The 222,267-nt window shown below is 62.4% G+C and carries 223 protein-coding genes, 4 tRNA genes and 2 riboswitches (2 of these 229 cut by a window edge); of the genes, 89 read left to right on the top strand and 138 right to left on the bottom strand.

Annotated features, from left to right (window positions below; genetic code table 11):
- Both rnd and ACZ5ZH_RS12340 read left to right on the top strand, forming a co-directional pair.
- Nucleotides 1-913: the 3' portion of a ribonuclease D gene (gene rnd / locus ACZ5ZH_RS12345; protein WP_464771685.1), read on the top strand. The gene continues 254 nt to the left of window position 1, outside the view; the window shows 913 of its 1,167 coding nt (coding positions 255-1,167); its start codon lies beyond the left edge, outside the window; the stop codon is at nt 911-913.
- Nucleotides 914-924: 11 nt separating this feature from the next.
- A complete protein-coding gene (locus ACZ5ZH_RS12340; protein WP_464771684.1) occupies nt 925-1,221 on the top strand; it encodes an I78 family peptidase inhibitor in 297 nt (98 codons plus the stop codon).
- A 373-nt stretch (nt 1,222-1,594) separates the two neighbouring features.
- Here ACZ5ZH_RS12340 and ACZ5ZH_RS12335 read toward each other — a convergent pair whose 3' ends face one another.
- From ACZ5ZH_RS12335 to lepA, 3 genes are all read right to left on the bottom strand, one after another.
- Entirely contained in the window at nt 1,595-2,293 is a 699-nt protein-coding gene (locus ACZ5ZH_RS12335) for a hypothetical protein (RefSeq protein ID WP_449470827.1), read from the bottom strand.
- 151 nt (nt 2,294-2,444) lie between these two features.
- Nucleotides 2,445-2,834 carry a PH domain-containing protein gene (locus ACZ5ZH_RS12330; protein ID WP_464771683.1) on the bottom strand — a complete coding sequence of 130 codons (390 nt, stop codon included), beginning with the start codon at nt 2,832-2,834 and terminating at the stop codon, nt 2,445-2,447.
- 122 nt (nt 2,835-2,956) lie between these two features.
- Entirely contained in the window at nt 2,957-4,762 is a 1,806-nt protein-coding gene (gene lepA / locus ACZ5ZH_RS12325) for a translation elongation factor 4 (protein ID WP_449470824.1), read from the bottom strand.
- A gap of 164 nt (nt 4,763-4,926) precedes the next feature.
- Between lepA and ACZ5ZH_RS12320 the strand changes: the two genes are divergently transcribed.
- Nucleotides 4,927-5,739, top strand: a complete 813-nt coding sequence (locus ACZ5ZH_RS12320) for a CsgG/HfaB family protein (RefSeq protein ID WP_464771682.1) — start codon at nt 4,927-4,929, stop codon at nt 5,737-5,739.
- A gap of 93 nt (nt 5,740-5,832) precedes the next feature.
- On the opposite strand, the gene ACZ5ZH_RS12315 is transcribed toward ACZ5ZH_RS12320, so the two are convergent.
- The 28 genes from ACZ5ZH_RS12315 to rpsL form a co-directional block, all read right to left on the bottom strand.
- Entirely contained in the window at nt 5,833-6,837 is a 1,005-nt protein-coding gene (locus ACZ5ZH_RS12315) for an acyltransferase family protein (RefSeq protein ID WP_464775220.1), read from the bottom strand.
- A 459-nt stretch (nt 6,838-7,296) separates the two neighbouring features.
- The gene (locus ACZ5ZH_RS12310) at nt 7,297-7,953 is read right to left on the bottom strand and encodes an adenylate kinase (protein WP_464771680.1); all 657 of its coding nucleotides are present in this window, start codon (nt 7,951-7,953) and stop codon (nt 7,297-7,299) included.
- 44 nt (nt 7,954-7,997) lie between these two features.
- Nucleotides 7,998-9,362, bottom strand: coding sequence for a preprotein translocase subunit SecY (gene secY, locus ACZ5ZH_RS12305; protein WP_196225099.1), 1,365 nt, complete (start codon nt 9,360-9,362; stop codon nt 7,998-8,000).
- Nucleotides 9,363-9,678: 316 nt separating this feature from the next.
- The gene (gene rplO, locus ACZ5ZH_RS12300; protein ID WP_464771679.1) at nt 9,679-10,215 is read right to left on the bottom strand and encodes a 50S ribosomal protein L15; all 537 of its coding nucleotides are present in this window, start codon (nt 10,213-10,215) and stop codon (nt 9,679-9,681) included.
- Nucleotides 10,216-10,494: 279 nt separating this feature from the next.
- Nucleotides 10,495-10,674, bottom strand: a complete 180-nt coding sequence (gene rpmD / locus ACZ5ZH_RS12295; protein WP_196225097.1) for a 50S ribosomal protein L30 — start codon at nt 10,672-10,674, stop codon at nt 10,495-10,497.
- A gap of 5 nt (nt 10,675-10,679) precedes the next feature.
- Nucleotides 10,680-11,405 carry a 30S ribosomal protein S5 gene (gene rpsE, locus ACZ5ZH_RS12290; protein WP_449470819.1) on the bottom strand — a complete coding sequence of 242 codons (726 nt, stop codon included), beginning with the start codon at nt 11,403-11,405 and terminating at the stop codon, nt 10,680-10,682.
- A 2-nt stretch (nt 11,406-11,407) separates the two neighbouring features.
- On the bottom strand, nt 11,408-11,773 hold the full coding sequence (gene rplR / locus ACZ5ZH_RS12285; RefSeq protein WP_449470817.1) for a 50S ribosomal protein L18: 366 nt from the start codon (nt 11,771-11,773) through the stop codon (nt 11,408-11,410).
- A 1-nt stretch (nt 11,774) separates the two neighbouring features.
- Nucleotides 11,775-12,308: a 50S ribosomal protein L6 gene (gene rplF / locus ACZ5ZH_RS12280; RefSeq protein WP_460987202.1), complete on the bottom strand. Its 534-nt coding sequence runs from the start codon at nt 12,306-12,308 to the stop codon at nt 11,775-11,777.
- Entirely contained in the window at nt 12,308-12,703 is a 396-nt protein-coding gene (gene rpsH / locus ACZ5ZH_RS12275) for a 30S ribosomal protein S8 (RefSeq protein WP_021239751.1), read from the bottom strand. Before rpsH ends, rplF begins: the two co-directional genes overlap by 1 nt.
- Nucleotides 12,704-12,715: 12 nt before the next feature.
- Nucleotides 12,716-13,021, bottom strand: a complete 306-nt coding sequence (rpsN, locus tag ACZ5ZH_RS12270; protein ID WP_007707881.1) for a 30S ribosomal protein S14 — start codon at nt 13,019-13,021, stop codon at nt 12,716-12,718.
- Between the two features lie 52 nt (nt 13,022-13,073).
- On the bottom strand, nt 13,074-13,646 hold the full coding sequence (gene rplE / locus ACZ5ZH_RS12265) for a 50S ribosomal protein L5 (RefSeq protein WP_449470813.1): 573 nt from the start codon (nt 13,644-13,646) through the stop codon (nt 13,074-13,076).
- A complete protein-coding gene (rplX, locus tag ACZ5ZH_RS12260; protein ID WP_196225092.1) occupies nt 13,646-13,957 on the bottom strand; it encodes a 50S ribosomal protein L24 in 312 nt (103 codons plus the stop codon). Before rplX ends, rplE begins: the two co-directional genes overlap by 1 nt.
- A complete protein-coding gene (gene rplN / locus ACZ5ZH_RS12255; protein WP_007686569.1) occupies nt 13,957-14,325 on the bottom strand; it encodes a 50S ribosomal protein L14 in 369 nt (122 codons plus the stop codon). The genes rplX and rplN overlap by 1 nt, the downstream gene beginning before the upstream one ends.
- A gap of 164 nt (nt 14,326-14,489) precedes the next feature.
- The gene (gene rpsQ, locus ACZ5ZH_RS12250; protein WP_006960320.1) at nt 14,490-14,753 is read right to left on the bottom strand and encodes a 30S ribosomal protein S17; all 264 of its coding nucleotides are present in this window, start codon (nt 14,751-14,753) and stop codon (nt 14,490-14,492) included.
- A gap of 12 nt (nt 14,754-14,765) precedes the next feature.
- Entirely contained in the window at nt 14,766-14,969 is a 204-nt protein-coding gene (gene rpmC / locus ACZ5ZH_RS12245) for a 50S ribosomal protein L29 (protein WP_056691689.1), read from the bottom strand.
- 3 nt (nt 14,970-14,972) lie between these two features.
- Nucleotides 14,973-15,404, bottom strand: a complete 432-nt coding sequence (gene rplP / locus ACZ5ZH_RS12240) for a 50S ribosomal protein L16 (RefSeq protein WP_267249803.1) — start codon at nt 15,402-15,404, stop codon at nt 14,973-14,975.
- A 21-nt stretch (nt 15,405-15,425) separates the two neighbouring features.
- Complete coding sequence (gene rpsC, locus ACZ5ZH_RS12235; RefSeq protein WP_196225090.1) at nt 15,426-16,121, bottom strand: 30S ribosomal protein S3; 696 nt, start codon at nt 16,119-16,121, stop codon at nt 15,426-15,428.
- A 4-nt stretch (nt 16,122-16,125) separates the two neighbouring features.
- Nucleotides 16,126-16,512: a 50S ribosomal protein L22 gene (rplV, locus tag ACZ5ZH_RS12230; RefSeq protein ID WP_449470811.1), complete on the bottom strand. Its 387-nt coding sequence runs from the start codon at nt 16,510-16,512 to the stop codon at nt 16,126-16,128.
- The gene (gene rpsS / locus ACZ5ZH_RS12225; RefSeq protein WP_007686576.1) at nt 16,512-16,790 is read right to left on the bottom strand and encodes a 30S ribosomal protein S19; all 279 of its coding nucleotides are present in this window, start codon (nt 16,788-16,790) and stop codon (nt 16,512-16,514) included. The genes rplV and rpsS overlap by 1 nt, the downstream gene beginning before the upstream one ends.
- A 5-nt stretch (nt 16,791-16,795) precedes the next feature.
- Nucleotides 16,796-17,632: a 50S ribosomal protein L2 gene (gene rplB, locus ACZ5ZH_RS12220; RefSeq protein WP_196225088.1), complete on the bottom strand. Its 837-nt coding sequence runs from the start codon at nt 17,630-17,632 to the stop codon at nt 16,796-16,798.
- Nucleotides 17,633-17,634: 2 nt separating this feature from the next.
- A complete protein-coding gene (locus ACZ5ZH_RS12215) occupies nt 17,635-17,952 on the bottom strand; it encodes a 50S ribosomal protein L23 (protein WP_021239762.1) in 318 nt (105 codons plus the stop codon).
- The gene (rplD, locus tag ACZ5ZH_RS12210) at nt 17,945-18,568 is read right to left on the bottom strand and encodes a 50S ribosomal protein L4 (protein ID WP_449470809.1); all 624 of its coding nucleotides are present in this window, start codon (nt 18,566-18,568) and stop codon (nt 17,945-17,947) included. Before rplD ends, ACZ5ZH_RS12215 begins: the two co-directional genes overlap by 8 nt.
- Nucleotides 18,569-18,571: 3 nt before the next feature.
- Nucleotides 18,572-19,327, bottom strand: coding sequence for a 50S ribosomal protein L3 (gene rplC, locus ACZ5ZH_RS12205; protein WP_464772650.1), 756 nt, complete (start codon nt 19,325-19,327; stop codon nt 18,572-18,574).
- Between the two features lie 275 nt (nt 19,328-19,602).
- Nucleotides 19,603-19,911, bottom strand: coding sequence for a 30S ribosomal protein S10 (gene rpsJ, locus ACZ5ZH_RS12200; protein ID WP_004208724.1), 309 nt, complete (start codon nt 19,909-19,911; stop codon nt 19,603-19,605).
- A 208-nt stretch (nt 19,912-20,119) separates the two neighbouring features.
- Nucleotides 20,120-21,310 (bottom strand): elongation factor Tu, encoded by a 1,191-nt coding sequence (gene tuf, locus ACZ5ZH_RS12195; RefSeq protein WP_464771678.1) that lies wholly within the window; start codon nt 21,308-21,310, stop codon nt 20,120-20,122.
- A gap of 136 nt (nt 21,311-21,446) precedes the next feature.
- Nucleotides 21,447-23,540 carry an elongation factor G gene (gene fusA / locus ACZ5ZH_RS12190; protein WP_464771677.1) on the bottom strand — a complete coding sequence of 698 codons (2,094 nt, stop codon included), beginning with the start codon at nt 23,538-23,540 and terminating at the stop codon, nt 21,447-21,449.
- Between the two features lie 152 nt (nt 23,541-23,692).
- Nucleotides 23,693-24,163, bottom strand: coding sequence for a 30S ribosomal protein S7 (gene rpsG / locus ACZ5ZH_RS12185; RefSeq protein ID WP_066560556.1), 471 nt, complete (start codon nt 24,161-24,163; stop codon nt 23,693-23,695).
- Between the two features lie 13 nt (nt 24,164-24,176).
- Entirely contained in the window at nt 24,177-24,548 is a 372-nt protein-coding gene (gene rpsL, locus ACZ5ZH_RS12180; protein ID WP_007686591.1) for a 30S ribosomal protein S12, read from the bottom strand.
- 365 nt (nt 24,549-24,913) lie between these two features.
- On the opposite strand from rpsL, the gene ACZ5ZH_RS12175 reads away from it, so the two are divergent.
- On the top strand, nt 24,914-27,199 hold the full coding sequence (locus ACZ5ZH_RS12175) for a putative bifunctional diguanylate cyclase/phosphodiesterase (protein WP_464771676.1): 2,286 nt from the start codon (nt 24,914-24,916) through the stop codon (nt 27,197-27,199).
- Between the two features lie 203 nt (nt 27,200-27,402).
- Complete coding sequence (locus ACZ5ZH_RS12170; protein ID WP_464775190.1) at nt 27,403-28,509, top strand: M23 family metallopeptidase; 1,107 nt, start codon at nt 27,403-27,405, stop codon at nt 28,507-28,509.
- Nucleotides 28,510-28,582: 73 nt separating this feature from the next.
- Here ACZ5ZH_RS12170 and ACZ5ZH_RS12165 read toward each other — a convergent pair whose 3' ends face one another.
- The 7 genes from ACZ5ZH_RS12165 to yajC form a co-directional block, all read right to left on the bottom strand.
- Entirely contained in the window at nt 28,583-30,091 is a 1,509-nt protein-coding gene (locus tag ACZ5ZH_RS12165; protein WP_464771674.1) for a YifB family Mg chelatase-like AAA ATPase, read from the bottom strand.
- A 39-nt stretch (nt 30,092-30,130) separates the two neighbouring features.
- Nucleotides 30,131-30,805 carry an RlmE family RNA methyltransferase gene (locus ACZ5ZH_RS12160; protein WP_464771673.1) on the bottom strand — a complete coding sequence of 225 codons (675 nt, stop codon included), beginning with the start codon at nt 30,803-30,805 and terminating at the stop codon, nt 30,131-30,133.
- Nucleotides 30,802-31,920, bottom strand: a complete 1,119-nt coding sequence (locus tag ACZ5ZH_RS12155; protein ID WP_196225081.1) for a Ppx/GppA phosphatase family protein — start codon at nt 31,918-31,920, stop codon at nt 30,802-30,804. The genes ACZ5ZH_RS12160 and ACZ5ZH_RS12155 overlap by 4 nt, the downstream gene beginning before the upstream one ends.
- 134 nt (nt 31,921-32,054) lie before the next feature.
- The gene (locus tag ACZ5ZH_RS12150; RefSeq protein WP_464771672.1) at nt 32,055-32,333 is read right to left on the bottom strand and encodes an MTH938/NDUFAF3 family protein; all 279 of its coding nucleotides are present in this window, start codon (nt 32,331-32,333) and stop codon (nt 32,055-32,057) included.
- 116 nt (nt 32,334-32,449) lie between these two features.
- Nucleotides 32,450-33,436, bottom strand: coding sequence for a protein translocase subunit SecF (gene secF, locus ACZ5ZH_RS12145; protein ID WP_460987189.1), 987 nt, complete (start codon nt 33,434-33,436; stop codon nt 32,450-32,452).
- 18 nt (nt 33,437-33,454) lie between these two features.
- Entirely contained in the window at nt 33,455-35,053 is a 1,599-nt protein-coding gene (secD, locus tag ACZ5ZH_RS12140; RefSeq protein ID WP_460987187.1) for a protein translocase subunit SecD, read from the bottom strand.
- A 7-nt stretch (nt 35,054-35,060) separates the two neighbouring features.
- Entirely contained in the window at nt 35,061-35,396 is a 336-nt protein-coding gene (gene yajC / locus ACZ5ZH_RS12135) for a preprotein translocase subunit YajC (protein WP_196225079.1), read from the bottom strand.
- Between the two features lie 185 nt (nt 35,397-35,581).
- Between yajC and ACZ5ZH_RS12130 the strand changes: the two genes are divergently transcribed.
- The 3 genes from ACZ5ZH_RS12130 to ACZ5ZH_RS12120 all read left to right on the top strand — a co-directional run bounded on the left by ACZ5ZH_RS12130 (nt 35,582) and on the right by ACZ5ZH_RS12120 (nt 36,640).
- Nucleotides 35,582-35,658: transfer RNA gene (locus ACZ5ZH_RS12130), tRNA-Pro, on the top strand.
- Between the two features lie 165 nt (nt 35,659-35,823).
- Nucleotides 35,824-36,363, top strand: coding sequence for a glycoside hydrolase family 108 protein (locus tag ACZ5ZH_RS12125; protein ID WP_460987186.1), 540 nt, complete (start codon nt 35,824-35,826; stop codon nt 36,361-36,363).
- A complete protein-coding gene (locus ACZ5ZH_RS12120; protein ID WP_464771671.1) occupies nt 36,356-36,640 on the top strand; it encodes a 3TM-type holin in 285 nt (94 codons plus the stop codon). Before ACZ5ZH_RS12125 ends, ACZ5ZH_RS12120 begins: the two co-directional genes overlap by 8 nt.
- A 557-nt stretch (nt 36,641-37,197) precedes the next feature.
- On the opposite strand, the gene ACZ5ZH_RS12115 is transcribed toward ACZ5ZH_RS12120, so the two are convergent.
- Entirely contained in the window at nt 37,198-37,722 is a 525-nt protein-coding gene (locus ACZ5ZH_RS12115) for a hypothetical protein (RefSeq protein WP_464771670.1), read from the bottom strand.
- 413 nt (nt 37,723-38,135) lie between these two features.
- Between ACZ5ZH_RS12115 and rpsM the strand changes: the two genes are divergently transcribed.
- From rpsM to ACZ5ZH_RS12060, 11 genes are all read left to right on the top strand, one after another.
- Nucleotides 38,136-38,504: a 30S ribosomal protein S13 gene (gene rpsM, locus ACZ5ZH_RS12110; protein ID WP_007707977.1), complete on the top strand. Its 369-nt coding sequence runs from the start codon at nt 38,136-38,138 to the stop codon at nt 38,502-38,504.
- 74 nt (nt 38,505-38,578) lie between these two features.
- On the top strand, nt 38,579-38,968 hold the full coding sequence (rpsK, locus tag ACZ5ZH_RS12105) for a 30S ribosomal protein S11 (RefSeq protein ID WP_004208752.1): 390 nt from the start codon (nt 38,579-38,581) through the stop codon (nt 38,966-38,968).
- 118 nt (nt 38,969-39,086) lie between these two features.
- Complete coding sequence (locus ACZ5ZH_RS12100; RefSeq protein WP_449470787.1) at nt 39,087-40,148, top strand: DNA-directed RNA polymerase subunit alpha; 1,062 nt, start codon at nt 39,087-39,089, stop codon at nt 40,146-40,148.
- A 172-nt stretch (nt 40,149-40,320) separates the two neighbouring features.
- Nucleotides 40,321-40,746, top strand: coding sequence for a 50S ribosomal protein L17 (gene rplQ, locus ACZ5ZH_RS12095; RefSeq protein WP_196225074.1), 426 nt, complete (start codon nt 40,321-40,323; stop codon nt 40,744-40,746).
- Nucleotides 40,747-40,929: 183 nt separating this feature from the next.
- Complete coding sequence (locus ACZ5ZH_RS12090) at nt 40,930-41,496, top strand: hypothetical protein (protein WP_464771669.1); 567 nt, start codon at nt 40,930-40,932, stop codon at nt 41,494-41,496.
- Nucleotides 41,497-41,671: 175 nt separating this feature from the next.
- Nucleotides 41,672-42,925 carry a TCR/Tet family MFS transporter gene (locus ACZ5ZH_RS12085; protein WP_464771668.1) on the top strand — a complete coding sequence of 418 codons (1,254 nt, stop codon included), beginning with the start codon at nt 41,672-41,674 and terminating at the stop codon, nt 42,923-42,925.
- A gap of 42 nt (nt 42,926-42,967) precedes the next feature.
- On the top strand, nt 42,968-44,527 hold the full coding sequence (gene guaA / locus ACZ5ZH_RS12080) for a glutamine-hydrolyzing GMP synthase (protein ID WP_460987176.1): 1,560 nt from the start codon (nt 42,968-42,970) through the stop codon (nt 44,525-44,527).
- A 221-nt stretch (nt 44,528-44,748) separates the two neighbouring features.
- Nucleotides 44,749-45,921 (top strand): aminotransferase, encoded by a 1,173-nt coding sequence (locus ACZ5ZH_RS12075; RefSeq protein ID WP_464771667.1) that lies wholly within the window; start codon nt 44,749-44,751, stop codon nt 45,919-45,921.
- A 69-nt stretch (nt 45,922-45,990) separates the two neighbouring features.
- Complete coding sequence (locus ACZ5ZH_RS12070; protein WP_464771666.1) at nt 45,991-47,424, top strand: DNA recombination protein RmuC; 1,434 nt, start codon at nt 45,991-45,993, stop codon at nt 47,422-47,424.
- A gap of 567 nt (nt 47,425-47,991) precedes the next feature.
- Entirely contained in the window at nt 47,992-48,981 is a 990-nt protein-coding gene (locus ACZ5ZH_RS12065; RefSeq protein WP_464771665.1) for a UbiA family prenyltransferase, read from the top strand.
- Nucleotides 48,936-49,697 (top strand): HAD family hydrolase, encoded by a 762-nt coding sequence (locus ACZ5ZH_RS12060; protein ID WP_464771664.1) that lies wholly within the window; start codon nt 48,936-48,938, stop codon nt 49,695-49,697. The genes ACZ5ZH_RS12065 and ACZ5ZH_RS12060 overlap by 46 nt, the downstream gene beginning before the upstream one ends.
- Before the next feature lie 27 nt (nt 49,698-49,724).
- Here ACZ5ZH_RS12060 and ACZ5ZH_RS12055 read toward each other — a convergent pair whose 3' ends face one another.
- A complete protein-coding gene (locus tag ACZ5ZH_RS12055; protein WP_464771663.1) occupies nt 49,725-50,168 on the bottom strand; it encodes a DMT family transporter in 444 nt (147 codons plus the stop codon).
- Nucleotides 50,169-50,201: 33 nt separating this feature from the next.
- Nucleotides 50,202-51,332: a hypothetical protein gene (locus ACZ5ZH_RS12050; protein WP_464771662.1), complete on the bottom strand. Its 1,131-nt coding sequence runs from the start codon at nt 51,330-51,332 to the stop codon at nt 50,202-50,204.
- Nucleotides 51,333-51,680: 348 nt separating this feature from the next.
- Here ACZ5ZH_RS12050 and ACZ5ZH_RS12045 point away from each other — a divergent pair, with 348 nt between their 5' ends.
- The 7 genes from ACZ5ZH_RS12045 to gltB all read left to right on the top strand — a co-directional run bounded on the left by ACZ5ZH_RS12045 (nt 51,681) and on the right by gltB (nt 62,794).
- Nucleotides 51,681-53,111 (top strand): pectate lyase family protein, encoded by a 1,431-nt coding sequence (locus ACZ5ZH_RS12045; RefSeq protein WP_464771661.1) that lies wholly within the window; start codon nt 51,681-51,683, stop codon nt 53,109-53,111.
- A 53-nt stretch (nt 53,112-53,164) separates the two neighbouring features.
- Nucleotides 53,165-53,293, top strand: a riboswitch (yybP-ykoY riboswitch).
- A gap of 99 nt (nt 53,294-53,392) precedes the next feature.
- Nucleotides 53,393-53,971, top strand: coding sequence for a TMEM165/GDT1 family protein (locus tag ACZ5ZH_RS12040; RefSeq protein WP_464771660.1), 579 nt, complete (start codon nt 53,393-53,395; stop codon nt 53,969-53,971).
- An 89-nt stretch (nt 53,972-54,060) separates the two neighbouring features.
- Nucleotides 54,061-55,008, top strand: coding sequence for a complex I NDUFA9 subunit family protein (locus tag ACZ5ZH_RS12035; RefSeq protein ID WP_464771659.1), 948 nt, complete (start codon nt 54,061-54,063; stop codon nt 55,006-55,008).
- Nucleotides 55,009-55,070: 62 nt separating this feature from the next.
- On the top strand, nt 55,071-55,202 hold the full coding sequence (locus tag ACZ5ZH_RS12030; RefSeq protein WP_464775189.1) for a hypothetical protein: 132 nt from the start codon (nt 55,071-55,073) through the stop codon (nt 55,200-55,202).
- Nucleotides 55,184-55,993 (top strand): undecaprenyl-diphosphate phosphatase, encoded by an 810-nt coding sequence (locus ACZ5ZH_RS12025; protein WP_464771658.1) that lies wholly within the window; start codon nt 55,184-55,186, stop codon nt 55,991-55,993. The genes ACZ5ZH_RS12030 and ACZ5ZH_RS12025 overlap by 19 nt, the downstream gene beginning before the upstream one ends.
- A gap of 163 nt (nt 55,994-56,156) precedes the next feature.
- Nucleotides 56,157-57,608, top strand: coding sequence for an NAD(P)-dependent oxidoreductase (locus ACZ5ZH_RS12020; protein ID WP_464771657.1), 1,452 nt, complete (start codon nt 56,157-56,159; stop codon nt 57,606-57,608).
- 644 nt (nt 57,609-58,252) lie between these two features.
- Nucleotides 58,253-62,794, top strand: coding sequence for a glutamate synthase large subunit (gltB, locus tag ACZ5ZH_RS12015; RefSeq protein ID WP_464771655.1), 4,542 nt, complete (start codon nt 58,253-58,255; stop codon nt 62,792-62,794).
- Between the two features lie 81 nt (nt 62,795-62,875).
- On the opposite strand, the gene ACZ5ZH_RS12010 is transcribed toward gltB, so the two are convergent.
- Nucleotides 62,876-63,358, bottom strand: coding sequence for a hypothetical protein (locus tag ACZ5ZH_RS12010; RefSeq protein ID WP_460987162.1), 483 nt, complete (start codon nt 63,356-63,358; stop codon nt 62,876-62,878).
- A gap of 151 nt (nt 63,359-63,509) precedes the next feature.
- On the opposite strand from ACZ5ZH_RS12010, the gene ACZ5ZH_RS12005 reads away from it, so the two are divergent.
- Nucleotides 63,510-63,596: transfer RNA gene (locus ACZ5ZH_RS12005), tRNA-Leu, on the top strand.
- Nucleotides 63,597-63,955: 359 nt separating this feature from the next.
- On the opposite strand, the gene ACZ5ZH_RS12000 is transcribed toward ACZ5ZH_RS12005, so the two are convergent.
- The 4 genes from ACZ5ZH_RS12000 to ACZ5ZH_RS11985 all read right to left on the bottom strand — a co-directional run bounded on the left by ACZ5ZH_RS12000 (nt 63,956) and on the right by ACZ5ZH_RS11985 (nt 65,408).
- The gene (locus tag ACZ5ZH_RS12000) at nt 63,956-64,141 is read right to left on the bottom strand and encodes a hypothetical protein (RefSeq protein ID WP_449470759.1); all 186 of its coding nucleotides are present in this window, start codon (nt 64,139-64,141) and stop codon (nt 63,956-63,958) included.
- A complete protein-coding gene (locus ACZ5ZH_RS11995) occupies nt 64,138-64,329 on the bottom strand; it encodes a hypothetical protein (protein WP_449470757.1) in 192 nt (63 codons plus the stop codon). The genes ACZ5ZH_RS12000 and ACZ5ZH_RS11995 overlap by 4 nt, the downstream gene beginning before the upstream one ends.
- Nucleotides 64,330-64,444: 115 nt before the next feature.
- Entirely contained in the window at nt 64,445-64,816 is a 372-nt protein-coding gene (locus tag ACZ5ZH_RS11990) for a DUF6481 family protein (RefSeq protein ID WP_449470756.1), read from the bottom strand.
- A 253-nt stretch (nt 64,817-65,069) separates the two neighbouring features.
- Nucleotides 65,070-65,408 (bottom strand): hypothetical protein, encoded by a 339-nt coding sequence (locus ACZ5ZH_RS11985; RefSeq protein WP_464771654.1) that lies wholly within the window; start codon nt 65,406-65,408, stop codon nt 65,070-65,072.
- Nucleotides 65,409-65,519: 111 nt separating this feature from the next.
- Between ACZ5ZH_RS11985 and ACZ5ZH_RS11980 the strand changes: the two genes are divergently transcribed.
- Together ACZ5ZH_RS11980 and ACZ5ZH_RS11975 are read left to right on the top strand one after the other, a co-directional pair.
- Complete coding sequence (locus ACZ5ZH_RS11980) at nt 65,520-65,879, top strand: hypothetical protein (protein WP_464771653.1); 360 nt, start codon at nt 65,520-65,522, stop codon at nt 65,877-65,879.
- Nucleotides 65,880-65,919: 40 nt separating this feature from the next.
- On the top strand, nt 65,920-66,240 hold the full coding sequence (locus ACZ5ZH_RS11975; RefSeq protein ID WP_449470751.1) for a hypothetical protein: 321 nt from the start codon (nt 65,920-65,922) through the stop codon (nt 66,238-66,240).
- Between the two features lie 320 nt (nt 66,241-66,560).
- Here ACZ5ZH_RS11975 and ACZ5ZH_RS11970 read toward each other — a convergent pair whose 3' ends face one another.
- The 4 genes from ACZ5ZH_RS11970 to ACZ5ZH_RS11955 all read right to left on the bottom strand — a co-directional run bounded on the left by ACZ5ZH_RS11970 (nt 66,561) and on the right by ACZ5ZH_RS11955 (nt 71,739).
- Nucleotides 66,561-67,340 (bottom strand): transglutaminase-like domain-containing protein, encoded by a 780-nt coding sequence (locus ACZ5ZH_RS11970; protein WP_464771652.1) that lies wholly within the window; start codon nt 67,338-67,340, stop codon nt 66,561-66,563.
- Nucleotides 67,341-67,561: 221 nt separating this feature from the next.
- Complete coding sequence (locus ACZ5ZH_RS11965; protein WP_464771651.1) at nt 67,562-68,416, bottom strand: sigma-70 family RNA polymerase sigma factor; 855 nt, start codon at nt 68,414-68,416, stop codon at nt 67,562-67,564.
- The gene (locus ACZ5ZH_RS11960) at nt 68,413-68,868 is read right to left on the bottom strand and encodes a carboxymuconolactone decarboxylase family protein (protein WP_464771650.1); all 456 of its coding nucleotides are present in this window, start codon (nt 68,866-68,868) and stop codon (nt 68,413-68,415) included. The genes ACZ5ZH_RS11965 and ACZ5ZH_RS11960 overlap by 4 nt, the downstream gene beginning before the upstream one ends.
- Nucleotides 68,869-69,252: 384 nt before the next feature.
- Complete coding sequence (locus tag ACZ5ZH_RS11955; protein WP_464771649.1) at nt 69,253-71,739, bottom strand: autotransporter domain-containing protein; 2,487 nt, start codon at nt 71,737-71,739, stop codon at nt 69,253-69,255.
- Between the two features lie 494 nt (nt 71,740-72,233).
- Here ACZ5ZH_RS11955 and ACZ5ZH_RS11950 point away from each other — a divergent pair, with 494 nt between their 5' ends.
- Nucleotides 72,234-72,470, top strand: a complete 237-nt coding sequence (locus ACZ5ZH_RS11950) for a hypothetical protein (protein WP_464771648.1) — start codon at nt 72,234-72,236, stop codon at nt 72,468-72,470.
- A 267-nt stretch (nt 72,471-72,737) separates the two neighbouring features.
- On the opposite strand, the gene ACZ5ZH_RS11945 is transcribed toward ACZ5ZH_RS11950, so the two are convergent.
- Nucleotides 72,738-72,908 carry a hypothetical protein gene (locus ACZ5ZH_RS11945; protein WP_464775188.1) on the bottom strand — a complete coding sequence of 57 codons (171 nt, stop codon included), beginning with the start codon at nt 72,906-72,908 and terminating at the stop codon, nt 72,738-72,740.
- 309 nt (nt 72,909-73,217) lie between these two features.
- On the opposite strand from ACZ5ZH_RS11945, the gene ACZ5ZH_RS11940 reads away from it, so the two are divergent.
- Both ACZ5ZH_RS11940 and ACZ5ZH_RS11935 read left to right on the top strand, forming a co-directional pair.
- Nucleotides 73,218-74,744, top strand: a complete 1,527-nt coding sequence (locus ACZ5ZH_RS11940; RefSeq protein ID WP_464771646.1) for an AcvB/VirJ family lysyl-phosphatidylglycerol hydrolase — start codon at nt 73,218-73,220, stop codon at nt 74,742-74,744.
- Nucleotides 74,745-74,758: 14 nt separating this feature from the next.
- Entirely contained in the window at nt 74,759-76,180 is a 1,422-nt protein-coding gene (locus tag ACZ5ZH_RS11935; protein WP_464775187.1) for a hypothetical protein, read from the top strand.
- 19 nt (nt 76,181-76,199) lie between these two features.
- Here the strand turns inward: ACZ5ZH_RS11935 and ACZ5ZH_RS11930 are convergent, their stop codons facing one another.
- The 8 genes from ACZ5ZH_RS11930 to ACZ5ZH_RS11895 form a co-directional block, all read right to left on the bottom strand.
- The gene (locus ACZ5ZH_RS11930; RefSeq protein WP_464771644.1) at nt 76,200-76,766 is read right to left on the bottom strand and encodes a DUF4337 domain-containing protein; all 567 of its coding nucleotides are present in this window, start codon (nt 76,764-76,766) and stop codon (nt 76,200-76,202) included.
- Between the two features lie 11 nt (nt 76,767-76,777).
- Nucleotides 76,778-77,569 (bottom strand): transporter, encoded by a 792-nt coding sequence (locus ACZ5ZH_RS11925; RefSeq protein WP_464772649.1) that lies wholly within the window; start codon nt 77,567-77,569, stop codon nt 76,778-76,780.
- Nucleotides 77,570-77,635: 66 nt separating this feature from the next.
- Complete coding sequence (locus ACZ5ZH_RS11920; protein ID WP_464771643.1) at nt 77,636-79,576, bottom strand: DUF4838 domain-containing protein; 1,941 nt, start codon at nt 79,574-79,576, stop codon at nt 77,636-77,638.
- A gap of 113 nt (nt 79,577-79,689) precedes the next feature.
- Nucleotides 79,690-80,757: a nucleotidyltransferase family protein gene (locus ACZ5ZH_RS11915; protein WP_464771642.1), complete on the bottom strand. Its 1,068-nt coding sequence runs from the start codon at nt 80,755-80,757 to the stop codon at nt 79,690-79,692.
- Nucleotides 80,744-81,844: a hypothetical protein gene (locus ACZ5ZH_RS11910; RefSeq protein ID WP_464775186.1), complete on the bottom strand. Its 1,101-nt coding sequence runs from the start codon at nt 81,842-81,844 to the stop codon at nt 80,744-80,746. The genes ACZ5ZH_RS11915 and ACZ5ZH_RS11910 overlap by 14 nt, the downstream gene beginning before the upstream one ends.
- Before the next feature lie 59 nt (nt 81,845-81,903).
- Nucleotides 81,904-82,188, bottom strand: coding sequence for a hypothetical protein (locus ACZ5ZH_RS11905; protein WP_449470733.1), 285 nt, complete (start codon nt 82,186-82,188; stop codon nt 81,904-81,906).
- Nucleotides 82,189-82,325: 137 nt separating this feature from the next.
- On the bottom strand, nt 82,326-84,173 hold the full coding sequence (gene thiC / locus ACZ5ZH_RS11900; RefSeq protein WP_460987150.1) for a phosphomethylpyrimidine synthase ThiC: 1,848 nt from the start codon (nt 84,171-84,173) through the stop codon (nt 82,326-82,328).
- 14 nt (nt 84,174-84,187) lie between these two features.
- The gene (locus ACZ5ZH_RS11895) at nt 84,188-84,595 is read right to left on the bottom strand and encodes a DUF2065 family protein (RefSeq protein WP_464771640.1); all 408 of its coding nucleotides are present in this window, start codon (nt 84,593-84,595) and stop codon (nt 84,188-84,190) included.
- 55 nt (nt 84,596-84,650) lie between these two features.
- Nucleotides 84,651-84,761, bottom strand: a riboswitch (TPP riboswitch).
- Nucleotides 84,762-84,840: 79 nt separating this feature from the next.
- Between ACZ5ZH_RS11895 and ACZ5ZH_RS11890 the strand changes: the two genes are divergently transcribed.
- On the top strand, nt 84,841-85,137 hold the full coding sequence (locus tag ACZ5ZH_RS11890) for a hypothetical protein (RefSeq protein ID WP_196225045.1): 297 nt from the start codon (nt 84,841-84,843) through the stop codon (nt 85,135-85,137).
- Nucleotides 85,138-85,277: 140 nt separating this feature from the next.
- Here ACZ5ZH_RS11890 and ACZ5ZH_RS11885 read toward each other — a convergent pair whose 3' ends face one another.
- A complete protein-coding gene (locus ACZ5ZH_RS11885) occupies nt 85,278-86,642 on the bottom strand; it encodes a cytochrome P450 (RefSeq protein WP_464771639.1) in 1,365 nt (454 codons plus the stop codon).
- Entirely contained in the window at nt 86,639-87,766 is a 1,128-nt protein-coding gene (locus tag ACZ5ZH_RS11880) for a tudor domain-containing protein (protein ID WP_464771638.1), read from the bottom strand. The genes ACZ5ZH_RS11885 and ACZ5ZH_RS11880 overlap by 4 nt, the downstream gene beginning before the upstream one ends.
- Nucleotides 87,767-87,787: 21 nt before the next feature.
- On the opposite strand from ACZ5ZH_RS11880, the gene ACZ5ZH_RS11875 reads away from it, so the two are divergent.
- Both ACZ5ZH_RS11875 and kdsA read left to right on the top strand, forming a co-directional pair.
- On the top strand, nt 87,788-88,081 hold the full coding sequence (locus ACZ5ZH_RS11875) for a hypothetical protein (protein WP_464771637.1): 294 nt from the start codon (nt 87,788-87,790) through the stop codon (nt 88,079-88,081).
- Nucleotides 88,082-88,086: 5 nt separating this feature from the next.
- The gene (gene kdsA, locus ACZ5ZH_RS11870) at nt 88,087-88,914 is read left to right on the top strand and encodes a 3-deoxy-8-phosphooctulonate synthase (protein ID WP_464771636.1); all 828 of its coding nucleotides are present in this window, start codon (nt 88,087-88,089) and stop codon (nt 88,912-88,914) included.
- Nucleotides 88,915-89,048: 134 nt separating this feature from the next.
- Here the strand turns inward: kdsA and ACZ5ZH_RS11865 are convergent, their stop codons facing one another.
- From ACZ5ZH_RS11865 to ACZ5ZH_RS11855, 3 genes are all read right to left on the bottom strand, one after another.
- Complete coding sequence (locus tag ACZ5ZH_RS11865) at nt 89,049-90,314, bottom strand: glutamate-5-semialdehyde dehydrogenase (protein ID WP_449470726.1); 1,266 nt, start codon at nt 90,312-90,314, stop codon at nt 89,049-89,051.
- Between the two features lie 205 nt (nt 90,315-90,519).
- Nucleotides 90,520-91,146, bottom strand: a complete 627-nt coding sequence (locus ACZ5ZH_RS11860) for a class I SAM-dependent methyltransferase (protein WP_464771635.1) — start codon at nt 91,144-91,146, stop codon at nt 90,520-90,522.
- A gap of 151 nt (nt 91,147-91,297) precedes the next feature.
- A complete protein-coding gene (locus tag ACZ5ZH_RS11855) occupies nt 91,298-93,592 on the bottom strand; it encodes a CDC48 family AAA ATPase (RefSeq protein ID WP_464771634.1) in 2,295 nt (764 codons plus the stop codon).
- A 337-nt stretch (nt 93,593-93,929) separates the two neighbouring features.
- Between ACZ5ZH_RS11855 and ACZ5ZH_RS11850 the strand changes: the two genes are divergently transcribed.
- Nucleotides 93,930-94,811, top strand: coding sequence for a LysR substrate-binding domain-containing protein (locus ACZ5ZH_RS11850; protein ID WP_449470721.1), 882 nt, complete (start codon nt 93,930-93,932; stop codon nt 94,809-94,811).
- Nucleotides 94,812-94,903: 92 nt separating this feature from the next.
- A complete protein-coding gene (locus ACZ5ZH_RS11845; RefSeq protein ID WP_464771633.1) occupies nt 94,904-96,067 on the top strand; it encodes a GGDEF domain-containing protein in 1,164 nt (387 codons plus the stop codon).
- A 4-nt stretch (nt 96,068-96,071) separates the two neighbouring features.
- Here the strand turns inward: ACZ5ZH_RS11845 and ACZ5ZH_RS11840 are convergent, their stop codons facing one another.
- Nucleotides 96,072-96,743 (bottom strand): glutathione S-transferase family protein, encoded by a 672-nt coding sequence (locus tag ACZ5ZH_RS11840; RefSeq protein WP_196225035.1) that lies wholly within the window; start codon nt 96,741-96,743, stop codon nt 96,072-96,074.
- Between the two features lie 170 nt (nt 96,744-96,913).
- Here ACZ5ZH_RS11840 and acs point away from each other — a divergent pair, with 170 nt between their 5' ends.
- Complete coding sequence (gene acs, locus ACZ5ZH_RS11835; RefSeq protein WP_464771632.1) at nt 96,914-98,857, top strand: acetate--CoA ligase; 1,944 nt, start codon at nt 96,914-96,916, stop codon at nt 98,855-98,857.
- A gap of 24 nt (nt 98,858-98,881) precedes the next feature.
- The gene (locus ACZ5ZH_RS11830; RefSeq protein ID WP_449470716.1) at nt 98,882-99,397 is read left to right on the top strand and encodes a cytochrome b; all 516 of its coding nucleotides are present in this window, start codon (nt 98,882-98,884) and stop codon (nt 99,395-99,397) included.
- 73 nt (nt 99,398-99,470) lie between these two features.
- On the opposite strand, the gene ACZ5ZH_RS11825 is transcribed toward ACZ5ZH_RS11830, so the two are convergent.
- On the bottom strand, nt 99,471-100,679 hold the full coding sequence (locus ACZ5ZH_RS11825; protein WP_464771631.1) for an FAD-dependent monooxygenase: 1,209 nt from the start codon (nt 100,677-100,679) through the stop codon (nt 99,471-99,473).
- A 186-nt stretch (nt 100,680-100,865) separates the two neighbouring features.
- Nucleotides 100,866-101,957 carry a branched-chain amino acid aminotransferase gene (locus tag ACZ5ZH_RS11820; protein ID WP_464771630.1) on the bottom strand — a complete coding sequence of 364 codons (1,092 nt, stop codon included), beginning with the start codon at nt 101,955-101,957 and terminating at the stop codon, nt 100,866-100,868.
- A 158-nt stretch (nt 101,958-102,115) separates the two neighbouring features.
- On the opposite strand from ACZ5ZH_RS11820, the gene ACZ5ZH_RS11815 reads away from it, so the two are divergent.
- Entirely contained in the window at nt 102,116-103,129 is a 1,014-nt protein-coding gene (locus tag ACZ5ZH_RS11815; RefSeq protein ID WP_464772648.1) for a threonine aldolase family protein, read from the top strand.
- Nucleotides 103,126-104,028 carry a DMT family transporter gene (locus ACZ5ZH_RS11810; protein WP_464771629.1) on the top strand — a complete coding sequence of 301 codons (903 nt, stop codon included), beginning with the start codon at nt 103,126-103,128 and terminating at the stop codon, nt 104,026-104,028. The genes ACZ5ZH_RS11815 and ACZ5ZH_RS11810 overlap by 4 nt, the downstream gene beginning before the upstream one ends.
- Nucleotides 104,029-104,172: 144 nt before the next feature.
- Here ACZ5ZH_RS11810 and ACZ5ZH_RS11805 read toward each other — a convergent pair whose 3' ends face one another.
- The 12 genes from ACZ5ZH_RS11805 to ACZ5ZH_RS11750 form a co-directional block, all read right to left on the bottom strand.
- Nucleotides 104,173-104,328 (bottom strand): hypothetical protein, encoded by a 156-nt coding sequence (locus ACZ5ZH_RS11805; protein ID WP_464771628.1) that lies wholly within the window; start codon nt 104,326-104,328, stop codon nt 104,173-104,175.
- A gap of 82 nt (nt 104,329-104,410) precedes the next feature.
- A complete protein-coding gene (locus ACZ5ZH_RS11800) occupies nt 104,411-105,217 on the bottom strand; it encodes a Rossmann-fold NAD(P)-binding domain-containing protein (protein WP_464772647.1) in 807 nt (268 codons plus the stop codon).
- A gap of 93 nt (nt 105,218-105,310) precedes the next feature.
- Nucleotides 105,311-105,673, bottom strand: coding sequence for a HesB/IscA family protein (locus ACZ5ZH_RS11795; RefSeq protein ID WP_196225027.1), 363 nt, complete (start codon nt 105,671-105,673; stop codon nt 105,311-105,313).
- A 107-nt stretch (nt 105,674-105,780) separates the two neighbouring features.
- Nucleotides 105,781-106,260 carry an SUF system Fe-S cluster assembly protein gene (locus ACZ5ZH_RS11790; RefSeq protein WP_464771627.1) on the bottom strand — a complete coding sequence of 160 codons (480 nt, stop codon included), beginning with the start codon at nt 106,258-106,260 and terminating at the stop codon, nt 105,781-105,783.
- The gene (locus ACZ5ZH_RS11785; protein ID WP_464771626.1) at nt 106,253-107,476 is read right to left on the bottom strand and encodes a cysteine desulfurase; all 1,224 of its coding nucleotides are present in this window, start codon (nt 107,474-107,476) and stop codon (nt 106,253-106,255) included. The genes ACZ5ZH_RS11790 and ACZ5ZH_RS11785 overlap by 8 nt, the downstream gene beginning before the upstream one ends.
- Nucleotides 107,473-108,225, bottom strand: coding sequence for a SufD family Fe-S cluster assembly protein (locus ACZ5ZH_RS11780; RefSeq protein WP_464771625.1), 753 nt, complete (start codon nt 108,223-108,225; stop codon nt 107,473-107,475). The genes ACZ5ZH_RS11785 and ACZ5ZH_RS11780 overlap by 4 nt, the downstream gene beginning before the upstream one ends.
- Nucleotides 108,222-108,968: a Fe-S cluster assembly ATPase SufC gene (gene sufC, locus ACZ5ZH_RS11775; RefSeq protein WP_196225023.1), complete on the bottom strand. Its 747-nt coding sequence runs from the start codon at nt 108,966-108,968 to the stop codon at nt 108,222-108,224. Before sufC ends, ACZ5ZH_RS11780 begins: the two co-directional genes overlap by 4 nt.
- Before the next feature lie 3 nt (nt 108,969-108,971).
- Nucleotides 108,972-109,427 (bottom strand): hypothetical protein, encoded by a 456-nt coding sequence (locus ACZ5ZH_RS11770; RefSeq protein WP_460987131.1) that lies wholly within the window; start codon nt 109,425-109,427, stop codon nt 108,972-108,974.
- A complete protein-coding gene (locus tag ACZ5ZH_RS11765) occupies nt 109,424-109,555 on the bottom strand; it encodes a hypothetical protein (RefSeq protein WP_464772646.1) in 132 nt (43 codons plus the stop codon). The genes ACZ5ZH_RS11770 and ACZ5ZH_RS11765 overlap by 4 nt, the downstream gene beginning before the upstream one ends.
- Before the next feature lie 251 nt (nt 109,556-109,806).
- The gene (gene sufB, locus ACZ5ZH_RS11760; protein WP_464771624.1) at nt 109,807-111,291 is read right to left on the bottom strand and encodes a Fe-S cluster assembly protein SufB; all 1,485 of its coding nucleotides are present in this window, start codon (nt 111,289-111,291) and stop codon (nt 109,807-109,809) included.
- 13 nt (nt 111,292-111,304) lie between these two features.
- Nucleotides 111,305-111,715 (bottom strand): RrF2 family transcriptional regulator, encoded by a 411-nt coding sequence (locus ACZ5ZH_RS11755; protein WP_449470695.1) that lies wholly within the window; start codon nt 111,713-111,715, stop codon nt 111,305-111,307.
- Nucleotides 111,716-111,829: 114 nt separating this feature from the next.
- On the bottom strand, nt 111,830-112,774 hold the full coding sequence (locus tag ACZ5ZH_RS11750) for a helix-turn-helix domain-containing protein (protein WP_449470693.1): 945 nt from the start codon (nt 112,772-112,774) through the stop codon (nt 111,830-111,832).
- A gap of 341 nt (nt 112,775-113,115) precedes the next feature.
- Here ACZ5ZH_RS11750 and ACZ5ZH_RS11745 point away from each other — a divergent pair, with 341 nt between their 5' ends.
- On the top strand, nt 113,116-114,186 hold the full coding sequence (locus ACZ5ZH_RS11745) for a quinone-dependent dihydroorotate dehydrogenase (protein WP_464771623.1): 1,071 nt from the start codon (nt 113,116-113,118) through the stop codon (nt 114,184-114,186).
- A gap of 58 nt (nt 114,187-114,244) precedes the next feature.
- The gene (ggt, locus tag ACZ5ZH_RS11740) at nt 114,245-115,945 is read left to right on the top strand and encodes a gamma-glutamyltransferase (RefSeq protein WP_464771622.1); all 1,701 of its coding nucleotides are present in this window, start codon (nt 114,245-114,247) and stop codon (nt 115,943-115,945) included.
- Between the two features lie 112 nt (nt 115,946-116,057).
- Here ggt and ACZ5ZH_RS11735 read toward each other — a convergent pair whose 3' ends face one another.
- The 6 genes from ACZ5ZH_RS11735 to pspA form a co-directional block, all read right to left on the bottom strand.
- Entirely contained in the window at nt 116,058-116,552 is a 495-nt protein-coding gene (locus ACZ5ZH_RS11735) for a hypothetical protein (protein ID WP_449470689.1), read from the bottom strand.
- 67 nt (nt 116,553-116,619) lie between these two features.
- The gene (locus ACZ5ZH_RS11730; RefSeq protein ID WP_464771621.1) at nt 116,620-117,042 is read right to left on the bottom strand and encodes a SufE family protein; all 423 of its coding nucleotides are present in this window, start codon (nt 117,040-117,042) and stop codon (nt 116,620-116,622) included.
- A 35-nt stretch (nt 117,043-117,077) separates the two neighbouring features.
- A complete protein-coding gene (locus tag ACZ5ZH_RS11725) occupies nt 117,078-117,311 on the bottom strand; it encodes a hypothetical protein (protein ID WP_449470687.1) in 234 nt (77 codons plus the stop codon).
- 21 nt (nt 117,312-117,332) lie between these two features.
- The gene (gene pspC, locus ACZ5ZH_RS11720; protein WP_449470685.1) at nt 117,333-117,713 is read right to left on the bottom strand and encodes an envelope stress response membrane protein PspC; all 381 of its coding nucleotides are present in this window, start codon (nt 117,711-117,713) and stop codon (nt 117,333-117,335) included.
- A gap of 1 nt (nt 117,714) precedes the next feature.
- Nucleotides 117,715-117,996 (bottom strand): envelope stress response membrane protein PspB, encoded by a 282-nt coding sequence (pspB, locus tag ACZ5ZH_RS11715; RefSeq protein WP_464771620.1) that lies wholly within the window; start codon nt 117,994-117,996, stop codon nt 117,715-117,717.
- A 17-nt stretch (nt 117,997-118,013) separates the two neighbouring features.
- Nucleotides 118,014-118,682 carry a phage shock protein PspA gene (pspA, locus tag ACZ5ZH_RS11710; RefSeq protein WP_460987124.1) on the bottom strand — a complete coding sequence of 223 codons (669 nt, stop codon included), beginning with the start codon at nt 118,680-118,682 and terminating at the stop codon, nt 118,014-118,016.
- Nucleotides 118,683-118,829: 147 nt separating this feature from the next.
- Here pspA and pspF point away from each other — a divergent pair, with 147 nt between their 5' ends.
- Nucleotides 118,830-119,846: a phage shock protein operon transcriptional activator gene (gene pspF, locus ACZ5ZH_RS11705; protein WP_464771619.1), complete on the top strand. Its 1,017-nt coding sequence runs from the start codon at nt 118,830-118,832 to the stop codon at nt 119,844-119,846.
- Nucleotides 119,847-119,954: 108 nt separating this feature from the next.
- On the opposite strand, the gene ACZ5ZH_RS11700 is transcribed toward pspF, so the two are convergent.
- A complete protein-coding gene (locus tag ACZ5ZH_RS11700; protein ID WP_464771618.1) occupies nt 119,955-120,833 on the bottom strand; it encodes a 3-hydroxybutyryl-CoA dehydrogenase in 879 nt (292 codons plus the stop codon).
- Between the two features lie 213 nt (nt 120,834-121,046).
- Here ACZ5ZH_RS11700 and ACZ5ZH_RS11695 point away from each other — a divergent pair, with 213 nt between their 5' ends.
- The 6 genes from ACZ5ZH_RS11695 to pal all read left to right on the top strand — a co-directional run bounded on the left by ACZ5ZH_RS11695 (nt 121,047) and on the right by pal (nt 125,682).
- Nucleotides 121,047-121,517, top strand: a complete 471-nt coding sequence (locus tag ACZ5ZH_RS11695; RefSeq protein ID WP_449470679.1) for a YbgC/FadM family acyl-CoA thioesterase — start codon at nt 121,047-121,049, stop codon at nt 121,515-121,517.
- The gene (gene tolQ / locus ACZ5ZH_RS11690; protein ID WP_449470678.1) at nt 121,514-122,236 is read left to right on the top strand and encodes a protein TolQ; all 723 of its coding nucleotides are present in this window, start codon (nt 121,514-121,516) and stop codon (nt 122,234-122,236) included. Before ACZ5ZH_RS11695 ends, tolQ begins: the two co-directional genes overlap by 4 nt.
- A 124-nt stretch (nt 122,237-122,360) precedes the next feature.
- Complete coding sequence (tolR, locus tag ACZ5ZH_RS11685) at nt 122,361-122,840, top strand: protein TolR (protein WP_449470677.1); 480 nt, start codon at nt 122,361-122,363, stop codon at nt 122,838-122,840.
- Between the two features lie 18 nt (nt 122,841-122,858).
- Nucleotides 122,859-123,788: a cell envelope biogenesis protein TolA gene (locus tag ACZ5ZH_RS11680; protein WP_464771617.1), complete on the top strand. Its 930-nt coding sequence runs from the start codon at nt 122,859-122,861 to the stop codon at nt 123,786-123,788.
- Nucleotides 123,785-125,107, top strand: coding sequence for a Tol-Pal system beta propeller repeat protein TolB (tolB, locus tag ACZ5ZH_RS11675; RefSeq protein ID WP_464771616.1), 1,323 nt, complete (start codon nt 123,785-123,787; stop codon nt 125,105-125,107). The genes ACZ5ZH_RS11680 and tolB overlap by 4 nt, the downstream gene beginning before the upstream one ends.
- Nucleotides 125,108-125,166: 59 nt before the next feature.
- Nucleotides 125,167-125,682 (top strand): peptidoglycan-associated lipoprotein Pal, encoded by a 516-nt coding sequence (pal, locus tag ACZ5ZH_RS11670; RefSeq protein WP_449470672.1) that lies wholly within the window; start codon nt 125,167-125,169, stop codon nt 125,680-125,682.
- Between the two features lie 165 nt (nt 125,683-125,847).
- Here the strand turns inward: pal and ACZ5ZH_RS11665 are convergent, their stop codons facing one another.
- From ACZ5ZH_RS11665 to ACZ5ZH_RS11655, 3 genes are read right to left on the bottom strand one after another with little or no spacing between them, the layout of a single operon-like run.
- The gene (locus ACZ5ZH_RS11665; protein WP_464771615.1) at nt 125,848-126,297 is read right to left on the bottom strand and encodes a MarR family winged helix-turn-helix transcriptional regulator; all 450 of its coding nucleotides are present in this window, start codon (nt 126,295-126,297) and stop codon (nt 125,848-125,850) included.
- Between the two features lie 48 nt (nt 126,298-126,345).
- The gene (locus ACZ5ZH_RS11660) at nt 126,346-126,648 is read right to left on the bottom strand and encodes a hypothetical protein (RefSeq protein ID WP_449470669.1); all 303 of its coding nucleotides are present in this window, start codon (nt 126,646-126,648) and stop codon (nt 126,346-126,348) included.
- Between the two features lie 23 nt (nt 126,649-126,671).
- Nucleotides 126,672-129,548: a M16 family metallopeptidase gene (locus tag ACZ5ZH_RS11655; protein WP_464771614.1), complete on the bottom strand. Its 2,877-nt coding sequence runs from the start codon at nt 129,546-129,548 to the stop codon at nt 126,672-126,674.
- Nucleotides 129,549-129,794: 246 nt separating this feature from the next.
- Between ACZ5ZH_RS11655 and clpB the strand changes: the two genes are divergently transcribed.
- Entirely contained in the window at nt 129,795-132,374 is a 2,580-nt protein-coding gene (gene clpB / locus ACZ5ZH_RS11650) for an ATP-dependent chaperone ClpB (protein ID WP_464771613.1), read from the top strand.
- Between the two features lie 97 nt (nt 132,375-132,471).
- Here clpB and ACZ5ZH_RS11645 read toward each other — a convergent pair whose 3' ends face one another.
- The 4 genes from ACZ5ZH_RS11645 to xseA all read right to left on the bottom strand — a co-directional run bounded on the left by ACZ5ZH_RS11645 (nt 132,472) and on the right by xseA (nt 138,443).
- Entirely contained in the window at nt 132,472-135,537 is a 3,066-nt protein-coding gene (locus ACZ5ZH_RS11645) for a TonB-dependent receptor plug domain-containing protein (RefSeq protein ID WP_464771612.1), read from the bottom strand.
- 318 nt (nt 135,538-135,855) lie between these two features.
- On the bottom strand, nt 135,856-136,695 hold the full coding sequence (locus ACZ5ZH_RS11640; RefSeq protein WP_464771611.1) for a M23 family metallopeptidase: 840 nt from the start codon (nt 136,693-136,695) through the stop codon (nt 135,856-135,858).
- Nucleotides 136,692-136,904: a DUF2093 domain-containing protein gene (locus ACZ5ZH_RS11635; RefSeq protein ID WP_464771610.1), complete on the bottom strand. Its 213-nt coding sequence runs from the start codon at nt 136,902-136,904 to the stop codon at nt 136,692-136,694. Before ACZ5ZH_RS11635 ends, ACZ5ZH_RS11640 begins: the two co-directional genes overlap by 4 nt.
- A gap of 33 nt (nt 136,905-136,937) precedes the next feature.
- On the bottom strand, nt 136,938-138,443 hold the full coding sequence (xseA, locus tag ACZ5ZH_RS11630; RefSeq protein WP_464771609.1) for an exodeoxyribonuclease VII large subunit: 1,506 nt from the start codon (nt 138,441-138,443) through the stop codon (nt 136,938-136,940).
- Nucleotides 138,444-138,450: 7 nt separating this feature from the next.
- Here xseA and purD point away from each other — a divergent pair, with 7 nt between their 5' ends.
- A complete protein-coding gene (gene purD / locus ACZ5ZH_RS11625; RefSeq protein ID WP_464771608.1) occupies nt 138,451-139,728 on the top strand; it encodes a phosphoribosylamine--glycine ligase in 1,278 nt (425 codons plus the stop codon).
- Between the two features lie 76 nt (nt 139,729-139,804).
- Nucleotides 139,805-140,317 carry a hypothetical protein gene (locus ACZ5ZH_RS11620; RefSeq protein ID WP_464771607.1) on the top strand — a complete coding sequence of 171 codons (513 nt, stop codon included), beginning with the start codon at nt 139,805-139,807 and terminating at the stop codon, nt 140,315-140,317.
- A gap of 73 nt (nt 140,318-140,390) precedes the next feature.
- On the opposite strand, the gene ACZ5ZH_RS11615 is transcribed toward ACZ5ZH_RS11620, so the two are convergent.
- The 4 genes from ACZ5ZH_RS11615 to mutY are packed head-to-tail and all read right to left on the bottom strand — an operon-like array spanning nt 140,391 to nt 144,539.
- Nucleotides 140,391-141,188, bottom strand: a complete 798-nt coding sequence (locus tag ACZ5ZH_RS11615) for an inositol monophosphatase family protein (RefSeq protein ID WP_464771606.1) — start codon at nt 141,186-141,188, stop codon at nt 140,391-140,393.
- Nucleotides 141,175-142,521: a TldD/PmbA family protein gene (locus ACZ5ZH_RS11610; protein WP_464771605.1), complete on the bottom strand. Its 1,347-nt coding sequence runs from the start codon at nt 142,519-142,521 to the stop codon at nt 141,175-141,177. The genes ACZ5ZH_RS11615 and ACZ5ZH_RS11610 overlap by 14 nt, the downstream gene beginning before the upstream one ends.
- A 41-nt stretch (nt 142,522-142,562) precedes the next feature.
- Entirely contained in the window at nt 142,563-143,465 is a 903-nt protein-coding gene (gene nudC / locus ACZ5ZH_RS11605; protein ID WP_464771604.1) for an NAD(+) diphosphatase, read from the bottom strand.
- Nucleotides 143,466-143,480: 15 nt separating this feature from the next.
- Nucleotides 143,481-144,539 carry an A/G-specific adenine glycosylase gene (gene mutY / locus ACZ5ZH_RS11600; protein WP_464771603.1) on the bottom strand — a complete coding sequence of 353 codons (1,059 nt, stop codon included), beginning with the start codon at nt 144,537-144,539 and terminating at the stop codon, nt 143,481-143,483.
- 26 nt (nt 144,540-144,565) lie between these two features.
- Between mutY and ACZ5ZH_RS11595 the strand changes: the two genes are divergently transcribed.
- The 4 genes from ACZ5ZH_RS11595 to smc all read left to right on the top strand — a co-directional run bounded on the left by ACZ5ZH_RS11595 (nt 144,566) and on the right by smc (nt 150,147).
- Entirely contained in the window at nt 144,566-145,108 is a 543-nt protein-coding gene (locus ACZ5ZH_RS11595; protein ID WP_449470651.1) for a DUF721 domain-containing protein, read from the top strand.
- A 45-nt stretch (nt 145,109-145,153) separates the two neighbouring features.
- On the top strand, nt 145,154-145,834 hold the full coding sequence (locus ACZ5ZH_RS11590; protein WP_449470650.1) for a thioredoxin domain-containing protein: 681 nt from the start codon (nt 145,154-145,156) through the stop codon (nt 145,832-145,834).
- A 45-nt stretch (nt 145,835-145,879) separates the two neighbouring features.
- Nucleotides 145,880-146,614, top strand: a complete 735-nt coding sequence (locus ACZ5ZH_RS11585; protein WP_449470648.1) for a thioredoxin domain-containing protein — start codon at nt 145,880-145,882, stop codon at nt 146,612-146,614.
- 92 nt (nt 146,615-146,706) lie between these two features.
- Entirely contained in the window at nt 146,707-150,147 is a 3,441-nt protein-coding gene (smc, locus tag ACZ5ZH_RS11580; protein WP_464771602.1) for a chromosome segregation protein SMC, read from the top strand.
- 15 nt (nt 150,148-150,162) lie between these two features.
- Here the strand turns inward: smc and ACZ5ZH_RS11575 are convergent, their stop codons facing one another.
- Together ACZ5ZH_RS11575 and ubiA are read right to left on the bottom strand one after the other, a co-directional pair.
- Nucleotides 150,163-151,611, bottom strand: coding sequence for a phospholipase D-like domain-containing protein (locus ACZ5ZH_RS11575; RefSeq protein WP_449470645.1), 1,449 nt, complete (start codon nt 151,609-151,611; stop codon nt 150,163-150,165).
- Nucleotides 151,608-152,510, bottom strand: a complete 903-nt coding sequence (gene ubiA / locus ACZ5ZH_RS11570; protein WP_464771601.1) for a 4-hydroxybenzoate octaprenyltransferase — start codon at nt 152,508-152,510, stop codon at nt 151,608-151,610. Before ubiA ends, ACZ5ZH_RS11575 begins: the two co-directional genes overlap by 4 nt.
- Nucleotides 152,511-152,630: 120 nt before the next feature.
- Here ubiA and ACZ5ZH_RS11565 point away from each other — a divergent pair, with 120 nt between their 5' ends.
- Together ACZ5ZH_RS11565 and ACZ5ZH_RS11560 are read left to right on the top strand one after the other, a co-directional pair.
- Entirely contained in the window at nt 152,631-153,377 is a 747-nt protein-coding gene (locus tag ACZ5ZH_RS11565; RefSeq protein ID WP_460987097.1) for a 16S rRNA (uracil(1498)-N(3))-methyltransferase, read from the top strand.
- A 112-nt stretch (nt 153,378-153,489) separates the two neighbouring features.
- Nucleotides 153,490-154,863: a glutamate--cysteine ligase gene (locus tag ACZ5ZH_RS11560; RefSeq protein WP_460987096.1), complete on the top strand. Its 1,374-nt coding sequence runs from the start codon at nt 153,490-153,492 to the stop codon at nt 154,861-154,863.
- A gap of 1 nt (nt 154,864) precedes the next feature.
- Here the strand turns inward: ACZ5ZH_RS11560 and ACZ5ZH_RS11555 are convergent, their stop codons facing one another.
- The 3 genes from ACZ5ZH_RS11555 to ACZ5ZH_RS11545 are packed head-to-tail and all read right to left on the bottom strand — an operon-like array spanning nt 154,865 to nt 157,466.
- On the bottom strand, nt 154,865-156,166 hold the full coding sequence (locus ACZ5ZH_RS11555) for a methyltransferase family protein (RefSeq protein ID WP_460988138.1): 1,302 nt from the start codon (nt 156,164-156,166) through the stop codon (nt 154,865-154,867).
- A 44-nt stretch (nt 156,167-156,210) separates the two neighbouring features.
- Nucleotides 156,211-156,849 carry a DUF1345 domain-containing protein gene (locus ACZ5ZH_RS11550; protein ID WP_460987095.1) on the bottom strand — a complete coding sequence of 213 codons (639 nt, stop codon included), beginning with the start codon at nt 156,847-156,849 and terminating at the stop codon, nt 156,211-156,213.
- Between the two features lie 41 nt (nt 156,850-156,890).
- On the bottom strand, nt 156,891-157,466 hold the full coding sequence (locus ACZ5ZH_RS11545; RefSeq protein WP_464771600.1) for a peptidase S14: 576 nt from the start codon (nt 157,464-157,466) through the stop codon (nt 156,891-156,893).
- A gap of 136 nt (nt 157,467-157,602) precedes the next feature.
- Between ACZ5ZH_RS11545 and ruvA the strand changes: the two genes are divergently transcribed.
- The 3 genes from ruvA (at nt 157,603) to ACZ5ZH_RS11530 (ending at nt 161,102) form a co-directional block, all read left to right on the top strand.
- Entirely contained in the window at nt 157,603-158,211 is a 609-nt protein-coding gene (ruvA, locus tag ACZ5ZH_RS11540; RefSeq protein WP_460987093.1) for a Holliday junction branch migration protein RuvA, read from the top strand.
- Nucleotides 158,208-159,227, top strand: coding sequence for a Holliday junction branch migration DNA helicase RuvB (gene ruvB, locus ACZ5ZH_RS11535; protein ID WP_460987092.1), 1,020 nt, complete (start codon nt 158,208-158,210; stop codon nt 159,225-159,227). The genes ruvA and ruvB overlap by 4 nt, the downstream gene beginning before the upstream one ends.
- A gap of 132 nt (nt 159,228-159,359) precedes the next feature.
- Entirely contained in the window at nt 159,360-161,102 is a 1,743-nt protein-coding gene (locus ACZ5ZH_RS11530; protein ID WP_460988137.1) for an AMP-dependent synthetase/ligase, read from the top strand.
- A 3-nt stretch (nt 161,103-161,105) separates the two neighbouring features.
- Here the strand turns inward: ACZ5ZH_RS11530 and ACZ5ZH_RS11525 are convergent, their stop codons facing one another.
- Genes ACZ5ZH_RS11525 through ACZ5ZH_RS11515 form a run of 3 tightly spaced genes read right to left on the bottom strand, consistent with a single transcriptional unit; the run spans nt 161,106 to nt 162,726 of the window.
- Nucleotides 161,106-161,507: a hypothetical protein gene (locus tag ACZ5ZH_RS11525; RefSeq protein WP_449470635.1), complete on the bottom strand. Its 402-nt coding sequence runs from the start codon at nt 161,505-161,507 to the stop codon at nt 161,106-161,108.
- 57 nt (nt 161,508-161,564) lie between these two features.
- On the bottom strand, nt 161,565-162,287 hold the full coding sequence (gene gloB, locus ACZ5ZH_RS11520; RefSeq protein ID WP_460987091.1) for a hydroxyacylglutathione hydrolase: 723 nt from the start codon (nt 162,285-162,287) through the stop codon (nt 161,565-161,567).
- A gap of 4 nt (nt 162,288-162,291) precedes the next feature.
- A complete protein-coding gene (locus tag ACZ5ZH_RS11515; RefSeq protein WP_449470631.1) occupies nt 162,292-162,726 on the bottom strand; it encodes a VOC family protein in 435 nt (144 codons plus the stop codon).
- A gap of 103 nt (nt 162,727-162,829) precedes the next feature.
- On the opposite strand from ACZ5ZH_RS11515, the gene ACZ5ZH_RS11510 reads away from it, so the two are divergent.
- Nucleotides 162,830-163,534, top strand: coding sequence for an SIMPL domain-containing protein (locus tag ACZ5ZH_RS11510; protein ID WP_464771599.1), 705 nt, complete (start codon nt 162,830-162,832; stop codon nt 163,532-163,534).
- A 6-nt stretch (nt 163,535-163,540) separates the two neighbouring features.
- On the opposite strand, the gene ACZ5ZH_RS11505 is transcribed toward ACZ5ZH_RS11510, so the two are convergent.
- Both ACZ5ZH_RS11505 and ACZ5ZH_RS11500 read right to left on the bottom strand, forming a co-directional pair.
- Nucleotides 163,541-164,371 carry a tetratricopeptide repeat protein gene (locus ACZ5ZH_RS11505; RefSeq protein ID WP_464771598.1) on the bottom strand — a complete coding sequence of 277 codons (831 nt, stop codon included), beginning with the start codon at nt 164,369-164,371 and terminating at the stop codon, nt 163,541-163,543.
- Entirely contained in the window at nt 164,368-165,126 is a 759-nt protein-coding gene (locus ACZ5ZH_RS11500; RefSeq protein ID WP_464772645.1) for an alpha/beta fold hydrolase, read from the bottom strand. Before ACZ5ZH_RS11500 ends, ACZ5ZH_RS11505 begins: the two co-directional genes overlap by 4 nt.
- Before the next feature lie 142 nt (nt 165,127-165,268).
- Here ACZ5ZH_RS11500 and ACZ5ZH_RS11495 point away from each other — a divergent pair.
- Nucleotides 165,269-165,355 (top strand) — tRNA-Leu (locus ACZ5ZH_RS11495).
- A 219-nt stretch (nt 165,356-165,574) separates the two neighbouring features.
- Nucleotides 165,575-166,351: a 3-keto-disaccharide hydrolase gene (locus ACZ5ZH_RS11490; RefSeq protein WP_464771597.1), complete on the top strand. Its 777-nt coding sequence runs from the start codon at nt 165,575-165,577 to the stop codon at nt 166,349-166,351.
- Between the two features lie 45 nt (nt 166,352-166,396).
- On the opposite strand, the gene putA is transcribed toward ACZ5ZH_RS11490, so the two are convergent.
- Nucleotides 166,397-170,002 (bottom strand): trifunctional transcriptional regulator/proline dehydrogenase/L-glutamate gamma-semialdehyde dehydrogenase, encoded by a 3,606-nt coding sequence (gene putA / locus ACZ5ZH_RS11485; RefSeq protein ID WP_464771596.1) that lies wholly within the window; start codon nt 170,000-170,002, stop codon nt 166,397-166,399.
- Nucleotides 170,003-170,339: 337 nt separating this feature from the next.
- On the opposite strand from putA, the gene ACZ5ZH_RS11480 reads away from it, so the two are divergent.
- Nucleotides 170,340-171,704 carry an aspartate aminotransferase family protein gene (locus ACZ5ZH_RS11480; protein WP_464771595.1) on the top strand — a complete coding sequence of 455 codons (1,365 nt, stop codon included), beginning with the start codon at nt 170,340-170,342 and terminating at the stop codon, nt 171,702-171,704.
- An 80-nt stretch (nt 171,705-171,784) separates the two neighbouring features.
- On the opposite strand, the gene ACZ5ZH_RS11475 is transcribed toward ACZ5ZH_RS11480, so the two are convergent.
- From ACZ5ZH_RS11475 to ACZ5ZH_RS11460, 4 genes are all read right to left on the bottom strand, one after another.
- Nucleotides 171,785-172,555, bottom strand: coding sequence for a DUF2182 domain-containing protein (locus ACZ5ZH_RS11475; RefSeq protein ID WP_464771594.1), 771 nt, complete (start codon nt 172,553-172,555; stop codon nt 171,785-171,787).
- 46 nt (nt 172,556-172,601) lie between these two features.
- Entirely contained in the window at nt 172,602-173,234 is a 633-nt protein-coding gene (locus ACZ5ZH_RS11470) for a DUF1326 domain-containing protein (RefSeq protein ID WP_460987085.1), read from the bottom strand.
- Between the two features lie 174 nt (nt 173,235-173,408).
- Nucleotides 173,409-174,170 carry a LuxR C-terminal-related transcriptional regulator gene (locus ACZ5ZH_RS11465; RefSeq protein WP_464771593.1) on the bottom strand — a complete coding sequence of 254 codons (762 nt, stop codon included), beginning with the start codon at nt 174,168-174,170 and terminating at the stop codon, nt 173,409-173,411.
- Nucleotides 174,171-174,702: 532 nt separating this feature from the next.
- Nucleotides 174,703-175,260 carry an outer membrane protein assembly factor BamE gene (locus ACZ5ZH_RS11460; RefSeq protein WP_460987084.1) on the bottom strand — a complete coding sequence of 186 codons (558 nt, stop codon included), beginning with the start codon at nt 175,258-175,260 and terminating at the stop codon, nt 174,703-174,705.
- Between the two features lie 88 nt (nt 175,261-175,348).
- On the opposite strand from ACZ5ZH_RS11460, the gene ACZ5ZH_RS11455 reads away from it, so the two are divergent.
- Genes ACZ5ZH_RS11455 through dinB form a run of 3 tightly spaced genes read left to right on the top strand, consistent with a single transcriptional unit; the run spans nt 175,349 to nt 177,527 of the window.
- Nucleotides 175,349-175,864, top strand: a complete 516-nt coding sequence (locus ACZ5ZH_RS11455; RefSeq protein WP_464771592.1) for a ubiquinol-cytochrome C chaperone family protein — start codon at nt 175,349-175,351, stop codon at nt 175,862-175,864.
- Nucleotides 175,861-176,391, top strand: coding sequence for a YceD family protein (locus tag ACZ5ZH_RS11450; protein ID WP_449470539.1), 531 nt, complete (start codon nt 175,861-175,863; stop codon nt 176,389-176,391). Before ACZ5ZH_RS11455 ends, ACZ5ZH_RS11450 begins: the two co-directional genes overlap by 4 nt.
- Before the next feature lie 56 nt (nt 176,392-176,447).
- On the top strand, nt 176,448-177,527 hold the full coding sequence (dinB, locus tag ACZ5ZH_RS11445) for a DNA polymerase IV (RefSeq protein ID WP_464771591.1): 1,080 nt from the start codon (nt 176,448-176,450) through the stop codon (nt 177,525-177,527).
- A gap of 6 nt (nt 177,528-177,533) precedes the next feature.
- Here dinB and ACZ5ZH_RS11440 read toward each other — a convergent pair whose 3' ends face one another.
- Nucleotides 177,534-178,328 carry a DUF1134 domain-containing protein gene (locus ACZ5ZH_RS11440; RefSeq protein ID WP_464771590.1) on the bottom strand — a complete coding sequence of 265 codons (795 nt, stop codon included), beginning with the start codon at nt 178,326-178,328 and terminating at the stop codon, nt 177,534-177,536.
- A gap of 233 nt (nt 178,329-178,561) precedes the next feature.
- Between ACZ5ZH_RS11440 and ACZ5ZH_RS11435 the strand changes: the two genes are divergently transcribed.
- Nucleotides 178,562-178,653: transfer RNA gene (locus ACZ5ZH_RS11435), tRNA-Ser, on the top strand.
- A 128-nt stretch (nt 178,654-178,781) separates the two neighbouring features.
- On the opposite strand, the gene ACZ5ZH_RS11430 is transcribed toward ACZ5ZH_RS11435, so the two are convergent.
- The 6 genes from ACZ5ZH_RS11430 to ACZ5ZH_RS11405 all read right to left on the bottom strand — a co-directional run bounded on the left by ACZ5ZH_RS11430 (nt 178,782) and on the right by ACZ5ZH_RS11405 (nt 183,629).
- Nucleotides 178,782-179,240: a hypothetical protein gene (locus ACZ5ZH_RS11430; protein WP_464771589.1), complete on the bottom strand. Its 459-nt coding sequence runs from the start codon at nt 179,238-179,240 to the stop codon at nt 178,782-178,784.
- Nucleotides 179,241-179,566: 326 nt separating this feature from the next.
- Nucleotides 179,567-180,808, bottom strand: a complete 1,242-nt coding sequence (locus ACZ5ZH_RS11425; RefSeq protein WP_464775185.1) for a type II restriction endonuclease — start codon at nt 180,806-180,808, stop codon at nt 179,567-179,569.
- A complete protein-coding gene (locus ACZ5ZH_RS11420) occupies nt 180,801-181,229 on the bottom strand; it encodes a very short patch repair endonuclease (RefSeq protein ID WP_464772644.1) in 429 nt (142 codons plus the stop codon). Before ACZ5ZH_RS11420 ends, ACZ5ZH_RS11425 begins: the two co-directional genes overlap by 8 nt.
- 31 nt (nt 181,230-181,260) lie before the next feature.
- On the bottom strand, nt 181,261-182,532 hold the full coding sequence (gene dcm, locus ACZ5ZH_RS11415; RefSeq protein WP_464775184.1) for a DNA (cytosine-5-)-methyltransferase: 1,272 nt from the start codon (nt 182,530-182,532) through the stop codon (nt 181,261-181,263).
- Between the two features lie 338 nt (nt 182,533-182,870).
- On the bottom strand, nt 182,871-183,380 hold the full coding sequence (locus ACZ5ZH_RS11410; RefSeq protein WP_464771586.1) for a hypothetical protein: 510 nt from the start codon (nt 183,378-183,380) through the stop codon (nt 182,871-182,873).
- Between the two features lie 30 nt (nt 183,381-183,410).
- A complete protein-coding gene (locus tag ACZ5ZH_RS11405; RefSeq protein WP_464771585.1) occupies nt 183,411-183,629 on the bottom strand; it encodes a hypothetical protein in 219 nt (72 codons plus the stop codon).
- Nucleotides 183,630-184,044: 415 nt separating this feature from the next.
- On the opposite strand from ACZ5ZH_RS11405, the gene ACZ5ZH_RS11400 reads away from it, so the two are divergent.
- On the top strand, nt 184,045-184,179 hold the full coding sequence (locus ACZ5ZH_RS11400) for a hypothetical protein (RefSeq protein WP_464771584.1): 135 nt from the start codon (nt 184,045-184,047) through the stop codon (nt 184,177-184,179).
- A 559-nt stretch (nt 184,180-184,738) separates the two neighbouring features.
- Here ACZ5ZH_RS11400 and ACZ5ZH_RS11395 read toward each other — a convergent pair.
- The 3 genes from ACZ5ZH_RS11395 to ACZ5ZH_RS11385 all read right to left on the bottom strand — a co-directional run bounded on the left by ACZ5ZH_RS11395 (nt 184,739) and on the right by ACZ5ZH_RS11385 (nt 187,628).
- A complete protein-coding gene (locus ACZ5ZH_RS11395; RefSeq protein ID WP_464772643.1) occupies nt 184,739-184,849 on the bottom strand; it encodes a hypothetical protein in 111 nt (36 codons plus the stop codon).
- A gap of 414 nt (nt 184,850-185,263) precedes the next feature.
- Complete coding sequence (locus ACZ5ZH_RS11390) at nt 185,264-186,448, bottom strand: tyrosine-type recombinase/integrase (RefSeq protein ID WP_464771583.1); 1,185 nt, start codon at nt 186,446-186,448, stop codon at nt 185,264-185,266.
- Between the two features lie 199 nt (nt 186,449-186,647).
- On the bottom strand, nt 186,648-187,628 hold the full coding sequence (locus ACZ5ZH_RS11385) for a polysaccharide deacetylase family protein (protein ID WP_464771582.1): 981 nt from the start codon (nt 187,626-187,628) through the stop codon (nt 186,648-186,650).
- A 102-nt stretch (nt 187,629-187,730) separates the two neighbouring features.
- On the opposite strand from ACZ5ZH_RS11385, the gene cofE reads away from it, so the two are divergent.
- The 3 genes from cofE to cofC are packed head-to-tail and all read left to right on the top strand — an operon-like array spanning nt 187,731 to nt 189,997.
- A complete protein-coding gene (gene cofE, locus ACZ5ZH_RS11380) occupies nt 187,731-188,486 on the top strand; it encodes a coenzyme F420-0:L-glutamate ligase (protein ID WP_464771581.1) in 756 nt (251 codons plus the stop codon).
- Nucleotides 188,483-189,415, top strand: a complete 933-nt coding sequence (gene cofD, locus ACZ5ZH_RS11375; protein WP_464771580.1) for a 2-phospho-L-lactate transferase — start codon at nt 188,483-188,485, stop codon at nt 189,413-189,415. Before cofE ends, cofD begins: the two co-directional genes overlap by 4 nt.
- Before the next feature lie 3 nt (nt 189,416-189,418).
- Nucleotides 189,419-189,997, top strand: coding sequence for a 2-phospho-L-lactate guanylyltransferase (cofC, locus tag ACZ5ZH_RS11370; protein ID WP_464771579.1), 579 nt, complete (start codon nt 189,419-189,421; stop codon nt 189,995-189,997).
- 12 nt (nt 189,998-190,009) lie between these two features.
- On the opposite strand, the gene ACZ5ZH_RS11365 is transcribed toward cofC, so the two are convergent.
- The gene (locus ACZ5ZH_RS11365; protein ID WP_464771578.1) at nt 190,010-192,271 is read right to left on the bottom strand and encodes an NADP-dependent malic enzyme; all 2,262 of its coding nucleotides are present in this window, start codon (nt 192,269-192,271) and stop codon (nt 190,010-190,012) included.
- A 127-nt stretch (nt 192,272-192,398) separates the two neighbouring features.
- Between ACZ5ZH_RS11365 and mutS the strand changes: the two genes are divergently transcribed.
- On the top strand, nt 192,399-195,044 hold the full coding sequence (gene mutS / locus ACZ5ZH_RS11360) for a DNA mismatch repair protein MutS (protein WP_464771577.1): 2,646 nt from the start codon (nt 192,399-192,401) through the stop codon (nt 195,042-195,044).
- A 15-nt stretch (nt 195,045-195,059) separates the two neighbouring features.
- Nucleotides 195,060-197,822 (top strand): [protein-PII] uridylyltransferase, encoded by a 2,763-nt coding sequence (locus ACZ5ZH_RS11355; RefSeq protein WP_464771576.1) that lies wholly within the window; start codon nt 195,060-195,062, stop codon nt 197,820-197,822.
- Nucleotides 197,823-197,824: 2 nt separating this feature from the next.
- Here the strand turns inward: ACZ5ZH_RS11355 and ACZ5ZH_RS11350 are convergent, their stop codons facing one another.
- From ACZ5ZH_RS11350 to ACZ5ZH_RS11300, 11 genes are all read right to left on the bottom strand, one after another.
- Nucleotides 197,825-198,325: a L,D-transpeptidase family protein gene (locus ACZ5ZH_RS11350; protein WP_449474552.1), complete on the bottom strand. Its 501-nt coding sequence runs from the start codon at nt 198,323-198,325 to the stop codon at nt 197,825-197,827.
- Nucleotides 198,322-199,380, bottom strand: coding sequence for a GTP cyclohydrolase II (ribA, locus tag ACZ5ZH_RS11345; RefSeq protein ID WP_449474551.1), 1,059 nt, complete (start codon nt 199,378-199,380; stop codon nt 198,322-198,324). The genes ACZ5ZH_RS11350 and ribA overlap by 4 nt, the downstream gene beginning before the upstream one ends.
- A gap of 13 nt (nt 199,381-199,393) precedes the next feature.
- On the bottom strand, nt 199,394-200,191 hold the full coding sequence (locus ACZ5ZH_RS11340; protein ID WP_464771575.1) for an exodeoxyribonuclease III: 798 nt from the start codon (nt 200,189-200,191) through the stop codon (nt 199,394-199,396).
- Nucleotides 200,192-200,459: 268 nt separating this feature from the next.
- On the bottom strand, nt 200,460-201,098 hold the full coding sequence (locus ACZ5ZH_RS11335) for a LolA family protein (protein WP_464771574.1): 639 nt from the start codon (nt 201,096-201,098) through the stop codon (nt 200,460-200,462).
- Between the two features lie 264 nt (nt 201,099-201,362).
- Nucleotides 201,363-203,690, bottom strand: a complete 2,328-nt coding sequence (locus ACZ5ZH_RS11330) for an FtsK/SpoIIIE family DNA translocase (RefSeq protein ID WP_460987072.1) — start codon at nt 203,688-203,690, stop codon at nt 201,363-201,365.
- Between the two features lie 145 nt (nt 203,691-203,835).
- Nucleotides 203,836-204,759, bottom strand: a complete 924-nt coding sequence (locus ACZ5ZH_RS11325) for a DMT family transporter (protein WP_460988134.1) — start codon at nt 204,757-204,759, stop codon at nt 203,836-203,838.
- A 172-nt stretch (nt 204,760-204,931) separates the two neighbouring features.
- The gene (gene ispG, locus ACZ5ZH_RS11320; RefSeq protein ID WP_464771573.1) at nt 204,932-206,092 is read right to left on the bottom strand and encodes a flavodoxin-dependent (E)-4-hydroxy-3-methylbut-2-enyl-diphosphate synthase; all 1,161 of its coding nucleotides are present in this window, start codon (nt 206,090-206,092) and stop codon (nt 204,932-204,934) included.
- Between the two features lie 51 nt (nt 206,093-206,143).
- The gene (locus ACZ5ZH_RS11315; RefSeq protein WP_464771572.1) at nt 206,144-207,451 is read right to left on the bottom strand and encodes an OmpP1/FadL family transporter; all 1,308 of its coding nucleotides are present in this window, start codon (nt 207,449-207,451) and stop codon (nt 206,144-206,146) included.
- A 322-nt stretch (nt 207,452-207,773) separates the two neighbouring features.
- The gene (gene pgmG / locus ACZ5ZH_RS11310) at nt 207,774-209,144 is read right to left on the bottom strand and encodes a phosphoglucomutase/phosphomannomutase PgmG (RefSeq protein ID WP_464771571.1); all 1,371 of its coding nucleotides are present in this window, start codon (nt 209,142-209,144) and stop codon (nt 207,774-207,776) included.
- An 18-nt stretch (nt 209,145-209,162) separates the two neighbouring features.
- Nucleotides 209,163-209,609: a DnaJ domain-containing protein gene (locus ACZ5ZH_RS11305; protein ID WP_464771570.1), complete on the bottom strand. Its 447-nt coding sequence runs from the start codon at nt 209,607-209,609 to the stop codon at nt 209,163-209,165.
- Nucleotides 209,609-210,418 (bottom strand): division plane positioning ATPase MipZ, encoded by an 810-nt coding sequence (locus ACZ5ZH_RS11300; protein WP_449474542.1) that lies wholly within the window; start codon nt 210,416-210,418, stop codon nt 209,609-209,611. The genes ACZ5ZH_RS11305 and ACZ5ZH_RS11300 overlap by 1 nt, the downstream gene beginning before the upstream one ends.
- 103 nt (nt 210,419-210,521) lie before the next feature.
- Between ACZ5ZH_RS11300 and panC the strand changes: the two genes are divergently transcribed.
- Nucleotides 210,522-211,385 (top strand): pantoate--beta-alanine ligase, encoded by an 864-nt coding sequence (gene panC, locus ACZ5ZH_RS11295; RefSeq protein WP_460987067.1) that lies wholly within the window; start codon nt 210,522-210,524, stop codon nt 211,383-211,385.
- Between the two features lie 329 nt (nt 211,386-211,714).
- On the opposite strand, the gene ACZ5ZH_RS11290 is transcribed toward panC, so the two are convergent.
- Both ACZ5ZH_RS11290 and hemE read right to left on the bottom strand, forming a co-directional pair.
- Nucleotides 211,715-212,155, bottom strand: a complete 441-nt coding sequence (locus ACZ5ZH_RS11290; RefSeq protein ID WP_460987066.1) for a CopD family protein — start codon at nt 212,153-212,155, stop codon at nt 211,715-211,717.
- Nucleotides 212,155-213,216, bottom strand: coding sequence for a uroporphyrinogen decarboxylase (gene hemE, locus ACZ5ZH_RS11285; protein WP_464771569.1), 1,062 nt, complete (start codon nt 213,214-213,216; stop codon nt 212,155-212,157). Before hemE ends, ACZ5ZH_RS11290 begins: the two co-directional genes overlap by 1 nt.
- A gap of 288 nt (nt 213,217-213,504) precedes the next feature.
- Here hemE and ACZ5ZH_RS11280 point away from each other — a divergent pair, with 288 nt between their 5' ends.
- The 11 genes from ACZ5ZH_RS11280 (at nt 213,505) to ACZ5ZH_RS11230 (ending at nt 220,572) form a co-directional block, all read left to right on the top strand.
- A complete protein-coding gene (locus tag ACZ5ZH_RS11280; protein WP_449474538.1) occupies nt 213,505-214,332 on the top strand; it encodes a pyruvate, water dikinase regulatory protein in 828 nt (275 codons plus the stop codon).
- Nucleotides 214,329-214,922: a Maf family protein gene (locus tag ACZ5ZH_RS11275; protein WP_449474537.1), complete on the top strand. Its 594-nt coding sequence runs from the start codon at nt 214,329-214,331 to the stop codon at nt 214,920-214,922. Before ACZ5ZH_RS11280 ends, ACZ5ZH_RS11275 begins: the two co-directional genes overlap by 4 nt.
- Nucleotides 214,919-215,740 (top strand): shikimate dehydrogenase family protein, encoded by an 822-nt coding sequence (locus ACZ5ZH_RS11270; RefSeq protein WP_464771568.1) that lies wholly within the window; start codon nt 214,919-214,921, stop codon nt 215,738-215,740. Before ACZ5ZH_RS11275 ends, ACZ5ZH_RS11270 begins: the two co-directional genes overlap by 4 nt.
- Before the next feature lie 5 nt (nt 215,741-215,745).
- On the top strand, nt 215,746-216,339 hold the full coding sequence (gene coaE, locus ACZ5ZH_RS11265; RefSeq protein WP_460987063.1) for a dephospho-CoA kinase: 594 nt from the start codon (nt 215,746-215,748) through the stop codon (nt 216,337-216,339).
- A gap of 34 nt (nt 216,340-216,373) precedes the next feature.
- Complete coding sequence (gene dnaQ, locus ACZ5ZH_RS11260) at nt 216,374-217,066, top strand: DNA polymerase III subunit epsilon (RefSeq protein WP_460987062.1); 693 nt, start codon at nt 216,374-216,376, stop codon at nt 217,064-217,066.
- Nucleotides 217,067-217,146: 80 nt separating this feature from the next.
- A complete protein-coding gene (gene hpf / locus ACZ5ZH_RS11255; protein WP_449474533.1) occupies nt 217,147-217,752 on the top strand; it encodes a ribosome hibernation-promoting factor, HPF/YfiA family in 606 nt (201 codons plus the stop codon).
- A gap of 137 nt (nt 217,753-217,889) precedes the next feature.
- Nucleotides 217,890-218,357 (top strand): PTS sugar transporter subunit IIA, encoded by a 468-nt coding sequence (locus tag ACZ5ZH_RS11250; RefSeq protein WP_464771567.1) that lies wholly within the window; start codon nt 217,890-217,892, stop codon nt 218,355-218,357.
- A 1-nt stretch (nt 218,358) separates the two neighbouring features.
- Complete coding sequence (locus ACZ5ZH_RS11245; RefSeq protein ID WP_196226643.1) at nt 218,359-218,814, top strand: PaaI family thioesterase; 456 nt, start codon at nt 218,359-218,361, stop codon at nt 218,812-218,814.
- Nucleotides 218,804-219,142 (top strand): DUF1491 family protein, encoded by a 339-nt coding sequence (locus tag ACZ5ZH_RS11240; protein WP_464771566.1) that lies wholly within the window; start codon nt 218,804-218,806, stop codon nt 219,140-219,142. The genes ACZ5ZH_RS11245 and ACZ5ZH_RS11240 overlap by 11 nt, the downstream gene beginning before the upstream one ends.
- A gap of 181 nt (nt 219,143-219,323) precedes the next feature.
- Nucleotides 219,324-219,971: a cell wall hydrolase gene (locus ACZ5ZH_RS11235; RefSeq protein ID WP_464771565.1), complete on the top strand. Its 648-nt coding sequence runs from the start codon at nt 219,324-219,326 to the stop codon at nt 219,969-219,971.
- 91 nt (nt 219,972-220,062) lie between these two features.
- Nucleotides 220,063-220,572, top strand: a complete 510-nt coding sequence (locus ACZ5ZH_RS11230) for an MmcB family DNA repair protein (RefSeq protein ID WP_464775183.1) — start codon at nt 220,063-220,065, stop codon at nt 220,570-220,572.
- A gap of 24 nt (nt 220,573-220,596) precedes the next feature.
- Here ACZ5ZH_RS11230 and ACZ5ZH_RS11225 read toward each other — a convergent pair whose 3' ends face one another.
- Both ACZ5ZH_RS11225 and ACZ5ZH_RS11220 read right to left on the bottom strand, forming a co-directional pair.
- On the bottom strand, nt 220,597-220,830 hold the full coding sequence (locus ACZ5ZH_RS11225) for a hypothetical protein (protein ID WP_449474527.1): 234 nt from the start codon (nt 220,828-220,830) through the stop codon (nt 220,597-220,599).
- 293 nt (nt 220,831-221,123) lie between these two features.
- Complete coding sequence (locus tag ACZ5ZH_RS11220) at nt 221,124-221,747, bottom strand: ankyrin repeat domain-containing protein (protein WP_464771563.1); 624 nt, start codon at nt 221,745-221,747, stop codon at nt 221,124-221,126.
- Nucleotides 221,748-221,793: 46 nt separating this feature from the next.
- On the opposite strand from ACZ5ZH_RS11220, the gene ACZ5ZH_RS11215 reads away from it, so the two are divergent.
- Nucleotides 221,794-222,267: the 5' portion of an SCO family protein gene (locus ACZ5ZH_RS11215; protein WP_464771562.1), read on the top strand. 183 nt of this gene lie beyond the right edge of the window; only the first 474 of its 657 coding nucleotides appear in the window; its start codon is at nt 221,794-221,796; its stop codon lies beyond the right edge, outside the window.

Below are 222,267 nucleotides of genomic sequence, written 5' to 3'. Positions count from 1 at the left end.
CGGGCAGGACCTGGAGATTATCTACAACCTGACCGGCCGCACCCCGCATCCGATGTTCGACACGCAGATCGCGGCGATGGCCTTGGGCCTTGGCGAGCAGATCGGCTACGGCAACCTTATCGACGCGTGGCTCGGCGTACAACTCGACAAGGGCGCGCGTTTCACCGACTGGGGACGCCGCCCGCTCGACAAACGGCAGATCGATTATGCCATCGGCGATGTCACCTACCTCATCCAGATTTTCCCGATGATGCTGGAAGAACTGCGCAAGACCGGACGGGGCGACTGGCTCGACCAGGAAATGGAGCGCGTCTGCGACCCTTCCAACTATGTGAACGAGCCGCATGAGGCCTGGAAGCGCGTCCGCATCGCCAGCCGCAAGGCTGATGTGCTCGGCCGTCTGAAGGCGCTCGCCGCATGGCGCGAGATCGAGGCGCAGGACAAGAATCTTCCCCGTGGCCGCATCGTCAAGGATGAGACACTGGCCGACATTGCCAGCCACCCGCCCCGCTCTCAGGAAGACCTTGGCAAGGTACGCGGCCTGTCCGCCACCTGGAAGACCAACGACATCGGCGCACGCCTGATGGCGGCGCTCGGCGGCCACACGCCGCTCGACAAGGATGAGATGCCCGAACGCGATCCCAAGCGTCCCGGCCTTGGCAAGGACGGCGCGCTAGTCGCGGATTTGCTAAAGCTCCTCCTCAAGATTCGCTCGCGCGACATCAACGTCGCCGCCCGCCTCTTGGCCCGCAGCGACGATCTGGACGCGCTGGCCGCAGGTGTTCGCGATGACCTGTCGATCCTGGAAGGCTGGCGCTATGAACAATTCGGCCGCGATGCCGTTGACCTTGTGGAAGGACGCCTCGCCTTCGCGGTGAAGGGCGGCCGCCTCAAGATGACACGCACCGAATAGGAGCAATTATAATGCGGGCAGCGGCGCTGATGATTCCTCTTCTGTTGGCGGCCTGTACCGCCGCTGACGGACAAGGCCCCGGCACCACGCCAGCGACAGCCGAGGGGCCTTGCCGCAACCACGGCCTTGACCGCTTCGCCGGCCAGACCGCCAGCGCCGACATCGGCGCACAACTGCTGGAAGCATCCGGCGCCCGCACCCTCCGCTGGGGCGCCCCCGGCATGGCCATGACCATGGACTTCCGCCCCGATCGCCTCACCGTCAGCTATGACGAGAAGATGGTAATCACCTCAGCGAGATGCGGTTAGGCACACTGCTCCCCCTCCCGCAGGCGGGAGGGGGCCGGGGGGTGGGCCAGCGCAACGCCGGTCTCATATAAGAAGCTCACTCCGCTCGCGCCCATCCCTAGCCTTTCAAACGAGTTACGTGCCTCGTTTGAACGTCTATGGGAGGGGAATAACTAATCAGCGCCACCGTCACCCAAACACCACACCCCCTCCAAAAACCATCCTATTCCCAACACCAGCCCAAAATTCACCCTGTCCTATTCCCCACAACAACCCTATCCCCGCCCCTCTCTTTGAAACGTCCACATCACCCCCTCGCGCCCACGCGCGCTCGCTCTCGCGCGCGCATACACTGTGAACTTCGACGGAAATCCGCCATTTTTGGCGCCTCCCCTCAACATTCCAGTCCTACAAGCGCGCCGCTACCGATCCGGTTCACATGGCGCTTGCCGTCGATCTCCAGCCAATCCGGCGTCACCTCCAGCCGCCGCCCCCGGATGGTCGTGCGCAGATGCTCCACGGCGATCCGGTTACGCGCCACGATCCGCAAAATGGCTAGGCCCTCGCCCCGCGCCGCCATGACGCTGTAGCGATCACCACGCAGCAGGAACCGCCAGCTACCATTGGCGGCCAGCCATTCATTGCCTTGAATCACCTGCACCGGATTGCCGTCCGGATCACCGAGCCGCAGGCTGATCCGCGTCGCGCCCCGGCTGCGGCGTGGCGGCGCGAACATCAGGATCGGCTCCCCATCCAGCACCAGCGGAATCGGCGTATCGCGCAGCGGCCGTGAGCCTCCGACGATCAAAGTCGGCAACTCCGAAGAAAATGGCATGCGGTCCCGGGCGAAGTGCCGCTGCCGAACCACCGGATTGGTATGAAATCCCTGCACCTGCGCCGTGGTCAGCCGCCCCTCCTCCACCAGCGCGTGGCAAGTCGGGCAGAGCAATGTGGCTTGGGGCGAATCGGGCAGGCGAAGATAGCGATAGATGGTGACGCCGCATCGGACGCAGGCAAAGCCGCAGGCCTCACGAACGGCCTCACGCTGCGGCTCAGTTAATTCAGGCAGCGAAAGCATCACCGGCAAGGCCATGAAGGACACCCTTTGCAACCGCGCCCCGCGCCATTGCGAAGCAGCGTTACCCAGCGGCATCCTTCCCCGGATACAGGCTTTTCACTGTCCCTTCAGTCAGGACATATGGTCGAAATAAATTGGCGTCAGGTCAAGGGGGCGCGAACGCCCGTCAACGCTGTGGCAGCAAATCGAGATTGCGCGACGCCGCGATGTTCCGGATGCGCCCCGGCCGGGGCATGGACTTGACCGCGATTTCCGCGATGTCGCCCGCACTGAACAGTTCGACATTGCCGACATCGAAGATGCGCTGCCCGAATGTCTGCGTGATGCGCACGCTGCGAATGCTCGACAGCGCAATCTCGGTGCGCTGCTTGGCCAGCAGCCCGCACTCCATCAGCACCTCCCGGTCGGACAATGCCAACCGCTCCCCCTTCGTCCGCAGCCACCAGACCCCGATCGCCAGCAGCCCCACGACAGAAATCAGCAGCAGGATGAACAGAAATGGATGCGCGCGAAACATCGCAGGATGCTCGTCATACAGCCAGGCGTCGCTCATCATTCGTCCCATCAAGAAGTGCGCACGGACATGATCATGGATGCCCCGCCCGCGTCAATCCTTGGCTAACGCGGCCCTCCACGAAAGGAGGAGGCTTGGAGGAGGTCACCCCGAACGAAGGAGTGTTAGCTCTCATCCCCCATCCGCAGCGCCGCAATGAAGGCCTCCTGCGGGATCTGTACCGACCCATATTCCCGCATCCGCTTCTTGCCCTCTTTCTGCTTCTCCAGCAGCTTCTTCTTGCGGGTGATGTCGCCGCCATAGCATTTGGCGGTGACGTCCTTGCGCATCGCCGCGATCGTTTCGCGGGCAATTACCTTGCCGCCGATCGCCGCTTGAATCGGGATCTTGAACAGGTGACGAGGGATCAGGTCCTTCAGCCGCTCGCACATATGCCGCCCCCGCGCTTCGGCAGCGCTGCGGTGAACGATCATCGAAAGCGCATCGACCGGTTCGTTGTTGACGAGGATGCTCATCTTGACGAGGTCACCCTCGCGGGTGCCGATCTGATGATAGTCGAAGCTGGCATAGCCCCGGCTGATCGACTTCAGGCGATCGTAAAAGTCAAACACCACTTCGTTGAGCGGCAGCTCATAGGTCACCTGTGCGCGCCCGCCGACATAGGTCAGGTTCTTCTGGATTCCGCGCCGGTCCTGGCAAAGCTTCAGGATCGACCCCAGATATTCGTCGGGGCAGTAGATCACCGCCTCGATCCACGGCTCCTCGATCATCTCGATATGGTTCGGGTCGGGCATGTCGGCGGGGTTGTGCAGATGGCGCACCTCCCCATCCTTCATGTGCATCTCATAGACCACCGACGGCGCGGTGGTGATGAGGTCGAGATCATATTCGCGCGTCAGCCGCTCCTGGATGATCTCCAGATGGAGCAGCCCCAGGAAACCGCAGCGGAAGCCGAAGCCGAGCGCCGCCGACGTCTCCATCTCGAAGGAGAAGGACGCATCGTTCAGCCGCAGCTTCGAAATCGAATCGCGCAACTTCTCGAAATCATTGGCATCGACCGGGAACAGCCCGCAGAAGACCACCGGCTGCACTTCCTTGAAACCTGGCAGCGGATTAGCCGCGGGGTTCTTGACCGTGGTGATGGTATCGCCGACGCGGGTCTGGCTGATGTCCTTGATCTGCGCGGTGATGAAGCCGATCTCGCCCGGACCGAGTTCCGGCAGCTGTTCGATCTTGGGCCGCATGCATCCGACGCGGTCGATCAGATGCTCGGTCTCGCCGATCATGAACTTGATCTGCTGCCCCTTCTTGATCACGCCATTGACGACGCGGACCAGGATGACGACGCCGAGATAAGGGTCATACCAGCTGTCGACCAGCATCGCTTCCAGCGGCGCGTTGCGGTCGCCCTTGGGCGGCGGAATCTTGGCGACGATGGCTTCGAGAATATCGTCGATGCCGATACCCGACTTCGCGCTCGCCAGCACCGCTTCCGAAGCGTCCAGGCCGATCACTTCCTCGATCTCCGCTCGGACCTTTTCCGGTTCGGCGGCAGGCAGGTCGATCTTGTTCAGCACCGGCACGATCTCATGGTCATGCTCGATCGACTGATAGACATTGGCCAGCGTCTGCGCCTCCACGCCCTGCGCCGCATCGACAACCAGCAGCGCGCCCTCGCACGCAGCGAGGCTCCGGCTCACTTCGTAGGCGAAGTCGACATGGCCCGGCGTGTCCATGAGGTTGAGCTCATACGTCTCACCATTTTTCGCGACATAGTCGAGGCGCACGGTCTGCGCCTTGATGGTGATGCCCCGCTCCTTCTCGATATCCATATTGTCGAGGACCTGCGCCGACATCTCGCGATCGGTCAGCCCCCCGGTGCGTTGGATCAGCCGGTCGGCCAGCGTCGACTTGCCATGGTCGATATGCGCGATGATCGAGAAATTACGGATGTGCGAAAGGTTGGTCATGGACCGCGCCGATAGCAGCCATTTGCGGGCCTGTCAGCAGAGCTTGCAAACAGCCTGACCATCAGTAGGAAAAGCCCGCGAGCTATGGTAATTGACGCGAGCCTTAAACGGGTCGTACCATAATAAAAATTCCATAATTAACCGCTCGAAAGGGATTTGGGGCAATGTTCAAGACGGTTTCCGCGCTCGTCGCGACAGCATCGATGCTTGCGACGCCGATGTCTGCGATGGCGCAGACGAATATGAGTTCTTCTGGCAAGACCTATAAGGATGGCACCACCAAAGGCGCCTCCTCGGGCCGCAGGTCGCAGGAGCGCGCTCAGCAGGAGATTCCCCGCTGTACCCGCCGCCTTGGCACTGTCGCGATCGTCGAACCCGACAACCAGTGGTGGCGCGAGTTGAACTTGGGCAGCCCGGAAGCGATCCTCAAGGTGTTCATCCAGCAGTCTGGCTGCTTCGGCATCGTCAACCGCGGCCGCGCCATGCAGAGCCGGGCGATGGAACGCGCCATGGCGGACTCGGGCGAATTGCAGGCTGGATCGAACCTGGGCCGGGGCCAGGTCAAGGCAGCCGACTATTATCTGGAGCCTGACATTGTCTCGTCCAACCGCAACTCTGGCGGGGGGGGCTTTGGCGCTGCACTTGGCGGCCTGATGGGCGGCACGTTCGGCGCACTTGCTGGCGGCCTGAACATCAAGAAGAAAGAAGCGAACGTCACGCTTTCCATCGTCAACGCCCGCACGACTGAAGAAGAGGCGCTGACCGAAGGCTATGCGCGCAAGACCGACATCGGCTTTGGCGGCGGCGGCGGTGCCGGATGGTGGGGTGGCTTTGCTGCTGCCGGTGCGAGCGGCTACCAGAATACCGAGATCGGCCAGGTGATCGTGCTGGCCTATCTGGACGCCTATACCAAGCTGGTCACGCAGATGGGCGGGTTGCCGGCCAACGCGGCAGCAGCAGCCCCCCGCGCGCAGTAAAATCTTAATGTAGGGGCTTGGCTCCAATGCCGAGCCCCTGTCCTTCTCCTTCCGCTCACCACCACTGTCGGTGCGACGGAGTAGACATCGTCATTAAATAGGCCGGGACGAGGCTTCAGCGTGCACAAACCTCTTCCCACGCCGCCGTCGCCACCACGATATTATCGCCTCGCCTGCGGGACGCTCCACCAGCCTGTTTATGCCCGTGCCCAAAGTTAACGCGACAAGAAACGCGGAGAAGAAGGCGAGCCACGGGTTGTAGCCCTGCTCCGCCATCTTCAGCATCACGACAAAACCCACATGCTGATGGATGAGGTAGAAGGAATAGCTGATCCCACCCATCCAGAGCAGTGGACGTGACGCGATCCACTGCAAATGCCCTCTGATCAGCGCTGCAAAGCCTGCAAGCAGAATACAGGCCATAAGCGTGACGTCCCAACTTTCCATGAAGGCGACCGACAGCAGTGCAAGGGCGGCGTAGGGAGATTGCTGGCGCCAGCTTCGCTGACCGGACCAGACACGGTACGACAGCATCCCGATGATAAAGAAGGGGAGATAGCGTAATACCAAGAGCATGACGATGCGTTCTGGCATGTCGGGCCATAACCCATAAATCGCGCGAACCGCGAGCCACAATGCCAGCATCGGTTCGAGCCTTTTCAATCCAGCCCATTTCCAGATCGATATCATGCAGAAGTAAAAGGCGATTTCGACGGTCAAAGTCCAATAAGCGCCGTCTACCTCAGGAAGAAACGCGAACCCCTGCAACATCGTGAAGTTAGCCAGGATAGCGCTGGGACCTACCAGCAATTGGGACGCCTTTGCCGCATATTCGATCGACAAGGTTAGCAACATCGCGACGATATAAGCCGGATATAGCCGAGCGATCCGGTTTACCGCGAAGTCGGCGACGCTACCGATCCGATCCAGCGTGAAGAATATGGCGAAGCCCGAGATCGTGAAAAACAGCAGGACACGATAATTGCCCCCGGGAAAACTGAACGGTACATGCGCCGCTTGGGGAAAAAGCTCGTGGAAACGCGTGGAATAATGAAAAACCAGCACGCACAGTGCACCGATGCCTCTCAAGGCATCCAATTCCACCAGGCGGTTCCGAGTGAGCGAAGCAGTCACCCGAATGCATTAGCAATGAAACAGCAATCAATCGGTTAAGATATTAGGGTCGGATATATATTGTTGCTGGCGCCTCCATGCTGAGTCCAGCTTGGAAGGTCAGTCGCCCTGCTCCGCTGTGCGCTTCAGCCGTGCAAGCTGCTCACAGAAACAGCCTCCCGCTTTTGTATCCAGGCTAAGGTTGGCGGCATCGCCACTGCAGGTGTGTTCGCTGCTCCACCAGCGCGCCGATGAAGCAATCAAGGATATATTGTTTGCACATCGCCCAGGGTTTCGACGCTGCTGACTACCTCGAAGCCGAAATCGTTCGCCGACTTAACTTCCGCTTGGGCGACCGTTCCGCAAGCGAGCGCAGTGACTAGGATGGCCCGAATAGAGTTCCGCATGCCTTCCTCCCGCCTCTGAAAGACGGGAGAAATTACCTCAGCTTTGGGCGTGATCCAATATGCCCGCGATTGCCGCAGTCACATCGTCCATGTCAGCCATGCCATCCACACGGGACACGATCCCTCGCGCCTCATAGATTGGAAGGATGGGGGCGGTCTTAGCGCGATATTCCGCCATCCGGGTGCGAACCGTTTCTTCATTATCATCGGGACGGCGCTTGAACTCATGCCCATGGCATTTGTCGCACTCATCAGCGACCTTGGGCTGCTTGAAGCTGTCGTGATAGCCCTCACCGCAGGTCGCGCAGGTGAAGCGGCCCGTGATGCGCTCAACCAGAGCGTCCTCATCGACGTCGAGTTCGATGACATGGTCCAATGTACGGCCGCGATCGGCAAGAATGGCGTCGAGCGAATGAGCCTGAGCTTCGGTGCGCGGATAGCCGTCGAAGATCACGCCAGTGCTGTCGGCCAACCCATCCAATGCTTCGCCGATGATACCGGAAACGATTTCATCCGAAACCAGTTCACCCGCTTCCATCACCGCCTTGGCCTTGAGGCCAATCGGCGTCTGCGCCTTTACCGCCGCCCGCAGCATGTCACCCGTCGACAGCTGAACCATGCCACGGGTTTCGACCAGGCGGCTCGCCTGCGTGCCCTTCCCTGCTCCTGGAGGACCCAGCAGAATGATATTCATTTTGCGCATACTCCCCTGTTCTTGCGCCGCGCCTCGATGCGCTTTTAACGAAGGCGTCCCTTCAGCTTCGCCTTCTTGATCAGATCCCCATATTGGTGAGCCAGCAAATGGCTCTGGATCTGCGTCACGGTATCCACCGTGACATTGACCACGATCAGCAGACTCGTCCCGCCCAGATAGAAGGGAATACCCGCCCGGGCGATGGCAAATTCCGGCACCAGGCATATGATGGCCAGATAGGCAGCACCAATCACCGTGATCCGGGTCAGCACATAGTCCAGATAATTTTCGGTGTTCTTGCCGGGACGGATGCCCGGTATAAACCCGCCATTCCGCTTGAGATTATCTGCCGTCTCCTCAGGATTGAACACAACCGCGGTGTAGAAGAAGCAGAAGAACACGATACCCAGGCCATAAAGGCCCATGTAAACCGGGCTGCCGTGCGACAGATATTGGTTCAGCGTCAGTACGAAATCCCCAAGCCTGCTCTCACCGGCAATGGTTCTACCCGCGAACTGGGAAATGGTGAGTGGCATCAGCAGAAGCGAACTGGCGAAGATCGGCGGGATAACGCCGGCGGTATTTACCTTGAGCGGCAGATGGCTGCGATCCGCCTGCATCAATCCCTGACGAGTCTGGCGCTTGGGATACTGGATCAGCACGCGGCGCTGCGCGCGCTCCATGAAACAGATCAGCAGGATCAAGCCGACCGCCAATGCGATGACCATCACGATCAACAGGCCCGAGATCGATCCCTCGCTGCCCGATTTGAAAAGATTGCTTAGGGTGACCGGAAGCTGAGCAACGATACCAGCCATGATTATTAGGCTGACGCCGTTGCCGATACCGCGCGACGTGATCTGTTCACCCAGCCACATCAGGAACATCGTGCCCCCGATCAGCGACACGACCGCTGCGATCCGGAACAGAAAACCGGGATCAACCACTGCTTGCACACCCGATTGTGCGCCGAAGCTTTCGAGGCCGACCGCGATGAAATAGCCCTGCACCGCAGTCAGGCCAACCGTGCCGTAACGCGTATACTGGTTGAGCTTTTTGCGACCGCTCTCGCCTTCCTTCTTAATCGCGGCGAGCTGCGGCGAAAGGCTGGCCGCGAGCTGTACGACGATCGAGGCGGTGATATATGGCATCACCCCGAGCGCGATCAGGCTCATGCGTGACAGAGAACCACCCGAAAAGGTGTTGAAGATGTCCAGGACACCACCGTTCGTCTGCTTGTAAAGCTGAGACAGCGCGGTCGGGTCGACGCCCGGTAGCGGCACGAAACTCAGGAAGCGAAACACGATCAAGGCGCCCAGTGTGAACCATAGGCGCTTCTTGAGGTCGGTCGCCTGGCTGAACTTTGCCAGGCTGAGATTGGATGCGAGCTGGTCGGCTCTCGATGCCATCTTGGCTGCCCTTCAAAACATCTTGGCCAAGGTCACGCCCCAGCCTGAATCGCTAATCCCTTAGCGGGGTCATGGGGCGCTGTCGAACCGGGATTTGCGGATGATGCGACAAAGTGCGCCTTCAGCGTCCCGCCCTTCCTTGCGTTCCCCATTTCGTTTCGAGCGGAGTCGAGAAACGGGTGATGTCCTGACGGTACCGAGACAGTGCGCGACACGATCTGACGAAAGGAAGGCTGCCGGAACATTGCCCGAAACACATAGCCCCGCTCGCCCATATCGGGCAGCGGGGCCATGCTTGCAAGCCTTGGCGGCTTGATTAGGCCTTGGCCGCGGCCTTCTTGGCAGCTAGGGCCGTGCCCTTCTTGGCCTTCGCCTTATCGGCAGCGGGAACGACTTCGATCATCTGGACCTTGCCGCCAGCCTTCTCGACCGCCTCGACAGCGCCCTTCGAGGCACCGGCGACCAGCAGGTTGACCTTGGCGGCCAGTTCGCCCTTGGCGAGCAAACGGACGCCGTCCTTGCCGCCGCGAGCCAGCGCAGCAGCCTTCAGCGCCGCATGGTCGATCGTCGCATTGGCGTCGAGCTTGCCGGCGTCGATCGCCTTCTGCACCGCGCCCAGGTTCACGATCGCGTAATCCTTGGCGAAAATGTTGTTGAAGCCGCGCTTCGGCAGCCGCATGTGCAGCGGCATCTGGCCGCCTTCGAAGCCGTTGATCGCAACGCCCGAACGCGCCTTCGCACCCTTCTGGCCGCGACCAGCGGTCTTGCCCTTGCCCGAGCCGATACCACGGCCGACGCGCATCCGACCCTTACGGGCACCGGCATTGTCATTGAGTTCGTTAAGCTTCGTCATTGTGCACTCGCTTTCGCTATGTTCGCGCGAGGCATGATTGCTCTTTGAGCAGTCATGCCGAAGTCCCAGCGAAGGCTGGAACCGCTGGCGGCTGAACGCGACTTCTCGGGTCGCGCCTAGCCAAATGAAACCGGGGGTCTCCTCACAAGAGGACTCGCCATCCGGCATGAGATCCCAGCCTATGCTGGGATTTTGGAAGTCGCGCCTTTAGCGCGTCTTCCAAAAAAACGAAAGAGGGGTTTCCCCCTCTCCCGCTTCATTCCATTGTGATCGGAAGGCTCAGCCCTCGACCACTGCGACCATGTGGGGAAGCTTGGCAATGGCACCGCGGACTTCCGCTGTGTCTTCCAGTTCAACCACGCGGTGCATCTTGCCAAGGCCGAGGCCGATCAGAATCTTCTTCTGGTCGGCGGGACGGCGGATCGGTGAGCCGATCTGCTTGATCTTGATCTTCGCCATATCCGTTACTCCACGATCGCTTCGGCATCAGCCTGCGCGACTTCGGCCGAGGCGCCACCACGACGAAGCAGGTCAGCAACCTTCTTGCCACGACGCTGCGCCACCGACTTCGGACTGGTCTGTTCGCCCAGCGCCGAGAAGGTCGCACGAATCATGTTGTAGGGGTTCGAGGTGCCGTTCGACTTCGTCACGACGTCTGCAACGCCTAGGCTTTCGAACACCGCGCGCATCGGACCACCGGCGATGATACCCGTACCGGCGGGGGCCGACCGAACCGTCACCTTACCCGCACCGAAATGGCCAAGGCCGTCATGGTGCAGCGTGCGGCCTTCCTTCAGCGGAACGCGAACCATCGCCTTCTTGGCCGAAGCGGTCGCCTTGCTGATGGCTTCAGGCACTTCGCGCGCCTTGCCATGGCCGAAGCCCGCACGACCCTTGCCGTCGCCGACAACCACCAAAGCAGCAAAGCCGAAGCGCTTACCGCCCTTGACGGTCTTCGAGACGCGGTTGATGTGAACCAGCTTCTCGATCAGCTCTTCGCCCTGTTCCTCGTCACGGTTACCACCGCGACGATCGTCGCGACGGCCACGGCCGCCACGCTCACCACGGTTGCGGTCACCGCCGCGACCACGACCCCGACCGGGACCACGGCCCTCGGTCGGTGCATTCTCGCCGCCTTCGACAGCAGCAGGTGCGCCCGCCTGGGCCTGGATTTCGTTTTCGTCAGCCATGATCAGAACTCCAGCCCGCCTTCGCGGGCGGCATCGGCCAGCGCCTTGACGCGGCCATGGAACAGGAAGCCACCACGATCGAACACGACCTTGGTGACGCCGGCAGCGGTCGCCGCAGCGGCAACGCGCTTGCCGACTTCCGCAGCGGCTTCGGAAGAGGCGCCAGTCTTACCCAGAGCCTTCGACCCGACGTCCTTGTCCAGGGTCGACGCGGCGGCCAGGGTCTTGCCCTGCGCATCGTCAATGACCTGGGCGTAGATGTGACGGCCCGAACGGTGGACGCTGAGGCGGGGCTTGTGGCCCGATACTGCCTTGAGCGCGGTGCGAACGCGGCGGCGACGCCGCGCGAAGAGGGAAAGCTTTGCCATCTTACTTCTTCTTCCCTTCCTTGCGGAAGATGAACTCGCCGGCGTACTTGATACCCTTGCCCTTATAGGGTTCGGGCTTGCGCCAGCGGCGGATCTCGGCCGCAACCTGACCCACCTTCTGCTTGTCGATACCGCTAATCTCGACCGTGGTGTTATCCGGGGTCTTGATTTCGATACCTTCCGGGATCGCGAAATCGACGTCGTGCGAATAGCCGAGCTGCAGCTTCAGGGTCTTGCCCTGCGAGTTGGCGCGGTAGCCGACACCGGTGATGAGCAGCTTCTTGGAAAAGCCCTCGGTAACACCGGTGATCAGGTTAGCAATCAGCGTGCGCTGCATGCCCCAGAAAGCGCGGGCGCGCTTGCTGTCATTGGCAGGCTTCACGGCGATCGATCCGTCTTCGATGCTGTAGGTGACTTCGTCGGCCAGCGGAATGGCGAGGGTACCCTTGGGCCCCTTCACCGACAACTGACCGCCTTCGATGGCGGCGGTGACGCCCGCAGGGACGGCAACCGGTTTCTTACCAGTGCGGCTCATCAGAACACCTCCGCCAGCACTTCGCCGCCGACATTCTGCTCACGCGCTTCCGCGTCGGACAGAACGCCGCGAGGCGTCGAGACAATGGTGATGCCCAGGCCGTTGCGGACCACCGGCAGTTCCTTGGAACCCGAATAGACGCGGCGGCCAGGCTTGGACACGCGGGCGACATGCTTGATCGCGGGCTGGCCCTCGAAATATTTCAGCTCGATGCGCAGGCCCGGGTGCTTGCCGAGAGCTTCCTCGGAATAACCACGGATATAGCCTTCGCGCTGCAGCACGTCGAGCACGCGGGCGCGCAGCTTCGAAGCGGGGGACACAACGCTGTCCTTCTTCGCCTGCTGCCCGTTGCGGATGCGGGTGAGCATATCACCCAGGGGATCGGTCAATGCCATCTCAAATGATCCTTACCAGCTCGACTTGGTGACGCCGGGGATCAGGCCCTTGTTGGCCAGATCACGCAGCTGCACGCGGCAGAGGCGGAATTTGCGGTAGTAAGCGCGGGGACGCCCCGTCAGTTCGCAGCGGTTCCGAACGCGCGTCGGGTTGCCGTTGCGGGGGATCTCCGCCATCTTCAGACGCGCGATCAGACGATCGCTGTCGTCGGCCGCGGTATCATTCGCGATCGCCTTGAGCTTCGCATAGCGGCCGGCATATTTCTTGACCAGCTTCTTGCGGCGCTCATTTTTGTTGATCGAACTCAGTTTCGCCATGACTTAAGTTCTCTTTCCTTGGGTGTCTTTGGAAAGAGAAGCGGGACCTTGTTCAGGCCGCCTGCTTCTCTTCGATCGGGAAGGGGAAGCCAAAGAGACGCAGCAGTTCGCGCGCTTCCTCGTCCGTCTTCGCCGTGGTGGTCACGATGATGTCCATGCCGCGCACCTTGTCGATGCGGTCATAGTTGATCTCGGGGAAGATGATCTGCTCCTTGATGCCAAAGGCATAGTTGCCACGGCCGTCGAAGCTTTTCGGATTGAGACCACGGAAGTCGCGCACGCGGGGCAGAGCAACGTTGATCAGGCGATCAAGAAACTCGTACATGCGCTCACGACGCAGCGTGACCTTGGCACCGATCGGCATGCCTTCACGGAGCTTGAACTGCGCGATCGACTTGCGAGCCTTGGTGATCACCGGCTTCTGGCCAGCGATCAGTTCCATTTCCTCGGCGGCCGAGGTAACCTTCTTCTTGTCCTGGGTCGCTTCGCCCACGCCCATGTTGAGCGTGATCTTCTCGATCTTCGGGACCTGCATGACGTTTTCGTAACCGAACTTCTCGGTCATCGCCTTGGCGATTTCGGCGTCATACTGCGCCTTGGAGCGCGGAGTGTACTTGTCGCTCATTACAGCACCTCACCGGACTTGACGGCGACGCGGACCTTCTTGCCGTCGCGGTCCTCGAAACGGACGCGGGTCGGCTTGCCATCCTTGTCGGCGACAGCGACATTCGAAATGTGGAGCGGCGCGGGCTTGCGCTCGATGCCACCCTGCGGGTTCGCCTGGTCGGGCTTGCGGTGACGCGCATGCACGTTGATGCCTTCCACCAGGACCTTGTCGTCCTTGGGCAGCACAGCCAAGACAGCGCCGGTACGTCCCTTGTCCTTGCCAGCGAGCACGACGACCTTGTCGCCCTTCTTGATTCTAGCAGCGCTCATTACAGCACCTCAGGAGCAAGGCTGATGATCTTCATGTGCTTCTTGGCGCGCAGTTCGCGAACGACCGGGCCAAAAATACGGGTGCCGATCGGCTCCTCGTTCTTGTTGATCAGCACGGCGGCGTTGCCGTCAAAGCGAATCACGCTGCCATCAGCGCGACGCACGTCCTTGGCGGTGCGCACGATGACAGCGCGATGCACGTCACCCTTCTTCACCTTGCCACGAGGCGCAGCCTCCTTGATCGAGACGACGATGATGTCGCCCACGCTCGCGAAGCGACGCTTCGAGCCGCCCAGCACCTTGATGCACTGGACGCGCTTGGCGCCGCTGTTGTCAGCAACGTCAAGATTGGATTGCATCTGGATCATTGATCCGGTTCCTTCTTGTCTGGCCTACCGAGACTGTCCCGGCGGTTCCGAATTCGGGTTTCGACCGGAAGATTCGAAACACGAAGCGCGGGCCTGTAACCTCTCCGACAAGAAAAGGCCAGCCCCGCGTCCGAAATTTCGACCCTCAAGGCCGGTGACTAACCTCAGGCCGCCGTTTCAGGCGACTTGTGGGTGTCCACGCGCTCGATGACCTTCCAGGTCTTGAGCTTGGAAATCGGAGCGGTCTCTTCGATGCGGACCGTTTCGCCTTCCTTGTAAACATTGCCCTCGTCATGGGCATGGTACTTCTTGGAGCGGCGGATGATCTTGCCGTAGAGCGCATGCTTAACCTTGCGCTCTACGCGAACCACCACCGTCTTGTCGGTCTTGTCGGAAACCACCGTTCCCGTCAGCACGCGCTTGGGCATCGTGTGTTTCCTTTACTTCGCGGCGGAGCTGTTACGCTCCGTCTGCAGGGTCTTGATCTGCGCGATCGAACGGCGGACTTCCTTCACGCGGCTGGGCTTTTCCAGCTGGTTGGTGGCCGCCTGGAAACGCAGGTTGAACTGCTCGCGCTTCAGGTTGTTGAGTTCGGTCGACAGTTCGTCGTCCGTCTTGGTCTTGAGGTCGGCAACGTTGGCCACGGCTTAGCCCTCCAGGTGCGAGGTGTCGCCGAGGCGGGCAACGACCTTGGTCTTGATGGGCAGCTTCATCGCGGCGCGCGAGAATGCCTCTGCTGCGAGCGGGCCAGGAACGCCGTCGAGTTCGAAAAGGATACGACCTGGCTTCACGCGAGCCGCCCAATATTCGACCGAACCCTTGCCCTTACCCTGACGGACTTCGGCAGGCTTCTTCGACACCGGAACGTCGGGGAACACGCGGATCCACAGACGACCCTGGCGGCGGATGTGCCGGGTGATCGCGCGGCGGGCCGCTTCGATCTGACGCGCGGTAACGCGCTCGGGTTCCAGAGCCTTCAGGCCATAGGAGCCGAAGTTCAGGTCCGAACCGCCCTTGGCGTCGCCCTTGATCCGGCCCTTGAAGGTCTTGCGGAACTTCATTTTTTTCGGTTGCAGCATGACGCTATACCTACCTTATTCTCAGCGCGCCGGGCGTACGCCGGAGGTCTGAGCCTCCAGCATCAGCCGGTCGGTAGCCATCGGATCATGACCAAGGATTTCGCCCTTGAAGATCCAGACCTTGATGCCGCAAACGCCATAGGCGGTGTGCGCCGTGGCTTCAGCATAGTCGACGTTCGCACGGAGCGTGTGCAGCGGAACGCGGCCTTCGCGATACCATTCCACACGTGCGATCTCCGCGCCGCCCAGACGGCCGCCGCAAGTGATCTTGATCCCTTCCGCGCCGAGACGCAGGGCGGACTGCACCGCGCGCTTCATCGCACGGCGGAACGCCACGCGACGCTCCAGCTGGTCGGCAATGCCCTGTGCCACGAGCTTGGAGTCTACTTCCGGCTTGCGGATCTCGACAATGTTCAGGCTGACGTCCGAAGAAGTCAGGCTGCCCAGCTTCTTGCGCAGCTTCTCAATGTCCGCACCCTTCTTACCGATGATCACACCGGGACGAGCAGCATATACCGACACGCGGCACAGCTTAGCCGGACGCTCGATCACGACCTTGGAGATCGCGGCTTGCGGCAGGTTCTTCATGATATACTGGCGGATCTTGAGATCCTCCAGCAGCAGGCGACCATAGTCGGCGCCTTCCGCGTACCAGCGGCTATCCCAGGTGCGGTTGATCTGCAGGCGCAGACCGATCGGATTGCTCTTGTGACCCATAGTCTTACGCCTCCGCTTCTTCAGCTGCTTCGCGAACGACGATGCGCACGCGGCTGAAGGGCTTCAGGATCCGGGTCGACTTGCCGCGGCCGCGGGCGTGGAAGCGCTTCAGGGTGAAGCTCTTGCCCACCGATGCTTCCGCGACGACCAGCGAGTCGACGTCCAGATTGTGATTGTTTTCCGCATTGGCGATGGCCGAAGCCAACACCTTGCGCACGTCGACAGCCATCGCCTTTTTCGAGAAGGCAAGGATGTTCAACGCCTCTTCGACCTTACGGCCGCGGATGAGCGTGGCGACCAGGTTCAGCTTCTGGGCCGAACCACGGATCTGCGTGCCAACGGCCAGCGCCTCATTGTCGGCGACGCGACGGGGAGCCTTTTCCTTGCTCATTAGCGCTTGCCCTTCTTGTCGGCAGCGTGGCCGGGGAAGTAGCGGGTCGGGGCGAATTCGCCCAGCTTGTGACCCACCATATCCTCGTTCACCGAGACCGGCACATGCTTGCGGCCGTTATAGACGTTGAACGTCAGGCCAACGAACTGCGGCAGGATGGTGGAACGGCGCGACCAGGTCTTGATCGGACCCGAACGGCCACCGGCGTCCTGCGCCACTTCCGCCTTCTTCAGAAGGCTGAGGTCCACGAAAGGACCTTTCCAGACGGAACGAGCCATCTCGCTTACCTCTTCTTCTTCGCGTGGCGGCTACGGATGATGAACTTGTCCGTTGCCTTGTTGTGGCGGGTGCGCGCACCCTTGGTCGGCTTGCCCCAGGGAGTAACCGGATGACGGCCGCCCGAGGTCCGGCCTTCACCACCGCCATGGGGGTGATCGACCGGGTTCTTCGCCACACCGCGCGTCAGAGGACGGATACCGTTCCAACGGTTGCGGCCTGCCTTGGCGAGGTTGGTGTTGCCATTGTCCGGGTTGGACACGGCGCCGATGGTGCCCATGCAATCCGAACGGATGTAGCGCTGCTCGCCCGAGGACAGGCGGACCATCACCATGCCGCGATCGCGGCCGACCAGCTGGGCGTAGGTGCCCGCCGACCGGCAAAGCTGACCGCCCTTGCCCGGCTTCATCTCGATGTTGTGGATGATCGTGCCAACCGGCATCTGACCCAGTTCCATCGCATTGCCCGGCTTCACGTCGGTCTTCTTGCCCGCGATGACCTTGTCACCCGGCGCAAGCCGCTGCGGTGCCAGGATGTAGGCCTGCGTGCCATCGGGATAGTTCACCAGAGCGATGAAGGCTGTGCGGTTGGGGTCATATTCCAGACGCTCGACCGTACCTTCGACATCCCACAAGCGGCGCTTGAAGTCGATGATGCGATAGCGCTGCTTGTGACCGCCGCCGATACCGCGCGAGGTCACATGGCCCTTGTTGTTACGGCCACCAGTCTTGCGCTTGCCTTCGGTCAGCGCCTTGACGGGCTTGCCCTTGTGCAGGCTGGACTTGTCGACCAGGATAAGGCCACGCTGCGCGGGGCTGGTCGGGTTGTAGCTCTTAAGCGCCATGATCAGCGCACTCCTTCGGTGATGTCGATCGACTGGCCGTCAGCCAGACGAACGATCGCCTTCTTCACGTCCGAACGAGTGTAGGGCTTGCCCTTCCACTTCTTCGTCTTGCCCTTGGCGACCAGCGTGTTCACGCTCTTGACGGTCACGCCCCAGAGCGCCTCGACGGCCGCCTTGATCTCCGGCTTGGTCGCATCATTGGCGACCTTGAAGACCACGGCGTTATTCTCGGAGAGAAGCGTCGACTTCTCGGTGATGACCGGGGCGACAACGACGTCATAATGACGGTTATCGACCTTCGCGGCTTCTTTCTTAGCCATTGAAACGCGCCTCCAGCTTTTCGACCGCGGCGCGGGTCAGCACCAGCGAGTCGGCCTTCAGGATGTCATAAACGTTGGCGCCCACAGCGGGCAGCAGGTTCACGCCGATGATGTTAGCCGAAGCCTTGGCGAAGCTGATGTTCACGGCGTCACCGTCGATGAACAGCGCCTTGGTGAGGTTCAGCTTGGCGAGGCTGGCGACCAACTCGCGGGTCTTGCCGTCCTTGACGTCGAGGCTGTCGATGATGGTGAGCGATCCGCTCTTGATCTTCGACGACAGCGCCATCTTCAGGCCCAGCGCACGAACCTTCTTGTTCAGCGAGGGATTGAAGTCGCGGACGCGGGCACCGTGAGCCTTACCACCGCCGATGAACACCGGTGCGCGGCGATCGCCGTGACGGGCGGTGCCGCCACCCTTCTGGCGGCCGAACTTCTTGCCGGTGCGGGCAACGTCGCTACGCTCGCGCGTGCCGCGGGCAGTGCCGCGACGCTTTTCGAGCTGCCAGGTGACGACGCGGTGCAGGATGTCGGCGCGAGGCTCGAGGCCGAACACGGCATCGTTGAGCTCCAGTTCGCCAGCAGTCTGCGCGTCGAGGGTCTGTACATTGACCTTCATGGTTTAGCCCTCCTGGCCTTCGGTGACTTCGGGAGCCGCAGCTTCTTCAGCCGGGGTGTTCGCCGGAGCGCTATTGCTGTTCGCAGCCTGCTTCAGGCTGGCGGGATAGGGTGCGTCCGCCGGGCGAGCGACCTTGACGGCGTCGCTGACGGTGAGCCAGGCCCCCTTCGCGCCCGGAACGCTGCCCTTCACGAAGAGAAGGCCGCGCTCGACATCGGTGCGCACGATTTCGAGGTTCTGCTGGGTCCGCTCACGGTCGCCCATATGACCTGCCATCTTCTTGTTCTTGAAGACGCGGCCCGGATCCTGACGGTTACCGGTCGAACCATGGGCACGGTGACTGATCGACACGCCGTGGGTGGCGCGCATACCTCCGAAGCCCCAGCGCTTCATGGCGCCGGCGAAACCCTTACCTTGGGTGTGACCGGCAACATCGACCAACTGGCCAGCGATGAAATGATCGGCCGCGATCTCGGCGCCGACATCGAGGAGCGCGTCCTCGGCGACACGGAATTCGACCAGACGCGCCTTCGGCTCCACTTCCGCCTTGGCGAAGTGACCGCGCTGCGGCTTGGCGACATTCTTGACCTTCGCGACGCCCGCACCAAGCTGAACCGCGACATAACCGTCACGATCAACTTCCTTGCGAGCCACGACCTGATTGCCCTCAAGGGCCAGAACCGTAACCGGTACATGCCGTCCGTCCTCCTGGAACAGACGGGTCATCCCGACTTTCTTAGCGATCACGCCTGTGCGCATCACTGATTACTCCCATAGAGGCCCGCCTTAGCAGCGGGCGTATCCAACGAAAAAACCGCTCAGGATCCCTCCTTCGCGGCCAACCCAAATAACAAATCACCCCGTCCGGGTTGGTTGCCACTCCCTACTCGGGAACAGCGACGGGGGACCAGGACCACGAGCCATTTCCAGTTTACCGGAGAGGCCGTGCGGTATCCCTTGTGTCGTTTGAGCTTCCGGTCTCCCGGAATGCCCGATACCCTGCCATCCTTGCGGAAAAGCAGGGACTTGCCAGCTTAAGCCAGCTTGATTTCCACGTTCACGCCGGCAGCCAAGTCCAGCTTCATCAGCGCGTCGACCGTCTGCGGCGTCGGCTGCACAATGTCAAGCATACGCTTGTAGGTGCGGACCTCAAACTGCTCGCGTGACTTCTTGTCGATGTGCGGACCACGGTTGACCGTGAACTTTTCGATGCGCGTCGGAAGGGGAATCGGACCGCGAATAAGGGCGCCGGTGCGGCGGGCGGTTTCGGCGATGTCGCCGGTCGCCTGATCAAGCACGCGATGATCGAACGCCTTGAGGCGAATGCGGATGTTGCTGTCCATTGTTCCTGTACCGATGCGAAAGAGCCAAAAACCTGGAGCATTTTCAGAAATCAGCTGGAGCAGCCGATGACTTGTGAGAATGCACCACCAAAAAATATCCGCCCCGTTTCCGGCCCTTCTAGCTCAGTCGAGCCGGAGAAAGGCGATCCGGGGCGGTAGAAATTCCGAGCGGCGCGAATCAGGCGATTCGCGCCGCTGCGGTCCTATATTACTTCGAGATCGTGCCGACAACCCCGGCGCCGACGGTACGACCGCCTTCGCGGATGGCGAAGCGCAGACCCGAGTCCATCGCGATCGGCGCGATGAGCTTGATGTTCAGCTTCACATTGTCGCCGGGCATGACCATCTCGGTGCCTTCGGGCAGGATAACTTCGCCGGTGACGTCCGTGGTGCGGAAGTAGAACTGCGGACGATAGTTCGCGAAGAACGGGGTGTGACGGCCGCCTTCTTCCTTCGACAGAACATAGACTTCCGCGTCAAACTCGGTGTGCGGCGTAACCGAACCGGGCTTGGCCAGAACCTGACCACGCTCAACGTCTTCACGGCCAACGCCACGAACCAGAGCACCGATGTTGTCGCCCGCACGACCTTCGTCGAGCAGCTTGCGGAACATTTCCACGCCCGTGACGGTGGTCTTGCGGGTGTCCTTGATGCCGACGATCTCGACTTCTTCGCCAACCTTGACGATACCGGTTTCGACGCGCCCAGTCACAACGGTACCACGACCTGAGATCGAGAACACGTCTTCGATTGGCATAAGGAAAGGCTTGTCGATCGGGCGCTCCGGCTGCGGAATGAAGCTGTCAACAGCAGCCATCAGCTTCAGGACGGCTTCCTTGCCGATTTCATCGTTCGAGCCATCCAGCGCCTTCACGGCCGAGCCGGGGATGACAGGGATGTTGTCGCCGTCGAAGTCGTAGGACGACAGCAGTTCGCGGATTTCCAGCTCGACCAGCTCGAGGATCTCCGGATCGTCAACCAGATCGACCTTGTTCATGAACACGACGAGCTGGGGAACGCCAACCTGCTTGGCGAGCAGGATGTGCTCACGGGTCTGCGGCATCGGGCCGTCGGTGGCCGAAACGACGAGAATCGCGCCGTCCATCTGGGCCGCACCAGTGATCATGTTCTTGACGTAGTCAGCGTGACCCGGGCAGTCGACGTGCGCGTAGTGACGGGCTTCGGTCTCATATTCAACGTGCGCCGTCGAAATGGTGATGCCGCGCTCGCGCTCTTCGGGAGCCTTGTCGATGTTCGCGTAGTCAACGAAGGTCGCGCCGCCGGTTTCGGCCAGCACCTTGGTGATCGCCGCGGTCAGCGAGGTCTTGCCATGGTCAACGTGACCGATGGTGCCGATGTTGCAGTGCGGCTTGTTCCGCTCAAACTTAGCCTTAGCCATTTTATCCTACCTTCTAATCAAATCAGCTTTGGTCTGACCGCTCGGCCGCGCCTCGCGAAGGCGCGTCCATAGCAGCAAATTCACAGATTACCAGCCCCTAACCGAGCCGTGTGCACGGCTCGATTAAGGAAAATCATCAGGCCATCTTCGCCTTGACTTCGTCCGCCACATTCTGCGGCACTTCGTCATAGTGGGAGAAGATCATCGAGTAGTTCGCGCGGCCTTGGGTGAAGGAACGCAGCGAGTTCACATAGCCGAACATGTTGGCCAGCGGCACCATGGCTTCGACCACCTGGGCATTGCCGCGCGTGTCGGTGCCTTGAATCTGACCACGACGGCTGTTCATGTCGCCAATGACGTCGCCCAGATATTCCTCCGGGGTGACGACTTCGACCTTCATGACCGGTTCGAGCAGCGTGATGCCCGACTTCTGCGCCGCTTCGCGCATTGCTCCGCGAGCACAGATTTCGAACGCCAGTGCCGACGAGTCGACGTCATGGTACGCGCCATCATAAAGCACGATGTCGAAATCGATAATCGGGAAGCCGATCAGCGAGCCGGTTGCCGCCGTCTCACGGAAGCCCTTTTCAATAGCGGGAATATATTCCTTGGGAATGTTACCGCCCTTGATCTCATCCTTGAACTGGATCCCCGCACCGCGCTCGCCCGGGGTCAGCTTCACCTTCACGCGGCCGAACTGACCGGTACCACCCGACTGCTTCTTGTGTGTGTAGTCGATGTCGACCGGCTTCTTGAGATATTCGCGATAGGCCACCTGCGGCGCGCCAACATTCGCCTCGACCTTGAATTCGCGCTTCATGCGGTCGACCAGGATTTCGAGGTGAAGTTCGCCCATGCCCTTGATGATGGTCTGGCCCGATTCGTGGTCGGTCGTGACGCGGAAGGACGGGTCTTCAGCGGCCAGGCGGTTGAGCGCGACGCCCATCTTTTCCTGGTCCGCCTTGGTCTTGGGTTCAACCGACAGCTCGATCACCGGCTCGGGGAATTCCATTCGCTCCAAGATGATCGGCTGGCGCTCGGCGCACAGCGTATCACCGGTGGTGGTTTCCTTCATGCCGGCCAGCGCGACGATGTCGCCGGCATATGCCGCGTCGATATCTTCACGGCTGTTCGCATGCATCAGCAGCATGCGGCCGATCTTTTCCTTCTTGTCCTTGACCGAGTTCAGATAGGTGCCCTTGGTCAGGGTGCCCGAATACACGCGCAGGAAGGTCAGCGAGCCGACGAACGGATCGTTCATGATCTTGAACGCCAGACCCGAAAAGGGCGCGTCGTCGGCGGTCGCGCGGCTGTCGGGCTGGTCGTTGTCGGGGTTGATACCCTGAACGTCCTCGATGTCGAGCGGCGAAGGCAGATAGTCGACGACGGCGTCGAGCAACGGCTGAACGCCCTTGTTCTTGAACGCCGAGCCACACAGCACCGGCACGAACGCCTGGCCCAGCGTACCCTTGCGGATCAGCTTCTTGAGGGTTGCGGTGTCGGGCAGGTTGCCTTCAAGATAGGCTTCCATCGCTTCGTCGTCCTGCTCGACGGCAAGTTCGATCAGCTTTTCACGATATTCGGCAGCCTTGTCAGCCATGTCTGCCGGAATTTCTTCGTAGGTGAACTCCGCGCCCAGATTCTCATCCTTCCAGATGATCGCGCGGTTTTCGACCAGATCGACCAGGCCCTTGAAATCCGACTCAGCGCCGATGGGCAGATAGAGGACGGCTGGGGTAGCGCCCAGACGATCAATGATCGTCTGCACGCAATAATAGAAGTTCGCGCCGGTACGGTCGAGCTTGTTGATGAAGCACATGCGCGGCACGCGATACTTGTCAGCCTGGCGCCACACGGTTTCCGACTGCGGCTCAACGCCAGCAACGCCGTCGAACGCGGCGACCGCACCGTCGAGCACGCGCAGCGAACGTTCAACTTCGATGGTGAAGTCGACGTGGCCGGGGGTGTCGATGATGTTCAGGCGATGCTCAGGACCCTTGCCCTCTTCGGCCTTCCACACACAAGTGGTGGCCGCAGACGTGATGGTGATACCACGCTCCTGCTCCTGCTCCATCCAGTCCATGGTGGCGGCGCCGTCATGGACTTCGCCGATCTTGTAGGACTTGCCGGTGTAATAAAGGATACGCTCGGTCGTGGTGGTCTTGCCGGCGTCAATATGCGCCATGATACCGAAATTGCGATAGCGTTCGAGCGGATGGCTGCGGGCCATGATGCTTCTCCGTTGCCGGCGCACCGGCGATGAGTGAGTGAGTCTTGCGGCTGGCCCCTAAACCAATCCGTCCGCCATGGGTAGCCCCACGGCGAACGGACCGACATTCAAAACCAGATAGAAAAAGCGGGCACCAAAGCGCCCGCCTTTCTTTACCAGCGGTAGTGCGAGAAGGCGCGGTTCGCTTCCGCCATGCGGTGCGTATCTTCGCGCTTCTTGACCGCGTTACCACGGTTGTTGGCAGCGTCCAGCAGCTCACCCGACAGGCGCGCAGCCATGGTGGTTTCGCTGCGGTTGCGCGACGCGGTGATCAACCAGCGGATCGCCAGCGCCTGGGCGCGCTCGGGGCGCACTTCGACGGGGACCTGGTAGGTCGCACCGCCGACGCGGCGGCTGCGGACTTCGATGCCGGGCTTCACATTGTTCAGCGCGTCATGGAACATGCCGATGGGGTCCTTCTTGGACTTCGTCTCGACAGTTTCGAGCGCACCGTACACGATGGACTCAGCGACGGCCTTCTTGCCATCCTGCATGATGCTGTTCATGAACTTCGACAGCACGATATCACCGAACTTGGGATCGGGCAGGATAACGCGCTTTTCGGGGCGACGACGACGTGACATATTCTAGTCTCCCTTACTTCGGACGCTTCGCGCCGTACTTCGAACGGCTCTGCTTACGGTCCTTGACGCCCTGGGTATCCAGAACGCCGCGCAGCACGTGATAGCGCACACCGGGAAGGTCGCGTACGCGGCCGCCACGGATCAGCACAACGCTGTGCTCCTGAAGATTGTGGCCTTCACCCGGAATGTAGGTGATGACTTCGCGCTGGTTGACCAGACGCACCTTCGCCACCTTACGGAGAGCCGAGTTCGGCTTCTTCGGGGTCGTCGTGTAAACACGGGTGCAAACGCCGCGCTTTTGCGGGTTCGCTTCCATTGCAGGGACCTTCGACTTGGTCTTCTGCAGTTCGCGGCCCTTGCGGACCAGCTGGTTGATTGTTGGCATGAAGCCCTTCACCTTTTCAGTTACTTTACCGCAAGCATTCCCGCGTTCTTCACGGCCTGAAAAGGATGACCTTCCAAACAGCAAAGGCCCCGGCGGGAAACCCGCCTGGAGCCGCAAGAGCACCGGCAATGTTCAGCTCTATGTCGCCTGGCATGTCACCGACCAGAAAGACCGAATCTTTCCAGGTGGATCGCCGCTGGGCAGGCGCGCCTATAGCGAGGCACGGTAATCCGGTCAAGAACGGCGGCGCGCCACCTCGTTTCGGTTTCGTTCCAAGATGGTGAAGCCTTCATTAGCAGATTGATAACCGACATTATTCTATTGATTTCCAGTGGCGCCACCGGGTGCGCCGACGTGGATTGGCCGTGACCCATCTTTCTCTCTTCACGGGTGAGTTTCTCAGCCGGACACAGGAAGCCGCTTTTCAAGCGGAGCGCCTCACCGAGTCGCGTCGGCACGCCCGTATACTCTTCCTCTGCTCGGTCGCCCTGAATGCGCTTTTCCTGCTGAGTGATTGGCGCTTTTTCGGCACGCCCCATTTCTGGATCGCAGTACCGGCGCGCCTCATTGTGGTGCTATGGTCACTTGGATGCCTGTATTTCAGCCGGAAGCTGGAGTCCTTCCAGAGGGTCGAGCGGCTCTGCTTGGCCTGGCAGATCGTAACCGCAATCGGTGTGGCATTCCTGGTCAGTTCCCGCAGTGATATCGCTATTTTCGTGCTCGTCATGCTGCCGCTGATCTTTTACCTGGGCGTGCCTACCAGCTTCCGGGGCAATTTCGGCGGCGGGCTGGGATGTGGAGTTGCGCTACTCATCGGCTATCTGGCGCCTGCGCCCTTATCCCCCACCGCCCCTGGCATGATCATGGCCGTGCTGATCCTTCACTGCGGCATGTGGATCACGATCATGCGGACAAACCGCCTCCAGCGCCTTGAGTGGGTGGCGAGCCAGGCCGCCGGTACGGCGCGAGCCGCGTTGGCGCGCAACAGCAAAACGCTGGAGCGCATGTTCATGAGCGTACCCATCCCGCTGCTGGTCACACGTCAGGACGGCACGGTAATCCGCTTCAACGATGCTGCTGCTCAGGCCTTTGGATCAGACGGCGACATTTCGCGCATTCACCTGCTTGGCGAGGGCTCCGCCGCGCAGGCGAGCCTGCGGGACCAGATCGCAAGCGGCGATGCGCTCAACAATCAGGAATGCCGTATCGTCGGAAAGGATGCGGTGGTCCACGACGTGTTGCTAGCGACGCGCCCGATTCAAATAGACGACAAAGAATGCATCCTTTCCAGTATCGTCGATATCACAGACCGCAAGGATGCCGAGCGGCATCTGGCCCATCTTGCCATGACCGACGCGCTGACAGGCTTGGCAAATCGCTCGCATTTCATGGCGACGCTGGCGCAGGCGGCAAGTGCGACAGGGCATGCGGGCGGACAGATGGCCGTTGTGCTGATCGACGTCGATGAGTTCAAACGGATCAACGACAGCGCCGGGCATGCAGTCGGCGACGCGCTCCTTTGCGCTGTAGCCGAGCGCCTGCGGCGCGCAGTGCGACCGGGAGATCTGGTTGCGCGCATGGGGGGCGACGAATTTGCCGTTCTGTTGACGCGTCTGCGCAATGGACCGGATCTGGAAGCGATCCTGGCGCGCATGATGGCTCAACTTCATCAGCCACTCGCCTACGGCCATCGTGACGTCGACTGCCGTGTCAGCATGGGCGTTGCACTTTTTCCGGAACATGCTGGGGACATTGCGGACCTTATAAAATTCGCGGACATCGCCCTGTATGAAGCGAAAAATGGCGGACGAGGTCGCGCGTGCTTGTTCGAGCCCTCGCTGCTCGAACGCTGGCAGCAGGAAGCCCGAATGCTGGATCGCGCACGCCACGCCTTGGTCCATGCCCCACCCGTCCCCTGGTATCAGCCCAAGATCGATCTATCGACGGGCGCCATCATCGGCTTCGAGGCGCTGCTGAGATGCGTTCGTACTGACGGCTCAGTCATCATGCCGTCCGAGATTGCCGCTGCGTTCGAACATTCCGAGCTAGGCCGGACAATCAACGAGCGGATGCTGGATCGGATTCTGGCCAACTGTCGACGCTGGCAGGATCAGGGACTGGATTTCGGTCATGTCGCCATCAATGTGCCAGGGGTAGAGCTTCACGACGGCAGCTTCCCTGATCGATTGCTCTCCCGACTCGCCGCGACAGGCGTATCCACTGCGAGGATCGAATTGGAGGTGACGGAGTCGGTTTTTCTTGGCCGGAATGCGGAGGTCGTGGAACGCAGTCTTCATCAATTGAGTACAGCGGGCCTGTCCATCGCGCTGGATGATTTCGGCACCGGCTATGCGTCGCTCTCGCATCTGAAGCAGTTTCCAATAGATATCATCAAGATAGATCAGCGTTTCGTCCGGGACCTGGAAACCGATCCAGATGACGCCGCCATTGTACGAACATTGCTGAACCTTGCCTATAGCCTTGGCATTCGAACGGTCGCCGAGGGCGTCGAAAATGTTCATCAGGTTGATTATCTGCGTGCTGGTGGGTGCCATTATGCACAGGGCTTTCATTTCGGGGCAGCCGTCCCGGCTAGTGAAGTTCCCGCTCTGCTGGGGTTGCATGTCGCAGCCCGTCCCACCGAGGCATAATTTTACTTTTCGTCAGGAACCGGAACGGCCGAAGCACGTTTCACCCCGATCTGATTTCGACTCGTCACGAGTCCGCGTTGGCGGATTCGCGTGCTGCTCGTCCCTTTGGTAACGGGCCGTTTCTCTAAGAATTGAGCACGGGGTCGTCATTGTTGCAGCGGTGTAAATTAGGCATTTTCAGCCTATGGGCGAGGATTGCCGCTTTGTGCCCGGAGCGGCAATTCCTCTTCCAGTCTGGCGGAAAGCTGCAGCGTGTCCGCATCTCGAGCCGCACCCAGGTATCGACGCTTCTCCTATCCGCAGCGCTGATTATCGGCGCGGCCACGCTGGCTCTGTCGCTTTCTTGGAACCGGTCTGAAATGGAGAGGGAAAGCGCCGCGATCAATGCGAAAACCAGGGCGATAGCTGAGTACAAGAAATCCATTGAACAACGTGCGCGCGACCTGGAGGCCCGGCAAGACTTCATGGACGATCTTTATCACGCTCATTTTGGCGAGGACGCTTCCCAAGCTGGCGTGGCACTGAAAAACCTGTCCGGACAAGCTTCCACGCAAGGCGGGGCCGATTCATCAAAGGTGCGCATCAGTGCCACTCAAGACATTCATCCTCTGGGAGCGATTGACGCGAGACAGCGCCGGTTCGCGGCGCTTCTTACTCATGCGGTCAAGCGCCGGGCGGACGAAACGGCGCATGCAATTCGTCGCCTGGGTCTTAATCCCGACCTATTGGCGCCTGCAGCTCCCCGTGCGCAAGGCGGTCCCTTCGTGCCCTGGCGTGATGTGCAGAGGCCGATGCCCCGGGAATTCGAGCGTCTTTCTGATGCTCTTGCCCGGATGGAATCCTTGGAGACCAGTCTGAAGACCATTCCGTCTGGCCTCCCGACGATGGCCCCGATGCAATCCAGTTCCTATGGCTATCGCCGCGATCCGTTCAATGGCCATGCCGCATTCCATGCGGGTATCGACTTTCCCGGCCGTCACGGCGAACCCATATTGGCCGCCGCGACAGGCAGGGTCAGCTTTGTTGGTCAGCGGAGCGGCTATGGCAATGTGGTGGAGATCACCCATGGTAACGGCTTGATGACGCGATATGCCCATCTGTCCGGTTTCAATGCCCGTATTGGGCAACAGGTCATCCGTGGACATCAGATCGCGCGCATGGGTTCAACCGGCCGTTCGACGGGTGACCACCTTCATTTCGAAGTGCGCTTGAAGGGGGAGCCCGTCAATCCGCGACCTTTCTTGGAAGCCGCCCGAACCGTCCAGCAAGTCGCCGCTGCCCGGAACGCTGACATCCAAAGCCGCGGTTGAATCTCCGCTACTTCAACGGTTGATACTCCGGCAGCTTCCTCCACAAGCGTCAGACTAGCCGAGACTTTCCGGGTCAGTTGACTGGCGCCCGGCGCCTGTAGCTGAGCGCTTCGGCGACATGTACGCGGCCGACCTGTTCCGCGCCAGAAAGGTCGGCGATCGTCCGGGCTACGCGCAATACCCGGGTATAGCCCCGGGCAGAGAGCTTCATCGCCGCCGCCGCCTGCGCCAGCAGCTCCCGCCCAGCTGCATCAGGGCCGGCAACTTCCTCAAGCCGCTCTCCATCGACTTCCGCATTGGTTCGCACTCGAGTTCCGGCATAGCGCTGCGTCTGACGGTCGCGCGCGGCCGCCACCCTGCCTGCTACTTCCGCCGAACCTTCAGTTGGAGGAGGCAGGACGAGATCTGCCGCCGTCACGGCCTGAACCTCGACATGCAGATCGATACGGTCAAGCAGTGGCCCCGAAACCTTGGCCTGATAATCCGCGGCACAGCGCGGCGCGCGTGAGCAGGCGAGAGCTGGATCAGCAAGATGGCCGCAGCGACAAGGGTTCATCGCTGCAACAAGCTGAACCCGCGCCGGGAAAGTGACATGGGCGTTGGCGCGAGCAACCGTAACCTCGCCTGTTTCCAGCGGCTGACGCAGCGAGTCGAGTACAGTGCGCTGGAACTCGGGCAGCTCATCGAGGAAGAGGACGCCAAGGTGCGCCATGCTGACCTCACCCGGCCGCGCCTTGTGCCCGCCGCCGACCAACGCCGCCATCGATGCGCTATGGTGTGGAGTGCGAAACGGCCGTGCGCGGCTGATGCGGCCGCCTTCCAGTGACCCTGCGACGCTTGCCACCATGGACGTTTCCAGCGCTTCGGTCGGGGTGAGTTGTGGCAGGATGCCGGGCAGGCAACTTGCCATCAACGACTTACCTGCGCCCGGTGGCCCCACCATCAACAGGTTATGCCCCCCGGCTGCGGCGATCTCCAGCGCGCGCTTTGCCGTTTCCTGCCCCTTCACCTGGCGCAGATCTGCCGTACGATGCGGAACCTCGACGACGCCCGGCTGTGGCGGGGAAAGCGCGGCATTGCCCTTGAAGTGATTAAGCAGACTCAGCAGATCGGGGGCGGCGATGACCTCCACCTGACCAGCCCAGGCCGCTTCCGGACCCTGAGCGACCGGGCAGATGAGGCCCAACTCCTTTTCGCCAGCATGCAATGCGGCGAGCAGCACACCGGGGGTGGAAGCGATGCGGCCATCAAGCCCCAATTCTCCCACGACGACATAGCCCGACAGCGTCTCGGCATCGATCACCCCCATGGCGCCGAGCAGCGCAAGTGCAATGGGGAGGTCGAAATGCGATCCTTCCTTGGGGAGGTCCGCAGGTGAAAGATTTACCGTGATCCGCTTGGGCGGAAGGGACAGGCCGATCGCGGCGATGGCATTGCGCACCCGCTCGCGGCTTTCCGCCACGGCCTTGTCCGGCAAGCCGACAAGAATGAAGTTGGGGAGGCCCGGAACGAGCTGACACTGCACCTCCACGCTGCGCGCGTCCAGCCCGAGATAGGCGACCGTCGATACCGTCGAAACCAATGTGCCCCCATTTTTTTGAAAACGCCGCGCTTAGCTGCGTCAGCCCTGTTCGTCAGGCCGTCCCTTGAAACCCTGCGCCACGACATACCATTCCACGCTGCCTTTGCGGCTGGCGGGCGGCTTCGCGTGCTTGATCGTCGTAAAATGCTTCTTCAACACCGCAAGCAGATCGGCGTCGGTGCCGCCCGCGAACACCTTGGCCACGAACGTTCCACCTTTGCGCAGATTTTCCACTGCAAACCAAGCCGCTGCTTCGACCAGGGCCATGGTGCGCAAGTGATCGGTCTGCGGATGGCCAACGGTGTTCGCAGCCATGTCGGAAATCACAAGATCGGGCGCGTCGCCAAGAGTCTCAGCCAGGACAGCCGGCGCCTTGTCATCCATGAAGTCCATCTGGAACAGCGTGACGCCCTGGATTGGGTCGGTCGGCAGCAAATCGATCCCCACGACCTTCGCCTTGGGTGAGAGCTTGCGCACCACCTGCGCCCAGCCACCGGGCGCGACGCCCAGATCGACCACGGCGCGTGAGCCTTTCACGAAATGGAACTTTTCATCCAGTTCGATCAGCTTGAACGCGGCCCGGCTTCTCCAGCCCTCCGCCCTCGCCTTGCGAACATAGGGGTCGTTCAGCTGACGCTCCAGCCAGCGGGTCGATTGCGCCGTCCGCCCCTTTGCCGATTTGACCCGAACCTTGCCGGCGCCCGCGCCTCTCACATCATTGCTCCATCGCGATCCATAAGGCCGCGCAATATACCTTCGCGAATGCCGCGATCAGCTACGCCCAACCGCTCGGCGGGCCAGATGTCCAGGATGGATTCCAGGATGGCGCATCCGGCCACTACCAGATCGGCTCGCTCAGAACCAATACATGGTAATTTCTGCCGTTCGGCCAACGACATGGTGGATAGCCTGCCGGAAATCGACCGCATCGATGTCGAAGGTACAATCAGCCCATCGATTGCCTGCCGATCGTAGCGCGGCAGATTGAGATGTACGCTGGCGAGTGTCGTCACCGTGCCCGATGTACCCAGCAAACGTATCGAGGAAGTTTGTCGCGGCAAACGGCGGGCGAGTGGCGCAAAGGCATCCGCCACACGCGACCGCATTCGGCCGTAGGCAGCCAGACGCTCATTCTGATCGGCATGATCGAACAACTCGCTTTCGGTAAGCGACACCACGCCCCATGGCGCGCTGACCCAATCCACGATGTGCGGCGCGCCCGCCCGGTTTGCATCGACGAGCACCAGTTCGGTCGATCCGCCGCCTATGTCGAAGATCAATGCAGGACCGTCGCCAGGCTCCAGCAGCGCGTGACAGCCCATGACGGCAAGCCGCGCCTCTTCTTGCGCACTGATGATGTCGAGGGCGATCCCCGTCTCGCGATAGACGCGCTGGATGAACTCCGCGCCGTTGACAGCGCGGCGGCATGCCTCGGTTGCGACGGATCGCGCCAACGTCACGTGCCTTCGTCGCAGCTTGTCAGCGCATACGGAAAGCGCGGCGATCGCTCGGTCAATCGCGGCATCGCTGATCCGTCCGGTCGCAGCCAGGCCTTCACCCAATCGCACGATACGGGAAAAGGCATCGACGACGATGAAACCGTCAGCCGATGGCTTGGCGATCAGCAGTCGGCAATTGTTGGTGCCCAAATCTATCGCAGCATAAGACCGCCTGCCACGCGGTGGATGAGGCAATGAGCCCCGCTGCTTCGACGGGGGAGGTATGGCCGCAGCCGTGCTCCCATTACCCTGGCCGGAGCGGGCAGCTTTGCCCGAAACACCCCCGGCGGGACCGGAACTCTGCGGCGATGGGCGGCTTTGCTGCACCATGGCCGGATCACTTTTCTTCTTCGCCGACACCGACAGGTGGCGGAACTTGATGCCAAACTATGCGGATGCCGCGCAAAGCGCAAGACGGCGCCAGAAAAGCCAATGACATAGCGCGCTGCCGAGCGCCGCACCCGTCAAAGCGGGAGCAAGGCCGCCACGATCCAGCGCTCTTCGGCCCGCAACACGCCCCAGGCGCGGGCTGCGGCACGGCTGTCCATCACTTCCACGCCGATGCCCATATTTTCGAGTTCGCGAACGAAAACCCGAGGCGGCTGGCGCAAACCTCCCCCGGTGCCGAGCAAGAGAAATTCCGGCAGGGGATCGATCGTCAGCAGGTCACCCAGGGAGGCAAGCGTTAGCTTCTCCGAAGAGGGCGCCTCGCTCCACTTCGATGCGCGGACCGGGGTGAGCAACAGCCCTTCGGGAAAGACGTCATCCCTGACGCGAAAGCCTCTGCCCGAAAAACCGGTTACGATCGGCCCCTGCCCCGTCTCATCTCGGCGGACCTCGATACCAGTGCGCTTGTCGGTCAGGGCCGCGCCCCGTCATCACGCGGACCCATGCGCTCTGCCTGCGCGGCGATGTTCGGCTTGCCCGCTTTCCGTTCCGTCAGCTGCGGCGAGAGCCCCAGCGTGATCAGCAATGACGAGGAAACATACACCGACGAATAGGTGCCGACGACGATGCCCAGCATCATGGCAGCGGTGAAGCCACGCAACACATGACCGCCGAACAGCAACAGCGCGCCCAGGGCGAGCATGATCGTGAGCGACGTCATCACGGTTCGAGGCAGCGTTTCGTTGACGGAAAGGTCGATCAGTGCCTTCATATCCATCTTGCGATATTTCCGCATGTTTTCGCGGATACGGTCGTCGATCACCATCTTATCATTGATCGAGTAGCCGACGATCGTGAGGACGGCAGCGACGATGTTCAGGTCGAATTCCAGCTGGGTGATCGCGAAGAAGCCGAGCGTCATAAGAACGTCGTGCATGATCGCCACGAAGGTCGATACGCCGAACTGCCATTCATAGCGGAACCAGGAAAAGATAGCGATGCCGATCACCGCCAGCATCACTGCCAGCACGCCATTCTGGATCAACTCGCCGGACACCTTACCCGACACCGTGTCGTAGCGGGAGAAAGTAACGCCGGGAAATTCAGCGGTCAGCGCCTTGCGCGCTTTTTCCACGATCGCATTGGCCGCGCCTGCCCCGCCCTGCTCCGGTAGCGGCAGACGGATCTGTACGGTCTTGGGATCGCCGAACTGTTGCAGCGATCCATCGCCTACGCCGAGCCGGTCAATCGTCGTGCGAACCCGATCGAGCTGCGCCGGTTGCTGGAACCGGGCCTCGATCATCAGGCCGCCGACGAAATCGACGCCAAGGTTGAGGCCACGATGGATCGTCGCACCCACGGCGAGCACGGTCAGCAGCGCGGTAAGGGCGAACGCCCAATGGCGCAGCTTCACAAAGCCGATGTTGGTATTGTCGGGGACGAGCTTAAGAAGTTTCATGGGTTTTCTCCCGGCCCCTTAAATGTGGATCTCGGTCGGACGCTTGGCACGAAGCCATCGAGACGCGAGCAGGCGGGTGAAGGTCACGGCGGTGAACACGCTGGTCGCGATGCCGATCAATAGCACGATCGCGAAGCCCTTGACCGGGCCAGAGCCCAGCGCAAGCATGATGCCGCCAGCGATCGCATGGGTCACGTTCGCTTCGAAAATCGTCCGGCTGGCTTCCTTGTAACCAAACTCGATCGCCTGGACCACGCCGCGCCCGCGCCGCCGTTCTTCGCGGATGCGCTCATATATGAGGACGTTGGCATCGACGGCCGTGCCGATAGTCAATACGAAGCCCGCGATCCCCGGAAGCGTCAGCGTCGCCCCCAGCATCCCCATGACGCCAAGGATAACGAGCACGTTGATGGCGACCGCGAGGTTCGCATACATGCCGAAGCGGCCGTAGCTGGCGAACATGAAGATCGCGACCGCAGCTACCGCGATCACCGAAGCCAACAATCCGGCGCGGATTGAATCGGCTCCAAGCTGTGGGCCGACGGTGCGCTCCTCCACCACGGTCAGGGCGACGGGCAGCTTGCCCGATCGCAGGGCGATGGCGAGTTGATTGGCGCTTTCAACGGTGAAATTGCCGCTGATCTGAGCGGAGCCGCCAAGGATCGGTTCATTGATGTTCGGCGCCGACAGGACCTCGCCGTCCAGGATGATAGCGAAGGGCCGATTGACATTCTGGGACGTCACTTGGCCGAACTTGCGCCCGCCTGACCCATTGAAACGGATGTTGACGATTGCCTGGTTGTTCTGGTCGTAGCCCTGCGTCGCGTCCGTCAGGTCTTCACCGGACACCATGACCTGGCGCTTGACCGCGATCGCCGGAACGCCGGATGGGTTGCCTGGATAAGGCAACACTTCGCTGCCGACCGGCGCGCGGCCCTGAGCGACTTCGGATGGATTGGCGCTGGTATCGACCAGCTTGAACTCCAGCTTGGCGGTCTGGCCAAGCAGGTCCTTCAATGCCTTCGGATTTTGAAGGCCTGGCACCTGCACGACAATGCGATTGCCGCCCTGCTGCTGAATGGTCGGCTCGCGCGTGCCCATTTCGTCGATGCGCTTGCGGATGACCTCTGTCGCCACCTCCATCGCGCTTTTGACCGCATTGTCGATCCCCGCCTCGGTCGGCGTGATCACGATCGTCGAGCTGTTGACGACCTCCACATTGAAGTCGCGCTGCCCTGTGAGGCCCGCGCCCTGCGTCAGCGGACGGATACGCTCCACCGCAGCATCGACCTGCGAGGGATCGCGGACCATGAAGCTGAGCTTTCCGTCGCGGCTGGAAATGTCACCGACCGAGATGCGCGGGCTGCCGCGCCGAAGCTCGGTGCGGACCTGCTCCTCCATGTTGGTGAGGCGCTGCTTAGCCACGTCCTGCGTCGATGCTTCGAGCAGAAGATGACTACCACCGGAAAGGTCAAGGCCAAGGTTCACCCGGGTCTGCATGAACCCGGGCAGCCGCTGCACCGCAGAGTCCGGCAGGAAGCTGGGGATGGCGCAGGTGATGCCGATCAACAGGGGCAGCAGGATCGCTGCGATAGTCCAGCGCGAGAAGTTCAGCATCGGCCGATCAGTCGTTCGCAGGCTTGGCGGTCGCCGGGTCGATGACATCGGTAAGCGTCGATTTGACCGCCTTCACCTTCATCCCCGGCGCGAGTTCGACATCGACGTAGAATTCATCGACGCGGGCTACCTTGCCGACAAGGCCCCCACCGGTCACGACCTGATCGCCCTTTTTAACCGCGCCAATCTTCGCCTTATGGTCTTTCATCCGCTTCTGCTGGGGACGAATTAGAAGGAAGTAGAAGACGACGAAGATGAGAACGAGCGGCGCCATCTGCACCAGCATGGAGGCACCGGACGACTGTTCGCCCGCGGTCTGGGCAAAGGCTGGGGTAATGAACATTGTGGGACTTTCGCCTTATCTCTTGTCCAGCCGCAGACAGGCAAATGCCTGCGGATCAAAGGCGCGCGGCTAACACAGATCGGGATAGGGAGGCAACATGATTAGGGAAGGAAGAAAGCGGCAAAAAGCGCGCGCCGAAACGCTTGCATGTTCTCAAACATGCTTCTATGTGCCGCCGCTCCGGTCGGGACGTAGCGCAGCCTGGTAGCGCATCACACTGGGGGTGTGGGGGTCGGAGGTTCGAATCCTCTCGTCCCGACCAAATTCATGAAGGAAATGGCGAAAAGAACGCATTTTTGCGGGTTCGCCTTTCCTGCCCCGGCAAATCCTATTTTTCCTATTTCTGCGCCAGACGCGAATTTTTGCTGTCCTACAGCTAACCAAATGGGATAAATACCCTGCCTCATTCGACGAGGGAGGCGGGTTCATGGATATTTCGGCACTGATTGACGAGGTGATCGCGCGAGAAGGGGGCTATGGCCATCATCCGGCGGATCGGGGCGGGCCTACGAATTTCGGAATCACCCAGGCCGTCGCGCGGGCCAATGGCTATGCGGGCGACATGCGGAAATTGCCGCGGACGCTGGCCGAGACGATCTACCGAAGGCTTTACTGGGAACGGCCGGGCTATGCCTTTGTCGCGGAGGTCGCGCCGGACATCGCCGCCGAATTGTTCGACAACGCGGTGAATATGGGGCCGGGCACGGCGACCGGCTTCCTGCAACGGGCGCTCAACGCGCTTAATCGCAATCAGAAGGACTATCCCGACCTGAAGGTCGACCGCACGATCGGCGCCAAGACGCTGGCGGCGCTGCGCGCATTCATGGCGCTGCGGGGGAAGGCAGGGGAGAAGGTGCTGCTGAAGGCGATCGAGGCACTGCAAGGGGAACGTTATCTGGCGCTGGCGGAGAGCAGGCCTGCCAACGAAGCCTTCCTCTACGGCTGGTTGGCGAACCGACTTGGTTAGAGGCGGGACGGCTGCGGGCAATCGGAGGCGGCGCGCCGATCGCTGGACGCTGCGGGCGCGGCCAGCCTTTCTATACGTCATGTACGCCCTGCTGCTGTGGTCGGTGCCGGTTGGGCTGATCGGGGGTATGTGGCCGGAGGGGGCGGCGGCGATCGTCCGGGCGATGCGGGGCTATTTCGAGGCGCTGCCGGAGCCGCTCTATGCGCTGTTTGGCACGGGGTATCTTGGATATACGGCGGCGCGGACGTGGGGGAAGGTGCGAGGGGTGGAGCGGTAGGGGAGAGTTGCGCTTCGCGTTAAGCGTTGCGCAGCCCCTCTCCCTAACCCTCTCCCCTAAAGGGGCGAGGGAACTAGGTCGCGCTCAAACCCACAAAAATGAGAGGGGCCGCTGGGTAGATAAGTCCCAGCGGCCCATCATTGACATGGTCACAGCGGCCGGAAGTGCCGCCACACGGAAACGTTGATCGCGCTATCTTTGCAGACAAAGGAAGCCAGTTCGCGACTGGTCGCGGCAGAGGCTGTTCCAATGTCTGTAAAAACCGACGTTATGACGTCGCTCAGCGGCGCGTTTCCCGAATGGACTTGACCGACCTCACTGCTGAACCATGAGACATCGGATCACCTCCTTTCGCTTGTTAAAGCCCGCGCAGCCCGCCCTGGAAAACCGTTTTTGACCTGGCCACGACATGGACTGTGAATCAGACGGGAAGCATGATCAAGACTTGTAAAATTCTTTTTTCGAATCATAATGGCGCGTCCGCTTGAAAAGCCGATCTGGTGCTTTTCAGTCGATCCCTCCACAAGATGTACGGCAAGCGGTCGGAAACCGACCCTTTAGCGACGGCAGTCCTCTATGGCCCGGCCGACCTCTGCCCAGGCGGGCAGTATCAGGGTTTCGAGCCCCTGCACCTCGACGGCGAAATGGCCCCGGCTGTAGGCAATCTGATCCAGCACTGTGTCGCTGGCGGCGCGGACTGCGAGGGTTCCCGAACCGTTCGGCGTGGCGGGCCAGCTGACCGCGCCATAGCTGGTGCGGAGCGTGACATTCCCCTTCCCTGCCCCAGCGCGCAGAAGACTGATCCGGCCTGCGGCGGGATCGCATCGCAAGGAAAGCAGCGTGCCGGATGCGGGGCTGGCGAAGGTCGCGACGGATCCCGATCCTTCCGCGTGGTAGCTCCAGTTGCCGGGCGTCGCGGGACGATATTGCCATTCGACCGGTCCGGGAACGGGTAGAGGCGGCCTTGCCGAGGGCGCGGGCGCAGGGCGCGGAGCTGGCGGCGGGGGCGCTTCTGGGGCGCCGACGCAGGCGGGGAGGAGGGGCAGGGACGCGAGGATGGCGGAGGCGGGGAATATGCGCATGTGCCCCTCAATGCCCGAGGGGGTGGAACGGGTTCAACCGGGAAATGCATTTTTTGGGCTGGTGGGTTGCGATATACGCCCTTCTCCGGAAGGAGAACGCGAGTAGCACTCCTTTCGTTACATCGGCGTTGCGCTGGCCCACCCCCCGGCCCCCTCCCGCATGCGGGAGGGGGAGCAGGAGTGTGCTATCCCTAGAACGCAGCCCTAAACACCCTTGCCAATTGACAGTTTCCCGCCGAATCGCTAGGGGCGAACGCATCCCGGACACGCTGGTGAGCGGCAGTGCATGGCACTGGCCGTCTTTTTTGCGTCTCGGGGGCTATCGAATCGGCCGAAGTCCTTCTAGGGCTCGGCCCGGACGCTTTGAGATGGGGTGGCGCCAACCGCCCCGTGGAGCAGGAGTACAGATTACCATGGCACGTATTGCGGGTGTTAACATCCCGACCAACAAGCGCGTGATCATCGCGCTCACCTACATCCACGGCATCGGCCGCAAGACCGCCGTCGACCTCGCCGACAAGCTGGGCATCGACCACAGCCGCCGCGTTCAGGACCTGTCGGACGCCGAAGTCCTGCAGATCCGTGAAGCCATTGACGCCGACCTCACCGTTGAAGGTGACCTGCGTCGTGAAACCGCGATGAACATCAAGCGCCTGATGGATCTGGCCTGCTATCGCGGCCTGCGTCACCGCAAGGGCCTGCCGGTTCGCGGCCAGCGCACGCACACCAATGCGCGCACTCGCAAGGGCAAGGCTAAGCCGATCGCCGGCAAGAAGAAGTAATCGTTGAGGGTCAGCCTTTCGGCATGGCCCTCCGGTGACTTCCGCTTTCAACGATTTCAGTAGGATAGAGCAACATGGCACGCGAACCCCAGCGCATTAAGCGGCGCGAGCGCAAGAACATCTCGGCCGGCGTCGCGCACGTCAACGCCAGCTTCAACAACACGATGGTCACCATCACCGATGCCCAGGGCAATGCGATCAGCTGGTCCTCGGCCGGCATGATGGGCTTCAAGGGCAGCCGCAAGTCGACCCCGTACGCCGCGCAGGTTTGCGCCGAAGACGCTGGCCGCAAGGCTGCCGAACATGGCGTGCGCACCCTGGAAGTTGAAGTGAAGGGTCCGGGTTCGGGCCGTGAATCGGCTCTGCGCGCCTTGCAGGCCGTCGGTTTCCACATCACCTCGATCCGCGACGTGACGCCGATCCCGCACAATGGCGTGCGTCCTTCCAAGCGCCGCCGCGTCTAACCGCTGCGCTTGAGTTTTCCGGGCGGCGGACGCGCCGCCCGCTAACCCATCTACATCGCCGGTCGGTCCTGTCGGGTTCAGGATTTCAAACGTTCCGGCCTATCCCCAGGGGAAATACATGACTGTCAACATGAAGAACTGGCAGGAATTGAAGAAGCCCAACAGCCTTGAGATCAAGGCGACGGGCGACGGCAAGCGGAAGGCGACTTTCGTTGCCGAACCGTTGGAGCGTGGTTTCGGCCTGACGCTTGGCAACGCGCTGCGCCGGGTTCTTCTGTCCTCGCTCCAGGGCGCGGCGGTCACCTCGATCAAGATCGAGAACGTGCTCCACGAATTCTCGTCGCTGGCCGGCGTGCGTGAAGATGTGACGGACATTGTCCTCAACATCAAGCAGGTTGCGCTCCGCATGGAAGGCGACGGTCCCCGCCGCCTGCAGCTGTCCGCCACCGGCCCGGGCGAAGTGCGCGCCGGTGACATCACCACCGTTGGCGACATCGAAGTGATGAACCCCGACCTGGTGATCTGCCACCTGGACCAGGGTGCGACGCTGAACATGGAACTGACCGCTGACGTCGGCAAGGGCTATGTCCCCGCCGTCGCCAACCGTCCGGCCGACGCGCCGATCGGCCTAATCCCGATCGACGCGCTCTATTCGCCGGTGCGTCAGGTCGCCTACAAAGTCGACAACACCCGCGTCGGCCAGGAACTGGACTATGACAAGCTGTCGCTGACCGTCGAAACCGACGGCACCGTCACGCCCGAAGACGCGGTGGCCTATGCCGCTCGCATCCTGCAGGACCAGTTGCAGCTGTTCGTCCACTTCGAAGACGCGCTGCCCGTGGCCGCTCCGGCTGCTGGCACCGCTGCGGCTGCCGCCGCCGAGGGCGAGAGCGACACGAACCAGATCAACCGCTACCTGCTCAAGAAGGTGGACGAACTGGAACTGTCGGTTCGCAGCGCAAACTGCCTCAAGAACGACAACATCATCTACATCGGCGATCTGGTCCAGAAGACCGAAGCCGAGATGCTGCGCACCCCCAATTTCGGCCGCAAGTCGCTGAACGAAATCAAGGAAGTGCTGTCGTCCATGGGCCTGCGTCTGGGCATGGACATCCCCGGCTGGCCGCCGGAAAATATCGAGGAAATGGCCAAGAAGCTCGAACAGGAGCTGCTTGGGTAAGCGTCATCCCAGCGAAAGCTGGGATCTCGTGCCTCATGGCAAAACATCGGGCCTGAGACCCCAGCTTTCGCTGGGGTGACGGTCCAATCTAGGTGGAATGGGCGACGACCTCTAACGGTCGCCTGGTCTGGGGTACCTGAAACGGCCCCTTAACGAACGGAAGGAAAGAGATATGCGTCATAAGGTTGGTCATCGTAAGCTGCAGCGCAGCGCCGGGCATCGTAACTCGCTGCTCCGCAACCTCGCGGCTTCGCTCATCAAGCATGAGCAGATCCTGACGACCACGCCCAAGGCGAAGGAACTGCGTCCCTACGTCGAAAAGCTGATCACCCTCGCCAAGAAGGGTGGCCTGTCGAACCGCCGTCTGGCCCACGCCCGCCTGCAGGACGACACGCAGCTGGTCAAGCTGTTCGAAGTTCTGGCCGAGCGTTACAAGGATCGCAACGGCGGCTATACCCGCGTGATCAAGGCCGGTATCCGCGCTTCGGACGCCGCGCCGATCTCGATCATCGAGCTGGTCGACCGCGACGTCGATGCGAAGGGCAAGGATTCAGGTCCGGTCCAGAACGCCGACGCGGACGAGCTGGAAGCGGCCTGATCAAGGCAAGGCGCTCCTTTTAGGGGCCGCCGGATAAATCGAAACAGGCTGCGGCTCGATGGAGCTGCGGCCTGTTTTGTTTTTGCGCTGTCTACCTCTGCCTCGACGATGCCCCGGCCACGTTCAGCCGTGCGACAGCCGATCGAGCCTAGACATGTCGCGCAGCTGACAAGGAGTGATGGGATGACCGGCAAGGCGGTTTGGATGACGGGAGCGATGCTGGGCGTAGCGACGCTCGTGCCCGGCAGCGTGGTCCACGCACAGACGCAGCCGGATTATGGCTATCCTGGCGCGAACGACCGGCAGGCGCAGGATGATCCTTATGCGGATGACGATGTGACCGGCGGCGAGGAGCGGGGCAGCCAGGCGCAGGCGCAGCAGCGGGCGGACGATGATTTTTCCGATGTAACGGGCGGGATGGATGAGCAGGCCGGTTCCCCTTCGCGCGGTCAAGCTTATGCCCGTCCGGGCGAGCGGGCTGAAGACGCGCGGGCCGACCGGGAGCGCGAGGAGGCGATCACCGAATGCGCGGTCGCGGCCCGTGACGAGGCAGAGCGGGACGGCGGCTTTGCCGAGGTACGGCAGGTGCAGGAGCCGGTGGAGACGCGCGGGCGCTATCAGGTCGAGGGCGACATCGACGCCCGTTCCAGCTGGCGGTCGGAGGACGGCCGGACGCTGCATTTCACCTGTTCGGTGCAGAATGGCCGGATCGCCAATCTTCAGTTTCCCCGGAACCCGGCGGCGCGATAGCCGGGGCCGGAGCAAACCCCTTTTTTTCGGTCAGCGAAGCCGCTAGGAGGTCGGGCTTCGTCATGGCGTGATTGAACCGAGCGCGTCAGGAGAGTCCCCGATCCAATGCATGCGCTGAGCTGGTGGCGTCTTCTGCTTTTGAAGGCTTAAGGCCGTCGCAGCGCGAGGAGCCATCATGTCCCCGCCGCCCGTCCCGCCCCGTACCGCCGCCATCACGTTCATCCTCCTGACGGCGATGCTCGACGTCATGTCGATGGGCATCGTCATCCCGGTCGTGCCGCAGCTGATCGAGGAGCTGACCGGATCGACCACGGGCACGGGCTTGTGGAACGGTCTGCTCGTCGCGCTGTGGGCGGTGATGCAGTTCCTGTGTTCGCCGATCATTGGATCGCTGTCGGATCGCTTCGGGCGGCGGCCGGTGATCCTGATTTCCGTTGCCGGGCTGGCGCTCGACTTCCTGCTGATGGCGTTGGCGCCCAATCTGTGGTGGCTGGCGCTGGGGCGGATATTGGCGGGGGTTACGTCGTCGAGCTTCACGTCGACCTTTGCGTATATGGCCGACATCATGCCGCCGGAGAAGCGCGCGCGGGGCTATGGGCTGATCGGTGCGGCGTTCAGTGGGGGGTTTGTCGCCGGACCGCTGCTGGGCGGCATGCTGGGGGAGATTTCGGTGCGGGCGCCTTTCTGGGCGGCGGCTGGCTTTTCCGCCCTCGCCTTCCTCTACGGCCTGATCGTCCTGCCTGAGTCGCTGGCGCCGGAAAAGCGGATGGCCTTTTCGTGGAAGCGGGCCAATCCATTCGGCGCGCTGAAGCTGCTCAGGTCGCATCCGGAGCTGTCGAGCCTCGCCACCGTCAACTTCCTGCTCCATTTTGCCCATCACCTGTTTTCAGCGGTATTCGTGCTCTATGCGGGCGATCGTTATGGCTGGGGGCCTTGGCAGGTGGGCACATTGTTCGCGCTTGTCGGGGTATTGGACATGAGCGTGCAGGGTCTGATCGTCGGGCCACTGGCCAAGTGGCTGGGCGACCGGCGGACGATGATCATCGGACTTTCCTTTGGCGCGCTGGGGTTGGCGGCCATGGGCCTGGCGTCCACGGAGGCATTGTTCATCGCGGCCGTGTTCCCCAATGCACTGTGGGGGCTTGCCATGCCAACGATCCAGTCGCTAATGACGCAACGCGTGTCCGAATCCGAGCAAGGGCAGTTGCAGGGCGCGAACAACAGCGTCGGGTCGATCGCCGGGGTTCTCTCACCGATCTTCTTTGGCGCGGTATACAGCTTGTCGGTCGGCGAGCGGCCGGTGTTGCCCTTCATCGGTAGCCCGTTCCTGATCGCCGCAGCGGTTCTGGCGGGCGCGGCGCTGCTCGGCTGGGCGGCGGGGCGGGCGCAGCACGTCCCTTCGCTGGACAAGCGGGGCCAAGCGCACTAACCGCGCCCCATCCCATTTCTCTCGGCTCATAAAGGCGATTCGATGACGCTGCCCCTTCAGGATTCCATCCTTATCGTGGACTTCGGCAGCCAGGTGACGCAGCTGATCGCGCGCCGCGTGCGCGAGGCGGGCGTCTATTCCGAAATCGCGCCGTTCAACAGCGCCGATGCCGCATTCAAGCGGATGCAGCCCAAGGGCATCATCCTGTCGGGCGGCCCTTCATCGGTGATGTGGGAAGACAGCCCGCGCGCGCCGCAGAGCTTCTTTGACGCGGGCATCCCTATCCTGGGCATCTGCTATGGCCAGCAGACGATGATGCAGCAGATGGGCGGCAATGTCGAAGGCGGGGAAAGCGGCGAGTTCGGCCGGGCCTTCATCGAAATCAAGAAGCGTTGTGCGCTGTTCGATGGCCTGTGGGCCGAGGGCGAGCGGCATCAGGTGTGGATGAGCCATGGCGACAAGGTGACGCAGCTCGCTCCGGGCTTTGAAGTGGTGGCGGTGAGCGAAGGCGCGCCCTTCGCCATGACGGCAAATGAGGAAAAGCGCTTCTACGCCACGCAATTCCACCCGGAAGTCGTGCACACGCCCGATGGTGGCAAGCTGATCGCCAATTTCGCGCGCCATGTCTGCGGCCTGAAGGGCGACTGGACGATGGCGGAATTCCGCGCGACGAAGATCGCCGAAATCCGCGAGCAGGTCGGCGACGGCAAGGTGATCTGCGGCCTGTCGGGCGGCGTCGATAGCGCGGTGGCCGCCGTGCTGATCCATGAGGCGATCGGCGACCAGCTGACCTGCGTGTTCGTCGATCATGGGCTGATGCGCAGCGGCGAGGCCGAGCAGGTCGTGTCGCTGTTCCGGGGCAGCTATAATATTCCGCTGGTCCATGTGAACGCCGAGACGCTGTTCATGAAGGGGCTGGAGGGCGTCACCGACCCCGAGGCCAAGCGCAAGTTCATCGGCAAGACCTTCATCGACGTGTTCGAGGATGAGGCGAAGAAGATCGGTGGCGCGGCTTTCCTGGCGCAGGGGACGCTCTATCCCGACGTGATCGAGAGCGTGAGCTTCACCGGCGGGCCTTCGGTGACGATCAAGAGCCACCATAATGTCGGCGGTCTGCCCGATCGCATGAACATGAAGCTGGTCGAGCCGCTGCGCGAACTGTTCAAGGATGAGGTGCGCGCGCTGGGCCGTGAATTGGGGCTGCCGGAGATTTTCGTCGGCCGCCACCCCTTCCCCGGTCCCGGCCTTGCCATCCGCATTCCCGGCGAGGTGAACAAGGAACGGTGCGATATCCTGCGCAAGGCGGACGCCGTATATCTGGAGGAGATCCGCAATGCGGGCCTCTATGATGCGATCTGGCAGGCCTTTGCCGTGCTGCTGCCGGTGCGGACGGTGGGCGTGATGGGCGACCATCGCACCTATGACAGCGTTTGCGCGCTGCGGGCGGTGACATCGACCGACGGCATGACGGCGGATATCTATCCGTTCGATGCCGCGTTCCTGAGCCGGGTGGCGACGCGGATCATCAATGAAGTCAAGGGTATCAACCGGGTATGTTATGACTTCACGTCCAAGCCTCCCGGTACGATCGAATGGGAATGACGCGGAAATAGCAGGCATCCGAGGGATGCCTGCCCGCGTCATTCGGCACCGCAAGGTGCCGCGCCTTACAGGTTGACGGTTCGGCGATACCGCGCCTCCCTCCACCCATTGGGCATGGAGAAGGGAAGGGCTTCGACAAGCTCAGCCCGAACGGGGCTAAGGGGGATTTACAGCCCTTGAGCGCGCTATACTCGGGCGGTTGCAGGCTTTAGGCTGACGCGATGACCAGCGCGCTCCTTGGCCATCCCGTCTATCGGGACATGCCCGCCACGATCTTCGAGAAAATGTCGGCCCGCGCGCGGGATACGGGGGCGATCAACCTCGGCCAGGGCTTTCCCGACGCGCAGGGACCAGAGGATATTTTGCGCGCCGCGGCCGACGCGCTGATGACCCGGTCCAACCAATATCCGCCGAGTGGCGGCTTGCCGGAATTGCGGGCGGCGGTGGCCGCGCATTATGGGCGGCATCAGGGATTGGCGTTGACCCCGGAAGAGGTCATCATCACCTCCGGCGCGACCGAGGCGATTGCGGCCAGCCTGTTCGCGCTGGTGCAGCCGGGGGACGAGGTACTGCTGCTGGCGCCGCTTTACGATGCCTATCTGCCTTTGGTGGAGCGCGCGGGCGGAGTGGCGCGGGTGATCAGGCTGACGCCGCCAGACTGGCGCGTGACGCGGGAGGCGCTGGAAGCGGCGGTGGGGCCGCGCGCACGCCTGCTCATCCTCAACAACCCGCTCAATCCCAGCGGCAGCGTGATGGACGAGGCGGCGTTGGCCATGCTGGCGGCCTTTTGCGTGCAACATGACCTGATCGCCATTTGCGACGAGGTGTGGGAGCATGTGACATTCGATGGCCGGGTCCATCAGCCGTTGATGCGCTTTCCCGGCATGCGCGAACGGACGGTAAAGATCGGATCGGCGGGGAAGATCTTTTCAGTGACCGGCTGGAAGATCGGCTGGATGTGTGCGGCGGCGCCGGTTGCGAGGCTGTTGGGCCGGGCGCACCAGTTCCTGACCTTCACCAGTCCGCCCAATCTGCAATGGGCCGTGGCAGAGGGGCTGGCCAAGCCGGATGCGTGGTTTGCGGACATGCGGGCGGGTTATCAGGCTTCGCGTGACCGGCTGGTCGAGGGCTTGCGGCGGGCGGGCTATGACGTGCAAGCGAGTGCAGGCACCTGGTTCGTGACGGTCGATCTGGCCACCTCCGGGATCGCGCTCGACGATGTCGGCTTTTGCGAACGGATCATCGACGAAGCGGGCGTGGCGGCCATCCCGATATCGGCATTTTATCCGGACGCGGCGGTCACGCATCTGGTGCGGCTTTGCTTTTCCAAAAGCGATGCGGTGATCGATGACGCGGTCGCGCGGCTTGGCCGTTTTCGCCTTATGCTCGGGTGAGGCGCAACTAGCGCTTGCGGCGTCGCGCGGCGGCCGCTAGGTTCACCTTTCGTTCCACGGGGATCATTAATGGACAGCCTTGCCATCATCCTCAGTCTGGCCGCCCTGATAGCAGGGTTGGCGCTGGGCTGGCTGTTGCGTGGGAAGGCAATGGCGCCGCTGGTGGCGGAAAAGACCGAGCTTGTTGCGAAGCTGGCGCAGGCGGAGGCGCAGCGCAATGGCGCCTTGCAGGAACTGGTTGTGGCGCAAGAGCGGGCGGCGCAGGCGGGCGTCCTCGCGCAGCGGCTGGAGGATGAGCGGGCGGCGCGGGGCCTTGCCGAGCGGGAATTGGCGGCGCTGCAATCCGACGCGCAGGCACGGGCCGAGGCTTTCGAGGCGCAGATCGTGGCGCTGAAGGACGCGAAGGAGCAGTTGTCGGCGCAGTTCAGCGAGATTGGCGGCAAATTGCTGCATCAAGCGCAGAGCCATTTCCTGGAGCGCGCCGATCAGCGGCTGGCGCAGGCGCATGAGAAGAGCGAGGCGCAGCTCAAGCAATTGCTGCATCCGGTCAATGAGACGATCCAGCGCTACGACCAGAAGATCAGCCAGATCGAGCAGCAGCGCACCGAGGCTTACGGCATATTGCGCGGTGAGATCGAATCGATGAAGTCCGGGCAGGAAGCCGTGCGCGCCGAAGCGCAGCGGCTGGTCGATTCGCTGCGCCACGCGCCCAAGGCGCGTGGCCGCTGGGGCGAGCAGCAGTTGCGCAACGTTCTGGAGATATGCGGGCTTTCCGAGCATGTCGATTTCCGCACCGAGGTGAGCGTCGAGGGCGAGGATGGGCGGTTGCGGCCAGACGCGATCGTGCGGATTCCGGGCGGGCGCGCCTTGGTGATCGACGCCAAGGTGTCTTTGAACGCCTATCAGGATGCCTATGGCGCGGACGGCGAGGAGGAGCGCAAGCGGCTGCTATCCGCCCATGCCGCCGCGATGCGCGCGCATGTCGAGACGCTGGGGCGCAAAAGCTATGCCGACCAGTTCGATGAAGCGCCGGATTATGTCATCATGTTCGTGCCCGGCGAGCATTTCCTGTCGGCGGCGCTGGAGCATGATCCGCAGCTGTGGGATCATGCCTTTGGCAAGCGCGTGCTTCTGGCGACGCCGACCAACCTCATCGCCATCGCCCGCACCGTCGCGGCGGTGTGGCGGCAGGAGAAGATGGCGGACGAAGCCAAGCGGATCGGCGCGCTGGGTAAGGAGCTATATGAACGGCTGGCGGCTGCGGCGGGGTCGCTCAAGAAGCTGGGCAACCGGCTGACCGGGGCAGTGAGCGATTATAACAGCTTCGTCGGCAGCTTCGAGGGCCGGGTATTGGTGACCGGGCGAAAGCTGCGTGACCTCAATATCGAGACGGGCGGGCGCGAACTGGAGGCGCTGGAGCCGGTCGAGGCGCTGGTGCGCGAGCCTGCTTCGCCCGAGGCGGTGCGGGCGTTACCCGAGGCCGTGGCAGACGCGGCGGAGTGAAGCTTGTCGGCCGGGGCCTGTTGGTTCCGGTTATCGTGAACAAGTAGCCGACACCGGCTGACAAGGGTGCGGCAGGCTTTCCCAGCGCGATTGGAGCATGATCCAATCAGGCTGAATCGGCTCATGCTCCATTTGTCTTTTGATGGCCGCTTTTTCCCGAGCCAGCAGATGATGCCTTCCGTTTCGAAAATGCTTTAGGCGCCCCCGCTATCGTTCTTGACGGGCTGGCAAGCCCATGGGGATGCGCCCTGCGGTCAATGACGGCTCGCGGGACATCGGGCTGCGCCGCCATTGCCCGCTCTCGGAGACGGGGGGTCGGTCGTCCTACCGCCCGGAATTGCCATATGGGTCAAGGCTCTTTCGGGACAGAATGCCTCTGATCCGTATCCAAATGCGTCGCGCTTCTGCCCCCTTTGAACCGGGGGCGCCACTGGCCTGACCCAGGCCCCTATGGCAATAATATCGGCAACATCGTGGACGATAATGGACAGCAAGTAACGCCCGTTTCGCCGCCCAATGCCGCGAACGGGATGAGCTTATCTGCATGCCCCGAAGGAGCAGTAAGTGATGATCAACCAGTCTGACGCCACCGCCCGTGGCGCCATTGCATCCCAGGCGTCGCTGCGCGATTATCTTTCGATTGCGCGCTTCGACCATATGACGAAGCATGTCTTCATCATTCCGGGCATCGTGTTGGCCTATGCTGTCCACCATGGCGCGGCGCATCTGTCGATCGATCGCCTGCTATTGGGGTTTGCGAGCGCCATCCTGATCGCGTCGGCCAATTATGTGATCAACGAATGGCTGGATCGGGACTTTGACGCCTTTCATCCGGTCAAGTCGCAGCGCACGGCCGTTCATCAGGCGCTTTCGCCCGTGCTGGTCTATGCCGAATATCTCGCCTTGCTGCTGCTCGGGCTGTTGCTCGGCTACCAGTTGGGGGAGCTGTTCTTCGTCGCTTCGGTGGCGTTCGGGCTGTCGGGCATCACCTATAATGTCGAGCCGATCCGGACGAAGGACAAGGTCTACCTGGATGTCATCAGCGAGTCGGTGAACAATCCGATCCGCCTGTTGCTGGGCTGGGCCATGGTGGACCCGACCGCCCTGCCCCCGGCCAGCCTTTTCATTGCTTATTGGGCAGGGGGCGCATTCCTGATGGGCGCCAAGCGGCTGAGCGAATATCGCGATGTCGTCGCGGATCAGGGCGTCGAGATGCTGCACCGCTATCGCAAGTCGTTCCGCAGCTATACGAGCGAGAACCTCACTGTATCCTGCTTTCTCTATGCCATGCTGTCGGCCTTTTTCATTGCGGTGTTCCTGATCAAATATCGTCTTGAATATATCATCGCCTTTCCCTTCATCGCGGGCCTGTTCGCCATCTATATGTGGCTGGCGTTGCGGCAGGGATCGGTGGCGCAGCGGCCCGAACGGCTGTTCCGTTCGCGCCGCCTGCTCGCCGCGACCGGCCTTGCCGTGTTGGCGGTGGTGGTCGCCACCTTTGTCGACCTGCCGTGGCTGAGTTCGCTGTCGCAGCCCTATCTCATCAAGGTCGGCTGATCGGGCGCGGCATGGTGGCGCAGTCCATCCCGATCGATTGGAGCGCGATCGATCTCGTCATCTTCGACATGGATGGCACGCTCTATGATCAAAGGCGGCTGCGCGCGCGGATGCTGGCGGCACTGCTGCGGGATGCCGTCGCTCGGCGAAGCCTTCAGGCGCTGCTGACGCTGCGTTCCTTTCGCCGTTGTCGCGAGGCGCTGGCCGAAGGTCCGGCGCAGGATTTCCTGGCCGATCAATACAGCATTCCGGCGGCCGAGAGGGGCTGCACCCCCGAAGAGGTGCGCGGGCTGGTCGCCGAATGGATGGAAGAGCGGCCGCTGTCCATGCTTGCGGCCTGCCGCCGTCCGGGAATCCAGCAGCTGTTCCAGGCGATAGCGCGCGAGGGTAAGCGGATCGCGATCTTTTCGGATTATCCCGCGGTCACGAAACTTGCGGCGCTGGACCTGACCGCCGACTATATCGTCGCGGCCACTGATCCCGACGTTGGCCGTCCCAAGCCCGATCCGGCAGGTCTTGAAAAGCTGTTGCGCCTGTCGGGTGTCGCAGCCGATCGCGCGGTGCTGATCGGCGATCGGGTCGAACGGGATTGGGCGGTGGCCGCGCGGTTGAACATGCGCGCGCTGATCCTGTCGGGGGGCGCATCAGGCGAGGTCGAGCGGTTCCGTTCCTTCGGCGACGCGCTGTTTCAGCCGCTGCTCATGAAAATGGCGTGATGATGATCCCCTCGTGGGGACCGGGAATCAGAGACGGGACGCCTGTTCGAGCTTCCCGGAAAGCTGTTCCGGCTTGTCCGTCGGGGAGACGGAGAAGCCGATCAGCACCACGCCGAAGACGATAGACGCAACGCCGACAAGCTTGGTGGTCGATATCGGCTCACCAAGGATGAAATAGCTCGACGCCACCGTGATGACGAGGCCCAGCCCGATGAAGGGGTAGGCGGTGGAGAGATCGACGCGCGCCAGAACCAGCAACCATATGAGCGCGCTTAGCACAAAGCAGCTCAGGCCGAGGATGACCAGACGCGAGGTCGCGATCACCATCGCCGTGCGGAACAGCGATTGCTCCGGCTGGGCCAGAGCGCTCTGCACCGCCGCGCTCGACATGCCGATCTTCAGGATCAACTGCGCCGCCGCAGACAGGAAGACGCTTGCAAGTACCAGTCCGAGGAGCATTGCCTTTGCCATAAAACGCCTTTCCTTTTCGCTGCCGCTGATGCCTTACGAATGTTCGGGAAATGCCGCGATCGGGGCGGAGGATTTTGCCGCACCACGCACCGGACGGTTCGGGGTATCTGATGCCGCGCCCAGTCGCGACCGCGACATGCTCTCCACAGCGCCCAGTAGAAAGAGCGGCATGGAGAACATCACGATGCGGCCGACATTATATTGGACGTCCAGCGCCAGCGCGAACAAGAACAAGGCGATGACGCCGCCGATGTCGCAAAGATAGACCATGGGGTCACGGCTCTGCCGAATTGCGGTCCACCACAGGATGATCACGACGATCGGGGGCCAGAGATTCTGATAGGCACCCTTCATGCCGAAAAGATGGCGGATCGAACCGATCATCCCCGAAACATAGGTGCCGGGGTCCCGTTGATTGTCGAGGCCGGGCATGGCGAGGGTAAGGACCGTCGCCGCATAGGCTGCCAGCGCGACGGCGGCGACGCATGCCATGACAAAATAGACCTTGCGATGCTCCACCACGAACAGCATGCGGAGGCTCGCGCCAAAGAAGGCGATCAGGGCCACCTTTTCATTGACGATAGTCCCGAGGATGACGGCGGCGGCGAAGATGGCGATCCTGCGCTCTATCATCGCAATGGCCGCGATTACGAGCGGCAGCGTCGCTACGCCGTCGGCGGAGCCCATGCCGAGATAGCGCGTCAGCAACAGGAAGATGAGGGTGGCGGAAAAGGCCCAGCCCACCGAAACATTGCGCCAGAAGGCGAGATAGAGGCCGACAATGCACGCGGATATTGCCGCATAGGCCGCGTTGGCCGCGCACATTGCCTGCAAGGCTCTCACATATTCCGGCTGCATCATGACGGGTGCGTGGTGGATGCCCTGACCCGAAAACAGGATGACCGGCAGCTGGTAGAAGGGTGCGGCGAGGATTACCGAACCGATGCGATAGACGTGCGGGCTGGGTGGGATCTTCCCGCCCGGTTCGCCCAGCACCCACAGAAGATAGCGCGAATAGTCATCATAGGACATGGTGCCATAATAGACGGTCCTGTAGACCTCGAAGAACATCGGCAGGACGAGCGCCACGAGCATGGTGGCCATGAATATCGGGGCGAGGTAGGTTCCGCCGCGCAGTTCCTTAGAGTGCATTTCCAAGGCCATCCCCCACCATCCTCAGTTCAGCGCCGCCGTGGAGATCATCGGCCGGGACAGGTTGGTCGTGATGGCGCGCAGGGCACGGCGGACGATCACGAAACTTTCCCATGGCTTTGATCCATCCCGATTTTCTACAGGAGCCCCACTGGGTCCACACTTGCGATTTCGGACAAGGGCCACTCCTTGGGGGGATCGCTTATCCTCCCCGGATAGGTCCGGAATAGTTGTTTCGATTTGCAGCGCTTTGGCGATCATCGGGGCATGAAATCGGCGCGAGAAACAGGCATGGCCGGGGAAATGGTCCCCGCCGGGCACATCAGGCGGCATCCCTTGCCCGCGGGCGGGGAGCCGTCGATGCGCGCCTGGGGCCTGCCGAAAGCGGTCGCCTTATTGCTGGCGATCATGCCCGTGGCCGCCGAGGCCAGGACATTGGAGGCCTTTCCCGGAGCGGTCGGCTATGGTCGGTTCACCCAGGGCGGGCGAGGCGGCGCGATCATAGCGGTGACGAGCCTGGCCGACAGCGGCCCGGGAACATTGCGCGCCTGCATCGATGCGCGCGGGCCGCGCACATGCGTTTTCCGGGTCGGCGGGGTCATCCGCTGGACGACCGAGCGGCCGGTGATCCGCAATCCCTATATCACCATCGCGGGACAGACGGCGCCCGGCGGCGGCATCCTGATCACGCATGCGGGCGGCCGATACGGTCTGACGCCCCTTGTCGCCAAAAATACGCATGATGTCATCATTCGCCACATCAGGGTGCGGCTGGACAATCGGGGGGACACGCGCGCTTCCGACAGCGGGATCATCTTCGAGAAGAGCAGCAACGTCATCATCGACCATGTCAGCGTGTCATGGTCGGAGGATGAAACCGTCGGCGGTCAGGGGCAGAACGACAATATAACGATATCCAATTCCATCCTTGCCGAGGGATTGCGTCGGCATGACAAATGCGCGCTTCTAAGCAGCGATGCCACAGGCAGCCAGAAATTGACGTTCCTCGGCAATATCTGCGCCCATAACGGCGACAGGAATCCCGACGTCAACTTCTTCCCCGGTTCCTGCGTCGATGTGGTCAACAACCTGATCTACAATGCGCGTTCCGATTTCGTCGAAGTTTGGGAACAGCATGGCGGAAGCCCGGTCAATATCGTGGGAAACTATTTCAAGGCCGGACCCAATATGGTGCCCGGGCGATACATTATCGCTCGCCAGTCGGTGAATTCGACCGGCCGCGCGCAGATATATGAGGCGGGCAATTATATTGATGGCAGGATCGTCCGGGAGCCGCCGCCCTATGTGCGCGAAGCGATGGTGCAGACGCCGTCCTGTCCCATTGGCGCCTCGGTCATCGACGCCAGGCAGGCCTATCATCGCGCGCTGACGACAGCCGGGGCCTTTCCCCGCGATACGGTGGACACACGGATCGTGAAGGAGGTGAGGCAGGGCACTGGCAAGATCCGCCATGAGCCCGGCATCCTTCCCGAGATAGCCGATGGAACGCCTTATGCGGATTCCGACGGAGACGGCATGTCCGACCAATGGGAAAAGGCGAACGGCACCGACGCGACCAGAAACGACGCCTGGGAAGATGCGAACCGCGACGGGTGGAGCAATCTCGACGAATTTCTGGATTATGCGCATCGCCAGGCGCTGGCGGGCTCCAGCCTCGCGGAAAGACAGGAAGATCAAGACAAACCCCGGACTGTTACGGCGTGGGTGGTCGCTCTGACCGTCGCCGCGCTCGCTGGGCTGGGCGGCCTTTTGAGAGCGGCGATGATGTGAAGCCCTCCCCCGCCCTTCGCTCCATTGCATCCATCATCAATTTCTCCTAATGGCAGGCGGTCATCTGGGGAGTAGCCAGCCGTTCGCTTGGTCGAACGGGCCGTATGTCAACATATTTGGCCGAGAGGCCGTGGCATGCGGGATATGGGAGGCCAAGGCGAACGCCTTGAGCGGGCCGTGTCGGGCGAGACCAATGGCATCGGCTCTTCCCTGTCCGGCCGGGCGGGAGGAGGCGGTGGCATTGCGTCTTCAACCCTTCGCCCGGCCCCGGATATAAATCGATGGACGCTCTCTTCACCTCTACCGCACTGGTCGCGCTCGCCGAGATGGGCGACAAGACGCAGTTGCTGGCCATGCTGCTCGCCACCCGCTTCCGAAAGCCGGTGCCGATTATTTTCGGCATCCTGTTCGCCACCATGGCCAATCATTTCCTTGCGGCGCTGGTCGGCCATTCAATCGCGGGCGTGCTGACGCAGCCATGGTTCCGCTATGCGGTGGCGGCGAGCTTCATCGCAATGGCGGGATGGACGCTGATCCCCGACAAGATCGATGAGGACGAGCCGCTGAAAGCGCCGTCCAAGGCGGGGGTTTTCGTGACGACGCTGATCGCCTTCTTCCTGGTGGAGATGGGCGACAAGACGCAGGTCGCGACGGTGGCGCTGGGCGCACAGTTCGACAATGTGCTGGCGGTGACGGCGGGCACGACGCTGGGCATGATGATCGCCAATGTGCCTGCGGTGCTGTTTGGCGAGGCGCTGGCGAAGAAGGTGCCGATGCGCGCGTTGCAGATCGGCGCGGCGCTGCTGTTCCTCGGCCTGGGCCTGTGGATGATCGCGGACTTGCAGGGCTGGATCGGTTAAAAAAGGAACAGGGACCGCCGCCCGGCTGTTGTCAGCGGGCGGCGGCTGTTGCAAGGGGAGCTAAGTCATTTTCCCCAAGCAGGACAGGCATGGAACGCGTGATGAAGGACAATCTGGTTACGGTGTTCGGCGGCGGCGGCTTCCTTGGCCGACAGGTCGCCCAGGCCCTGATGGAACGCGGCGCGCGGGTGCGCATAGCCCAGCGCGACCTGGCGAGCGCCTTTCGCATCCAGCCTTTGGGTGCGCTGGGGCAAAAGCAACTCATTGCGGCGGATATTCGGAATGCGCAGAGCGTCGCACGGGCGATTGCCGGGAGCGATATCGTCATCAATCTGGTGGGCGTGCTGAGCGGCGACCTGGAAGGATCGCATCATGACGGCGCGGCCAATGTAGCGAAGGCCGCGGCGGAAGCCGGGATCAAGGCGCTGGTTCATGTCTCGGCCATCGGCGCGGATGCGGAGAGCCCTTCCGCCTATGGACGGTCCAAGGCTGCGGGCGAGGCGGCGGTTCGGGCAGCTTTCCCTGCCGCGACCATCATTCGTCCGTCGATCATCTTCGGGCCGGAAGATCAGTTCCTCAACCGTTTCGCCGACCTGATCAGCCGCCTGCCGGTGGTTCCGGTGATCGGCGCCAATACGAAGTTCCAGCCGGTCTATGTCGCCGACGTTGCGCAGGCGGTCGTCAATGCGGCGGCGGACCCCGGCCTTCACGGCGGCAAGACATTCGAATTGGGCGGCCCGCGACAGCTCAGCATGATGGAGCTTAACGGCTGGATCGCCAAGGCCATTGGTCGCAATCGCAGCCTGATCGCGGTGCCTGCGCCGATCGCATCGACCATCGCGAGCTTTGGCTGGCTGCCGGGCGCGCCGATCACGCGGGACCAATATGCGATGTTGCAGAAGGACAATATCGTGTCGGCGGGCATGCCGGGGCTTGCTGAGTTGGGCGTGTCACCCACGCCGATGGAGGCGATCGCCGATAGCTGGCTGGTCCGCTACCGCCGCCATGGCCGCTTCGCCGGACGCGTCAAGGCCTGACCTGAGCGCGCGAGCCATCGCCGCCTGTTCAACTGTCGATGGAATGACGGGATGGCGCGGCGATGAGCGTTGCCGTGCATTGCACGCGCGTCCCGCATCTGCACAATAAGCGCGATCTTTCCTCCGCCGGGTTCCGCGCGGATTTCCCTTTCCAGTTCAAGGACCAGAGCCGCCCATGGACCTCCATTTTCTGACGGTCATCCTGCTTGGCATCGTCGAGGGGCTGACCGAATTCTTGCCGGTGTCATCGACCGGGCACCTGATACTGGCGAGCGAGTTGCTGGGCTATGATGCAGCAACCTGGGCAATGTTCAACGTCATCATTCAGCTGGGCGCGATTTTGGCGGTGGTGGTGCTGTACTGGCGGACGTTTTGGGCGGTGGCGATGGGGCTGCTGCGCAAGGAACCCATGAGTTGGCGGTTTCTGCGCAACCTGCTGGTCGCCTTTCTGCCGTCCGTCGTGGTCGGGCTGGCGATGCATGATTATATCGAAGTGCTGCTGGGTGCGCCTCAGGTGGTTGCCTGGGCGCTGATCATCGGCGGCATCGCCATATTGGCGATCGAGCGGATGGCGAAGGATAACCGCTTTCACGGCATTGCCGACATCCCATTGGCGCGAGTGATCGGCATCGGGTTCATCCAGTGCATTTCCATGATCCCGGGGGTTAGCCGGTCGGGCGCGACAATCATGGGCGCGCTGGCGCTGGGCGTCGAGCGGCGGACGGCGGCGGAGTTCAGCTTCTTTCTGGCTATCCCGACGATGCTGGGCGCATCGACGCTGGAGCTGCTGAAAAAGGGCAGCGCCGTCACCTCGGCGACCGTGGGTTGGGGCAGCATCGCGCTGGGCTTTGTCGTGTCTTTCATCGTCGCGCTGCTGGTTATCCGGTGGTTCGTCGGCTTGGTTTCTCGCCAGGGTTTTGTCCCCTTTGCCTGGTATCGGATCATCGCTGGGACGGGCGCGCTCATATGGTTGTGGTTAAGGTAGGGCCGAATCGGTCATAGATTTAGCCTTACCGATCGCCCGTTCGATCAAGCGTGTTGGAAATAGTCTCAGTTTAGGTCAGCTAGCATGACCTTTATGCTCGAATCCGCGTGACTTTGGCGGTTTTTCTGCTATGTGAGCCCTGAATAGATTTTAGGGACTCATCATGGCTGACAATCCGATGCTGAAATTCGTGGGAACGGGCCAAGCCTATCCCGAGAAGCGTTCGGCCGACGATCGCGCCGACGATTTCCTGGAAATTAGCAGCAGCTTCCTGCTGGAAAGAGCCGAAGAGCAGGCGGCGCGTTGCTCGCAATGCGGTGTGCCTTATTGCGCGACGCATTGCCCGTTGCACAATCATATCCCCGACTGGCTGCGCCTGACGGCCGAGGGACGGCTGCGCGAAGCCTATGAGCTGTCGAACCTGACCAGCACGATGCCGGAGATTTGCGGCCGCATCTGCCCGCAGGACCGGCTGTGCGAAGGCAATTGCGTCATCGAATTTTCAGGCCATGGCGCGGTCACGATCGGCTCTGTCGAAAAGTTCATCACCGACACCGCCTGGAAAGAAGGCTGGGTTGAGCCGCTGGTGCCTGGCAAGCCGCTGGGTCAGTCGGTGGGCGTCATCGGGGCGGGTCCGGCGGGGCTCACAACCGCCGAATATCTGCGCGTGGCGGGCTATGAGGTGCATGTCTATGACCGGCACGACCGCGCGGGCGGGCTGCTGACCTATGGCATCCCCGGCTTCAAGCTGGAAAAGGATGTGGTCATGCGCCGGGTCCAGCGCCTGAAGGACGGCGGCATTGTCTTCCATGAAGGCTTTGAGGTCGGCCGCGATGCGTCGATGGAAGAGTTGCGCAGCCGCCATGACGCCATCCTGATCGCCACCGGCGTCTACAAGCCGCGCGACATCAAGGCGCCGGGGGTCGGCGCGCCGGGCGTGGTCAAGGCGCTCGACTTCCTCATCGCTTCCAACAAGGCCGGGTTTGGTGACGCAGTGCCGGAGCATGAGGACGGCTCCCTGCATGCCAATGGCAAGAAGGTCGTCGTCATCGGCGGCGGCGACACGGCGATGGACTGCGTCCGCACGGCCGTGCGTCAAGGTGCGACTTCGGTGAAGTGCCTCTATCGCCGTGACCGGGAAAATATGCCGGGATCGCAGCGCGAGGTGCAGAATGCCGAGGAGGAAGGCGTCGAGTTCGTCTGGCTTTCCGCGCCGATCGCGTTTGAGGGCACGGAACATGTCACCGGCGTCAAGGTGACGAAGATGCGCCTTGGCCAGCCCGACGCTTCGGGCCGCCGCGCGCCGGAGGCCGATCCGGGCACCGAACACACGCTGGACGCTGATCTCGTCATCAAGGCGCTGGGCTATGATCCCGAAGAGCTGCCCAAGCTGTTCGGCGCGGAGGATCTGTCGGTCACCCGCTGGGGCACGCTGCGTGTCGATCACAAGACGATGATGACGTCGATGGACGGCGTGTTCGCCGCTGGCGACATCGTGCGGGGCGCTTCGCTGGTGGTGTGGGCGATCCGCGACGGGCGTGATGTGACCGAGCATATGCACCGCTATCTGAAGGCGAAGGCCAAGGCGGTGGCTGGCGAGAGGGTTGCGGCGTGATGCGGGCGCTTTTCCTGTTGGCTGGTATCTGCGGCATACCAGCAATGGCGGTAGCGCAACCCGCAGACCGCCTTCCTGTGCCGGGGAAGTCGGCGATCGCGCTTGCACATCGCTTAATAGAGCGGAGCGGGCCACGGTTTGAGTTTAGCGAAGATCAAGCCCAAAGATCGCTCCTCCGCTCGTTGGTAGGTTCAATCCGGGCCTATAAGCCAGCCAGCTGCGATCCCTCAATTGCTGCTTGCAAAGCCACGGCCGACAAGTTGGCGACCGAAGGGGCAAGAGAATATGTTGTGTTAAGAACGACTGCTCTCGAAGAGGGCTATGGAGCCTTGTTCGAAAGTCAGATGTCGGCAGAGGATATCACCGCTGCCTATGCATTTGTCGGCTCCACTCCCGGGGCAAAATTTGCTTCTGCACTGACCAGCAGCGAAATGCCGCCTTTGCCAGTCATTTCCTATGTGTCGCAACGGACACGAGAGTTTGAGGAAGCGCTTTATGATCGCTTTCTCCGAGAAACTGCTTCGCTACCGCGCAGGATATTGCGAGTCCCCCCTCCGCCTGTTTTGCCAAGCAAACAGAAGCGGCCATGAGGCCTCCGCAAGTGAACGAATACCAGTGATACCCGGATCAAGGGAACCGAAGTGATGACCGATCAGACCCGATATATGGCGAGCCCCGAAGAGCGCGCGCGCCTGGCTGCCGAGGGCATGTATCATCCGGAGATGGAAGGCGATGCCTGCGGCGTCGGCCTTGTCGCCGCGACGGATGGCCGGGCGAGCCGCCGCGTGGTCGCTTCGGCGATCGATGCGCTGAAGGCCGTGTGGCACCGTGGCGCGGTCGATGCGGATGGCAAGACCGGCGATGGCGCGGGCATTCATGTCGACCTGCCGGTGCGCTTCTTTGACGATGCGATCGCGGATTCCGGGCATAAGCCCCTGCCCAACCGGCTGGCCGTCGGCATGATCTTCCTGCCGCGCACGGATTTGAGCGCGCAGGAGACCTGCCGCACGATCGTCGAATCCGAGATCATCGAGGCGGGCTACACCATCTATGGCTGGCGTCAGGTGCCCGTCGATGTGTCCGTCATTGGCGAGAAGGCGCAGCGCACCCGTCCCGAGATCGAGCAGATCATGATCGCCGGGCCGATGCCCGAAGAGCGCGATCAGGTCGAATTTGAGAAGGACCTCTACCTCATCCGTCGCCGGATCGAGAAGAAGGTCATCGCCGCGCAGATACAGGATTTCTACATCTGTAGCCTGTCGTGCCGGTCGATCATCTATAAGGGCCTGTTCCTCGCTGAATCGCTGTCGGTCTTTTATCCAGACCTGCGGGACGAGCGGTTCGAGAGCCGGGTCGCGATCTTCCACCAGCGCTATTCGACCAACACCTTCCCGCAATGGTGGCTGGCCCAGCCGTTCCGCACGCTCGCGCATAATGGTGAGATCAACACCATTCGCGGCAACAAGAACTGGATGAAGAGCCACGAGATCAAGATGGCTTCGCTGGCCTTCGGGGATCATTCGGAGGACATCAAGCCGGTGATCCCGGCGGGTGCGTCGGATACCGCCGCGCTCGACGCCGTGTTCGAGGCGATCTGCCGGTCTGGCCGCGACGCGCCGACGGCCAAGCTGATGCTGGTGCCCGAGGCGTGGCAGGCGGCTGCGGGCGAAACGCCGCAGAGCCATGTCGACATGTATGAATATCTCGCCTCCGTGATGGAGCCGTGGGACGGCCCTGCCGCGCTGGCGATGACGGATGGCCGCTGGGTCGTGGCGGGCGTCGATCGCAATGCGCTGCGGCCGCTGCGCTACACACTGACCGGCGACAATCTGCTGATCGTGGGTTCGGAGACCGGCATGGTCGTCGTGCCCGAAACCACCATCGTCAAGAAGGGCCGCATGGGTCCCGGGCAGATGATCGCCGTCGATTTGCAGGAAGGCGCAATCTATGACGACCGCGCGATCAAGGACCAGATTGCGGGCGAGCGACCCTATGCCGAGCTGATCAAGGACTTCATGAAGGTCGGTGATCTGCCCGAGGCGCAAAGCACCCTGCCCGCGTGGGACAAGGCGGAGCTGACGCGCCGTCAGGTGGCCGCTAACCTGACGTTGGAGGACATGGAGCTGATCCTGGCCCCGATGGTCGAGGATGCGAAGGAAGCCGTGGGCTCCATGGGCGATGACACGCCGCTGGCCGTCATTTCCGACAAGCCGCGCACGGTCAGCCATTTCTTCCGCCAGAATTTCAGCCAGGTCACCAACCCGCCGATCGATTCCCTGCGCGAACGGCATGTGATGAGCCTGCGCACCCGCTTTTCCAACCTGCACAATATCCTGGAGCAGGATACGCAGAACAGCCATGTGCTGGTGCTGGAATCGCCCGTTCTGGTCTCGTCCGAATGGGCGCGGCTAAAGGCGCATTTCGGGCCTGCGGTGGCGGAAATCGACTGCACCTTCCCGGCGGAAGGTGGGCAGGAACAGCTGCGCTCCGCGATTGCCCGCATCCGGGAGGAAGCGGAGCAGGCCGTGCGTGAAGGGCGCACCGAAATCTTCCTGACCGACGAGCATGTCAATGCCGACAAGGTAGCGATCGCGGGCGTGCTGGCGGCGGCGGCAGTGCACACGCATCTGGTCCGCAAGGGGCTGCGCAGCTACGCGTCGATCAACGTGCGGTGCGCCGAAGCGCTCGACACCCATTATTTCGCGGTGCTGATCGGCGTCGGTGCGACCACGGTGAACGCTTATCTCGCCGAGGCCAGCATTGCCGATCGCCATGCGCGCGGCCTGTTCGGCGATTTGACGCTGGAAGCCTGCTTCGAACGGTTCCGCGTCGCCATCAACGAAGGCCTGCTGAAGATCATGTCCAAGATGGGCATTGCCGTCATCAGCAGCTATCGGGGCGGCTATAATTTCGAAGCGGTGGGCCTGTCCCGCGCGCTGGTCAACGACTTGTTCCCCGGCATGCCCGCCAAGATTTCAGGCGAAGGCTATGCGTCGCTGCATCATAATGCGGTACTCCGGCATGAGGCGGCCTATGACAGCGCGGTGGTGCGCCTGCCGGTCGGCGGCTTCTACCGTCAGCGCAACGGCGGCGAGAGCCACGCTTATTCGGCGCAGCTGATGCACCTGTTGCAGACGGCGGTCGGGACGGACAGCTATTCGACCTATCTGCAATTCTCGCGCGGCGTGCGGGATTTGCCGCCGGTCTATCTGCGCGACCTGCTGGAGTTCAACTTCGCGCGGGAGGCAGTGCCGATCGACGAGGTCGAAGCCACGACCGAAATCCGCAAGCGCTTCGTGACGCCGGGCATGTCGCTGGGCGCGCTGTCGCCGGAAGCGCATGAGACGCTGGCGATCGCGATGAATCGCATCGGCGCCAAGGCCGTGTCAGGCGAAGGCGGCGAGGATGCGGCCCGCTTCAAGCCCTATGAGAATGGCGACAATGCGAACAGCGTGATCAAGCAGATCGCGTCGGGCCGCTTTGGCGTTCATGCGGAATATTTGGGGTCCGCCGAAGAGATCGAAATCAAGGTCGCACAGGGCGCCAAGCCCGGCGAAGGCGGCCAGCTGCCCGGTTTCAAGGTGACCGAGTTCATCGCGAAGCTGCGCCACTCGACGCCCGGCGTGACGCTGATCTCGCCGCCGCCGCACCATGACATCTACTCGATCGAGGATCTGGCGCAGCTCATTTACGACTGCAAGCAGATCAACCCGCGCGCGCGGGTGTGCGTGAAGCTGGTCAGCCAGGCGGGTATCGGCACGGTGGCGGCGGGCGTCGCGAAGGCGCATGCCGACGTCATCCTGATCGCGGGCCATGTCGGCGGCACGGGCGCGTCGCCGCAGACATCGATCAAATATGCGGGCACACCTTGGGAAATGGGGCTTTCCGAAGCCAATCAGGTGCTGACGCTCAATGGCCTGCGCCATCGGGTGAAGCTGCGCACGGACGGCGGCCTTAAGACCGGGCGCGACATCGTGATCGCGGCGATTTTGGGCGCGGAAGAGTTCGGCATCGGCACGCTCTCCCTGGTGGCCATGGGCTGCATCATGGTGCGCCAGTGCCACAGCAACACCTGCCCCGTGGGCGTGTGCGTGCAGGATGAAAAGCTGCGCCAGAAGTTCACCGGTACGCCGGAGAAGGTCATCAACCTCATGACCTTCATCGCCGAGGAAGTGCGCGAAGTGCTGGCGCGGCTGGGCTATCGCAGCCTGGACGAAGTGATCGGGCGCACGGACCTGCTGAAGCAGGTTAATCGCGGTGCCGAGCATCTCGACGACCTCGATTTGAACCCCATCCTGGCCAAGGTGGACGCGCCTGATGACCAGCGGCGCTTCAGCCTCACCGCATGGCGCAACGAGGTGCCCGACAGCCTGGACGCGCAGATGATGCGCGATGCCAAGGCCGTGTTCGAGCGGGGCGAGAAGATGCAGCTGACCTATACGGTGCGCAACACGCATCGTGCGGTTGGCACCCGTCTGTCGGCGGCGGTGACCGAGCGGTTCGGCATGTCTGCCCTAGCGGACGGGCACCTGACCGTGCGGCTGCGGGGGTCGGCCGGTCAGTCGCTGGGCGCGTTCCTGTGCAAGGGCATCACGCTGGAAGTCTTTGGCGATGCTAATGATTATGTGGGCAAGGGCCTGTCGGGCGGCACCATCGTCGTGCGCACGACGGTTTCCTCGCCGCTGACGAGCAAGGACAACACCATCATCGGCAACACCGTCCTCTACGGCGCGACGGCGGGCAAGCTGTTCGCGGCGGGACAGGCGGGTGAACGCTTCGCCGTCCGCAACTCGGGCGCGCAGGTGGTGGTCGAGGGTTGTGGCGCCAATGGCTGCGAATATATGACCGGCGGCACGGCGGTGATCTTGGGGCGCACGGGCGCGAACTTCGGCGCGGGTATGACCGGCGGCATGGCCTTCATCCTGGACGAGGACGGCAGCTTCGAACGGCGCGCCAACCCGGAAAACATCATCTGGCAGCGGCTGGAAAGCGCCCATTGGGAAGCGCAGCTAAAGGCGCTGATCGCCGAGCATGCGGTCACGACCGACAGCAAATGGTCGAACACGATCCTGGATGATTGGGATCGCTGGCGGCGTCATTTCTGGCAGGTTTGCCCCAAGGAGATGGTGCACCGGCTGACCCATCCTTTGAGCGATGCAAGCGCCGAGGTGGTGGCTGCGGAATAGGATGAGGGGGAGGAAAGGCAGAGCGCTTTCCTCCCCTTTTGCTTGGGTCAGCCAGTGCGTCGGGCCTCTGCGCTGCCTTGCCTAATAGGGAACGGGTGAAACGGCAGGCGCAGAATCGAATTTCGCGCCATTGCCTTGCGCCAGTTGCGTCGGCTGCGGCTGCGCATCGTCACCGTTCGCAAACCGGTCTATGTTGGCTGGCAGTCTGTGCATCGGCGATGGCGGGGCATCCTCAAGCGGTTGCCAATCGTCGGCTTGCTGATCCTGCGCTTCATAATGCTGCACAACCGGATCATCATAGCCGCTCCAGCCCGCAGTCATGCTTGCCATTTGCCGGTCTGCGAGGGTCGGGCCGCACCCCTTGCAGTTGATCTCCTCAGGCCCGGCGAGATCGGTGCTGCTTTCCGATTGCGCGACCGAGATAGGTGACGCGGGATAGGAGGAGGATTGCACATCGGTGAAGGACAGCCGTGGCGGCGTCGTCGCGTAGAGGCCAAGGCCTAGCCCACTGACCAACGCGGCCCCCGCGCTCGCCAAGCTGAACAACCAGAAACGGGGGGACATGCGACCTTCTCCTCTTCCGCGCTCGCCTGAATCATCGCCAACACCCGGCAAAAGAAACGCACATGAAGATCGGTTGTTGCATGGGTCCAAGGCCTTTGCTAAGGGCCGCCTCCTACCAAGGCACCGGCACCGCCGGTTTCCCTTCAGATGTGCGGTCGTGGCGGAATTGGTAGACGCGCAACGTTGAGGTCGTTGTGGCCGAAAGGCCGTGGAAGTTCGAGTCTTCTCGACCGCACCATTCAGTTTGACAAGGTAACTAATTTTCGCCTTCGGGCATGCTGCGCCTGAGGAATGGCGCAGTTCTGAAGGGTTTGCCGGCGTGGTTTTTGGGCACGTGGGTCAGAGATGCTATCCTCGCATCTGCTCAGGCTGCGTAGTTTTCAACCTGATCTAGAATTTATCTCCGCAACCCTATTGCCGATTTTGTTGCATCGTACGATGGTCGCGGCGGAGCGGCAGCTTCCGGCTCCCGCTGCCCGGAAAGTCGCCAGTCAGCAAACGGCCATCGTACGATGCAGGAGTTGAAAAAGCGGCTGGTCCGCAGCTAGGGCCAGAAATTTGGCGGCCGAACGGCTACAAAGGGTCAAACTCAGCGAATTACGCCTCGGCGAGCGCTTCCATTACTGCATCGAGGTCGCCCCTGACGACGATGTAATGCCCCTTTTCGAAATTAATGGCGCTGGCTTGATCAGTTCCTCTGTAACGTCGAACAAAGCTGACACGGTCTGCATTAATCGCGAGGACATCGCCATCGGGCGTCTCGAATTTGATGTAACCGTTCATGGAATTTCCGCCTCAGGGCCGGACGGAGCAGATCCGCCGCCTTTCTTGGCTTTATGCTTCGCAAGCAATTCGTCCAGTTCCGCTATACGGATGCGCTCCGGAGTATCCTTTGCAAGGCCTTTCAGCCTGCATTCGGCCCACAGGCTTCGGCGTTCCGACTCCAGTGCCTTCTGATACAAATCGGCCATACTGTTCTCCAGAATTAGCGTGGATGCTGCGTGTCGGCACGTTGCCCTGAGCAACTCGCCCTGGACGGTGCGCGTCGGGCATCCTCGCAACCCTCCTGTAGGAGGGCGGCATCAGCTATTTATTTCGAGCTTTGCGCGCAGCGTAGCGAGCATCCCGAGCGGCTTTCATTTCAGCAGCGCTGGGGGGCGTCAGCCTCGCGGCCTTGAGTGCTGCCGCAGCCTCAGCCGCGGCTTGTTTTTCAGCTTCCGCCGCCTGCTCGGCCGCTCTGCGTTCCGCCTTTTGAGCTTTGGCTAAAGCAGCGGCTTCAGCCTTGGCCGCCCGCTCGATTGCAATTGCTTGATCCTGCGCTTCGCGCGCTCGACGCCGTTCCGCCATAACTGCCTCGTCGATGGGCGGCTTGGCTTTCAGTGCATCCAAGGCCTTTTGCTTGGCCGATCCTGCTGCGGCAATACGGTCTTGGAACGAGGGAGCTTTATAGGAAGGCAATGTTTATCCTTGAACATTCGATTTAGATGACGCACCGCGTGTTGCAAAGGCACGTCGTATTTGCCGTTGAAGCCAGAGCCGCTAGCAAAAAACCTTCTTGATCTCAAGGTCGCGGGATTGCGCGATACGAATGCGATCCCTTCGGTCTGATCCGCACTGCCGCTTTCTGACCACCGATCTTCCATTCCCTGGGTCCAGGAGGTCATGACTCCTGTTATCGAACGAGGGACTGTAGCGCCGACAGTCCGCCCGATCAGCGTTGCTTCTTCGCGATGGTCGCCGTGAAGTCCGGATCCTTCTTCGCCACCCAGTCGACGAATTTGCGCACGTTGTGATTTTCCAACAGGCCCGCCACCTCCATCCCGTGGCGTTGAAGTTCGGAATTGGTGAAGTTGGCAATCAGCGTCTGCTGGCAAATGGAGTGCATCGGCACGACATCGCGCCCGCCGCGGCTCTTGGGTATGGGGTGATGCCAGACGATGGTCTTGCCGGTTGGTCGGCCGCACAGCCAACAGGGCACGGAGGCTTCAGGAGCCTCATCTTCCTGTGGGAGATGGTCATAGGGATCGTATTTCGAACGCTTGCGGGCCATGGGTCGATTTAACCGCCTGATTGTCTGTCGGCTATAGCGATGCGCACTGCTGCATTATACGGGCAAGTACATCAATCCACGCCTTGCCGAGAACTGGAATGGGAAACAGCGATGACGGATTCATTGAAACCATGGGACGGAGAACAGGTCCGCATGTGGCTGGAACGCCGGATTGAGGCGTCAAGGCTGGATCAGGCGGCGGCGGACCGGCGCGGTTATGAGGCGCGCGACGACTATGACAAGGCCGCTGCCGAGGAGTGGGTTTGTCGCGCGCTGAGGCATGGCGATTGCCCCCAAAAGCAGGCCGCGTTCGCCAATCGCCTTAAGGAACTGATCGGCCAGAACGAATATCCGGCGACGAGCATCCATGACGATATACGGTTCGAGCGGCATGTTCGCAGTCACCTCAGGAAGCTGGCCAGGATGACCAAGGCGAATGAGGGGTTCGGGAAGACGCTGCACTATCAGTGAAGGGGGTGAAGTACCGACATCTGCATGCTAGGGGCGAACCATGTCCAATATCCGCAGCCATGGCGGCACAGTCGAAATCGACGGATTCAAATATGACTGGGAACTGCTGAGCGAGCCCCAGCTATCCTCTGGTGATGGCTGGAAGGGCATGACTGTCTCGTTGCGTCAGCAAGACATGCCGCGCGAGGCCATACTGGAATTTCCTACGCCCAAGCGCCTGATGAAAGGATTGCCGAAAGGGCGTTCCCACATCAACGACACGATTGCCGCACGGGGCGTGCGGGCGGCGTTATTGGCAGGATGGGATCCTGCGTCACGAGGTAAAACGATGATTTTCACAGTCGATGCCAACGGCGACTAGGGGCGATAGTCAAAGCCATATGAACGGCCGCGATCCCTACATCTCCGCTCCGAACGCGTCAGTCCGAAATCGGCCAGTCTTGGGCATGCAGAATGAAGAAGCAGACCGACCGCAGTTGAGAACGGAAAATTAGCGGCTGAACAACCGGGATGGGTCGGAAGCCCCTGAGAGCTCATGGGGTGGACCGTCGCTCCCATTTGATGCGCCAGACGTCCGCGTCGTCGTGCGGCCGGCCTGAAGCGCGAATAGATGGAAGAACGCGTATCAATTCCGGTAGGGGTCTGGACAAACCATCCTCGCAGAATTGACCCGGACGGTCTTTAGGTCACGGGGGTTACCTGAAGCGATTGGCTTTGCATCTCGACACTGCCGTAGCTGGTAAGGAATGACACGTCGGCGGCATCGCGGCCGACGCCGATCTTCGCCATCGTGTCGGGCGTAGACATGCCCGTCGGATCTACCATGTACCAGGTGTTGTCGAGGAAGACTTCGGCCACAGCATGGAAGTCTTGCGGTTCCACGCCGATGCCGTAAACGCTGCAGAAGCGCGCAGGGATGGCGCTCGCCCTTGCCATGCTGATCATCAGGTGCGCGAAGTCGCGGCAGACACCATCACGCGAATGGTAGGTGTCCATGGCACCGGTTGCTGCGGTCGAGCTGCCCGCCTCGTAAGTCAGATTCGCGCCGATCCAATCACGGATCGCAGCCACGCGCTGCCCGCCGATGGTGTCACCGAACAGGTCAGAAACGATGGGCTGAAACTCGTCCGAGGCGCAGTAGCGAGAGGGCAGGATGTACTCGATTACCTCACCCGGCAAACGGTGCGGGGGCACCGCGTCGAACTGGGCGATGTCGGCCGTCAGCCGGTTGATCTCGACCATGGCGTCGTATCGCACAGTCAGCTGACCCTGGGTGCGCAGCCAGATTCGGTCGCCGATGGTGTCGTGCCCCGCGATACGTGCAAAGTGTTCCGTTGGCGGCAGCTGGATGTACGCGTCGAGCACCCGCTGTTCAGGGATGATCGCCGCCTCCAGCTGCAGCAGCAGATCGGCCTTTTCAGGCACGTAGTAGTTGAGCTCGGTCGAGATCGCGATCTTCATGGGAAGTCTTTGCTTTAAGTGTGCTTCGCCGCACAAAGCCTGAGGCGCTCCTCAGCTCCTTCGGCGACGAATTAATTCTGGTAAAAGGGGCTTGCTGGCACCGGAGCGCAGGGCAAATCTCGTGTGATCTATCTGCTGAATAACGACCTTTCCGTGGATTGATTCCATCGCGCCAACGTCTGTAGTCGATCGCCGTTCGGTACATGATATGTCTGCAGCAATTAGTGGATCAGTTTTTCCACATGCCGGAGCTTGTCGGGGTTCCGCATGACATAGATCGCTTTCACATGGTCGTTTTCAATGAGCAGAGCTGTCGTCTGCAATATGCCATCTGCCTCTCGCGTGACAAAGCCGGGCAGACCATTCACGAAGGCCTGCTTGACCAACTCAGGATGACCGCGCCGCAGGCGAAAAATCGCGGATAGTCCGCGCAAAACCTCAACGGCGCCATCGAGAATACGGCTTGCCGCTGGACGTTTGCCGCCGCCGTCGGAATGGAAGCGCACATCGTCGGCGAGCAGCGAGCCGAGCTTCGCGGCATCGCCAGCCCGGGATGCTTCGTAAAAGGCTGCAACGATCGCCAGTCCATGGTCGCGTTCGACAGGAAATCGCGTTCGCTCACTGCGTACATGCTCCCGCGCACGGGCTGCAAGCTGGCGGCAGGCGCCAGCGTCTCGGCCGATGGACCGGGCTATATCATCGAAGCTCTCACCGAACAGGTCGTGAAGCAGGAATGCCGCTCGTTCGAGTGGGGAAAGGCGCTCAAGGGCAAGCATGAGGGGGAGGGTGACATCCTCCAGCGGTTCCGCCTCCACGATCGGGTCGGGGAGCCAGGGCCCGATATAGTCTTCCCGCCGCACCCGTGCGGACTTGAGGTGGTCGAGGCAGAGGCGTGTCACCATGCGGCGGAGAAAAGCGGCGGGGACGCGCACAGCTTGCCTGTCGGTTCTGGCCCAGCGGATGAATGCTTCCTGCAGCATGTCCTCCGCATCGGCCATCGAGCCGAGCATGCGATAGGCGACGCGCAGCAAGGCGGCTCGTTGCGCGTCGAAGCTGGTCACGCTATCGTCGGTCACGACGGCCAGCCGAGCGCGGGATCGTAGAGACGGAAGCCGACAGCCAGACGGTTCCAGCCGTTGATGATATTGATCGCCAGCGTCAGTTGCACTTGCTCCTCCGCGCTGAACTCCGACGCCAGCTCAGCATAAACATGGTCAGGTGCCCGCTTCGTGGCAACTTCCGTTAGACAGTCGGTCCAGCCGAGAGCTGCCCGTTCGCGGGCGCTGTAGCATGGCGCCTCCGCCCACGCACCGAGCAAATAGATGCGCTGCTCCGTCTCGCCCGCTTTGCGTGCATCGGACGTGTGCATGTTGAGGCAGTTGGCGCAGCCGTTGATCTGGGAGGCACGGATCTTGACCAGTTCCAGCAGGCTTTTTTCGAGACCGGATTTCTCCACCTGCATCGACAGATCGTACCAGGCTTTGAAAAGAGGCCCGCCAGCGGCGTAGACATCAGCGCGGTCATTCATGTGTCGGATCCTTTCATCGCTGTTGGATACCGTCATGACGAGGCAGAGGATGGCCGTGTGACATGCTCCGCATTTTTTTATCGGCTGTTCATTGCCATCTTCCCTGTGAGCGTTGTTCTGGCCACGTCGAGTATCTGCTTAAGAGAATGCAAGTTGATGGCTAAGTGACCGAAACGAGTGGGCGCCTCGTTGGGCAAAACACATAGGGCAGCTTTCAGCTGCCCAGTCTGCCCAGTCTGCCCAGGAGCCAGACCTTAGAGGCCCATGGTCTGGCCAGCGTCGCGTCCCCGACCGGCCCCTTAGAATGAAAATCCGGCCAAAGGCGTCTTCCGATCCTGTTCGCTATCAGGTGCCGCGGCCTGATCGACCGCGGCACCCGTGCATTCAGAAGCGGATGCGCAAGCCCGCCCTTCCGCCAGCGCCTTCAAGGCTGTTGGAGCCACCGCCGTTGCTGAAAGTGCGCACATAGTTGGCCTCCAAGAAGCCGGAAATGCCGCTCGTCTGGCCAATGGTGACGCCCAGAACCGCTTCACCATAATCCCTCATGCGGTCATTGGTGAAGGCGACCGTCTGCACGCCGTTACTAAAGCTTACCTCGTCCCGTCCCTTGAACTCGTGGACATAGTTGGCTCCTATATAGGGTGCCAGCACGGCCGTGTCCCCAATGTGCACCTGTCCGCCGACACGCCCACCGATGCGGCCCCGCAGGCCATCGTCCTCGTTAAAGTCCGCGGTGGTGCCAAGAACCGAGAAGTTGTCGATGTCCGAGCGCGTGTAGGACAGGCTTGCGGCAGGCTCGATGAAGAAGGCGTCGCTGCCGAACCGCAGACCGACCTCGCCACGTACACCATAGACGGAGCCATTGAATTTCTGTTTGAAGCCGCCGGTCGGGCTGTTGGCGTTGGCCCAATAATGATCATATTTGCCGAGGACGTTTGCAAATATGTTGCCCGAGGTGAAGCTGCCATAGACACCGGCATTCACCGCGTTGAAGGTGATCCTGTCCGGCGAAGCAGCGAAGTTTTGCGAGGAGTTTATATAGCCGCCGGTCACACCGAAGGCGAAGCCACCCTTTTCACCAACGCCACCACCGAAGTCGAAGCCGGCCTGTCCCCCGTAATAATCCTGCTTATAGCCTGTGTTGATGACACGGCTCTGCCCAAAGCTGGACACCGTCCGCCTTCCACCGCGATCCTCAACCGATCCGTGCATCTGTAGCCAGAACTTGCCGGAGTTCGCAGCATCGCCATGGGCCCAGAGTGAGTCGCGGCGCGACCGCAGTTGCGCGGTGACCACGTCTGCGGACTTCATCCACAGGCTGCGGGCGCCATCCACATAATTGAGCGTGCGGAACGCCGCGTCGCTTGGTCCGCCCGTGACGCTGTAGGACAGGGTAGCCGGGTCATAAGCGACTTCATATCGAACGAGGCCTGCATTCTGGAAGCCCCCGTTGAACTGAAAAGCCGACGCCGCGGACGGGGCACCCGCCTGAACGATGACGGCGCCCGAGGTGAAGATGGGTGCGGTAAGGGACGGCGTATCAAGCAGCACGGTCGTTGTCCCCGTGGCAGCACCACCCAGGATCAGACGATCGCTGCCGCCAGCCCGCACATCGACGCCCAACTGGCTTGCGCCCGTGCCCGAAAAGGTGCCCGGAAGCGTGAGGCTATCGCCCACTACACCGTTGCGCAGATCGATCAGGCCGGCGTTCGAAAAGCTCTCCAGACCCGTGAATGTCGATGCACCCGCCACCGTTGCGCCCGCGCCAAGGCTGACCACGCCAGTGTTGACGAAGGCGTCGGTTCCCGCTCCGAAATCGGGGTTGGGGCCAACGACGAATGTGCCGCTGTTGTTCACCGTATCGTTGCCGGCAGTCAGGACAATGTTGCTGGACAAGGAACCGCTGTTGTTGATCGTTGCCGGACCGCCAAGCGCCTGGACCGCCAAACCATTGGGATTGGAACCGATCGTGCCGGAGTTGGACAGGGTGCTGCCATTGACCGACGTTAGCGTGATGAGGTTGCCGTCAGCCGCTGATAAGCGACCATTCGGCCCCACAGTGACCAGCGCGAGATTTCCGCCCGTGACCGCCAACGCATCTGCGCCGAGGCCTGAAGCCGAAACCAGCCCATTTACCGTAGCACTGGCATTGTTGCTGGCCGTCACCGCGATCGCGCGCGACGTGTCGCCGCTGGCCGCGACATTATTCACGACTGCGCTGGCATTACCCGCCGTCCCCGTGACGGAGATGGCATCGGCGACTCCACCCAAGGAAGCACGACCCGCCGTCGTCACCGTGCCGGTGGAAATTACCGCTGCGTTGGCGCCCTGCGCGAAAATGGCGCTGCGGCTAGTCGCCGTGTCCGCAGGCAGCGCAGCGACGGTGCTGACATTGTTTGCGGTTACGAATGCATCGCCCGTTGCCGACACTGCCGAAATGCCTGCTCCACCGCGGCCGGTGGAGGTGACGTTGCCGGTCGTTATCACGCTGGCGGCGCCTGTGTCTGTTAGGGCGGAGACCGCCGTCGATCCCGCACCGGTCGTGGAGACCGATGCAAGTCCCACGTCTGCCGAACCGCCCAGGCTGGAAACCGTCACGCCATTGGAAAGCGCGCCGCTGGTCGCGATTGACGCGCCGCTGCCGTCGACTGCCAGATCACCCGCGCCGACCATCTGAACACCGGGGGTTGCAGGCGTAGCCGTCTGAATGGAAACGTCGGCCGGGAGAACAACCGTCAGGCCGGCCGTGGGAAGGTAGGTGATGCCGGCCGGATAGGGATTGCCGGATGCAGGACAGGAAACCAGACCGCCGGCCCCAGGCAGCGCGCCGCATTCATTCTGAGCCAGCGCGGTATTAGGCAAGGCCAACATCAAAATTCCGAGCGAACCTGCAAGGCCAGTCGCACCCAAAAGTGCGCGCGAAGACGTAGCATTCCGACGAGCGGAATGCCCAAATTTTTTCAAATCCATATATTGATCCCTTTTTTCCTCCCTGGCAGGGAGCTATATCGGGAAACGATGATGATAAATGAAAGTTCCCCCGTTTCTTCAATAACATTTTATTATAGATTAACATTCCATTGCCAAGTTATTACAATTTTAATATTGTACTTCCCCATAACCCGTCTTCAAAATTCCCATTAATATTGATATAGATTAAGAACTAGTCAGGTCGGGTATCTGAATTCAAAGTGGCCGACGATGCCTAGGGTGCAGCGGGTAGGTGCGGCGTTGCAACATGCAAGGTAACGTCAGCCACCCGCCGCATTCGTTCGCGGCGGTGTATCTCTGCGGTCGAAAGCATCGTGCCGACGAACGCACGCATTATCTCATGTTTCGTCGTTGGTTCGAACTACGGGGGCACGATGCCGCTCCACATCGATCGCGCCTGCGGGCACATCGATCGCTTCGTGGAAATCATATTCCGCACCAGCATTGATGACCTCGACACGCAGAAGGTGATCGACAGCGACGACAAGTTCGAAAAACTGTGTCGCGTTATTTCGCTCACCGAACAGCGCGGCTTCCGCCAGGTGGAAATCCTGCTCAATCATCCCCTGGTGCGCGACGACAAGGCGCTGATGAAGATCTTTGCCATCTGAGCCAAATCACTGGGCGCCCTATAACGATTGGCTCGCACGCCACAGGCGCCGCAATCGGAACCGATGGGAAAGGGTGATTGAACCGCCCCGGGTTTGCCGGAGGCTATTTGGTTTAAGTTACGCAGCCATGAATACGTCGTCCAGCACGGCATAATATTGCTCTTCGGCTCCGGCAGGTGGGATATCCCCCCTTGCGCGTGACAGGCGGAGCCTTCCGCTCCGGCTCCTCAACGGCGTCTTCGATTACCTCCTTCGGATTCGCCTCGTTCAGCAGCGCCTCAACCTCCGCGATTTCAAAGCCGATGGCGTCAAAGTCGAAGTCTGGCACCAGCGCTGACAGATCGCCCAGCTCCAGGCCAGCAGCTCGCGGTCCCAGCCAGCGAGCGCCGCCAGCCTGTTTACGGCAATGACATAGGCCTTGCGGTCGGCCTCGCTCATTCCTTCCAGAAGCAGAACCGGAATTTGGGGCGACATCAGGGAAAAGCAGGGAAGAGACGCGTTCGCTCCAGACTGCCCACTGCACCAACAGTCTTCACAGCAGGCAGAATTCACCCCCTTGGGGGCGCCCCGCATGATGCCGTGCTGCTCTGCGCCGTTTGCGGATGGATGCCCCCCCCCCCCGCGAGGCTTGAGGTAGGATTGAACAGCAGATCCGCGCCCTTCTTTCCGGCCGATTCCCCGCGCTGAGATTCCTTGGGTCACAGCCTGGGCTTCAGGCGGGCTTTGGCAGTGGGCGTAGCAAGGGCTATGGATGGGACAGTCGCCACATTGCTCAGGCTGCGGCGAAGCGCTACCGATGGTGGCGGGCGGCTGGATGGCGATAAGATGGAGACGCGGTCAGAAAAAATTAGCCGATCGGGCGCTGGCCGACTCTTGTTGTTTCTGGTCGCTTCACTCCTGATCCTGACGGATTTCGGACGAGCGGCGGCCGTGATCCATCGGCCTTCGCCGACGACGCCAGTTCGATCGGGCATGGCTCATTTCTCGGCCCTGTTGGGCAGGGTGGCAATGTTCCGGAGCAAGACCTCGCCGCGAGGGCTGGTCATCCTGCTATCTGATGCAAGGGGTTGGACGAAGGATGACCGCACGCTCGCCGATCGGCTGACGGCCGAGGGCGCGCTGGTCACCGGCATTTCGACCCCGGTCTTCCTGCACGCGCTCGGTTCGCAGAAGACATGCATCAATCCGAACTATGCCATCGTTCCGCTGGCGCGCGAAATTCAGCACTGGCTGGGCGTGCCTATGTATATGAAACCAGTGCTGGTGGGGCGAGGGCTGGGAGCCACGCTCGCCTATGCCACGCTCGTCACTGGGCCGGATGGGGCCTATCGCGCGGTGGTCACAGCTGGGTTTCGCCCATTTCTGCCGGGCCCGACCCATTGGTGCAAGTCGGCCATGCTCTCGCTGACGGCCCGCACATATTCTCACGCTGGCCGGACGATCGCCCCCGTGGCACGTCTGGCTTCCCCCTGGATCAGTTTGAATAGGAATGGCGCAGATGCGCAGGCCGCTGACTTCGCACAATATCGTGGCGCCACGGCGGTCGGGCTTGATCCGCATTTCAGTCTCGATGCGCAACTCGCGGCGCAAGTGAAGCCATTCCTTGCGGCCCGGTATGCCGCGCCAGGATCTTCGCAAAATCTTGTGCCAATGCCTGCGAACCTGCCGATCACCATCGTTGACGATCCCGCCGCGCGGCGCACCGACAGGATGGCGGTGATCTATTCCGGGGACGGCGGATGGGTCGGCCTGGACAAAGGGGTCGCCGCGGAACTGGCAAAGGCAGGGGTGCGGGTCGTGGGAGTGGATAGCCTGTCCTATTTCTGGAGCGAAGGCACCCCGGCCGGTGCCGCCGCCGATCTCGCCTCCATCATCCGGAGCTATTCGCAACATTGGGGTCGCCCCAAGGTCTTGTTGGTCGGCTACAGCTTTGGTGCGGATGTATTGCCCTATATTGCGGGGCATCTGGCCCGGCCCGTGCGATCGCAAGTGAAGGGAATGGCGTTGCTCGGCCTCAGCGGAACGGCGGATTTCCAGTTCCATCTGAGCAACTGGCTGAACATGAGTTCGACAGGCGCCTACCCGACCATTCCCGCCATAACGCGGCTGCGCGGCGTGCCGATGCTATGCATCCGGGGCAATCTGGAAACCGACAGCGCGTGCCCTGACATCCCACGGGGCATAGCAACGGTCGTCACGGTGCCCGGCGGACATCATTTTGAACGCAACGCGCCATTTCTGGTGGCCCAAATCCTCCGGCACATGCCCAGATGATGGAAGCACAGGACATGCCCACCACCGCAGGGTCGCAGCAGGTGACTTCGGCCTCATCCCATTGGCCGATCCTCGCCGCCTGCGCCCTACTGCTCGCGTCCCTGCTGCTTTTCTGGCCGGGGATCGCCGAATATGACTCGATCGTTCAATATCGGCAGGTTTTGAGCCAGAGTTACGACGACTGGCATCCTCCCATCATGGCTCGCCTCTGGGCCGTGCTGTCCTTCGCCCGACCAAGCACCGCGCCGATGTTCATAATTCAAATGGCCGGTTACTGGATCGGGATCGGGCTGCTCGGCCGGGCACTTGGCCAGCGAAAGACCGTCGTCCTGCTCGCCCTGGGCGCGACACCGCTTCTGCTGGGCTGGCTCGCCATCGTGGTCAAGGACAGTCAGCTCGTGGGCGCGCTCACCCTTGCCATTGGCCTGATTGCCACGTTCCGCCTGCGCGAACGGCCCATTCCGCCATTTGCCTTCGTCATCGTCGTCCTGTGCCTGATCTATGCAACGCTGGTTCGCGCGAACGGGGCATTCTCGACCGTCCCGCTGGCGTTTCTGCTGGTGGCGCGTCCCCGGAACGAATTTTTCCGCCTCGCCGCGATGATCGCCACCATTCCCGTGGTCCTGCTCCTTTCCCAACCGATCAACCACAGCCTGCTGGGTGCGCGGGACAGTGGGGTACGCAGCAGCCAGCCCATATATGATCTTGCAGCTATTGCCGTTCGGACGGGCGACCCGGCAACAGGCGTCTCTACTCAAGCGATCCGGACGCTCGCGGCGCATCATTGCGTCAAGCCGCTGTTCTGGGATCCGCTGGGTGAAAACGCCTTTTGCGCGTCCGCAATCCGGCCATGGGACAAGATGCCCCTCGGTCAGCTTTATGGGCAGTTTGCCAAGGCTGTCATTGCGCATCCCTACGCCTATATCGCGCACCGGCTTGGCCATCTGAATTCGACCGAGCGCTGGCTGGTGCCCCTGCATTGGCCGCTGGCCGCACCGCCCGCCCGATCAGAGCCCAATGACCTGGGTTTCCCCAATCCCTCGTTCATGGCGACGCGGTGGCAGGGGGTGGCTGGATTGCTGACCGAAACGCCTGTGGCGTGGCCGATCTTCTGGGTCGTTGCGGCGTCGTGGGGGTTGTGGAACTGCTGGTGTCGGCCCGAGGGAACGCAGCGCGAACTCGCAACGGCCCTGTTCGTTTCGACGCTCTTTCAGGAAGCGAGCTTCATCCTGCTCAGCATATCGTCCGACCTTCGCTATCATCTCTGGGCGATGCTGGCGACGGCGCTAGGCTGGATCATCCTGTGGCGACGCGACGATGCCGTTCGCGGAAAAAGGTCGGCCGCGCTGGTGATTGCGCTGGTTATTCTGTCGGGCACTGTCGCCCGATTCACCTTGCCGATCCCACCCGCGCGCTATGCGAGCCTGATGAACTGAGAGCCGGATCGGCGCGGGATCAGCCAAGGAAATGGCTGAGTATGTCCGGGTGAAACGCCCAACCGGCAAAGCCGCACAGGCCCAGGAACATTCCGAACGCGCCGAACATCCAGCCGACGCCGAGCAGCCAGGCGCTTTCCACCAGCGCAGCGACGGCGGCGAGTGATATGGCGGTGGAAATCATTGCCTCGCTCACGTCGAATTGGTCGTCATGGACGTTGAGGGCATCATAAAGGGCGGAATCGGCCTTTGCTTGCCGAGCCAAAACAGGCACTTCCCGGATATATTTCGCGATGCTGGCATCAAGCGCATCGACGGTGCGTTTCGACAGCGCCTGCCGATGAGGCGTGTCGGCCAGAAGGACAATCTGACTGCGGCTGGTCTGGCTGATATGCAATTTTGCCTTGGCCGCCTGATATTCATTCCAGCTGTCTACTGCGTTGGACTGCGCCTGCTGCATGGCCTGGACTATGTTGCCATCCTTGATGTTGCACAGGCCCGTGAAGATGGAGAGGATGACGACCGTGATCGCGACCATGCGATTAAGCCGCTTGTCCTTCGCCTCTGCATTCAGTTCGACTTCCATGGCGTCCTCTATCAAAAGCGCCGGGCGAGACCGACATGGATGCGCCTTTCAGGCGTGTCGTGATTGAGACCGAATTCGGAGCCGATATCGACCTGAGCAGCCTTGCCAACCATCAGTGCGGCGGAAAGGCCCGCGACGGCCTGCGTGCTCATTCTCCCTGCATCATCGTCGCGCATCACGGCGCCCTCGATAGCAAGGTTGAACACCGGACTTGCGGAGAAGTTGATACCGCCCGCCGAACCATAGGCCAGATGCCGCCCCTTTCGGTCGCTGTCCACGGCTGCGTCTATCTCCGGCGTGAGCAGCAGGGAAAGCTTCTCCGCCACGGGCACGTTGATGGGAAGCTGCACGCCGCCGCCCCAATCACCCGCGCCAATGGCGCTGCCACCGGTCGGCACGCTGATCCAGGGCAGAAGAGCGGCCGACAGATCGTGTCCATCGGGGTCGATCAGGTTGCGCTTGATCCCGATGCTGACGTCGCCTGAGCCTGATTGCCGTTGGACGTCGCCGGTTCGGCGATCGCGGGTGCGGACGATGCCGGCGGCGGTCCAGCCCAGGCGCAGCTCGGCATGCTCCGCGATGCCATAGCGCAGTGCGACGTCGCCCAACAAAATGGTATCGCTTACCGAGTCCGGCGATGTGTCATGCGTCCAGTCGACGGCCGATGTTTCCACCGATAACGCGCCCGGTTCAAGGGTGCAGGGCGGCGTGTCCAAGCCGGGGCGATCGGGACAATAGTCCCGCGCCGCCGCCCCATTCGCCAGAACCGTCAAAAGGGCAGCGACGGGCACGAAGAGCTTCATCACGGCTCTGGGCTAATTGCCGCCGCATGCATTGTAAAGCAGCGCCTTCACGCGCATTTGCTCAGGTCAATTCCAGCTCTCACCCTCGACCCAGGCGCAATGATCGAAATTTGCGATCCACATGCGTTCGTGCGTCCGCCGGAACTGGATAAGGGCATCGGCCGCCTGCCCGGCCGCTTCGGACTTCTGCACCCCGCCCGCACTGCGCTCGCTGGCCGCCCGGCAGCAGAGCCGCGCATGTTCCAGCCCGAATTGCAGGAAGTTCACCCGCTCAGCCGCTTGCGGATCATGCGCCGCAGATTGCGCGGCTCTGGACAGAAGTTTTTGCCCGGCTGCAAAGCTTCCTTCCGGATAGACGATGGCCGCTGCCCTGGCCCAGCTTTTCCAGCGCGACGCCTTCAATTCGGCGAAGGTCTGCTCCAGCCTTCCGCTAAGGTTCATCGTGTAATTTTCCCAATGCTCGAAATAGGCCCTCACGTCCGCAGCGGCGGGGCCGAAGCAGGCATAATATTCCTCCAGCAACGCATTGGCATCTGCGTCCGGCTGAGACTGAAGACGCATCAGCAGGTAGAGCGTCGGGCCTTGCGTCGCCCATTGCCCGGTGAGGGAATCGAAGTCGGTGCCCCCCAGGCCGTTTGTGGCCGCGTTCCGGAATTCGTCCGCAAACTGGTGGGCGAAGATGAACGGCATGCAATAGCCATCGAGGAAATGGTTCGTGCGCAGGAAGATGCGCGCGCCAGTGTTTGCCCAGCCGCGCCATTGCTTCTTCATCCACTCCTGCACTGCGGCCGTGCGCGGGTAGAACCATGACGAAGGACAGAAGCCGACGAGAATGTTCTTGTTGAGCCGCACGCCAGAAGTCGGCGGCGCGAAATAGTTGAAATAGGCGTAGCCCACGACCGTGACGTCCGGATTATCCCGCGCCGCGAGGCGCTGGATTTCGAGCCAGGAGCGCGCATACCGATCCGTCACGAAAGGATGGCGGGCCATTTTCGATTGGGGTGGAATGAATGTCAGATAGTCGGGCGGTGGAGGGCTATCGAGAGCGCGACAAAGCGCGCATTCGCAGAGCCCGGGCATGTCATTTTCGACCGCGTTGATGAAGCTTGCCCCTGGTCTGGCGCCGCCCTTCTCGCGCCAGAGGGTGACGATCTGTTGGTGTAGACCGGGGTCGGCGATCGACATCGAAAAGCGGGCGCCCGGCTTTACCGGCCCGCGCCGTCCATCGACGAGCTGGAACCATTCGGGGTGCTGATCGCCATATTTGGCCCACCAGTCGCCAAAGGCATGGCCATAGCCAATGTGCTGGCGGCGGCCCATCCGGTGGCGTCTGATGAATATGCGCTCCTCCGCACGGTAGTCCGCCCCCGCCGTGGTGGAAAAGCCGAGTTCGGGACGGTCAATCTTGGCCGGCTTGAACAGGCGAACATGACGCTGCATCAAATGGGGAGTGACGACCTCGTCGAGGCTCGGCACGATGAGGGATGCCGTTTTCGGCACCATAGTCCCCAGATCTCCGGGCCAAAGCCAGCGGACCTTCATGTAGTTTTGCAGAAAATGATAAACGCCAAACAGCGTGCCTGCGGTGACATCGGGGTCCAGCGGGTCGCCGGGGCCATCGCGCCCCGCGATACAGAAATTTCCTCCAATCGTGCGAAGGACGCAGGCTTCAGGGGCGAGGCTGCTGAGATCGATCGATGCGCGTGCAATGGCGGTATCACCCAGAAAGAAGAAACCTCCTGACGTGCTTTGCCCCGACGCTACGTGTTCCGGGATGATCTGGGGCAGCGTGCCGGTGGCCTTCGCGAGATGCGCGGCGAGTTCCCGCGCGGCATAGACGACGCAATCTTGCGGCTGATCCGGTATGACCAGCGGGCGGGGGATGCCGTCCTTAATAAGGGTTATGCTGGATAGGGATGTTGCCTGGCCTTGGCTTATGGTTGGCGCCGAAAGCAGGGCTGCCGCCGATCCGAAGGAAAATGTCCTGCGTGAAATGGCTTGTCCCATTGGCAGCCCTCCTCCCTTCTGATCAGGGTGCCCCCCTCTTAGTCCAATTGACGGTCCTGGGGGCTGTGGCGGAGGGAGTACGTCCAAATGGTGAAAGGACAGCAGGGCCTTTCCTATATTTTCCCCAGTTCGTTGCGGATGAACAGCCGTTCCAGACTTTCACGCCTGGGCAGTCCGGAGGCCGCGATCGGCTCGCCGTCGAGCAGCGTCCTTCGGGCGGCGCGGCGGGCGAGGATATAACTGGGATCGAGGAGCGACAGGAAGGTCAGAAAGGGCGCCAGACCCGGCCAACGCAACTGGGCCAGGCGTCGTATATATTGAAGCCGCGCGCGGATTCCCCGCGTGAGGGCGCGTGGCACTTCCATGCCAAGCAACTTGCGCGCCGTGAGCAATTGGGTGCGCATCGCGTTGCGGGCATAGCCGGATTGGAAATGCCGGTTCAGCTCATCCCAATCATCCTGCTGGAAACGGCTGGCAAAGGACTGCATGTCCAGCAAATGGCGCAGGTCGATCCGGCCGCGCAAATAGTCCCTGCCCTTCAACTGGTCATGCAGCAGCAATATCGCGGTGCATGCAACCGGCGATGGCAGCAGGACTATCCCGCCCGCCAGTTCCAGCAGGGCGGCATTTTGCGCCAGGTCATCAAAGCTATAGGAGAGCGTGTTGATGCTGCCATAATCGGAGTGAAGGTCGATCGTCGCCGTATCCTGCGGGCGCGAGAGGACAACGGGCACGCCGGGCTGGGGATCGGGCATATCGGGGCAGTAATCGATGCCGCGCAGCTGATCGATCATGGGCAGGAAACGATCGGCGGGCACCATCAGGTCGATGTCCGCCAGCATCCGGGCGGCACGCTCGTCCGGTTGCGCATGGGCCAGCCATGCCGTGCCCTTCAGCAGGATCGGCGACACACCGGCCGCGTTCATGGTCGCGGCGGCTTCGTCCAGTTGCGCCATGATACGATCGTTACGGTCGCCATTACGTTTTTCCATCTCGGCGAAAAATGTCGCGACGTCCGATGGCAGCGCGGGAAAGCGTCCGGCTTTTCTAAGCCGCGCGGCCACGGCGGGGCTGCACAGGGTTTTGTTGGCGAGGGCAATGATGCGGGGCCAATCGGCATGCGAGGGTGTTTGGCCGCGCAGGCAGGACAAGAGGCCATTGAGGTGATCAAGCCGGATCACAAAATGCTCCCAGCAGAGCGGCCGCTTCATCCAGATCGTCATATTCCAGTTCGCAGGTCCGGGCGCCGCCGACGGCGCGGATCAGGCTGTCGATAGCGGGGCGGCTGGCCTTTCCGCTGCATGAGGCGGCTTCGGATAGCAGATGCTTGACCAGTGCCGTGGGACGTTGCGGGATCAGGCGAGCGGATGCGCCCTTCGTCCGCCGCAGCTTCAAGATCCAGCCCACCGGCAGGGGCGCTTGCCCCGAAGGCGGCGACAAGGCGAGGTAACGCACCCGCCGCCCATCGGGCCGCCAGTGGATCAGCGGCTGGAGTTGCCCCGGATAGCGCGCGGCCATCATCGGCCAGGCGCCCGATTTTACGGTTGGCAGAAAGGGAAGGCCCAGCACATGGCCGTCGGGTCCCAGCATGCTGATGTCATCGCCGTGATAGGCAAAGCCGCTGCCGATCAGCCACGAGGTCAGGGTCGTCTTCCCCGCCCCCGGCGGTCCGGTCAGCAGGAGCGCCTTTCCGTTGCGGCTGACGCAGGCTGCATGCAGCGCCAGGTTCCAGCGGGGATCATCGATGATGTCCTGGATGATCCGCGCCTTGACCAGGGTGGCGGCCTGAGGGAGTTGCAGGACAGAAGCATCGCCCGCATCACGGCTGAAGAGGCAAAGCCCGTTGCTTTGCCAGAGATGATAGATGGTGGAGGGCGGCGTTGAGGCCGCGTCCATTTGAAGATGGGCGAAAAGCGGCGCCACGTGCCGTACCAGCGCCTCATCATGATAGCGCAGCATGAGGGCGCTACTGCCGAGCGATATGGATTGCGTCAGGAGGGGCGCGGAGGCGGGCGGTCGGACAGTGACGTGGACCAGCCCGGAGTGGGACCATTCCGCCAGCACCGTGTCGAGCATGGACGCGGCCTGATCGACGCCCCGGTCGGCGACTTCCTGCGCGAGTTGCGACAGGGACACGCCATCCTCCAGGCGGCATCCGATATAGCCTGCTATCTGGTTCAGTTCATAAATGGCGTGCCGGGACTGCGATACGATCACCGGCTGATCGCCGATGAAAGTCATCGAAGTCCCGGGAGTAAGGCGCAGCATCAATTCCGCCCCATCAGGGCGCTCCGCCCATTCGCCATCAATCGGCTGAACCTTGGCGTTCAGTGTTTGCCGCCCTTGTTGCCCGGATTGCCGGGGCTGGTGCCGGGGCCGTCATTGATCGGCGGGTTGCCCGGGGGCTGGGGGTCGGGGCCATTGCCGACGCCATTATTCCCCTTGGGGCCGCCGCCGCCGCCGCCGCCCGATGCCGCGATTGCCTGTGACGACAGGGAGGTCGACAACATGATCGTCATCGCTGGGGGAACGGTCGCAGCGAAGCGACCGCAGGTCTTCAGAAAGCGGCGGCGATCTTCGGCCGCAGCCAAAATGGTGGGTTCCTCAGCCAAGGGTAGCCTCCTCTTTTTCAGGGTTGAGGCAAGCTACCACCTGGGTCGGGCCGACCGCACTGCTATGGCGGGGTATATCAGAAGGTATAACCCCCCCCGCCCTCTACAGCCTATGATATTTCAGGAGCTTGGTTGGATTATTCCGAAGCTGGCAGGTAAATCTCACCCCCCTTGTTTTTGAACGTCTCGCTCATTTCGGCCATGCCTTTTTCCGCGTCTTCGGCCGCGATGAATGAGTCGGCGGGTTGGTTCTGCTTCGCTGCGAAGTCCCGGACCTCCTGCGTGATCTTCATCGAGCAGAATTTGGGGCCGCACATGGAGCAGAAGTGCGCGGTCTTCGCGCCTTCGGCGGGCAGGGTCTGGTCGTGATATTTCTCCGCCGTGTCAGGATCGAGCGACAGGTTGAACTGGTCGCGCCAGCGGAATTCGAAGCGGGCGCGGCTGAGCGCGTCGTCGCGGACCTTGGCGGCGGGATGGCCCTTCGCCAGATCGGCAGCGTGGGCGGCGAGCTTGTAGGTGACGACGCCGACCTTCACGTCATCGCGGTCGGGCAGGCCCAGATGCTCCTTGGGCGTGACGTAGCAGAGCATCGCCGTGCCGTACCAGCCGATCATCGCCGCGCCGATACCGCTGGTGATATGGTCGTAACCCGGCGCGATGTCGGTGGTTAGCGGCCCCAATGTGTAGAAGGGCGCCTCGCCGCAGGCTTCGAGCTGCTTTTCCATATTCTGCTTGATCTTGTGCATCGGGACATGGCCCGGCCCTTCGATCATCACCTGCACATCCTGTTCCCAGGCGCGCTTGGTCAGTTCACCCAACGTGTAGAGTTCGGCAAACTGCGCTTCGTCATTGGCGTCCGCGATCGATCCAGGACGCAGGCCGTCGCCCAGCGAATAGGCGATGTCATACGCCTTCATGATCTCGGTGATCTCGTCGAAATGCTCGTAGAGGAAGCTTTCCTTGTGGTGCGCGAGGCACCATTTCGCCATGATCGACCCGCCGCGCGAGACGATGCCGGTGACGCGCTTGGCGGTCATCGGAATGTAAGGCAGGCGCACGCCCGCATGGATGGTGAAATAGTCGACGCCCTGCTCGGCCTGTTCGATGAGGGTGTCGCGGAAGATTTCCCAGGTCAGTTCCTCGGCAATGCCGCCGACCTTTTCCAGCGCCTGATAGATGGGCACGGTGCCGATCGGGACCGGCGAGTTACGCATGATCCATTCGCGGGTGTCGTGGATGTTACGGCCGGTCGACAGGTCCATCACCGTGTCCGCGCCCCAGCGGATCGACCAGACCAGCTTGTCGACTTCGCTCGCCACGTCGGAGGCGACCGCCGAATTGCCGATATTGGCGTTGATCTTCACCAGGAAGTTGCGGCCGATCGCCATCGGCTCGCTTTCCGCGTGGTTGATGTTCGACGGGATGATGGCGCGGCCGCGCGCAACTTCCTCGCGGACGAACTCAGGGGTCACATAGTCGGGGATTTCCGCGCCCCAGTCCTGACCATCGCGAACATATTCGGCGAGGCGGGCGCGGCCGAGATTCTCGCGCTCGGCGACATATTCCATCTCCGGCGTGATGATGCCGCGACGGGCATAGTGCATCTGGGAGACGTTCATGCCGGGCTTGGCGCGCAGGGGGCGCTTTACGACATGGGGGAAAGGCTGGACGCCGCCGCTGCGGTCGGGGCCTTTGAGGCCGTTATCCTCGGGCTGGATGGCGCGGGCGTCATATTCTTCCACATCGCCCCGGCCGATGATCCAGTCGCGGCGGAGCGTGGGCAGGCCCGCCATGATGTCGATGCGCGCATTGGGATCGGTGTAGGGGCCGGAGGTATCGTAGACGCGAACGGGCGGCTCGCCGCTGCCGGGTTCCAGGTCAATCTCACGCATGGCGACCTTGAGCGGGCCGACATGGATTTTACGGCTACCCCGAATGGGGCCGGTGGTGACTCGCATTTCGGTGCGGGCGGAAATGTCGGCCATGGTGGTGGTTCCTTTCAGGCGATGACGGTTGCGCGGCCGGTGAGGCCCGCGAGGAAGAGGAGGATGCCCAGGACGATGCTGACAGCGGCCCAGGCGCGGGTGAAGTTGAGGGACCAGCGGCCGATCCTGATGAGCGGCGCAGGGATGGCGAGCAGCAGGGCGCCCTCTATCAGTGCAACATAGCCGATCAGGCTGACGATGACGGCGAGTGGATCGGTCCAGATGCTGTGGATGAGGACGAGGGCTGTGCCTATCGCGAAGACGGGGAAGCCGAGCGTCATGACGAGGCCGGGCGAGCGTTCCAGATCGTCCATCATCGCGCACCAGCGGGTCGGCGCCATGAGGCCGCCGATGCCGACTACGATCATGTACAGGCCGATGGCTTCGGACAGGCGCAGGGTGAGGATGGAGATGGTGTCCATGGCAGCTCCGTCCTCCTCTTCTTCTTCGCTGGGCGGAAGGAGGACGCGGACATGCCTGTGACAAGCCCTCCCTCCCTACGCCGGTCTCATCCGGATCAGGTTCAACGGGTCGCAGCCACATCAGCCGCCTCTCAACCGCTTGTGAGCGGTCCCCCGGGGATTGGGTGGCGATAGCGGAAATGTGCAGGCGACGCCAGCCCATTGCGCTGGACATAAGGGGCGCTTTGCCGCTTTTATGGCAGGCGATGAAGCATCATGATCTGTCCACCAAGGAAGGGCGCAAGGCGCACCGGCATGAAATGCGCATGGTGGCTGTGCGGCCGAGGCGGTGGGGATTGTGGCTGTTGACCGCCGGGTTCCTGCTGGTGCTGACGCCGTCCGCGCTGGACGTGCATAGCCTGTTCGGGCTGTGGCCGCCGATGTTGGGGGCGATTTGCGTGATGATCGGCGTGCCGCTGCTGGTGGCGAGCGTTGTGTTGAAGCGGCGCTATGTGCGGGAGCGCGCGGCGGGACAGGTGATGGTGGGGCGGGTTAGGGGTTGAGGCGGTTTCTGCTCCCCTCCCGCAAGCGGGAGGGGCCGGGGGTGGGCCTGCGCAACATCTGCTTACTTTAGGGCGCTGGCGATGAAGCTCGCTTCGCTCGCGCCCACCCCTAACCCCTCCCGCCTGCGGGAGGGGAATAATTAGGTCTCGAACATCAACTTCATGCCCGTCCTGGGCCTGATCGTCAGGCGGCTGATCGGCTCCGGCTTGAATCCTTCCGGCACGGACAGGCGGTAGCGGCGCAGGACGCTGGCGATGACGGTCATCACCTCTTGCTGGGCAAAGCCTGCGCCCACACAGACGCGGGGGCCGCGGCCGAAGGGGAACCAGGCCTGTTTCACCATCTCGGCATTGGCGGGGTCGTCGAAGCGATCGGGATCGAAGCTGTGCGGGCAGCCCCAATTATCCTTATTGCGCTGGGTGAGCCAAGGCGCGACGACCAGCATCGCTCCCTCCTCAAGATTCTTGTCGCGCATCGGCATGGGGCAAGGCACTTCTCTGGGCAAGAAGGCGACGGGGGGATAGAGGCGCAACGTTTCGCGGAAGATGTTGCGGACATGGCCCATGTCCTTGAGCATTGCGGCGGTGAGCGCCTCCTGGTCCGCCAGCGCCACGACTTCGGCGCGCGCGGCATTCTGGATATGGGCGCATTCGGCCAGCATATAGAGCGCCCAGGTCATGGTGCTGGCCGATGTTTCATGGCCCGCGAGGAAGACGGTCGAGACCTGATCCATCACCTGTTGCAGGGTGAAGGGATCGCCGGTTTCGGGATGCTTCGCCTCGATCAGCGACTGGAGAATGTCCTTGTGCGGGGCCTCGCCGCGCTCATGAAAGCCCTGGTAGCGGGCCTCGACGATCGGGCGGAATACGTCGTGGATCGCCTTGGCGGGCTTCAGCGACCGCTGCTCGAACCAGCGCGCAGGAAAGCCGTAGAGGCGTAGCATCGAGGCGCTGTGGGCGTAGCGCTGGAACTTGCCGAAGGCGTTGTGGATGATGTTGGAGCGATGCTCGTCCAGCGCCTCCGAAAAGAGCGTACGGAAGATGATGTCGGCCGCGACATGGGTCATCATCGGGTCGATATTGACGGGCTTGGTACGGTCGGCGGCATCGATGCGGGCCAGTAGTTCGTCGGCCGCTGCTACCATCAACGGCATGGACCTGTGCAGCGCTGTGTGGGCGAAGGCCGGGTTCACCATCGCGCGCTGGCTTTCCCAATCCTCGCCATTGGCGGAAAAAACGCTGTTGCCGATCAGGGGCGACAGGTTGCGGACCAGTTCGCGATGCTTGGGGAAGGTGGTGCCGCCGCGCAGTATCTTGTCCACCAGCGGCAGTTCGTTCGCGATGTACATGATCTGGCCGGGCATGCGGATTTCGCCCAGCTTCATCGTGTAGCTTTTTTCGAACAGTACATGAATCCAGCTGTGCCAGCCGCGCAGGAAGCGCTTCATCAGGCCGCGCTTGGTCCGGGGCGGCTGTGGATAGGGAGGCGTGAAGGGTTCAGTCACGGGATAGCCCTGAATGCGGCGATGGCTTCGTCAATGGTGCGACGGCCTGCGGTCAGGCTGACATAATCGACGGGCGACAAGCGATCGCCGACGCGCAGATAATCGAAATGCGCTTCATATTTGTTCGACCAGCCGCTGTGATAATTTTCCGGGTCGTAGAAGAGGTGGAAGCGCGGCGAGAGTAGATCGACGCGGGCGGCGCAGCGATCCGATACGAGGCGAATGGGGTGCACGTCGTGATAGGCTGCGCCATCGGGGGGCGCGGAGAAATCGACGAGGCGGAATTGCCCCTCGTCCAGCGCCTTGAGGTCGGCATGATACCAGCGCGCGTCCTTGCGCAGGGCGATGACGGGGACGACTTGGCCCAGCGTCAGGGCGGTGAAGTTGTCCGGCAACGGTCTACCCTCGCGCAGCTCCAAGATGCGGCGAAGGACGCTCATGGCGTATATGGTGCCGTTGCTGTGGGAGGCGAAGATGACTTCGTCCCACGGGCCGTCCATCTCCTGCGCGATTCGGGCGGCGAACTGATCGAGGCGAGCGTCCATTTCCTCGCCGGGACCGCGCGCGGCGACGCTGTGGTTGTAGTACATGAAGCGCAGCAGCCAGGGGACAATTAGTTTGTTAAGCAATCGGCCGGAGAGTAGCGCGCTGATACCGATGCCGATCAGCGCTGCCGCCCAGAAGGGCATGAACAGCGACAGCAGCAAGGCGGGGATTAGCGCCAGCGCGAGCGGGATCAGGATGGCGAGCAGCGGGGGGTAGAGGATGGTGATGACCGGGCCGGGGCGCAGCTTCCGCATCCGCAGGAACTGCATGTGGCGGGCGTGGGCGGCGTAGGTGGCGATCGATCTCCAGGCGAGGAGCAGCGGGTTGCGGATCCAAACCTTGCCGACCAAATCCTCCCAGCGGAGGAATTCATAGTCGGTTTCGACCCCGGCGCTGTGGTTGGTGACGGTCCAGATCGCGGACGAGGCCGGGCCTGACCGGCGCGCGCTCACCTCCACCTGCTCGCCCGAGAAGCGCGCATAGCGCTCCGCCTGCTCCCGATAGAGTTGGTGATAAAAACGCACCCCGCGCGGATCGAAACCGCCAAGGTAGAAGACTTTACGCTTGAACTTCTGCACGGCCCTGTTCCACATCGGGCCATGACGACACCCGAACGCGATTACTGCTATTTCATAGATCACCGCAAATACAACCGAAACATCGGCTGCCGGAAACATGACAATGCCTATGGCATCAATGGCGGCGGCAGCGAGCGGGACCGTTGGCGGGCGGATTTAGCCTTTTACCGGCATATGCGGAGCAACGGCGATCCGATGGCGCTGCCTGCGCTGCTCGCCTGCCTGGCGTTCGGCTGGTTTTGCTGGAACTATCATCCGGGCAAGGGGCTGTGGCGGGGACAGCTCTTGCGCCGTTTTGCGAAAGCGCCGAAGTGAGCGGCATGACACAGCAACGCCATGTTTCGATCGGGCCGGTGACGATCGGCAATGACCTGCCCTTCGTCCTGATTTCCGGCCCCTGCCAGATTGAGAGCCGCGATCATGCGATGATGATGGCGGAAAAGCTGGCGGAGATGGCGGGAAAGGCAGGCGTGCCGTTCATCTTCAAATCCTCCTTCGACAAGGCGAACCGGACTTCGGTGTCGGGCCAGCGTGGCGTGGGGATCGATGCAGGGCTGGCGATCTTGGCTGAGGTGAAGGCACAGTTGGGCTGTCCCGTGCTGACTGATGTGCATGAGGCCGGTCAGGTGGAGGCGGCGGCGCAGGCGGTGGACATTTTGCAAATCCCGGCATTCCTGTGTCGTCAGACGGACTTGTTGCTGGCGGCCGGGCGGACTGGGGCTGTGGTGAATGTGAAGAAGGGGCAGTTCCTTGCTCCCTGGGACATGGCGGCGGTGGCGCAGAAGGTCGCTTCCACCGGCAATGAGCGGATATTGCTGACCGAGCGCGGCGCGAGCTTTGGCTACAATACATTGGTCAGCGATATGCGGTCGCTGCCGGTGATGGGTGAGACCGGCTATCCGGTGGTGTTCGACGCGACCCATTCCGTGCAGCAGCCGGGCGGGTTGGGGTCAGCTTCGGGCGGACAGCGGGAGTTCGCGCCCGTTCTGGCACGCAGTGCGGTTGCGGCGGGCGTTGCGGCGGTGTTTGCCGAGGCGCATGAGGATCCTGACAATGCGCCTTCGGATGGGCCGGTCATGCTGCCGCTGGAGTGGATGGGGCCGCTGCTTGGGAAGTTGAAGGCTATCGATGAGGTGGTGAAGGGCTGAGTACGCCTCTCTCATCCCCGTTCGCCCTGAGCTTGTCGAGCCGAAGGCCGGCGAAGCCAACGGCTCCACTTCTTTTGAGATAAGTGAAGGGCTTCGACAGGCTCAGCCCGAACGGTGAAAGGTCGTCCCCTATATCAAGGCCGCGTCTGGCCCGTCCCGCGCACCAGCCATTTGTAGGTGGTTAGACCTTCCAACGCTACCGGGCCGCGCGCGTGGAGGCGGCCGGTTGAGATGCCGATCTCCGCGCCAAGGCCGAACTCGCCGCCGTCGGCGAATTGAGTGGAGGCGTTCCACATGACGATCGCGCTGTCTACGGCGTTGAGGAAGCGCTCGGCTTTCGCCGCGTCTTCGGTAATGATCGCGTCCGTGTGATGGCTGGCGTGAGCGGCAATATGAGCGAGCGCTTCGTCCAGCCCATCGACCAGCCGCACGGAAACGATGGCGTCGAGATATTCGGTATCCCAATCCTCGTCCGACGCAGCAATCACGCGCGCGTCCATCGCCTGCACCGCCGCGTCGCCGCGCACTTCGCACTTAGCGTCGAGCAGGGCCTTCACGATGGTGGGTGCTGCGCTGAATGCCTTGTCGATCAGCACCGTTTCGGTCGCGCCGCAGATGCCCGTCCGGCGCATCTTGGCGTTGACGATCAGCTTGGCCGCCATGTCCGGATCGGCCGCGCCATCGACATAGCTGTGGTTGATGCCGTCGAGATGCGCGAGCACGGGCACGCGCGCTTCCTCCTGCACGCGCGCAACCAGACTCTTGCCCCCGCGCGGGACGATCAGGTCGATGAAGTCAGACGCCTTGAGCAATGCGCCCACGGCGGCGCGATCCGTCGTCGGCACCAACTGCACTGCGTCGGCAGGGAGGCCCGCAGCCGCAATGCCCTCCGCCATGGCGGCATGGATGGCGCGGTTGCTTTCCTTCGCCTCGCTGCCACCACGCAGAATGACCGCGTTGCCCGCGCGCAGGCACAGCGCGGCGGCGTCGGCGGTCACATTGGGGCGGCTTTCATAGATGATGCCGATCACGCCCAAGGGCACGCGGACGCGGGACAGTTCCATGCCGTTGGGCCGGACCTGCTTGTCGATGACACTGCCGAGCGGATTGTCGAGGCTCGCGACCTGATCGACGCCAGCGGCCGTTGCCGCCACGCGGGCTTCATCGAGACGCAGACGGTCGAGCATGGCTGGCGAGAGACCATTGGCGGCGGCGTTTTCCACGTCGCGCGCGTTCGCGGCAAGGATTTGCGGCGCCTGATCCCGAAGCGCCTGAGCGGCACGGCGCAGGGCGTCGATCTTCTGCGCGTCGCTTGCGCTGGCCAGCGTCGCGGCAGCGGCACGGGCGCGCGCACCCATCGCGGCAATCAGCATTTCGGGAGTCTGGGTCAGGTCATTCATCTGGTCGAGCCTTTCGCCCGCGCCCTTAGCATGAAAGCGTGACGGGGCGAAAGGCGCCGGTGGGCTTTGGCTCTACTATAGCATTACGGAGTTTATCTCGCGATCCAACCAATATCCCGGACGGAGCTTGTGGAAGCCCTCCACCTAATTTGAAGAGAAGAAAGGCCCTTCGACAAGCTTAGGGCGAACGGGGTGGGATGATATTTCAGGCAGCCTGCGCCAGACTTTCCGCCTTCAGCGCGCGGAAGGTGCGGCAGGGCGGAATGTTGCGCCATTCGACCCGCTCGGCGATCTGGTTGAACTGCCCGGTGAGCAGCCGACGTACGAAGGCAGAATATTGATAGACCAGAAACTCGCCGCCGGGTCGCAACGCCCGCTGCGTTTCCGCGCAGATGAGTTCGCCGACGCCATCCGGCAGGGTGGAGAAGGGGATCCCCGAGAGGATATAATCAGCCTGCCGGTGTCCGGCCTCAACAATGAAGCGGCGCACATCCGCCGCCGACCCATGTACGACCCGCAGGCGGGGATCGTCGATCTGCGCTTCGAGCCATGCGACGAAGTCAAGGTTAAGATCAATCGCCACCAGTTTCGCGTCCGGGTGCATGCGCTCCAATATCGGGCGGGTGAAGGTGCCGACGCCCGGCCCATATTCCACGAACAGGCGCGTATGCTGCCAATCCACCCGGTCCAGCATGCTGTTCACCAGTGCAGCCGAAGAGGGGATCACGGAACCGATCATCCCGGGATGCTTCACGAACTGGCGGAAAAACATGCTCCACTGACCCAGGAATGACGCCGGATCTGCTTTTTTCTTCAACGGAATGGAGGCCATCAATACTCGCCTGTTTGCCTTCACGTCTGGGCCTTGCAAATATCGGCAAGCCTGGCAAGCCGCTTTGCATGCTGGCGGGCATATTGCCCGGCCATGGGTAAGCGAACGCGCGGACTGCGGATGGGTTCAATCCGCAATCCGCTAGCCCTTGTTAAGACTGCGATTCGCGGGATCGGAGCATCCCCGGCGCCACAAAGCCGATGGGGTCTACCCGCATAGCGCTCTGCTTCAGCTGGGATTGAATCTTTTCATATTCATGCTCCATTTCCGGCGTCACCGACGCGCGGGTTTCCTCAAGCGCCTCTTTGAAATGCGCTTGCTCGACCCGCTCCACCGACAGGGATTGGCGCAGCGCGATCAGACCGGCGCGGCGGACCAGATCTTCCAGGTCGGCGCCGGTGAACCGCTCCGTCCGCTCCGCCAGATCGTCAAGGTCGACATCCTCACCCAGCGGCATCTTGCCGGTATGGATCGTCAGGATGCGCCTGCGCCCTGCCTTGTCGGGCACGGGAACATAGATGAGCTCGTCGAAACGGCCCGGCCGCAGCAGCGCCGGGTCGATCAGCGTCGGCCGGTTGGTCGCGCCGATGACGACGACCGATTGCAGTTCTTCCAGCCCATCCATCTCGGAGAGGATGGTGTTCACCACCCGCTCCGTCACCGCCGGTTCGCCAAGGCCGCCGCCACGGGCGGGGACGAGGCTGTCCAGCTCATCGATGAAGATGACCGTGGGCGCCACCTGCCTCGCGCGGGCGAACAGGCGGGCAATCTGCTGTTCGCTTTCGCCATACCATTTAGACAGCAGGTCGCTGGACTTGGTCGCGATGAAGTTCGCCTGAGCCTCTCGTGCGACCGCCTTGGCCAGCAGCGTCTTGCCCGTGCCCGGAGGGCCGTAGAGCAGGAAGCCCTTGGCCGGACGGATGCCGATCCGCCGGAAGGCGTCGGGGTCTTTCAGCGGCAGCTCCACCCCTTCCTTCAAGCGCATCTGCGCTTCGTCCAGACCGCCAATGTCGGACCAGCCGATATTGGGCGCCTGCACCATCACCTCGCGCATGGCCGATGGCTGGACGCGCTTGATCGCCGCCATGAAGTCTTCGCGCGTGACGGATAGCTCCTCCAGCACGTCGGGCGGGATGATCCCTTCCTCCAGATTGAGGCGCGGCATGAAACGGCGCACCGTCTCGATCGCCGCCTCCCGCGTGAGCGCCGCCAGATCCGCGCCAACAAAGCCATAGGTCATCCGCGCGAGTTCACCGAGATCGACGCCTTCGGCCAGCGGCATGCCGCGGGTATGGATGCCCATGATCTCACGACGCCCACGCTCATCGGGAACGCCGACGATGATCTCGCGGTCGAAGCGGCCGGGGCGGCGCAACGCCTCGTCGATCGCCTCTGGCCGGTTGGTTGCGGCGATGACGACCAGATTGGTACGCGGCTCCAGCCCGTCCATTAGGGTCAGTAGCTGGGCCACCAGCCGCTTTTCGGTTTCGCCGGTCACGCTGCCGCGCTTGGGCGCGATCGAATCGATCTCGTCTATGAACAGGATCGAGGGGGAGGACTTGGCCGCTGCCTCGAATATTTCGCGCAGCTGCTTTTCCGATTCGCCATAGGCCGATCCCATGATCTCCGGCCCGTTAATCAGGAAGAACTCAGCCTCCGATTCATTGGCGACGGCGCGGGCGAGGCGCGTCTTGCCCGTTCCCGGCGGGCCATGGAGCAGCACGCCCTTGGGCGGGTCGACGCCCAGCCGTTCGAACAATTCAGGGTAGCGGAGCGGCAGCTCCACCATTTCGCGCAGTTGGTCGATCGCTTCAGCCATGCCGCCAACATCGTCATAGGTGACATCGGCGCGCCGGGACTCCTTGGGCTCCTCATATTCGGCGCGCAGGTCGATCTCGGTATCGACGTCGATCTGCACGTACCCCTTGGGCGTCGTGGACACCACCACCAGCCTGATTTCCTGAAGCGCATAGGCGGGCGCGGCGAGCATCTGGCGTAGCTGCGGGGGCATGTCGTTCGGCGGGACCTGCTGTTGGCCTGCCGTTGCAACGATGTCGCCAGCCGCGAGCGGACGCTGGAAGAAAACACGCTTCAACGCTTCTGGATTGCCCTGAAGCCGGAGATTATTTTGTGCAGGCGCGAACACAACCCGCTGCGCGGCGCGCGGCTCGATCTTGGTTACATGCACGAAATCGCCCGATCCGACCCCGGCATTAGCGCGCTGCAACCCGTCGAGACGAAGGACATCGAGCCCCTCATCTTCCTTGTAAGGGCGGACCACGCGGGCAGGCGTCGACCGCTTCCCCGCGATCTCGATCACGTCGCCCTCGGACAGATGAAGTTCCGCCATCACCGCCAGCGGAATGCGCGCAAGCCCGCGTCCTGCGTCTTCGGGTCGCGCATTTGCTACCTGAATTCGGCGTTCCGCGCTTTCCTGTTCGGCCATTGCCATCCCCATTCTTGTCACTGCGTAACGAGATAGGAAACGCCAGTCGCCAAGGAAAGGGGCCATCGATCATGACGGACCGCGACAAAAAAAAGGGCCGACCCGAAGGCCAGCCCGAAAAGTTTTAGGAGAGGATGCCTGAAAGGCCTTTCCTATGTGCGGTGCAGCATGATATTTTGCAATTGCGAAAAGAACGAGACAGTTGCAAAATTTGCATCTTACCGGTTGACGCTTTTTCATGCTGGTGAAAAGAGGATGACTTGGGATAGGCCGCTCAACCTTCGAAGCGTACCGATGACGCGTCGCAACAGAGTTATGGCTTAGCTACAGATCGATTATGCGCAGACTGCCGCCCCTTACCGCCCTAGAGGCCTTTGTTCAGGTAGCCCGTCTTGGCTCGGTCAAGGCTGCGGCTGAAGAACTGGCACTGTCCACGCCCGCGCTCAGTCGCCGCGTTCAGGCGCTGGAACGATTCATCGGCCGCCCGCTGTTCGACCGCAAGCATCAGGCGCTGGAAATCAATGCCGATGGCCAGAAGCTGCTCGACGACATCGCGCCCGCGCTGGATTCGCTGAGCCAGGCGCTGGAGAATATTCAGAGCGGCGGCAACCAGCTTCGCCTGCGCCTCGCGGTGATGCCGCTGTTCGCGACGCAGCGGCTGTTCCCCCATCTGGGCGCGTTGCGGCAGAAGCATCCGCAATTGCACATCGACATCGAAACGACGCCGCATGCGGTCGCGCGGCTGGGCGAAGGGCTGGACGCCGCGATCGTGCTTGCGAAGGATATCGATCCGGCGCTCTATGCCCATGAGCTGGACCATGACGAAGTTTATCTGATCGGCCGCAAGGCGCTGCTCGAATCGCCGCAGAAGATCGCGACTCCCGCGGACCTGGCGGAGCACACCATCCTGCTTCATCGCGACATGAACCTTTCGTTCGAGGCGTGGAAGGAAGCGGTGGGGTTGCCGGACCTGCAACCGCTCGCGATCGACAATTATGATTCGGGCCAGTTGATGCTGGAGGCGGCGGCGCAGGGCCTGGGCGTCGCGGTGATGCATGCGAGCCACTTCAAGGAAGCGGACGACGCACGCCTCGTTCGCCTGTTCCCCGAAACGCGGGTGGAAAGCCCCTATCGCTATTATTTCGTCTGTCGGCCCCGCGCCTTGCAGACTCGCGCGGTGCGCATTTTCCGTGACTGGCTGATCGCGGCGGATATCTGATCGACGCCAATATTGTCGGTGGATCGGGGGGCTGGGCGTTTTTTTGATTCCCGCGCTCTTAACCTTAGTCAGTTCGGTCCGTTATTACCGGCATGACTGGGGCATCATCATCCGCAAACGCGCAGCACGGCCTGGCCGATCGTCTGACTCGATGGGCTCGCGGCCTGTCGGGCAAACCGGACGCAGAGGAAGAGACGGACGAAGCCGAACCCCAGCGCGCCCGTTCTGGCAGCACCGCGCATCGCGAGATCAATCGGCGCCGCAAGCTGTATGACGAGATCGGCAATTTCCTGTTCGCGCACGATCTTGACCTGACGCCGCTGAATTTCGGCGTTGCGCATGATTATTTGACCGGGTCGCAGATCGGCGTGGAAAAGGCGATCAAGGCGGTGCTGGCGGAGCGTGGCAAGATCAGCAACAGCTGGGTCGAAGAAATCGTGGCGGAGCAGCGCGGGGACGAGGTGACGCCCGAGGCGCTGTCCACCATGCTGGCGAAGGTCGAGGAGAATCTGTCCGAATTTACCGGCCTGATGACCGAATCGCGCAATTCCGCGAAGGATTATGGCGCGGCGCTGCAGGAAGAAGTGAAGGGCCTTGCCGCTGGCGCGAAAAATGAACCCGTCCTCGCGCGGCTGGTAGCCCTTACGCGGTCCATGGTCGAAAAGACCCGTCAGGTCGAAGGCCAGCTACGCCAGAACCAGAAGCAGAACCATGCGCTGCGCTCCAGCCTCGCCAATGCGCGGCGGGCGGCAGAGCATGACCATCTGACGGGCCTGCCCAACCGGCGCGCTTTTGAAAGCACATTGCGAGAAGAGGTGGCGATGGCCCGGAAGGAAGGCCAGCCGCTGGCCGTCGCCTTCTGCGATATCGATCATTTCAAGGTGATCAACGATACGCACGGCCATGACACGGGCGACCGCGTGCTGAAGTTCGTCGCGGGGCTGCTGGCCAAGGCAAGTAATGACCAATGCCATGTCGCGCGGCACGGCGGCGAGGAGTTCGTCATGCTGTTTCGCGGCAAGACGGCGGCGGAGGCGTGCGAGGCGGTGGACGATGTCCGGCGGGACCTCGCCACGCGCAGCCTGGTCAACCGCACCAATGGCGAACGCATGGAACGGGTCAGCTTTTCGGCGGGCGTTGCCAATGTGCTGACCCATGACGACCCGCGCGCGGCGCTGAAGGCGGCCGACCGGGCGTTGTATCTGGCCAAGGAGCATGGCCGGAACCGCGTCTATCTCGCGGTTGAGGGCGAATGACTCCCTAAAAATCCGGCTTTTCATAATGGGGCGGCGGGGTAATGACCTCCATCCGCTCCGACAGCAGGGGCCGGAAGGACGGGCGCGACTTGAAGCCTGCATACCAGCGCTTCACCGTCTCATGTCCAGCCCAGTCTATGCCGCCCAGATAGTCCGCGACTGAAAGGTGCGCGGCCGCCGCGATGTCGGCAAGGCTCATCGTGCCACCCGCCATCCAGCTGCGGTGATCGAGCAGATAATCCATATAATCCATATGGACATTGGCGCGCTTCATCGCCTCGCGCAGCACCCGCGCATCGGGTGGCGCGCGTTCGATCAGCCGTTTCTTCATCCGCTCATGCAGCAGCGGGCCGACGACGTCGCCGTAGAAATTCTGGTCGAAAAAGGCGACGAGCCGCCGCACCTCCGCCCGGCCCGCAGCCGTGCCGGAGATCAGCGGGAATTTCTCGACCGTCTCCTCGAAATATTCGCAGATCGCCTGGCTGTCGATCAGCGTCGATCCCTTTTCCTGATCAACCATGACGGGCGTCGTCCCGGCGGGGTTGAGATCCAGAAACTCGTCGCGCGCTTCCCAGGGCGATTCGCGTACCAGATCATAGCCGATCCCCTTTTCGCCAAGCAGCAGGCGCACCTTGCGGGAGAAGGGACAAAGCGGGAATTGGAAGAGCTGCCACATGGCATCCTGTTAAGCGGAGGCGGCGCCTGCGAAAAGCGGCAAATTGGGTGGTCACTCCTTTAATGCGCGGCGAAAATGGTGGAAACTTTGGCGGCAGCGGAACGATCCGGGCTTCCGATGATCGCCTCTACCCTCTAGAGGGGCAGGCAACGCACAGGAAAGGATACTCGATGTCTGACGATTTTTTCCCGGTATCCAAGGAATGGGCCGCTTCGGCGCTGCTCGACCGGGATGGGCGTGAGGCAGATTATCAGCGGTCGATCAACGAGCCGGCATCCTACTGGCTGGAGCGCGCAAAGCGCCTGGATTGGCTGACATTCCCCAGCAAAACCGACGAGAGCAGCTTCAACGAAGCGGATTTCGGCGTGAAGTGGTTCGCCGATGGCGTGATTAACGTCAGCGCGAACTGCATCGACCGGCATCTTGCCGAGCGGGGCGATCAGACGGCGATCATCTGGGAACCGGACGCGCCGGATGCCGAGCCCCGCCGCTACACCTATGCTGAGGTCCATGAGCAAGTCTGCCGCTTCGCCAATTTGCTGAAATCTGCGGGCACGAAGAAGGGCGACCGCGTCACCGTCTATCTGCCCATGATCCCGGAGGCGGCATTTGCCTTGCTCGCCTGCGCGCGGATCGGCGCGATCCACTCGGTCGTCTTTGGCGGCTTCTCGCCCGAGGCGCTGGCGGGACGGATCATCGATTGCGATTCCAACATCGTCATAACCGCCGACGAAGGCCGCCGCGCGGGCAGACAAGTCCCGCTCAAGGCCAATGTCGATGCCGCGCTCAAGGATTGCCCGAGCGTCAAAAAGGTCGTGGTGGTGCAGGCGACCGGCAGCGCCATCGCCATGCAGGAAGGCCGCGACCTGTGGCTGCATGAGGAAGCCGCGAAGGTCTCAGCCGACTGCTCGCCCGAGCCGATGAATGCGGAAGACCCGCTGTTCATCCTCTACACCTCGGGTTCGACCGGCAAGCCAAAGGGCGTGCTGCACACGACTGGCGGCTATCTGCTGTGGGCCAGCCTTACCCATGAGCTTTGCTTCGATTATCGCCCAGGTGACATATACTGGTGCGCCGCCGACATCGGTTGGGTCACGGGACACAGCTATATCGTTTATGGCCCGCTGGCGAACGGCGCGACGACGCTGATGTATGAGGGCGTACCCAACTATCCGACGCCCAGCCGCATCTGGGAAGTCGTGGACCGGCATCGGGTTCAGACGATCTTCACCGCGCCCACGGCCCTCCGCGCGTTGATGAAGGAGGGCGATGCCTTCGTCCACTCGACCAGCCGCAAGTCGCTACGTCTGCTCGGCACCGTGGGGGAGCCGATCAACCCCGAGGCGTGGCGCTGGTATCATCATGTCGTGGGCGAGGATCGCTGCCCGATCATCGATACCTGGTGGCAGACCGAGACTGGCGCGGCGATGATCGCGCCGATGCCGGGGGCCACTGACCTGAAGCCGGGTTCGGCAACGCTGCCGATGCCGGGCGTGATCCCGCAGATCGTAGATAGCGAGGGGAAGGTGCAGGAAGGAGCGGCGGAGGGCAATCTGGTCATCGCCGGAAGCTGGCCGGGTCAGATGCGCACCGTCTGGGGCGATCATGAGCGCTTTTTCCAGACCTATTTCACCACATTCCCCGGCAAATATACGACCGGCGACGGCGCGCGCCGCGATGCCGACGGATATTATTGGATCACCGGCCGCGTCGATGATGTGATCAACGTGTCCGGCCACCGCATGGGCACGGCCGAGGTCGAAAGCGCGCTGGTGCTGCACGAAGCGGTCGCCGAAGCGGCTGTGGTTGGCATGCCCCATGACATCAAGGGCCAAGGCATCTACGCCTATGTCACGCTGAACAGCGGCGAGGAGCCGAGCGAGGATCTGCGCAAGACGCTGATCGCCTGGGTCCGCACCGAGATCGGCCCGATCGCCACGCCCGACGTCATCCAGTTCGCGCCCGGCCTGCCCAAGACCCGCTCCGGCAAGATCATGCGCCGCATCCTGCGCAAGATCGCGGAAGGCGAGGTGTCGGCGCAGGCTCTGGGCGACACAAGCACCCTTGCCGATCCTTCGGTGGTGGATAATCTGGTCGCCAACCGTCACGGATAAAGCGCCAAGGATCAGGAGACGCCGGTGGAACGATACAGCCTGGTTGCCCGCACGTTGCATTGGGTCATGGCGATCCTGATACTATTCAATCTGTGGCTGGGACTGGCGCATGACTCCCTGCCGCGCGATTGGCAGGTAATGCCGGTGCATAAATCGGTTGGCCTCACCGTGTTGGCGCTGGCGATCCTTCGGCTGGTCTGGCGTCTGACCCATCGGCAAACGCCTTTGCCTGAGGGTTTGCCCGCCTGGGAAAGGCTGGCCGCGAAGGTTACGCACTACACCTTCTATGCCTTCATGCTGCTGGTGCCCCTCACCGGCTGGATCATGAGCTCGGCGGGGAAATGGCCGCTCAACTGGTTCTTCCTGTTCGATGTACCGAAATTTGCGGTGACGAAGGATGACGCGATCGTTGGCTTTTCCGCAGAAGCGCATGAGATATTCGCCTTCGCCTGGATCGCGCTCCTCGTCCTGCATGTCGCGGCGGCGCTGCGCCATCACTTCATCCTGAAGGATGACGTGATGCGGCGGATGTGGGGGTAAGTTCGTCGTCGTCACCCCAGCGAAAGCTGGGGTCTAAGCGAGACGCCAGCTTTTGCTGGCATGACGGAAAAACTTAGACGAGTTCCCCGATCAGCAGCTTGGGCAGCGCGCCGGATTCGCCGCGTGCCTCCGCCATGAAGCGGTTCTTGAGCATCGGTGTGCGCTGTACGGCGGCGAGGCCGAAGCGGCGGACGGCTGAAGGAATGCGGCCGGGTACATCGAACAGCCGGACGAGACCGTCCATGGCGACGCTGACGGACATCGCGTCCAGCCCGCGCCAACGCTGGTAGCGCGCCATCAGCTGGGCGTCGCCCGGATCAAGGCCGAGGCGCATGCCATCGACAAGGACCTCCACCAGCGCGGCGACGTCGCGGAAGCCGAGGTTCAGGCCCTGCCCGGCAATCGGATGGATCGCGTGCGCACTGTCACCGACCAGCGCCAGCCGAGTGTCGGTGATCCGCGCGGCATGGTGGAAGCCCAGCGGGTAGCTGGAACGCGGCCCGGCCAGCGATATTTCGCCCAGGAAACCGCCCATGCGCTTCTGTGCTTCGGCGAGCCATGCCCGCTCGGACAATTTCAGCATCACCGGCGCCTGCTCGGTCGGCACGGTCCACACGATCGCCGATCGCGTGCCCGGCAACATCGGCAGCAGCGCGAAAGGGCCGCCGGGATAGAAAATCTCGTAGGCCGTGTTGGCGTGCGGCACCTCATGATCGATCGCCGTCACCATGGCAGTATGCTTATATTGCCAGCGCGTGGTGCGGATGCCCGCTGCTTCGCGCGTTGGGCTGTTCCGGCCCTCGGCCGCCACCAGAAGCGCGCCGTGGAGGACTTGTCCACTGGCGAGCGTCAGGCTGACGCCATCGGCATTGCGATCGACATGGATGGCGCGGTCTGGCTGGAAACGCGTGAGGTTTTCCGCTTTCTCCGCTGCCTGAGCCAGGGCGACGCGCAGGTCGCGATTGGGGAACATGATCCCCATGACCCCATCGTCAGCATCGGGCGCGAAGTCGAGCGCACCGGGCTCCAGCCCGTCGCTGACCCAGATGCGGTCGATGGGACAGCCCTTCCCTTCCAGCAATGCGGCCACACCGATCGCGGACAGCATCGCATGGCTGGTCGAGGAAATGGCCGAGACGCGCCCGTCGAAACCGACGGCGCTGGTTTCGACCGGATCAGCAGGATCGATGACGGCGCAGCGCACCCCATGACCGGAAAGCGCGATGCCCAGGGTCAGCCCGACAAGGCCCCCGCCCAAGATGACGACATCAAAACGTTGCATGCAAGCTATCTAGGCGCTTGGCGGCCGATTGGGAAGCGTGACAAACCCCGATCAAAGAGTGCTGAGTCACATTGGTTCGCGCAGAGGCGCAGAGGACGCAGAGGTTTTTTCCCTCTCTGCGATCTCTGCGCCTCTGCGCGAATAATCTATCCACATCCCCCGTTCGGGAGTGAGCGGTTCGCTGCCTTAAAGCTTGCGCACCCAACCAGCAGGGTCCGCCACCGTCCCGCGCTGGATACCGGTCAGCTCGGCGCGCAGGGCTTCGGTCACGATGCCGCCGTCGCCATTGCCGATGGTGAAGTCGCCATCGACGCTCTTCACCGTGCCGATCGCCGTCACGACCGCAGCGGTGCCGCAGGCGAACGCCTCGCGCAGCTTGCCGCTGGCCCCATCGTCGCGCCACTGCGCAAAGCTATAGGGTTCTTCGCGCACCTCATGCCCCTTGGCGCGGGCGAGGGTGATGATGCTGTTGCGAGTGATGCCGGGCAGGATCGTGCCCGACAGCGGCGGGGTGACGATCGACCCGTCATCCATCACGAAGAAGACGTTCATGCCGCCCAGTTCCTCGACCCACTTATGCTCGGCGGCGTCGAGGAAGACGACCTGATCGCAGCCATGCTTCGTCGCTTCGGACTGGGCCACCAGGCTCGCGGCATAATTGCCGCCGCATTTGGCAGCGCCCGTGCCGCCCTTCGCCGCGCGGGTAAAATGTTCCGACACCCAGAGCGTGACGGCCTTCTTGCCGCCCTTGAAATAGGCCCCTGCGGGCGAGGCGATGACGCAGAAGATATATTCCGCAGCGGGCCGCACGCCCAGGAAGCTCTCGCTCGCGAACATGAAGGGGCGCAGATAGAGGCTGCCTTCGCCGGTGGGTATCCACGCGGCGTCGATCTTCACCAGTTCCTCGACAGCCTCCAGGAAAATGTCTTCGGGCAGGACAGGCATCGCCATGCGTTCCGCCGATTCGGCGAAGCGGCGGGCATTTTCTTCCGGGCGGAACATGGCGATGCTGCCATCCTCAAGCCGGTAGGCCTTCATGCCTTCGAAGATTTCCTGCGCATAGTGCAGAACGGCGCAGGCAGGATCGAGTTGGAACGGCTCACGCGGTCCGACGGCATGGCTGTGCCACCCCTGCCCCTCGGTATAGCGGATCGTCACCATATGATCGGTGAACAGGCGGCCAAAGCCGGGGTCCTCCAGCATTACCGCGCGCTGGTCAGCCGCCACAGCCTTGCTGCTCGGGTTGACGGTAAAGCGCGACTTCTGCTGGACGTCCATGATCAATGCTCCTCTAGTAGGACCGGCCGCCTATGTCACAAACGGCTGGCCGAAACAATGGGTCATGATTACTGTCCAATTTGTTCCGGTTTCGAAAGGGCCGCTCGCCACCTGCTGGCATCTTGGCGGCGGGCGGCGGCGCGCTTATGCCCTCAACCATGCACTTCTTTTCGGACAATGCGACCCCGGTCTGCCCGCAAGTAATGGCGGCGATGGCGGCGGCTGATCTGGCTGACCACGGCTATGATGGCGACGCGTGGAGCGCGCGGATGGACGGCGCCTTTTCGGATCTGTTCGGCGCCCCGGTTCGCGCGCTGTGGGTGGCGACCGGCACGGCGGCGAACAGCATCGCGCTTGCCTGCCTCTGCCCGCCCTATGGCGGCATCCTGTGTCATGAAGAATCGCACATCATGGTCGATGAATGTGGCGCCCCGGGCTTTTACACACATGGTGCGAGCCTGATGAGCTTGCCGGGAAATGGCGCGAAGCTCTCGCCTGACACGCTGACCGAACGACTGCAGGGGATACGGCCGGATGTGCATCAAATTCCGGCCCGTGCGATCAGCATCACCCAGGCCAGCGAATATGGCCGCGTCTATACGCCCGCAGAGGTCGTCGCGATCGGGGATGTGGCGCGGAGCCACGGCCTTGGCCTGCACATGGACGGCGCCCGCTTTGCCAATGCCGTGGCGCATCTGGGTTGCCATCCCGGCGACGTGACTTGGCGCGCGGGTGTCGATGTGCTGACATTCGGCTGCGTCAAGAATGGCGGTATGCTAGGGGAAGCGCTGCTCTTCTTCGGGCCAAAGGCGGACGCGCGTGCGGCCGAAGCGGCACGATGGCGCAAGCGCGGCGGGCATTTGCTTTCCAAAGGCCGCTATCTCGCCGCGCAGATATTGGCGATGATGGAGGATGACCTGTGGCTGACCAACGCCCGCGCCGCCAATGCCGCCGCTGCCGCGCTGGCGGGGGCTGTGCCGGATCGACTGCTCCACGCCGTGGAGGCCAATGAGTTATTCATCCGCCTCTCTCCTGCCGAAGCTGCCAGCCTGCGCGCGCAAGGCTTCGATTTTTACGACTGGGGCGAAGGGGCTGCGCGTCTCGCTACCAACTGGGCACAGGATGCTGCGGCGGTCCAGCCACTCGCCGACGCCCTTAAGGCTCTGGGATGAGTGGATCGTCCGAGGCGCGGGGCGGCGTCATCCTGCCCTTCCTGCTCGTCACGCTGATCTGGAGTTCGACCTGGATCGTCATTCGCGATCAGCTGGGCGCGGTACCGCCGAGCTGGTCGGTCTGCTACCGCTTCCTGCTGGGCGCGGCGGGCATGGCGCTGTTCGCGATGATCCGCCGGGTTCCCTTGCGGTTGCCGCCAGCGGGGATGGCCTTTGCGGGCGCATTGGGCGTGGCGCAATTCGTGCTCAACTTCAACTTCGTCTATCGGGCAGAACATTATCTGACCTCCGGCGTCGTCGCGACGGTCTATGCGCTGCTGCTGATCCCCAACAGCGTCCTCGCCTGGATCGCCTTTCGCCAGCCGGTCAGCCGCGCCTTCGTCCTGGGGTCGCTGGTGGCGATTGCGGGGATCATATTGCTGCTGCTGCGCGAATATCGCGCTGCCCCGGTGTCCGCCGAGGCCGTGCTGGTCGGCATTGCACTCAGCATCGCGGGGCTGCTCAGCGCGTCCACGGCGAATGTCATGCAGGGAATGCAGATCGCCCGACGCTTGCCGATGGCGGCGGTGCTCACCTGGGGAATGCTGATCGGCAGCGCGGTCGATGCGGCTTATGCGTCGGCAACCGTGGGGCCGCCGGTCATCGAGTGGCGTGCGGGCTATCTGTTCGGCATAGCTTGGCTAGGCATTGCGGGGTCGGTGGTGACCTTCCCGCTCTATTTCCAGCTTATTCAGCGAGTGGGACCGGGGCGGGCAGCCTATAGCAGCGTGCTTATTCCCGTTATCGCCATGCTGATTTCCACGCTGTTCGAGGATTATCGCTGGTCCACGCTGAGCGCGGTAGGCGCGCTTCTGGCGGTCGCTGGCATGGTCATCGCGTTACGGGCGAAGACAGCGTAGGGCCGTTATTATCACCCCAACCGTTCGGGCTGAGCCTGTCGAAGCCCTTCCCTTCTCTAAGAACGAGTAGAACCCTTCGACAGGCTCAGGGTGAATGGGAATGGGAGGAAGCGAGGAAGCGATGCTTGCTTCCCGATCGACGCCTTAACGGCGAACCCCCGGCTCATAATGACGCTTCGCCGCATTTACCCGGTCGATCAGGCTGGCGAGCGATTGCGGCGCGGGATTGGCGGTTTCGGGCATCGCCAGGCGGCTCATACGCTGGCTGAGTGCGGCGAAATTGCGGTCGATCCGTTCCATGGCGAGAAGTCCTTGGCGTAAGCTGTGGGACCATCCATGGGGCGTTTTGGTTAACGCCGCGTAAGCGATGCGGTGACCTGAGTCATCCCGCCCCGGCGAGGCAGGCGGCAAGGCCTTCGTGATAGGTGGGATAGCGCGGCGCCCAGCCCAGGAGCCGCTTGGCCCGGCCGTTCGCCACCCGCCGATTTTCCGCATAGAAGGATAGCGCCATGGGCGACAGATGGGCCTCGTCCAGCGTCAGCAGCGGCGGAAGCGGTGCGCCCAGCATGGCGCAGGCCGTCTCGATCAAGCGGTTCTGCGCGCAGGGCAGGTCGTCGGCCAGATTATAGGTGCCCGGCGGCCCGTCGAAGGAGGCGATGATGCCGTTCACGATGTCATCGACATGGGCGCGGCTGAAAATCTGATCGGGCAGGTCGATCCGGTGCGCCTTGCCCTCGCGTACACGCTCGATCGCGGAACGGCCGGGGCCGTAGATGCCTGGCAGGCGGAAACAGCGCATGTCCTCGCGAAGCCCGCGCCAGTCGCTGTCCGCTTGCACTCGCGCCGCGCGGCGGCCCGAGCCGATGGGGCTCGCTTCGTCCACCCAGGCCCCCGCAGCATCGCCGTAAACGCCGGTCGAGGACAGATAGCCGCTCCATAGGGCCGGGGCGGCAGCGATCGACGCGCCATAGCGGGTGAGCACAGGGTCGGCCTCGCCTTCCGGAGGGACGGAAGAGAGGATGTGGGTCGCTTTGGCGATGCTGACGCGCACGGCATCGTCGTCATCGAAGGCGAGTGAATCGGCATCGGCAGCCCGGCGAACGCCTGTCACGTCCCACCCCTCGCCGCGCAGTCGGGCGGCAAGGCGGGAGGCGGTGTAGCCCATGCCAAGGATCAGCATGTGGGGAATAAGCGACGCTCCGTTCGTTTCGAGCGAGTCGAGAAACTTTCAGGACAGCCCTACCCGGTTCTCGACTTCGCTCGAACCGAACGGGGACCACTGCTAGACCGTGAAGCTTTCGCCGCAGCCGCAGCTGCCCTTGGCATTGGGATTGTTGAAGACGAACCCTGCGGTGAAGTCATCCTCCACCCAGTCCATCGTCGATCCCACCAGATAGAGGACCGACGCGCCGTCAATGTAGAAGGTGCCGCCCGGCGTTTCGATCTTCTCGTCGAACTTCGCTTCCTCGGTCACATAGTCCACCGAATAGGCAAGGCCCGAGCAGCCGCGGCGTGGCGTGGACAGCTTGACGCCGATCGCTCCCTCGGGCGCCTGGCGCATCAGGTCGGCGATGCGCGCTTCCGCGTTGGGCGTCAGGATGACAGCGGCGGGCCGGGCACGGGTCTTGGTGGTCGTCTCGGTCATTCTTCGTTCTCCTCCCCTCCCGCTGGCGGGAGGGTCAGGGTTCCGCGCGAAGCTCGCTGCGCTCGCGCCACCCCTTGGTCCCCTCCCACCTGCGGGAGGGGAGATGGTTAGAGCATCCCTAGTTCGAGCTTGGCCTCGTCGCTCATCTTCTGCGGGTCCCATGGCGGATCCCAGACCAGATTGACCTGCGCATCGCCCACGCCCGGCACCGCGCCGACGCGCAGTTCGACTTCACCCGGCATGGATTCGGCCACCGGGCAATGCGGCGTGGTGAGCGTCATCGTGACGACGACATGGCTGTCCTCGGTGACGTCGACGCCATAGATCAGGCCGAGGTCATAGATGTTCACCGGGATTTCCGGGTCGTAAATTTCCTTCAGCGCATCGATGACGCCGTCATAAAGGCTGCCGCCCGGCTCACCCACAGGCGTTTGCGCGGGCTTCTGTGCAAGGAAGCCGTCCAGATAGTCGCGCTGGCGCGGCGCGGCATCCGCTGCCGCCTCCTCCACGCGCGCTTTGGGCGGTGCGTTCACGGCGTCCACCTCTTCCACCAGAATCTGCCGTTCCCCGGAATTTGCCTCAGTCATTGGCGAAGATCTTCCTCACTCGCTCTATGCCCTTGACGAGGGCATAGACATCGCCCTCATCGCTATAAATGCCGAAACTGGCCCGGGCCGTCGCTTCGACGCCCAGATGGCGCATCAGCGGCTGGGCGCAATGATGCCCGGCGCGGATCGCAACACCCGTTTCGTCCAATATGGTGCCGACATCGTGCGGATGCACCCCCTCGACTTCGAAGGAGAGGATGCCCGCGCTGTCCTCCGGGCCAAAAACGCGCACGCTGTTCAAGCTCTCCAGCGCGGCCCGCGCCTTGGCCACCAGCATGCATTCATGGGCATGGATCGCGTCCAGCCCGATCGCCTGCACATAGTCGATCGCGGCGGACAGGCCGACGACGCCAATGATGTGCGGCGTCCCCGCCTCGAACCGGGTCGGTGCAGGGGCGTAGGTGGTCTTTTCGAACGTCACCTTGTCGATCATCGACCCGCCACCCTGATAGGGCGGCATGGCGTCGAGCAATTCCTTGCGGCCCCACAGCACGCCAATGCCGGTCGGGCCGTAAAGCTTGTGCGCGGAAAAGACGTAGAAATCGCAATCGAGCGCCTGCACATCCACGGCAAGGCGGGGCACGGCCTGGCAACCGTCGACCAATATCTTCGCGCCTACGCCATGCGCGATGTCGGCGGCGCGGCGAACATCAAGCACGCTGCCCAGCACGTTAGATACATGGGCAAGCGCGACCAGCTTGTGTGCAGGCGTGATCATCGCCTGCATGGCCTCGAGGTCGATCTTCCCGTCGGCAGTCAGCGGCACGACATCGATCTGCGCGCCAACCTTCTCAGCCACGATCTGGCAAGGCACGATGTTGCTGTGATGCTCGAGCATCGACAGCAGGATGCGGTCGCCTGCCTTTAGCTGCGTTCCGGCCCAGCTGTGCGCGACGAGGTTGATGCCCTCAGTCGCGCCACGGACGTAGACGATCTCGCTATCGGATGCCGCGCCGATGAACTGGGCAACCTTGCGGCGGGCGGCTTCATAGGCGAGCGTCATGTTGGCGGAGCGCTCATAGACGCCGCGATGAACCGTCGCATAGTCCGGGCCATAGGCGCGCGCGATGGCGTCGATGACGGCGTTGGGCTTCTGCGCGGTGGCGGCGCTGTCCAGATAGTGCCAGCTGCCGACACCGGGGAAGTCATCCCGCAACCGCAAAATGCCGTTCGGCTGTTGGGTCTGATCGATCATACCAGCGTCTCCAGCTTGGCGAGCGCGGCGGCTTCAAGGCTGTCTTTGACCGCCTCATCGGCCACGTCGTCGAACACGCCAGCGACGAAGGCTTTCAGCAGCAGCGTCTTGGCAGTGGCCGGGTCCATGCCCCGGCTCGCCATGTAGAACAGCGCTTGGCGGTCCAGTTCACCCACGGTCGCGCCATGGGCGCATTTCACGTCGTCGGCGTAGATTTCCAGTTCCGGCTTGGCATTGGCCGTGGCGGTGCGGTCGAGCAGCATCGCCTTCACCGACTGGAAAGCATCGGTCCGCTGCGCATTGCGCGCGACGTTGATAGAGCCGAGATAACTGCCCGTTGCGCGTTGGCCGAGGATCGATCGGATCGTCTGCCCGCTGGTCGCGTCCGGCTCGGCATGGGTGACTTTGGTGATGATCTCCAGCACCTGATCCCCGCCGCCGATGATCGCACCGTTCAGTTCGAAATGGCTCCCCTTGCCCAGCGTCACCTCGAAGGTCACGCGGCCCAGCTTGCCGCCGATGTTCAGCACATGAAAATCGCACCGCGCGCCGTCGGCGATGGTGATGACATAATCATGCACCGCCGCCGCGCCCTCGCTTGCGTCCTGCAGCAGATGGTGGCGAGAGGTTTGTCCGGTCGCGACATCGATTCGCGTCGGTGCGGGCGTCGGCCAGATCGAGGCGACAGCTTCCAGATCGCTGTAGCGCCATTCTTCCGCCTTGCGCGTGGGAAGGGTGAGCGTCGTCACGCCGCAACCACCTCCGCATAGCCTTCGCGCTCCAGTTCCAGCGCGAGTTCGGGGCCGCCTGACTTCACGATCCGTCCGCCAGCCAGAACATGGACATAGTCCGGCTTCACATAATCGAGCAGGCGCTGATAGTGGGTGATCAGCAGCACCGCCTTGTCGGGCTTGCGCATGATGGCGTTGATGCCCGCGCCCACGATCTTCAGTGCGTCGATGTCGAGGCCAGAGTCCGTTTCGTCCAAGATCGCCAGCTTGGGATCGAGGATGCCCATCTGCACCATTTCCGCGCGCTTTTTCTCGCCGCCGGAAAAGCCGACATTCACCGGACGCTTCAGCATCTCCATGTCGAGGCCGAGCAGCGCTGCCTTTTCCTTGGCGAGCTTGATGAACTCGCCGCCGTTCAGTTCCTTCTCTCCGCGCGCGCGGCGCTGCGAATTGAGGCTCTCGCGCAGGAATTGGAGGTTGGACACGCCGGGGATTTCGACCGGGTACTGGAAGCCCAGGAACAGGCCAGCAGCGGCGCGCTCATGCGGGTCCATGCTGAACAAGTTCACACCGTCCAGAGACGCCGTGCCGCCGGTGACTTCATAGTTCGGACGGCCGCCGAGCGTGTAGGCCAGCGTCGACTTGCCCGCGCCGTTCGGCCCCATGATCGCATGGATTTCCCCCGCCTTGATGGAAAGCGAGAGGCCCTTCAAGATCGCCTTGCCGTCGATTTCGTTGGTCAGATTCTCAATCGTCAGCATTTGTTATCCCTTGTGCGCGCGCTGAAGCGTCCGCGCGGTCCAGAAGGCCATGTCGCGCACATCGCCCGGCGCGGGGAAAAGCGTGTCGATATGGCGCTTGATCGGCATATAGGGCCACCAGTCGGCGCTAGGCTCGGGCGAACCCTTTTCCAAAAGGCCGGTCACGAACTCTGTCACCGGACCCATGCGGGCGAGGTTGGGCGCCTTTGCCTTGTGGAAAGCCTTGTCGGTCCTCAGCTTCTCGGTGAAGGCGACGTCGCCTTTCTCCAGCGCGGCGCGGCATTCGGCCTGATAGGCGTCGAGATCGCCGAAATCCTTGGCGGCGCGGGCCTGAAGCTCGCCCTCTTCCAGCTCATAATCCTCGGTCAGGATGCGGATCGCGGCGGTCCATGACTGGCCATTGGTCACATCCTCCGCGAAATCGGCGAGAGCATCCTGGATATCGTCTTCGTCGCTCAAGAGTGGGCTTCCTCTGAAAGCCCCTTCCCTTCAGGGGAGGGGTTGGGGTGGGGGCTGTGCCAGCGATCCGGCGCGCCGTCCAAGATGGCCAGCAACCGTTCGCACACGCCTTCAATATTTGTCATCACGTCATGGTTTGAGAAGCGCACGACTTGATAGCCGAGTTGGGACCGAGAGAGTTTCGCCCAAAGACGCTTTTCAGGCTCTGTCGGCTCACGACGCAGCTCGCGGGCGAAGCCATCCAACTGAGCGAGATGCCCAGCCGACAGCCCCCACCCCCGGCCCCTCCCCTGAAGGGGAGGGGAGTTCAGGCGGCGTGCTTCATCGCTGACGCTCAAGCCCCTCCCCTTCCGGGGAGGGGTTGGGGTGGGGTTGTGCCTCAACCGACCGAACCCTCCAACGAAATCCCCAACAGCTTCTGCGCCTCGACGGCGAACTCCATCGGCAGCTGTTGCAGCACCTCTTTAGCGAAGCCGTTCACGATCAACGAGACGGCGCTTTCCTGATCCAGTCCGCGCTGCATTGCGTAGAAGAGCTGGTCGTCGCTGATCTTGCTGGTCGTCGCCTCATGCTCGATCTGCGCCGAGGGGTTGCGCACCTCGATATAGGGCACGGTATGCGCGCCGCACTGGTCGCCCAGCAGCAGGCTGTCGCACTGGGTGAAGTTGCGCACGCCCTCCGCGCCCGGCGCCACGCGCACCAGACCGCGATAGGTGTTGTTCGAGCGGCCCGCGCTGATGCCCTTCGACACGATGGTCGATCGCGACCCCTTGCCATTGTGGATCATCTTGGTCCCGGTGTCGGCCTGCTGCATATTGTTGGTCAACGCCACCGAGTAGAATTCGCCGACGCTATTCTCGCCGTTCAGCACGCAGCTGGGATATTTCCAGGTGATGGCGGAGCCGGTTTCGACCTGCGTCCAGCTGACCTTGCTGTTGCGGCCCTGACAGAGCGCCCGCTTGGTCACGAAATTATAGATGCCACCCTTGCCATTCTCGTCGCCCGGATACCAGTTCTGCACGGTCGAATATTTGATCTCCGCATCGTCCAGCGCAACAAGTTCGACGACGGCGGCGTGCAGCTGATTCTCGTCGCGCATCGGCGCGGTGCAGCCTTCGAGATAGGAGACATAGCTCCCCTCGTCCGCGACGATCAGCGTGCGCTCGAACTGCCCCGTATTCTCCGCATTGATGCGGAAATAGGTGGAAAGCTCCATCGGGCAGCGCACGCCCTTGGGGATGTAGACGAAGGTGCCGTCGGAAAAGACCGCGCAATTGAGCGTGGAGAAATAATTGTCGTGCATCGGCACGACCTTCCCCAGCCACTTCTTCACGAGGTCGGGATATTCGCGCACCGCTTCGCTGATCGAACGGAAGATGACGCCCGCTTCCTCCAGCTCCTTGCGGAAGGTGGTGGCGACCGACACGGAATCGAACACCGCGTCGACCGCGACCTTCCGGCTACCCTTCACCCCCGCCAGCATCTCCTGCTCGGCGATGGGGATGCCCAGCTTCTGATAGGTGGCGAGGATTTCGGGATCGACCTGATCCAGCGAGTCCAGCTCTGCCTTCTTTTTCGGCTCGGCGTAATAATAGGCGTCCTGATAGTCGATCGGCGGAATGTTGAGCTTGGCCCAGTCCGGCGACTCCATCTTCTGCCACATGGCGAAGGCTTTCAGCCGCCAGTCCAGCAGCCATTCCGGCTCCTTCTTCTTGGCGGAGATGAAGCGGACGGTATCCTCATTCAGGCCCTTGGGCGCGAAGTCCTGTTCGATGGCGGATGACCAGCCATGTTCGTAGGCAGAGGCGCGCTCGGCGGCCTCATGCGCTTCCAGATTGCGAACAGTGGTCGTCTCTTCGGTCATGCCATTTCTCGTGTCAGGCCAATTCTCGGGTCAAACTGGCGATCGTCACCCCGGCCAAGGCGGATCGTATCGCATTGTTCGCGACATTCATGTGCGGGCGTACGCGGCAGCCATGTTCCAGCGTGCAATCATGGGCGCCCTGTTCGGCGCAGGCGGTCATGGCGATTGGCCCTTCCACCGCTTCCACGACATCCACCAAGGTGATCGCCGCCGCAGGTCGCGCGAGCCGCACGCCGCCGCCCGTTCCGCGACTTGATTCCAGCAGCCCCGCAGCCGAGAGACGGCTCACCAGCTTTTGCGCGGTGGGCAGCGGGATGCCGGTTTCGCTGGCAAGCGTGGTCGCATTCATCTTCGCCGCTCCGCAATGGCGCGCAGCGGCGGACATCAGCACCACGGCATAATCTGCGAAACTCGAAAGTCTCATCGTTGGCCAAGCGTCCCGGTTGCGAACCATTCTCAAATCGGATCGAATCAATCCGATTGCGCATGTGGTCGCGCGGGCGCGTGGAATCAAGCCATTTCTATGAGTCCGCTCGTCTCAGCTGAAACGGTTCAGCACCGCCACGTCCGCACCCAGCGAGCGCCGCAGCAGGGTAAGCTGTGCCACGGCCGTCGGTTCGGTCTGCAACTGGTGCGGGGTCAAGCCGATGAAATGCTTGATCTCGCGGATGAAGTGCGACTGGTCGTAGAAGCGGCCATCCTCGCATAATTCCTGCCAGCTATGCTGGTCCAGCGCGATGCGTGCACTGCATCGCAGCGCCCGATATTTCCGCGCCAGCAGCTTGGGCGGGCAGCCATAATAGCGATTGGTCAGCCGGGCGAGTTGGCGCGGTGACAACCCCGTTCGCTCCACCAGCGCTTCAATTCGGGGCGATCCTTCCCCCATCAGCCATGCGTCTATTGATTCCAGCAATTGCCAGGTCGAAATGGGCAAGGGTTTCACCAATTGTCCCAGAACAGACCAGCAATGGGCAGCTATGGCCTCCGGGTCACGCATGGTCGCCAGGCTGGCCCGAAGCGCGGCCATCGCTCCCTTTTTCTCAGGGGCCATGTCCCGTACACGATCGGCAAGCGCGTTGGCGTCGCCACCGTCCAGGCTGACCCACCCGGCCGGGAGCAACGACACGCCCACGACGCAGGCGGGTCCATCCAGTTCAAACCGGGTCGCGCCGAGGGTCGGGCCTAACAGGCATATATCCGGTGTGGCCTCCACCGTTCCATCATGGAAATGGTAGCTTCCTGTCCCTTGCACCATGAACCGCAACTGGGGAACGTCGGCACGTGTCACATCCAGATAGCGGTCAGCGCTTTCGGTGAAGAGGTAAACCGACCCGAAATAGGCCCGCAGATGTTCGGGCGGCGCGAAATAGCTTAATCGAACCGGACCTTGAGCCGCTTCCACCATATAGGAAAGCGACGGGTCTCCGTCCTTTTCCCTGCCATTTGGCACCCCCCCGGATGCACTGTCGCGATGCGGCCCCATATTCACCCCACCAGCGCACTATGATGCTTCTTCGCGCCCGCGCAAGAGCGATACTGAGGAAACCACCGATTTTTCCGAACGGCTTCGAAAAAAATGGCCCGGCGGTTTTACCCGCCGGGCCAGTAAAAGGTCTCGTCAGCCAAAGATGGCCAAGAGCCTTCGGGTCGCAGCACTTTCATAAGTCCGAATCGGACTCGGTTGATTGGATGGATCGGACATCTCGTGGGTTGAATCAGGACTAAAATGAATGATTTCGCAGCAGAATTTATTGTTGCGGGCCACCTGTTGCCCCTTTGCCACAGCGACTCGACGCCGGCCTGCCGCAATGGCATAGGCGCCCCATGTCCTATCGCCTTGTCAGCCCGCTTTTCTTCGCGCTCGATGCAGAACGCGCGCATCATTTTTCGGTCATGCTGCTCCGCTTGATGCCCGTTTCCCCTCCACCCGCACCGGACGCCGCGCTGGCCCAGACGGTGGCGGGCATCCGCTTTCCTAATCCAGTCGGACTGGCTGCCGGCTATGACAAGGAAGGGCTGGTCGCGCACAAGATGCATGCGCTGGGCTTTGGGTTCACCGAACTCGGAACGCTCACCCCGATGCCGCAGGCGGGTAATCCCAAGCCTAGACTGTTCCGCCTGGTCGAGGATCGCGCCGTCATCAACCGCATGGGTTTCAACAATGGCGGCCTGGCGGCGGCGGCCGAGCGCGTCGCCAAGCGCCGCCGTCCTGCTGGCGATGGGCCTGCACCGATCGTCGGCATCAATATCGGCGCGAACAAGGACGCTACCGACCGCATCGCCGATTATGTCACCGGCGTGACCTGCATGGCGCCGCTTGCCGATTATCTGACGGTCAACATCTCATCCCCCAACACGCCGGGACTGCGCGCCTTGCAGGACAGGGCAGCGCTGGACCAGTTGCTGGGCGCCGTCATGGCCGCGCGTGGCATGAACGGGGGCCGGGACGGAGGTCACCTGCCGCCCGTCTTCCTGAAGGTCGCGCCCGATCTGGAGCCTGCCGATGTCGAGGATATCGCCGCCGCTTGCCTGGACCATGGGGTGGACGCATTGATCGTGTCCAACACCACGATTTCGCGGCCCCCGCTCCGGTCGGTCCATGCCAATGAAAGCGGGGGATTGTCAGGCGCGCCGCTCACCGATCTGTCGCTTCAGCGGCTGTGTGACTTCCGCCGGATATTGGGCGCGCGCCTGCCCTTGATCGGCGTTGGCGGCATCGGCAATGCGGAACAGGCCTATGCCCGGCTCCGCGCGGGGGCGAGCCTGATTCAGCTGTACAGCGCGCTTGTTTATGAAGGGCCGTATCTCGCCCGGCGCATCAATGCGGGGTTGAAAAAGCTGATGGCGCGGGATGGCTTCACGCATATCAGTGAGGTCATCGGCATCGACAGCTGATCTCGATGGTTGATCTCGGGGACTTGCGGCGGCCCGGCCGGACGATAGGGTGCGGGGCATGACGCCTCGCCTCACTGGCCTGCTGGCCCCTGTAACCCTCGCCTTCCTATATGCCGCCCCTGTCACGGCGCGCGAGCCTGTCTCACTCAATGCCACGGTTTCCGCCGCCGATCCGCGCGCGGCGGCGGCGGGGCAGGAGATGCTTCGCCAGGGCGGCAGCGCGACCGACGCCGCGATCGCCATGATGCTCGCCCTTAACGTAGTCGAACCGCATAATAGCGGCATCGGCGGCGGCGGCTTCCTGATGCATCATGATGGCGAAACGGGGGTGCTGGAGTCGATCGACGGGCGCGAAACCGCACCGGCAGCGGCCCGGCCCGACCGTTTCATCGGTGCGGACGGTCAGCCACTCGCCTTCAGGTCGGCCTGGCCCGGCGGCTATTCCGTAGGCGTGCCCGGCAACCTCCGGCTCGCCTGGGAAGCCCATCTCAAATGGGGTAAGCTTCCGTGGGCGGCGTTGTTTGCGCCTGCGATCCGCCTGGCCGAAGATGGCTTTGAGGTCCGTCAGAGGCTCGACACCGCGATGAAGGCGGTCGCCCCCATCTGGGCCGACTTTCCCGAGATTCAGAAGTTCTTCTGGATAGATGGCGCGCCCGCGCCTGTTGGCACGATGCTCAAAAACCCTCCGCTCGCTGCCCTGTTTCGGCGCATCGCCGCGGAAGGGCCAGACGCTTTTTACAAGGGCGAGACCGCACGGGCGATCGCCAGCACAGTTACCAATGCGCCCAAAAATCCCGTGCCGATGACGGAGGCCGATATCGCCTCCTATCAGGTGAAGGCGCGCAAGCCCGTCTGCGGCCCGTATCGCGGCTACAGCATCTGCGGCATGGGTCCGGTTTCGTCCGGCGGGATCACCGTTCTGCAAATCCTGGGGATGGTCGAACGCTTCCCACTGGCCCAATGGGGGAAGGATGATCCCCGTTCCTGGCATGTCATCGGTGAAGCCATGCGCCTCGCCTATGCCGATCGCGACACATGGCTGGGCGATCCCGAATTCGTGTCCGTGCCGATCGCGGGGCTAATCGACCCGGCCTATCTCAAGAAGCGATCAGCGCTCATCGCGCTGGGCCGCACCCTCAACGACTATCGTCCGGGCAGCCCGCCGGGTGCGGAGGCCCGGACTGCGGCGCTGCCCCAGCCGGAAAGCGGCACCAGCCATTTCGTGGCGATCGACCGGGATGGCGATATCGCGGCCTGGACCTCCACCATCGAAAGCTTCTTCGGCAGTCAGCTGATCGCCGATGGCGTCATCTTAAACAATGAACTGACCGATTTCAGCTTCACGCCCGAAAAGAACGGCGCGCCTGTCGCCAACCGGGTGGAGCCGGGCAAGCGGCCGCTGTCCTCCATGTCACCGACGATCGTCTATGACGGGAAAGGAACGCCGGTCTTCACCGTCGGCGCGGCGGGCGGGCGGACGATTATCATGCAGGTAATAAAGGCGCTGATCGCCCATTTCGACTGGGGCTTGTCCGCGCAGGATGCCATCGCGCTGGGCTTGGAGTTCTTCGACGCCAACGGCCTTGTGCTGGAGCAGGGGACGCCGCTCGAAGCGATGAAGGCGCCGCTCGAAGCCTGGGGCCACAAGGTCACGATCGCTCCGATGGGGTTGAAAGCAAATGCGGCGGAGCGCGCGCCCGACGGGCACTGGCGGGGCGCGGCCGATCCTAGAAGCCCCGGGGTTTCGCTTCAGGAATAACCGTCCACCTACCTCCCGTCATCCCAGCGAAAGCTGGGATCTCAGGCCTATGAGCGCACCCGCACGAGATCCCAGCTTTCGCTGGGATGACGACTGTTCACGACGGCGGCCCTCACCCCTTCAAATCCAATCCCGCGACCTTAAACTCAAACGGAAATGCCTTATCCTTCGGGCCAACCACGAGGTTAACCTTCAACAGCTTCGTTTCCTTGATCGCCTCATCGGCCTTCGCGGCCGGTAGCACCTCTATCCCGTCCTTATTTTCCGTCATCCGCCCGCGCCAATCATGGCTCTTGCCATCATCGGTCACCGCCGTGACGCGACAGTCGGACAGGTCGCAACTAAAGGGCGCACCGACCAGCTTCACGGTAACGTCCGTACCGCCTTCCGGCATCGGCTGCACCAGCAGCACCGAAAATGTATCCTCGGCCGTCATCGTCTGCACGCTGTTCGCGCTGCCGATATAAGCAACCTTGGGCTTGCCGCCGTCGCCACCCTCATATTTCCACGTCTGGCCGATCTGCTCGCGCTGGGTCGGCCCTTCCTTTTCGCTGCCAGAACAGCCCGCCAGCAGGCTGATCGCCGCCAGCGCCAATAGGCTCCGCATCGCGCATCTCCTCAACTTCCGTTTCGCTCACGCAAGGAGAACGCCCGGACGTCCGCAGGTTTCCCGCCTAGCTGTAGCGCTCCGCAGTTTGCCGGATAAGCGCAATCATGTTGGGGATGCCCTGTGTCCGGTTGGAGCTGAGCTGATTCTTGAGGTCGAACGGCGCCAGCGCGCCTTCAATGTCCGCCGCGCCAATCTCGGCGGGCATCTGGTCCTGCACGGTCAGCAGGACGAGCGCGATAATCCCCTTGGTGATCGCCGCATTGCTGTCCGCCAGGAAATGCAGCCGCCCATCGTCGCGCACCGTCGGATAAACCCAGACTGCCGCCGAACAGCCCCGCACCAACGTGGCGTCGGTCTTGAGCGCGTCGGGCATCGCCTCCAGCGCGCGCCCAAGGTCGATCAGCAGCCGGTAACGGTCATCCGCGTCCAGAAATTCATATTCTTCCTGAAGATCGGCAAGGGCAGGCACATCGGTCATATCCCGCATATAGGCAGAAAAGCTGCCCGCGAAAGCCGCTTTCCTTACAGATCGACGCCCGCCGCGATCGCTTCCAGCTTGCGGATACGTTCCTTGAGGTCGGCGACCTCGATGCGCGCGCTGGCCGAAGGCGGCACAGCGTCAACGTCCGGCCGCGCCAGCTCCGCACGCTTCAGTGCCAGCCAGCCGTTCCAGCCGCGCAAAGTGGCCGCCGCGACGATCAACAGTGCGATAATGCAGCTCGCCGCGATGGTCAGCGTAAAAGCCAGCTCCTGCATGCCGTCCTCCGAACGCCTTGCTCAACGCAGGCTGTCGATCTCGTCCGCCAGCCTCGTGTTGCGGCTGGTGTAGAATGTCTCGATATCCGCCAGACGCCGGTCGATGTCGCGAAACTTCGATCGCACGTCCCGTGCCGACCGCGCCGGATTGGTCCGCACGCCTTGCCAAAATTTCTCGTCATCCCGGTCGGCATAAAGGCCCAGCGGCTTGTTCTCGGCGAAATAAGCAGCGGCGAAATAGGCGATCAGCGACCAGGGAAAGGCGCCCATCAGCGTCACCAGCACCGCGCCGACGCGGACCCACGTCACGTCGATGCCCGCATAGTCGGCGATGCCTGAGCACACGCCCATCCATTTGCCATTCTGCTTGTCGAGGTAGAATTTCGTACGGCGCGCAGCCATGTCAGTTCCTCCTGCCGATATTCTGGCCGTCGAGATCATAAGCGTCGTCGAGCGCGGAGCGCGACGGACGAAAATCGGGATTGTCGGCGGCGACGATCCGCTCGACCGTCTGCAGCCGGTCTTCCAACCGCCGCGCGAGCAGGTGCATTTCGTCCAGCAACCGCTCATCCTCATCGGTGATCTTGGGCGCCTGCTTCCACTTGGTCGTATAGTGCAGGATCAGCCAGGGCATGCCGATGAACAGCATGCCGCAGATCATGATCGGTAAAAACACATCCTCCATGCGTCACGCTCCCCTGTTCAAGCTGTCCTGTTCATGCTGGCTTTCATCGCGGCGAGTTCGGCATCGACCTTCTCGGTCGACTGCAACTCGGCAATTTCCTCCTCCAGAGTCTTCTGACCCTGGCCGAGATTCAGCGCATCCGCACGCCCTTCGGCCATGTCGACCCGGCGCTCCAATATGTCGAAGCGGGCGAAGGCCTCATTCACCTTTTCCCCGGCATAGGCTTCGCGCATGCGCGCACGATTTTGCGCGCTTTCCATCCGCGTGACCAGACTGTTCTGCCGGGTCCGCGCCTCGCGCAGCTTCCCTTGCAGCTTGGCGATGTCCTCCTCCGAAGCCTTCAGTGCCTCGTCCAGCACCTCGATCTCATGGGAAAGCTTCTCCGCCATGTCGGCCGCCTTCTGCTTTTCCACCAGCGCCGCCTTGGCCAGGTCCTCGCGATCCTTGCTCAGCGCCAGCTGCGCCTTCTCGGTCCAGCTGTCCTGCAAGCCTTGCAGCTTGCCGATATGGCGGCGCATCTCCTTCTGATCAGCAATGGTCCGCGCGGCGGACGCACGCACTTCGACCAGCGTTTCCTCCATTTCCAGGATGATCATGCGGATCATCTTCGCGGGGTCTTCGGCCCGGTCGAGCAGGTCTGTGACATTGGCGGCAATGATGTCGCGCGTGCGAGAAAAGATACCCATCGGAACTGCAATCCTTCGTTCAGCGGCTTTGCCCGCCTTCTTTGCAGGAGCCGTGCCAATTCGTGAAAAGCCGGAATTTCCTGCGTTGACTCCCTCCAGCTCCAATTAATCTTGCCAATAAGTGGTGATTTTCACCATAATATGGTCATGGAACGAAACAGCCAGTTCATCGGCCAGTCGCTGCCTTTCCTTGACGCAGTCGAGCAGGCAGGACGCGCCGCCGAACTCGATCGCCCGATCCTGGTTGTTGGCGAGCGTGGCACGGGCAAGGAACTGGTCGCCGAGCGACTCCATCGCCTCTCCCCGCGCTGGGGCGAGCCGCTCATCGTCATGAACTGCGCCGCGCTTCCCGAAACGCTGATCGAGGCCGAACTGTTCGGCCATGAACAGGGCGCCTTCACCGGCGCCACCCGCGCCCGCGCCGGCCGGTTCGAGGAAGCTGATGGCGGCACGCTCTTTCTCGATGAACTGGCGACACTCTCGATGGCCGCGCAGGAACGGCTGCTGCGCGTCATCGAATATGGCGAAGTCACCCGCATCGGCGCATCCCGGCCAATGACGGTTGACGTCCGCATCATCGCGGCCACCAACGAAGACCTGCCCCTGCTGGCCGAAACGGGCCGCTTCCGTGCGGACCTGCTAGACCGGCTCAGTTTCGAAGTCATCACCCTGCCGCCACTGCGCGCCCGCGAGGGAGATGTGGTCGTGCTCGCCGATCATTTCGGCCGCCGCATGGCCGCCGAACTGGGACGGTCCGAATGGCGTGGTTTCACGCCTGACTGCCTCGCCGCACTGGAAGCGCATGGCTGGCCCGGCAATGTCCGCGAACTGCGCAATGTCGTGGAGCGGGCCGTCTATCGCTGGGAAGATCCCTCGGCCCCCGTCGGCCGGATCATCTTCGACCCCTTCGCCTCGCCCTGGAAGCCGCAAACGCCGCCGCTCAACGCCAGTGCAGAGGAACCCAAGCCCGCCCCCGCAACCGGCTTCACCGACGTCCGCGACCTGCGGGCCGCCGTGGACGCGCATGAAGCCGCGATCGTGCAGGCAGTGCTGGAACGCCACCGCTACAATCAACGCGCGACCGCCAAGGCTCTTGGCCTAAGTTATGACCAGCTGCGCCATTGTTTGAGGAAACATGGCTTGGGTGCTGAGCGCCCGCTCTAGCTACTACCGTTCGGGCTGAGCCTTTGAAGCCCTTTTGCTTCTTCTTGCGCCGCGCTCAAGGGAAGTGAAGGGCTTCGACAGGCTCAGCCCGAACGGACGGGTGATAAGTTAGCGGGTCGGGACAGGCTCTGGCCCCGAATAGTCATAAAAGCCCTTGCCGGTCTTGCGCCCCAGCCAGCCAGCCTCGACATACTTCACCAGCAACGGCGCGGGGCGATATTTGGAATCACCAGTCGTCGACCGCAGCACGTTCAGAATCTCAAGGCAGGTATCGAGCCCAACAAAATCCGCCAGCGTCAGCGGACCCATGGGATGGTTCAGCCCCAGCCGCACGCCCGTGTCGATGTCGCGAATGTTGGAAACCCCTTCGCCCAACGCAAAGATGGATTCGTTGATCATCGGCAGCAGGATGCGATTGACGACGAAACCGGGGGAATCGAACGCCTGCACGACGTGCTTGCCCAGCCGCTTGGTATAGGCTTCGATCGTCGCGACCGTCTCGTCGGACGTCGCCAGCCCGCGGATCAACTCGATCAGCGCCATGACCTGTACGGGGTTGAAGAAGTGGATGCCCACGAACAGCGCCGGATCGGGCACCACCTGCGCCAAACGAGTGATGGGGATGGACGACGTATTGGTCGCCAGGATCGTGCCGGGCGTGATCACCGCGCTCACATTGGTGAAGATGCTGCGCTTGATCTCTTCCCGCTCGGTCGCGGCTTCGATCACCAACTGAGCCTCGGCCAGCGGAGCCAGGTCACCGCTCGGCCGGATGCGGGCAAAGGCGGCTTCGGAATCTTCCTGGCTCAACTTGCCCTTTTCGACCGCGCGAGCAAGCTGCTTTGAAATGCCCTGAAGCCCCTTTTGCGCGCGCGCCAGATCGACGTCGCACAGGATCACATCATAGCCAGCCTGCGCGCTGACCTGCGCGATCCCCGCGCCCATCTGACCAGCGCCGATGACGCCCACGGTCTGAATGTCGGTCATGCTAATGTCCTCGCAAAATCAATTTGCCGCCCACTAGCGCTATGGGAAGCAGGGGGCCAGCGCTTTCGAGCATCCATCACAACGGCTGCTGTGTTAACCAGGGCTAGCACGCCGCGTTTGTGGGACGGATAGCCCCCGTCGCCCGGCAGGCTGCTTCGACCCTGTTCATTTCCGCCTTTGCCTGCCGCCTGCTTGATGGTTAAAAGGCCGCGCATGTCCGTTTCAGCGTCCATGCCCGAGCCGGCAACCGGAAGGTTCATTGCCGCCGTGCATCACTTTCCCTTGCGCGTCTATTTTGAGGATACGGACCTGTCCGGGCTCGTCTATCACGCCAATTACCTGCGCTATATGGAACGCGCGCGATCCGACATGCTGCGCGTCGCCGGGATCGATCAGCGCGCCGCGCAGGAAGATGGCACCGGCGTCTATGCCGTCACCAGCCTCCAAATCGCCTATAAGCGCCCGGCCCGGCTTGACGATGATCTGCTGGTCGAAAGCCGCGTGACCGCCATTCGCCCCGTCGCCTGCACCATTCAGCAAAGAGTCAGGTGCGGCGATGAAATACTGACGGACGGCGAAGTCTCTGTCGCCTTCCTGACCAGCCAGGGCCGTCCCACGCGGCAACCCAAGCCCTGGATCGACATTTTCAGCCGTTTGATGAGAGGGGAAGACATCAACCCATGAGCCTTTCGATGCCCGACGTTGGCGCCGCTGTCGGCGCCGCCACCCAAGCTGCGACCATTTCGCCGCTCGCCCTGTTTTTGCAGGCCGACATTGTCGTGAAGGTGGTGATGCTGGGCCTCGTGCTCGCCAGCATCTGGACCTGGGCGATGATCATCGGCTTCACCTTCACCCTGCGCAAGGCCAGCCGCCACAGCAGCGCGTTCGAGGATGATTTCTGGAAAGCGGAAGATATAGACCGCTTCTATGAGGCGCGGGGCAAGTCATCCGACTTTCCTGCAGCCAAGGTCATGGCTGCAGGCGTCACCGAATGGCGCCGCTCCACCGCGCAGAAGGTCATCGACCGCGACGGCACGCGCGACCGGCTGTCGACGGCTATGTCCAGCATGATCGCGGCAGAGGTCGATCGCCTGTCCGACCGCCTGAACATCCTCGCCACCATCGGCTCGGTCGCGCCCTTCGTCGGCTTGTTCGGGACCGTCTGGGGCATCATGCGTGCCTTCACCGCGATCGCAAAGGAGCAGAACAGCTCGCTCGCCGTTGTCGCGCCGGGCATTGCCGAAGCGCTCTTCGCCACCGCGATCGGCCTGTTCGCGGCGATCCCGGCCGTCATCGCCTACAACCGCTTCAGCCACGGCATCAACCGCATGGAATCCAAGCTCACCCGCTTTGCGGACGGCTTCTATTCGACGCTCAGCCGGGAGTTGGAGGCGCAGCGGTGACGGCACCTCTCACCGTCATCCCACCCCATTTCGTCATCCGAGCGAAAGCTGGGATCTCGTGCCTCACGCCCGGCCCTACCCCTCCTGAGATGCCAGCTTTCGCTGGCATCACGGGGAAAGAATAATGGCCATGTCCGGCCCACCCTCTCACCGCCGTGGCCGGGGCCGCGCGCCGATGGCGGACATCAACGTCACCCCTCTGGTCGACGTCATGCTGGTGCTGCTCATCATCTTCATGGTGACTGCCCCGTTGCTCGTCACCGGCGTTCCGGTGAATCTTCCGGAAACCCGCGCCAAGGGGCTCGATCAGGATCAGAAGCCGACCGTCGTCTCCATCGACCGCGACGGCGGCCTCTACATCGACGAGACACAGATCAGCGATGCCGACCTGCCGGATCGCCTCGCCGAGATCATGTCCGCCAACGCAGGCAAAGCCGAGCCGCCGCAAATCTTCCTGCGCGCCGACACTGGCCTCGACTATGGCCGGGTCATGCGCGTGATGGGTGAACTCAACCGCGCCGGGCTGAACAAGGTCGCGCTGGTCAGCACCGGCGGCGGCGATGCCCCAATCTCCTCAGGCGCCGTCAGCGGCGGTTCAGAATAGGGACCATAGGACTCGGGGATGGAACGTGCGGAGAAAATCGGCCTTGGCGTGGCGACGGCGGGACATGTCCTGCTGTTCGGCTTGCTGTCGGTTGGCTTTCTCGCCACCCCCAATCCGCTCAAACTAAATTCGCCGCCGATGGACGTCAGTCTGGTGGACGAGGCCGCACTGCAATCCGCCGCGCCGCAAATCTCGACCCAGCCGCCGCCGCCCAGCATCGCGCCGGAAGCAGGCCCGACCGAGGATGCGGCACCGGCGCCCGTTCCTGAACCCGCGCCTGTGCCGGAGCCGGAGCCGACACCCGCCAAGCCCGAACCGGCCCCGGCACCGGCAAAGAAGGACGTGGCAAAGCCCCAGCCAAAGCCGAAGCCAAAGCCCGCGCCTACACGGCCAGCGGCCAAGCCGACGCCCGCCAAAGCGAAGCCCGCCGCCGCCGCGCCCACTCCGGCCAAGGCCGCGCAAAAGCCTGCCGCAAAGGCCAAGCCCAATGCCCCTGCCCGCGCGTCCGGTCAGGGCAAGGCGGAAAAGCCCAAGGGGTCGCTGCTCGGCAAGGATTTCCTGAAGGGCATCGACACTGAAGCCGACGCCCCGCGCAAGGCCGCGCCGCCGCCCGCTGCGACCATGGGTCCCGTCCAGAAGGCTGCGCTTGACCGCCTCATCGGCGATCAAATCTATCGGCATTTGAAGCTCCCTTCCGGCGCGGATGTCGAGCAGCTGGTGGCCTTTCTGGAGGTGAAGATTGACCGCAACGGCCGAGTAATCGGCAGGCCCGAAGTGATCGACGTGCAGGGCCAGACGGCCAGCAACAAGCCGCAGGTCTCCATCTACAAGGAACGCGCCGTACAGGCGGTCATGCAGGCGTCCCCTTTCCAGGGGCTGCCGGACGAATATTATGAACAGTGGAAATGGCTCAAGCCGTTGAGAGTCTACGCAAGGAAAGCGCGATGAGAAGCTTTGGAATAACCGCACTGCTCGCCCTTTGCGCAGCCTTTGCCAGCCCTGCGATGGCCCAGTTGTCGGTCGATGTGACCGGCGACATCGACAGCAACCTCAAGATCGTCGTGCCCGCTTTGCCCCCGCAGGCGGAGGTGTCTACCCCGGCCGGTTCGTCCAGCGAATTGGGCCGCAAGATTGCGGAAGTAATCGCCTCGGACCTCAAGGGTTCGGGCCTGTTCGACCCTTCCGGCCCCGGCGGCATCCCCGCCATCGGCTTTCCGGAAGTCACGAATCCCGCCTATGACAAATGGGGCGCCTATCAGGCGCTGGTGCAGGGCTTCGTCCGCACCACGGGCGGGGAAGCGGACATCACCGTCGGCTGCTATCTCTATGACGTGGCGCTCAAGCAGGAGCTGACCCGCCAAGGTTATGTCGTCGCCCCCCGCGACTGGCGCCGCGCCGCGCATAAATGCGCCGACGCCATCTATGCGCGCCTGTCGGGCGAAAGCCCCTTCTTCGACAGCCGTATCGCTTATATCGCGGAAAGCGGCCCCAAGGGGAACCGCACCAAGCGGCTCGCCATCATGGATTCGGACGGCGCCAACCACCGCTTCATCACCAATGGCCAGTCCATCGCGCTGACCCCGCGCTTTTCGCCCGACTATAAGTCGATCGTCTATGTGAGCTATCTGGGCAGCCGGGTGCGCATCTATGTCTATGACATCGGCACCGGCCGTCAGCGCCTCGTCACCGAAAGCAACAATGCCACTTTTGCTCCGCGCTGGTCGCCCGATGGCCGCAACATCCTCTTTTCGATGGCGGTCGCGGGCAATACCGACATCTATCGCGTGTCGGCGCAGGGCGGGCAGCCCGTCCGCCTCACCACCGCTCCGGGCATCGATGTCGGCGGCAGCTATTCGCCCGACGGCACCCGCATCGTCTTTGAAAGCGACCGTTCGGGCAGCCAGCAGGTCTATGTCATGAACGCCGACGGCTCCGCCCAGCGCCGCATCAGCCATGGCGGCGGCCGCTATGCGACGCCCGAATGGAGCCCGCGCGGCGACCTGATCGCCTTCACCAAGATTTCGGGCGACTTCAAGATCGCCGTCATGACCCCGGACGGCGGCAATGAACGCATCCTCACCAATGGCTGGCAGGATGAGCAGCCCACCTGGTCGCCCAACGGCCGCGTCCTGCAATTTTTCCGCACCACCGCCGGGCGCGAAGGCACCAGCCAGGTCTGGCAAGTCGACCTGACCGGCGTCAACGAGCGCCGCATCCCCACGCCCTTGAGCGGCTCCGACCCTGCATGGGGTCCGCTGCTGCCCTGACAGGGAACCACATCATCGCGCAAGCGTAACGACCGCATGGACTTTTTGAGGAGCCTCCCATGAAACTCAACCGCCCCCTTTTGATCGCCGTGTCCGTCCTCGCGCTCGCCGCCTGCGGCAAGAAGGCGCCCAAGGACCTGCCACCCCCGCCCGCAACCGATACCAGTGCGCAGACCGGCACCGGGACCGGCACGACCACTGGTCCGGTCAAGGGCAGCCAGGAGGATTTCGTCGCGTCGGTTTCGTCCGACCGCATCTTCTTCGACACCGACCAATATGATGTCGATGCGCAGGATCAGCAGACTTTGCAGAGCCAGGCGGCCTGGCTTCAGCAGAACCCCAATGTCCGCGTCACGATCGAAGGCCATGCCGACGAGCGTGGCACCCGCGACTATAATATCGCGCTCGGCGATCGCCGCGCCAATGCCGCGAAAAACTATCTCGCTTCACTCGGCATCGACCCCAGCCGGATCAACACGGTCAGCTATGGCAAGGAACGCCCCGCTGCGCTGGGTTCGGATGAAGCCGCCTGGGCACAGAACCGCCGCGCTGTAACCGTGACTGTTCAATATTAAAAAGCCTTCGGGTCGCACCGGGCTTTAGGAAGCCCGCCGGTTTTCGGACCGGCGGGCTTTTCTGTGTCAGGATATGGCAACGGGCGCTCCGCTGCTCCCGCTACTTACGACAGGCGCTTGGGGTAGCAACTCCGCTTTGGGAGCACTCACAAATGACGGCGCGTCCTAAGCCTGTTTGCGCCGTTCAGCGATGCGGCGAGTGAGGAGTTGCATCATGTTGACGGTGATCTCGACGGCAGCTTCGGGGACGCCGTCGAACAGCTGTTGCGACAGGTCATCGAGCCGTGCTTCGATCCGTGCTGCAAGGTCGCGACCTGCATCGGTGAACTCCACCCGGTTCGATCGCTTGTCTTCCGGATGCGGCAGGCGCTCGATCAATCCCATCGCCGCCAGCCCGTCCAGCGTCCGCACCAGCGAGGGCTGGGTAATGCCCAGCTGATCGGCAAGGTCGGCCTGCCGCACGTCGGGTCCCAGCCGCGCGAGGTGCACCAGGCACCAGCCCGCGCTAGAGGACACCCGCAATTCCGCCAGCGCTTCGTCCGCCAGTTGCCGCCAGCCGCGCGCGACCAGCGGGAACTGCTGCACCAGCCCCTGCGTCAGGCCGGAACTAGACATCAGGATAATCCCAGGGTGGCGCGGCCGGTCATTGGCGGAAACGTCCGCTTAAACGCGACGCGTGCCGGAAAAGCCCGCCGCGCCAAACGCGCCCAGCTGCATGGTGCCGTTGATCGCATCGCCTTCCACGACCGCTTCGCATTCCATCGTGATGGGCATGGGCATGGTCATGTTCATCTTCCAGTTGAGCTTGTCTCCGTCGACCTTGCCCTCGGCGACGTCCAGCGACCCCATCATACCCGCGAAGGTGCCGTGGAAGCTGGTGCCGTTGCTGATGACGGTGAACACGCCCTTCTGATCGCCCAGCGGCGTCTTTGCCACGCAGTCATAAGCGCCATCGACATTCGCCATCACTTTATCTCCTCAAGCTGCCATCAATCGGCAAGGGTTCCCATTTCGACGGGCAGGCCCAGCGCGTCAAGCTGCGGCCGGACGAGTTTTGCATCGCCCACGACGACCCAGATCAGCCGCGCGGGATCAATCGCCTCGCGTGCGGCCTTGTCGAGGTCGGCGGCGGTCATGGCGCGGTAGAGGCCCGGCAGCGTTTCATAGAAATCGTCCGGGCGGCCGAGCAGCCGGTTGCGCATCATCGCCCCCATCAGGTCCGACGATGTTTCGAAGCTGCCGGGCAGCGACAGAATCTGGCTGTTGATGGTCTGGCTGCGTTCGGCCTCTGTCGTGCCTTTGGCGGTCAGGAAATCGGCAATGTCCTGGCGCGCGGCGGCGATGGAGGCGCCGGTCTTGTCGGTCTGGACGGGAGCATAGACCAGCAGGGGGATGGTTTCCTTGACGCCGGGCAACGCGGTGCCAGCGGAATAGGCCCAGCCTTTCGTTTCACGAAGGTCCATGATCAGGCGCGAGGTGGAGCTGCCGCCCAGCACTTCGTTGGCGGTCTGCAGCGTCAATGGGTTGTCGGTGCCCTGCTTGCCCGTCAACAGGCCCGCCAGGATCATCGATTGCGGGCTTTGCGGCTTGTCGACCAGGATGATCCGCGCCGGGCGCGCCATCCGGTCCATGCGGAACAGCTTCTTGCCCTTGGCCACGGCAGGCGCCCTCCAGTCGCCGAAGCGCTTTTCGAGCAGCGGCATGATTTCGGCCAGGCTGGCGTCGCCGGTCACGAAGATGGTGGCATTGTCAGGCCGCATCCATTTGTCGTGAAAGGCGGCAAGATCAGCGCGGGTCGCCGCCTTGACGCCGCTGGCCGTGCCCGATCCGGTGAAGGGGATGCCGTAGGGATGCGCGGTGCCATAAAGCAATGGCGGCAGCAGGCGCTGCGCGATCGGCATCGGTTCGGTTTTCTCGGCTGCAATGCGGGTCAATAGCTGACCCCGGATGCGCTCCACCTCGGTCGGCGCGAAAGCGGGGTTGCGAATGACGTCGGCGAGCAGGCCGAGCGACGCATCGAGATTGGGCTTGAGCGCATAGAGGCCGACATTGGTGCTATCCATGCCATTGCTCGCGCCGATCGACGCGCCCAGCCGTTCCTGTTCTTCCGCAATCTGCACCGAACTGCGCGTTTTCGTTCCTTCATCCAGCAGGGCCGTGGTCAGCGCGGCCGTGCCCAGTTTTGCCTTGTCGTCGGCTGCGTTGCCCGCGTCGAAGGACACCGACACCCGCACCACCGGGACGGTCGCGCGCCGGGCGAAAACGACCGGAATGCCGTTCTTGAGCCGGGCTTCCTCGACAGCGGGGAAATCCAGATCCTTGACCGGCTCGATTGGCGGTTCGGCGACCCGTGTGGGTGGCGGAGGCGTGGCGGCTACCGGCGCGGGCTTTTTGGGATCGCGGAAATAGGCGGGGTGGTGCGTGGCATTGCCCGCGAGCGCATTATCCTCCGCCGTCCGTTCACCGGGCGCCACGGTCAGCCGGAATGCCGGACGCCCGAGCCATTTGCGGGCGGCGTCGCCCACCGACTGCGGCGTGGCGGCGGCGTAGAGGGCAAGGTCCTTCTTATATTTGCCCGGATCGTCGGAATAGACCGCGCCCTCGGCCAGGGTCACCGCCTTGCCGCTGAAGCCGCCGACCTTTTCCAGACCGCCGATCGTACCCGACAGCTGCTGCGTTGCGGCGCGTTGAACCTCGTCGGCGGTAGGCCCCTTGGCAAGATAGTCGGCCAGCAATTGGTCGAGCCGCCTGCCGACGGCGGTGGCGTCCTGCCCCGGCTTCACGTCAACGGTGATTTCCGCGATCGACAGCTTTTCGAACGGTTGGATGCTGGCCTTGACGCCGACGGCCACTTTCTCATCGCGCACCAATATATTGTCGAGGCGGGAGGATTTGAGCCCGCCGAACACCGACATCGCCAGATCGAGTTGGGGCAGGTCGGCCGAATTGACGCCCGGCACGATCCAGTTGCGGTAGAGCCGGGTCGCCGCGACATTGTCGTGCATCAGCTTTTCGACATCTTTGTCGAGCGTTGGCACGGTGGCGTCCACGTCCTTGGGCGCAGGACCGGCCGGGATATTCCCGAACCATTTTTCGGCCTTCGCCCTGGCGGTCGGCACGTCGATATCGCCCGCCAGCACCAGCACGGCATTGTTCGGGCCATAATGGGTCTTGAACCAGTTTTGCACATCGGCAAGGCTGGCTGCATTCAGGTCCGCCATCGATCCGATGGTCGAATGGCGATAGGGATGGCCTTCGGGCAGCATGGCGGCGAGCTGGGCATATTCGACCAGACCATAGGGCTCATTCTCACCCATCCGCTTTTCATTCTGCACGACGCTGCGCTGCGCATCGAGCTTGGTCTGCGTCACCGCGCCGAGCAGGTGACCCATGCGGTCGGATTCGAGGAACAATGCCCGGTCGAGCGCGCCGGTCGGCACCGTTTCGAAATAATTGGTGCGATCGAACCAGGTCGTGCCGTTCCAGTCGGTCGCGCCGATATCCTCCAGCCGTCCAAAGAATGGCCCATCGGCATTTTCCGAACCATAGAACATCAGATGTTCGAACAGATGAGCAAAGCCCGTCTTGCCCGCAGGCTCGAAGCGAGAGCCGACATGATACCAGACCGACACCGCGACCACGGGAGCCTTGCGATCGGTATGGACGATGACGCGCAGGCCGTTTTTCAGCGTGAACTGCTCATAGGGAATATCGACGGCGGAAACGAGGCTGGAAAGCGGGGCTGAAGCCGTCTGAGCCGCTGGGGCAGCAAGCGCGACGGGGACTGGAAGGGCGATGATCGACAGGCTCAATGAAGACAGGCCAAGCGACAGAGCCAGGCGACGCGAGGTGGAGGAAAAAATCATGGGCGCCCTCATCGAAGCTGGAGATCATGGCCGGGGAGGCGGCAATGGGTGGCCGCAGCATAGCGGCGCATGGGGACGGCGCAATATGCATTGGATGAACGGCGCGTCGAGATCCGGAGCTTATCTTCCTCTAATATAGGCAGGTTTGCGTCGGGTGGGCGAGCGATGCTAAGGATAATTGCGTAGCGCCTCTTGTGTGGCTTTTATGCAACATTACATCGTGACCAGTTTCACGAAGGGCTTCCTATGAACCTCGAAAAATTCACTGACCGCGCCAAGGGCTTCCTCCAATCGGCGCAGACCGTCGCGATCCGCATGAGCCATCAGCGGATCAGTCCGGAGCATCTGCTGAAGGCGCTGCTGGAAGATAATCAGGGCATGGCTTCCGGCCTGATCAAGGCGGCGGGCGGCGATCCCGCTGTCGCGCTGCGGGAAACCGATGCAGCGCTGGCCAAGGTGCCTGCGGTGTCGGGCAGCGGGGCGCAGCAGACGCCGGGCCTCGACAATGACGCGGTGCGGGTGCTGGACAGCGCCGAGCAGGTGGCGGCGAAGGCCGGGGACAGCTTTGTCACGGTTGAGCGGCTGCTGCTGGCGCTTTGCCTTGCGACCACGAGCGCGGCGGGCAAGGCTCTGGCGGCGGCGGGACTGAAGGCGGAGGCGCTAAATAGCGCGATCAACGATCTGCGTGGCGGGCGCACGGCCGACACGGCAGGCGCGGAGGATCGCTATGATGCGCTGAAGAAGTTCGCGCGCGACCTGACGGAGGCGGCTCGCGAGGGCAAGCTGGACCCGGTGATTGGCCGTGACGAGGAAATCCGGCGGACGATCCAGATTCTGGCGCGGCGGACCAAGAATAATCCCGTGCTGATTGGCGACCCCGGCGTGGGCAAGACCGCGATTGCGGAGGGCCTCGCGCTGCGCATTGCCAATGGCGACGTGCCCGATACGCTGAAAGACCGCACGCTGATGGCGCTTGACATGGGATCGCTGATCGCGGGCGCGAAATATCGCGGGGAGTTCGAGGAGCGTCTGAAGGGCGTTCTGGACGAAGTGAAGGGCGCCGAAGGGCAGGTCGTCCTGTTCATCGACGAGATGCACACGCTGATCGGCGCGGGCAAGTCTGAGGGCGCGATGGACGCGGGCAATCTGTTGAAGCCAGCCCTCGCTCGCGGCGAGTTGCACTGCATCGGCGCGACGACGCTCGATGAATATCGCAAATATGTCGAGAAGGACCCCGCGCTCCAGCGGCGGTTCCAGCCGGTGTTCGTGGGCGAGCCGACCGTGGAGGACACCATCTCCATCCTGCGCGGCCTCAAAGAAAAATATGAGCTGCACCATGGCGTGAGGATCACTGACGGCGCGCTGGTGTCGGCGGCGACGCTGTCCAACCGCTACATCACCGACCGCTTCCTGCCCGACAAGGCCATCGACCTGATGGACGAAGCCGCCAGCCGTCTGCGCATGGAGGTGGAGAGCAAGCCCGAGGAGATCGAAAATCTCGACCGGCGGATCATCCAGCTGAAGATCGAGCGCGAGGCGCTGAAGAAGGAGACGGACAAGGCGTCCAAGGATCGCCTGGACGCGCTGGAGGAGGACCTCGCGAACCTTGAGGAGCAGTCCGCTGCGTTGACGCAGCGCTGGCAGGCGGAGAAGGACAAGATCGCGGGCGACAGCAAGCTGAAGGAACAGTTGGAGGCTGCTCGCGTCGAACTGGAGCAGGCGCAGCGGGCGGGCGACCTCGCCAAGGCGGGCGAGCTGGCCTATGGGCGCATTCCCGATCTGGAGCGCAAGATTGCGGAGGCCCAGGGCGCGACCGAAGGCGCGATGCTGCGCGAGGAAGTGACGCCGGAGGACATCGCCTCGGTCGTGTCGCGCTGGACGGGCATTCCTGTCGACAAGATGATGGAGGGTGAGCGCGAGAAGCTGCTCGCCATGGAGGAAGAGCTTGGCAAGCGGGTGATCGGACAGGCCGACGCGGTGAAGGCCGTAGCGACCGCCGTGCGCCGTTCGCGTGCTGGATTGCAGGACCCGAACCGGCCGCTTGGGTCTTTCCTGTTCCTTGGCCCCACGGGCGTCGGCAAGACGGAGCTGACCAAGGCGCTCGCCGGATTCCTGTTCGACGACGACAGCGCGATGGTGCGGATCGACATGAGCGAGTTCATGGAGAAGCACAGCGTTGCGCGGCTGATCGGCGCGCCTCCGGGCTATGTCGGCTATGAGGAAGGTGGCGTCTTGACCGAAGCGGTGCGGCGGCGGCCCTATCAGGTCGTGCTGTTCGACGAGGTCGAGAAGGCGCACAGCGACGTGTTTAACGTGCTGTTGCAGGTGCTGGACGACGGCCGCCTGACCGATGGGCAGGGGCGGACGGTGGACTTCACCAACACGATCATCGTGCTGACGTCGAACCTCGGCAGCCAGTTCATCGCTTCGCTGGCCGATGATGAGCCTGTCGAGAAGGTCGAGGATCAGGTGATGGACATCGTGCGAGGCCATTTCAGGCCGGAATTCCTGAACCGCCTTGATGAAGTGATCCTGTTCCACCGGCTGGGTGCGAGCCACATGGCGCCGATCGTGGATATTCAGGTCGCGCGCATCGGCAAGCTGCTTAAGGACCGCAAGGTGAAGCTGGACCTGACAGATGGTGCGCGGGCCTGGCTGGGACGGGTCGGTTATGACCCGGTCTATGGCGCAAGGCCGTTGAAGCGGGCGGTGCAGCGCTATTTGCAGGATCCGCTAGCGGATCTGATCCTGCGCGGCGAGGTGCCGGACGGCGCGACGGTGCGTGTGGATGAGGGCGATGGGGCTTTGCAGTTGAGTGTGGGGTGATGTTCATCGCCCTCCCCTTCAAGGGAGGGCTATATCAAAAAAGGGGCGCATCCTTTCGGACGCGCCCCTTTCCTTTTTCTAGCGTTACGACTTCAGATCAGAAGTTGGCCTTCACGCCCAGACGGTAGCCGCGGCCGTAGATGCCGGTGCCGCCTTGAACCGGGTTATAGTTGTTCGCGCCATAGGTGATCGGATCGATCGGCGGCAGATCGTCAAAGACATTGAGCACGTTCAGATAGAGCGTGAAATTGTCGTTGAGCTTGTAGCTGGTGGTGAGATCGACGGTGATATAGTCGGCAACATCGCACTTGACGAACCTGTCGGAAAGCAAGCTGCATGGCTCAGCTCCACCCGGAATATCCGCCGCCGACAGGTTGTACCCGCCAAAAAATTCGGCTGTGGCTGACACCGTCCATTTTTTCCATTCCAGTGTGTTGGTCCAGCTACCATGCCATTCGGGCGTGCCCGATCCAGCGGTCAGGCTGTTGTTGCCAAGCGTGCCTTCATAGCTCTCCACCCTGCCATCGGCGAAGGTCGTGTCGAGATTGATGATGTAGGTCGCTTCCAATGAGCTGGTGAGACGCACATCACCGAAATCAAACCGGCCGGTCGCCGCGAAATCGATACCTTCGGATCGAATCGTATTAGCGTTGATAAGTGGCGCCTGAACATAGGCGACACGAGGCAGGGCATTGGGATGCTGGGGATCGGGTGAATCCTGAATGATGTTGTAGCCTGCGGGAATCGCCGCACCCGAATAATAGGCCGCCAGTGCTGGACCGTAGGGCGCCGGGATGATCGCGCCCTTTTTCTTGATGTTATAATAATCGACGCTGAGCCGGATGTTGCGCGTAGGCTCGAAAATCACGCCTGCTGTCCAGCTGGTTGATTTTTCCGGCTTCAGGTCTGGGCTGGCAAGCTGGGTTTGACCATAACTGCTGGCGTTGAGATAGGTCGGGCAGCTGGCAAAGGTATCCTGCGAACAACCGAATTGGGCCAGATAGGAATCGGGGAAGGTTGATTTGGTATTATTCACAAATCCGGTCGTCGGCAGCGCGTTAGCTTCTGCGAAGCTCGGGATGCGGAAGCCCCGCGACCAGGTGCCTCGTAGCGTCAGCGCGTCGAACGGCTTGTAGCGGAAGCCGACCTTCGGCGAGAAGGCGTCCTGGCCGCTGTTATAATTGTCATAGCGGCCCGATGCGTTGACTTCGAAGCCTTCGAAAGCGGGGACGCTCAATTCGACAAAGCCCGAACGAACGACGCGCTCACCCTTGGTACCGAAGGCATTGAGGATGAAATAGCGCTGGGTCGGACCTGCAAAGTCGTCATTGGCGCTAGGCGCGTTGATCGATTCCAGACGGATTTGACCACCAAAGCCAAGCTGGACGGGGCCAGCGGGCAGATCGAACAGCGTGCCGTTGAAGCTGACCTGAGCGGCATAAAGTTCGGACTTGGACTTGGTGATGTTGTCGGGCGACAGATAATCCAGGACCGACTGGCTGTTCGACAGCGGATTGACGAAATTATAGCTGCCGTCGGCGACCACGTTCAGCAGGTTCTGGATGTAGACATAGCCCTTCGACGTGCGGGTGAGGTCGGTCACCATGCCGACGATGTCCGCCGCGAAGTTCCAGTTATCCGTGATCGGCCCAGCGATCGAGAAGGCTCCACGATAGGTGCGGCTGAGCGTTTCATTATATTCGGTCAGGTTCGGAATACGGCCCATGATCCGGGCCTGCAGGCCCTGCGCCGCAAACGGGTTGTTCGGGTTCAGCGTACCGTTGGTGACGTCGCAATTAGGCTGCGGCAGGCCGTTGACTAGTGGGCAGACATAGACCGGCAGCGCCAGTGCGAAGGAGCCCGGCGCGTTGGGCAGGCCGCTATTATAGGTGCTGAAGCGGGGGAACGCGATGCCCGCCGGGCCATTGGCGCGAATGGTCGCCGGTTCGCCGGTGTAGCTCACCTTGCTCTGAAGATAGTTGGCGGTGAAGGACGCTTCGATATCGTCAGTGACGGCGACTGTCGCCTTCAATGCGCCGCCGAAACGTTCGATCCGGGGCGAGATAACGCCATATTGACGCACCAGATCGCCTTGGCAGACGGTGTTGGGCGCAAAGGCGTTCTGATCGGTATCGGCCAATTCGGCTGCGGTCAGGGTGTAGGGAGTCTCGCCAGCGATACAGCCTGCGGCGGGATTTAGAATCTGATAGCGGCCGAGCGGATCGTCAAGCGCGCTGGTTGAATCGGTTGGCGCAACAAAGAAAGTGGTCGCGAAGGAGCGGCGGTCGCTCGTGCCGGTGGCGTCTGCCCAACCGACATAGCCAGTGCTCGACGGATTGATCGAGCCGCCATTGGGACCAACCTGAGGCCCGCAGACCCCATCGCGGCAGATGCCCGACTGATCCTGCGAGTTATACGGGTAAGGCCGGTCGCGGTTGTAGAGGGCGTTCTGGCGATACCAGAAGCCGCTGGCGTAGATGTTATAGCCGTCTCGGTTGAGGTCGCCCGTGCCCACAGTCAGGGTGGCGCGGTAGTTTTCGCCATCGCCACGTTCGGTGATGCCGCCCTCGATCCGGCCGCCGACACCCTTGAACTGCTTTTTGGTGATGACGTTGATGACGCCCGCGATAGCGTCGGCGCCATAGGTGGACGATGCGCCGTCGCGCAGCACTTCGACGCGATCGACAATATCGTCAGGGATAGTGTTAAGATCGACAAAGTTGCGCGTCGCGTCATCCGCCAGCGGATAATAGGCGGCGCGCTGACCATCGAAAAGGACAAGCGTGGAGCTGGTGGACAGGCCGCGCAGCGAAACGGCGGACGCGCCGGCCGCAAAGGCTCCGTTCGCCGAAAAGCTGTTGGTGAGCGCAGCGCCATTGTTGGACGATATGCGCTGAAGTGCTTCCTGCGTGGTCTGGATGCCGCGCTGTTCAAGCGATTCGGACGTCAGGACTGATATCGGCGAAGGCGTGTTGTTCACGTCCTGCCGCAGGATGGAGCCGGTGACCACGATGGTCGCTTGAGGTTCTTCGGCCACGGTGCCAGCCGGAGTGTCCTGCGCAAAGGCAGGAGCGGCGAGCGCCGCGAAACCGGCGCCCGCGCATGCGAGCGCCTGCAGCGCTGCGCTATTGCGCAGCCACGCATTGTTCGAGATTTTCTTCACAGTCCAGTCCCTTGCTCTGGAGCGGCGCAAGCGAACCTGCGCCTAGTTACCGACGCATGGAGAGGGGCGTAGGAGCCCGACAGCAAACCCCTCTTCATCCGTGCTGTGCGATAGTCTGCGCAGTCGTTTTATGCGTGTAAAGCAATGCTAGGGAGCGGAGCGCACTTTGCTGTTTCACTGTCGTAAATTTGCCACATAGGCGATAAGCGCGGTTTTACGTTCGTTTAACAACTTTATTTGCAGTCATTTATGGCAGGCGGAACTTTGATGCTCTGTCATTGCCACAGGATACACTAAGTTGCGCAAATGCATCTCAGTTCAGTTTTCTGGCATTGGTCCGGTGAGCAGAAGCGGGTCGATCCGCGCTTCGTTCCAGCGCAAGCCCCAGTGAAGGTGCGGGCCAGTGGCGCGGCCGGTGGCGCCGATCGCGCCGATATTCTGACCCTGACGAATGGACTGGCCGAGCTTCACGTCGATGCGGGAGAGGTGAAGGAAGGCGCTGGTGAGGCCATGGCCATGGTCGATCATCAGCAGATTTCCCTCGAGCGTGAACGGGTGATCGGCCGCCAGCGTCACCACGCCGTCAGCAGGCGCCAGAACGGGATCGCCGGTCGCCCCGGCGATATCGATGCCGCCATGATAGGCGCCGGGTACGCCTTGATAGACGCGCTGCGATCCGAATAGGCCGGAGATGCGCCCGACGCGCGGCCAGAGGAAGCGCTGGCGCCAGCCTTGGGCGGCGGTTTCCTGCACGCGGGCGGCGGCGATCTGCGCCAGTTCCGGGCGGCGCAAGGCCAGGAAGGCTTCATTGTCGCGCACCGGGCGGAGCGGCGTATTCACGCGCTCTATCCGCCAGGCGCGAGGAGCGATGCTGATCGTCTGGTTGATGATGCGACCGTCGGAGAGGCGGGCGGTGAGCTGTGCCCGCGGCCCGGCGTCGCGGTCGAAGGCGATGAAGAAGCGGCCATCGGGATCGACGCGGACGAGTTGATTGTCGAGGCGCAATTCCGCCGTCGCGGGTGGCGCTGTACCGGTGAGCGTGCCGCCCTGCTGCGCGGTGCCTTGAAGGGTGATGCTGGCGGCGGGAACGGGAGCCGGATTGTTCGCCGCGCCCACACTGCCGGTCATCAGCAGAAGCACGGCTGCCCAGCATTTCATCGCAGGCTCCGCGCCTTCAGTTCAGCCTGGGCCGAGGCTTCGGCGCTGGCATAGGGCTCCTGCCGGGCAATGCTCCAATAGCGCAGATCGTCGAGCGCGATTTTCTCGCCAGTGACGGCGCACACGACATGGTCGCCCGCCTGGAGCACGCGGAAGCTGTAGGCCATATAATGGAGGCGAGCCGGACGATCGCGGTTGGACATCAGCATGAGATCAGGCGGCCTTTTTCACATTCATGCACATCAGGAGAACAGATCCTGCTGGCGAGTTTCGCCGCCCTCCTGCGGTTTGCGGGTGGGGCGGGATGTAGGGGATATAGCTTGCGGCGGCGCCTTCTCAAGGCCTGGTGATGGTGGGCCGCTTTCCACCGTCGCCGCGACCGCACCATCGTCGAAATGAAGCGCTACCGTGCCTGCCGCACGGGCTTCATCGACCGTCTTGACGAGGCGGTCCGCCGCCATGACGCGGGCGAAGCCGCGCTTGAGCGGCAAGTCGGGATTGACCGAGACGAACAGGCGCGACAGGCGGTCGAAGGCGGTGGCGCGGTCGTGAAAAACGCGGGTCAGATAATCGGGACGCAGACGCTGACGGTCCAGCCGTTCCCTCGCGCGGCTCAAATGCTGGTGCAGGAGCGCCGGGCGAAGCGCCCCGCCCGCTTGCCCCAGATGCGCGCGGGCATCGGCGACGCGGTGGCGCAGACCATTGCCAAGATCGCCGGACAGCTGGTCGAGCCGCTGCCGCTGGGGGGCAAGCAGCATGTCGGGAGTGGGCATGAGCCGGGCCTGCACCTCCAGCCGCTCGCGCGCCTGCGCGGCACCGCGACGCACCGCGCGATTCATGCGCAGGCCCTGTTCGGTCAGCATGGCCATCAGATCAGCGCGCACCGGCACCGCCATTTCAGCAGCGGCGGTCGGCGTGGGCGCGCGCATGTCGGCGGCATAGTCGCAGAGTGTGGTGTCGGTTTCATGGCCAACGGCGGAGATGATCGGGATCGAACATTCCGCCACGGCCCGGACGACGATTTCCTCGTTGAAGCTCCATAGATCCTCAACCGATCCACCGCCGCGCGCGACGATGACGAGGTCGGGACGAGGCAGCGGGCCGCCAGGCTGCATGGCCGAAAAGCCGCGCACGGCGCGGGCGACTTGCTCTGCCGCCCCCTGCCCCTGCACCAGCACGGGCCAGAGCAGGACGTTGGTGGGGCAACGATCCTCAAGACGGTGGAGAATGTCCCGAATGACCGCGCCGGTGGGCGACGTCACGACGCCAATGGTGCGGGGCATGAAGGGGAGCAGGCGTTTACGGTCGCGGTCGAACAGACCCTCGGCTGCGAGCTTTGCCTTGAGCTTTTCGAGCAGCGCCATCAGCGCGCCCTCGCCCGCCAGCTCCATCCGTTCGATCACGATCTGATATTTGGAGCGGCCGGGATAGGTGGTGAGCTTGCCGGTGGCGATCACCTCCACCCCATCCTGCGGCGCGAAAGGCAGGCGCTGTGCCCCGCCCTTCCACATCACGCCGTCGATGACCGCATTGTCATCCTTGAGGCAAAGATAGAGATGGCCCGACGCAGCGCGCTTGAAGCCGGAAATCTCGCCGCGCAAGCGGACATGGCCGAAGCGATCCTCGACCGTGCGCTTCAATATGGCCGACAATTCGCTCACCGAAAGCGGCGGCGCGTTGTCCCCCGCCCGTTCCTCGGCTAACAGGCGGCCCGATGCATCCAAACCAGCTTCATATTCCGGGGACATGGGCGAAATGAACATCCTTTTGTTGGGCAGCGGCGGCCGCGAACATGCTTTGGCCTGGAAGCTGGCGCAATCGCCCAGCCTCACGACCCTTTATGCAGCGCCCGGTAATCCCGGCATAGCCCAGCATGCGACGTTGGTCGACCTGGATGCCACGGATCATCGCGCGGTGGTCGATTTCTGCCTGCGCCATGCGATCGGGCTGGTGGTGATCGGGCCGGAAGCGCCGCTGGTCGATGGGCTGGCCGACAATCTGCGGGTCAAGGGCTATCCGGTGTTCGGGCCGGGCAAGAAGGCCGCGCAACTGGAAGGGTCCAAGGGCTTCACCAAGGATTTGTGCAAGCGCGCGCACATTCCGACCGCCGCCTATGAGCGCACCCACAGCAAGGATGGTGCGATCGCGGCGCTTGGCGACTTCGGCCTGCCGGTGGTGATCAAGGCCGATGGCTTGGCGGCTGGCAAGGGCGTGATTATTGCGGAGACGCGCGATCAGGCCGTCGAAGCGATCGAGGACATGTTCTCCGGCGCATTTGGCGCGGCGGGCGCGGAAGTAGTCTTGGAAGAGTTTATGACGGGCGAGGAGGCGAGCTTCTTCGCTCTGACCGACGGCAGCGCCATCCTGCCCTTCGGCTCCGCGCAGGACCATAAGCGGGTGGGTGACGGCGATACCGGCCCCAATACCGGCGGGATGGGCGCTTATAGCCCGGCGCGGGTGCTGACGCCCGAGTTGGAAGCTGAAGTGATCGAGAAGATCATCCGGCCGACCGTTGAAACGTTGGCCGCCGAGGGGACGCCTTATTCGGGCGTGCTTTATGCGGGACTGATGCTGACCGATGAGGGGCCGAAGCTGATCGAATATAACGCGCGTTTCGGCGATCCGGAATGCCAGGTTCTGATGATGCGCTTCGACGGCGATCTGGTCGAACTGCTGCTGGCGGTGGCGCAGGAACGGCTGGCGGAGCAGGGGCCGGTAAAGCTGGCCGACCGCACCGCATTGACGGTAGTGATGGCGGCGAACGGCTATCCGGGCACGCCGGAAAAGGGCGGCGCGATCGGCGGCATCGAAGCGGCGGAAGCTGGTGGCGCGCGGGTTTTCCATGCAGGAACGGCGTACAAGGATGGCGTGCTGGTCGCCAATGGCGGGCGGGTGCTGAACGTCACGGCCAGCGGCAGCAGCGTGGGTGAGGCGCAGGCGGCGGCCTATCGCGCGGTGGACGCTATTGAATTTCCGACCGGATTTTGCCGCCGCGATATCGGCTGGCGCGAAGTGGAGCGCGAAGGGCGCTGAAGGCATCCAACGCAGGCTCTTGCCGATCGTGCGCCAGCGCCCTTAGATAAGAGCCTGAAAAACGGGAGGGAGCGTGATGCAGGAATTTTTCATGGACTATGGCCTGTGGTTGTTGATCGGCTTGCTGGTCCTGATCGGCGTCGTGTTCCTGCTGGCGGGGCGCAAGACGCCCATCGACAACGCCCCGCCCGAGCGTGCCCCTGTGGTGGAACGGCAACCGTCTCCGGTCGCGCCCGTCGCCGCAGAGCCGGTTGCCGTTGCACCCACGACAATCGCGGCTGAGCCTCAGCCTGTAGTCGCGCCGGTGTCGCCGCCGATTTCCGCTGCCCCGGCGGCGGCCACATCGGACGCGCATGACAATCTGCTGAGGTTGAAGGGGGTCGGTCCCAAGCTCAACCAGCTGCTGATCGAACTGGGCGTGACCCGCTATGCGCAGATCGCCAATTGGAGCGACGCCGACATTGCGGCGATCGATACGAAGCTCGGTACTTTCAAGGGTCGGCCGGTGCGCGACCAATGGGTTGATCAGGCGAAATATCTCGCGGCTGGCGATACTGCCGGGTTCGAAGCGAAATACGGCAAGCTTTAGGGCGTAGCGAGTGCCGATGTTAGCTTCGGCTCAGGGAAAGACGATAGGCGATCGGACCACGTAACCCGCTCTTTCAGCCTTGCCCTAGCAGTTCGCGGGCGCGGGGGGCGAGGCGCTGGGTCGCTGCTTCGTGGATGCCGGGGGCTGTGCATAGCAGGCCGAAGGCGGTGGGATCGGGGCGGTTGAAGGACAGGGGGACGCCGAGCGCGTCGGTGACGGTCGCCCCCGCTTCCTGCGCGATCAGGGCGGCGGCGGCGACGTCCCATTCATTGCCCCAGCGGACGGTGGCGACAAGGTCGGCCTCATCGGCGGCGACCATCGCCATGCGCAGCGCGATGCTGTTGGGTTTGTGGACTGTGACGAGGTCGCGGTCGTAGCGGGGGAGTTGATCGGCGGGGACGCGAGCGCCGGGCAGGATCATGCGGGACCCTGCAGAAAGCATGCGGCCGTTGCGGGTGGCGCCCTCCCCCACCCGCGCGATCCACAATTCGTTGCGGGCAGGCGCGGCGAGGATGCCGATGCGTACCGCGCCATGTTCGACCAGCGCAACCGAAACGGACCAGCCCGGACGGCCGCGCAAATAGTCACGGGTGCCGTCGATCGGATCGACCACCCAGACACGGGCAAGGTCGAGGCGATGGACGGTGTCGGCGGTTTCTTCCGACAGCCATCCGGCGGTGGGATCGATAAGGCCAAGGCTCTGGCGGAGCATCTCGTCGATTTCTAGGTCAGCCTCGCACACAGGATGGCCTGGGACCTTTTCCCATTGGCGCACCTGCGTCTGGCCGCCCGCCCAGAGGGTGAGCGCTCGGTCGGCCGCGTCCGATACCGCGCCGACCAGCGCGCGCAGGTCGATCTCAGCCCCCGGCAACGGTCATCCCGTCAATGCGGATGGTGGGCACGTTCATGCCATAGCGGAATACAAGGTCGTTCGCCGGGACGAGAGCGCGGAACATGTCCTTCAGATGGCTGGCGATGGTGATTTCCGAAACCGGACGGGTGATCACGCCATCCTCGATCAGGAAACCGGCGGCGCCGCGGCTATAGTCGCCGGTGACGCCATTCACACCCATGCCGATCAGTTCGGTGACATAGAGGCCACGCTTTATGTCCGCCATCAGGGCTGCGGGAGAGATGTTGCCCGGTTCCATGTGCACATTGGTGACGCCTGCGCCGGGCGCGCCGCTGCCGCCCCGGCTGGCATGGCCGGTGGGCTGAAGGCCGAGCTGGCGGGCGGAGGCGCTTTCCATCAGCCAGCCGGTCAGCACGCCAGCATCGATCAGGGCACGACGGGCGACCGGCAGCCCCTCTCCGTCGAAGGGGCGCGAGCGCATCCCGCGTGGACGGAGCGGATCGTCGATGATGGTGATCGCGCTGTCGAACAGCTTCTCCCCGAGGGAGTCGAGCAGGAAGCTGGAGCGGCGCGCGATGGCGGGGCCGACGATGCCGCCGATCAGATGGCCGAGCAGGCTGGAACCGATGCGCGGATCGAACAGGATGGGAAGGGCGCCACTTTCGAGTTTGGCGGGGTTGAGGCGGGCGACAGCGCGCTCCCCCGCGCGGGCGCCGATCGTCGCGGCATCATCGAGATCTACCAGATGGCGGACGCTGTGGCTGGCATGGTCCCGCTGCATGTCCGCGCCGGTGCCCGCAAGGACGCTGGCCCAGGTCGAATGGCTGGTGCCCGCATAGGCACCGGCAAAACCGTGGCTGGTGGCGAGCGCGACCTGGCTGCGGCCGTTGGATGCGCCGCCGCCTTCGCTGTTGGTGACGCCTGCGATGGCGCGGGCGGCTTCCTCGACAGCGAGGGCGCGCTCGCGCAGCTTCGCGGGTTTAGGCTCACTCGGATCGGCAAGGTCCAGTGCGGGCAAGGCGCCACGCAGCAGCCTGTCTTCAGGCGCGAGACCCGCATAGGGATCTTCCGGCGCCTCCCGCGCCATGGCGATCGAACGATCGACCAGCGTGCTCAAGGTCGCGGGATTCATGTCCGACGCGGCGATGCTGGCGGAGCGCTGACCGACGAAGACACGCAGGCCGATTTCCTCGCCTTCCGATCGCTCCACATCCTCCAGCGCGCCAAGGCGCACGGCGACCGTGGTCGAGGCATTGCAGGCATAGATGGCGTCGGCCGCGTCCGCTCCGGCCCTGCGTGCCGCCGTCACCAGATCCTGCGCGCGCGACTGGGCTTCTTCGAGGCTGAGCATGGGTGCGGGGCGTTCCTGCTGAGGGGGTCAGGCCATGGGCCTTACGCGCTTGAACCCGGCTGGGCAACCTGCGCATCGGCCCAGTGTTTGAGGAGATGGTGGGCAACGGCCATTGGAGGAGGCGAGGTGAAGAGCGCGTCTGCATCCCCTGCCAGCGCCGCTCGGACCCCGGCTGCGTCACACCAGAGGGCATGCTGAATTTCGGTCTCGTCCAGCGTCAGCGCATCGTCGTCAGCCCGCGCGATGCAGGCGATCATCAGCGAGGAGGGGAAGGGCCATGGCTGGCTCATCACATAGCGGACGGAATGGACGGTAACGCCCGCTTCCTCCTTGATTTCCCGCGCGACGGCTTCCTCGAGGGTTTCACCCGGCTCCACGAAACCGGCGAGGGCGGAGTAGAAGCCCTGCGGCCAGCTATGCTGCCGTCCGACCAGCACCCGGCCGTCATGTTCGGCGAGCATGATGACGACCGGATCGACGCGGGGAAAATGTTCCGCATCGCAAGAGCAGCAGCGGCGCGCCCAGCCTGCCTTTTCCGGACGGGTGCGCGATCCGCAGACGGAGCAAAAGGGATGGCGGCCATGCCAGTGGACGAGGCTGCGCGCCGCGCCATAGAGCGCGACTTCGTCGGCGGGCACTTCGGTAACGATGGCGCGGCTGCGGGCGCTGGGGACGAAGTTCGTGCCGCTTTCCTCGATAAGGCGGGCGAAGATCGGGCGCTGCGCTTCGTCGATGCCGAGCAGCAGATGCTCCTCCACCCGGGCGTCGGCAGACAGCGGCTCCATGAGGAGATGGCCGTCCTGCGTGACCGGATCAAGGCCGTCGAGGACGAGACAGCGGGCATCGGGCGAGGCAAGCGCCTGCGCCACAAGGTCCGGCTTCATCCGGATATGATCGGCGCGATCGAGGCGGCCGCCAGCATAGCCAAGCTGGTCAGGGGACATGAGATTCGCTCTCCTTCATTGCTGCTTGGCCTTCATTGCTGCCTCGGCGGCGCGGCGGAACAGGGTGGGCAGGCCCGCCTCCCCGATGCGGGGGAGCGGCCACCATTCGCCCTCACCCGTTGGCATGCTTTCCTCTGCCACATGGGCGACATGAACCGTCAAGGCCAGCGAGAAATGGGTGAAGACATGGACAACGGGTTCCGGCAGCGCCTTCCAGGTCGCGGCAATCGGCGGGGTGGCGTCGGGCGCCCCGCTCCAATGGGAGGAAGGAAGGGCGCGCATGCCGCCGAGCAGGCCCTTGGCCGGGCGGCGGACGAGCCAGACATGACCGTCCGCCCGCTCGATCCACCAGCTATGGCCGAGGCGGTGCGGCTTCGCCTTCTTCGCGGCCTTGACCGGAAAGGCGGCGGGATCGGCCGTGCGGAAGGCGGCGCAATCCTGCCGCAGCGGGCAGATGCCGCAGGCGGGGTTGCGAGATGTGCAGATGGTCGCGCCAAGGTCCATCATCGCCTGCGCGAAATCGCCTGCGCGGGCATCGGGCGTGATGCTGTCCGCAGCGGCGCGGATGGCTGGTCGGGCAGCGGGCAGCGGCGTGTCGATGGCGAACAGGCGGGCGACGACGCGCTCCACATTGGCATCCACCACTACCGCGCGGCGGCCGAAGGCGATGGCGGCGACGGCGGCGGCGGTATAGGCACCCACGCCGGGCAGGGCGCGCAGTCCTTCTTCATTGTCCGGGAAAACGCCGCCATGCCGATCGCTGACGGCGCGCGCGCAGGCAAGCAGGTTGCGGGCGCGGGCATAATAGCCAAGGCCCGCCCATGCCGCCATGACGTCGGCATCCTCTGCCCCAGCGAGCGCCTCCACCGACGGCCAGCGATCGGTAAACTTCGCGAAATAGGGGCCGACCGCGGCGACCGTCGTCTGCTGAAGCATGACCTCCGACAGCCAAACGCGATAGGGGTCCGCCGCGTTGGCGCCCGGCGGAGCGCGCCAAGGCAGGCGACGGGCATGGACGTCATAATGTCCGAGCAGATCTGCTGCGATTTTCATGAGGTTCCGCTCGACGTCCATGGCCGCCCTATGCCATTAAGCGGAGCATGACGGAACGGCCCGCGACACCCAAATTGAAAAGCCGTGCCCAGGCAGCGGCCGAACGGCCTCGCGTCGGCGGTCCGCGCCAGATTGCCGACCTGATGCCGCAGATCGGCGCTGCCGCTTTCCGCAAGTTCGGCTTTGTCCAGTCGAGCATCGTCACGCGCTGGGCCGAGATTGTGGGGCAGCATTACGCTGAGATTTCCGCCCCCGAATCGATCCGCTTTCCGGTAGGCAAGAAAGCAGGCGGGACGCTGCAACTGACGGTGATGAGCGGCCATGCGCCAATGATCCAGCATGTCCTGCCTGACATCATCGACCGGGTGAATCGCTTCTTTGGCTATGCCGCCGTGGCGAAGGTCGCGATGAAGCAGGGCGAGGTGCGCGGTTCCGCGCCCGAACGCCGGCCGCCGCCGCGTAATTTGAGACCGGTGCCGGTGGAGCTTGGCGATTCGCTGCGTGACATTGGCGACCCCGAATTGCGCGCCGTTCTGGAGTCTCTCGCGCAGGGGCTTGTCAATTCCAATGGTTTGCCGAAAATCAGCTGAACCGTTCAATTGCCGTACAGGGGCGGCGCTTCATTGGAAGAACGCATGACGAAATCGCGCTTGCTAATCCTTGGCCTCTTCGCATTGATCACCCTCCCCGGTACGCTGATCGCCGCGCCCGCCGTCAACTGGACGACACGGGTCGCGCTGTCGCCCATTGGGGGACATGTGATGGGCAACCCGGCCGCTCCGACGAAGCTGGTCGAATATGTGAGCTATACCTGTTCGCACTGCGCCCATTTCGTGGGTGAGGCGAGCGCGCCGCTGAAAGCGGACTATGTGAAGGGCGGCAAGGTGAGCGTGGAAGCGCGCAATGCGGTGCGGGACAAATATGACCTGACGGCGGCGCTGCTGGCGCGATGCGGCGGGCCTAAACGCTTCTTTGGCAATCATGAGGCGCTGTTTGCAAATCAGGACGCCTGGATGGAGCAGTTGCAGGCCTATGACCGTGGCGCGGCCAAACCATCCGAACAGATCGCCCTGTTGCGCGACATTGGGCGCAACACGGGCCTTTACACATTAATGGGCAAGCGCGGCTTCACGCCTGCGCAGCTTGACGCCTGCATCGCCAATCCAGCGGCGATGAAGCAGATATTGGCCATGACCGACGAGGCGTGGAACAAGGTGAAGATTGGCGGCACGCCGGGCTTCACCATCAACGGGACGCGCGTGGACGGATCGAGCTGGGCCAGCTTGCGCGACGCATTGCCCGCCGCCGCACAGTAAACTAAACCCCTGATCCTGATGCCCGAGCAACGGAGCCTGCACACAGTGAAAGCCATTACCGGACTTGCCCTTATCGCCCTCTCGCTGTCCCTTTCCGCCTGCGGGAAAAAGGACGCGGCCAGCAACTCGTCCGCAGAACCGGTCGCTGCTGTTGCTGCCCCTGCCGGGACTAGCTGGTCCGCCACAGTGACGCAGACCCCCGAAGGCGGATTCGTCATGGGCAACCCGCAGGCGAAGGTGAAGCTGATCGAATATGGGTCCTATACCTGCAGCCATTGCCGCGATTTTTCGGCGGAGGCTTCGGAGGAGATTCGCAAGATCGTGGATACCGGAAAGATGAGCTTCGAGTTCCGCAACTTCGTGCGTGATCCGATCGATATTTCCACGTCGCTGCTGGCCCGTTGCGGCGGTAAGGACGTCTTCTATCCGCTGAGCGAGCAGTTCTTCGCCAACCAGAATGCCATGTTCGAAAAGGCGCAGTCGCTGGGCGACGCCAAATATCAGGCGTTGATGAGCGCACCGCCTGCGCAGCGTTTCGGCAATCTGGCCGCCGCCGTGGGGCTGGTCGACTTCGCCAAGCAGCGTGGGATTGCCGAGGATAAGGCCAAGCAGTGCCTGGCCGATACCGCCGCCGCCGAAAAGCTGGCCAAGGGCGTCGAGGCGGCGAACAATCAATATAAGATCGAGGGCACGCCGACCTTCATCCTGAATGATGTGAAGATTGACAATGTCGCAACCTGGGCGACTTTGCAGCCCAAGCTCAAGGAAGCGGGTATCTGATTGGCTCAAGGGGGGCGGACATTTGCGATGAGTTTGCCCGCTGAAGGCGGGGCAGCATCACGCTGCCCCGGCAATTGGTCCGGCGGGTGGCCATGCAGATAAAGCGCCTCAAGCTTTCCGGTTTCAAAAGCTTCGTCGATCCGACGGAGCTGCGCATCGAGCCCGGCCTGACCGGGATTGTCGGGCCAAATGGCTGCGGCAAGTCCAACCTGCTGGAAGCGATCCGCTGGGTGATGGGCGAATCCAGCGCCAAGTCGATGCGCGGCGGCGGCATGGAAGATGTGATCTTCGCAGGCACATCCACCCGGCCGCAACGCGACTTTGCCGAAGTGTCGCTGCTGACGGTGCAGGAACAGGGCGAACTGTTCAACGCGGTCGAAGTGGGCGCGGACGGCGAACTGGAAGTTATCCGCCGGATCGAACGCGGTGCGGGGAGCGCCTACAGGGCCAATGGCCGCGACGTGCGGGCGAAGGATGTCGCGCTGGTCTTCGCCGACGCCGCCACCGGAGCGCACAGCCCGGCGCTGGTCAGTCAGGGGCGGATCGCCGCCGTCATCGCCGCGCGCCCGCAGGAACGGCGCGCGATGCTGGAGGAAGCGGCAGGGATTTCCGGGCTGCACGTCCGGCGCAAGGATGCCGAGCAGAAGTTGCGCGCGGCCGAGGCCAATCTGGTGCGGCTGGACGAGATACTGACCGACATGGAAGCGCGGGCCAGCAGCCTGCGGCGGCAGGCCAAGGCGGCCGAGCGCTATATCAAGCTGTCCGAGCAGATCAGGGTCGCCGAAGGGCGCGTGATCTTCGCCCGCTGGCGCGAGGCGGCGGCGAGTGCGGATGCCGCGCGGAAGGAAGCGGTGAAGGCCGAAAGCGCCGTCAGCACCGCGCAGGAGGCGCAGGCGGCGGCGGCGGTTCATGCCAATGCGGCAGTGGATGCGCTCGCCCGGCGGCGGGTGGCGGCACAGGCCGCGCGAGACGAGGCGAATGAGGCGGGGCATCGGCTCGCGGCGCTGAGGACTGAGCGCGATGGGGTGGTGCGGCGGCTGCATGATCTGGCGCAACAGGCCGAGCGGCTGGAAGAGGACCGGGCGCGTGAAGGCACGCTGGCCAACGACGCGGCCGAGGCGATTGCGCGGCTTTCGGCCGAGATTTCTGTTCTGAAGGAACGGACTGCCGAGACTGAGGCAATGCGGCCTGACTTTGCCGGGCGGATCGCGCGGGCGGAAGATGCTGCGCGCGATGCCGAGTTGGACCTCGCCAAGGCGATGGCGCGACAGGCGGGCGAGCAGGCTGAATTGCGCGTAGCCGAAGCAGCGTTGGCGGCGGCGCGAAGCCGCCTGGAGCGAGCGGAGCGGGAAGCCACGCGGCTGGAAACAGAAGCGGGCGCCCTGCCCGATGCGGCGCCGCTGGAGGCGAAGCGAAGCGAGGCGCTGGCCGCACAGGCGACGGCTGGATCGGATCGCGATGCCGCCGAGGCGGCGATCGGACAGGCGGAAACGGCGCGGCAGGCGGCGGCCGAGGCGCGTGCGGCGGCTGAAACGGCGGTGTCGTCTGCACGCGCGGGACTGGCAGCGCTGGATAGCGAGGCGGCGGCGCTCAAGCGGGCGGTCGAGAGCGGAAGCGGGCCCGAACGGGCGCTGGACCAGTTGAAGGCCGCTCCGGGGTTTGAGCGGGCGCTGGCCGCCGCGCTGGGCGATGACCTGGAGGCGCCGGTCGGCACGCAGGGCACGCGGCGTTGGACTGGGGCGGCGGCGCTGGAGAGCGATCCAGCCCTGCCCGCTGGATGCGCTTCGCTGGCAGATCATGTGCGCGCGCCTGCGGAACTGGCGCGGCGGCTTGCGCAGGTCGCCGTCGCCGAAACGGATGATGGACAGACGCTGGCGGTGGGGCAGCGGCTGGTGACCAAGGATGGTCAGCTGCGGCGCTGGGACGGCTATGTCGCGGCCGAGGGCGGCGCGGCGGCGGCCGAACGGCTGATCCGGCTCAATCGGCTGGAGGCGATCGCGGCGGCACGACCGGCGGCCGAAGCGGAGGTCGAGGCGGCACGCGCCGCGCAGGATAGCGCGGCTGGTGAAGAACGGGCGGCGGCCGAGGCACTGGGGGCTGCGAGGACGCACCTTGGCGCGGCCGACCAGCGGTTGCGCGCCGCGCTTCGTGCTGCCGACGAAGCGGCTACGGCGCTGGAGCGGCTTTCCGGGCGGCGTGAGGCGATCGAGGAAAGACTTGCCGAAGCACGCGCTGATATGGGCGCTGCCCGGGCCGAGCATGACAAGGTGGACGCGGCACGGGCGGCGGTGCCGGACGGGGCCGGGACGCGGACGCTGGTGGCATCGTTGTCGCAGGCGAGCGAAAAGGCGCGCATGGCTGTGAGCCAATTGCAGGCGGATCAGGCCCTGGCCGACCGCGCTTTGGCGAGCGATCGTGAACGCATGGCTGCGGCTGACGCGGAAGCCAAGGGCTGGCGCGCGCGAGCAGGCGAGGCGGCGAAGCGGATCGCCGCCATGGTGGAGCGCGGCGAAGCGATCGCATCCGAGCGCGATGGACTGGCGCAACAGCCCGACACGCTGGCGACGGCAATCGCTGCCTTGTCCGAACAGGGCGCTGGGCTGGCCGACGCAGCGGAAGCGGCACGGCGGGCGGAGAGCGAGGCCGAGGCAGCGCTGCGCGTCGCCGAGGAACGGGCCGCGCAGACAGGCGAGGCGCTGGCGCAGGCGCGCGAGCGGCGTGCGACTGCCGCCGCGCGAGCCGAGGCAGCCGAGGAGAAGCGGGTCGAGACCAACCGCTTGTCGGGCGAACGCTTTGAGTGTCCGCCCCCCGTGCTGCCCGAGAAGCTCGGCTTTGCCAGTGCCGACATAAGGATCGCGCAGAGCGAGCAGGGTGAACATGACCGCCTTGCCGCCGAGCGCGAGCGGATCGGGCCGGTCAATCTGGTGGCGGCGCAGGAGCTGGAGGAGCTGGAAACGACGCAGGCGACGAGCCGGGCCGAAAGCGAGGAGCTGAGCCAGGCGATCAACCGGCTGCGTGGGTCGATCGGCAGCCTCAATCGTGAAGGGCGGCAGCGGCTATTGGCGGCGTTCGAGGCGGTCGATGGGCATTTCCGGCGGCTGTTCACGACGTTGTTCAATGGCGGACAGGCGCATCTGGAACTGATCGACAGCGACGATCCGCTGGAGGCGGGGCTGGAGATCATGGCGCAGCCGCCGGGCAAGAAGCTGGCTGCGCTGACGCTGCTTTCGGGGGGCGAGCAGGCGCTAACCGCCGTCGCGCTGATTTTTGGCCTGTTCCTGACCAACCCGGCGCCGATCTGCGTGCTGGATGAGGTCGACGCGCCGCTGGACGATGCCAATGTCGAGCGTTTCTGCGACCTGCTCGATGTCATGGTCGGACAGACCGACACGCGATATCTGATCGTCAGCCACAATGCGGTGACGATGGCGCGCATGCACCGGCTGTTCGGCGTGACGATGGTGGAGCGCGGGGTAAGCCGCCTCGTTTCCGTCAATCTGGGCGGCGCGGAAGCATTGCTGGCGGCCGAATAGGTAAGCGGCAGCGCTTCAGCGTTTCTTGCGCATGCGGCGGAACAGGCTGCGGTCGGCAACCGGCTCGAACATCTCCTCAGGCCCTTCGGGGTCCAGCACTTCATTGTCGGCCAGCCACGCCTGCACGTCGTTGAGATTCGGCGTCACATAGGGACGCAGGGTTCGGCCGGGCTTGTCGCGCAGCTGCTCAATCGCGGCAATCAGCCCGCGCTCGGCGATGACGGCCGCCACCCGCTCGACGGGCAGGTCCAGATGTTCGGCGATCAGGTCATCACGGATGCCTAGGATGGTCGTTTCGTGCCCCGCATTGACGGGCAGTGCCCCGTCGATCGTCACGTCGCACTCGGTATCGAGCCGCATCGAGCGGTTATTCATGTTGGACGAGCCCACGCGCACGGTTCGGTCATCGACGATCATGATCTTGGCATGGACGTAAATGGGCTCACCGCGCACGGTGAAGGGATGGTAGATGCGCAGCTTCCCGTATGTGTCGCGGGCGCGCAGGGCCTCGTACAGGCGCGCGCGGGCGGTATCCATCGCCTGCTGTTCCAGCCAGCCATCGGCCTGTTCCGGATTGATGATGACGATATCCGGCCCATCGGGATCACCCAGCCGCGCGGCGATTGCCTCCGCAATGCGGCGGGAGGCGAAATACTGGCTTTCGGCATAGATGGTCCGCTTCGCCGACGCGATCTGGTTGAGATAGAGTCGCTCAATCTCTCGCAACGGCTGCTGGTCGTCCATTTCCGGCGCAGAGCGGGAAATGGCTATATCGACATTTTCGAACTGCACCGGCAGCGCGTCGGGCCAGCAATCATGCTCGCCGAAGATCGGCTCCAGATCGCCGCCGCCAGCCCCCTTCCAACGGGCGCGGGCATGGTCGCCCAGCACCATCGCGACATCGCCCTGTAAGGCCGTGGTCGCGTCATGCCATGGCCCATAGGCGGAACCGTCCGGATGGCGGCGGCCGGGATCCTCGTCCCGATGATGGCGCGTGTCCCAACGGTCGCTGGTCATGTCGATGCCGCCGCAAAAGGCGAAACAATCGTCGATCACGACGATCTTCTGATGGTGCGAAGCCGCTGGCGGGTGATGGCTGTCCAGCTTCACCTGTATGCGCTTGTGCGCCATCCATTTGACGGTGGTGAAGAGGTTGGCAGGCTGCACCATCGACTTCATCGCGCCGATGTCCCAACGCAGGAGGAAGATTTCGAGGTCAGGCTTTTGCGCGACAAGCCAGCTGATGAAGTCGCCGATGATGACCGGGGCTCCGTCCTTGACCTCATCCTCGCGGATCAGACTGATCGCCGCGTCGAAGTCCCAGCCGATGAGCATGATCCGACGCTTCGCCTTGAGCATGGCGGCGCGCGCGTGGCGAAAATAGCAATCCGCGTCGATAATGACGCTGGCTTTTGCGGCGCGGGCGATGCGCCAGCAATCCTCACCCTCTTGCGGCATGCTCATGCACTCCCCACGACGAGGCAGGCAAGAAACATCAGGAACCCCGCGAAACGGTTGGAACGGAACTTGGTGAGCGGATCGGCTCCATCCTCCTTGAGCGTTCCCACCTGCCAGAAAAGTTGAACCGCCATCGGCAGCAGCGCAGCGAGAGCAAGCCATTGCGGCCGCACCTGCCAAATAGCGGCAGCCCAGAGGGAAAGTGCAATCAGGTAGCAGAGCGTTACGCCGCCGCGCACATGACGTCCCATCGACAAGGCGCTCGACCCGATACCGATCAACGCATCATCCTCCCGGTCCTGCAATGCATAGATGGTGTCATAACCCACGACCCAGAAGATGGTGCCTGCGTAAAGGAGGAGCCCCGGCAGGGTAAGCGCCCCTGCGACCTCGCTCCAGCCGACCAGCGCCGCCCAGGAGAAAACGAGGCCAAGCCAAAGCTGCGGCCAGCCGGTGATCCGTTTCATGAAGGGATAGGCGGCGACCAGCGCGAGACTGCCGAGCGAGACGATCTGCGCATAAGGGCGCAATTGCAGGAGGACCGCGAGGCCGACGAGGCAAAGCAGGATGAGCCATGCCCAGGCGGTACGCAGGGAAAGAGCACCGCTCGCGAGCGGCCGGGCGGCGGTGCGGGCGACTTTCCGGTCAAGATCGCGATCGACGATGTCGTTGAACACGCAACCGGCGCCCCGCATCGCGATGCTGCCGAGCAACAGCCAAAGGATCAGAGGCCAGCGCTCCCCTGCCCCGCCCGCCAGAACCGCCGCCCAGGCGCCCGGCCAGAAGAGCAGCCACCAGCCGATCGGACGATCGAGCCGAGCCAGCAGCGCAAGCGCGCGGGGGATCGCGGGCAAGCGCGCGAGCAGGCCGCGGGCCTCGGTATCGGGGACTATGGTCTGACTCACCTTTTCTCCGTTCGGGCTGAGCTTGTCGAAGCCCCTTTCTTCTCTAAAGAGCAAAGAAAGCCCTTCGACATTTGGCTGAGACAAGTGGCTCAGTCAAACAGGGCGAACGGAAGAGGCGAAATGACCGCAACCCCTGCCTGGCCGCCGCAAAGCGCGCCGCGCCTGCATGTCGAAACGCAGTTGGGCGACGGCGTGGCCGTGCCGATCGATGGCAACCCGGCCCATTATCTGATCAGCGTCATGCGGGTGAAGCCCGACGACATCGTCCTGCTGTTCGACGGCAGGTCCGGCGAATGGGCCGCGCGGGTGCGGGACATGCGCAAGCGCGATCTGGTGCTGGAATGCGTCAGCCAGACCAAGGCACCGGAGCAGGTGCCAGACTTCTGGCTATGCTGCGCGCCGATCAAGAAAGGCCGCATCGACCTGATCGCGGAAAAAGCCTGCGAACTAGGTGTCGCCAAGTTGCAGCCAGTGTTGACCCGCCGGGCGGTGGTGGACAAACTCAATCTCGACCGGCTGCACGCCCATCTGGTCGAGGCGGCCGAGCAGTGCGGGCGCACCGCGCTTCCTGACCTCGGCGGCATGGTGAAGCTGGACGCGCTGCTGCGCGATTGGCCGGAGGATCGCTGGCTGTTTTTCGCCGATGAAAGCGGGGGTGAGCCTTTGAGCGAGACGCTGCGCGCGCATAAAGGCCCTGCGGCGTTCCTGATCGGACCGGAGGGCGGCTTCGACCCGGCAGAACGGGAGGCGATCCGCGCTGTGGCTAGGGCCGTGCCCGTGTCCCTTGGCCCTCGAATCCTGCGCGCGGAGACAGCGGCGATCGCCGCGACGTCGGCGTGGATGACGCTGAACGGCGACTGGCGATAGGATAGCTGTTCCAGTTGCAATCCGAAATGGGATTGCAGCCCCGGTGGACGCAACCTATTTGTCCTCCGCGCGCTGTCGATTGACGCGCAAGGGGGACAGGCTAAGGCGGGGCATGAGCACGAGAACCGACTCAGGGGGCAACGATCCCGTCATCGAAAGCCGCGACCAGCTGATCGTGGCCTTTTCCAAGGGCGCCAAGCCCAAGGACCGCTGGCGCATCGGCACCGAGCACGAGAAGTTCGTCTATTCCAGGGCGGATCATCATGCGCCGTCCTACAGCGAGCAGGGCGGCATCCACACGCTGCTGATCGGGCTGACCCGCTATGGCTGGAGCCCGGTGTTCGAGGGCGATAACATCATCGCCCTGTCGAGTGCCGAGGGGACGGTCAGCCTGGAACCGGCGGGTCAACTGGAACTGTCCGGTGCGCCGTTGGAAAATCTGCACCAGACCTGCGCGGAGACGGCGCGGCATCTGGAACAGGTCAAATATGTGGGCGACATGTTGGGTCTGGGCTTCCTGGGCCTGGGCATGTGGCCGGACAAGACTCGGGCCGAGCTGCCCGTGATGCCTAAGGGGCGCTATGACATCATGCTGCGGCACATGCCGCGCGTGGGGTCGATGGGCCTCGACATGATGCTGCGGACCTGCACCATCCAGACAAACCTCGACTATGGCAGCGAGGCGGACATGGTGCAGAAGTTCCGCGTCGGCCTGGCCCTGCAACCGCTGGCAACTGCGCTGTTCGCCAATTCGCCCTTTACCGAAGGCAAGCCCAACGGCTTCCTGTCCTATCGCAGCCATATCTGGTCGGACACCGACCCGCACCGCACGGGCATGCTGCCCTTCGTGTTCGAGGACGGCTTTGGCTATGAGCGGTACGCGGACTATGCACTCGATGTGCCGATGTACTTCGTCTATCGCGACGGCCGCTACATCGATGCGGCGGGCCTCAGCTTCCGCGACTTCCTGGACGGCAAGCTTTCCATTCTGCCCGGCGAGAAGCCGACCGAGAAGGATTGGGAAGATCATCTGTCGACCGCCTTCCCCGAAGTGCGGCTAAAGAGCTTCCTTGAAATGCGCGGGGCCGATGGCGGACGCGCCGATCGCATCACCGCCCTCCCCGCTTTCTGGGTTGGCCTGCTCTATGATCAGGGCGCGTTGGACGCAGCCTGGGATCTGGTGAAGGACTGGACCATGGAGGACCGCCAGACGTTGCGCGACACCGCGCCGAAGCTGGCGCTGGATGCGCCGTTGCCGGGCGGGCGCAAGCTGCGCGACATCGCGGCCGAAGTACTGGATATCAGCCGCAGCGGGCTGAGGGCGCGGGCGCGGCTGAACGATATCGGCGACAATGAAACCGCCTATCTGGCACCGCTGGACGAGATCGTCGCGGCTGGGCGGACGCATGCCGAAGATCTGCTCGCGCGCTATCATGGCGAATGGGCGGGCGATCTTTCGCGCGTCTACGCCGAGGAAAGCTTCTAACCTATTCCGCTGGCGTCAGGGCTGTTTGAGTCTTGCGGCGGCGGCCCGTTGCCCACGCGAACAGACGTGGCACAGGCGCGTTGCGCTCCATCCATTCGCTGTAGGCGCGATAGGCGGGATCAGTGGAGAGGTGGGCTTCTTCCGTCCGGGCTCGCCAATAATAGACGGCGTTGGTCGCCGCCAGCATCGCGCAGTTGCGCACCATGTCGGTGAGGCTTCCCGAGACCGTGAGGAAGGGTAGTGCTGAAAACCACCAGAAGAGATTCTTCGACAGATAAGCGGGGTGCCGCGTCCAGCGATAAGGCCCATGCGTCAGGATACCGCGATGGGTGAGGTTGGAGAAGCGGATGCCGAACACCACCGTCGCCCAAGCATAGATGGCGGTTAGCAGGACGAGCCAGCTGCCCAATATCCATTGCAAGGTCGTATGTCCCTGCGTCCAAACGTCCCATTCCGCGCCGCCTGCATGATAGTCGAGCGGCCCCCCCGACCCCATCAGCACGAAGGGCGGGTAGCAGATCAGCGCCGCTACCCAACCGGTCAGCAGCGGATTGGCCGAGCGTATGTGGGAATCGAGCGGCTTGCATGTCAGCAGGTAGCCGACCGTCGCCATGCAGACATCGATCATGAACATGACCGCGATCAGGAAGGCGGCAAGGTTCACCGGATTGGCGAAGGCATGATCCAACCGCCAGTCCACCACGCTGGCAAAGTTGCCCGGCACGATGGAGAGCATGAAGGCAAGGAAGAAGCCTTTGACCGCCCATGCGCGGGCATGATTGGCGACCTGCGCCATGTCGGCTGCGCCCGCTGCTCCCCCGATGATCCATTGTCCAAAGGCATGGGTGGCATCGCGGGGTTCGACCAGCCGCCGATCCAGCCAGACGACATAAGGGACAGAGAACAGCACAAGCCAAGGGGCCGCGCCCATGAACAGGTTCATGGAATAATGATAGTTTCCGCTCCAGTACCAGCGGGCCAAACAGTAGAAGATCGCGATCGCCAGCCATGTCGCCCAAAGGCCAGCGATCTTGACGAGGCTGATGTCGAGGACGGCGCGCCATGGTCGGGGAGGCGCCTGCCAGTCGATACCGGTCGATGGATTGCGATGAACCTTGTCCACCAGCAGCGACCACAAGATCATCGGCAGCCCGCAGGCGATTACCGCCGCGAAGCCCGCATTGGGGCCATTCATCCCATAATGCCGCGCCACCACCGCCCAAAGGGCAAGACCGGCCAGTCCGGCGAAGCCTACGCCATGGCTGACGGCAGAGGGTGGACAAGGATCGGTAGCGGAAGACATGCCCGGCTTATGCCGGGAAATGGTAATCAAGCCGTGAAGCCGCCTCAGGCGCCGCCCAGAACATTGATGGTGAAGGCCAGAATGCCAAGGTTGAACAGGAACGCCGCGAGGCAATGCGCGGTCACCACCTGACGCATGGATGTGCCGGTCACCGTGACATCGGACGTCTGGAAGGTCATGCCGAGGGTGAAGGCGAAATAGAGAAAATCGCTGTATCCTGGCTCCTTCGTGCCGGGGAAGTCGACGCCCTGCTGATCCTTCCCGCGCTGATCGGCGAGGTAGAAGAGATGCGCATAATGCATCGCATAGACGAGGTTGGAAAAGAGCCAGGCAAGCGCCAGCGTCACAAGCAACAGCGCGACAGCGGCTGCATTGGGGCCGCCATGCTGGCTGACGGCTGCTCCCACCGCGACCAGCACCACCAGCGAGACAATGCCCGTCAGGAGCAGCATCAGGCGGCGATTGGCATCATTTTCCTGCGCTGTGCGGCGCATGCTGTCAGGATCGGCTTTCAGAAGCGGCGCGGCTGCGGCGATGAACGCAAGAGCGGCACAATCGAACCCCGCCATCACCGCCTGATGCCAGGGCATCACCCAGCCGAACGGCAGGGCAGTCGCCAGCAGCACCAGGAACATGCCGTAACGCCAGGGAAAAACCCGGGACCGGGAGGAAGAAGACTTCATCCGTCCAGAAAGCCGCAAAATGACGGGGCTGGCAAGCGGCGTCAGAGCACCGCCGCCACCAGACCCAGCGCCGCGGCTTCATTCGCTTCGAGATACCAGTTTTCCGGTGCCCGCTTCAGCACTTCGTCAAGCGAGATGCTGGAGCCCAGGATCAGGTTGGAAAAGCCTTCGTTCTGGATGGCGATCGACGCCTCTATTTCGTTCAAAGCGGCCCTTAGCGGTGCGATGCAGGTGGACAGCGGCCCCTGCAAGTGGATCTCCTTGGTGATGAGCCGTTCATGGATCATCACCCGCGTGCCACGCGTGAGGTAGCGGTTCTCCTTGGCGAAAAAGCCCATGAAGGTCGCGCCAGCCGAATAGACGGCGGTCTTTCCCAGAAACACCAGCCGCCGCGCGGCGCTGAGTTCCGAATGGAAGCGTATATCCTCGCCCATTATCCGGGCGATTTCGGGATCGCCGCCAAGCGTCGAAATTTCTGTCACCACCAGCCCCTCGGAGGGCGCCGCTGCCAGCGCGTCCTTGAAGTAGAGATACATGGACTGATCGACGGGACCGGAGAGGCGGATGGCGGGACAGGCGAAGTCCTGGGGCGAGAGCAAGGGCGCTTGCATCGACATCAATGGGTTCCTGATAGACTAGGGATCGGGCTGCACTACGTCCGGCGCGGGAATTGGTGCCAAGGCAGGCGCGCTTTTGACTGGCGCTGCGCTCAAGAGGCTGTAAAGAACAGATCATGACCAAAGGGTGCGGGGCATGATCGCGAAACTCAAAGGGCGGCTGGATAGCACGGGCACCGACCATGCGATCATCGACGTGGGGGGCGTGGGCTATCTCGTCGGCGCATCGTCGCGCACCTTGTCGGCGCTGGGGCCGGTAGGCGAAGCGGTGACGGTGCATACCGAAATGCTGGTGTCGGACGATTCGATTAGGCTGGTCGGCTTTGCGCGGGGAGAAGAGCGCGACTGGTTCCGCCTGCTGATCGGCGTTCAGGGCGTGGGATCGCGCGTGGCGCTGGCGATCTTGTCGGCGCTCGAACCGGCCGAACTGCATCGCGCGGTGGCGACCGGGGACAAGGCGATGGTGGCGCGCGCCAATGGCGTGGGGCCGAAGCTGGCGCTGCGGATCGTCAACGAATTGAAGGACAAGATCGGCGCGGCGCCGGGCGCTGGCGGCGTGTTGGGCGCGGGCATCGCGCCTGTAATGGCCGGAGGACTGGGAGCGGATGCGATTTCCGCCCTTCAGAATCTCGGCTTCAAGCCTGCCGAGGCGAGCAGCGCGGTTGCTGCTGCGGAGGAAGAGCTGGGCGATAGCGCGACGCTGGATGCGCTGGTCCGACTGGCGCTGCGGAAGGCGGCCAAGTGAGCGAGGAACGGTTGATCGCCTCCACGCGCCGGGCGGAGGATGTGGATGCTGCCCTGCGGCCCAAATCCCTGACCGAGTTCATCGGGCAAGAGGCTGCGCGCGGCAATTTGCGGGTCTTTATCGAAGCGGCGAAGCAGCGTGGCGATGCGCTGGACCATGTGCTGTTCTTTGGCCCGCCGGGGCTGGGCAAAACAACGCTGGCGCAGATCGTGGCGAAGGAAATGGGCGTCGGCTTCCGCGCGACGTCAGGGCCGGTGATCGCCAAATCGGGCGATCTGGCGGCACTGCTGACCAATCTGGATGAGGGCGACGTGCTGTTCGTGGATGAGATTCACAGGCTCAACCCGGCGGTGGAAGAGGTGCTTTATCCGGCGATGGAGGACCGGGCGCTTGACCTGATGATCGGCGAGGGTCCGTCTGCCCGGTCGGTGCGTATAGACCTGCCCCGCTTCACCCTGGTCGGCGCAACGACGCGGCAGGGCCTGCTGACGACGCCGCTGCGAGATCGCTTCGGCATTCCGGTGCGGCTGCAATTCTATACCGTCGAGGAACTGGAGCTGGTGGTGCGGCGCGCGGCGCGGTTGCTGGACCTTCGTATCACGTCCGACGGGGCGATCGAGATTGCCCGGCGGTCGCGCGGAACGCCTCGCATCGCGGGGCGGCTGCTGCGGCGGGTGCGCGACTTTGCGAATGTCGCGGGCGTCGAAGCAGTGGATGCCAAGGCGGCGGACGCGGCGCTGAGGCGGCTGGAGGTCGATCAGCTGGGCCTCGACCTGATGGACCGGCGCTATTTGATGATGATCGCCGACATCTATCGGGGTGGTCCGGTCGGGGTCGAGACACTAGCGGCCGGTTTGTCGGAGCCGCGCGACACGATCGAAGAAGTGATCGAACCCTATCTGATCCAGCTTGGCCTGATCGCTCGCACGGCGCGGGGCCGCTGCCTGAATGGGCCGGGATGGAAGCATCTGGGGCTTAATCCGCCCGCCGGATTGCAGGACGGGCTATTCGACTGAAAAATGCGTGACCGCTACGGCAAGGCGCGGCTATAGCGTCGGCAAGGAGCGGATGCGCGCATCGGACGCGCTCTTGAATCAAGGAGTTGCGCTGCTTTGCGGGCGATCGAACAGTATCCCAATCTGGTGACCATGTTCTTCGCCCGGGCGAAGGAAATGGGCGACCTTCCCTTCCTGTGGCGCAAGACGGTCGGCGGCTGGCAATCGCTCAGCTGGACCGAGGTGGCCTTGCAGGTGGCGGGACTTGCCGCCGCGCTCAAGGCGCAAGGGCTGAAGCCGGGCGACCCGGTCATGTTGGTGAGTGAGAACCGCCCCGAATTCTGCATCGCCGACCTTGCCATCATGGCGGCGGGATGCGTGACGGTGCCGACTTACACCACCAACACCACGCGCGATCATCAGCATATCCTGACGGACAGCGGCGCCCGCGCGGTGATCGTGTCGACGGCCAAGCTGGCGCAGACGCTGATGCCCGCCGTGTTGCGATCGCAAGCAAGTTTCATCATCGGAATGGAGCCGCTCCGGGGCGCGCAGGGCGATCTGTCCTGTCATCTGTGGGCCGACATGGTCGCGTCCCGCATCGCTGATCCCGACGCCTGCGCCGCCGAACAGACGGCCGGACGGGATGACCTCGCCTGCATCATCTATACCAGCGGCACAGGTGGTGCGCCACGCGGCGTCATGCAGCATCACGGCGCGATACTGTGCAATATCGAAGGCGCGGGCAGGCTGGTCGCGGAGGATTTCGGCTGGGGGGATGAAGTTTTCCTGTCCTTCCTGCCGCTCAGCCACGCCTATGAACATAGCGGCGGCCAGTTTCTGCCAATCATGCTGGGCGGGCAGATCTATTATGCGGAAGGGCTGGAAAAGCTCGCCAGCAACATAGAGGAAGCGCGCCCGACGATCATGGTCGTCGTGCCCCGCCTGTTCGAGGTGCTGCGCGCCCGGATCATCAAGTCGATCGAGAAGCAGGGCAAGTTCCCCGCCTGGCTGCTGGCGCAAGCGCTGCGGATCGCCGCGAAGGAGCAGAACGGTAACACATCGATCGCCGACCTGCCGATCAAGCTGCTGCTGAACCGGACGCTGAAGCCCAAGATCGCCAAGCGCTTTGGCGGGCGGATGAAGGCACTGGTATCGGGCGGCGCGCCGCTCAATCCGGATGTCGGCCTGTTTTTCGACGCGATGGGGCTGACGCTGTTGCAGGGCTATGGTCAGACGGAGGCGGGGCCAGTGGTCAGCTGCAACCGGCCGCGCGCGGGTATCGCGATGGACACGGTCGGCCCGCCGCTCGACGGGGTGGAGGTCAGGATCGCCGAGGATGGCGAAATATTGGTGCGCGGCGAACTGGTGATGCAGGGCTATTGGCGCAATGCCGCCGAAACCGAAAAGGCGCTGAAGGACGGGTGGCTGCACACCGGAGACATTGGCGAGATCGACGCCAAGGGGCGCATCCGCATCACCGATCGCAAGAAGGACCTGATCGTCAATGACAAGGGCGACAATGTGTCGCCGCAGAAGGTCGAGGGCATGTTGACGCTACAGCCGGAGATCGGTCAGGCCATGGTCTATGGCGACCGGCGTCCGCATCTGGTCGGGCTGCTGGTGCCCGATGCCGAGTGGACGCGCGAATGGGCGGCGGCGCACGGCCTTGACGCGGACGACACCGCATCCAACGCCGCCTATCAGGCAGCATTAAGGGCGGCGGTCGATCGGGTGAATGAAGACCTGTCCGTCACCGAACGGGTCCGGCGCATCATCTTGGCCGACGAACCCTTCACCATCGAAAATGGCGAGATGACGCCATCGATGAAGATCCGCCGCCATATCATCAAGGCGCGCTATCAGGAACGGTTGGACGCGCTCTACAAGGGCTGACCGTCAGCGGCCGGGGGTGCGATAGGGCGTGAATGACCCCAGCGCGCAACCGCCGGTGATCGACCCGGTGACCAGATCGGCGCTCCGCGCGAGATCGCCCCGGCAATATTGCGAGCCTGTCGGCTTGATGATGAGGGTATCGCCCCTCCCCAACCCGGTGCAACTACCGATCAGGTCGTTGCGATAGATCAGCCGCCCACTCACCCGGTACAGCAGCACGCTTTCACTGACAGCGGTGAGGCTGGAGCCCGGATAGCGGCTCACGCAGTTGACTGGCTCGCCCGCGACTTTGCCTTCCAGTGCGGCCTCAAGCCGGGCCGCTTGTTTCTCCGTAAGGCGCGGGGGCTCGCTACCGCCTGCGCACGCTGCCAGCATCAGTGGCACCAGACATATCGATGCACGCATGGCAATCCTCCTGCACATGTCTCCATGAATGGAGACGTCGGCGTAACGCCCGAACCGTCAGGCGGTATCCTTGGCCTTGCGGCGGCGTGCCAGCTCATCCGCGTCGCTGGCGCGCATGAAGATATTAGTCGCGCGCTCCAGCCCTATGGTCGTGGGCACGGTAGCCTCGCCGCGTGCGCGGGCGGCATCGACCTGCACCATGCGATCGGCGAGTGCTTCATTGTCCGGCTCGATCGTCAGGCCAAAACGGCCATTCCCCTGCGTATATTCATGGGCGCAATAGACCATCGTTTCGTCTGGCAACGCTGCGAGGCGGGTCATGTTGGTGAACATCTGATCCGCCGTCCCTTCGAACAGCCGCCCGCAGCCCATGGCGAACAACGTGTCGCCGACAAAGATGATGTGATCGGCGGCCAGATGATAGGCGATATGCCCCGCCGTATGGGCAGGCACCTCCATCACTGTGGCAACATGATCGCCGATGCGAACCTCATCCCCTTCCCCCACTTCGCGGTCGAGCGTGCCGATCTTGGCCGCCTCTGCGGTCGGCCCGGTGATCCGGCAGCCGGTCGCCGCCTTGATCGCCGCGTTGCCGCCCACATGATCGCCATGCCAATGCGTGTTCCAGATCTGGCTGATGGTCCAGCCCCGCTCGGCCGCCGCCGCCAGCACAGGGTCCGCCACCGCCGGGTCGACCACCACGGTCTCGCCACTGGCATCATCATGCAGCAGCCAGACATAATTATCGGACAGCACCGGGATTCGGACAACGCTCAGCATCGGCTTACCAGACGCCGGTATTGGGCATCGACGCCCAAGGTTCGGCAGGATCGAGATATCCGTCCTGCAACAATTCTATCGAGATATTATCGGGCGTGCGGACAAAGGCCATGTGGCCGTCGCGTGGCGGGCGATTGATGGTGACGCCTGCATCCATCAGCCGCTGACACACCGCGTAGATATTATCGACGCGATAGGCGAGATGGCCGAAATTCCGGCCCTCGCCATAGCTTTCCGCTGGCCTGCCGTCTTCCGGTGGCCAGTTGTAGGTCAGCTCCACCTGAGCATCCTCATCGCCCGGCGCGGCTAGGAAAACGAGGGTGTAGCGTCCATTTTCATTGTCGAAGCGTTTCTGCTCCTCCAGCCCCAACAGCTTGAAGAAGGCGACCGTGCGGTCAACGTCAGTCACGCGGATCATGGTATGCAGATATTTGGTCAAGCGGTCGCTCCGTTCGTCGCCATCAAGCAACGGTTCATCTCGGCAATGGCAGGAATGATCCCAAGATAGGGCGGCGCAGGCGTGGATGGAAGAGGAGACGCGAATGGCAATCGAGTATCGCGACAAGGTGCTGCTGGGCTGTGCCGGGTTGCTGGCGCTGGGGCTGGTCAGCGGCGGCTATCTGCTGGGCGACGGGCTGAAGCGCGCGAAAGCAGCGGACCGATCCGTCACAGTGAGGGGCCTAGCGGAACGCAATGTCACGGCCGACCTTGCAACCTGGTCGATCAGTTACGCCGCGACCGGCTTCGACCTGCCCGCCGTGCGCGCCGAGATCGACAATAATACGCGGGAGTTGAAGGCCTATTTTACGAGCCTTGGCTTCAAGCCAGAGGCGCTGACGCCCACGGGTGCGGGCGTGAATCAATATATCAACAACGGCGTCAACACGATCACCATCACCCAGCGCATGTTGTTACGCACGACCGACATCGCACGCGCCCAGAAAGCAGTCGCGCAGCAGTTCGATCTGGTCCGTCGGGGCGTCACGCTGCAGGAAGGCTCCGGCATGCGCTACAGCTTCACAAAGCTCAACGACGTCAAGCCCCCCATGGTGGCCGCCGCGACCCGCGATGCCCGCGCCGCAGCCGAGCAATTCGCACGCGACAGCGGCGCGAGCGTCGGGGCCATCAAGAGCGCCACTCAGGGCTATTTTTCCATCGATCCACGCGATGGAGAGGCCGACGGATCGAGCGACACGCCTTACAAGAAGGTCCGCGTCGTCACGACCGTCGACTTCTACCTTAAATAGGCGGGTTCAGGCAGGCGGTAGCCGGGTGAGATTATCGGCGGCCGCCTTGCCTGCGGGCGACTGCGGCGCGAGCTTGACTGCTCTTTGCCAGGCCGATCGGGCGATGTCGGCATGATCGGTCAGGACAGCGATATTGCCCTCCTCCAAAGCCACGGACGCGTCATCGGGAGAAAGCTGCACCGCCCGCGCGATATGCGCCTGCGCCAGCTTCAACTCCCCCGCGCGGCGGGCGAGCGTGGCCGAGAGCAGCCACGCCAGCGGGTCCTGCGGCACCTGCGCCAGCGCCACATCGAGCGATTCGCGTGCTTCCTTGACCTCACCCAGCGCGACGAGGGCGCGGGCGCGATCAAGATGCGTTTCCCCCTTTTCCACGCCATCGGGCAGGCCGCGCGCCAGTGCCGCGTCGAAGCTAGTGCGCGCCTTGGCGGGATCGCCCGCCGCCAGCGCGGCATTGCCGGCCTGCGCCCATAAGCGCGCGCTCTGCGCCATTTCACCGCTGCGCTCAGCCTCATCAGCAGCCTGCTCGAAAGACACGATGGCGGGCGCCCACCGCTCCGCCCGGGCATAGGCGAAACCCATGCAATGGCGCGCGTAGAAGCTGCCCCCTTCCAGCCGCCATTTCTGCGCGAACGCGACGCCCGGCTCAGGCGATTGAAGCGCCTCGTCGAGACAGGCCTGGAAAGGCTTGGCATATTTTTCCGGAACGGGAATGCGACCGTCAGCAGCGGGGCTTGGTGCGGGCGCCTGCGCCTCCTTCTTGGGCCGGTTCATCACCGCCTCAATTTCCGGATCATAGGCTTGCGGCGTCAAAAGCAGCAACGGAAGGATAAAGCTCATCGAAGATTGTCCAAAAGACTGCCGAGAGTGTGGATCAGCAATGCAATGTCGCCATCGCGCGACAGACGGTGGTCGCCATCCTTAATCAGCAGCGTCTGCACATCATATGAATGCAGGCGCTGGGCTAGCCGCAGCGCGGTCTGCCAAGGGACGTCGCGGTCCTCCTGCCCTTGAATCAGCCGCACAGGGCAATCGATGGCGACAGGACCGTTCAGCAAGCGAAGCGCCTGCCCCGACTGCCAGAAGGCAAGCGTCGTCACCAGCGGCTGATCGCCATAGGGCGTGGGTTCGGTCAGCCGCCCCTGGGTGGCCAGCAAAGCCTTGTCTGCGTCGCTAAAGCCCCATTCGGTGAAATCCGGCGCGGCCGCGATGCCGACCAGCCCGACAACGCGGTCAGGGCGAGCCAGCGCGATGAGCAGGGCAATCCAGCCGCCCATGGACGACCCCACCAGCAGCAACGGCCCGTCCGTCAGGGCGTCGATCAACAGCAGCGCATCGTCGCGCCAGCTGGCGAGCGTGCCATCCTCAAAGCGGCCTTCGCTAGCGCCGTTGCCGCCATAGTCGAGCCGCAACATCGCCCTTCCGGTCTCCGCCGCCCAGGCGTCGATCGCCACCGCCTTGCCGCCCTCCATGTCGGACATGTAGCCCGGCAGAAAGACGATGGTCGGCCCCGCGCCCGCACGATACCGATATGCGAGCCGGACCCCATCGGGACGGGCGAACAGCGCCAGCGGCGCGGCTTGGAAGGGGGCTATCGGCTGTCTCCACTGGCGATCAATGCGTCCTGCCTGATGCAATAGACGCTGACGCGCAGAAAACCAGAAAGGAAGAAAAATAATGCCCGTCGCGGAATTGACAGTGTGAGGACCAACGGCTAATCGCGCCGTCCTACCCCGTGCCCAGATGGCGGAATTGGTAGACGCACCAGCTTCAGGTGCTGGCGATCGCAAGGTCGTGGAGGTTCGAGTCCTCTTCTGGGCACCATTTTTGGACGCTAAAGGCGCCAAGCGAGCGACTGATTTTACAGCGCTTTCGACAGAAAATTGCCGGACGCTGTCCTGCGAAATCCAATTATAATCTCCAGTAATATATCGCTTTTGATGATCCTTCCGGCGGTGCGGGCGGTACCCGGCTTGACCAAGCAGGACTTTTCGCGACCATGCTGTTAACCGCCGAACCAGCGCATCGACATTGGAGAAAAGCATGGATCAGAGGACCGGACGTCGGACGTTCATCGCCGCAGCGACCACGTTGACGCTATTCCCGCGCTTGGCCGTGGCGACGCAACGGCCAGAGGCACCTGCACCAAAAGCCATGCCCCTGATGCCCCGGCCGGTCGACGGTGATGGGCCGGGGTTCAAACCCTTGTTTGACGGTCGCACCCTGGCGGGCTGGCGCGGTGATCCGCGATACTGGCGCGTGGAAGACGGCTGCATAGTTGGCGAAGTGACGCCGGACACCCTGCTTCGGAGCAACACTTTCCTGATCTGGGAAGGCGGGAGGCCCGAGGATTTCGAATTGAAGGCGGAGTATCGGATCACCCCTGAAGGCAATAGCGGCGTCAATTACCGCAGCACCGTTGTCAAAGACGCGATCACGCCTACCAATCGCTTCGCCATGTCGGGGCTACAGTTTGATATCGACGGCCGGAATCTCTTCACGGCCATGGTCTACGAGGAACGGGGGCGCGGCTTTATCGCCCGCCGTGGTCAGTTTGCGCGAACAACGTCACCGCCGTCGCAAATAATCAGTTCCATTGGTGAGTCCGGCCCTCTGAAAGCAGCGATCAAAGCTGAATGGAACGAAGCCCATATCATCGCCAAGGGTCCGGCCATCTATCATCTGTTGAACGGCCAATTGATGGCGGCCGCGATCGATGAGTCGGCGGATCGTCGGCGCAAGGGCGAAATCGGGATGCAGGCGCACGTAGGTCCGCCGATGAAGGTGGAATTCCGCAACATCCGGTTGAAGCTGCTGTAGCGCAATCCGTGAAGGGATCGGCTATGGAAGCGTCGGCGTTGGCGCTTATCCGATCATCATCAGGCTGGCATTACCTCCAGCAGCGGTCGTGTTGATGGAAATCGACACTTCTTCAAGCAACCAATCGCAATGATAGGCAAGGGGCTGGTCCGGCTCAGCTGCATGAACGGAAATGATAGGCCCCGGCATCGCTGTGACTTCCGCCAGGGCTCGGGCAACGGCTGCCCTGTGTCCTTCCACCAGCGCAACTGCATAAGGCCCGTCAGGCAGGCCAGCGAATGCAGCGGCGACATTTGGGGGCAAATCGTCGGGAAGCGCCTCCACAACCACGCCCCGGTTCCCGGTCGCAAGGATGGCGGCCATCTGTTCGAACAAGCCATCCCGGCTCTGCGGCATCATCCACACCTGACCACGGGGATGCAGGCTGTAAAGGTTGCGTTCCCCGACTGGTCCGGCGAGCGCGCGTTCCACTCCAAGAGTAGAGGCGGCGGCATAGGCACGAGCTTTCCTCGCGCTGCCGATTTCTCCCTTTTCTTCCAGCCAATCCGCGAAATCATGGATGGGTGAAACAGGATGCCGCGACTTCCATCCACATGCGAATGGCCGCGTCACCAGTCGGTTAAGATAAAGCGGCCCGCCAGCCTTGGGTCCCGTTCCAGAAAGCCCGCAGCCCCCGAACGGCTGGACGCCGACAACTGCGCCGATCATGTTGCGGTTCACGTAAAGGTTGCCCGCCCTCACCCGCGATGTGACATAAGAGATGGTCTCATCGAGCCGGGTGTGAAGGCCGAAGGTCAGCCCATAGCCAGTGGCGTTGATCGAATCGATCAGCGTGCCCAACCGCTCCCGGCGAAAACGCACGACATGCAGGACCGGGCCGAAAACCTCCCGCTCCAACTCGGCTATATCGTCGATCTCGATAATCGTTGGCGCAACGAAGGTGCCGTGTGCCGCCTCGGCAGGCAGGGTGAGTTGATCAACCCGTTTTCCGCGCACGCGCATTCTGGCAATGTGCTGATCGATCCCCGCCTTTGCCGCCTGCGTGATCACCGGGCCGATGTCCGTCCTCAGCGCATCGGTGCTGCCAACGCGCATTTCCCCCAACGCGCCCTTGAGCATCAGGAGAATGCGATCCGCCACCTCTTCCTGCAGGCAGAGTATGCGCAGCGCGGAACAGCGCTGACCCGCGCTGTCGAATGCGGAGACCAGCACGTCCGCTACCACCTGTTCGGCGAGAGCGGACGAGTCGACGATCATCGCGTTCTGCCCGCCCGTTTCAGCGACAAACGGAATAGGGCGGCCTGCGGGTGAAAGCCTCTTGGCAAGTTGGCCCTGAATCAGTCGCGCGACGGCGGTCGATCCTGTGAACATGACGCCGGCGGTTTCCGGCGCCGCCACCAGAGCGCTGCCCAAGGCACCATCGCCGGGCGCCAATTGAAGAGCATGCCGGGGCACGCCCGCCTCATGCAGCAAGCGCACGGCCTCCGCCGCGATCAGTGGCGTTTGGACTGCGGGTTTTGCCAGCGCCGGATTGCCTGCAACCAGAGCGGCGGCGACCTGACCGGTGAAGATCGCGAGGGGAAAATTCCACGGACTGATGCACAGGATCGGTCCCAGAGGCTCCTGCCCGGCGCCGAGATTAGCCCGTGCCTGCGCGGCATAATAGCGGAGGAAATCGACCGCCTCGCGAACCTCCGCGATCGCGTTGGAAAGAGATTTTCCGGCTTCGCGGATCAACAGGCCGAGCAGGATGGGCATGCGCGCCTGCATCGCGTCGGCGGTGCGTTCCAGAATGGCTGCGCGCTCCTCCACCGGCCCGCTTCCCCAATCGGATGTCGCGGCACGGGACATGAGGGCTGCGGCGTCCCCGGCCGCCAGTTCCACCACCGTGCCGACCCTGTCCCGATGATCGGCCGGATTGCGTATGGCGCGCGCCTCCCCTGAACCAAAGGTCGGCGCCGCCATCCATTCGATCGCGGCGCTATCGCGAAGGGCCTGCGACAGGGCGGCGAGCGTGCTTTCATCGCTAAGGTCAAAGCCGGTTGAATTGCGGCGGTCGGGATACAGATCGGTCGGCAGGACGATCAGGTCATGCTTCGCGCCGGGATGGGGCATGGCACGGACCACCTCGGCCGGATCAGCGATCAGATCCTCGACCGAAACCGTCGGGTCTGCGATACGATGGACGAAGGAAGAGTTGGCGCCATTCTCAAGCAAGCGGCGGACCAGATAGGCTAGCAGCGTCTCATGCGTGCCAACCGGCGCATAGATGCGGCACGGGCGGTCGAGATTTTCCTTGCCCACGACCTGTTCGTATAGCGGCTCTCCCATGCCGTGCAGGCACTGAAATTCATATTGGCCGACGCTGAAATCCGGCCCGGCAATGCGGTAAATGGTCGCGAGGGTCTGCGCATTATGGGTCGCAAATTGCGGAAAGATCGCATCGGGGGCCGCAAGCAGCTTTTTTGCGCAAGCGATATAGGCGACATCGGTGTGCGCCTTGCGCGTGTAGACCGGGAAGTCGGCAAGGCCGTCCACCTGGGCGCGCTTGATCTCCGCGTCCCAATAGGCGCCCTTCACCAGACGGACCATCATGCGGCGTCCTGCACGCCGGGCAAGATCGATGATCCAGTCGATGACGAAGGGGCAGCGCTTGCCATAGGCTTGAATGACGAACCCCAGGCCCTCCCATCCGGCCAATTCCGCATCTGTCGCCAGACTTTCGAGAAGGTCGAGGGAGAGTTCGAGCCGGTCCATTTCCTCGGCATCGATGTTGAGGCCGATATCATAGCTTTTGGCGAGCAGAGCCAGTTGCCGCACGCGGGGCAGCAATTCCCCCATCACCCGATCCGCCTGAGAGCGGGCATAGCGGGGATGCAGCGCCGAAAGCTTGATCGAGATGCCGGGGCCTTCATACACGCCGCGTCCGCGCGCCTCCTTTCCGATCGCGTGAATGGCACGCTCATAATCGGCATGATAGCGGTCGGCATCGGCCCCGGTCGTCGCCGCCTCACCCAGCATGTCGTAGCTGTAGCGGAAGCCCTTCGCTTCCAGCCTGCGAGCTCGCTTCAATGCCTGCTCGATCGTCTCGCCCGTCACGAACTGTTCGCCCATCATCCGCATGGCGAGATCCACGCCGCGACGGATCACTGGCTCCCCCGCGCGCGCCACCAGCCGGGTAAGCGCGGCGCCCAGCCCATAATCATCGACGCTGCCGACCAGCTTGCCGGTCACGACCAGGCCCCATGTCGCTGCGTTGACGAACAGTGATTTGCCGCCGCCCAGATGCGATCCCCAGTCGCCACCAGAAAGCTTGTCGCGGATCAATGCGTCGCGTGTCGTCTGATCGGGGATACGCAGCAATGCTTCGGCGAGGCACATCAGCGCCACGCCCTCTTCACTGGAAAGTGAATATTCCTGGATCAGCCCTTCCACGCCGTTGCCCCTGTGGTTGGCGCGGAGCGTGGTCACGAGCAGGCGGGCGAGTTTTCTGATCGCTTCGCGATCCGATGGCTCAAGAGTCGCGGCTTCCAGCAGCGGCGCGATGCACGCGGGCTCTTCCCGCCGGTAGGCGGCGGTGATCGCTCGCCGAAGAGGTGACTGGGGACGTATGGGCGGCGCAAAGCCTTGGAAGGGCACGCGTCGGGTCATGGCAGCTCCAACTACCCTCCATCATTGGGCCTAAGAATCGCATATATGGATGGATTGACCCAATTCAGCATCCCGGTCGGGGAAAAGCTGGAAAATCACTCTATCTGGACTTGTTCGCCGCCTTCAATCGACGGAAATCTCAGACAAACCGCCCCGTCCCATGATCATGTGTTGATAAGTGTCCACAAAATTCTTATGCATCCGGCGGGCACGCTACTTCCCTGCATGGATGAGGGTAAGTCGATCCCCACATTCTGCGCGTAATGGTCGTCGGGCGCATATCCATCTCCGGGACGGCCGAAATGTCAGTTTCTAAAAGATCGGAAGCACGAAGATAATGTACGATCCCAGAGAAAATGCTGCAGCTGATATTGCAGCTCACCTCCACTCCTTCACGAATTTGGCGACCCATCCTGAGGTCGGTCCCCTCGTTATAACAAAGGGGGACGGCGTCTTCGTGGAAGATGATCGGGGGAACCGCTATCTTGAAGCTGTATCAGCGCTGTGGTGCGCCTCTCTGGGCTTCAGCAACGAGCGTCTGGCCAAGGCGGGCAGCGAAGCGCTGCGTGGATTACCCTATTATCACACCTTCACCGGCCGTTCCAATCCAGCCGTGATCGCGCTGGCCAACAAGCTGTTGTCGATCGCGCCCGTGCCGATGTCGAAGGTGTTCTTCGCCAACAGCGGATCTGAAGCAAACGACTCTGCTGTGAAGCTGATCTGGTATTATCATAATGCCATCGGCAAGCCGGAGAAGAAGAAGATCATCGCCCGACGCAATGCCTATCACGGCGTTACCGTGGCGTCGGCCAGCCTGAGCGGGCTTGTCACCAATCATCGCGATTTCGACCTGCCCATCCATAATATTCTGCATACCGATTGCCCGCATTACTTCCGCTACGCCGAACCGGGCGAAAGCGAAGAGGATTTCGCGACCCGACTCGCCGACAATCTTGAAAAGCTCATTCTGGAAGAAGGGCCGGAGACGGTCGCTGCCTTCTTCGCCGAACCGGTCATGGGTGCGGGCGGGGTCCTTACGCCGCCGACTACCTATTTCGAAAAGGTCCAGAAGGTACTGGCGAAATATGACGTGCTGCTCGTCGCGGACGAAGTGGTGTGCGGCTATGGCCGGACAGGTGAGATGTTCGGTTCGACCACTTTCGGCATGAAGCCCGATATCCTCACCACGGCGAAGGGGCTGTCATCTGGCTATGCACCGATCTCCGCCGTGATGGTGAATGAGAAGGTCTATGCGCCGATCGCCCGGAACAGCGGCACCATCGGCACCTTCGGCCACGGCTTCACCTATTCGGGCCATCCGGTCAGCTGCGCCATCGCGCTGGAAACACTCAAAATCTACGAAGAAGATAATGTCGTCGGCCACGTGCAGTCGTTGATGCCGCAATTCCAGAAGGCGTTACGGAGCTATGAAGGCCGCAAATATGTGGGCGAAGTACGTGGGGTCGGCCTGGTCGGCGCTATCGAGCTTTATGCCGATCCTGAAAACCGGACCAGCTTCGACCCCGCAGTAAAGGCCGGGTCGCGCTTGGTCGAAATCGGGCTGACGCAGGGCCTGATCGTACGGGCGCTAGGCGATACGATCGTCTTCTGCCCGCCGCTTATCATCACCGCCGAAGAGCTTGACGAGCTGTTCGCTCGGTTCGAACGTACGATGGCTATCTTCGAAGAAACCATCGGCTAACAGCCCGGCATCGGAGTAACGGCTGCGCGACGCAGCGGTTGCTCCGGTCCGGCCCCGGTTGCCGCGCGGCTCACCCAGCGTCAGCGAAGCGCGACAAACAGTGCCGCGAAAAACAGGAATGCAGCGGTCCACCGATCCAGCCGCCAGCGGGGCGGCGCCATCTTCTGGGCGGCGACCAGGCATGTGAAAAATGCGATCCAGGCGAGATTCATGACGCCGCCCACAAACAGCAGCAGCATCAGCGCCCAGCAGCAGCCCAGACAATAAAGTCCATGCCGCATGCCGATCTGGAACGCGCCGCCTGCACCGGGGCGCCAGTAGCGATGAATGAAGATGAGCGGCGACTGGCAGTTTTCCAGGCAGCGATGCTTGGCGGGCGTCAATTCATAGAGAGCCGCCACCAGCAACAGGCCAGCAGCGCCCATGCGGCCACCCAGAGACAGCGTCGCGGCTGACAAATAGCCACCATGCAACAGCAGGGCCTGTGCGCCAGCCGCGATCGCTGAAAAACCTGTCCATATGAGCAGATAAGAGCCCATGACCATAAGGCTGTGCAGCAAACGCGCATAGTCACTGGTCGCTCGAGCAATCCGCGCATGCAGCAATATCATGGGCGCGGCGGAAGGAAGCATCATGGCGACCATCATGATCGACCACATGGCGAAGGCGGCGAGAAAATAGCTGGGCGACAAGGGCTGGATGGCCATGGGCATCGCGCCCATCGGCATGTCCGCCATTCCTTCCCCCGCCATGTCCCCCATTGAGGCGTCCGGCGTGGAAATGAGCCACATCCAGGCCATCATCACCAGCAGCAGCAGCGCCGCTCCGACGATCAGGTTGTTTCGCGACAATAGCTGATGGACAACAGAAGGGGTGCCGTCTGGTGGTGGCACCGGCCTAATGGACAACGCCACTCTCGGTCAGGTGAAGCTCGGCGAACTGCGCATGGGAATCGCTGAGCTGCACATCGACCGGCCCCTGGGTTTTCGCCCAACCGCGACCGACCTCGCACACATCATATTCAAAACCCTGGGGCAGGTTGATGCGCGCGCGATGCGCTTCTCCCGTCACCGGATTGACGATCGGTTCGCCACGCGCGTCGATCCAGCCGGGAACATTCAGCCGGGCGGATCGGCCGTCAATGTCCACCCGTAGGTCGATGGGCGCGAATACGGGATCGTGCACCTTGGTGTAGGTCGTGGCAAAAACCTGGAAGAAGGTGGCGCCAGGCACAGTGTCCAGCCCGCTCATGATGCGCAGCAACGCTTCTCTCTGCGTCGGGTCCGCCCGCTCATCGACGATCGGAACGGCTTCGCCCATGCCTTCATGGATCGGCCCCGGCCAGGCGACGATCAGGCCGATGCGTAAGCCCGACAGGTCGGTGTCATCATGATGACCCTGTTCGATGTCGATCGCCGCAACGGCCTGACAATGGCCATGCGTCGGCAACGCATTGAACTGGCAGGGACAACCATAGGCGCAATTGCAGTGGACAAATTCCTTGCCCTTGATGGTCCAGCGCGTGGCCATGGGACCTCTCCCGCCTTGAGTCTTGGACGGGGTCAGCATAGCAGCTTTTGCTGTTGTTCAACAGGCCGAAGCCTGCCCTGCCTTGGGCTTCTGAGGCTCCTGCGTTTGCGCGCAGGAGCATCATTCAGAATTTATGAGGGGGTGACCGCAGCCCTTTTCGGGCGACGATCCAGTTCAGGCACGGCTAAGCGGCATGGCAGCCATTTCAAGCGGCGGCAGCTGCGCGGGATGGGGGATCGTCACCTCCACTGGCACTACCGGCTCTACCTCCGGCACCCGTCCACGCATTCCATGATTGGCTGCCCAGATCGCAGCCTGGGTGCGGTTCTTGACGCGCAGCTTGCGCAGCACCGCCTTAACATGGACCTTCACCGTCGCCTCGCTGATTTCCATTCTCTTGGAGATCACCTTGTTGGGGCACCCCATGATTAACCAGCGCAGAATTTCCAGCTCGCGATCCGACAGGCTGGCGGCATCGACTGGCCGGTCAACCTCCAGCGCGTCCGTGAGTGTCGGTCGCGACTGCAATTCATCGGCGAGTTGCGGTGGGAGCACCCGTTCGCCCATCGCCACCAGATGCAGCGTCGCCACCAGGCGGTCGCAGCTGATTTCCTTGATGATATAACCCATTGCACCAAGCCGGAAGGCCTTCAGCATCGTCTGGAAATCGAACCGGTCGGACAGAACCACCAGATAGGAACAGGGAAATCGCCGTTGAAGGACGGCGACGCTGTCCGCATCAAGTTCTTCGGTTCCATTATCGACCAGGAGCAGCGACGGTCCGGTATCTTCTTCCGGCACCTCCGCCTTCTGGAGTGCAGCGGCAATATTGGGATATTGGTTAACCCGGAAATCTCGTTCAGTGAGAATCCGGCTCAGCCCTTCTCTAACAATTGCATTACCGCACAACAGACGCACATTGACTGGGTAAGCCATTGGGTATTCCCCTCATGATCCCTTCCACCTTCGTTAGCAGGCCCCAAACGAAGCGTGAAAGACCAGTTTCCAAATGCCTGCAGTGCGACCCTTTCTTTTCGTTTCAATAAGTTATGACTAGCATATTTGCGCGACAAGAGTCCTGAACTGCTCGCGGAAATTTGGGGTTAGTGTCAGAATTCGCTAACGAACTGTTAATGCGTTATATTCTGACTTTAACCTTATGTAGTATGCCGTACGTGCAGAGCGAGATATACTACTTTAGTCTTACGGCCGACGACACTGATCAAGCATATGCCTGAGCCGTCGCCGTTGCGAGTCTCTATTTGTTAACGCGGAAAATTAACCATGTTTCCAAACGAGTCCAATGACTTGGATCGCCGGAATTTTTTGATGTCGCCGCTGCTGGCGCGCAAGCCTGCTCGAGACTCGCGAAGGCGGGGCTTTCTTGCCACAGCCGCCAGGGGGAATCCGGTAATAAGGCTTCCGCTAAAAGGGAGCGTTGACCCCGGACAGTCTTGCTATCCTGTCTTCAGGAACCGTTAGGACCGCCACCGCCGGTATTGCTGCCGCCACCGCCGCCGCCCATGCCACCGGCTCCCACCGTGCCGATGTTCCCGAAAATCTCGTCGAACAGGCTGCGATGACGGCCAAGGGTCGGCGTCTTGTCGCCCGCAGGCGATATCTTGGCGACCTGCTCAAGCCCCATGCGATCCACGGCAGTCACATTGCCCGCCGGGTCGAAACGGACATGCAACACGGTCTGGGCCACGGGCTTGGGATTGGAGAAGGCAAGCGCCCGCATGTCGCGCGACACATAATACCAGTCCTGATCACCGAATTGCGCGGTGAAGCTGGGTCGGCCCAGCGTTCCTTCAACGGAGGCACGGTTGTCGATGCCCGGCTGGATCGAATCGACCAACAGCTTGTCCACCTGATAGCCCTGATGCGTCCGGATGCGGGTGCAGGCGGATGTGCCGAGGACCAGCGCGCCAAGGCCGACGGCGAGCAACAGATGTCGGCTGAACTGACGCATGAACTTCTCCTGCCGGGACAGGCCCCGGGAAAACGCGAAAACCAAAGCCGCCATTGCATCGCGCGGCCCGCCGATCAATATGGAAATGCGCGACCCCCGGCAAGGGGGCCTCCGCTCAGCTCAGCCAGGAAACTGCTTCGACATGCCAAACCTATTCCAGCGCCTGTTCGCGCGAACCGATCCCAAGGAAGCGATGCAGCTGCTCTATCAGGCCATCGTCCACGAGGGGCGTCAGCCGCACTGGTATATGGAAGGCCAGGTCCCCGACACCATGGACGGCCGGTTCGACATGATCGTCGCCATCCTCGCGCAGGTGCTGATGCGGATGGAAGCGATCGGCGCCGCGCAGGAGAGCGTTTGGCTGACGGAATTATTCGTCGATGACATGGACGGCCAGCTGCGTCAGGAAGGCGTGGGCGACGTCGTGGTGGGCAAGCATATCGGCCGGATGGTGAGCGCGCTGGGCGGCAGACTGTCAGCCTATAAAGCTGCACTACTGGGCGAGGCGGAGCTGCGGGAAGCGCTGGAGCGCAACCTGTATCGTGGCGCGACGCCGGGTGATGGTGCGATCAATCATGTCGAATCTCGCTTGCGATCGCGCTGGGTTCGGCTTTCCGCGTTGCCGCTGGACGCATTGCTGACCGGAGATATTGGATGAGCAACCCTGCACCCGAATTCTCTCGCCCGGTGCGCGCTGATCAGATCGTGCGGCATGCGCAAGGAGTGACGATCACCGCCGACGCCAACGAGCGGGAAGCACTGGCGAAGCGTTTCCATCTGCTTTCGCTCAGCCGCCTTGAAGCCGATTATACGCTGAGCGAAAATGATAGCGGCATCGAAGCACGCGGGCGCGTGCGGGCGGAACTGGCCCAGCCCTGCGTCGCTACCGGCGTGGCCGTGCCCGAGAAGATCGACACCGAATTCCTGCTGCGCTTCGTCGCGGAGCGCGGCGATGAAGGCGATGACGAAGAGATGGAGATCGATTCGGAGGATTGCGACATCATCGGCTTTGATGGGCAGACAATCGACATGGGGGAAGCGGTCGCCGAAACTATGGCCTTGGCCATGGCGCCCTATCCCCGTTCTGCCGACGCAGACTCCTATTTGCGGGAAGCGGGCGTCCTTTCGGAAGAACAGGCCAGTCCTTTCGCTGTCCTCCAGTCTTTGAAGGACAAGAAGTCCTGACCTGACGACGCCTTCCGCGTTTTGCTTTCGTTCTTGCTGTGGCATAAACCCCTGCCATGGATTCCGGGCCGCGCAAGATCATCCATATCGACATGGATGCCTTTTATGCGTCGGTCGAACAGCGCGACGACCCAACCTTGCGGGGCAAGCCGATCGCCGTGGGCGGCGGCGGCCCGCGAGGGGTCGTTGCCACCGCCAGCTATGAGGCTCGCACATTTGGCGTGAAATCGGCCATGCCCGGCGCGCGGGCGCGGCGGCTCTGTCCGGACCTTCTGTTCGTGAAGCCTCGGTTCGAGGTCTATCGCGCCGTTTCGGCTCATGTGCGGGAGATTTTCGCCCGCTTCACCGACATCATTCAGCCGCTGTCGCTTGATGAGGCTTATCTCGATGTCACGGTGAACAAGCCGGGCCTGGCCTCCGCAACGGTCATCGCCCAGGAAATCCGGCGCATGATCCACGAAGAAACGGGCCTCACCGCCTCGGCGGGCGTATCCTACAACAAGCTGATAGCCAAACTCGCTTCAGATCAGAACAAGCCGGACGGCATTTGCGTCGTGCGACCCGGCGAAGGAGCAGGCTTCATGGCGGAGATGCCTGTGCGACGCATCCATGGCGTGGGGCCGGTGACGGCACGGCGGATGCAGGCGTTGGGGATTGAAACCGGCGCCGACCTTCGCGCCCGCGACCTGCCTTTCCTTCAGCAGCATTTCGGCAGCGCCGCTCCCTTCTATTATCGTGCCGCGCGCGGTGAAGACGATCGGCCGGTCCACGAGCGGCAGGAAAGGAAGTCCGTCAGCGTTGAGGACACATTTTTCGACGACCTGATAACGCAGGACGCGCTGGTCACAGAAATAGACCGTATCTCGCAAAGCCTCTGGGGAAGGATCGAGAATAGCGGCGCCTATGGCCGCACCATCGTCCTGAAAATCAAATTTGCCGATTTCCGAATCATCACCCGGTCGAAAAGCATGGGCGCCCCAGTACGGTCGCCCGACTTGCTGGCGGAAACGGCGCGTGCCCTGCTACTCGCCCAGCTGCCGCTACCCATGGGGGCTCGGCTGCTGGGTCTTGGGGTGCATAATCTCGACGCCGAAGAGCCGGTCGAGGGAGGCCAGCAGCTCAGCTTTGTCCTTTAAACCAGATCAGAAAGGCAGCCAGTTCCGCTTTTCCGTGAACTTCATGTAGCCAGCATTGATGCCCAGTCGATAACCAACGCCCAAACGGATCGGGATCAGCACTACGCTGCCCCAACGCAGGTAGCTGGCTGTGAAGCCACCGACGAGATAGGCCGTGCCTTCGGCAGCGGGGAAGCGGTGATAAAGGTCCTGCGTGTCGTAGAGATTATAGACCAGGACGAAGGTGTTGGACGCATTGCCGCCCACATCGAAGCCGATGGATGGCCCGGTCCAATACACCTCCCGCTTGCCTTCCACCTTATGGTTGAGCGTGCCGGATCCATAGCGCAAGCCAACGACAAAGGCGCCGGATGCTTCCCGACCGGCAATATAGGCGTTGGGACGCCCCTGATCCTTCAGGATCTTCTCGATCATGCCGGCAAGCCCCTCGGCCCCCTTGCCAAAGACGCCCTCGGCCGCCCCGATCAGGTCATCTTCCTGATAGGATTCGCTCGGGCTCAAGGCGGCGGGGGGCGAGTTGGACGTTACCGGCGCGCCGGTGGCGGTGCTGTTCGCCGCAGGTGGGGCATGATCCGGCGCCGTATTGCTGGGGAGCGGAACGCTGTGGTCGACGCCGGGGTCGGTCGGGGTGCTGTTCGCGGGCGGAACAGGCGCGAGGTCCGCGTCGATCGCGGTGTTGGGATCGACCGTGCGCACCTGCGCAGTCGCAACAATTGGACTGAACGCCATGCCCGCGGCGGCAAATGCCATCGCACCCCGCCGCACATTGCGAGCCGCCGCACGCCTTAAAATCCCGATCATGCCCGCTACTCCCCGAATTTTCCGCTCTTCGACCAACTATCAGATTATCGGAAAGCAAGCTGAAACGACAATGAACGAACGGCGACCCGAGTCGATTCTGGGCTGGAACGAATCCTGCGGACAAGTTTGTAAGAATTTCATGGCATACACCCGTTGCCTTGCGCGAAAGCCACCGTTATAGCGCTTCTCGCCTAGCCGCTGTCCCGCCCCAAGCGGGTATTCAGGCCATGTTTGGAGACGTGGGTGAGTGGCTGAAACCAACGGTTTGCTAAACCGTCGTGCTGAGAATTCGGCACCGAGGGTTCGAATCCCTCCGTCTCCGCCATACCCCTTTCGTATCTTGTTGAATTCAGTGAGGTTTCGGGTGACCCGCCAAATCGGAACCCACACTAGACCCCACATCATGTCATCGTAGGTTGTCCTGCTGATCTTTGCAGGCGGGCCCCCCTATGGTTATTTTCGACGTTTAGAAGACGCCGAAGCCGTCAAGCGGGATGATGCAGCCCATTTTTCCAACGCCGGATTCTCGTAATCGCATGGCGCGGCAGGATTGGCTTTTCTTCGACTCAGGCAGGCTGTTCGTTCTGCCTTGTAAGTCGCTGGGCTGATGGTGTGATCAGGGATCGGACAATGATTGCCCACTAGCAAGGTAGCCAGTCGATCTGCCTTTTGCTCGTATTCTTCTTGGAGTGCCGCCTGCTTCTTCGCTTCGCGGCTATAATCAGACCAGTCCTTCGTAGCTTGACCATATTGCAGCGCTGCTGCCGTCGTCATGGCATATGCATCAGCTAAGACGCCGTAGGTGTATTCGCTGCGGATATATTCGCGCATCAGATTCTCGCAAGGCGGGCTGATGCCTGAACTTTGCAAAGCTAAAGCAATCAATGACGTTGTTATCATAACGTTTCCCATGTTCGCCGCACCGCCCGCCAGTCGGGTCGGTTGATCGCACGTCGAACACAGGTGAAGACGCGCCCTGCGTATTCCCCGGAAGGTATTGTATTAGGCAGGCCGCCCGACCGAAGCCGAGGACCTGTGTTCGTCCGCGCAATGCGGATCGCTCCTGCCGATCAAGATCGAAGCGATGTCTGATCTTACTTGTAAGGGCTTCTGAATTGCAACCCTCCTAGAAGGGTAACACGCATAAATGCTTTAAAATCTGCGACTTACTCAGATCACTCTTCCAATGGTCCCGCGATATTTTTCGCCAATTTTAAGCTGTGGGGGACGATAGCGGCTCAGACTGTAGAGAAACCCAAGAGGCGAACATCGCCAATGAAGCTTTCCAAAGACTGTAGATGCGGCTGGACCGACTTGGGGAACTTGTCCGTTAAGCCCACCGGTACAACAAGTTGCACACCCGCGTTCACCATCTCGCTGAATTGGGTTTCAGAAATTCCTTCCTGCAATGTGAGCAAATGTTTAGCAGGGATGCGATCGGCCTCATTTAGAATTTGTCGCCAGCGGTCCTTACAGGTTGTTTTGACCGCCAGCATCCGGAGCTGTTCCGTAGGAAATGAATCGTCACGATACGCCGATACGGAGGGAAATAGAAAATCAGGTGTTTTCCCATTTTCGGATACGGGCTGGTGGGCGAAATGAGTTCCTTCGATTAGGCTCTCTTCAATGAAGATTTCGCGGGTATGCAGTTCGAGGGATCTTCCAGAACGAGCCTTCCTGCGCTGAAGCACGGTCTGTGCCCGTGCAATGAAATCGTCCACTGTGGCAAAGCCCGCCTGAATGTGCGGCAATTCGATGGCTTGCTCGACACTGCGAAAAATCTCAAACTCGCAATCCCTGCGTCTAATTAGGCGGCGATCAGGATCAAGGCTGGAATCTGGCCTTAGCTCAACGGCTTTCCGAATAATCTCAGCACCAGAAGGAAATTTTTGACGCCACGTTACAGGTATTTCCGTGTCATCGAGCCAGCAGCTTGTCCGGGTTGCGGGTGCCAGTTGGAGCAAGTCCAGCAAGCCACCTTGCACAGGTGGCCATATTAGCCACTTCCCGGGCTCGACTGGCCCTACACGATCTTCAACAAGGTCTTCCTCGGTTTCGTGGCGACATACCCACACATGGCAATCAGCTACCTCGATTGCCTCGACATTGCGAAATGCAAAAACGGTCAGCGCACCAGTACTCTCCGGATCGAGAAGCGCCGATGCGCTCCCGCCGAATCCGGTCAAACGGGTTTCATTGCGTCCGCCTTTGGGATTGCCGTGCAATTTGTTATTGTACCACACAGCGCGGACTTGCCGGTGGTCAGGATGCGAATCGACATACAGGTCGAACCTCACATCCGGATTTTTGTCGTCCGGCTGGTTCAGGGGCGGAAAGATTTGAAACAGGAACTCGCGCGGAACATATGGTCCGGCTTGGTGGCTTGCATTAGCAAGGGTATCATTTCCTGACAGGCGCTTCACATACCAGGTGAAACCGCGCCCACCATATTCATCCAGCCAGTCAACAAGATCACCCACAGGCACGATCTGTTCCCCTTATCTCGCCGCTCTTTGTATCTGTTCGAAGCCACTCCGCCGCTATAGATACAACTGCTTCGGAGCCAATCCGGCTTTTGCCCTTGATTGAGCATTCCCATATCTTCAGTAAACGCCAACCGGAGTGAACAAGCTCGGCCTCCACCTCCGCGTCGCGCTCCTGATTGCGACCAATCTTCTGCCGCCAGAATTCTTGCCTGCTGCTCGGCCAGCGGAAAAGATGACAGTCGTGGCCATGCCAAAAGCAGCCGTGTACGAAGATCACGGCCCGCCACCGAGGTAGAACCATATCCGGCTGGCCGGGAAGTCCGCGGTCATGCAGCCGAAATCGGAATCCCTCTGCATGAAGTCCCCGCCGGACGACCAGTTCTGGCTTGGTGTTTTTCCCCTTTATGCCCGCCATCATACGGCTGCGGGTGGCTATATCAACGATGTCACTCGGCAAAGGCGAGGTTCCGCCCTAGCCGTTTCGGCTCGGTCTCCGAAGGTTCGACAAGCCAAGGTAACATGTGTTCAGCTACCGCCCTTACGACGGGGACGACGACAGAATTGCCAAACTGGCGATAAGCCTGCGTGTCCGAGACGGGAATGATAAACTCCTTCCCTCCAGGTTGATCGAAGCCCATCAAGCGGGAACATTCACGCGGAGTGAGGCGGCGCGGGTTCTTTCCTTGTTGCTCCACGAGAATCTCAGAGCCATCCTTATAATAGCGCGCCGACAATGTACGAGCGACATCATTAGGACCAACGAGCCCAAAACCAAAACCATTCCCAGCCGCACGATGCTTCTCGGCATAGTTTTGCAAGTAGCGCCAAAGGTGGTCAGTCAATGTGTACTTATCAGACACAGAAGCGATGTTGCCGCGCGTGAAATGCCCATCCAATTCCTCTGTGCCGTCTTCTGGATGCAGAATGGTATGCAACTTGGGACCGTGCAACGGATCAGGTAGTACTAAATCAGAAAATGAAAATTCATTTCTATCACGGAACCCCACAATAAAAATCCGCTCCCGCTGCTGTGGAACAAATGACTTGGAATTGATGACCTTCCAATGAACTTGATAGCCTAAGTCTTTCGTCAGAGTCTGATGAATTACCGCAAAGGTTCTACCTTTATCATGATTTACCAAGTTTTTGACGTTTTCTAACAAAAATGCCCTTGGGCGATGATACTTAATAATCTGGGCAACATTAAAAAACAGCGTACCTTGTGTTTCATCAAGAAATCCATGAGGACGATTCAAAGCATTTTTTTTCGAAACGCCCGCTATAGAGAAGGGCTGGCAAGGAAATCCGGCTAACAATAGATCATGATTTGGCAAATCTTCCAGATTAACTTTCGTTATGTCCCCTGCCACATCATGGTCGCATTTATGATTGGCTTTATACGTCAGTTGGGAATACTTATCCCATTCGCTTGTGAATACGCATTTTCCGCCAAGTGGCTCAAATCCACGCCTAAGTCCGCCGATACCCGCAAACAAATCGATGAAGCGAAACGACTCTTGGTCTCTTGCTAAATCGTTAGCAGCATGATGCTCTGCGGCCATCGCATCCAGAAGGCGTATCGCTGCCCGCCGAGGCTTTGTCAGGCCTCTCTCCCAACGGTAAACCGTGCTGCGTGAAAAGCCGGCTGTGTCAGCGAAGTCATCGATGCTGATCCCGACGCTCATTCGAAGGCGGGAAAACTCGGAACTCGACTGCATAGGCACCTCTGGGACATTTTGTGTCACCGTGGCACTACAAGTTCCAAACTTCAAGAACAAAAAGTGAATCTAAATAGCGTTCTCGGCGCATTGGCTCTACGCGTCAGAATTGGCTCTTGGCGTCAGAAGAGGCGGTTCACTTGAAATGCACTGTATGAGTTCACTGCGCCGCCCGGAAAGAACGGCAGTCGCTTGCGCTGCTCATCGGAATAGCCAAGCCGCACATTGTTGACCTCACCATGAGGATCTGTGCCACCTGTGGATCAGGCCCCCTCTTCGCTGTTTATAAGCTATGAGAGTAGGGCCGGGCCGTGAGTATTGAGCAGCGGATTGCCTGCCTATGCAGCGTCTTGGTGCTTAGGAGCGGTCGAACTACATTTGTAAATGAGATAGCAGCCGGTGTTACCAAGCTCCCGATCGAAATACCCGAACCGGATAAGCTGAGTCATTGCGCCAGTTAGTTGCGGCTTAACAACGCCCTTCCTCCGCAGTGCTTCGTCCATAAGTCCTATCAACGTAAACATATGGACTTGGACAATTTTGGCATGCCCTGCTTTAGTGAGATGACGTTCGATCGCCAGTCCAAGATAGTAGATTATCTTGAACTCGTCGAACGTCTCTCGAGGAAGCACCTTGTAAAGGTGTGAGTATCCCGTAATGCTGAACGCCGCAGCGCGAATAATGTCGTCTGATTTGCTATTGATTAGGCTATCATAAATAGCCAGATCCTGATCAAAATCTGCTGGACCACTATTGAGTCGTGCATAAGAGTGCGCGAACGTAGCGATATAAACTTGAATTAGATCGCGGAAATCGCTCTTTAGAACTATCTCAATAGCCGTTGACATTATTACCCCGCCCCGAGGCGAGGCTCACTATTATCGAGCGTTCGCCAAGAATCTTTCAGTCAGATGGTCGCCGTTCTTCAAATAGTCCATGAACGACCTATCCAAAGAATTAGTGGCGGCAGCTTCTGCTTCGCTGACTAGCGGTATGTCAAGCTGAATGCTGTCCATGACGGCCCCCAAGGCTGCATGGGTCTTCGCGGCGGCAGTGCGTGCGGCCTCCACCCAGGCCGTTTCGGGCTGATTCGTCATTAGACTATCCTCACAAAATAAAGCTCGCCAGACGGCAATCTGACGAACCTTTACAACTGACTACACAGGAGAAGTTTCCGAACTATGAACGCGCAATGGCGGCAGTTCATCGCGTTACTCCCCTGGCGATATGCTGCTAATCGCTGATCTACAGCGGATTTGCAACGGCAAATCGGCTTTTGCGAGCGATTTGCATTCTCTGCGGCCGATTGCGTCCACATATCGAGCTTCACGCGCAGGGATCAATCGCCCGCTTTCCTGAGAACAAAAAGAGACTCGACTCTCCTGAAAAGTTTTGGAATCAATATACATGGTCTGAATCGATCGGTGAACCGCAACGCCTTGTAGCGAGGAGGCGCGCGCGGCGCTTTCCGGGAGGGCGGACCAGCCGCTCGACTTGTTAAGGAGAAATCCAGTGGACAAGAAGGGCAAGCGCGGTCGTGATGCTGGCAGTGGCCAGTTCATTACCGTGAGGGAGGCGGAGCAACGGCGCAGTGGCGCCATTGTCGAAACCTTCAAAAAGGACTCGCGCGGTCGGCCGGTAAACTGAGCCGCACTAGTCTGTGGGGTCGTCGAGGGCTGTTATGGCCCTCGGCGACTTCAGGGTCAAATCGCCCTGACTCGCTTTAGCCACGGCCTGACTCACTCCGCTCTGGCGGTCACGCGTTATCCGTTTCTCTCCGCAGGGCGATTTACCGCTCTCCAGTGGCTAAAGCGGTATCGGAACAAAATCCGGCAGCTAAAATGCCCAGAGCTGCAAACACCCTCAGTAGCGGCGCGATCTGGATGGTGGGTTTTCCAGCTTCCAAGTCACATATGAAGCGCGGCCCGACCGATGCTGAAGCGGCGAGAGCGGTCTGAGTCAGACCCCGGACGCGTCGTTGCCGTCGAACAATACAACCGAAATCAACAGCCGATCTGAGCGGCACAGCACCACGGCCTGAAGCCGGACCCTGCCCACTGAGGATTATGTCCTGCTTGAACTCGGTAAAAAGGTTTGTGCCTCGGCCCATACCACTTGTGCCCTTCGTCTTGCCATTCATCGCCTCATCCATGGGGCAGCTGTGAAGTTGGCCATCGTCGCTTTTCCCGATCGGGAAGATGTTCCATTATTCCGAAGTAGTCGAATCGGCGATGCGATCCAAGAACACGTTCAGATCACTAGCTCGGATCAACCGCCTTCGTCCGATCTTGCAGGAGATAAGTTCGCCCTGAGCCATGAGGCGATAAAGCGTCGTTCGGCCAAGGCCAGTTAAGCTGATAACTTCCTCAACGCTGTATGAAAGCCGCCCAGCTGGTCGCGCTGGCAGCGGATTTTCTAAGGTTTTCAGGGTCTGAGTATTCATCGCAGGGTACCTCCGATACCGGAGATAGTCGCCTCATCAGCCGACGCCCACCGCGATCAAAGGACATACACCGTAACATGAAAGATGGTTTTCCAAGAGGCCCTACCATTCGCTTCTATGGCCGCTCATTTTTCCACAAGTTACGGGGTATAATGGGATAAGCCTCTGTTTCTCTTATATAAATATACTTTTTCCTTATAAGGATAAAAATCCTAGTGAATGAAAATATATATAAGAATGAAGCACTTAGCCCTTCTATACCCCGTAACTTGCAAGAAAATGAAATGCCTAGAGGCTCGATGTCGTCCCCCTCTGCGGGAGAAGATAACCGGCCCATTGAGCCATCATCTCCTGCCGCTTCTCTAAGAAATTTGTCCTGCGATACGCGGCCACGACCTTGTTCGGGATAGCATGGGCCAAAGCAGTTTCGGCTACCTCACTTGGGAAGCTGGTTCGCTCAGCAGCCCAGTCTCGAAAACTGGAGCGGAAGCCATGGACGGTCCACTGCTCACCGGAGACTGTTCGTAGAACCTTGGTGAGGGTCATATCGCTCAGCGCCCTTCCTTTCATTCCGGGAAACAGTGGCTCATCCTCTGCCTGACTTTTCCGCAAGTCAGCCGCAATTTTCAGGACGTCGAGAGCCTGTTGCGGGAGCGGAACAACGTGTTCCTTTTTAGCCTTCATCCTCTCGGCTGGCACGGTCCACAGGGCTTTTTGGAGATCAACTTCGCCCCATGTCGCCCCCCGCACCTCGCCCGAGCGTGCGGCGGTGACAATTAGGAAGCGAAGAGCTAGACGGCCGACGGTGTCATTCTGCGCCAGCTTTTTGATAAAGCCGCCTACCTGCTCATAGGGCATGGAAGCAAAGTGATCAGCGCTTTTCAACTGGCGTGGCAGCCCTGCGCGGACTGAACGCATTGGTGCTTCCGTCGTCCTTAATCCGTTAGCGTACGCCCAATCGAGAACCTTCCCAACCCGTTGCATCACCCTTCGAGCGGTCTCCGGCTTCTCCTGCCAAATCGGCAGCAGCAAATCCCGAATTTGTGGTCCAGCGACGTCCTGAATTGGATCGTCGCCGATACTGGGGAAGGCATACGCCTTGAGAGATGAGAGCCACTGTTCCTTATGCTTCTTGTTTCGCCAGTCACCTTTGCGCTCGTCATGCAGAGCAGCCGCGACCTCACGAAAGGTCCTATTTTGCGTTTTAAGACTCGTGGAAGCGCCTTTGTCCTTTGCCGGGTCCCAACCAGCCCGAATTTTCTTTCGAGTCTCTAAGGCCCGTTCACGGGCCTCTGAGAGGGTCACCTCAGAAAGTGACCCCAAGCCGAAGTCGCGTCGCTTCCCCTCCACCTGAATTCTGAGCTGCCATGACCGTGCGCCGCTTTCCTTCACGACCAGCATAAGGCCTTGTCCATCAATGTAACGGCCGGGACGCTTGGCCGCTTTGACTGCCAATGCAGTAAGTTTTCCCATGATAACTGATCCTCGTACCCACAGCAGACCCCACATCGTTAGGCGGCTGCTGCCGAACGTTCACGAACGAAAACGGAAGATACGGGGTAAAATGCACGTTTTTCTGCCGAAAAACGGACAATGGCGAATCTCAGCGAATCCCGGTTCGATGGACTCCGTCTCCGCCACCTTTCCGTAAAATCCCGTCCGCCGCCGCTGTTCAGGCCGGGATGAAGCGGCGTTCGTAGCGCCAGCTGGCCCATAGCTGCTGAACCATCCGGCTGGTGGTGCGAAGACGATCGGGCGGGACGCGGCTGTGCGAGGAGTTCGCCTTTGTCTCCAGGCTGGGCGGCAGGTCATGGAAGCCGCAGACACTAAGGCCCGTCAGCTTCGCGGCCTCCCGGCAGAGAGCGGTGAACCGACGCATCACTGCATGATTGGGACGTTGGCGGTCGCGGGTCAGCATTTCGAAGCTGTGCGTGACGACGACGAACGCGGCGTGCCGCTCGCGCACCGCGTGATGCAGCCCGGTGCGCATCTCCTTCGCCGACATCGCGCAGATTTGCGCAGGGCGAAAGCTGCCGGGCCGGTCGGTGATGCCCGAAACCGGAAGCTCACAGACACCGAAGCTGCGCGTTGGTGCGACCTGATCGCGCGCACCGTTGATGCGGCAGCCATAGCGGTGATAGGCGGGGTTTACGCTGCTGTCCCAGGTCATGCCGACATGACCGAGGGCGCGCAGTGTATCGTCATTGGCGCCAAAATTGCCTGCTCGAAAGGCCATGGGCGCAGGCGCACCAGCCTCTTCCAGCCATTGCCTGCCTAGGCGCAGCAACGTAATCTGATCATTCATTGAGAAGTCACCGATATTACGGCCCAGCCTCCCTTCGACAGGGGAGTGGCGCGCCCAGCGGAGCCATTCGCTGTGAACGTGCAGTTGCACCTCGTGCCCCCGGTCCACGATTGAGGTGACGATGGGCTTCAAAAACTCGGTTCCATAAACCAGCGCGGGCATCGGATCGACGAAGAACACGCCTTTGAGGCCATGCCTTTCCAGCTCCGCCATCTGCCAGCCGATGCCATAGGCTTGGCCCCGAGACTCCGCCCAGATGGACAGGCGGATATTATCCTCCAGGCTTATTCCCCGCTCGTGAAGCAGTGACGATAATTCTGTGTCCACGGTGATCAGCAGGGCAGTCATTGCCAAAGCCCCTACCCCATCCATGTTAAGGAGCCGTAACGCCGCCCTGATTATGGCGACAGGGCGGCTACCCACCGGACCAGTCGCGCGCTACATCGCCTTATGATTTCAATTCACCCGCTGACCGGCATGGCTGAAATTTGTGCCGGTGACGATTTGGCCGCGCTGTTGAGAGACGCTTTGAAAGTGGCAGGGCTCTGGCCGTTGCTGGACGGCGACGTGCTGGTCATCACGCAGAAGATATTGTCCAAGGCGGAAGGTCGCATGGTCGATCTTGCCCAGGTCGAGCCGACGCCGGAGGCTCTGGAACTGGCGACAATCACCAAAAAGGACCCGCGCCTTGTCGAGCTTGTGCTGCGGGAAAGCGTCGCCGTCGTCCGTGCCGTGCCCCACATATTGATCACTCGTCACAGGCTGGGCCATGTCATGGCCAATAGCGGCATAGACCGGTCGAATATCGGCCCGGGCGGCCCGGAACGGGCGTTGCTGTTGCCCCTCGATCCTGATCGCTCAGCTGCCGCGATCAGCCATGCCCTTACCGACGGCGGGATCGCGCCTGCGGTGGTGATATCCGACAGCTTCGGGCGGCCGTGGCGCTACGGGGTGGTCGGCGTTGCCATAGGCGCGGCACGCTTGCCTGCGCTGATCGACCGAAGGGGAGACAGGGACAGGGATGGCCGCCGCCTGGAAGTGACGCAGATCGCCTTGGCTGACCAGATTGCGACCGCCGCCGCATTGGTCACGGGCGAAGGGGCCGAAGGCATTCCGGCCGTGCTGATGCGGGGATTGCGCTGGCCACAGGGCGACGCGCCTGCAACGGCGCTTGTCCGGCCGCTGGAGGAGGATCTGTTTCGATGAGCCGTATCGTGACGCTGACTGGCGGCGTGGGCGGCGCCAAGCTGGTGCTGGGTCTCATGCGCATTTACCCGCCGGAACAGATTACCGCCATTGTGAATACGGGCGACGATTTCCGGCACTTCGGACTCACCATCTCTCCTGACATCGACACCCTTCTCTACACCCTGTCCGGTAAGGCCAATGCGGCCCAGGGCTGGGGCCGGGAAGGCGAGAGCTGGAGCTTCATGGACGCCCTCAAATCCTTGGGCGGCGAAGATTGGTTCCTGCTGGGCGATGGCGACCTGGCGCTGCATGTGCTGCGATCTCATCTGCTGGCGCGGGGAGAGACGCTGAGCTCGATTACCGCCAGCTTCGCTTCTGCATGGGGGCTGGACCTTACCATCCTGCCGATGAGTGATGACCCGGTTGCGACGCATCTCAACACCAGCGAAGGCGACATGCCCTTCCAGCGCTATTTCGTCGAACGCCGCTGCGCGCCAGAGGTGCGGGCCATTCGTTTCGAAGGCGCAGAGCGCGCTATACCGGCGGCAGGCGTGATCGAAGCGATCACCGCCACTGACACACGGGCCATTGTGATAGCACCGTCCAATCCCTGGCTGAGTGTCGATCCGATCCTTGCGGTGCCTGGCATCCGGGAAGCATTGGTCTCCGCTCGCGCGCCGGTTGTTGCGGTGTCGCCGATCGTCGGGGGCCAGGCGGTCAAGGGACCCACCGCCAAGTTGATGCAGGAGTTGGGCCTGACCGTGACCAATAAAAGCATCGCGGCCCATTATGCCGATGTGATCGATGGGCTGCTGATCGACGAACGCGACGACGCCTCTGACATTTCGATCCCGCGTGACGTTTGCGACACGCTGATGAAGACGCTGGAGGACCGGGAAAGAGTTGCGCGCGCTGCTCTGACGCTGGCCGACCGGATCGCCAGTTGAACCGTGCGCTGCTGGATCGTCATCCCGGTCAAGGCGCCGCAACTATGCAAGACGCGGCTGTCCCCTGTACTTGGCGAGGATGAGAGGCAAAAGCTGGTGGCGACGATGCTGCGCCAAACCGTTTCTGCTGCTCAAGCGGTTGCAGGGCGGGAGCAGGTTTTATTGCTGGGGCCGTCGCGCCATGGTCTGGCAGAGGATATTCCGCTGCTCAACGACCCGGGACGCGGCTTGAACGCAGCCCTGATGAGTGCGCGAGACGCGGCGATCGGGGAAGGGGTCGACCGGCTGTTGATATTGTCGGCGGACCTTCCTTTGATCGGGCCTGATGATGTGACGGCACTGCTGAACCCGCCGAGGGATAGCATCGCGGTCGCGCCCGATCATGCGGGCACGGGCACCAACGCGCTCTCGCTCCCCATCCCCGGCGGGGCTGAGTTCCTCTTCCACTATGGGGCGGGCAGTTTTGCCGCGCATGAGGCCGAAGCGGACAGGCTCGGCCTGCTTTTTCGCAGCGTGCAAAGACCCGGACTGGAACTCGATATCGATCGGCCGGAAGAGCTCGCGCTCTGGCGGCGGGGCTAGCCCGTCCCTGCCTTAGAGGGCCACCCCTGCCGAAGCGAGTACCGCCAGTGTGAGCAGTTCGGACGCATTTGAAGACATGGTCGCGATCTGCACGGACTTCTCCATGCCCACGAGCATCGGGCCGATCATCGTCGTGCCGCCCAGTTCGCGCAACAGTTTCGCCGAGATGTTGGCTGATTGCAGGCCGGGCATGACCAGGATGTTGGCCGGGCCGGACAGGCGGCTGAAGGGATAATTTTTCATGACGGCGGGATTAAGCGCCGCATCCGCGGTCATTTCGCCTTCATATTCGAAATCGACGTCACGGCCATCGAGAACCTTCAGCGCATCGCGGACATTTTCCAGATGGCCGCCTGGCGGGTTGCCGAAGTTGGAATAGGACAGGAAGGCGACGCGCGGGTCATGACCCATGCGCCGTGCGACCGCGACAGTGCCCTCGGCGATGTCGGCCAGCTCGCTGGCGGAGGGCCGTTCATTGACGGTGGTGTCGGCCAGGAACACCGTCTTGTCCTTCGACACCATGATATGGATGCCAAAGGCAGTGCGCCCCACCACCGGGTCCATGACGCGCTTCACCTCGCGCAGAGTCTGGGCGAAGGGCCGCGTCACGCCTGTGATCATCGCATCAGCATGGCCCATGCTGACAAGCAAGGTACCAAAGATATTGCGATCGCGATTGACCATGCGTTCGCAGTCGCGCCGCAGATGACCGCGCCGCTGCAAGCGGCTGTAGAGCGTATCCACCATCTCGGGGACCAGAGGCGAATTGACGCTGTTATGCAGTTCGAAACTCTCAGGATCGCGGACGCCAAGCGCCTTCAGCTTGTCATAGACCTCGTTCCGGCCGACGAGAACGGGGATGCCATAGCCAAGATCACGGAACTGGATGGCGGCGCGCAGCACCACTTCCTCCTCCGCTTCGGCGAACACGACGCGCTTGGGATTGGCCTTGGCGACCTCATAGGCCATGGTGAGGACCGACGTCGTCGGGTTCAACCGGCCTTTGAGCGACTGGCGATAGGCCGCCATGTCGGCAATCGGCTTTTGCGCGACTCCGCTTTCCATCGCCGCCTGGGCGACCGCTACCGGAACAACCTCCATCAGACGCGGGTCGAACGGCGCCGGGATGATATAATCGGGACCGAAGCTGTGCGAACGGCCGTAAGCCTTGGCGACTTCCTCCGGCACCTGTTCGCGCGCCAGTTCGGCAATGGCATGCGCCGCTGCTACCTTCATCGGTTCGTTGATGCCCGTTGCGCGCACGTCCAGAGCGCCCCGGAAAATGAAAGGGAAGCCCAGCACATTGTTGACTTGGTTGGGATAATCCGACCGCCCGGTAGCGACGATCGCATCCGGGCGAACTTCCAGAACTTCGGGAGGCGCGATTTCCGGGTCGGGATTGGCCATGGCGAAGATGATCGGCTTTTCCGCCATCGCCTTCACCATGTCCTGCGATACCGCTCCGGCAACGGACAAGCCGAGGAACACGTCAGCGCCCTTGATCGCTTCGCCCAGCGTGCGGGCGTCGGTCTTCACCGCATGCGCCGACTTCCACTGGTTCATGCCTTCGGTACGGCCCTGGTAGATCACGCCCTTGCTGTCGCACATGATGACATTATCGTGTGAGACGCCGATCGCCTTGATCAGTTCGGTGCAAGAAATGGAGGCCGCGCCTGCGCCATTCACCACGACCTTCATGTCCTTAAGGTCGCGCCCGGTCAGCATCGCCGCATTGATGACGCCAGCGGCGGCGATGATCGCCGTCCCATGCTGGTCGTCGTGGAAAACCGGGATGTTCATCCGCTCTTTCAGCGTCTGTTCGATGATGAAGCATTCCGGCGCCTTGATATCTTCAAGGTTGATGCCGCCAAAGCTCGGCTCCATCAGTTCCACCGCATCGATGAACTTATCGACGTCCTCGGTCTTAAGCTCGATATCGATCGAGTCCACGTCGGCGAAGCGCTTGAAGAGCACTGCCTTGCCTTCCATCACCGGCTTCGATGCAAGCGCGCCCAGATTGCCAAGGCCAAGGATAGCCGTGCCGTTGGAAATGACCGCGACCAGATTGCCTTTGGCCGTATAGTCGTAGGCGGCCTGCGGATCGGCGGCGATGGCGCGCACCGGCACGGCGACGCCCGGCGAATAGGCAAGGCTGAGGTCACGCTGCGTCGCCATAGGCTTCGACGCGATGATTTCGATCTTGCCCGGCCTGCCAGTCGAATGGAAGAACAGCGCCTCGCGCTCGGAAAATTCCACACTCGACTTATCAGCCATGACGCATCCGCCCCTCTTTACCTAGTAAACAGGCCCTAGCGGCAAGCCCGACCTGTCGGCAAGCGCGAGCGGTACGTTTTTTCACGCCCTTTCCTGAACTGCCGCTTGCGGCTATCGCCTGACGGTCATGCACAGACCCAAGGAAAACGCCGCGACCCAGCCGACGCCGATGATGGCGCAATATCTGGCGTTGAAGGCTGAGGCGCAGGATTGCCTGCTCTTCTACCGCATGGGTGACTTCTTCGAGCTGTTCTTCGACGACGCAAAGGCCGCCGCAGTTACGCTGGACATCGCGCTCACCAGCCGGGGCGAACATGGCGGCGCGCCGATCCCCATGTGTGGCGTGCCCGTACATAGCGCAGAAAATTATCTGGCCCGGCTGATCAAGGCGGGGCATCGGGTCGCCATCGCCGAACAGACCGAAACGCCCGCAGAGGCTAAGGCTCGCGGCAGCAAGGCGCTCGTGGCCCGCGCCATCGTGCGCTATGTCACGGCGGGCACGCTGACCGAGGAGACTCTGCTCGATTCCAGGCGCGACAACATGTTGGTGGCGCTGGCCCAGACGGGCGGCGACGGCGCAGGCGAAATCGGGATAGCCGCAGCCGACATTTCCACCGGGCGTTTCGAAACGCTGACGCTGCGGACAAGCGACCTGCCCGCCGAACTGGCGCGGCTGCGGCCGAGCGAAATCGTCGTGCCCGACGGGCTCGCCCTCGATCTGCCCGAGGCGCATCCGTTCGATCGTGCGGCATTTTCCAGCAATCGGGCCGAGTCAGCGCTCAAGCGGCTGTTTGGCGTGGCTACCCTCGACGGATTCGGCCAGTTCAGCCGGGCGGAGCTGGCCGCGATGGGCGGCCTGGTTTCCTATCTCGATCATGCCGGTAAGGGCACCCTGCCCTTTCTGGCGCCCCCCGTGCACAAGGCGAGCGGCGCCCATGTGGCGATCGACGCGGCCACGCGGGAAAGTTTGGAGATCAGCGCGACGATGAGCGGCGTGCGCGCGGGCAGCCTGTTGGGGGCGGTGGATCGGACGGTCACGGGCGCAGGCGCCCGGCTGCTGGCGCAGGACCTGTCGGCGCCGTTGATGGATCAAGGGCTGATCGAGGCGCGGCTGGGTCTGGTGCAACTCCTCCATGACGACCCGCTGCTGCGCGACCAGTTGCGTGCCGGGCTAAGAGCATTGCCCGACGTCGGGCGAGCACTCGGACGCATCGCCGTAGGCCGGGGCAGTCCGCGCGATTTGGGGCAGCTGCGCGACGGGCTCAACGAAGCGCGAATGCTCCGCGAAAGACTTGGGCGATTGCCTGATCAGCCACCGCTGCTCCAGCAACTGCTGCCAGCCCTCGATGGCCATGGGGCATTGGTGGACAGCCTTTCGCGGGCGCTGGTCCCCAGTCCGCCGACCGAGACGGCCAATGGCGGATATATTGCCGACGGCTACGATCCGGCTCTGGACGAGCTGCGGCGGATGGCAGGCGACGGACGGCGGGCGATCGCTGCTCTGGAGGCTAGTTATCGCGAGCGCACCGGCATCGCGTCGCTGAAAATCCGGCATAACGGCGTGCTTGGCTATCATGTCGAAGTGCCCGCACGCGCCGCCGATCCGTTGATGCAGCCAGACAGCGGCTTCACGCATCGCCAGACGCTGGCGGGCGTGGTGCGATTCAATTCGGTCGACCTGCATGAACAGGCGGGGCGGGTGGCGCAGGCGGGTGCCCATGCGCTGGTAGCCGAGGCCGCGCATCTGGAGGATCTTGTCGAAGCCGCCCTGGCTCGCAAGGCAGAGATCGCGCTGGCCGCTGACGCGCTGGCCCGGCTGGACGTTGCAGCAGCGCTGGCGGAACGCGCAGCCGAAGGAGGCTGGCAGCGGCCGCATTTTCTAACTCAGGAGGGCGGCGAGCCGTGCCTTGAGATTATCGGCGGCCGACATCCGGTGGTCGAGGACGCGCTGCGGAAGGAAGGGCAGCCCTTTGTCGCCAACGATTGCTGTCTGGGTGCCGAAGACCGGCTCTGGCTGGTCACCGGCCCCAATATGGGCGGCAAATCCACCTTCCTGCGGCAGAATGCGCTGATCGTAATTCTCGCGCAGGCTGGCAGCTATGTCCCTGCTCAATCGGCGACGCTGACATTGGTCGATCGGTTGTTCAGTCGTGTGGGGGCATCGGACAACCTTGCACGCGGGCGATCGACCTTCATGGTCGAAATGGTGGAAACCGCCGCTATCCTCTCGCAGGCGACGGAACGCAGCTTCGTCATTCTGGATGAAGTTGGGCGCGGCACATCCACCTATGACGGTCTGGCCCTCGCCTGGGCGGTCGTCGAAGCGGTGCATGAGGTCAACCGCTGCCGGTGCCTGTTCGCGACGCACTATCATGAACTGACACGGCTGGCGGAGACTCTGTCGTCGCTATCCCTGCATCATGTGCGTGCCCGCGAGTGGAAAGGCGATCTCATCTTGCTTCATGAGGTCGCGGAAGGGCCAGCCGACCGTAGCTATGGCCTCGCCGTTGCGCGCCTTGCCGGGCTGCCGCCCGCCGTTCTGAAGCGTGCCAAGGATGTGTTGACCCGACTGGAGGCTGGCCGGGCAAAGACCGGCGGCATCGCAGCGGGCCTGGACGACCTTCCCCTCTTCGCCGCCGCCGCGGCGCAGGAAGAGGAAGCGGTCGATGCCCTGCGCGCCGCGCTCGACATGATCGATGCCGATGCGCTTTCTCCCCGGGAGGCGCTGGAACAGCTTTATCGCTTGAAACAACTGGCCGCGGCCAGCAGCTGACACTAGACTGCGCCCATGGTCATGCAGTTTCCCTCCCTTGGCTCTCGCCGCTCCATCATCGACCGGCGCGCGATTTCGGACAGCATCAACGCGTTGGCGCAGGAGCATCGGGGCGATCCGGCGAAGCTGCGGGCCTTGGTGGTCCGCGAGCTGAAGACCGCGCTGGATGCCGGACGGGTCGACGTCGCAAAGCGGTTGGAGGCCAAGCCTACGCGCGGGCGCGAGGCCGTGACCGCCTTTGCGTTTCTGATCGACCAGATTCTGCGCCTGCTCTACGATGCAACGACGCATCATCTATACCCTGCCAGCAATCGCAGCACGGGTGAGCGCATTACCCTGATGGCCGTAGGCGGCTATGGCCGTGGCGAGATGGCGCCGCACAGCGACGTGGATATCGCCTTCATCACGCCATGGAAGCCCACCGGGTGGACCGAGCAGGTCATCGAATCCATGCTCTATTCGCTCTGGGACTTGGGCCTGAAGGTCGGGCATTCGAGCCGGTCGATCGATGAAACCATGCGCATGGCCAAGGCGGATCTGACCGTGCGCACGGCACTGCTCGAATCGCGTTATGTCTGGGGCGACCGAGCGTTGTACGAGGACACCGCCAAGCGATTCGATGCTGAGGTAATGCAGGGGACGGCGCGCGCTTTCGTCACCGAAAAGCTGGTGGAGCGGGACGATCGGCACAAGCGCATGGGCGATAGCCGGTATGTCGTTGAACCCAATGTCAAGGAAGGCAAAGGGGGGCTGCGCGACCTCCACACGCTGTTCTGGATTGGCAAATATGTGAATCGGGTGAAGTCCGTCGCCGAACTGGTGGACGTGGGCTTGCTGACCGATCTGGAACTGCGGCAATTCCAGAAGGCTGAGGATTTTCTTTGGGCCGTCCGATGCCATCTGCACATGATCACGGGGCGGGCGGAAGATCGCCTGACGTTCGATCTACAGCTGGAAACCGCCACGCGGATGCACTTTACGGGGCGACAGGGCCGCTCTGGCGTGGAGCGCTTCATGCGCTATTATTTCCTGAACGCGAAAATCGTGGGCGACCTGACCGCGGTGTTCCTGGCGCATCTGGACGACCAGATGGCGGCGAAGGGGCGGCGCTATATTCCGTCCATATTCCGTCGGCCAAAGAAGCTGGACGGGTTCGTGCTCGACCGTGGTCGGCTCGCGCTGCCAAGCGACGACTTTTTCCAGCAGGACCCGGTGCGGTTGCTCGAAATCTTCGCGGTAGCCGATCGTCATGAATTGGGCATCCACCCAAGCGCCATGCGCACCGCCAGCCGGGACGCAGGTCTGATCACGGCAAAAATCCGCCGCGATGCTCGCGCCAACGCCGCTTTCATGGATGTGCTGACATCGCCCCGTGATCCGGAAACGGTGCTGCGCTGGATGAATGAATCGACGGTGTTTGGCCGGTTCATTCCCGATTTCCGCCGCGTTGTGGCGCAGATGCAGTTCGATATGTATCACCATTATACGGTGGACGAGCATACCATTCGCGCAGTCGGGCTTCTGGCCCGCGTGGAAAAGGGCGCTCTGGTGGAAGACCATCCACTGTCCACCGAGATCATGGGCAAATTGGTGTCGCGCCGGGTGCTCTATGTCGCGGTTCTGCTGCACGACATCGCGAAGGGCCGCGGCGGCGACCATAGCGTACTTGGCGCCGAGGTAGCCGACCATCTCTGCCCGCGCCTTGGCCTGACGCCGGCCGAAACGGAAACCGTCGCCTGGCTGGTGCGCCATCATCTGCTGATGTCGGCCACGGCGTTCAAGCGTGATCTGGCCGATTACAAGACGATCCTGGATTTCGTCGAGGTGGTGCAGAGCCCCGAGCGGCTTCGCCTGCTGCTCTGCCTCACCGTCGTGGACATCCGCGCCGTGGGTCCCGGCGTGTGGAACAGCTGGAAACGGCAACTACTGGGAGACCTCTATGAGGCTGCCGAGGAAGTGCTGCGGCTTGGCCACAAGCAAAAGGGGCGTGGCGAACGCGTCACCGCCAAGCAGGAATCACTGCGCAAGGCGCTCGGCATGTCCAAGGCCGACTTCCAGAAGCTCAGCAAGCGCCTGCCCGAATCCTACTGGATCGCCGAGCCTGAGGACATCCTGATCCACAACGCGCAGCATATCCTGGCATCAGCCGATTCGCCGCTGTCGATTGCCGCGCAATATTATCCGCAGCGCGGCGCCACGCTTGTCACCGTCTATGCCGCTGACCATCCGGGCCTATTCTACCGGATTGCCGGAGCGATCCATCTGGCGGGCGGCAATATCATCGATGCGCGTATCCACACCACGCGCGACGGCGTCGCCATCGACAACTTCCTGGTGCAGGACCCTTTGGGCGGCGCTTTCCATAGCCCGGAACAGCTGACCCGTATCCGCAATGCGATCGAGGATTCGCTGGCGAATCGTCATCGCATGATCACGAAGCTGGAAGCGCGTCCCCTGCCCCGCACCCGCGCCGAAGCGTTCCGGATCGAGCCCAATGTGCTGATCGACAACAAGGCTTCCAATCGGTTCACGGTGATCGAGGTCAATGCACGCGATCGCCCGGCCCTGCTCTTCAGCCTTGCCAACGCGTTGTTCCAGTCGAAGGTCACCGTGCACAGCGCACATGTCGCCACCTATGGCGAACGCGCGGTCGATACATTTTATGTGACCGACCTTTTGGGCGGCAAGATCGAGAGCAAGGCGCGTATCCAGACGCTCGAGCGGCGGCTGCTTGAAGCTGCTGGCGATCAGGTCGATGAGGCTCTTGAGCAGGCCTGAGCCTAAACTATCTCCACAACGTCGCCGGCAGCCAGCAGCGGCAGCAGTTTCAACATGTCGCCACGGTCGATAGCAATACAGCCCGCCGTAGGACGCCCTTCGGACAGGTGGAGGAAGATCGCACTGCCCTGCCCTGGCACAGGCGGCGCGTCATTATGTCCCAGCACGACGATCACATCATAGGCATCATCGCCGCGCAGGAGCGATTCCGCCGAAAAGCGCCGTGGCAGATGGACCGGCCGGTTGTAGGCGGGATCGGCAGGGTCGTCGGACCAGCCATCACCTTCCCTCACCCAGCGCCATGGAAGCCGGATTGCGGCAGGCTCCACCCTTCCCGGCCGCAGCAGAACGCCCCGCAGCGGCCAGGCCCCTAGCGGCGTGCAGCCGTCTCCCTCCCGCTTATCGGTCGCCGCGCACACGCCGCCCCGGCCCAGCGTGCATGGGATGTCCAGCATGCCTAACCGCAACCGCCCGGCGGCGCTGCCCACGCGAATTGTGGTCACAGCTGGTGCCCGGTACGATCCCGCTTGGTCGCCAGATATTGTTCATTGTGCGGGTTGGCGGGCAGTATGATGGGCAGGCGTTCAGCCACCTTGATACCCGCGCCTTCAAGCCCCTCCACCTTCTTGGGATTGTTGGTGAGCAGCCGCACTTCTTCTATGCCCAGCAGCTTTAGCATGCGCGCCGCGACCGAGAAATCACGCGCGTCGATGGCAAAGCCAAGGCGGACATTGGCATCGACGGTATCGAACCCCTGATCCTGCAAGGCATAGGCCCGTAATTTGTTGATGAGGCCGATCCCGCGCCCCTCCTGCCGCAGATAAAGCAACACGCCCCAACGTGAGTCCGCGATCCGGTGCAGCGCCTCATGCAATTGAGGCCCGCAATCGCATTTGAGGCTGCCCAGCACGTCCCCAGTCAGGCATTCGCTGTGCAGCCTGATGACCGGCGGCGAGGAATCCCGCGTCCCGACGATCAGGGCGACATGCTCTCGGGGCTCGTCCGGACTGCGAAAAGCGATGATCTCGGCGGTCTCGCAGGCTGACACCGGCAGCCGCGCGCGCGTCGCTATGGCAAGATGAGCGGCGTCGTCATAAGCGTCGATGTCATCGGCACTGACCTCGGCCTCGCTCTCTCCCTCCGATCCCAAAAAGAAAGCAGGCAGGATACCCGCCAGCCGGGCGAGCTTGAGCGTCGCCTTTGCCGCCAGCGGCGCGGCAAGGGGTTTGGCCGCAAACGGTCCCTTCAGCGGTGATGAGAGGTCGAGTACCGGGTCGGCGATCGCGGTAGCAACATCGCCGTCGATCCACGGCGCGCGGGCGATCAGCACGGGCATGTCGGGATCAGCCGCTGCCAGTTGGTTGGCGAGCTTCAATGTCTCGCCCCGGGCTGCTGCTATCAATATGTCCGCTTTGCCCGCAGGATCGAAAGTCTTCAGCGTCACCGCATCCGCGCCCTCAACCGCCATGACGCGTATGGCGCCGTCAGTCGCACGAACTGTGACCGCCCAACCACGGCGCAGAGCGTCAATCGCGCGGGCGGCGGCGCGCCCGTTCATGGGAGATGGTCCATCAGAAGGCGAACTCCGTGATGATCGGGACATGATCCGATGGCTTGGTCCAGCTGCGCGCCGGTTCGACAACACGGTGCCCGATGGCCTTTGCCGCGACATCCTGCGTCATCCACATATGATCCAGCCGCCGCCCACGATCCGATTCCGCCCAATCCCGCGCGCGATAGCTCCACCAGGTATAAAGCCGCGCCGGAGCCGGAAAGAATTGGCGGCCGATATCGATCCAATTGTTCGATTCCTGCAACCGGGCCAGCAGTTCGCATTCGATCGCCGTATGGCTGACGACATTGAGCAGCTGCTTATGGCTCCACACATCGCATTCCATGGGCGCGATGTTGAAATCGCCAGTGAGGATCGTCGGCTTGTCCTCAAGCTGGGAGGACCATTCGATCATGCGCTCAATGAAATCGAGCTTCTGACCGAACTTCGGATTGACTGTCCGGTCAGGAATATCGCCTCCGGCAGGGACATAGACATTTTCTATGCGAACGCCGTTGTCCAGGCGGACGCCGACATGGCGCGCTTCGCCATTGGCCTGCCAGTCGAGCCGGTCATCCTCATGAATCGGCACTTTACTCATGATCGCCACGCCATGATGCATGCGCTGGCCATTCAGCACCTGATGAACATAGCCCAGACGCCGGAACATGTCGGTGGGGAATATGTCATTCACCACCTTCGTCTCCTGAAGGCAAAGAAGGTCAGGCGCCTCTTCGGTCAGGAAACGTTCGACGATGTCTATCCGGGCGCGGACGCTGTTGATGTTCCAGGATGCGATGCTCAGTGTTTTCGGCATGCTGATCCCCTAAGGGCCTGCGAACGGCTTCGCAAGCTTGGCTCTGCGCCGACATGCCGCTGGCAAAGTAAGACCCCCGCTCCGGGGGCATGGAACGGGGGTCTCGATCGCGCCCTTGAAGCGCTTTGCGGCGGGAGCTGCGTTCCGAGTAACAGGGGGGAAATCCCGGACTTCGTCTCGCGCCGTGGAGTTCTTATTAGGGTTCCGGATATGAGCCGAAGATGAACAAGATTCCGAAGATCGCCATCCATCTCATGCAAGGCCCGCTTCATCCCCCGGCTACGCGACCCTTCGGACGCGGGTCTGTCCAACGAAAGGCGGAATTCGCAACCGGGACGCCATAACGCTGGTTCGACAAGCGCACGCTAGTGCGGTTATTCTGAGAATCGAGCGCTACCCATCCGTAAAGTTGAAGACCCGCTGGTCCGGCCGCATCCCGTTCAAAGATCATCGTGATGGTGCCGAATTCGGGCCGCTTGGGATCGCGTGCCTGAACGCTGATCACCTTCGGATCCCCCGTCTGGATCAACTTGCCAAAGCGGGACAGGTCCTTTTTTGGATCGAGCAAGGCGCCCAAGGGCGAGCTGCCGATGGGCCAGCGCTGCACCTGCCGGACTTCATAGTCGATCATCGTCAAGGCCTTGCCGTCGCCGACGATCAGCAGCGGTACACCCTTTTGATATTGAAACCGCACCTTGCCGGGCTGCTTGATCGTCAGTTTGCCCGTCAGGGTTTGACCGGCGCGGTCGGTCTGCACGAAATCGGCCGTCATCGTGGTGACGCCGCGAATATAGGCATTTACCCGGTCCATGCCGTCCGACGACTGCTGCGCGGCAACGCGCGCGGCTGGAACGAACAACGGTGCGGCGGCCAGGGCCAGGGCGAGTGGCGCAAACAAGCGCTTCATGCATTCTTCTCCGCTTTGTTGAGAGGTCAAGGAGTAGCGATCAGGCGTTGAACCCATTGTGAACTGATGCGTTCCTGATCTCCGAACCCTGCATGGGCCGCTTTGCAGCCGTGGGGTAGCTCGCGCGGCGAACAAAAAAGGCTGGTCCGAAGACCAGCCGGAAAGTTTTAGGAGAGGATGCCTGAAAGGCCCGCTCTTATTGAACGGCGCTGATCCTTTTCGCAAATGCATAGAGGGCCAGCTCGATTGCGTTTGACGCAACCGTCATAGCGGATTGCCATTTTCGTCGCGCAATACCTCACGTCGGCCGACATGGTTGGGAGGGCCGACCAGTCCTTCTTCTTCCATCCGCTCAATGAGGCGTGCAGCCGAATTATAGCCAACGCGGAGCTGACGTTGCAGCCAGCTGGTCGAAGCCTTCTGATTTTCAAACACCAGCTGACATGCCTTCCGGAACAGTTGCGCATCGGGGCTATCATCGCCCAAATCCACACCGTCGAGCGCGAAGCTGCCCTCCTCCGGCTCCTCGGTCACGGCCGAGATATAGTCCGGCTGCCCTTGTGCCCGCCAGTGGTCGGCGACCACGCGCACCTCGTCATCGGAAACGAAGGGGCCATGAACGCGCATCAGGCCCTTGCCGCCGTGCATGTAGAGCATGTCGCCCTTGCCCAGCAGCTGTTCGGCGCCCTGCTCACCCAGGATCGTTCGGCTGTCGATCTTCGAAGTGACGAAGAAGCTGATCCGAGTCGGAAGGTTCGCCTTGATGACGCCGGTGATGACATCAACGGATGGGCGCTGCGTGGCGAGGATCAGGTGAATACCCGCCGCGCGCGCCTTTTGCGCCAGGCGCTGGATCAGGAACTCGACTTCCTTGCCCGCCGTCATCATGAGGTCGGCCAGTTCGTCGACCACCACCACGATCTGCGGCAATGGCTGGAAGTCGAGCTGTTCTTCCTCATAGATCGGCTTGCCGGTTTCCGGGTCATAGCCCGTCTGCACCCGGCGGCCGAGTGGCTTGCCCTTGGCTTTTGCTGCCCGAACCTTCTCATTATAATTAGCGAGGTTCCGGACGGAGATGGACGCCATCATGCGATAGCGGTCCTCCATCTGCTCCACCGCCCATTTGAGGGCGCGGATCGCCTTGGCAGGCTCGGTGACGACCGGAGATAGAAGATGCGGGATGTCGTCATAGGTCGACAGTTCCAGCATCTTGGGATCGATCATGATCAGGCGCAGCTGGTCCGGCGTCATGCGGTAGAGCAGCGACAGGATCATGGCGTTAAGGCCAACCGACTTACCCGATCCGGTGGTGCCCGCAATGAGCAGGTGGGGCATCGGAGCTAAATCGGCGATGATCGGCTCGCCTGAGATATTCTTGCCCAGGATGATCGGCAGAGTCGCATCCTGCACGAACTGTTCGGAGGTTATCAGTTCGCGGAAGGAAACGCCCTCCCGGTTGGCGTTGGGCAGTTCGATGCCGATGACCGTCCGGCCGGGAATGGTCGCGACGCGGGCGGAAAGAGCCGACATGTTGCGGGCGATGTCATCGGCCAGAGCAATGACGCGGCTCGCCTTGATGCCGGGCGCGGGCTCCAGCTCGTACATGGTGACGACCGGGCCGGGTCGCACTTCGACGATGTTGCCTTTTACATGGAAGTCGTCGAGCACGGATTCGAGCAGGCGGGCGTTACGTTCCAACGCGGCCTTGTCGATCTTCTGCGCCTGACTAGCCGGGATCGGATTGAGCAGGTCGGCCGAGGGCAGCGAACTGTGGCCGAACAGGTCATCCTGCGACACTGGCGCCATCTGTCGCTGGGCGGGCGCGGGTTTCGGAGTCTGGATGGTGATCGGCGGCTTCGGCTCGTTGGACACGGCGCGGCGGGGAGCGATGACGCGTTCTGCCGCTTCGTCGTCGTCATCTTGCGCGTCGGCAGTAACGCTCCCGCCGCCCGCGAAAGCGAGGGCCGGTTTGGGAAGGCTGAGACGCGGCAAGGTGGGACGGCGCAGGGCGAGGATCGGCTTTTCCAGCGCAAGGCTGCGATACCAGGTGAAGAAACCGGCGAGCAGCATCAGCACCACGAGAATGCCGGTGATCCAGCCTTGGGCAGCTGGCGCGGCGGACGTCAGGCTGCGTACGCCGTTAGCGGTGGCCAGGCCGATGAGGCCGCCCCAGCCCGAAGGCAGATCGATCAGCGAGTCAGGCTGGAACATCGCCAGCGCGATGCCGATGAGGATGATACCGAGGAAGCATTTGCCAAACTGCCCTTTCCACCCGGTCATGTCCTGATCACCCCAAAGCCGACGGGCGGTGATTGCAAGCAGCGGAAGGACGAGCGCGACGGGCACGCCGAGCAGGGTGAAGAGGAAGGCGGAAACCCAGGCGCCGGGCCAGCCCATGATATTCTGGACCTGATTATCGGCGACGGTCATCATTGATGGATCGCTGAGGCGAAAGCTGAGCAGCGCGAGCGCCAGGAACAAGGTCGCCAGCATCAGCGCGATCGCGCTGATGAGCGCGCCGCTGCGGATGAGGCTGCGTTTCAGCATCTCGCGCCATTCCGGCGTGCGCTTGGCTCCGCGGCTGACAGCCATGGCTTTTGAATGTCCCCCAAATGTTCCGTTCCGGCACAATGCGCCGAGCGGGGAGTCCGCGTCAAGAGTCCGGCGTTTCGGCTGGTCGTGGGAAAGTCATGAAGAAAGTGGCGAGAAGAACGGATTTTGCAGGTGAATCGGAACGCTATGCGATTCCTTCATGCATTTGCGCGGCGGGCGCGGCGCGCAGGGCGATGAGGCATCCGGCGATGATCAGCGCCGCGCCCGCGAGGGTGGTGAGAGTCAGCCGCTCCCCGAAGGCGAGCCAACCGATGATCGCTGCCCAGATGAAGGCGGTATATTCGACGGGGATGAGATGCTGGGCCTCTGCCCGCGCATAGGCCCAGGCGAAGGCGGCGAGCGAGGTGAAGGCGAAGGCCGCGCAGGCGACGATGAGGAGCGCGGAATCAGGTCGGGGGAGGTCGAGGTGCAGCGGCACCAGATCAGGCGCGACCCATGCGGCGGCCGCGCACAGGCCAAAGAGGATGAGCATGACGCAGTGCTGGAAGAAGGCGACCTCGACCGGTGAGGCAAGCTGAGCCTGCTGGCGCTGGATGATGAGGTTCCAGGCGAAGAGGACCGCCGAAATCAGCACGGCGGCGGCGCCAAGCAGGGCGTCCCAATTATAGCTGTCCTGCATTCGACCCGACAGGATCACCCCGACGCCGACGAGGCCCAGCAGCGAGGCGCTGATGGCGCGCTTCCCGATCCGTTCGCCCAGGAGCAGCGCGGCGAGATAGAGGGCGATGAGCGGCGCGATGAAGGACAGCGCTATGGCTTCGGCGAGCGGCATGCGCATCAGCGCGAAGAAAAAGAGGCTGGCCATCAGCGTGACGACACAGCCGCGCAGGACATGCAGGCGCAGGGCCGCCCTGCCCGGCCAGCGATGGCGGCCCGGCAGCATGATCGCAAGGCCGAGCAGCGTTCCCGCGAGGGCGCGCCAGAACAAGGCGTTGAAGAGGCCGATGGAGAGGCTCAACCCCTTCATCGCCGCGTCCATGATGGCGAAGAGCAGGACGGCGGCACAGCAGACCGCGAAGGGGATGGCGAGGGAGCGGGGCTGGGTCATGGTCATAGCATGGGGGTGACGGTCAAGGCGCTCGGCACTTTCGAGCGGGGAAATAGAAGAAGGAAAGGGCTTCGACCGGCTCAGCCCGAACGGGGTGGGGTGGCTTGGAGGACCGTACCCTACCCATAAAGGTGACGGCGGCGAGTGTGCGGGTGGCGGGAGGCCCCCTGCCCTATTCCGCCGCCTCCGCCCGACCTGCGTCGGTCGTTTCCGCTTCGAGCTTGGCCGCTTCGATCTCGGCCGCCTTGGCTTCGACCAGATTGACGATATGGTCGATCATGCCTTCGTCCTGGATGGTGTGGTCGGTGAGGCCGGAGAGATAGACCATATGCTTGCCAGCACCGCCGCCGGTGAGGCCGATGTCGGTCTCCCGCGCTTCGCCGGGGCCGTTGACGACGCAGCCGAGGACGGAGAGCGACAAGGGCGTGTGAATATGCTGGAGCCGTTCCTCCAGCGCCTGGACGGTGCGGATGACGTCGAACCCCTGACGCGCGCAGCTGGGGCAGGAGATGACCTTTACCCCGCGCGTGCGGATGCCGAGGGATTTGAGGATTTCATAGCCGACGCGCACTTCCTCCTCCGGTTCGGCGGAAAGGGAGACGCGGATCGTGTCGCCGACCCCGGCCCAGAGGAGGTTGCCGATGCCGATCGCGCTTTTGACCGTGCCGCCGATCAGGCCGCCCGCTTCGGTGATGCCAAGGTGGAGCGGGCAATCCACGGCTTCGGCCAGCTGCATATAGGCGGCGACGGCGAGGAAGACGTCGCTGGCCTTCACCGCGACCTTATATTCGTGGAAATCCTGATCCTGGAGCAGCTTGATATGGTCGAGCGCGCTTTCGACCAGCGCTTCCGGGCAGGGTTCGCCATATTTTTCGAGCAGGTCCTTTTCAAGGGAGCCTGCATTAACGCCGATGCGGATGGCGCAGCCATTGGACTTGGCGGCGTCGACCACTTCCTTGACGCGCGCTTCCGACCCGATGTTGCCGGGGTTGATGCGCAGGCAAGCGGCGCCCGCGTCGGCGGCTTCGAGCGCGCGTTTATAGTGGAAATGGATGTCGGCGACGATCGGCACGCGGGCGGCGCGCACGATCTGCTTCAGCGCGGCGGTCGATTCTTCGTCCGGGCAGGATACGCGGATGATGTCCACGCCCACTTCCTCGCAGCGGCGGATCTGGTCGATCGTCGCTTTGACATCGAAGGTCGGCGTGTTGGTCATCGTCTGCACGGTGACGGGCGCGCCGCCGCCGACGGGCACATTGCCGACCATGATCTGTCGGCATGGGCGACGGGCGATGTCGCGCCAGGGACGCAGGCCGGGATTATGGTCGGACATGAACTAGGGGCTCCGTGCTGATGGAGCCCCTATAGTGATTCATGGTGCAAGTTAGAAGCGTGCCGTCACCGATGCGGCGATCTGGTCCGCATTGCCGCTGGTCCGAGACAGGGTGGTGACGGTGGTCGCCGCCGCAGTCCCGGCATAATAGGTTTCGGGGCGGATGATATTCGCCTTTTCCACGAAATTATGCGCGTAGCTGAGGTTGAGACCGATGGCGGGCGAGACATTGTAGGTCGCGCCGGCCGACAGCCAGGCGCGATCGCCATCGGGGACCCGCGTCGTCAGATGCTGAGGATTGGTGGGCGAGCGATCGAACATCGTGCCCGCGCGCAAGGTGAGCGCGGGGCTAACGTCATATTCGCCGCCCAGGCTGACGCTGTAGCTGTCCTTGTAATCCAGTTCCTTGACCGAGGTGCGGCCAGCCGCCGTGATCGCGATCGATTTGAAGACCGACCAATTATACCAGCGTGCGCTGATCATGGCGCGAAGGCTGGGCGTCAGCCGATGCATGAATCCGACGGTCACGATGTCGGGCAGTTCAAGCGGCGCGGTGGCGTCGCTGCTGCCATTTTGCGGCGCCAGCAGACTTTGGAGGCCCGAAATCGTCTGCGTGCCGGTCAGATGATGGCCCATGCCGGAGCGATAGGAGATGCCGACATTCGTGTCGCCGTCGGTATAGAAAAGGCCCGCATTCCAGCCCAGCGTCCAATCCTTGCCTGTCACCCGGGCGAGGCCATCGGTCGTGATCAGCGGCGAAAGTTGCGGCAGGGCGTTGGTCAGCGTAACCTTCACATATTGGACGTCCACGCCGCCGCCGATGGAGAAATGATCGTCGAGCTTATAGGCGGCGGACGCCTGAACATTATAAGCCTTGAGGTCGGTGTGGAGTGATTCATAACGGCCAAAGAAGCCTGGGTCATAATCCAGCTTCAGGCCGAAGGGCGCGTTGACGCCCGCGCCGAGCCACAGCCGGTCGGTGACCTGACCCGTGACATAGAAGCTGGGCACGGGAATGACCTTGTCAAACGGATTGCCGCCCGAATTGCCGGTGATCGGCACGGTGACACCCGGAAAACCCGGCACGGTGCGATTGCTGCCCTGGTTCGATTGCTGAGCGGTGGCGAAAAGCGCCACGGCGCCAGTGGACAATTGCACGCCGGGAAGTTCGGTGATCGCGGCAGGATTGAAATAGATGGCCGACGGGTCATCCGCCGCCGCACCGGCACCGGACAAGGCCCTGCCCGTTTCCTTGGGCGATTGTTCCTGAAGATAGAAGCCGCCGGCGAGCGCGGGCATGGGAAGCGCCAGAAAGCCCGCAGACAGGAAAGTGGTGGCAATGCGGCGGCTTGAAAACATGCAATTCCCCTTTGAAATCCCGTTGCGGCGTCGGGCACGCATTATCATCCCGCGCTATGGCAGCAATATGGTTAATTTCCGGTTCTGGCAGCATGTGCGCCAGGCGAAAAAAAAGCCGCCCCGAAGGACGGCTTGGAAAGTTTTAGGAGAGGATGCCTGAAAGGCCCGTCCTCTTTGCGGGCCGACGCTTTCTTTCGCAACTGCGAAAGACAAGTATACGGTTGCGTTTATTGCAACTGTCAACATTTGGGGCGATTTCCGTAGCGGAAATGGAGAAGGCGTTCGGTGAAGATTTGGGAGGGATCGGCTGTGGCGATCCGACTCAAGCGTAGAAATCGGGCACCGATTCGGACAAATGGCGGAAAAGATCGGCCCGCAGGCGATCAAGGCCCTGCTGATTCGTCGATTCGATTCTGGCCACCAGTTCCGCCTGGGTGTTGGATGCGCGCAGCAGCCACCAGCCGTCTTCGGTTGTCACACGGGCGCCGTCAATAGCGTTGACGCTCGCGCCTTCCGCCCGCAAGTGCGAGACTATCTCTGCGACGATCGCGAATTTTTGGTTTTCCTCCACCGGGAACCGCAATTCAGGCGTGTTTACTAGCAGCGGCAGCGCGTCATGAAGGGCGGTCACGCTCTTGCCGAGGCGGCTGACCAGCCGGATCAGGCGCACGGCGGCGTAAAGGCCATCGTCAAAGCCGTAATAATCATCGGCGAAGACGATGTGGCCGGTCATCTCACCACCCAGCGGGCTGCCGATTTCCTTCATCTTCGATTTGATGAGGCTGTGGCCGGTTTTCCACATCAGCGGGGTGCCGCCCAGCGCCGTGACGCGATCGAACAGCGCCTGGCTGGATTTCACGTCGGCGACGATGGTGGCGCCAGGCCGGTCGATCAGCACGGGTTCCACGAACAGGGAGAGCAGCTGGTCGCCCCATATGGTGCGCCCCTGCCCATCGACCACGCCGATGCGGTCACCATCCCCGTCAAAGGCCAGTCCGAAATGGAGGTTGTTGGCAAGGACAAGGGCGCGCAGGTCGTGCAGATTCGCCTCGATTGTCGGGTCGGGGTGATGATGAGGGAAATTGCCGTCTATTTCGGTGAAAAGCGTGTGATGCTCACCCGGGAGCAGCTGGACGAGCTTGTCCACGACGGGGCCTGCGGCACCATTGCCCGCGTCCCAGCCGATGCGGCAGGCAGCGCCGTCGAACCCTTCCATCAGGCGGGCGACATAGCGGTCCATGATGTCGATGGTGGAGCAGCTGCCGCTTCCTTGTTCCCAATCGCCCGCAGCAGCCATGGCGCCCAGACCGGCGATGTCGGCGCCAAAAAAGGCTTCATGCGCAAGTACCAGCTTGAAGCCATTGTGATCGGCGGGATTATGGCTGCCGGTTATCTGGATGGCGCCATCAACATCGAGCGTCGCTTCGGCATAATAGAGCATTGGGGTGGGCCCGAGGCCGATGCGCAGCGCGTTGGTGCCGCTGTCGGCAAGGCCATCGACCACGGCCGATTCCAGCATCGGTGAGCTGAGTCGGCCGTCATAGCCGACCGCGACCGATGATCCCCCTTTGCGCCTGACGATCGTGCCGAAGCTGCGACCCAGCGCGTAGGCGTCTTCCTCTCCCAAGGTTTTGCCGACGATGCCGCGCATGTCATATTCGCGCAGCAGCGAGGGATGGAAGCGGTGGGCCATGGGCTCTGTTCTACAGCCTTAGCGGCGGCGGGCGGCTTCTTTTTTCTCGGGCTCGGCGAGTAGCAGGTCGCGGGCTGCGTTGATTTCCGCCGCCAAGGCTTCGGTGCCGCCGCGATCGGGATGGACCGAGGCGATGAGTCGCCGGTGGGCTGAACGGATCATGGTCTCATTGGCATCTTCGGGCACGCCGAGGAGAGCGCGCGCTCTTGCTATGCTGGGGGCTTCGGGGGGCGCCTTGGGCGGAGCGGCGGATCGCTTTTTCTTCTGCTGCGATTGGGACAGGAAGAAGAGTGCCGCGCCGAGGAGCAGGGGCGCTCCGGCTAGCGGTTTGCCCTTGGCCGCCATGACCGCGCCGACCAGCGCGCCGCCGAGCACCATGCCATCCTTCATGCTCATGCGTTGCAATCGTCCCGTCCAGATGAGCCAGGCGGCAAGCCCGAGAAGAAGAAAGGCGAAAAGGCCCATCAGGCCGCGCCGAGAAGATCGACCGGCGAATTTTCCTCACGGGCGGGGAGGGCGAGGCCGGACACCATCTCACGCAGTTCCTGGCGCGCGGCGATGTGGCTGACGCCAAGGTCGCCCAGATGGCCCTTGTCGAGCAGGGTCAAGCCGGACGGGAAGAGTTCGCGGAAGATGACTCGTTCTGATAGGCCGGGGATCACGCGGAAGCCGACGCGGCGGGACAGTTCCATGAGGGCATCGCCGACGCGCTTCTTGTTGCGGGCGTCATGATGCTGGACACGGTTGCGCAGGACGACCCAGTCGATCGACACGCCATCCGCCTTGGCGCGGGTCTTGCGCGCTTCGAAGATGAGTTCGGAATAGAAGGACAGGCGGCGGACCTTGAAGGTTTCAGCGTCCACCTGGCCGATGAGGTCGAAATCGACGAAGCTGTCATTCATAGGGGTCACCAGCGTGTTGGCGCGGGCGGCCATGTGGCGGGCGAACAGGTCATCGCGGCCGGGGGTGTCGACGACGAGGAAATCCTTGCCCTCGGCGACGGCAGCGGATTCTTCCTCCAGCGCCTCGACTGTGTCGCCTTTCAGCACGGCGAAGTCGGGCGCGGGCAGGTCGATATTCCGGCGGCGGGCCGTTTCGGCGCGGTTTTCCATGTAGCGCGTGACAGTGCGCTGACGCGGATCGAGGTCGATCATGCCGACCTTGTAGCCGAGCGCGGTCAAGGCGATCGCGGTGTGCACGGCGGTGGTCGATTTGCCGGTCCCGCCCTTTTCATTGGCGAAGACGATATGATGCGTTTGGGTGTTCGGACCCATTGATATCCCCGTTTATTGCCGCAACGATTCTTGACCCACTTGCCGGGTCGTGCCTTTAGCAGGATAGTCCCCGTGCCCCTGCCATATCGGAGCCCCTCGTCCCGTGCAAACCCTGCGTGACCTTCCTTCCCTGCGAACCGCCATCGATGCGATGAAAAGCGATGGGCGGCCTGTCGCGCTGGTGCCGACCATGGGCGCTCTGCATGAAGGGCATATGGCGCTGGTCGAGGAAGCGCGGCGGCATGCCGGGCATGTGGTCGTGTCGATCTTCGTCAATCCGCGACAGTTCGGGGTCAATGAGGATCTGGACGCTTATCCCCGGCGCGAGGCCAAGGACGCGCAGATGTGCCAAGCGGCGGGAGTCGATGCACTGTGGGCGCCGACGGCCGAGGTCATGTATCCGGCGGGCTATGCGACCAATATTTCCGTCTCGGGTGTCACCGAGGGACTCGATGGCGCGGCGCGGCCGGGGCATTTCGACGGGGTGGCGACGGTCGTTACCAAGCTGTTCAACCAGGTGCAGCCCGATGTCGCGCTGTTCGGCGAGAAGGATTATCAGCAACTCGCGACGATCCGGCAGATGGTGCGCGACCTTGATATGCGGATCGAGATCATCGGCGTGCCGACGCAGCGGGCCGAGGATGGCCTCGCTTTGTCATCGCGCAACGCCTATCTGACCGAGGATGAGCGCAAGGATGCGCTCGCCCTGCCCCGCGCGCTGGGTGAAGCGGCGCGGCAGATGGAGAAGGGCGCGAGCGTCGAGGCAGCGATTGCCAAGGCGATCACGATGCTGGCCGCGCATGGCTTTGATCCCATTGATTATGTGACGCTGTGCGATGCGATGACGCTGGAGCCGATGAATGTGCTGGATCGTCCGGCGCGGTTGCTGGGCGCGGCGAAATTGGGGCGGACGCGGCTGATCGACAATATCGCGGTCGATCCGCCCGAGCTTGCCCCAACTACATAATCAGATTGAATCTGCTGGCGCCTGAGCCCGCATTTTCACGCCTGATCTGTTCAAGGCGCTGGCGAACATGGCGACGGTGACTGAATGCACGCAATGCGCGCAGGACGAAGCTGCTCACGACCCTTCTCCCCTTATTATTTGGCGAGGAAATTAGCGTCGGCTTTCATTGCTGCAATATGTCGATCGACATGCGAATTAAGTTAGGGGTGGCGGCAGACCGGCTGGTCGGGAATATTGTGGTTGAGCTTTCTATCCCGGTGTTCCGTCCGGCCTCATGAGATCCCAGCTTTCGCTGGGATGACGGACTTTTTGGGGAGTGACGGTTTTCTTCAGAAGGGTTTGACGATCACTGCCACGACGATCACCGCAGCGGCGATGCCGGGGACTTCGTTGATGAGGCGGAGCTTCCCCTCCGGCAAGGGACGCTCACCCCTGGCGAGCTTCTTCGCATAGCCTGCGATCCAGCCATGATAGGCGGAGAGGCCAAGGACGAAGAGCAGTTTCAGATGGAACCAGCCAAAATGCCAGGCGCCGATTTCGACCATCAGCATGAGCCCGAAGACCCAGACGAGGATCAGCGAGGGGTTGAGGATGATCTTGAGCAGGCGTCGTTCGCGGTCGATCCATTTTCGGTCCTCGTCTGATCCCACGGCACATTGGTGGTGATAGACGAAGAAGCGGGGCATCATGAACAATCCCGCCATCAGGAAGATGACGAAGATCACATGGGCGGCCTTCACCCACAGATAGGCGGCACCGAGATAGGGCATCAGCTTCTCTTTCCTTGCCGGACATAGGCGATCAACGCTTCGACATGGGCGATGGGCGTGTCGGGAAGGATGCCATGGCCGAGGTTCAGGATATGCGGACGGCCCGCAAAGGCAGCGCGGATATTGTCGATCGATTGCTCGACCGCCCTGCCCCCCGCGATCAGCGCCAGCGGATCGAGATTGCCCTGTACCGGCAAGCCCTGCGGTAGGACGCGGTTGGCCCAATGCGGATCGATGGTTTCATCCACGCCGATCGCATCGACGCCCGTGCCCGCTGCGTAATCGGCGAGCTTGGCGCCCGCGCCCTTGGGAAAGCCGATGACGGGGATATCGGGATGAAGGCTTTTGAGATTCTCCACGATGCGCCGGTTGGGTTCGATTACCCAGCGTTCGAACTGGAGCGGCGCGAGGCTGCCTGCCCAGCTGTCGAACAGCTGCACCGCCTCTACCCCTGCCTCGATCTGGCCCGAAAGATAGGTGACGGTAGATTCAATGATCGCGTCGATGATCGCGCCGAAGCGTTCGGGGTCTTGGTAAGCGAGGCGGCGGGCTGCGCCCTGATCCTTGCTGCCCTGCCCGGCCACCATATAGGTCGAGATGGTCCACGGGCTGCCCGCAAAGCCGAGGAAAGTGACAGACGGGTCAAGCGCCGCCTTCACCTGCCGAACGGTCTCATAGACAGCCTCGTAGCGGCTGAGATCAGGCTTGAGCGCGGAAAGGTCGGTTTCGCTGAGGATCGGGGCGAGACGCGGTCCCTCCCCCGTTTCGAACCAAAGGTCCTGACCCATCGCATAGGGCACGATCAGAATGTCGGAAAAGAGGATCGCGCCGTCAAAACCGAAACGGCGCAGCGGCTGAAGCGTGACTTCGGCGGCGGTGGGGCTGTCATAGACGAGTTCGAGGAATCCGCCCTTTTCAGCCCGCAAGGCGCGATATTCGGGCAGATAGCGGCCCGCCTGGCGCATCAGCCACATAGGCGGCGGGGAGAGGCATTCCCCCTTCAGGACGGAAAGCAGCGGCTTGGAAGGCCCGGCGGAAAGGCCGGTATCTGGTCCCGTCATAAACTCTCTTATTTAGATTCTTAAAAGGATGATGGAGATAGTAGGTCAGTTGGTAGCGGGGTTTATGCGCAGCGCCCCGATTTGCCAACAGCTTGACTCTCCAGCGTCAAGGATTCGGGACCGAGTCAGTGCGGGTCATCCACGCTATCCACAGGTTGTGGATGAAAATGAGGGCCTGTTGGGGGCATGTGGATAAGATTCCGGCCAATGGGTACTATCCAAAAGGGGTAGTTTTGCCCGCAACCTATCCCTTGCTTTATCCACAGGCTCCCCACAGAGATATGCGTCATGTCGCGTATCCATCTGCATTTGCTGTCTGACTCCACAGGCGAGACACTGGAAAATATCGCCAAGGCGGCGATCGGCGCGTTCGAAAATGTGGAAGCGGTGCGCCATTTCTGGCCGATGGTGCGGTCCGATGTCCATCTCGACCGGATCATGGAAGAGATTGCGGCTAATCCGGGGCTGGTGCTGTTCACATTGTCCAATCATCAGTTGCGACGGCGGCTGGAAACGCGCTGCCGGGCGCTCGGCCTGCCGCATGTTGCGGCGCTGGACAGCGTGACCGACGCCTTGTCCAATATATTGGGGCAGGAAACGCGGAACCGGCCCGGGCGCAAACATATCCTAGACGAAGCCTATTTCGCGCGGATCGAGGCGATCCAGTTCACCATCGCCCATGATGATGGCGTGGGGCATGAAAATTGGGAAGAGGCCGACATCGTTCTGGCGGGCGTGTCGCGTGCGTCCAAAACGCCGACCTCCATCTATCTCGCCAACCGTGGTTACAAGACGGCGAACATTCCGCTGGTGGTGCAGTCGCCGCCACCGCGCAGCCTTTACGGGTTGAAGCATCCGATGGTTGTGGGCCTGACCGTCAGTCCCGAGCGGCTGGTGCAGATACGTCGTAACCGGCTGCTGTCTTTGAATCAGGCGCCGGAAACCAGCTATGTCGATCTGGATAAGGTGCAGGAGGAATTGGCTTTTGCCCGGCGGATGTTCGCCGACAATGGCTGGCCGGTGATCGACATGACGCGCCGGTCGATCGAGGAAGCGGCGGCGGCGATCATCAATCTGTTCAACGACCGCGTATTGGCGGAAGGGAGTGACCTATGATCGTGCTGGCGTCGCAAAGCGCGAGCCGCAGGGCGCTGTTGCAGGCGGCGGGGGTGCCGTTCGAGGCTATGTCGCCCGGTGTGGATGAAGAGGCGGCGAAGGAAGCGTTGCGCGGTGATGGACTGGATGCGCGCGCTTTGGCCGATGCGCTGGCGGAATTGAAGGCATTGCGGGTGTCGCGCCGCGTGCCGGGCGGGTTGATATTGGGCTGCGACCAGACGTTGAGCCTGGATGATGGCAGCATGATCGACAAGGCGGTGGATCGCGCTGATGCCGAGCAAATCTTGCGGTCGTTGTCGGGGCGGGTGCATCATTTGCACAGCGCAGCGGTGATTGCCCTGAACGGCGAGCCGATCTGGCGGCATGTTGAGCGGGTGCGGATGACGGTAAGGACGTTGTCAGATAGTTTCATAGCTAAGTATCTGGATGAGGAGTGGGAGCATTGCCGCTGGTGCGTCGGCAATTACCGGATCGAGGGACCGGGTGTGCAACTGTTCAGCAAGGTTGAGGGCAGCCAGTTCGCGATTCAGGGGCTGCCGTTGCTGCCGCTGCTTGACTTTCTACGCGTCCGGGGCGTTCTGCCAGCATGACCGACAAGCTCCCTTATGCAGAGGTGATCGGCGATCCGATCGCGCACAGCAAATCGCCGCTGATCCACAATTTCTGGCTCGATTGCCTGGGGATCGAGGCGGAATATCGCAAGACGCATGTGACGGCCGAGGGTCTGGCGGCCTATTTTCTGGAGCGGCGGGCGGATCCGGATTGGCTGGGATGCAATGTCACCATTCCGCACAAGATCGCGGTGATGGACTATACCGACGATCCGGGCGGCGTGCGCGAGCGGATCGGGGCGATGAACACGATCGCCAGCGAGACCGGCGGACCTTTGATCGGCACCAATACCGATGCGGGCGGATTCCTCCAGCCGCTGCTGCGCGACAAATGGACGGGGACAAGCGCCGTGCTGGTCGGCGCGGGCGGTGCGGCGCGAGCGATCCTGTTTGCGCTGACGAGTCTGGGGGTGGAGGACATCACCGTCATGGTGCGCGATGCAGCCAAGGGGCAGGCGTTGCTGGACCGCGCCAAGGTCAAGGGGCGGGTGATCGGCATGGGTGATCCGCTTCCGGCGGCCGATCTTCTGGTCAACACCAGTTCGCTCGGCATGGTGGGGCAGCCGGTGCTTGATCTCGATCTATCGCCGCTGGCCTGCGATGCGACGGTTTATGACATCGTTTATGCGCCGCTGGAGACTGGGCTGCTCAAGGCAGCACGGGCGCGGGGTTTGAAGGCGTTGGATGGGTTGGAGATGCTGATCGGGCAGGCCGCGCTGGCGTTCGATATTTTCTTCGATGCGCAAGCGCCGCGCGACCGGGACGATGAATTGCGCGCGCTGCTGCTGGCGGCCTGAAGGCCATGAAAGTCTATGGGCTGACCGGATCTATCGGCATGGGGAAGTCGGCCGTCGCCGCCATGTTTGGCCAAGAAGGCGTGCCCTTGTTCGACGCGGACGCCGAGGTGCATCGGTTGCAGGGACCCGGCGGCAGGTTGCTGCCCGCGATCGAGGCGCGCTTTCCGGGAACGACGGGGCCAGAGGGCGTGGATCGGGGGAAGCTCGGCGCGGCGGTGTTTGGGCATCCCCAGGAATTGAAGGCATTGGAGGCGATCGTCCATCCGGCGGTCAAGGAGGAGCGGAAGGCTTTCCTGCGCCGCCACCGCTCGCGCGCCTTCGTCGTGCTGGATATCCCCTTGCTGTTCGAAGGCCATATGGAGCGGACGCTGGCCGGAGTCATCGTGGTGACGGCGCCCGCCTGGAAGCAGCGCAAGCGCGTACTGGCGCGCAAGGGCATGACGGCGGCGAAATTTCGCAGAATCCTGCACTTGCAGACGCCCGATGCTGAAAAACGGCGGCGGGCGGACTATATCATCTATACAGGCACCACATTTGCCGCCACGCGGGTACAGGTGAGGCGCTTGGCGGCTTGCCTTGGATCAAAGACAGGTCGATAAGGAAAAACCCGGCAGAGTCGGTGTGAAGAGGTCCATGCGCGAGATTATTTTCGACACCGAAACGACTGGATTTGACCCTGTATCGGGCGACCGGCTCGTGGAAATCGGTTGTATCGAACTCGTGAACCGGGTGCCTTCGGGCCGCACCTTCCATGCTTATTATAATCCCCAGCGGGCGATGCCCGCCGCCGCCGAGGCGATTCATGGGCTGTCAGACATATTCCTGAAGGACAAGCCGCTTTTCGCTCATGGAGTGGAGGAGTTGCTGGATTTTCTGGAGGACAGCCCTCTGGTGGCGCACAACGCGCGGTTCGACTTCGGCTTCCTCAACCATGAGTTGAAACTGTGCGGCCTGCCGGAAGTGGGCTTGCACCGGATGATCGATACGGTCGCGATCGCGCGGCAGATGCATCCGGGGGCGAAGCATAGCCTGGATGCGCTCTGCACACGCTATGGGATCGATCGCAGCCATCGCATCAAGCATGGCGCTTTGCTGGACGCCGAATTGCTGGCGCAACTGTATATCGAACTTAGGGGAGGCCGTCAGATCGGCCTCGGTCTTGCACAGGAGGAGGATAAAGACGCCATTCGGGTGGAACTTGCGAGCGGTATCGCGGTTCGCCCTGTTCGTCCCGCGCGGGTTTTCATGGCCAGCGCGATGGAGCTGGAGAGGCATGCAGCGTTTGTCGCGACGCTGGAAAAGCCGCTCTGGCTGGAGGAGGCTTGAAGGCTGGCTGACATACTGCCCTTCACGCTTCGCCCACCCGGACTGCCTCCTGCAGCCCGGCAAGAACAAGGAGAAGGCATATGGATATTCGTGTTTCTGGGCATCAGGTCGATACGGGCGACGCTCTAAAGGAGCATGTCGCGACCCGGCTGGAGGCCATGGCCGAGAAATATTTTTCGCGCACGATTTCCGCTCATGTCACGTTCCGGCCCGCGCCGCACGGCGCCTTCCATTGCGATATCGTCTGCCATGTGATGACCGGCCTGATCCTGAAAGGGTCCGGTGAAGCGCAGGAAGCGCATCCGGCTTTCGACCAGGCCGCGGAAAAGATCGAACGGCAGCTGCGGCGGTACATGCGACGCCTGAAGGACCGCCACCCTCAAGCCATTGCGGCGGAGGCTCAGCGGGCCAATGGATATGAGCTGAACGGCATGGACGGCGCGGGCTATACCATCTTTGCTTCGTCGCCGGAGGAGGAGGAACCGGCCGACGCGCCGCTGATCGTGGCGGAAACGCGGGTCGATATTCCTGAAGCCAGCGTGTCCGATGCGGTGATGATGCTGGACCTGCGCAACACCAATGCTCTGCTGTTCCTGAATGCCGGAACGGCCGCCTATAACATGGTCTATCGCCGCCACGACGGGACGATTGGCTGGGTGGAACCGCGGTTGGAAGCGCGCGCCTGACAGGTGCCTGACACTGGGGTCCGGCCCCGGCTGCCATTGACCCAGAGCGGCAGGCAGCCTATGGGGCCGGGCTTTATATCCCCGGACAAGCGCGGTTTTTAAGGGGCAGCGCGCATGCCGGCTGTTCCAGGTTGGTCATGGTTCATTTCAACGACATCGTCGCGCCGCAGGCACTTGCCACAGAGGTCTCGACAAACGGCAAGAAGCCGCTGTTCCAGAAAATCGCGCAACTGGCGGCGTCCGCCTATGGTCTGAACGCGAGCGTGGTATCGGAAGCGCTTTTCGAGCGCGAGCGACTGGGGTCGACCGGCTTTGGCGGCGGAGTCGCCATCCCGCATGCGAAGATTCCCGGTCTGGACCGGATGAGGGGCGTCGTCGTCCTGCTCAATCCCCCGATTGCCTTCGACGCGGTCGATGATGCGCCGGTCGACATTGTCTTCGCCCTGCTGTCGCCGGTCGATAGCGGCGCGGAACATCTGAAAACGCTGGCCCGCGTGTCGCGCTATCTGCGCGATGAGGGGCATGTCGCCCGGCTGCGTGGCGCGAAGTCGGCAGAAGCGCTGCACGCGCTGCTGGCCGGTGGCGAAGCGCGTGACGCCGCCTGAAATGGACGGCGCGCCGAGCGGCGAGGCGGCGCATTTCCGTGCGCTGGAGAATCTCTACCGTTCCGCGCCGATCAACCGGATGTTCCGGTCGGAGCTGACGATTCCCGAGGCGGGCCGGTCGATCATCGAGTTCGATGTCGATGAAGAACAGTTCCACGCGGCGGGCGCCGTCCACGGGACCGTCTATTTCAAGATGATGGATGATGCCGCCTTTTATGCGGCGAACAGCCTGGTCAGCGATCGATTCCTGCTGACAACCGCCTTCAACCTGCTGTTCACTCGCCCGATCGGGCCGGGCCGCATCCGGGCCGAAGGGCGGTGGATCAGCGGCAAGCGGCGGGTGTTCGTCGCCGAAGCGAGCCTGATCGACATGGACGGCGAAGAGGTAGGCCGGGGAACAGGCACCTTCATGCGGTCGCAATTTCCGCTGTCTTCGCTGCCGGGCTATGCAGGCTGACCGGCTGACCAGCGCGATGCTGGTCGGCGTGCTGGTAAGGCGCGCGGCCGGGGCAGGCGGATTCGCCACGGTACTGGTCAAGGGTGACGAGATTAGCGGCGCAATCCTTATCGAAGCCGCTGAAAGAGGGCAGGCTATGGGCCTGTTCGAACGGGTTTCCGACTTTGCCGGTGGATATAGGTTGGAGCGTTGCGGACCCGCGCCGGATGAGGGAACCGAGTCCCTCAATCAATATATAGCGAGGCGTCGCAGATCAGACCCCGATCTGTGGGTCGTGGAACTCGATATCGCGGATGCGGAACGGTTCGCCGCTGAAACGATCTGTTGATCGTTGACTCTGAACAGATGGAAAGGCACTGGCCCCACCCAACGCTTAACGCGCAGGTTGCCAAATTCGCCCGTGGGGGGCGGGCGAGGTAAACACGCAGACGGGGGGCGGCCTGACGTCGATTATGTGATGGGGTTTTTCCCGACGTCCCTGGCCAAGAACCGCATGTTTCTGAGTTGTAATGAGTTTTCGTTTGAAGGCCGCGACTGCCGCGGCATTTACCCTGACCGCCACCGTCGCGGTTACGGCGGCCGACATGTCGAGCGCTAGCGAAGTCGCTCCTTCGGTCGTATCCCTTGCCGGGAATCAAGAGCTGAATGCAGCTCCGGCGGCTTCCAAGCCCGCTGTTATTTTTGCCGCGCCGCGCGAAGTCGCCCAGCCGCTGGCCGATCTTTCCAATAGCGCCGATGTGCGTGCCGACAATCTGTCCGCTCTGGTCGATGCACAGGGTGCAGCCGAAGACCTGAACAGCGACATGAAATGCCTGGCTGGCGCGGTATATTTCGAATCGAAGGGCGAGAGCCTGGAAGGCCAGTTGGCCGTTGCCCGCGTCATCATCAATCGCGTGAAGTCGGGCCGTTTCGCCAGCAGCCTGTGCGGCGTCGTCTATCAGCCGGGCCAATTCAGCTTTGTCCGTGGCCGTGGTATGCCGGCAATCCCGATGGCCAGCGAAAGTTGGCGCAATGCTGTCGCGATCGCGCAGATCGCAATGCAGGACAGCTGGAACAGCAAAGCCGAAGGCGCCCTGTTTTTCCATGCCCGCCGCGTGTCGCCGAGCTGGGGCAAGCGCCAACTGGCCTCGATCGACAATCATATTTTCTATCGCTGATCCTCGGGTCGCACATCACAAGGACAGCGGGCCGGTTCAGGAAACTGAATCGGCCTTTTCTTTTGTTCCCTTCTTGTTCTAAGATAGGAGCATGAGTCCCGTTTCTTCCATGCTCGCCCCCGATCGGGATTGCTCTCCCCTGACCGATGGTACGGCGCTGGCCGTGGCGCGTGGCACGCTGCGGCTGTTTTTCCGCCATGACATGAGCGGGATATTGGAAGTGCCGCTGCCCAATGGCCGCCGCGCTGACATCATGGCGCTGGACAGCGCGGGGCGGATCAGCATCGTCGAGATCAAGTGCAGCCGCGCCGACCTGCTGGGTGACATGAAATGGCCGGACTATCTCGATTATTGCGATCGCTTCTTCTGGGCGGTGCCTTCCGGCTTTGACCTGTCGTTGTTCGACAGCGAGGCTTTATGGCCAGCGCGCACGGGCCTGATCGTCGCGGATCAATATGATGCCGAATTGCTGCGGCCTGCGCCCGTGGAACCGCTCGCGGCGGCACGACGGAAAGCGGAGACCCTGCGCTTTGCACGGCGGGCGGCGCGGCGGCTGACTGCATTGGCCGATCCCGATCATGCCGCCGAACTGGGATGGTGATGTAAGGACATCCACCATGAGGCGTCAGCGGGGGCGCGTACCCCAATATTCATCGGCCAGGAATCGGTGGAGCGCCGTCGATCCCTGCCGCGCTGCTGTCCGCGCCATGTGGCGGCGTATGTCATAGCTGCTGTTGTTCAGTCCGGTATGGAATGACTCCAGCGCCTTCTTCGTTTCATGCGGTGCATGCGTATAGGGCTGGAAGATATTGCCGAGGGCCTGTTCCCAGGCTTTCTCGATGTCGTTCTTGCGCTCCATAACCGGCCTCTCCGGGCTTGGGATGATATAGAGGAGATGGGAAGGCGGGGGGCGTGAGACAAGATGTGGCATGCTTGACGTGAGGCTGGAGCGTCGTGCCTCCAATGAAATGCGTTTTCACCGTTCGCCCTGAGCTTGTCGCAGAACTCCCTTTCTTTTCAGAACAAGGAGAGGGCTTCGACATTCGAACGAGGCAAGTGACTCGTTCGGACAGCCCGAACGGGGTTAGGTAAGCGCGATATGGGGCACAATTCCCGAAAGCAGGCGCAAGGAAGGCGTCTAACCCGGTCGTCCTAGAAGGTTGGACCCTGCACCGGCCCCGAAGGCGCGGCCTTTGGCTTCGATGCCGCCAACACCTCGACAATTCCGGAGGTGCGCGCATCCCGTTCCGCATAGTCGCGCGCGGACATGCCAGCGATCGTGTCGCGCTTGTCCGCATTCGCGCCCTGCGCGACGAGCAGGCGGACGAGTCCGATGTCGCGCAGCTGGACGGCGCGGATCAGCGGGGTTTCGCCGCTGCCATTCGTCTTGTCGATCTGCGCCCCACCGGCGAGCAGGGTGCGGACGCCGTCCTCAAACCGCGCCTGTACCGCGTTCATGAGCGGGGTATTGCCACGATTGTCGGCAAGGTTGGGATTGGCACCCTTGGCGAGCAGGAAGGAGAGCCATGTATTGTCACGACGGGCGATGACGAGGTGCAGGGCGGTTTCGCCGCTGGTGACGTCGCGGCTGTTGATGACAGTCGATCCGGGCTTCTGGATGAGGTCGGTGACCTTCTGCCCGTCGGCGTCCTTGACCGCCTTCAGGAAATTATAGCTGTCCGAAAATTGCGCCTGCGCCGCGACTGGCGACAGCAGCGCGAGCGCCAGAGCCGCTGCGCGCGCCGCGCCGATCCAAGCCGGAAAAGCCTTCATCATCGTCCTTAAGCCCCGTTGGCATTTGCAATAGCGCCCATAGCAGGGCATGGCTGGCGGCGCCATGAACAAAGCGATCCGTTCCCTCATCCTGCCGTTCACCGCCCTGCTGGCCGCCTGCAATATGGGTGCTGGCGGCAATGCATCAAGCGAGATTGAAGGGACGCGCGGCGATCTCGCCGGAGCGCGGATCGGCGCCCCCTTCACCCTGACCGACCAGGATGGGAAGAAGGTGCGGTGGGATGATTTCAAGGGCAAGTACCGGCTGGTCTATTTCGGCTACAGCTATTGTCCCGATGTCTGTCCGCTGGATTTGCAGCATATCATGCAGGGCTTTTCGCAATTCGAGAAGGCGGATGCGAAGCGGGCGGCGACGGTGCAGCCGATCTTCATCAGCGTCGATCCGGAGCGTGACACGCCTGCGGTGCTGAAAACCTATGTCGCGGCATTTCACCCCAAGCTGATCGGCCTGACCGGCACGCCCGAGGAAATCACGAAGGTGACGAAGGATTTCGTTGTCATA

It is taken from the genome of Sphingobium sp. TomMM7A (assembly GCF_055397305.1).
The sequence above is the reverse complement of the archived record's forward strand: the minus strand, read 5'-3'. Positions and strand labels throughout refer to the sequence as shown.

Bases quoted from the DNA above. Each gene is read 5' to 3' on its own strand.
- ACZ5ZH_RS12340 (WP_464771684.1), top strand. From the start codon at position 925: ATGCGGGCAGCGGCGCTGATGATTCCTCTTCTGTTGGCGGCCTGTACC.
- ACZ5ZH_RS12335 (WP_449470827.1), bottom strand. From the start codon at position 2,293: ATGGCCTTGCCGGTGATGCTTTCGCTGCCTGAATTAACTGAGCCGCAG.
- ACZ5ZH_RS12330 (WP_464771683.1), bottom strand. From the start codon at position 2,834: ATGATGAGCGACGCCTGGCTGTATGACGAGCATCCTGCGATGTTTCGC.
- lepA (WP_449470824.1), bottom strand. From the start codon at position 4,762: ATGACCAACCTTTCGCACATCCGTAATTTCTCGATCATCGCGCATATC.
- ACZ5ZH_RS12320 (WP_464771682.1), top strand. From the start codon at position 4,927: ATGTTCAAGACGGTTTCCGCGCTCGTCGCGACAGCATCGATGCTTGCG.
- ACZ5ZH_RS12310 (WP_464771680.1), bottom strand. From the start codon at position 7,953: ATGAATATCATTCTGCTGGGTCCTCCAGGAGCAGGGAAGGGCACGCAG.
- secY (WP_196225099.1), bottom strand. From the start codon at position 9,362: ATGGCATCGAGAGCCGACCAGCTCGCATCCAATCTCAGCCTGGCAAAG.
- rplO (WP_464771679.1), bottom strand. From the start codon at position 10,215: ATGACGAAGCTTAACGAACTCAATGACAATGCCGGTGCCCGTAAGGGT.
- rpmD (WP_196225097.1), bottom strand. From the start codon at position 10,674: ATGGCGAAGATCAAGATCAAGCAGATCGGCTCACCGATCCGCCGTCCC.
- rpsE (WP_449470819.1), bottom strand. From the start codon at position 11,405: ATGGCTGACGAAAACGAAATCCAGGCCCAGGCGGGCGCACCTGCTGCT.
- rplR (WP_449470817.1), bottom strand. From the start codon at position 11,773: ATGGCAAAGCTTTCCCTCTTCGCGCGGCGTCGCCGCCGCGTTCGCACC.
- rplF (WP_460987202.1), bottom strand. From the start codon at position 12,308: ATGAGCCGCACTGGTAAGAAACCGGTTGCCGTCCCTGCGGGCGTCACC.
- rpsH (WP_021239751.1), bottom strand. From the start codon at position 12,703: ATGGCATTGACCGATCCCCTGGGTGATATGCTCACCCGCATCCGCAAC.
- rpsN (WP_007707881.1), bottom strand. From the start codon at position 13,021: ATGGCGAAACTGAGTTCGATCAACAAAAATGAGCGCCGCAAGAAGCTG.
- rplE (WP_449470813.1), bottom strand. From the start codon at position 13,646: ATGAGCGACAAGTACACTCCGCGCTCCAAGGCGCAGTATGACGCCGAA.
- rplX (WP_196225092.1), bottom strand. From the start codon at position 13,957: ATGAGCGCTGCTAGAATCAAGAAGGGCGACAAGGTCGTCGTGCTCGCT.
- rplN (WP_007686569.1), bottom strand. From the start codon at position 14,325: ATGATCCAGATGCAATCCAATCTTGACGTTGCTGACAACAGCGGCGCC.
- rpsQ (WP_006960320.1), bottom strand. From the start codon at position 14,753: ATGCCCAAGCGCGTGCTGACGGGAACGGTGGTTTCCGACAAGACCGAC.
- rplP (WP_267249803.1), bottom strand. From the start codon at position 15,404: ATGCTGCAACCGAAAAAAATGAAGTTCCGCAAGACCTTCAAGGGCCGG.
- rpsC (WP_196225090.1), bottom strand. From the start codon at position 16,121: ATGGGTCACAAGAGCAATCCGATCGGTCTGCGCCTGCAGATCAACCGC.
- rplV (WP_449470811.1), bottom strand. From the start codon at position 16,512: ATGAGCAAGGAAAAGGCTCCCCGTCGCGTCGCCGACAATGAGGCGCTG.
- rpsS (WP_007686576.1), bottom strand. From the start codon at position 16,790: ATGGCTCGTTCCGTCTGGAAAGGTCCTTTCGTGGACCTCAGCCTTCTG.
- rplB (WP_196225088.1), bottom strand. From the start codon at position 17,632: ATGGCGCTTAAGAGCTACAACCCGACCAGCCCCGCGCAGCGTGGCCTT.
- ACZ5ZH_RS12215 (WP_021239762.1), bottom strand. From the start codon at position 17,952: ATGGCTAAGAAAGAAGCCGCGAAGGTCGATAACCGTCATTATGACGTC.
- rplD (WP_449470809.1), bottom strand. From the start codon at position 18,568: ATGAAGGTCAATGTACAGACCCTCGACGCGCAGACTGCTGGCGAACTG.
- rplC (WP_464772650.1), bottom strand. From the start codon at position 19,327: ATGCGCACAGGCGTGATCGCTAAGAAAGTCGGGATGACCCGTCTGTTC.
- rpsJ (WP_004208724.1), bottom strand. From the start codon at position 19,911: ATGGACAGCAACATCCGCATTCGCCTCAAGGCGTTCGATCATCGCGTG.
- tuf (WP_464771678.1), bottom strand. From the start codon at position 21,310: ATGGCTAAGGCTAAGTTTGAGCGGAACAAGCCGCACTGCAACATCGGC.
- fusA (WP_464771677.1), bottom strand. From the start codon at position 23,540: ATGGCCCGCAGCCATCCGCTCGAACGCTATCGCAATTTCGGTATCATG.
- rpsG (WP_066560556.1), bottom strand. From the start codon at position 24,163: ATGTCACGTCGTCGTCGCCCCGAAAAGCGCGTTATCCTGCCCGATCCC.
- rpsL (WP_007686591.1), bottom strand. From the start codon at position 24,548: ATGCCAACAATCAACCAGCTGGTCCGCAAGGGCCGCGAACTGCAGAAG.
- ACZ5ZH_RS12155 (WP_196225081.1), bottom strand. From the start codon at position 31,920: ATGGTGCAGCAAAGCCGCCCATCGCCGCAGAGTTCCGGTCCCGCCGGG.
- secF (WP_460987189.1), bottom strand. From the start codon at position 33,436: ATGAAACTTCTTAAGCTCGTCCCCGACAATACCAACATCGGCTTTGTG.
- secD (WP_460987187.1), bottom strand. From the start codon at position 35,053: ATGCTGAACTTCTCGCGCTGGACTATCGCAGCGATCCTGCTGCCCCTG.
- yajC (WP_196225079.1), bottom strand. From the start codon at position 35,396: ATGTTCATTACCCCAGCCTTTGCCCAGACCGCGGGCGAACAGTCGTCC.
- ACZ5ZH_RS12125 (WP_460987186.1), top strand. From the start codon at position 35,824: ATGGATATTTCGGCACTGATTGACGAGGTGATCGCGCGAGAAGGGGGC.
- ACZ5ZH_RS12115 (WP_464771670.1), bottom strand. From the start codon at position 37,722: ATGCGCATATTCCCCGCCTCCGCCATCCTCGCGTCCCTGCCCCTCCTC.
- rpsM (WP_007707977.1), top strand. From the start codon at position 38,136: ATGGCACGTATTGCGGGTGTTAACATCCCGACCAACAAGCGCGTGATC.
- rpsK (WP_004208752.1), top strand. From the start codon at position 38,579: ATGGCACGCGAACCCCAGCGCATTAAGCGGCGCGAGCGCAAGAACATC.
- ACZ5ZH_RS12100 (WP_449470787.1), top strand. From the start codon at position 39,087: ATGACTGTCAACATGAAGAACTGGCAGGAATTGAAGAAGCCCAACAGC.
- rplQ (WP_196225074.1), top strand. From the start codon at position 40,321: ATGCGTCATAAGGTTGGTCATCGTAAGCTGCAGCGCAGCGCCGGGCAT.
- ACZ5ZH_RS12090 (WP_464771669.1), top strand. From the start codon at position 40,930: ATGACCGGCAAGGCGGTTTGGATGACGGGAGCGATGCTGGGCGTAGCG.
- ACZ5ZH_RS12085 (WP_464771668.1), top strand. From the start codon at position 41,672: ATGTCCCCGCCGCCCGTCCCGCCCCGTACCGCCGCCATCACGTTCATC.
- guaA (WP_460987176.1), top strand. From the start codon at position 42,968: ATGACGCTGCCCCTTCAGGATTCCATCCTTATCGTGGACTTCGGCAGC.
- ACZ5ZH_RS12075 (WP_464771667.1), top strand. From the start codon at position 44,749: ATGACCAGCGCGCTCCTTGGCCATCCCGTCTATCGGGACATGCCCGCC.
- ACZ5ZH_RS12070 (WP_464771666.1), top strand. From the start codon at position 45,991: ATGGACAGCCTTGCCATCATCCTCAGTCTGGCCGCCCTGATAGCAGGG.
- ACZ5ZH_RS12065 (WP_464771665.1), top strand. From the start codon at position 47,992: ATGATCAACCAGTCTGACGCCACCGCCCGTGGCGCCATTGCATCCCAG.
- ACZ5ZH_RS12055 (WP_464771663.1), bottom strand. From the start codon at position 50,168: ATGGCAAAGGCAATGCTCCTCGGACTGGTACTTGCAAGCGTCTTCCTG.
- ACZ5ZH_RS12050 (WP_464771662.1), bottom strand. From the start codon at position 51,332: ATGGCCTTGGAAATGCACTCTAAGGAACTGCGCGGCGGAACCTACCTC.
- ACZ5ZH_RS12045 (WP_464771661.1), top strand. From the start codon at position 51,681: ATGCGCGCCTGGGGCCTGCCGAAAGCGGTCGCCTTATTGCTGGCGATC.
- ACZ5ZH_RS12040 (WP_464771660.1), top strand. From the start codon at position 53,393: ATGGACGCTCTCTTCACCTCTACCGCACTGGTCGCGCTCGCCGAGATG.
- ACZ5ZH_RS12035 (WP_464771659.1), top strand. From the start codon at position 54,061: ATGGAACGCGTGATGAAGGACAATCTGGTTACGGTGTTCGGCGGCGGC.
- ACZ5ZH_RS12030 (WP_464775189.1), top strand. From the start codon at position 55,071: ATGAGCGTTGCCGTGCATTGCACGCGCGTCCCGCATCTGCACAATAAG.
- ACZ5ZH_RS12025 (WP_464771658.1), top strand. From the start codon at position 55,184: ATGGACCTCCATTTTCTGACGGTCATCCTGCTTGGCATCGTCGAGGGG.
- ACZ5ZH_RS12020 (WP_464771657.1), top strand. From the start codon at position 56,157: ATGGCTGACAATCCGATGCTGAAATTCGTGGGAACGGGCCAAGCCTAT.
- gltB (WP_464771655.1), top strand. From the start codon at position 58,253: ATGACCGATCAGACCCGATATATGGCGAGCCCCGAAGAGCGCGCGCGC.
- ACZ5ZH_RS12010 (WP_460987162.1), bottom strand. From the start codon at position 63,358: ATGTCCCCCCGTTTCTGGTTGTTCAGCTTGGCGAGCGCGGGGGCCGCG.
- ACZ5ZH_RS12000 (WP_449470759.1), bottom strand. From the start codon at position 64,141: ATGAACGGTTACATCAAATTCGAGACGCCCGATGGCGATGTCCTCGCG.
- ACZ5ZH_RS11995 (WP_449470757.1), bottom strand. From the start codon at position 64,329: ATGGCCGATTTGTATCAGAAGGCACTGGAGTCGGAACGCCGAAGCCTG.
- ACZ5ZH_RS11985 (WP_464771654.1), bottom strand. From the start codon at position 65,408: ATGGCCCGCAAGCGTTCGAAATACGATCCCTATGACCATCTCCCACAG.
- ACZ5ZH_RS11980 (WP_464771653.1), top strand. From the start codon at position 65,520: ATGACGGATTCATTGAAACCATGGGACGGAGAACAGGTCCGCATGTGG.
- ACZ5ZH_RS11975 (WP_449470751.1), top strand. From the start codon at position 65,920: ATGTCCAATATCCGCAGCCATGGCGGCACAGTCGAAATCGACGGATTC.
- ACZ5ZH_RS11970 (WP_464771652.1), bottom strand. From the start codon at position 67,340: ATGAAGATCGCGATCTCGACCGAGCTCAACTACTACGTGCCTGAAAAG.
- ACZ5ZH_RS11960 (WP_464771650.1), bottom strand. From the start codon at position 68,868: ATGAATGACCGCGCTGATGTCTACGCCGCTGGCGGGCCTCTTTTCAAA.
- ACZ5ZH_RS11955 (WP_464771649.1), bottom strand. From the start codon at position 71,739: ATGTTGGCCTTGCCTAATACCGCGCTGGCTCAGAATGAATGCGGCGCG.
- ACZ5ZH_RS11950 (WP_464771648.1), top strand. From the start codon at position 72,234: ATGCCGCTCCACATCGATCGCGCCTGCGGGCACATCGATCGCTTCGTG.
- ACZ5ZH_RS11945 (WP_464775188.1), bottom strand. From the start codon at position 72,908: ATGAGCGAGGCCGACCGCAAGGCCTATGTCATTGCCGTAAACAGGCTG.
- ACZ5ZH_RS11940 (WP_464771646.1), top strand. From the start codon at position 73,218: ATGGATGGGACAGTCGCCACATTGCTCAGGCTGCGGCGAAGCGCTACC.
- ACZ5ZH_RS11935 (WP_464775187.1), top strand. From the start codon at position 74,759: ATGCCCACCACCGCAGGGTCGCAGCAGGTGACTTCGGCCTCATCCCAT.
- ACZ5ZH_RS11930 (WP_464771644.1), bottom strand. From the start codon at position 76,766: ATGGAAGTCGAACTGAATGCAGAGGCGAAGGACAAGCGGCTTAATCGC.
- ACZ5ZH_RS11925 (WP_464772649.1), bottom strand. From the start codon at position 77,569: ATGAAGCTCTTCGTGCCCGTCGCTGCCCTTTTGACGGTTCTGGCGAAT.
- ACZ5ZH_RS11920 (WP_464771643.1), bottom strand. From the start codon at position 79,576: ATGGGACAAGCCATTTCACGCAGGACATTTTCCTTCGGATCGGCGGCA.
- ACZ5ZH_RS11910 (WP_464775186.1), bottom strand. From the start codon at position 81,844: ATGCTGCGCCTTACTCCCGGGACTTCGATGACTTTCATCGGCGATCAG.
- thiC (WP_460987150.1), bottom strand. From the start codon at position 84,173: ATGGCCGACATTTCCGCCCGCACCGAAATGCGAGTCACCACCGGCCCC.
- ACZ5ZH_RS11895 (WP_464771640.1), bottom strand. From the start codon at position 84,595: ATGGACACCATCTCCATCCTCACCCTGCGCCTGTCCGAAGCCATCGGC.
- ACZ5ZH_RS11890 (WP_196225045.1), top strand. From the start codon at position 84,841: ATGAAGCATCATGATCTGTCCACCAAGGAAGGGCGCAAGGCGCACCGG.
- ACZ5ZH_RS11875 (WP_464771637.1), top strand. From the start codon at position 87,788: ATGACGACACCCGAACGCGATTACTGCTATTTCATAGATCACCGCAAA.
- kdsA (WP_464771636.1), top strand. From the start codon at position 88,087: ATGACACAGCAACGCCATGTTTCGATCGGGCCGGTGACGATCGGCAAT.
- ACZ5ZH_RS11865 (WP_449470726.1), bottom strand. From the start codon at position 90,314: ATGAATGACCTGACCCAGACTCCCGAAATGCTGATTGCCGCGATGGGT.
- ACZ5ZH_RS11860 (WP_464771635.1), bottom strand. From the start codon at position 91,146: ATGGCCTCCATTCCGTTGAAGAAAAAAGCAGATCCGGCGTCATTCCTG.
- ACZ5ZH_RS11855 (WP_464771634.1), bottom strand. From the start codon at position 93,592: ATGGCCGAACAGGAAAGCGCGGAACGCCGAATTCAGGTAGCAAATGCG.
- ACZ5ZH_RS11850 (WP_449470721.1), top strand. From the start codon at position 93,930: ATGCGCAGACTGCCGCCCCTTACCGCCCTAGAGGCCTTTGTTCAGGTA.
- ACZ5ZH_RS11845 (WP_464771633.1), top strand. From the start codon at position 94,904: ATGACTGGGGCATCATCATCCGCAAACGCGCAGCACGGCCTGGCCGAT.
- ACZ5ZH_RS11840 (WP_196225035.1), bottom strand. From the start codon at position 96,743: ATGTGGCAGCTCTTCCAATTCCCGCTTTGTCCCTTCTCCCGCAAGGTG.
- acs (WP_464771632.1), top strand. From the start codon at position 96,914: ATGTCTGACGATTTTTTCCCGGTATCCAAGGAATGGGCCGCTTCGGCG.
- ACZ5ZH_RS11825 (WP_464771631.1), bottom strand. From the start codon at position 100,679: ATGCAACGTTTTGATGTCGTCATCTTGGGCGGGGGCCTTGTCGGGCTG.
- ACZ5ZH_RS11820 (WP_464771630.1), bottom strand. From the start codon at position 101,957: ATGGACGTCCAGCAGAAGTCGCGCTTTACCGTCAACCCGAGCAGCAAG.
- ACZ5ZH_RS11815 (WP_464772648.1), top strand. From the start codon at position 102,116: ATGCACTTCTTTTCGGACAATGCGACCCCGGTCTGCCCGCAAGTAATG.
- ACZ5ZH_RS11810 (WP_464771629.1), top strand. From the start codon at position 103,126: ATGAGTGGATCGTCCGAGGCGCGGGGCGGCGTCATCCTGCCCTTCCTG.
- ACZ5ZH_RS11805 (WP_464771628.1), bottom strand. From the start codon at position 104,328: ATGGAACGGATCGACCGCAATTTCGCCGCACTCAGCCAGCGTATGAGC.
- ACZ5ZH_RS11795 (WP_196225027.1), bottom strand. From the start codon at position 105,673: ATGACCGAGACGACCACCAAGACCCGTGCCCGGCCCGCCGCTGTCATC.
- ACZ5ZH_RS11790 (WP_464771627.1), bottom strand. From the start codon at position 106,260: ATGACTGAGGCAAATTCCGGGGAACGGCAGATTCTGGTGGAAGAGGTG.
- ACZ5ZH_RS11785 (WP_464771626.1), bottom strand. From the start codon at position 107,476: ATGATCGATCAGACCCAACAGCCGAACGGCATTTTGCGGTTGCGGGAT.
- sufC (WP_196225023.1), bottom strand. From the start codon at position 108,968: ATGCTGACGATTGAGAATCTGACCAACGAAATCGACGGCAAGGCGATC.
- sufB (WP_464771624.1), bottom strand. From the start codon at position 111,291: ATGACCGAAGAGACGACCACTGTTCGCAATCTGGAAGCGCATGAGGCC.
- ACZ5ZH_RS11755 (WP_449470695.1), bottom strand. From the start codon at position 111,715: ATGAGACTTTCGAGTTTCGCAGATTATGCCGTGGTGCTGATGTCCGCC.
- ACZ5ZH_RS11750 (WP_449470693.1), bottom strand. From the start codon at position 112,774: ATGGGGCCGCATCGCGACAGTGCATCCGGGGGGGTGCCAAATGGCAGG.
- ACZ5ZH_RS11745 (WP_464771623.1), top strand. From the start codon at position 113,116: ATGTCCTATCGCCTTGTCAGCCCGCTTTTCTTCGCGCTCGATGCAGAA.
- ggt (WP_464771622.1), top strand. From the start codon at position 114,245: ATGACGCCTCGCCTCACTGGCCTGCTGGCCCCTGTAACCCTCGCCTTC.
- ACZ5ZH_RS11735 (WP_449470689.1), bottom strand. From the start codon at position 116,552: ATGCGGAGCCTATTGGCGCTGGCGGCGATCAGCCTGCTGGCGGGCTGT.
- ACZ5ZH_RS11730 (WP_464771621.1), bottom strand. From the start codon at position 117,042: ATGCGGGATATGACCGATGTGCCTGCCCTTGCCGATCTTCAGGAAGAA.
- ACZ5ZH_RS11725 (WP_449470687.1), bottom strand. From the start codon at position 117,311: ATGCAGGAGCTGGCTTTTACGCTGACCATCGCGGCGAGCTGCATTATC.
- pspC (WP_449470685.1), bottom strand. From the start codon at position 117,713: ATGGCTGCGCGCCGTACGAAATTCTACCTCGACAAGCAGAATGGCAAA.
- pspB (WP_464771620.1), bottom strand. From the start codon at position 117,996: ATGGAGGATGTGTTTTTACCGATCATGATCTGCGGCATGCTGTTCATC.
- pspA (WP_460987124.1), bottom strand. From the start codon at position 118,682: ATGGGTATCTTTTCTCGCACGCGCGACATCATTGCCGCCAATGTCACA.
- pspF (WP_464771619.1), top strand. From the start codon at position 118,830: ATGGAACGAAACAGCCAGTTCATCGGCCAGTCGCTGCCTTTCCTTGAC.
- ACZ5ZH_RS11700 (WP_464771618.1), bottom strand. From the start codon at position 120,833: ATGACCGACATTCAGACCGTGGGCGTCATCGGCGCTGGTCAGATGGGC.
- ACZ5ZH_RS11695 (WP_449470679.1), top strand. From the start codon at position 121,047: ATGTCCGTTTCAGCGTCCATGCCCGAGCCGGCAACCGGAAGGTTCATT.
- tolQ (WP_449470678.1), top strand. From the start codon at position 121,514: ATGAGCCTTTCGATGCCCGACGTTGGCGCCGCTGTCGGCGCCGCCACC.
- tolR (WP_449470677.1), top strand. From the start codon at position 122,361: ATGGCCATGTCCGGCCCACCCTCTCACCGCCGTGGCCGGGGCCGCGCG.
- ACZ5ZH_RS11680 (WP_464771617.1), top strand. From the start codon at position 122,859: ATGGAACGTGCGGAGAAAATCGGCCTTGGCGTGGCGACGGCGGGACAT.
- tolB (WP_464771616.1), top strand. From the start codon at position 123,785: ATGAGAAGCTTTGGAATAACCGCACTGCTCGCCCTTTGCGCAGCCTTT.
- pal (WP_449470672.1), top strand. From the start codon at position 125,167: ATGAAACTCAACCGCCCCCTTTTGATCGCCGTGTCCGTCCTCGCGCTC.
- ACZ5ZH_RS11665 (WP_464771615.1), bottom strand. From the start codon at position 126,297: ATGTCTAGTTCCGGCCTGACGCAGGGGCTGGTGCAGCAGTTCCCGCTG.
- ACZ5ZH_RS11660 (WP_449470669.1), bottom strand. From the start codon at position 126,648: ATGGCGAATGTCGATGGCGCTTATGACTGCGTGGCAAAGACGCCGCTG.
- ACZ5ZH_RS11655 (WP_464771614.1), bottom strand. From the start codon at position 129,548: ATGATTTTTTCCTCCACCTCGCGTCGCCTGGCTCTGTCGCTTGGCCTG.
- clpB (WP_464771613.1), top strand. From the start codon at position 129,795: ATGAACCTCGAAAAATTCACTGACCGCGCCAAGGGCTTCCTCCAATCG.
- ACZ5ZH_RS11640 (WP_464771611.1), bottom strand. From the start codon at position 136,695: ATGAAATGCTGGGCAGCCGTGCTTCTGCTGATGACCGGCAGTGTGGGC.
- ACZ5ZH_RS11635 (WP_464771610.1), bottom strand. From the start codon at position 136,904: ATGCTGATGTCCAACCGCGATCGTCCGGCTCGCCTCCATTATATGGCC.
- xseA (WP_464771609.1), bottom strand. From the start codon at position 138,443: ATGTCCCCGGAATATGAAGCTGGTTTGGATGCATCGGGCCGCCTGTTA.
- purD (WP_464771608.1), top strand. From the start codon at position 138,451: ATGAACATCCTTTTGTTGGGCAGCGGCGGCCGCGAACATGCTTTGGCC.
- ACZ5ZH_RS11620 (WP_464771607.1), top strand. From the start codon at position 139,805: ATGCAGGAATTTTTCATGGACTATGGCCTGTGGTTGTTGATCGGCTTG.
- ACZ5ZH_RS11610 (WP_464771605.1), bottom strand. From the start codon at position 142,521: ATGCTCAGCCTCGAAGAAGCCCAGTCGCGCGCGCAGGATCTGGTGACG.
- nudC (WP_464771604.1), bottom strand. From the start codon at position 143,465: ATGTCCCCTGACCAGCTTGGCTATGCTGGCGGCCGCCTCGATCGCGCC.
- mutY (WP_464771603.1), bottom strand. From the start codon at position 144,539: ATGGACGTCGAGCGGAACCTCATGAAAATCGCAGCAGATCTGCTCGGA.
- ACZ5ZH_RS11595 (WP_449470651.1), top strand. From the start codon at position 144,566: ATGACGGAACGGCCCGCGACACCCAAATTGAAAAGCCGTGCCCAGGCA.
- ACZ5ZH_RS11590 (WP_449470650.1), top strand. From the start codon at position 145,154: ATGACGAAATCGCGCTTGCTAATCCTTGGCCTCTTCGCATTGATCACC.
- smc (WP_464771602.1), top strand. From the start codon at position 146,707: ATGCAGATAAAGCGCCTCAAGCTTTCCGGTTTCAAAAGCTTCGTCGAT.
- ACZ5ZH_RS11575 (WP_449470645.1), bottom strand. From the start codon at position 151,611: ATGAGCATGCCGCAAGAGGGTGAGGATTGCTGGCGCATCGCCCGCGCC.
- ACZ5ZH_RS11565 (WP_460987097.1), top strand. From the start codon at position 152,631: ATGACCGCAACCCCTGCCTGGCCGCCGCAAAGCGCGCCGCGCCTGCAT.
- ACZ5ZH_RS11560 (WP_460987096.1), top strand. From the start codon at position 153,490: ATGAGCACGAGAACCGACTCAGGGGGCAACGATCCCGTCATCGAAAGC.
- ACZ5ZH_RS11555 (WP_460988138.1), bottom strand. From the start codon at position 156,166: ATGTCTTCCGCTACCGATCCTTGTCCACCCTCTGCCGTCAGCCATGGC.
- ACZ5ZH_RS11550 (WP_460987095.1), bottom strand. From the start codon at position 156,849: ATGAAGTCTTCTTCCTCCCGGTCCCGGGTTTTTCCCTGGCGTTACGGC.
- ACZ5ZH_RS11545 (WP_464771600.1), bottom strand. From the start codon at position 157,466: ATGTCGATGCAAGCGCCCTTGCTCTCGCCCCAGGACTTCGCCTGTCCC.
- ruvA (WP_460987093.1), top strand. From the start codon at position 157,603: ATGATCGCGAAACTCAAAGGGCGGCTGGATAGCACGGGCACCGACCAT.
- ACZ5ZH_RS11530 (WP_460988137.1), top strand. From the start codon at position 159,360: ATGTTCTTCGCCCGGGCGAAGGAAATGGGCGACCTTCCCTTCCTGTGG.
- ACZ5ZH_RS11525 (WP_449470635.1), bottom strand. From the start codon at position 161,507: ATGCGTGCATCGATATGTCTGGTGCCACTGATGCTGGCAGCGTGCGCA.
- gloB (WP_460987091.1), bottom strand. From the start codon at position 162,287: ATGCTGAGCGTTGTCCGAATCCCGGTGCTGTCCGATAATTATGTCTGG.
- ACZ5ZH_RS11510 (WP_464771599.1), top strand. From the start codon at position 162,830: ATGGCAATCGAGTATCGCGACAAGGTGCTGCTGGGCTGTGCCGGGTTG.
- ACZ5ZH_RS11505 (WP_464771598.1), bottom strand. From the start codon at position 164,371: ATGAGCTTTATCCTTCCGTTGCTGCTTTTGACGCCGCAAGCCTATGAT.
- ACZ5ZH_RS11490 (WP_464771597.1), top strand. From the start codon at position 165,575: ATGGATCAGAGGACCGGACGTCGGACGTTCATCGCCGCAGCGACCACG.
- putA (WP_464771596.1), bottom strand. From the start codon at position 170,002: ATGACCCGACGCGTGCCCTTCCAAGGCTTTGCGCCGCCCATACGTCCC.
- ACZ5ZH_RS11480 (WP_464771595.1), top strand. From the start codon at position 170,340: ATGTACGATCCCAGAGAAAATGCTGCAGCTGATATTGCAGCTCACCTC.
- ACZ5ZH_RS11470 (WP_460987085.1), bottom strand. From the start codon at position 173,234: ATGGCCACGCGCTGGACCATCAAGGGCAAGGAATTTGTCCACTGCAAT.
- ACZ5ZH_RS11465 (WP_464771593.1), bottom strand. From the start codon at position 174,170: ATGGCTTACCCAGTCAATGTGCGTCTGTTGTGCGGTAATGCAATTGTT.
- ACZ5ZH_RS11460 (WP_460987084.1), bottom strand. From the start codon at position 175,260: ATGGCGGCTTTGGTTTTCGCGTTTTCCCGGGGCCTGTCCCGGCAGGAG.
- ACZ5ZH_RS11455 (WP_464771592.1), top strand. From the start codon at position 175,349: ATGCCAAACCTATTCCAGCGCCTGTTCGCGCGAACCGATCCCAAGGAA.
- ACZ5ZH_RS11450 (WP_449470539.1), top strand. From the start codon at position 175,861: ATGAGCAACCCTGCACCCGAATTCTCTCGCCCGGTGCGCGCTGATCAG.
- dinB (WP_464771591.1), top strand. From the start codon at position 176,448: ATGGATTCCGGGCCGCGCAAGATCATCCATATCGACATGGATGCCTTT.
- ACZ5ZH_RS11440 (WP_464771590.1), bottom strand. From the start codon at position 178,328: ATGATCGGGATTTTAAGGCGTGCGGCGGCTCGCAATGTGCGGCGGGGT.
- ACZ5ZH_RS11430 (WP_464771589.1), bottom strand. From the start codon at position 179,240: ATGGGAAACGTTATGATAACAACGTCATTGATTGCTTTAGCTTTGCAA.
- ACZ5ZH_RS11420 (WP_464772644.1), bottom strand. From the start codon at position 181,229: ATGGCGGGCATAAAGGGGAAAAACACCAAGCCAGAACTGGTCGTCCGG.
- dcm (WP_464775184.1), bottom strand. From the start codon at position 182,532: ATGCAGTCGAGTTCCGAGTTTTCCCGCCTTCGAATGAGCGTCGGGATC.
- ACZ5ZH_RS11410 (WP_464771586.1), bottom strand. From the start codon at position 183,380: ATGTCAACGGCTATTGAGATAGTTCTAAAGAGCGATTTCCGCGATCTA.
- ACZ5ZH_RS11405 (WP_464771585.1), bottom strand. From the start codon at position 183,629: ATGACGAATCAGCCCGAAACGGCCTGGGTGGAGGCCGCACGCACTGCC.
- ACZ5ZH_RS11395 (WP_464772643.1), bottom strand. From the start codon at position 184,849: ATGGCTCAGGGCGAACTTATCTCCTGCAAGATCGGACGAAGGCGGTTG.
- ACZ5ZH_RS11390 (WP_464771583.1), bottom strand. From the start codon at position 186,448: ATGGGAAAACTTACTGCATTGGCAGTCAAAGCGGCCAAGCGTCCCGGC.
- ACZ5ZH_RS11385 (WP_464771582.1), bottom strand. From the start codon at position 187,628: ATGACTGCCCTGCTGATCACCGTGGACACAGAATTATCGTCACTGCTT.
- cofE (WP_464771581.1), top strand. From the start codon at position 187,731: ATGATTTCAATTCACCCGCTGACCGGCATGGCTGAAATTTGTGCCGGT.
- cofD (WP_464771580.1), top strand. From the start codon at position 188,483: ATGAGCCGTATCGTGACGCTGACTGGCGGCGTGGGCGGCGCCAAGCTG.
- ACZ5ZH_RS11365 (WP_464771578.1), bottom strand. From the start codon at position 192,271: ATGGCTGATAAGTCGAGTGTGGAATTTTCCGAGCGCGAGGCGCTGTTC.
- mutS (WP_464771577.1), top strand. From the start codon at position 192,399: ATGCACAGACCCAAGGAAAACGCCGCGACCCAGCCGACGCCGATGATG.
- ACZ5ZH_RS11355 (WP_464771576.1), top strand. From the start codon at position 195,060: ATGGTCATGCAGTTTCCCTCCCTTGGCTCTCGCCGCTCCATCATCGAC.
- ribA (WP_449474551.1), bottom strand. From the start codon at position 199,380: ATGAACGGGCGCGCCGCCGCCCGCGCGATTGACGCTCTGCGCCGTGGT.
- ACZ5ZH_RS11340 (WP_464771575.1), bottom strand. From the start codon at position 200,191: ATGCCGAAAACACTGAGCATCGCATCCTGGAACATCAACAGCGTCCGC.
- ACZ5ZH_RS11335 (WP_464771574.1), bottom strand. From the start codon at position 201,098: ATGAAGCGCTTGTTTGCGCCACTCGCCCTGGCCCTGGCCGCCGCACCG.
- ACZ5ZH_RS11330 (WP_460987072.1), bottom strand. From the start codon at position 203,690: ATGGCTGTCAGCCGCGGAGCCAAGCGCACGCCGGAATGGCGCGAGATG.
- ACZ5ZH_RS11325 (WP_460988134.1), bottom strand. From the start codon at position 204,759: ATGACCCAGCCCCGCTCCCTCGCCATCCCCTTCGCGGTCTGCTGTGCC.
- ispG (WP_464771573.1), bottom strand. From the start codon at position 206,092: ATGTCCGACCATAATCCCGGCCTGCGTCCCTGGCGCGACATCGCCCGT.
- ACZ5ZH_RS11315 (WP_464771572.1), bottom strand. From the start codon at position 207,451: ATGTTTTCAAGCCGCCGCATTGCCACCACTTTCCTGTCTGCGGGCTTT.
- pgmG (WP_464771571.1), bottom strand. From the start codon at position 209,144: ATGGCCCACCGCTTCCATCCCTCGCTGCTGCGCGAATATGACATGCGC.
- ACZ5ZH_RS11305 (WP_464771570.1), bottom strand. From the start codon at position 209,609: ATGGGCCTTTTCGCCTTTCTTCTTCTCGGGCTTGCCGCCTGGCTCATC.
- ACZ5ZH_RS11300 (WP_449474542.1), bottom strand. From the start codon at position 210,418: ATGGGTCCGAACACCCAAACGCATCATATCGTCTTCGCCAATGAAAAG.
- ACZ5ZH_RS11290 (WP_460987066.1), bottom strand. From the start codon at position 212,155: ATGCCCTATCTCGGTGCCGCCTATCTGTGGGTGAAGGCCGCCCATGTG.
- hemE (WP_464771569.1), bottom strand. From the start codon at position 213,216: ATGACGGGACCAGATACCGGCCTTTCCGCCGGGCCTTCCAAGCCGCTG.
- ACZ5ZH_RS11280 (WP_449474538.1), top strand. From the start codon at position 213,505: ATGTCGCGTATCCATCTGCATTTGCTGTCTGACTCCACAGGCGAGACA.
- ACZ5ZH_RS11275 (WP_449474537.1), top strand. From the start codon at position 214,329: ATGATCGTGCTGGCGTCGCAAAGCGCGAGCCGCAGGGCGCTGTTGCAG.
- ACZ5ZH_RS11270 (WP_464771568.1), top strand. From the start codon at position 214,919: ATGACCGACAAGCTCCCTTATGCAGAGGTGATCGGCGATCCGATCGCG.
- coaE (WP_460987063.1), top strand. From the start codon at position 215,746: ATGAAAGTCTATGGGCTGACCGGATCTATCGGCATGGGGAAGTCGGCC.
- dnaQ (WP_460987062.1), top strand. From the start codon at position 216,374: ATGCGCGAGATTATTTTCGACACCGAAACGACTGGATTTGACCCTGTA.
- hpf (WP_449474533.1), top strand. From the start codon at position 217,147: ATGGATATTCGTGTTTCTGGGCATCAGGTCGATACGGGCGACGCTCTA.
- ACZ5ZH_RS11250 (WP_464771567.1), top strand. From the start codon at position 217,890: ATGGTTCATTTCAACGACATCGTCGCGCCGCAGGCACTTGCCACAGAG.
- ACZ5ZH_RS11245 (WP_196226643.1), top strand. From the start codon at position 218,359: ATGGACGGCGCGCCGAGCGGCGAGGCGGCGCATTTCCGTGCGCTGGAG.
- ACZ5ZH_RS11240 (WP_464771566.1), top strand. From the start codon at position 218,804: ATGCAGGCTGACCGGCTGACCAGCGCGATGCTGGTCGGCGTGCTGGTA.
- ACZ5ZH_RS11235 (WP_464771565.1), top strand. From the start codon at position 219,324: ATGAGTTTTCGTTTGAAGGCCGCGACTGCCGCGGCATTTACCCTGACC.
- ACZ5ZH_RS11230 (WP_464775183.1), top strand. From the start codon at position 220,063: ATGAGTCCCGTTTCTTCCATGCTCGCCCCCGATCGGGATTGCTCTCCC.
- ACZ5ZH_RS11225 (WP_449474527.1), bottom strand. From the start codon at position 220,830: ATGGAGCGCAAGAACGACATCGAGAAAGCCTGGGAACAGGCCCTCGGC.
- ACZ5ZH_RS11220 (WP_464771563.1), bottom strand. From the start codon at position 221,747: ATGATGAAGGCTTTTCCGGCTTGGATCGGCGCGGCGCGCGCAGCGGCT.